This window comes from Phocicoccus pinnipedialis (assembly GCF_903994035.1).
Classification (GTDB): domain Bacteria; phylum Bacillota; class Bacilli; order Staphylococcales; family Salinicoccaceae; genus Phocicoccus; species Phocicoccus pinnipedialis.
On the sequence record NZ_CAJEWB010000010.1, the window covers coordinates 403,699 to 625,519 of the forward strand.

A 221,821-nucleotide genomic window follows, 5' to 3' on the forward strand; every position below is an offset into this window, starting at 1 on the left:
CCGGGATTTCTATTAATTTTCTTTAATAATATTTACTAAATTATCAACAGTAAAACCATATTTCTCCATCACTAAGTCTCCTGGCGCACTGGCACCAAAAGTGTCAATCGTTAGTAATTTACCATCCATACCAACAAAACGATGCCAACCAAGGCTTGCCGCCATCTCAACAGCTGTTCTGTTTTCAATATGTTTATTTAACACGGAATCAATATATTCTTTATCTTGTGAAAGGAATGTTTGCATATCAGGAATCGATGCAACTTTAATGTTTACACCCTCTTCATGTAATTTTTCAGCTGCATTGATAGCAAGTGGCACTTCACTACCTGTTGCAAATACGATCGCATCGTCACCTTTGTCGTATGCGATGTAACCTCCCTTACGAACTCCTGCTTCAAGTGTGTCTTCTTCTACATCAATAACTTCAATGTCTTGTCGCGTTAACACAAGCGCTGTTGGAGTTGTTTTAGACTCAAGTGCAACTTTCCATGCAACGCGTGTTTCGTTACCATCTGCTGGTCGAATCACTTTTAAGTTAGGAATTGCACGAAGCCCTGCAAGTTGTTCGATTGGTTCGTGAGTCGGTCCGTCTTCACCAACTGCGATTGAGTCATGTGTAAATACATATGTGACTGGTAGACCCATTAACGCGCTTAGTCTTACTGCAGGTTTTAAGTAATCGCTGAACACAAAGAATGTTCCAACATAAGGAAATACTCCACCATGTGCAGCCATACCATTTGCTGCTGCTGCCATTCCAAATTCACGTACACCGAACCAGATGTTACGTCCTTTGTAGTTGTCTTTTAAGAAGTCCTCTTCATCTACAACATTTGTTTTGTTAGATGAAGCAAGATCCGCCGCACCACCAAATAGAGTTGGTACAGTTTTTGATAAGTTTTGGAGCATGTCACTTGAGTTACCGCGTGTTGCTTTTTTAGTACCTACTTCGTATTTTGGCAGGTTGTTTGCGTAGTCTTCAGCTAACTTACCTTCGATGCCATTTATTAGCGCTTTGTATAACTCAGGCTGTTTTTCTTTATAGTCTTCCATTAATTTGTTCCACTCTGCTTCTTTTTCACTACTACGTGAAGCAAGTGTTTCATTAAATCTGTCGTACACTGAATCTTCAACGTGGAAGTCCTTATTTGAATCTAAACCGTAGTTTTCAAACGCAAGTACACGCTCATCGCTACCAATTGGCGCACCATGTGCTGCACTCTTTCCAGATTTATTTGGCGAACCATAACCTATGATTGTTTTGATCTCAATCATTGATGGTTGTTTTGTTTCTTTTGCTTTTTCAATCGCACGGTCGATTTCAGTTAAGCTGTTACCGTCTTCTACTAATTCATAATGCCAACCGTAAGATTCGAAACGTTCCTTAATGTTTTCTGAGAAGCTCATAGATAAATCTCCATCAAGTGAGATATCATTTGAATCGTATAGAACAATCAATTTGTCTAACTCTAAGTGACCAGCAAGAGAAGCTGCTTCGTGAGATATACCTTCCATTAAGTCTCCGTCAGATGCTAATACGTATGTGTAGTGATCTATTACGTTATGAGTTTCAGTATTAAACTGAGCTGCAAGATGCTTTTCAGCCATAGCCATACCTACACTCATAGCAAATCCTTGACCAAGTGGTCCTGTAGTGATTTCTACTCCATCAGTGTGACCATACTCTGGGTGCCCTGGAGTTTGTGAACCATACTGTCTAAAGTTCTTCACTTCTTCCATAGGTAATGTACCGGATAAGTGTAATAGACTGTAGAGCAACATAGAACCGTGTCCTGCACTTAAGATGAATCTATCTCTGTTGAACCATTCGACTGACTTAGGGTTGAAGTTCAAATGGTTCTTCCATAATGTATAAGCCATTGGCGCAGCACCCATAGGAAGTCCCGGATGTCCTGAGTTCGCCTTTTCAATCGCATCAATTGATAAAGCTCTTATTGTGTTTACTACTAATTCATCTGTTTTATCAAAGCTCATTTAATACTTACTCCTTTAAAGATATTATTTTCTTTTTTGAATTTCCTTGATTTTCTCTGGGGTAACATCGTTACCTTCTGGGTCAATAACTTTTGTTTGTTCAATCTGCTTTTTAAATGAATTTCTAAAATTAGTGAGATACTCTTGTCTTAAAGTTGTTAACTCTTCGAGCTCATCCTTATTAATTTTTAGCTCTCTCTTCTTTTTAGCGAGTGCATTTAAACGATCTAACTGTTCTTTTTCTAACATAAGCTCCCCACCCTTCTATATAAATTTACCATAAAAATAGGCACCAGGCTAATGTTCCTAGTGCTTTATCATAAATATTTCTATCATATTATAATCTATTTATTTGCCTGTTACTTGGCTCAGTATTTTTACCGTTACTTCCGAGTCAATGTTCTGTATCTGTTCGTTATTCATTCCGAACATCTGCGTCATACCACTGAGACTTTCAACAGAATGTGTGTTCCCTGTAAAGTAGAAATCTATATATAGATAAATGCTTAACAGAAGCATAAATAGCGCAATAGTAGTAACAGTTAATTGTTCTTGCTTTGTCATTGTATTCATCTCCCGAACATTTGTTTGTATTTACAATATACTAGAACGCATGTTCGTTGTCAACAGAAACACGAACAAATGTTTGATTGTTCGTTTTATCTATGGTACGATTAAATTAATAAAAATCTGGGGGCACTAAATATGAAAGAACTCACAACAAGGCAAAAAGAAATTCTTGATTTTATAAAACACACAGTAAGTAATCAAGGGTACCCACCAAGTGTTAGAGAAATTGGAAATGCGGTCGGATTACAGTCTAGTTCTACTGTACATGGCCACTTAAACAATTTGGAAGAAAAAGGATACATCAGACGAGATCGAACAAAGCCACGTGCAATCGAAGTAGTGTCTCCGGAAGACGAACTCACTACTCCAGTGATTCATGCTCCTGTTCTTGGTAAAGTAACTGCAGGTCTTCCTATTACAGCTATTGAAAATGTTGAAGAGTATTTCCCTTTACCAGAGCACTTCACTACTGGACACAACAGCGAGATTTTTATCTTAAACGTTGTTGGTGATAGTATGATTGAGGCTGGTATTCATGACGGCGATAAAGTAATCGTTAGAAAACAAAATATTGCACATAATGGTGAAATTATCGTTGCGATGACTGCAGATGATGAAGCAACAGTTAAACGTTTCTACAAAGAAAAAGGATATTATAGACTTCAACCTGAAAATAGTACAATGGATCCAATCTTAGTAGATTCAGTAACTGTACTCGGCAAAGTAGTTGGTTTATTTAGAGAAATGTAAAAGCGCAAATGCGCTTTTTTTGTTTACAATTAAATTTACTAGGGTAGAAATTAAACTGATTTAAAATTTAGGAGATGGTTTAATTGAGTCAAATGCGAGAAATTGCAAAATTTGCATTCGCATATACTGGCGTAGTGGTTGGAGCAGGGTTCTCTACCGGCCAGGAAATAATTCAATTTTTTACTAACTATGGAATGTACAGTTTCTATGGAGCTATTTTGTCAGGATTACTTGTCATGTTTATTGGTCGACAAACTGCAAAAATCGGATCAATATACCATGTAGATTCTCATGAAGTGCCCCTAAATAAATTATTCGGAAAAACGATAGGAACAATTATAGATTATACATTCTCATTCTTTATGTATGGACTTGCTGTAATTATGATTGCTGGTAGTGGGGCTAACCTGAATGAAGGATTCGGAGTACCTGCAACTGTTGGGTCAATTATTACTATTATGTTAGTTTTTATTACCTTACTCATGGATTTTGATAAGATTATGAGAGTCTTAGGTGCAGTAACTCCAATCTTAATTATCATTGTCCTAATCATGACGGTTACAAACATAGTTACGGCAGATACTTCATTCAGTGAAGCAGCATCACATGCGGATATTTCAAAAACACCGAACGAAATATGGTGGTTTGATGCAGTTGTATACATGGGACTTACAATGGGCGTTTCTTTTAGTTTTTTAACTATTATGGGGTCTGATGCAGATAAATATGAAATTGCCAAAAAAGGTTCTATTGCTGGCGGTCTAATCGTATTAATACTTATTGTTTTAATGAACGCATCTTTACTTACCGTAATTGTAGATGCAAACCAAGTATCAATTCCATCACTAGTAATGGCAAACAATGTACACCCTATTTTTGGATCACTTTACTCAGTTTTAATTATCGCACTCATATATAATACTGTTGTAGGCTTAATGTATGGATTTCTAGCAAGATTTACTAACCCAAAATCGAGAAATTATAAAATTATGCTTGTTATTTCATTAATTGTTGCATACATTTTTACATTTGTTGGATTCGTCGAACTTGTGAACACGTTCTACCCTATCTTTGGTTATTTAGGAGTTATACTTGGTATAGCATTAGCAATACTTTGGGTTCGTAAGAAAACCCAAAGAAAGTTAAATTAAACCTAAAAAAGCATGTTTCCAAAATTTCAGGAAACATGCTTTTTTATCTATCAAGTTCCACAAGTTGTATTAAAGTTGTGGTCAGTCGGTTGTTTTAAATATTCAGGTACTCGGTCGTTATATGGTTTCGTTATAAACTTCTCCAATTCATGCATTTTACTGTAATTACCTTGTAGCGCTAGTTCTATTGCAGCATTTACGGAATGGAATCTTGGAATAAATGAGGGGTTTACAGTTTTCATAAGTTCATAATCCGGTATATACTCTCCATAATCAGGTCTAAAATCTAATGTACCAAGAGCCAGTTTTCTAAATGTATCTGTGTAATCCAGTTTTTGTTCTTCAATTTCATTTAAGAAATCTAACACGATGCCCCTGTCTTCATCACTCATATAATCGTAATTATTTATACCAATCTTCTCACCCATAAGCATGAACCAGTGATTAAGATAATAAGTGCCAAATCTATCTAATACTTTTTGTAAAACTGCAATTGCTTCTTCTTCAGCATCAAAAAGTTTCACTAGTGAATTTCCGAGCATCCCTAAATTCCAATGCATAATGCTTGGTTGGTTATTAAATCGATAGCGTCCATTTATATCAATTTCACTATACCATTTATTTGGATCATACGTTTCTAAGAATGCGCATGGACCAAAATCAATTGTTTCACCTGAAATTAATACGTTGTCAGTATTAATAACACCGTGTATAAAACCAATTGATTGCCACTTAGCAACGAGCTCCGCTTCTTTTCTCACAACCATATCAAAGAACATTTCATATTTCGCTGTATGATGTTTTAAATATGGATAATGTCGATCAATTGCGTAATCAACGACTTTTTTCAATTCATCTTTTCCTTCTAATGCTGCGAGTTGGATTGTACCCACTCGTATATGACTATCTGCTACACGTATAATTACGCCTGCTTTTTTCTTTATACCACGGTCAATCATTTCATCTAATTCTAATATCGCAAGACTTCTTGTCGTAGGGATATTAACATTATAAAGAAACTCAGAATAGATATACTCTTTTAATACAGCTTCAAGTGGTGCTCGGCCATCACCGTTTCTACTATATTTTGTTACGCCACTACCTTTAAGTGCAATGTCAAAACGCTCACCATCCACTACACGTTCACCTAATATATGCGCACGGCCATCTCCTAAGGTAACAGGAGAACCAAACTGGTGCCCCATATAACTTTCAGAAAACGTGTTTTCATTAAACTCTAATAAATCCTCAATTCTTTCAATATCTAACTTTCTCATTAATGAGTGATTCACTAGATCTATATTTTTTACATTTATATCCGGTTGATTCACATGATAAAACATATCTGGTAAATCTAAATATGTGTATTCTAACATCATTACTACACCTTCTTTTAAGTACTAACTCAATTGTAAAATAAAAAAGCTTTGTAATATAGTACAAAGCTTATAAAGTATCTTCTATATATTGATCTTTAGCAGCAAACAGTCCAAAAATACATAACAGAACACCCATTATCAAGAAGATAAAGTTATTGAAATTCCATGATTCTGTAAGATCAAATACAAATCCCATAAATAGCGGGCCAATTGCAGCTAATATATAACCAATAGACTGCGAGAAACCAGATAAAGCGATACTACCATTATATGTTCTTGCTTTAACAGAGAAAAATGTCATACATGCACTGAATGCCGCACCAATTCCTGCACCTGATATTAGTACACCGAATAGAAGAGCAGTTTTGTTTTCAATGAATAACATACTAAATCCTAAGATAAAACATCCGAGTATTATGAACATTGGAATCGTTTGTTCTTTAACTTTTGCAACAAACTGTGGAAAGAAAAATGCGATTGGAATTTGCAAGAACTGGCTAAACATAAAGTAATATCCTGCTTGATCTGGTGTGAGTCCACGTTCTACTAAGAGACTCGGTAACCAGGCAACGATACAGTAAAACACCATAGATTGCATTGCAAAGAGCATAGCAATTGACCATACCATTCTACTCTTCACTAAGGCTTTCATCTTTATATTTGGTTCTGATAAAGTATCGTTATTTTCATTTGTAGTATTCATTTTATTATTAAGTTCAGTCATCCAAAATAATATTGCAACTACTACTAATACTCCCCATATACTTAGCGAGAGTTTATAACCAAGTGGGGACATCGTTGAAAGTGGTACAGATAATCCACCACCTACCCCTGCCATTCCGTTCATGGTAGATCCGTATAAACCAGTAACGAGACCTACTTGTAGTGGGAACTTTAGTTTCACAAGGCCAGGTATAGTAACATTCCCAACAGCAATACCAATACCAAGAAGTGCTGTACCTAATAAGAATAATTCAATTCCACCCATTGTACGAACAAGAATTCCAACTAAAATAATAATAAGTCCGTAAAATACAGTCCACTCAATTCCAATACTGTTAACTATCCTAGGTACAAATGGCGAAACGATACCAAATAACAACAAAGGAATTGTAGTGAGTAATCCTGCAATTGTATTTGAGATTAAAAGATCATTTTTAATTAAATCAACAATTGGCCCTACTGACGTAATTGCTGCACGAAGTATAGAGGCTACAAGTATGATTGCAAGTACTTGTACCCAATTATCTCTAATTCTCACATTTAAATTAGAGTAAATGCTAATCTCCTCCAAAAAATTATTTAATATGAGAGAGTGAGGCTTCAATCGTAGTTTTCTCTGTAGCCACAATTATTGACACAAAGCTAAATAAACCAATTATTAAAAAGATAATTATATTCATGTTTGTAGAATCAAACAAGTCGAATAAAAGACCCATTAATATTGGTCCTACTGCTGCAAAAATATAGCCTACTGATTGCGCAAAACCACTCATACCAATGCTTCCACTATGTGTTTCAGCTTTTAAAGCAAAGAGCGCCATACATGAACTAAAACTTGCACCAATACCAGATCCTATCAGAAGCATTGCAATAAATAGAAGTATTGGGTGTGTCATAAAGAATAATAAGAATCCTACTAGAAAAAAAGAACCTATTAAGTAAGCAATAACCTTCTGGTTCTCTAATCTTGCTATAAGCATTGGGAACACAAATGTTGTTGGTATTATAATGAGCTGTAACGCCATGAAGTAATAACCCGCAGCATGTAGTGAAATACCTTTGTCAACTAACATCGTAGGTGCCCATGCAACTAGACTGTAAAAAATAATTGATTGTCCGCCAAATAAACCGGTTATCGCCCATGCAAGTTTAGATCTTGCAATATTCTTAAATGTAAATTTGTTGCCTTCACGATTTACAACGAAACGTGCTAATGTTTTTGGATTTAAGAATAATTGTCTAATCCAAACAACAAGTGCGATGAATGCAAGTGCTGCCCAGACGCCAAGTCCAAATTTATATCCATACTCAGAACTATGTGCAATTGGCACTGCAAATCCACTACCGAGACCTGAAACTAGATTCATTGTTGTGCTGTATATCCCAGTGATAATACCAATCTGGAATGGGAATTTTAACATTACAAAGCTGGGCATTGCCACGTTTGTAAACGCAATTCCAACTGCAATAAGGATTGTGCCAGCAATAAACATATAGATATCGCCCATCACTCTAATTAATAAACCTAAGAATATAAAAATAATGGCAATAAATACTGTATGTCTAAGTGAGGATACTTGTACTATTCTAATTACATATGGAGAAACGAGCCCAAATATAATTAATGGAATTGTAGTTAGAAGCCCTGCCACTGTATTTGATATCATCAAATCTGACTTAATATCACCCATTAATGAACCAACTACAGTAAGAGGAACACGCATCATTGTAGCTATAAGTACAATGCTAATTAAAAACTTCCACTCTCCGAATATCGGGTGGGGATTTAATTGGTTATCTATACTGTTCATGTATGTCCTCCTTTTAAAATAAACTCAAAAAAAGAACTAAGCAACTCGTGTCGCTTAGCTCCTAAATCCTTAAGATTCCTGAAGGGTTAGTGAATTATAGAGTAATTCTAGTTCCTGCTTTGCCTTCAAGTGCTTCTACTGCATCTTCTAAAGCACAGATGATTGCAACTTTACCAGTTTTTGCGAATTCAACTGCTGCTTGGATTTTTGGTAACATAGATCCAGCAGGGAACTGATCGTCAGCAATGTGTTTTTCAGCTTCTTCAACCGAGATATTTTCAAGTTTTTCTTCATTTTCTTTGCCCCAGTTAATGTAAACGTTAGATACATCAGTTAGCATCATAAATACATCAGCATCAGATTGTTCAGATAGTTTAAGTCCGGAACGGTCTTTGTCGATTACAGCTTCAACACCGTGAATTTCGCCATTTTCGTCTCTCCATACTGGAATACCGCCACCACCAGATGAAATAACAATTGAACCTGCATCGGATAATGATTTAATTTCATTTACACCATGAATCACCTGAGGTTCTGGTGAAGGTACGACTCTGCGGTATCCACGTCCTGCATCTTCAGCCATTTTGAAACCTTGTTGTTCCATTTCTTTAGCTTCTTCTTCTGTAAAGAATACACCTATTGGTTTTGTTGGGTTATCGAAAGCTTTATCCTCTTTATCTACTTCAACCATAGTAAGTAAAGTTACTACGTTTGTGTCGTTTCCAGCTTCTTTTAATTTGTTTTTTAGAGCTGTTTCAAGCATGTAACCAATCATACCTTGTGATTCAGCGTTGTTTATAAAAATTGGCATTGGTGAGATTTTATCCTTAGCAGCTTCGTTTTGTGCGATAATGTTACCTACTTGTGGGCCATTACCATGTGTTACGATGATATCGTGACCTGCTTTTGTGATGTTGACCATTGAGTCAGCAGCACTTACTACGTTACCGTATTGGTTTTCGAAGTCTGGATGTTGACCTGGTCTTAAAATGGCGTTTCCACCTAATGCTAATACTACTTTTTTACCCATTATATAATTCACTCCTGATTTAAAGTTTTGTAAATTCCGTACAGGGTGTCGAGACCTGATGAAGAGCCTAATGTTTTTAGTCTGTTCATCGTCTCTACACTTGGATCATGATGTAAGTCCGTAATTCTTGAACTAAAAATTTCATTTAATGCAAGTTGAATAAAACTCTTTGAAACTAATGTTGTAATGTCTTCGTTGTAAAGTCTCTGTATCAATCCATAGCTTCTGTCATCAATAAACTTATTTAATGCATCCCCGTAAAGTATGCCTGTAAGAATATCATCACCTGTTGGTGTTAGGCCATTACCACGTCCAATAAAATACCTTAACTGTGATTCAAGTTCTGGACTATAGTTTTTAAGTCCATCTAGCAAACACTTCATTTTTTCATGGCTAAAATCTGAATCCGCATAGCTTGAAAAATCAATCTGTTTTAAATTTTCGCGTAGAAGACCGATATCTGCTAAATGAAAATCAAAATCAGGTCTATATTCTTTAACCTGATTCAAAATGATTGAAAAATCTTTGTGTCTGATTTCTTGACGATTAATTGTGATTTTATCTTGTGGCCTTGATTTAGTAATTACCTTTTTAGTGCTAAAAGGATCTAAAGTGATGCCGAACGGAAAGTATCCATTCTTATCTGTTCCGATAAATATAAGACTCCCAGTCTTACTAACAAGGTTCATACCATTGTTAAAAACAGAGTGGACGTTTAGTTCCCGCTCTGTTTTTAAAAGATGCAGTGCAGCCGTACCTGCTACACCCGCAGTATATATCATTACTTCATACCAAGTTTTTTAGCGTATGCTGTAATTGCTTTTTCAAAAGCTTCCATTGGTGGTGTAACTGTTCCTGCACCAATTTGACCACGACCAGCAACTTTATTTGCAATACCAGTGTTGATTACCGGTAGAATTCCAGTTTCAACAACTAGACGTGCATCGATTCCTGTTGGCGCTCCTCTGAAGTTCCAAGTTGGAATAATCCAGTTTGGATTTTCAGCAATTGTGATTTCAGCCATATCATTTGATGTTTCAAGTGCATCGTTAAATCCACCCGTACCTACAAAACGTGTTACAGCAGGAGCAGCGATCATTGCCATACCACCAACACCAATTGTTTCTGTGATTGCTGAGTCACCCATATCTGGGTTAGCGTCTTCTTCTGAGAATCCAGTGAAGTATAGACCTTGTGGTGTATTGACTGGACCAGTGAACCACTCGTCTCCCATACCTGCAATACGGATACCGAATTCATGTCCGTTACGGCACATTGCTGTGACAATAGTACCAGATTGGATTTCATTACGTGCAGTGTCAGTCATGACTTTACCTGCCGCCATTGCTACGTTTAAGAAGAATTGGTCAGTGTCGGCTAAGAACTGGATGACATCTTCTTTATCTTTTTGTTCTACGTCTTCTAGAGCCGTAATGATTGGTGCTAAGTCACGTAGAAATGCATATGAAGCAGCGATGTTACGTTGGTGGAACTCGTCACCCATTGCAATTGCACGAGCGATTGCACCATTGACGTTCATTCCGCCATCGATTTGTCTTAATGCTTTAGATAATACTGGTCCTAATACATCACGTTGCCATTCTAATCTTTCGATTACTTGTGGACCGAATGCTCCGAAACGTAATACTGCACCGATACCTTCGTTTAAAGTACAGTATGCTGTATTTTTTTCTGTTTCGTTGCTTGTATCTTTAACAACTAATACTGGGAAGTTAGCTGAAGTGATTCCACCCATTGGTCCTACACCATTAACATGATGGAATGGTACAAAACGAATTTCATCATTTTCTAACATTTTGCGCGCATCTTCTTCATTGTCAGCCCATTTTTCAAAAAGTACAGCACCAACACATGAACCTTGCATTGGATCTGACATTTGGTCAAAACGGATAGGAGGTCCTGCGTGTAATAATGTTTTTGTGTTTTCATCATTTAGCTCAGGAATTACTGATTTTGCTGGCACAACATCAATAAGTGTTGGTTGTGTTGAAATCATTCTTTGTACTACTGCTTCGTTTGCTTCATCAATTGTTTTGAATCCCATTATTAAATGTCTCCTTCGTAGTGATTTAAGAACTGAAGTACTTTCATTAATTCTTCGTTACCACCTGCTGATGGTCTCCAATTGAATTGAACATAATCTACTTCTTGATCCACTAGAGCTTCTGTAAATCCTTCTAGACCAATGTTAATTACTGAAAGTTCTCCTGAAATTAAGTCTTTTAAGCTGTCTGCAACTGTAAGATCTTCATTTGTTTTATCAAATGCTTTAACTTCTCTTGTTGGTTGTTCAGCTTTTTCACCGATTAAATTAAGTGCTGTACGAACCATTTGGTCGTTTGTGTCACAAATTACTGCGCCAGCACCTTCTAAGATACGACGTTGAGAGTCGTAACCTTGTACGTCTTTGTCTGTACCTACAACAGTAGCAAGTACAACTACTTCTTGGCCAGCATCTTTCTTAGTTGCAATGAATTTCTCTATTGCGGGAGCAAGTTGAGCTGCCATATTCTTGTGTGATCCATAACCAAGTACATTATCTAAAAGAACGACCGCGATTTCATCATCAGAAGCAGCTTCTTCAAGCGCTTTGAGTCTGTTAGCTGGATCAATCATTGGGTGAGGTGTACCTTGCGTGTACATGTCGTCACCTAAGTCAATGATTTGATGGTGTTCACTCTTATAAACAAATGCTTCATCATCAGCAGACTCTTCACCAGTAGCATGTTCGATTAACATAGCAGCTTCAGTAGCTAAAGTACCACCAGAGTAGAATCCACGAATTCCAACTTGTTTCTCATTAAATTTCGCTGTTACATCTTCTTTTAGCGATGGTTCGAATTTAACTTCTTCACCTTTAGATTTTTGTAATGAAACAACCGCTGCCTCTTCTAAAGTATAAGCGTGGAAGATGTTTTCTTCAGTGTATGCTGGTTTGTCACCTAGGTAAAGAACGACTACTGGCTTGTCTAATGAACGTAGTACGCTGTTTACTTTGTTTTGGATTTTTTCAGATGATGGTTTAGATAAAACAGTAATAACATCAACAGATGGGTCACTGTTTAGCGCTTTGATTGCATCGATCATAGTGATTGCTCCGATATCATCATTTAGGTCACGACCACCTGTACCAATAGCGTTTGTAACTCCTCCACCTAAACGGTCAATAATAGTAGTAACTTCTTGGATACCCGTACCAGAAGCACCTACAACACCGATGTTTCCTTCTGTGATTACGTTAGTGAATGCAAGAGGCGTACCGTTGATAACTCCAGTACCCGCGTCAGGGCCCATTACGAGTAATCCTTTTTCGTGTGCAGTTTCTTTAAGTTTACGTTCGTCTTCTACTGACACGTTGTCAGAAAACATGAATACGTTAAGATTGTTATGAAGTGCATTCATACCTTCCATAGCAGCGTATTGACCAGGTAATGAAATAAGTGCAACATTTGGCTCTTTAGCAATTGCTAAAGCTTTTCTCCAGTTGTTTGCTTCTACTTCTTCTTCGTCATCTGCGCCACCAGCAAGTTCTGAATCAACTAAAACTGAGATTTCCTCTACTTTAGACTCATCATCAGTATCTATTACGATAACGATGTCATTAGCACCTGCTGCTCTCATTTCTTCTGTTTCAAATCCCCCTCCAGCAAGGATATCTTTGTTTGCTGGAGTTGCCATCATTGCTTGCGCTTTATTTACACCCTCAACTTCGTTTAGTTTGTTAGAAAGTAACATCAAAACGATAGAGTCTTGATAAGTGTTTGGTTTAGTAATTGTGTATAACATTATGTGCCTCCATATTTATATTATTCAGCAAATTTATTTTTGCCATGAAATCGATCGTAATGTATATCATCACTGATTAGGTACTCATAAATATCATCAACGATTTCAATTCCGCCAGCTTCATCGTACTTTTTAGCTCGGAGTAACCCGCGTTCACCTGGATAGTATATTTCTCCATATCCTGGTGCTGCAGGTTGTTCTTTGAGCTCATCTAGCATAGTGCTAATCTGTTTTTTAAACACTTCTATTTCAGTGAAATATCTTGGATTGATTACTATGTGTAATTGACCAAGATCACGTCCCTTAGTTAAATCATGATACATAGAAGATACATGTTTTCCAAATGGTAAACCAAGTAAGCTACCAGAAAGAACATCCACCATCATCATAAGGCCATAGCCTTTTGGACCGGCTACCGGAACAAGTGCATGCACATCTTTTGAATCTGTAGTAGGTGCACCATTTTTATCTACAGCCCATGTATCAGGAATTTTTTCGCCTTTACTTCTCGCATCTAGTACTTTACCCCACGCTTGGACAGTTGTTGCCATATCAAAAGTTATAATTCGATTATCATTTGATGGCGCACTGAAAGCGATTGGATTCGTTCCAAAGTATGCTTCAGTACCACCGAATGGGACTACCATTGGGTCAGATTGACATACCGATAAAGCGACCATGTTTTGTTTTGCCGCCATTTCAGTGAAGTAGCCAAGTGCACCGCTGTGTGACATGTGCTTAATACCTACCACTGCAACGCCATTTTCTTCAGCAATTTCAATCGCTCTTTCCATTGCATAGCGTGCAGCTTCGTGCCCTGCCCCATTATCGGCATCTAAAACAGCAGATGACGGACCCGTTTTTTCAAATTTGTATTCTGGACTATTAGTGATTCCACCTTTAGCAATACGCTCTGCATAATACTCAACGCGGACAGCACCGTGAGAATGAATCCCACGGTGATCTGCCCACACAAGTACTTCTGCCATTGCATTAGCAGTTTTTTCATTTACACCAGCTTTAACAAATTTATTCTTCATAAGTTCAAATAATTTTGTTTTTTCTACGTGCACTAAACACACCTACTTAATTAATATAATCGGTCAGATTCTAAGAATTCTACAATATCTTCTGGAATAGGAATTCCATCTTTATCATACTCTTCTTTTACAGCATTCATAAGTTCACCAGGGTAGTACACTTGGTCAAATCCAGGTGCTGGTTTTTGGTCATGTAACTCTTGAACCATTTGTTCCATTTTCTCTATTAAAGCTTCTTTTGAAGAGAAAAAGTCAGGATTTATTACGATGTGTAATTGACCTAGGTTTCTGTACTCAGATAAATCAGCATACATTGAAGATACATGTTTACCAAATGGTAAACCAAGTAATGATCCAGCGAGTACATCTACCATCATCATTAGCCCATAACCTTTAGGTCCTGCAACTGGTAGTAATGCATTTACTTCCCATGGATCTGTCGTTGGTTTTCCGTTTTTATCAACCGCCCAAGTATCAGGAATTTCTTTGTTTTTACTTCTTGCGTCAAGAATTTTACCCCACGCTTGAACTGTAGTAGCCATATCAAAAACGATTGGTTTGTTACCTTCAGCTCTTGGCGCTGCAAAAGCAATTGGGTTAGTACCAAAGTATGGTTCAGACCCTCCGAATGGAACTACCATTGGATCAGATTGTACTACTGATAAAGCCACCATACCTTTCTCAGCTGCTTTTTCAACATAGTAACCAATTGCACCTGAGTGTGAAAGTCTAGACATTCCAACTACTGCTACACCATTTTCTTCAGCCATTTCAACAGCTTTTACCATCGCTTCGTGAGCAACGTAAGTTCCCTTAGCGTTGTCACCGTGGAAAATTGCAGTTGATGGACCCGTTTTTTCCCATTTGAATTCTGGGTTGTTGTTAAATCCGCCTTTTGCTTGACGTTCTGAGTAGTATTCCATTCTCACTGAACCGTGTGAATGAATACCACGTTCGTCAGCCCATAATAAAACGTCTGCTGTACGGTCTGCAAATTCTTCTTTCATTCCGTTGGCAATAAATTTATTTTTAAAAAGTTCTCTCAGTTTATCTGAAGAGACTCTCACTAATTTCTCTGACATAAAGATTCACTCATTTCTCTCGCTATTTTTATAGTTCGATATCTCTGTTCGCGTCTTTAGAGTAGATGTAAGAGAATTCTTCATCTAATCCTACTGCATAAGTTGCTTGTGGAGTGTAGGCTGCCATAAAGATATAGTCTCCTTTGTCAACTGGCATCCAATCGTTATCTAAGTTGTAAACACCGCGTCCTGAAAGTACATATGCACCATGCTCTTGGACGTGTGTTTCAATATATCCGTGTGAAGCACCTGGTTTGAATGAAAGAATATGGATGTTCATATCATACGCAAGATCTGCTGGTAAAAAATCAGTTACTTGTACTTCTTCCATTCCCTCGTATGCTTTCCATGTTAGGTCATTCTTGTTACCAGTAATTACTTCAGGTTGACCAACGCCTTTCGCTTCTTGGTAACGTTTCTTATAAAGGAATACTCTTGAATCTTGACCTTTATTGTTGTTAACAAAAGTCATTTCTAAGTGCGGTGGTGCATATACGTATCCACCCTCTGTTAAGTCGTAATCTTTTCCGTCAACTGTTACTGTAATGTTTCCATATACAACATATATGAAAGTTTGGATTCCGTTTCCACCAAAACCTTGAGTGTTACCACCATTGTTTTTAAGTGTAACTAAATAGTCTACAAAACGTGCACCAATTCTCGGTGAACCGAGGATAGTGATATCACAGTCGTCAAATCCTGGAACAACGTTATTCACTAATCCGTCTGGTGTCAAAACAGCATAATTATCTTTCTTTACTACTGATCTAAGTTCTAATAGGCCTTCTCTATAGCCTTGTTGATGGTTTAAGTAACCCATTAATAATTCCTCCTATTTTTTTACATTAATTAGTATGCAAGTTTGTACATTGTTTGAGCAAGTACTTCGATACCTCTAACTAGGTCGTCCATATCTGTTTCTTCTTCTATGTTGTGTGAAATACCACCGATTGACGGAACGAAAATCATTCCAGTTGGTACGAACTCTGCAAATATTTGTGCGTCATGTCCTGCACCTGATGGCATAACTTTATAGCTGTCTCCAGCGAATTCTTTTGCAGATTCTTCAATTGTTTTGATGATTTCGTCATCCATTAACGAAGGTGATTCATCCATCCAAAGGTTGATATCTACTTCCATACCATATTTTTCAGCGACTTCTTTGATTGTTGTTTCTACAGTTTCACCAAATTTATTAAGTTCTTCTTGGTCTATGTGACGAGTATCAATCGAGAATTCAACTTCACCTGGAACTACGTTAACTGTATTTGGTACTGGTGTAACGTGACCGAATGTTAATACAAGAGGATCACCGATTTCTTTCGCTTTACCTACTAAGTTTTGTACAATTTCAGAAAATGCAACTACTGTATCTTTACGGTAGCCCATTGGTGTAGTACCTGCATGGTTTGCTTGCCCTTTCAGGTTAATTGTGTAACGCTTTTGTCCAACAATTCCGGTAACAACACCGATTTGTTTTTTCTCTAATTCTAATACTTGACCTTGCTCAATATGAATTTCTAAGAATGCTTTAATGTCATCTCTGACTTTATCATCTGAGCGGAAATCAAATCCTGATTCTCTCATAGCGTCTACGAATTTAACGCCATCTGCATCAACGATATCTTGAACATCTTTATTATCTTGAAGATTAAAGAAGTTTTTAGAACCCCAAAATGTATATGGGAATCTACTTCCTTCTTCTTCTGCCAATGATAATACCTCAATTGAACGTTTCGGCTGACCATACTTTTCTTTTAGATAAATTGCTGCGGTAAGCGCTGCTAAAATACCGTATTGTCCGTCTAAATGTCCTCCACGTGCTACTGTATCAATATGCGATCCTGCCATAATTGTTTCATTTGGTTTTTCAGAACCCTCGATACGTCCTGTGATGTTACCAATACTATCTTTCTTCACTTCAAAACCATTATCCTCAAATTCTCCGATAAGGGCTTGAACAGCTTCTCTCCACTCTGGAGAGTATAGAAGACGTGTAATACCTTTAGGTTCTAATCCTCCAAAGCCAGTAAATTTTTTATCAAGTCTTTCAAAAGTTGAACGAATTTCCATAATTGCATTCACTCCTTTATATTGTTATATATAATTATACCCATTAATACCTTTCTATACATTGACACTTTCAACAAACACAAGGTGGTCTTTTATATACTTTAGACAAAACAATGACCTTTTTCTTAAAAAAAACGATTATTATTAATTATTAAAGGAGTAATACAATGTTAAAAAAAGAAATCACGATATATGAAAGTGATAATTACAAAATAGATGCGACATATTATACTTGCCAAAATGCATCCAATGGTTTAATGATATATCTACATGGCGGAGGACTAATATTTGGTTCTAAAGATGATCTTCCAAAAGAATACATCTCTATTTTAGTAGAGAAGTTCGATTTATTAAGTGTGAATTATCGTCTTGTTCCTGAGTCTACACTCGCTGATATACTAAAGGATTTAAAGCATATTAATGATTATATAAAAAGCAATTTTAGTGTTGATGTTTACGTTATGGGAAGAAGTGCGGGCGGATACTTGTCATATCTTTACAGTAAGCACTTTGATGTAAAAGGTTTATTTATATTATATGGATACTTCAATTTTGATCATAATGATTTTTCAAGAATTCCTGCAGATCAAAAAAAATTATCCGGTATTCTAAATGAAAGTATAGAAAAACAAAACGTAGAAACTAATGTAGTTACTGAAAAAATGCCGAATCCACGCTATCTACTCTATCTGTATTATAGAAATAAAAACATATGGAGAAAAAAACTAGGTGTTGATCTTGATGATGATACTTATTACTTGAGTGATGAGAATTTATTACAGTTACCACGGACATTTATAGCACACACTATTAATGATCCTGATGTTCCTTATTATTATGCGAAACATGCATCTATGATTATTCCAGAATGTCGATTAATCACTCTAGAAGGGAATCTGCATGATTTCGATAATATCATTAAGGATGAGAATTTAAACATTTATAAAGAGGCTATTGAATATCTTACAAAATAAAAGTAAGGAACATTATGTTCCTTACTTTTTAAATAAATTTACCAATTTTTACATCTGATACGCCGTTTTCTAAAGAATATACCTCTGTACCTCTTACAATTGTCATAGCTACTTGAGCACCATATTCACGATCAAGGTACGGCGAAATTTTGTTTCTATATTCTAAATCCTCTGCTTTTAATACATGTGGAGAATTCGGCTTAATTAATACGAAGTCCGCGTCTTTACCAATAGCGATACTTCCTTTATCCACTAAACCAAATCGTTTAGCAACATTTGTTGCAATAACATCAGCGAACAATTTTAAAGGCATATTTCTCTTTTGAACTGCCTCATCATAAAACATGTCAACGTTACTTTGAAGTCCTGAAATTCCACCCCATGCTTCAAAAGCGTTTTCCTTATCTTTTAAATCTGGAGTACATGGTGAGTGATCACTTACTACCATGTCAATTTTACCATCAAAGAGTCTGTCCCACATACCAGGCATACGATCTTTTTCGCGTATTGGTGGTGAACATTTAACTACAGGGCCAATGCTATCTAATTCTTCTTTATAGAAGTATAAATAATGTGTGCATGTCTCACATGTAATGTCTACTCCCTCTTCCTGTGCTTTGACAACTAAGTCCACACCTTCAGCGCAAGCTACATGGGCAATATGAACTTTGCATCCTGTTTCTTTCGCAAAGAGAATAATTTTTTGAATTGGCTCTACCTCAGTAAATACCGGTCTAGTATCAACGTAGGCAGCGAGTGATGTTTCTCCATTTTCGTAAGCAATTTGACCTAGTTTATCTGTAATTGGAGCATTCTCAGCATGTATTGTCAGAACTTTACCAGTTTTTGCAATCTGACGCATGCCTTCATATAGTGAATAATCATCAACATTCATAAAGTCGCCGTCAATAGAGCGGTCCCCACATGTTGCTACGAATGCTTTATATGCCACGACACCTTCTTGATCAAGTTCTTGAATACCACCGTCTAAATTAAAAGGTACTAAGCCACCATAACTATACACATCTACTGATAGTTTTCCTTGTCCGGCATCAACTTTTTTATTGAATGAATCACTATCAACAGTAGCAGGAACTTGGTTTAAAGGCATTTCCATGAATGATGTGACTCCACCTTTAGCAGATGCACGTGTCCCAGTATCGTATCCTTCCCATAGATCTCGGTATCCTCCGCCAGGCTCTGTGATGTGAACGTGGGCATCAATCATCCCTGGAGAAACTACTAGACCTTTGGCATCAATCACCTTGCCATCAGTACCTAGATCTTCTGCTATTGCTACAATTTTACCATTTGAAATTCCAACATCTACATGTTGCTCTCCTGTTTCTAAAATAACCAAACCATTTTTAATAATTGAATCAAACTTCATTCTAAATCACCTTATCTTTCATTTTATATTTTTTAAATTAAATCCATTTTCTAAAAGAGGAATTTTTCTCCTTTATTCAAAGTTAAAACATAATATATTGCAGCTGCTGAAATAAATCCTACAAACCAAGCAGTATCTCTAATAAATTCGAATCCAGGTAAATTACCTAATAAAGTGATAATTAATCCAGCTATTGTTGCAATATAAGCCGGTCCATTTATTCGAACTGCTGCTGTTTCAGGTTTGTTTTGATCAAAGTATAACTTCTCAATATTAATTTTTTGTTTAGCTACTTTATAGAAGTGAACAATCATTACTCCAGCAACAGGTCCTAGTATTGATCCAATAAGACCTAGAAATACCATGATACCACCTTCACCTTGTACTAGTTTCCAAGGCATAATTAATACTGAAGCAACAGATGCTACTATTACTCCACCACGATAGGTAAGTAACTTAGGCATCAAAGCACTCAACTGGTATCCTGCTGGTATGATATTACCAGTAGCATTAGTAGAAATTGTTGTCATTAGTAATACAAAGATTGCAAAATAGATAGCCCAATCACTATCAAACTTTTCAATTATATCTAAAATATCAAAACTAGTGATTCCTAGAGAAATCGCTCCACCGACTAAAATCGCAACAGATGAAACTGCGAATAGTAAATGTGCAACAAATAATCCAGAAAATTGACCAATAATTTGAGTTTTAGTATTCTTAGAATTCTGTGTAAAATCTGCTACAGAAGCACCCGGAGCTGCCCAAACTGATAGAAATGAACTAAATACAACGAGAAAACCTATGATCGCTGGATACGTTTTACCTGAAGTAGTAGGTACTTGATAAGCTAAGATTTCTCCAAAGCCACCTGCTGCTTTTATACCCCAAATCATCATACCACCAAACACTACATATATTAATGGGTTTAAAATAGCTGTGAATTTATTAAGAACGCTTCCTCCACCAAATCCTATCAAGAAGTTAACTGCCCAGAAAATCATGAAAGCGATAAATATTGGAATAGTTATTCCTAAAAATTCTCTGCCCCCTCCAATTTCTGTAAAACTTGGGAATACTTTTTTCAAAATAATCATCATTGCAATAGCACCAAAATAGGTTTGCACTCCAAACCATGCTATTCCTGCAACTACTCCACGTAATATACCTGGTAACTTGGCTCCTATATCACCATATGTGTGTCTTAAGTGCATGGCAAAAGGTATTCCATACTTTGAACCCGCAACACCATTTACAGTCAGTAATGCTGCAATGATAAACGAGCTAAGCAATACAGCGATCATCACTTGAAGTGGCGTTAGTCCAATCATTAAAAACGTTCCAACCATTACATAGTTTGGAATGTTATGGACAGATCCCATCCATAAAGTGAAAAAGTTAAATACTGATGAATCTCTTTGCGATTCATTCTTAGGCATGATATCTTTGTTATAACCTCGATTTTCATAAAATTTCGGGTCCTTTAAATCATGCTCGATTTGGGTATTATCCATCCCAAATCCTCCTCTCTATATTTTTTATATATTGTATACTAGTAATACACTAGTTAAATAACTAATTTCTGTAAGAGTTGGGGTTCTTATATGACCTCCAACTTCTATCTTAATAGTACTACAAAAAAAAAAAAGATGTTTGGTATATTAGACACAAATCCCTTATGTTTTTGTTCATAATGTACAATAAATCACAAAGGAGTTACAGTAATGGTTACTTTCCAAGAGTTACTTAACGTAGAACATTTCTCTGCACTAAAACCTTTAAACAAAAATGCGGATTTAACAAGAGTAATAGGAAGTGCTGATATCACTGAAACACCTGATATTAAGAGTTACGTTTCACCCAATACATTTCTCTTAACAACAGGTATATTCTTTAAAGATCACCAAGAAGGGTTAATTACGTTAATAGATGAGTTAAATAAAGTACCTATCGCAGGTCTTGGTATCAAAACAAGTAGATTCTTGAATTCAATTGACGAAAAGGTTTTACAGCATGCAGATAAGTTAAAATTTCCTATTATAGAAATTCCTGAGAATTGGAAACTTGGCCAGGCAATTCATGAAATTATTTCATATATTTCAAGTGATGAATCACAAAAGCTTTACTTTGCATTAGAAGTTCAACAACGCATGAATAATATGCTGATTCAAGACCATAGCCTTGAAAGAATGGTCAATTCTCTTGCTAAGTTTTTAAGGTTACCTTTAATTTTAGTTAATCCTTTTTCAAAAGTTGAAGTCAAAAGTTATCAGTTTAATAATAAAAGGATGTTAGAAGAGCATTTAAGATATTTTCAAGATATATATCTGCCTGAAAAAGATAAGAAACGTGTGAGTTTAGATGAAAAATATGCTGTTTTCGAAGTACCTGCATTAAAGTACTTTCCCTACCATTTAATAGTAAGTGATATCCAAAATATTAATTATCCTTTCAGTCTTTTAGCAATTGAACAAGCCATCAACACTTTGTCTTTTGCGATTTATAAAAACACTAAAATAAGAGCAACTGAGCAAGATGATGCTAATCTTTTTTTTAAGTCAATCATAAGAACTACGGATTCATCTCCAATAAATATGCAAAGTAACCCTGAATTCTTTGAACACTATAACTTTATTAGATCAGACTATTATAGAGTATTTGTTTGTGGAATTGATAAACACTCTGATATAGAAAATAGTGAATATATTCAAGAAAGATATTACTTGACGTTCCAATGGCTAGAAAATGTACTTAAATCACTAGATGAAAGTATATCTATATTTGGATTTGGTGAACTTAATAAGTTCGCAATACTTTTTCAAAAGAAACATGAATACTATATACCTTACCTTAAATATTTACAGCAAGAATATAAAAGGTTCTTCAAAGAAAGCCTTTCGTTCGGTATAGGAAATGAAGTTACTGAAATTAGTCAAATAGGTTCTGCTTTTTTAGAAGCACTAGAAACCTATAACACTCATTATTCTGAAGGTAAAATGGAGTTTTTAGAAAAATATCGTACTAGAAATTTAGAAGAGCTCATGCAACTTCTTCCTTTTGATAAACTCAGACCTTTTGTCAATTATACTTTAGGAGATTTAGCATTTCCTACAAACACTAAAGACAAGGAATTAAAAAATACTTTAAAAGTATATATGGAAAATCAGTTTGATATCACTAAGACATCAAACCTTATATATGTTCATCGCAATACAGTTAAATACCGTATAAATAAGTGCGAAGAAATTTTAAATACTGATATCACAGATCCTAAGAAGTCTTTAGATATCCGGTTAGCTTTATTCATATCAGAAACCATTAGCTTTGAATAGACGAATAAATTTTAATGTACATTATACAAACATAAAAAAATCATTGTTCATTATGAACAATGATTTTTATTATTATTTAAACTATTATTAATGGAGAAATTAAATATAGGAGGTCGACATTATGTCACAAGGTGTACAAAACAACAATTATTATAAGAAAATAATTGTAGCACTTGTACTTGGTTGGGTTGCAATCTGGATTTACAGAACAATTCTGACTCCAATTTATCCACAAATACAAGCAGCGCTTGGAGATGTTTCTCAAAGTCAAATCGGGTTGATCGCATCATGTTATTTCTTTGCATATACAGGTATGCAAATTCCATCAGGATTTTTAGTTGATAAGTTCGGTCAAAAAACAGTATTAATCCCGGCATTTATTGGATTCGCATTAGCAACTTTCATTATCGGAACTTCAACTGGAATTACACAAGTTTACATCGGCTCTATCTTAGCAGGTATTTCAACGGGGTGTTACTACGGTTCAGCGTTCTCGCTTTCTGCGAAACATGTCCCACAGCACTTCAAGAGTACAGCAAACGCAATAATCAACTCAGGTTCTGCACTTGGTATGGTTATCGGTTTAATTGGTTCATCTGTTCTTGTAGGTGCTTTAGATATCCAGTGGAACTTCATGCTTTACGGTGCAGGTATCCTTATCTTAGCTGTAACAGCAGTATTCTTCTTCTTAATAAGAAATGACAAACAAGATGAAGTAACTACTGAACAGGTTACAACGACTGAAGTACTAGAAGATGATTCCAATGTAGCAGTTAAATTATTTACACCAGCTCACTTAGTAACTTACTTTACATACTTCGCGGTATGTTACGGTTACTATATGATTGTTACTTGGTTACCAGCATTCTTAGTAGACGAAAAAGGGTTCGCTCAAGGTTCAGTGGGTTATGTAGCAGCAATCGTAGCAGTAACAGCTATTCCAGGAGCTTTATTCTTTTCAAGATTTGTAGATAAGAACCCTGGTAAACGTAATATAACAATCGTAATGTTATTACTCGCAGCAGCAATTACTATTGGTTTAACTGTATTTTCTCCTAACCCATGGGTATTATACGTTGCATTAGTGTTATACGGCTTCCTTGGTAAACTTGCAATTGACCCTGTGTTAATTACTTTTGTATCAGATTCTGTACCGCACTCTAAAGTTGCAAAAGCACTCACTATTTTTAACACATTCGGTATGGCGTCATCAATTGTTGCTCCTTGGTTGACTGGTTATATTGGAGATACAACGGGTTCTAAAGTATTAGGATTTTACATTGGATCTGGACTTCTACTCGTAGCAGTAGTTCTATTCTTCCTTGTAGTAGCTTCAAGAAAAAATCAAGTAGCTAACTAACATCTTAAAAATAGTAAAGATATTAATATCTTTACTATTTTTTTAATATTCATTCATGAAAACGGTTTAAATTTAATAGTATTTTGCTATAATACCTCTATCCTTATAATTACACTTTAATCAATTAGGAGGGTTTATATGACATCACATACTGAAAACATGCAATTATCCGTTCCGAAACTAATTGGCTTAATACTTGGACCATTATTATTTGTTTTAACGCTCTTATTCATGAATGCTTCTGAAGAGTTGTCAAATCAGGCAATCTTTGTACTTGCAACTACACTATGGATAGCAGTATAGTGGATCACTGAACCGATACCGATTCCTGCGACATCGCTTATGCCACTTGTGTTATTTCCACTTGGGGGAGTAATGGACGCAGGTCAAACTGCAGCAAACTATGGTGCTGACATCATCTTCCTATTCTTAGGTGGGTTTATGCTTGCAATCGCAATGGAACGTTGGAACTTACATACACGTGTTGCATTAAACATTATTAATGTAATTGGCACAACAACATCAAGAATTATCTTAGGGTTTATGCTTGCAACAGCTATCATGAGTATGTTCGTATCTAACACTGCAGCTGTTATGATCATGATTCCAATCGGACTCGCTTTGATCTTAGAAGCTGAAAGTTTAGTTGGTAACGACAACAACAAAGTTATTAGAAAGTTTGAAAAAGTACTTGTACTTGCAATCGGTTATGCTGGTACAATCGGAGGATTAGGTACACTTATTGGTACCCCTCCACTCATTATTCTTTCGGGACAAATGCAAGAGATGTTCGCATTCGAAATTAACTTTGCAAAATGGATGATGGTCGGTATTCCAGTTGTAATTATTCTTTTAATTTTATCTTGGTTATATCTTACAATCTTTGTATTCAAATCAGATTTGAAGGAATTACCGGGTGGTAAGGAAACGATTCAAAATGAACTTAAACAACTAGGTAAAATGACTATGGAAGAGATCACTGTTCTTGTTGTCTTTTTCTTAGCTGCATTGCTCTGGATTGTTAGAGGTTTCGTTTCAGATATCCAACTATTCTCACTCGTACAAGACGGGACGATCGCCATATTTATTACGGTTTTATTATTCATCTTGCCTGCAAGATCAAAAGGTGGAAATATTTTAGACTGGTCAGTAGCAAAAGACGTACCTTGGGGCGTATTATTACTCTTTGGTGGAGGTCTTACAATTGCAAAAGCAATCACAGAATCTAGCCTCGATGTTTGGTTATCTGCGCAACTTGTTATGGTTAAAGGCTTACCAATTATATTGATTGTTGCAATTGTCTCACTGTTTGTGTTGATGTTGACTGAGATTACGTCCAACACAGCAACAGCGACAATGATACTGCCTTTGCTTGGAGCTCTGGCAATTACATTAGACGTACATCCAATGATTCTTATGGCACCAGCAGCAATGGCTGCAAACTGTGCATTTATGTTGCCAGTAGGAACACCACCAAATGCAATTGTATTTGGTACTGGAAAAGTGGCAATCAAAGATATGGTGTCTGTTGGATTCTGGCTGAACATCATTGCTTGGATTGTAATTGTAATCGTTGCAATTGTATTGTTACCAATTGTATTCAATTTCGATATCTCACCATTCCCATCAACATTTAAATAAGTTATTTTAAACCTTCTGACATATGTCAGAAGGTTTTTTTTCAAGAATGTATATTACATCCTACTTTTAAAAAAATCACCCTTATGTTAGATTTCTCTAATCATAAGGGTGATATCTAAAAATATATTTAATTTGTTTCTTCTGTGTGTAGCTCTAATTTCTTATGTTTTTTCATTCGTTCAATATTATCTGACTCGTCCAGTAAAGCAGATGCGATAATACCTACTAATGTAAATCCTGCTGCTACATAGAATGCCATATTGAAGCTTCCAGATACATCAGTGATCCAGCCTGTAAGTCCTGGTGCTAAAATAGATGCTGACATACCAATGAAGTTATATACACCAAATGAAGTAGATAATCCAACACGTGGTGCTGCGTCAGCTACTACAGCAATTAAAACAGGATTAGTTGATATCTTACCAAATAATCCGTAAAGGATTAACGCTACGTATAATACTGTCATACTGTCGAAGAATACAATCGAAATCATAGAAATAAATGCGACTGGTAACATAACAAGTAATACAGGTTTACGGCGCCCTAATTTGTCAGAAATCCAAGATAAAATCAATGATCCTGGAATAGCAGCCCAAGGTACGAGTGAAGTTACAAATGCAACGTCTGATCCTTCTACTCCACGTTCGTTTAATAGGTACGTAGGTAACCAAGTTAGGATAACGAAGAATCCGTAAATCGAACAGAAAATTGTAATGAACGCTAAGATTAAGTTTCGCTTCTTAAATAAGTCGAGAATTTTAAGTTTCTCTTCAACAACAACTTCTGTGCCGTTTTCTCTTTCCTGTTGTTTCATTGCTTCTATATGTGGTGCACGTTCTCTAACTAAAAACATCATAGTTAGACCAAGTAAAATAACTGGAATTGAGATGATAATGAATGGCCACTTCCAGTCCATTCCTAAATCAAATACTGTAATAGTTGAAATATACATACCTATTGAAGTACCAAACGCCATACCTGAGTTAATCAAAGCGGATCCTAGTGTAATTCTTTCTGGTGGAATCGCCTCAGATGATAGCGCATATTGTGGACCGTAGTACATTCCCTGGAATAACCCAACTAAAAACCATGCGACAATAAATAGTAAATATGTTGTCATCAATCCAGTAATTGCTGCAAATATACCAAAACCAATTGTACCGATAATTACCATCGTTTTACGACCAACTTTATCTCCTATAATTCCTGATGGAACTTGAGATAAAGTATAACCTATAAAGAATATTGACATAATATTACCCGCTTGGCCATTAGACAGGCCAAACTCAGCCATAATTGTAGGAAGTAATGGCGCAAGCACTTGGCGTGTCGCATAAATTACAAGCCATCCTAGTGTGAACAATATAACTAGCTTAATCCAATACTTATTGGATATTTTAGAACTTAACTGAGACATGAAATTCCCCTTTGTTTAAATTTAAATTTATATAAATAAGTAATATACTCTATTACTTGATCATTGGTGAAATAATGTAGTTCAAAATACAAACTATTGTAATGAGTACCAAACTATACTTTAAAGTAAATGAAAGTATTTCAGATTCTTTACCATTTTTTCCAACTGCCGCTGCAGCAATAGCAATAGAAGTCGGTGCTATTGGCTTTGCCATACTCCCTCCGACAGTGTTTGCTGCTACAAATATTGAGGGATTCATACCTATTTGATTTGCAGTCACTACCTGTAAACCTCCGAATAAAGCATTATTATTTACAACAGATCCTGTTAGAAAGACACCCAACCAACCAAGAAGTGGACTAAATAGAGGGAAAAGTTTACCCGTATTAGCTAATGCTAAGCCAATTGAAGCACTTAGTCCCGAATAGTTGGATAAGCTTGCAAAGGAAAGAACTAATACAATAATTATAATTGGTGTAGATAACTCTTTAATTGTTTCTCCTAATAATTGAAATCGAACTCTATATTTTAATACAGGAAAAAATATTCCTGTAACTACAATCGCTACTAAAATTGCAGTCCCTGTTGAAGAGATGATATCCCAATGGAATATAGCAGGCATTGGTGTGTCTTGCATTGCAATTGGTTGACTTTGTATAATTCGTTCGTGAAGTCCGGGTATTTTTATATTCAGTGAAGTAAAATCTAAGATACCTCCTGGTTCAAAAATCCTCTTAAATGAAGGTATGCTCCATATTCCGATAACTAAAGTTAAGAAATAAAATGGAGACCAACCTGCAATAATATCTTTCATTGTTTGTTTAGTTGGCAGTTTATCTCGATCTGCACCTGGTTCATAAAAAATGTTTTTTGGTGCCCATTTTTTTGCTAAGAATGCAAGTGCAATCATTGATAATAATGCAGGAATAACATTCGTAAGTTCTGGTCCAATATAGAATGATGTGATAAATTGAAACACTGCAAATATAGTACTTACTGTAATTAATGCAGGAAAGATCTCTCTAATCCCTTTAATACCGTCTTGAATAAAAATAAGCATAAATGGTACTATAAAGGAAATTATCGGTAGTGTAAGACCAGCTAGTGAAGATAATTCAGCTACAGGCATGTTCCCTACCTCTGCACCTGTAAATACTCCTATTCCAACTGTTCCGAACGCTCCTGTTGCAGCATTCGCTATTAAACAATACCCAGCTGCTTTTATTGGATTAAATCCAAGTGACACTAATAATGCGGAACAAATTGCAATAGGTACACCAAGTCCGGCTACCCCTTCTAAAAATGATACAAAACAAAAACCAATAAGTAATAATTGAATTCTTTGGTCATTTGAAATACCAATAATACTTTGACCTACTACGTCAAACTTACCTGATTTTACAGCAATTTTATAAAGCCATACTGCCATTATTACAATATATCCAATTGGCCATAAAGCTTTACTCACACCTAACAAAATCGATAATAAAGCTGCATCAAAAGGCATTTTATAAATGAATACAGTCATAAATAAAGTCACAACTAAAGTCATACCAGCCGCATAAATACCCTTCATTTTAAAAACTGTTAATCCCAAAAGGAATAATAGGATTGGTATAAACGCAACTAGTCCACTAATAATTTCGTTTCCCATTGGATTATATTCTTGTAACCACATATTCAACCACACTTTCTTAATATTTTATACTTAAAAAAGTGTCCATTAGCTAAAGCTATGGACACAACACCTTATGCATGCTCATGCGGTATAAACCCAATAGGAGTTGGCCCTGCTATACCAAGCATTACAAAGTCTTTATCAGAGTTATTAGTCATTCCATGTTTTTCACCAGCACGAGCAACAACAACATCTCCGGCCTTAATCTTGACTGTCTCACCAATTTCTGGATAGAAATCCGCTTCTCCCTCTATAACAATCCAAATATCATCGGCTTTCTCATGCGAATGCATTGGAAGTGTTTGTCCGGGATGCATACACCAAATTGCACCAACAGTATTATTAGTTTCATAAAAGATTGATTTTGTTGCTTCTTCTTTATTAAATCTCTGAAGATCTGGCCAATGGAAAATTCTATCAGTAAAATCTGTTCTATTTCTTCTACGTAGCTCCAAATTAGACATAATTATATACTCCTTTCAAAAGGTTATAAAACTTATCTTTTTACAACATTAGAAGGTTTACCTTCTAGGAAGTTCAGTGTGTTTTGAAACGCTATTTCTGCACGTAATTCCATTGCTTCGTTTGTTAAAAATCCTATGTGAGGTGTAAGTACTGTATTTTTAGCATTTAGCAACTTATAATCAGAAGGAATTGGTGGTTCCATATCATAAACATCAATGCCTGCACCCGCAATTTCACCTTTGTTTAAAGCTTCTGCAAGAGCATCATTATCTATAACCGCACCTCTTGCACAGTTAATAATAATCGCATCCTCTTTCATCTCCGCAAATTGATCTTTGCCAATAAGATGTCTCGTAGAATCTGTTAAAGGTACATGAAGAGTTAAAATATCCGCTTTTTTAATTACGTCTTGGAAAGGTAAGTATTTTACTCCAAGATCGAGAGCATCTGGATTCTCAGATGAACTATCTGCTGCGATCAATTCTGCACCAAACGCCTTGAAAAGTGCTGCAGTTTCTACACCGATTTTACCTGTACCAATTAAGCCGACTGTTTTACCTTTTATTTCTCTACCTTGGATAGCTCCTGGAAAATCGTGTGATTTTCGTGTATCCTCATCACCCTGAGAAATTTTTCTAAATACATCCAGTGTCAGCCCTACAGCAAGTTCAGCTACTGCAGTGTTTGCATATCCCGCTGCATTAGAAATTATAATATCTTGGTTAGAAGCCTCTTTGATTTCAACGTGATCTACTCCAGTAAACGCTACATTAATAAGTTTTAAGTTTTTGTTAGACTCAATAGCCTTTAAAGGGTATGGGTTATTTGCAATCATAATCACATCTGCATCTTTACTTCTTTCAACAAGTTCATCTTCATCCGTTGTCTTAGTATTGTAATAAACAAAATCATGTCCCTTTTCTTTTATTGGCTGAGCAAGTTTCTCAATCACCTCTTCTGATACATTTAATGGTTCAAGTAATTTAACTAACATAAATAATTCCTCCTATTTAGTGAATTTTTTCACATATTAGACATAGCATAATATAAAGCTAAATTTTCCTTTAACTTTAAGCTATCACCTTGTTAATTCTATTTTATAATATTTCGATTAGATTACTATGTCTAACAGTTACAAACTCCTATTTTCATTTTGTATAGTTTAGACATATTTGATTGAAAAATTCTGAATTTAATTTTTTAATCCTTCTAAAATGAAGTCTAATGCATACATAACATGCTCAATTGTGAGCCCACCTTGTACAAAGGCAATATATGGTGGCTTGATTGGTCCGTCAGCGGAAAGTTCTAATGATGCACCTTGCACAAATGTACCTGCTGCCATGATTACTTCATTTTCATATCCTGGAATGCTATCGGGAATTGGTAAGAATCTGGAGTTTACAGGTGATGCACTCTGGACCATTTGAATGAATGTAATCATTTCTTCTGGATTTTTAAAATATACACTTTGAATAATATCTGTGCGCTTTGCATCGAAACTTGGGTTTGTAGTAAATCCAAGTTTTTCTAAAGTTCTACTCATTAATACTGCACCATTAAGACTCTCGATTACAGCGTGAGGTGCCATGAAGAATCCCTGATACATTTCATTTAAACCAGAAAGTGTTGCTCCCATCTCTTTACCAATTCCAGGTACAGTGAGTCTATAGCTGATGCGTTTAATTAAATCCTCACGACCAACAATGTAACCACCCATTTTTGCGAGTCCACCACCTGGGTTTTTAATCAAGCTACCCGCAACAACATCTGCCCCTACTTCTACAGGTTCTCTCGTCTCGACAAATTCACCATAACAGTTATCAACAAAGATGATAATTTCTTTATGTCTTTGTTTTATCTCACTGATAATATTTGAGATTTCAGAGATTGTTACAGATTTACGTTCACTGTATCCACGCGAACGCTGTATACCTATTATTTTAGTGTTAGGCTTGATACTTTCCAATATCTTCTTAGTATCAAATGTATCATTTTTTAAATCAACAGTATTAAATTCAATGCCCGATTCCATCATGCTACCGACATCATCTTCATTAGTACCAATCACTTTTTCCAATGTGTCATATGGCGTACCTGTGATATAAAGTAATTCTTCACCTCTATTTAAAAGACTTAATAGTGATAGTGAAATCGCATGTGTCCCTGATATAATCTGTGAACGAACAAGAGCGTCTTCTGCTTTAAACACATCTCTATAGATGTCCTCTAACTTATCTCGACCAGTATCATCATATCCATATCCGGTCGTTCCATAAAAATCGCTCTCCATAACTGAATGACTTCTAAAAGCTGACATTACTTTCTTAAAGTTCATATATGCAATTCTTTTATTCTCTTTAATTATTGGGTCTATCTCTAATAATGTTTCTTGTATTAAATCAAAATTATTCATGGTTACTCCTTCAATGTTCTCTTTACAATACTCATGTGTTTAGTATATCCTTCAATATCATATTCTAACGAATCCTCATTAAATACTTCATTTTTTACATATGTGTCACGTTTCAGCGTATATAATTCATTTGTATCTGCCATTGTTAAGTGTCTCTTAAATGGAATATAATGCGCTTCTATCAGAGATAACAATTCAGATTTAATGGCTTCCTTATTCATATTGTAATTTGTGAACGTATACCTCTCTTCGGGTATGAATCTGATTTCACTGTTTAAATCACTCTTGTTGAAGCATACGAGCTGTGGAATATCTTCCATTCCAAGCTCATGTATAAGTTCTTTTACAGTTCTGTACTGACTCATGATGTCTGGGTTACTATTGTCAATAACATGAATTAAAAAGTCACTATCTGCAGCTTCTTCTAATGTAGATTTGAAGCTCTCAACTAGCATAGTCGGAAGTTTTTGTATAAAACCAACCGTATCTGTTAAAAGCACTTGGAATCCTGTATTAAACTCTAGTCTCTTCGTCTTTGGATCCAATGTTGCGAACAACTTATCTTCTTGTAATTCATCCGCTTCAGTTAAAGTATTAAACAATGCAGACTTACCTGCGTTTGTATATCCAATCAAACTAAACTTCGTGACAAGAGTTTTATTGCGATCTTCTCTATAGCTTTCACGATGCTTTTCAATTGTCTTTAATTGATGCTTCACTTCTTTAATACGCTCTCCGATGTGACGACGATCAGTCTCTAACTTCGTCTCACCCGGACCTCTTGTACCAATACCTGCACCTAGTCTGGAAAGATTAATACCTTGCCCTCTTAACCTCGGCACTAAATAATTGAGCTGTGCGAGCTCAACTTGTAATTTACCTTCACGAGATTTTGCTCTTTGGCTAAAGATATCTAAAATGACTTGTGTACGGTCAACCACTGACGCATCAAATAATGCTTCGATGTTTCTGTTTTGAGATGCGAGTATTTCATCGTTAACAATTACATAGTCGATTTCCTCATACATCTCTCTGACTTCATTTAAAAATCCACTGCCTGCGTAGTACTTACGGTCTTGTCTTGAACGATTTTGAACGTGCATACCAACAATCTCGATATCTATCGATTCTGCAAGTTCCTTTAATTCATTTACTTCTGTTTCGATATTATATGTCTCTGGAGTATTCACAGCGACAATGACGCCTTTGTATTTAAATATCAAATCAAATCACTCCAATCAGTTTTTAAAATAATGTTTAACATCTGCTTTTTTAGTCTATTACTTAAAGACGATAGTTATAGGTGGTATCAAATAATGAAGCAAAGTTTATACAATTTCTCTGTAATGAATAATGACGATGAAGAAGTCCCGCTATCTCGCTACAAAGGACGAGTTCTACTTATATTAAACACAAACTCAGATGACATATATCATACAGAATTTAAAACACTTGAATACTTATATAAAAAATATCAACCGTTTGGTTTAGAAATACTTGCCTTCCCTTCTAACAAATTTTCTGAAGGCATGATCTTAGAGGATTATGATTTAAAATTAGATTATAAACGCAAATACGATATACAATTTGACGTTATGAAAAAAATTCAGTTAGATAAAAACAGAACTCACCCTCTGTTTAAGTTCCTTACAGAAAGTAGAAACCGCATGTTTAAAAATGAAATTAAGCGTGCATTTACAATGTTTCTAATATCAAGAGAAGGACGTATCGTTAAAAGATTCAACTCAGAAAAAACAGTTGAAGAAATAGAGAAGTTTATACAAAAATATATAGAAGGATAAAAATCCTTCTATATATTTTTTTCTAGGAACGCATTTATTACTTCAAACACGTCTTCTTTTGAGTCTTTATCTTTATCAAACCATGTAACAGGTAATTTATTTCTGAAATAAGTCAGCTGTCGTTTTGCATAATTTCTTGAATTCTTTTGTATATTCTTTTTTACTTCATCAATTGTAATTTCGCCATCAAAATATGGTAAAAACTCTTTATAACCAATTGCACCATTTGCTGTATAACTGAACGCATACTTACCATATAGCTCACGAACTTCTTCTTCAAGTCCCGCTTCAAACATATCATCAACACGTGCATTAATTATTTCGTATAGTTTTGCCCGGTCTCTATTTAGTCCGATGACTAAAGCATCATATTTAATTTTTGTGTCTGTTTCATGGTCCTTATCAAACTTAAACTCATATAAAAGTGCTTGAATATAGAATCCAGTACCTCCAACGATGAAAGGTGTTTTACCTCTTTCATATGAATCTTGGATAAGAGATTTTACAGTTTTTTGAAATTCTGCAACAGAATATATTTCTTCTGGTGTGATAACATCAATCAAGTGATGCGTCACACCGTCCATTTCATTTACAGTAATTTTACCTGTTCCAATATCCATTCCTTTATAAATCTGCATAGAATCTCCACTGATTACTTCCATGTTATACTGTTTTGCAATCTCTATAGATAGCTCAGTTTTACCTATTGCAGTAGGACCTACAAGCACAATTATTTTATTATTCACTTTTTTTCATCCACTCTATTATTAAATCGTAAATATCGTATCGTGCACCCTCATTTAACACTTCATGGCGATATCCTTCATAAAGAACAGCTGTAGTGTCCAAATTGGCTGCTGTAAATTTATCTTTTAAAATTTCAATATCTTTTCCGCGGTGCCCAAAAGGATCTTCTTTGCCTGATATAAATAAAAATCTCGTATTTTTTGAATACGTTTCAATATACGATTCCTTATCACATTCTTGAACTGCATTTAAAGTTTCAAGTAGCGCTGTGTTCGACATCATGTTGCCACTCAATGGGTCGTTGTTGTATTCATAAATGTTAGCATAGTTATCTGATAACCATCTATTTCTAGTATTCCCTTTAAATTGATTGTCATAACCTAAAAATCCTAACATATTAATAATAGGACTACGTCGTGTTGGAAATCTATTCACAAGTCTACTTATGAACATACCACTAAGTGCATCAGTTGGATGATCTTTTCGACCTGTACCTACTATGATAGCACCATCTGGATCGATGTATTTCAGTAACATTCTAAGTATTATACTTCCCATAGAGTGACCGAGAACAAATTTTGGTAAATCATCAGGTAACATATCATAAACTGCTCTCGCATCGTCAATGAGTTCATTAAACGAATTAAAATGTCCGATGCCTAAATTTGCTCTTGTGCCATGTCCTCTATGGTCATAAATGACTCCATAGATACCATTGTCTTGGAAATATTTCAACATCGAATTATATCTTCTTTTATGTTCTGCCATACCGTGTAATACGAGAATGCACGCTTTAGGGTTATCTGGAGCATAGACGCTGATCTTAAATTTGGTATCTTTTCTCTTCACTATTTCTGTCGTAAACATTTGTTCGCCTCATTTCATAATTCTGTTGAACATGCGTTCAATTTCATAAGTCGTAAAGTGAATAATAATCGGTCTACCGTGTGGACATGTAAATGGTGATTGACATTGCGCTAACTCATCCAGTAGATTCTGCATCTGCCTCTTATCTAGATAATGATTCGCTTTAATAGAATCTTTACAACTCATCATTATTGACATTTCTTCTTTGTAATCTTCAACGCTAAAACGATCTGTGTTTGATATAAAATCTATCACAGCACGAATATCCCCTTCAGGATCTTTCGCATTAATCCAACTTGGGTATTCCACGACCGTGTAATTCTTCATACCAGTCTTCTCGATGTTGAAGCTTAGGTTGCGAAGATCTGTAAGCTTTTCATCGATTTTAATTACATCGTCATATGCAAACTCGAATGTGTACGGCAGAAGTAACGGTACCTTGTTATCTCGGTTCTTTATGTGACTGTAGTAATACTCATATTTGATTCGCTCTTGTGCTGCATGTTGATCCATTAAAAATAGACCTGTTTCATTCTGCATCAGTATATATGTGCCATGGAATTGACCGATTATTTCAAAGTAAGGTAACCGTTCTTTTTTTACTCTTTGTGTCTCTTCTTGCGTAACATCATTGAAGACTCCCGATGAAGTTTCATTGACGTTTGAAATATTTGGTGGTACTTCTTTCTCATCGTTTTTATTGTCGTAGCTCAAGTTATTATCTCTAAATGATTTATTCTCTTTTTGAAAATTTTGTTTAAGTTGATTTTTTACTGTTTGAGTTCTTTGATTTATAACATCCGTAATTGAACTGAAGTCGATCGACTCTTGTTCGTTACGTGGTTTCTCAAATTTTGCAGTTTGGAATGTCGTATGTTCAATAGAATCTGGAATCAACGTTTCGCCGTGAAGAATACTTTTAACAGTCTCCTCTATGAGTGATTCAAGTTCTTTGATTTTAGATATTCTAACTTCTGTTTTTGCAGGATGCACGTTGACATCCACGATTTTCGGATCCATATCCACGTTTAAAATGACAATCGGATATTTATCTTTTGCTAAGAGCGTATGATAAGCACGAACCACGCTATTTGTTAGTCTATAGTCTCGAATCATACGATTATTAATTGAAATGTTGATATAGTTACGATTGCTACGAGTCATTTCCGGTCTAATAATATATCCCGTCAGATGATAATCGGGTGATTTAGCGTCTACTTCTAAAGCTATACGTGCAGTATTTAAACCATAAATATCCGCAATTATTTCCTTTAAATTACCATTCCCTTTAGTCGCGAATCTCTGTTTGTTATCAAACGTTAGCTTAAAACTAATATTCGGATGATTAAAGCTAAATTTCTGCATGACATCGATGATCTTACCCGCTTCAGTTGTGAGACTACTAACATATTTATAACGTGCAGGTGTATTAAAGAATAAGTCTTTGACTATTACTTCTGTACCCTTGCGTTCAGATGAAGGTTGACGGACTACTTCTTCTCCACCATACATTTCAATCATGAAAGGTTCACTTGATTCGTTGTAACTCTTCACAATTGTTCTAGATACTGCGCTGATTGATGCCAGCGCTTCACCTCTAAAGCCCATCGTTCGAATAGTGAATAAATCATAGTCAGATTCTATTTTTGACGTCGCATGGCGTTCAAAGAGTAGCGGTGCATCGTCTATTAGAATTCCGTCACCATCATCGATAATTTTGATAGACTTCATTCCGCTCTCTTCAATGAAGACTTCAATGTAACTCGCGTTCGCATCGATGCTGTTCTCGACGAGTTCTTTTACGATAGAACTTGGTCTTTCAACGACTTCACCTGCTGCGATTTTATTTTGAATAATAGGATCTAATATATGAATGTTCGTCAATGTACTTCACCTCTCTTTCATTATCTATTTATAAATAGTTCATAACTATGGAAAATAAAAATCCCAATGGCAATAAAGAAGCCATACAGCCCACTCCAATTATGAGATCCGCATTTTTAATTGTAGGAACAAAATACATTGAATCACTTAAAAATTGAAATTAATATAATATTTTTTATGATGAATCTATTTCATTTCTTTTTTAATTTTATCAATAAACATCAAAGCATCTAATGGTGACAATTCGTTGATATTTAAGTTCTTAATTTGATCTATAATCTCATGATATGTCTCGCCTAAAATCGTTGATTCATTGTCTGCTAAGTCGAGTTCCAATTGTCTTAAATCAGAAGTTTCGTTCACTTCTAAAGTACTTAATTTATTTCTTGCTTCAACAATTACTTCGAGTGGTAATCCCGCAAGTTCAGCTACATGAATACCATAACTTTTTTCTACTGCCCCGTAATCTACTTTATGCAGAAAGATGAGTTCTCCGTTGTGCTCAGTTGCTTTAACATGGACATTCACGAGTCTATGAAGACGCTTGTCTAGTTCAGTAAGTTCATGATAGTGCGTTGAGAATAAAGTTTTGGCACCAATTTTGTTATGGATATAAAGAAGCATTGCTTCAGCTAAAGCCATTCCATCATACGTTGACGTCCCTCGACCAATCTCGTCGAAGATTAATAGAGAATCTTTAGTTGCATGTTTCAACGCGTCATTTGCTTCCATCATTTCAATCATGAATGTGGACTTACCGCTCGAAAGATCATCACTTGCTCCAATCCTTGTGAAAATCGCATCAAAAATTGGTACAATCGCTTTACTTGCAGGAACGTACATCCCCATCTGTGCCATGATTACAATTAGTGCAATCTGACGCATATACGTGCTCTTACCACTCATGTTAGGACCTGTTATTAAATAGATTCCAGTGTCTTTATCGAGATGTACATCGTTAGGTACATAATTTGTTTCTCCGCTCATTTTTTCAACTATTGGGTGTCTTGAGTTTTTGAGTTCTAAAATTGAATCGCTAAACTCTGGTTTTACGAGTCTATACATGTTTGACACAGTAGCAAAGCTTATAAAAACATCCAGCATGGCAAGTTGTTCTGCAATAATTTGAAGTCTCATGATATGTTCACTCAACATATCTTTTAATTCTAAGAACATGCGATACTCTAAAAGAATGCTCTCATCCTCTGATTTTAGTATTTTATCTTCCATACTCTTAAGCTCATCAGTAATATAACGTTCTGCGTTTGTCAAAGTCTGACGCCTTGTATATCCAAAACTATCTGAGTCAAATGTTGCTGCTTGGCCTTTAGATATTTCAATGAAGTAACCAAAAACTTTGTTGAAGCCAATCTTCATATTTTTAATACCTGTTCGTTCTTTTTCTTTTTCAAGATAATTTTCTAACCATTCTCTTGAATGATCTCGAATTTCTCTTAACTCATCGAGTTCTTCGCTGACCCCGGACTTAAAGATTTCACCCTCACGAATGGTTTTCGGTGCTTCGTCTTTTAGCACTTTCAACATATCGTAGATGTCACTTAGATTATCAAAGTTTCTAAAAATACGATTATTTGTAAGTTTTGTTTCGTTAAGAAGATCTTCGATTTCAGGTAAATGTTCTAGTGAATCTCTTAATTGAATAAAACCTTTCACGTCGATATTTCCGAAACTCATTCGTCCTACAAGTCTCTCAATATCGTATACATTGTTAAGGAGTGACTTCATATCTTCCCGAGGTAAGAAGTTGTCTAATAGTATCTCTACAATGGCTTGACGATTCATAATGTCGTCTTTATTAACCAAGGGTTGCTCAATGATTCGACGTAATCTTCTTTTCCCCATCGGTGTTTCTGTATGGTTTAGATACCAATATAATGATCCCTTTTGTTTTTTAGTCTGTAGGTTTTCTAAGAGTTCTAAGTTTGACAATGCTGCATAGTTCAACTTCAAATATGCGTGGACATTATATTTTTCAACAGGTTTTAAGTGCTCAAGTGGTTTCATGTTTTGTGTTTCAATGTATGAAAGTAATAAATCCACAGCATTTCTATTTAAAACATCTGGATTCAGTTCAATTTCATGCGTTTCGAATGAGTCTCTCACTGTAATCATCGGTAGCTCATAAAACATGTCGGTAACGCTTTTCTCTGCACTATGATTCACAACGATTTCTCTCGGGCTAATTCGTTTAATTTCACTCGTTAAAATTTCTAAATCTGTCGTATCAAATTGGTAAATTTCACCTGTAGAAATATCACTATATGACACTTCATATGTTTGATTATTAAAGTATACTGACAAAATAAAGTTACTCTGATCAGAGTCTATTCCAAAGTCGTCAATTAAAGTACCGGGTGTAATTACACGAACGACTTCTCTCTTCACCATACCTTTAACTTGTTTAGGATCTTCCATTTGCTCACATATAGCGACTTTAAATCCATTATTAATGAGTTTCTCGATATATCCCTTCGCAGAATGATGAGGCACGCCTGCCATAGGTATATTATTTTTTTTGTCTCTAGTAGTAAGCGTAATTTCTAATACTTTTGCAGCAGTCACTGCGTCGTCATAGAAGAGTTCATAAAAATCCCCAAGTCTAAATAAGACAAGCGCATCTTTATGATTTTCCTTAACATTAAAATATTGTTTCATCATCGGCGTAACATTCGTCATTACTCACACATCCATCATAAAAATTTAAAAAAGAGGCGACCTTAATCGCCTCTCCACTTCTTATTTAACGTCTTTACTCGGTCTGTTTGCCATTGCCGCACCAGTCTCACCTTCGAGATGATCTCCACCAGTACGTTCAATGATTTCATGTGTTACAGTGCTGCTAATTGCATGGGACACCATCTGTAAGATGCTGTTCACATCATCTTGTGCATCCATGAACTGATTTACAATTGGCATATTATCTAATTCTTCTTCAAGAACAGCAATCTTTTTCTCAGCTAATTGATGTGCTTTTTCTTTACCATAGCTTTGGAAGTTTACTGATTGTTGTTGAAGTGAACGTAAACTCGCCATCTTTTCTCTAACATCTTTGTTCTCGTGAATTTTCGCTTCTGCTTTTTCGAAGAATTTTACTTCGTCTGTTTCCGCAATCATTTTTCCAAGTTCTTTTGCGGCTGTAACTATTTCCTCTTTTGTATACATTTAATTCTCACCTTTAATTAGTCATTATCTTCATTATAAAGTGTTTTAGACGATTACTCAACACTAGCCATTCACCATTTTATAATAGATACCTTTATGACTTAATAACTCTTCGTGAGAACCCATTTCTTTGATAATTCCTTTTTCTAGAACAATGAGTCTATCCACTGCCTGCACTGTGTTTAATCTGTGTGCAATAATAATTGATGTACGACCTTTCATTAGTTCTTCTAGTGCATCTTGAATTTCGATTTCAGTAATCGTATCAATTGACGATGTCGCTTCATCTAAGAATAATAGACTTGGATTTCTGACAAATGCTCTTGCGATAGAAATGAGCTGTTTCTGTCCAGTTGATAGACTCGTATGTTCTTCGTCGATGATTGTGTCATAACCATCTGAGAGTTTCATGATAAAGCTATGTGCGTTAGCACGTTTCGCAGCTTCAATGATCTCTTCGTCTGTCGCATCAAGGTTTCCAAACTTAATATTCTCTTTAATAGATGTCTTAAATAAAAAGGGATCTTGTAGTACGAAAGCAGAATTATCTTTTAATACATCTCTCTTGTACTCGGTAATTGGTATTCCATCAATCTCTATGACACCTTGGTCGACGTCATAAAATCTATTTAATAGTTGAACGATAGTTGTCTTTCCAGCACCTGTTGCACCAATTAAAGCAATAGATTCGCCACTTTTAATTGAGAATGATATATCCTTAATCGTTGGTTCGTGTTGATCTTTATTATATGAGAATGTGACATTTTTAAAATCTATTGCGCCTTTAAGATTCGTGTCCTCAATTAAACCATGATCTTTTTCTACATCAGTATCAATGATTTGGAAAACACGCTCCGCACCTGCGATTGCTGATAGTACTTGGTTGAATTGGTTTGCTAAATCTGCAAGTGGTCTAGTAAACTGTCTAGCGTACTCTGCAAATACTACAATTGTACCGACAGTAACGACATTGTCCATCGTCAGAGCAAGAAGCCCACCTATCCCTGCAACAATTGTGAAACTCAAGTTGTTTAACACGTTCATTAACTTAGGTATCATTCCTGAATACAGGTTTGCCCAAAATGTCACGTCTCTGAGATTCTTTGTTTTCACTTCAAAATCTTTAATGACACGTTCTTCTTGCGAGAATACTTTTACGATTTCTTGTCCTGAGATAACCTCTTCAATATATGCGTTCAGTTCTCCTGTTGTTTTCTGACGAATCTTATATAACGGACCCGTACGGTTTGTTATAAATTTTATCCCAACAACAAGTAATGGAATAATCGTTATTGTTAACACAGTCAGTATTGGAGATAAGTATAGCATCACCGAAATCGTACCAATTAATGTAATGATGCTCGTCGTAAACTGTATGAATGATGAGTTCAATGTTTGAGAGAGGGTTTCAATATCGTTTGTCATACGACTCATCAGTTCACCATGTTGTCTTCTATTGTAAAAATCGATTGGCAAATACTGCATATGATTAAATAGTTCATATCTCATATTAAATATCGTACGTTGCGACGCACCAACCATTAGGAATGATTGTGTTAATGTAGTCAAGGAATGTAGTACATATATGAATAATAGTAATAGTAGCACTTTGCCTACACCTTCAAAAAGTCCAGGGACAAAGTATTTATCAATAATTTGTCCAACCAGATACGGTCCTAAAATTCCAAGTAAGCTTGTTATTACTACAATACATATGATAAATATAATGACATTTTTTTCGCCACGCATAAACTTCCATAAACGTTTAAGTGTTCCGGTAATGTCATTCGCACGACGCTTGTTCTTCTTATTTCCAATATCCTCTTTATTTAATATGCGTTTTTGACCAAATGGTTCTCTTAAGAAGTTAATCATCGAATGACCCTCCTCTCGATTGTGACTCCACGATTTTGTTGTAAAGCTCTGACTCTCTAAGAAGTTTTTCGTGAGTTCCAATCGCACTGATTTCGCCTTCATCTAAAAGAAGTATGCGATCCGCTGCTTGTGCTGTACTAATTTTCTGTGAAATTACAATCCTTGTGACCTCAATGTCTTTGATTGCATCCCATAAACTTGTCTCTGTCGAAACATCAAGAGCAGATGTACTGTCATCTAATATTAAAATAGCTGGTCGTTTTACAAGTGCACGTGCAATCGATAATCGCTGTTTCTGTCCACCAGATAATTGCACACCACGTTGGCCAACCTGCGTATCATATTGATCGTCGAACTCTAATATAGATTCATGTATTTGTGCTTTTATTGTACTATCATAGATGCTCTCTTCATGTGCTTCCCTATCACCCCAAAGCATGTTCTCATAAATAGAACCTGTGAAGAGAATTGCGGATTGTGGAACATATCCAACCTTCTCTCTAAGTTCAGCGATATTCCATTCTCTGATGTCTTTATCATCTACAAGAATTTGTCCCTCAGTTGCATCATACATACGTGGTATTAAGTTAACAAGTGTACTTTTACCTGATCCTGTTGCACCCATGATGACTAGATTTTCATTTTTCTCAATCTTAAATGAAATGTTCTTTAAAACTTTGAGTGTATCATTTGGGTATTTAAATGATACATCTTTAAATTCAACCGAACTTCCAGTTTTTGTCTTTTCAAATTCATCATACTCATATTGAGTAATTGGTGCTTGAAGCACTTCTTCAATACGATCTGCTGATGCTTTAGCTCTAGTTGCCGCGATAATCAACCAACTGAACATAGAGAACCCTCCCTGCATTCTTAGTGCGTAGTTGATAATCGCAACGAGCTCTCCGACCTGTATACTTGATGATTCAAGCAAATCTCTCGCTACAAATAACACGATAAGTAAACTTCCATTCATAATCAGGAGTAAGACTGGTAAAATCGACTCCATTAAACGTAGTCCAAAAATCATGTCGTCTCTTAGGTCTCCTGCAATCTTACTAAATCTGTTAGATTCATACTCCATACGGTTGTTTACTTTAATCAATGTCATCGCAGATAAATTTTCTTGTATGAATCTGTTAATTCCGTCTAACCTTCTTTGAATACGTGAAAAAATCTTGGTTCCATATCTCGCAGTAATGAGTAAGAACACGAATAATAGCGGAGTTAGCATCGTTAGATAAAATCCAAGTTTCACGTTAACGACGAATGACATGATGAGTGAGCCGATCACCATTAAAGGTGCTCTTAGTAAAATTCTCATACCCATAAATACGAGGTTCTCTGACATGAGAACGTCTTGTGTTAATCGTGTAATGAGTGTTGAACTGTTGAATTTCGCGAGCGTACCTAAACTAAACCCCTGAATCCTTCTAAAAATTGCATTTCTTAAATCATTACCAAATGCGTTTGTTGCATAACTGGAAAAATATGTATTGAAAATACCTGCAATAAAAGAAACCGCACTCGCTCCAAGCATTAAGAATAGATAGAGATAGGCTTTTTCTAAACTATTTTGTTGTATCCCCTCATCAATCACCCCTCTGATGAAAAGTGGTTGAATTAATTCTACCCCTAATTCTACGAGCATTAGGACTAATCCAATTATTATAATCCATTTATATTTCAATGCATAACGGAAAACTGTTTTCATGGAACACCTCTTTTATTTCGGAAATCGAATGGTTTATTTTAATTATGACACAAGTTGACTAAAGATTAAATCAACCATTTGACCGATGTTAAATAATTCTTAAAATTTTAGATAAAAAAACGACATCCGTAGATGTCGCACTCATTAATTATTTAAATGCTGCCATGATATCATGGAATTGATCATTTTCAAGCTTAAGTTCACGTTCAACAAGCGGCTCATCTAGATAACCATCAAGGTGTTCTGCATATGATTTTCTTTTAGTATCTCTATATAGAATTCCTGTAAGCATACCTTCATTCTCATTGATGTGTCTTACAACCTTATTCGAATCTGTTTCGTCATATCCGTCAATTGTTTCAATAGGTACGATGTGCTCTTTAAACCAGTCATATGTGTTTACTTTGTTGTATGTTACACACGGACTGAATACGTTCACGAAACTAAATCCTTTGTGCTTCATTGCTTCTTCAATGATTTTAGTTAGACCTTTGATGTCACTTGAAACACTCTGTGCTACGAATGTCGCGCCTGATGCCATAGCTGTTTTTATCGGTACAATTGGTGCTTCAATCGAACCATCGGGGGTAGATTTTGTTACAAATCCTGTGCTTGATGATGGTGATGTTTGCCCTTTTGTTAGCCCATAAATTTGATTGTCCATTACGATATAAGTTATGTCAATGTTACGTTTAAGTGCATGAATTGTGTGACCCATGCCAATCGCAAAACCATCTCCGTCTCCACCCGATGCTACAACTGTTAAATCATCGTTTGCCATTTTAACACCTTGTGCTAGAGGTAAACTTCTACCGTGTGTTGCGTGGAAACCGTAGGATTTAATATATCCACTCACGCGTCCACTACAACCGATACCTGAAATTAATGCAAGATCCTCTGGCTCAATACCATTGTTTGCTGCTGCACGTTGAATAGCCGCTTGAATACTGAAATGACCACACCCTGGGCACCAGTTTGGCTTTACGTGGTTTCTAAAATCTTTAAATGTTGCCATTTAATTCATCCTTTTTATAATATATCGTTGATATAATTTTCAATTTCTACAGGCTTGAATGGCGTTCCGTCATATTTAACAAACGTATGCATCTTGTCATGCCCGCCGTAGTTCATTTTGATGATGTTAAATAATTGACCTGTATAGTTCTGTTCAATTACAACGATTTTTTTCGCACCTTCTAAGTAAGGTTTTAAAGTTTCAATAGGTACTGGGAATAACTGTCGCATGTGGATGATGCTAATGTTTTCATCAAATCGCTCTACCGCTTCATCAACCACTCCATTAACACTTAAGAAGCTGATGACTAATAACTCACTATATGTCTCACCTTTAACTTTAAACGGCTTATCTAATGCGAAGTCATTTAGTTTCATCATTCTCTTATCCATTTGTTCTTTACGGTTAACTGAACCTTCGTTTGGTGTACCAATCGTGCTGTGTTCAACACCTGTCACGTGGTGAATGCCACCTTTGACACCTGGAATTGGACGATTAGAAATGCCATCTTCTGTAATCTCATAACGCGCGTAGTAATCGACGTTTTCATCAGCAATCTGTTCCGTTATCATCTTACCTCTATCAATTACTACTTTACTCAAGTCATAAACTGGTGATGTTTGTTTACCAAGTGACATCTGTAAATCTGAAAGAAGGATCACGGGTAACTGGTATTTATCTGCTAAGTTAAATGCTTCAATTGTTAAGTAAAATGCATCTTCCACATCTGTTGGGGAAAGAATAATCTTAGGAATATCGCCGTGAGTACCATATATCATTTGCATTAAGTCTGACTGTTCTTGCTTTGTCGGTAGTCCGGTTGAAGGACCTCCGCGCATTGCATCTATGATTACAAGCGGTGTTTCAGTCATGCCAGATAATCCTATAGATTCCATCATAAGAGATAGACCAGGACCTGATGATGAGGTGAAGCTTCTTGCACCTGCGTAGTTAGAACCGATTGCCATCGTAACAGCTGCAATCTCGTCTTCTGTTTGTATAACCGTACCATTTAAGGTTGGTAAGTGCTGAATCATGTACTCCATGATATCACTTGCTGGAGTGATTGGATATGCAGCCATAAATCTAACACCAGCATTTAGTGCGCCGAAAGCAATGGCATCATTACCAATCAGATAAAGTTGGTCACGCTTCTCGACTTTCTCTAACTCAAAGTCACCTTCAATGAATTCTGATTTATTTTGAATAAATTCATATCCAGCAAGAAGTGCCGCAATGTTACTGTCGACAATTTCTTGTCCTTTTCTAATGAACATGGTGTAAATCATATCTTCAAAATCTTCACTATGTAAGTGCATGAGTCTAGCACTTGCACCTACAGCGACCATATTTTTCATTAATTTGCTTCCGTGTTCCTGAGCGATTTCAGTAAAAGGAACTTCAATTAATGCTGCTTTTACACCTTCTGGTTTCGTTGGTTTTAATTTTGCGTCAGCTAAAATGACACCATCTGAAACAAGTTCGTGTGCGTTGACATCGATCGTTTCTTGATCAAAAGCAACCAATATATTTATGTGATCGGAAATCGATCTTACCTCTTTTGATGAGATACGAATGTTGTTGTTTGTATGTCCACCTTTAATTCTTGATGAGAAATGTCGGTAACTGTATAAGTGGTACCCCATTCGATTTAATGTAGTGGAAAAGATTTCACCAGTCGAGTCGATACCTTCGCCTTGCTGACCGCCGACTTTCCACGATAATTGACTAATCATTATTTCTAGCCTCCTAGTAATGTAACTATAACAAAAATAATGCCTTTCTTTAAGAAACTTAGTGTGCTTTTAACAAAATCAGTCTATCGGACGACTAGCCTTCTAGCCTAATCTTCTCAATGGTTTTCAATTTAGTGTCAATAACAACTGCAGATAAAAGCCCAGGACCAATCTCTGGTACAATATGACGTTGTGGGAGTTGGTCAATAAAACGTTCTATAACTGCCTTACGATCGATACCTAGAATACCTTCGCTATATCCAGTCATTCCAACATCAGTAATATATGCAGTACCTTTCTCTAAGATTTTCTCATCATTTGTTTGAACGTGCGTATGCGTGCCTACTACTGCATTTACACGCCCATCTAGGTAGTAGCCCATTGCAATTTTTTCACTTGTCGTTTCTGCGTGAAAATCTACAAATGCTTCGTCATATGTATTTTCTTCTAAAATCTCATCGATCTTGGCAAACGGATTATCGATTGCTTCCATAAAACTACGACCTTGAATATTAGCAATGAGTAGTTTCACACCGTTAACGTTCACAACTTTAACTCCATCACCCGTAACACTATCCGGGTAGTTTGCTGGTCTAATGATATTTTTTGTCTCTAATAGTTCGTGGACTTCATCTTTATGGAATGCATGATTTCCTAATGTGATGAAATCTACACCGGCAACAGTCAGCTCTTTGTAGATGGCTTTTGTAATTCCTTTACCATGAGCACTGTTTTCACCATTCACGATTGTATAGTTGATATGATATTCCTTTTTAAGATCTGCTAAATGTTCTTTAACCATGCGTCGGCCAACCTTACCAACGATGTCCCCAATAAATAATATTCTCATAATAATCCTCACTATTTTATTAAATAAAAAAGATTGGAAACAGAGTTCCAATCTTTATTTGGCATATTCTACTGCCCTCATCTCTCGGACAACTGTCACTTTGATGTGCCCTGGATATTGCAGTTCATCTTCTATTTGTGCTTTTATGTCGCGTGCAAGACGATGAGCTTTGACGTCATCGATTTCTTCCGGGCTAACCATAATGCGGATTTCTCTACCTGCTTGAATCGCAAATGATTTCTCTACACCTGGGTAACCGAGAGCGATCTGCTCTAAGTTTTCTAATCGTTTAACATAGTTTTCTAGAGTTTCTCTACGTGCACCTGGTCTTGCAGCACTTAATGCATCTGCCGCTGCTACAATGATTGAAATTATATTTGTTGGTTCTACATCACCGTGATGCGACTCAATCGCGTTAATTACAATATCAGATTCTTTATAGCGTTTCGCTAAGTTTACACCGATTTCAACATGAGATCCTTCAATTTCATGGTCAATCGATTTACCGATATCATGTAATAACCCTGCGCGACGTGCTAATGAAACATCAAGTCCGAGTTCTGCGGCAAGCATACCCGCTAAGTATCCTACTTCAACTGAGTGTTTGAGGACATTTTGTCCATAACTAAGCCTGAATTTCATCTTACCTAAGTGCTTGATGAGTTCAGGATGTAAGTTGTGAATGTCCACTTCAAAGGCTGCTTGTTCACCTGCATCTCGTATTTCTGTTTCAATATTACGACGTGCTTTGTCTACCATTTCTTCAATTCTACCTGGATGGATACGTCCATCTTTTACAAGTTCTTCTAAGGCGTTTTTTGCAATAGTACGTCGAATTGGGTCGAAGCCTGAAAGAATTACTGCTTCAGGTGTATCATCGATTATTAAATCGACACCTGTGAGTGTTTCAATCGTTCTAATATTACGACCTTCACGTCCAATGATTCTGCCTTTCATTTCGTCGTTTGGTAGGTTTACAACTGATACTGTAGATTCACTTGTGTACTCAGCTGCATAGCGCTGTGTCACTGTCGCAAGAAGTTCCCTCGCGTCTTTTTCTACAGTTTGTTCCATTTCGGCTTTCTTTTCTTTGACCATTACAGCCATATCATGTGACAGTTCTTTTTCGAGTTCAGCAAAAATTTCTTGTTTTGCTTCATCTCTAGTTAGTCCGGAGATGCGAGTCAATTCTGAATTTTGTTGACTGATAATTTCGTTAATCTTTTCTTCTCTGGCATCTACCATTTGCTGTTTTTCTTCAATTTTTGCTTCTTTTGAATCAAGCATCTCGTCTTTTCTATCTAAGAGTTCACTCTTAGAATCAAGAGTCGTTTCACGATTCAAAAGCCTAGATTCAAATGATTTCAACATTTCACGTGACTCACTTGTTTCACGTTCAAATGCTTCTCTTAGTTTTTGATTCTCTTCTTTTGCTTCAAGCAACTTTTCTTTCTTCAAGTTCGTTGCTTCTTTTTCAGCTTCCGCAATAATATGACTTGCTGACGTTCGCGCTTGTTCCTGTCTCTTAGTTAACATATTATTAACGATAAAATATCCGATAACAACACCTAGGATAATACCAAATAAGATTAAGAAAATGTTTTGGAAGTCCACAAAATACACCTCCCTAAAGCTTATTTTTCAGTGTGTTGATTATAACGTATTTTAAATTTTTGAATTTATCATACATATTTATAGTATAGTTTATTTAAAAATAAATCAAGCACTAGGAATACCTAGTGCTTGATAAAAAATTAGTTATCGAATAATTTTTCTTCGTCCGTTTTCTCTTCTGTTGACTCTTCTTCCTTTTCACCATTGAAACCAAGTGCATCTCTTAAACGACTTTCAATATCTTCAAGAATTTCTTTGTTTTCGGATAGGTACTCTTTAACATTTTCTTTACCTTGACCAAGTCTCTCTCCATTATATGAATACCAAGCACCGCTTTTATCTACAATGTCATATTCTACACCTAAGTCGATTACTTCACCTGTACGTGAGATACCTTGGCCATACATGATGTCTACTTCTGCGATTCTAAATGGTGGTGCAACTTTGTTTTTTACAACTTTAATTTTAGTTCTGTTACCAACGATATCTTGTCCGAGTTTCAGCTGTTCAGCACGACGTACTTCTAAGCGAACTGAACTATAGAATTTTAGCGCACGTCCACCAGGAGTAACTTCTGGGTTACCAAACATAACTCCTACTTTTTCACGAATCTGGTTAATGAAAATCGCAGTTGTATTACTTTTCGAAATTGCACCTGAAAGTTTACGTAACGCTTGTGACATCAGTCGTGCTTGTAAACCAACGTGTGTATCTCCCATCTCCCCTTCGATCTCTGCTTTAGGAGTAAGAGCTGCTACTGAGTCTACTACTACGATATCAACTGCACCACTGCGTACGAATGCTTCTGCAATTTCTAATCCTTGCTCACCTGTATCCGGTTGAGAGAGGTAGAGGTTTTCAATATCTACGCCTAAGTTTTTTGCATAGACTGGGTCTAATGCATGCTCTGCATCAATGAAAGCAGCGATCCCGCCTTGACGTTGTACTTCTGCAATTGCGTGGAGTGCAACAGTTGTTTTACCTGAAGATTCTGGTCCATAGATTTCAATAATACGTCCTTGTGGATACCCACCTACGCCGAGTGCACGGTCAAGTGTAATTGAACCAGAAGATGTCGTGTTTACTTTACGACCTGGGTCATCACCAAGTTTCATAACTGATCCTTTACCGAATGCTTTTTCCATATTTTTAATTACAGTGTCTAATGCTTTTTGTCTTTCGCTCATAATAAACCTCCGAAATTTCCGATATATAAGTTCTATCAAATTATAACACAGCAAAAATAAAAAAGCGAATATACGTTCGCTTTTTTATTCGCAGTTATTTAATTTTACTTATGCAAAATTTAGCATATACACATAAATTATACCGTTGCTTAATAACTACTTTATTTTTGATTCTTAAATACATTTCTGCCTTTATAGAAATACTCAATCATTGAAAGTATTGTAAATAGTACAGCGATATACATAAATACCATACCAAGTGAGAACCCAGAGTATTTTACTAAGATGTCACCGAACAATAAAAATACGAGTGCAAGCATTTGGAAGACTGTTTTTATTTTGCCAAGTTGACCTGCTGCACTTACAAACCCTTGTTCGACTTGAAGCAGTCTTAAACCTGTTACTGCAAACTCGCGAGCGATGATAACAATTGCTATCCAGCTTGAGATTGTATCCCACTCAACTAAGACGATAAGTCCACTTGCTACAAGAAGTTTATCGGCAAGAGGATCTAAAAACTTACCCATATTTGTAATTAAATCTAATTTTCGTGCAAGGAATCCATCTAATGCGTCAGTTAAACTCGCAATTACAAAGATGATAGCAGCAATTAACTGCTCTACACGTATCTCTAATCCACCTAAAAAGCTTGTATTACCAAATCCGAAGTCGTTAATAGCAAAGATGATAAAAACAGGAATCAGTAATACACGTACTATAGTTATCTGATTTGGAAGATTCATAATTATTTCCTTTCTATATTAAACTGATAGAATACTGTTTTTTTGCCACTTCTATCTTCAGGATCTAACTGAATGTTGTTAATAGTAATGTTCATACTTGTTGCATCCTCAACAGCGAATAATAATTCTGTCGCATCATCGTTGATTTCATATTCACCTTCACTGATTGAGTCATAGACATATCCCGTATTTAGATTATCTGTTAAATTAACGAGTGTGTTTTTGGAATGGAATGCAAAGACAATAGGTTCAGATGTCTCAATGTTATAGACCAATGTATTACCATCAAGACCTACAAATTCCACTTTAGAATCTTTTTGAACTTCATCTTTTTGCTCTTTTACGACTGCACCTTCACTTGACACAGCATCATAAATTGGCTTTTTAGTAAATAAATTGCCGTCTGCTCCAATTTGTAAAAGTATAAACCAGATTACAAAAAGAGATAGGATAATCACACCAAGAGTGATGAGTGATTTTTTAAGATATAAAAACGAATCATTTTGGCTCAACTGTCTTGTTTCTATAATTTCTTTTTTTGTTGGTAACTCTTCTTTATAGCGCTCGATCAACTCATGTCCATTTAAGTTGAGTACCTCAGTGTATTCAAGTATTAATAACTTTGCGTGTTTTGGATTTGGGAGCTTTAAGAATTCCCCTGTTTCTATAATTTGTATGATAGATCTTTTTAAACCAGAACGTTCGGACATCTCTTTAAGAGTAATACCCGATTGTTCACGCCTTTTTCTAAGCAATGAACCAAGTTTCAATCGTTTCACCACATTTCTTTAATTACCATTAAGTATACCAACCACCATTAATATTGAATACCTCTCCAGTGATTGATTTTGAAGATTCACTGCAAATAAATTCGATAAGTTTCGCTACTTCATTTGGTTCTATAAATTTATTTTGTGGAAGTTCATCTAATAATATTTCCTGATCTGTCGTGCTCAGTTCATTCGTCATATGACCACTCACAACACCAGGAGCAACAGCATTAACCGTAACATTTGTTAAAGCAAGCTCTTTAGCTAGTGATTTTACAAGAGTATTTTGTGCACCTTTCATTGAGGCATAAATACTTTCGCAACTTGCACCAGCCTGCCCCCATATTGAAGATACAACAATAATTCTCCCATACTTACTCTTTTTCAATAATGGAAGTGTCGCCTGAATAAACAGCACCAAGTTCTTCATAGATAATGTGTACTGCGTATCCATATCAGTTATTGTTACGTCCTGAATCATTCCAAAATGCGAAAAACCCGGTGTGTAAATGAGAGCATCTAAATGAGTCAAGTCTTGCATCATTTCGTGTAAATCACGCAGGTTCACTTCTTTAGTTAGATTCATAAAGTAGTGTTTACTTGTAAATTTTGGTGTCCTCTTATTTGACACACTGATTACTTTGTCATTTTGAAATAGTTTATGAACAGCATTTCCGATATCTCCTGTTGCGCCAACAATTAATATATTACTCATAAGGTACAACCAGTGATTCTGACATATATTTAGGATCTAGTACTTCAACGAATGTTGCCTTGACATCCTCAAGTGTAATTTCTTCAACTATTGAAGGAATTTCATAAAGGTTATTTCCATCAAGTAAATATTTTGTATATTGATTTGCGATGTACTCTGGAGAGTCTAGTGAAGATAAGTAATCTCCGAGAAGCTCTCTCTTTTGAGATAAGAGCATTTCTTCAGTGAAGTAATCTGTAGTCTTCACTTCTTCAATAATATCTAAGATTCTATCAACAACTTCTTTAGAGTTACTACCGCGTGAAGTGAACAAAGTATGTCCATACGTATGTTCTGCAGAGAAACCAAAGTTAAATGACTCATCTATTAAAGATTCATTAATCATCTCATAGTAAAATTTCGACTGTGCTCCAAATACCATGTCTAGCGCAAACATCATGATAATATCGCGTTTGGCCTCATTATATTTGTCTTCTTCACCATGCTCTAAATATTTAAACCCTAGCATAAGTCTAGTATCTGAAACATTCATTGAAGTCTCAGATATTCTTTCTAGAACCGCTTTTGGCTCAACTTCAAAATGATGAGTAATCTCTTTTAAATCTTCAATGTTTCTGTTTTCTTGATGTGTGCGGATAAAATCAAACAACTCTTCAGTATCGAAATCACCAACGATGACCATAACCATATTGTTTGGCGCATAGAAAGTCTCATGACATAAGTATAGAGTTTCTTTTGTGATTTCACTGATCGACTCTAAAGTACCCGCTATATCAATACGAATCGGATGCTTTTGATAGAGTGATTCTAGTAGTTGGTTATACACTCTAAATCCTGGGTTGTCTTGATACATCTTAATTTCTTCATTAATAATACCTATTTCTTTTTTAACTGATTCATCTGTGAAAAATGGTTTCTCAACCATATCCATGAGCAGTTTTAAGTTTTCATAGAAATTTTCTGTACATGAAAATAGATAAGTTGTCCTGTCATATGATGTAAACGCATTCGCATTCGCACCTTTTTGAGAGAATTTATTGAATACGTCACCATCTTCTTTTTCAAACATTTTATGCTCTAAGAAGTGTGCAATACCGTCTGGGATTTTATAGCGCGTGCCGTCCACAGTAAAATCATTGTCAATTGAACCAAACTTCGCTGTATAAGTAACAAATTTCTTATTGAATCCACTCTTTTTTATATAAATAACTTCTAGCCCGTTGTTCATTTTTTCATGATAGACTGTCTCATCAATATCTTTATAATGTTTCACTTTCATTGGTTTCACCTCCAGTCAATGTATATACAGTATCGAGATGAGTATGTTTAGCCACATTTATTACAGATTCTCTCGTTACACGTGACAGTTGTTCATCAACGTATTCAAAATCAACGCCTGCTAAAAAATGTCCATATAGTGTTGCGATAACACCTTTTGGCTTATCCATTGAATCAAGTCTTGCAGATAAAAACTGATTTTTTGATTCTTCTAGAAATTCTTCAGTAAATTCTCCATTTCTGAATTTGTCTAATTCCTTCATAACATGAATTTCAGTTTCCTTCACTCTATTGAAATCAACCCCTGCAATCGCGAATAAAACACCATTTTTTATATCAAGTTCAGAATGAATTTGGTATGCGAGTGATAATTTTTCACGTAGATTCATGAAGAGATATGATGCGGCACTCCCACCAAACATTCTGTTGAAGATACGAGCACTCATCATGTCTGCTTGTTTTTTTTCGATTCTAAATCCTAGAATTGTCTTCGCTTGTTCAATCTTTTCGTAATCTGTTTGATAGTTGATGACATTTGTTATTTGTCCGTCGAATCCATGATATGGAAGCTTCACGTAATTATCCCGAGAATAGATTTTTTTCAAAGATTCCACTTCTTCGTCTGAAGTTTGACCAACAACAAGGATGACCATTTCATCTTCTTTCATCATCTTTTTGTGTTCCCTCATAATATCATCTAAGGTAATCGAATCAATATGTTCTATTTTACCAAATGACATATGACGGTTTGGTTCATCTTTAAACATGATGTTTAACATGTTGATATACGCACGCTGCATAGAACTATCCATGAGAAGTGACAACTTGTTCTTGTGAAGTCTCTTCTCTTGCTCAAGAAAAGCACTCCACTCCTCATTATATTCAAATGGTGTTGTGAGCATATCATTTAAGAATTCACATAAATCATTAAAGATATTTAAATCTTCGTGAATGAAGCGTTCATTTGCAAATTCAATCGTGAAGTTCACGACATGTGAGTCACCACGTTTAGTAGTCCCCTCAGTAAGGTGAGCCCCATAATATTTTGCCAAGAACTGAACAAGCTCTGTTTCAGTTCTTAGCTTCTTCGTACGCTTTACCATCATGCGTGACAGTATATTTCTAACTGTTGTTGTTTTTTCATCTAACGTATTTCTAAATGAGATACGTATCGTAAATGTTTTAAACTTATCTGTTCTAATATCGATAATTGGGATATTGTTTACAGTAGTTTCATTAATTTTCACATATAAAACCCCTTATACATCTTGCTCTTGTACGAGTACATTACGTGGTTTTGAACCACTTGCCGGTCCGATGATACCATTTCTTTCTAGATCATCAACGAGTCGTGCTGCACGGTTATACCCAATTCTAAATTGTCTCTGAAGTAAACTTGCAGAAGCGCGCTGTTCTTCTATAACGAACCATTTCGCTTCACCGTATAGTTCGTCTTCTGATTCAACTTCCTCTACCTCTTTTTTCTCTTGATTTAAAATAACCGATTTTTCGTAGTTTGCTTTCATTTGTGATGTTACAAATTCTACAACGTCGATCACTTCTTCGTCTGATAAAAACGCACCCTGAACACGTAGTGGTTTAGAGCGTCCGGAAGGTAAGAAAAGCATGTCCCCTCTACCGAGTAGTTTTTCTGCTCCACCAGAATCAATGATTGTACGCGAATCAGTAGATGAACTGACGGAGAACGCGATTCGCGATGGAATGTTTGCTTTAATAATACCTGTAATAACGTCAACAGAAGGACGCTGAGTTGCAATAATCAGGTGAATACCTGCAGCACGTGCCATCTGAGCAATTCTCGTAATTGATGCTTCGACATCTTTTGATGCGACCATCATCAGGTCTGCCAACTCGTCAATAATGACAACAATATAAGGCATCTGTGTGACCTTTTCCGGATTCTCAGCGTTTTTCTTTAAATATTTATTGTAAGCTGAGATATTTTTCGTGTGTGTCGCACTGAATAAGTCATAACGACGTTCCATCTCATTCACGATTCTATTTAACGCATCTGCAGCTTTCTGTGGATTCGTCACGACAGGACTAAGCAAATGCGGAATCCCATTATAAACATTTAATTCTACCATTTTAGGGTCAATCATCATCAGTTTCACTTCATGCGGCTTTGCATTAAGTAGTATTGATACGATAATCCCGTTAATACATACTGACTTACCACTCCCTGTAGAACCTGCTACAAGTAAATGAGGCATCTTGTTAAGTTCTGCCATGATCGGTGCTCCGGAAATATCTTTACCAAGCCCTACTTCTAATACGTTACTAGATGATTTACGCTTCATCACTTCACGTAGAGTTACCATCGAAACAACCGAGTTGGGCACTTCAATACCCACTGCTGATTTACCAGGAATCGGTGCTTCAATACGAATATCTTTAGCTGCTAAAGAGAGTGCAATATCATTTTGTAGATTGATAATTCTAGAAACTTTAACCCCGATATCTGGCTGAATTTCAAATTGCGTTACAGCCGGACCAATACGAATCTTAGAAACTTTCGCGCTTACACCAAAATTGTGTAGTGTTTCCTCTAAGACTTTCCCCTGCTGTAAAACTTCTTTGTTTGATACTTTCTCAACATTATCGGCATCTTTAAGCAATGTGATTGGTGGTACTTTATATTCGATAAGTGCTTTGATCTCAGAATCGTCGAGTTCATCTTCTTCTGTATTTGCTTTAGGTGCGTCTATGGTAATCGTTTCGTCAAGTTCTTCTTCCTCGTACTCAAGCTCTACAGAGTCATCTTTCTCAGTTTCAATCTTGAGGTCTGATTCTTCCTCATTAACTTCTAAAGTTGAGCTTTCATTAGTATCTTTGTACTCCTCATCTGAAACAAAAATTTGTGGTTCAAATCTTTCTTGAGCCTCTTTGACTGTCACTTCATCTTTCGTTTCTTTTTTCTTAAGGGCATCTAGAAGTGGCTTCTTACGCGAATGCTTCTTTTTTAATCTGGAAGCATTATCTTCACCAGAAGGTGTATCAGACTTCTCTTTATTCTCTCTAGCTTTAGATTTTACTCTTTGTGATGATACAGTTTCACTGATCTTCATGAATATACTCTTGAACATTTCGCCAACTTTAACGAAATCTCTTCTGAGCACTGCTTCAATACTTTGGTTTCTAATTAAAATAATCGCAAAGTAGATAAATACGAAAGATAACATCACCGTTCCAATGAAGCTAATTCCACTGCTTAAGAATGAGAACATCGACTGACCAATTGTTCCACCACCAGTGAAGTTTTTAAACCTTGTTTCTTCAATAAGTGCTCTGGTTTCCATAAATGTGTAGTAATTTTTAGTGAGTGGACGATTCGTAAAGTAAAGAATACTGTGGAATAAGTAAATGAATCCAAATTGTAAGAATACATAGCCCATCATACGTCTAGTAAACGGGAAATGGTGGTTCATTGCTACATAAATACTAGTCAGCACAATTATTACATACGTAAAGTATCGACTCGTTCCAAAAAGATACGTAAACATGGAATCGATATATGAACCAACTGAGCCAAGTTGAAAGAATGAAATTAATATAATTAAAATTAATACAAAGCTCGTGAGGGCAAAATATCGTTGTCTATCCTTCTTTTTACTACGTCTCGTACTTTTCTTTCTCGCCATAGCAAAAGTCCTTTCAATAAATAAAAAATGAGGAGATACTTGCGAGTATCTCCATAGTGTGATTATATTTCAGAAACGATTGGAATAATCATTGGTCTGCGTTTGGTGTTTTCAAATAGATACTTTCCTAGAGCATCTCTTACATTTTGTTTAAGTGTACTATAATCGACACGTCTATTTGATAACGACTCTTCAACAATTTCTCTTACGAGAGCTTCTGATTGTTTTAGTAGTTCTTCGCTCTCTTTAACATACACAAACCCTCGTGATTGAATCTCAGGTCCTGCTTCAATAGTTCTTGTCTCACGGTCAATTGTAACTACCGCAATGAAGATGCCATCTTCACTTAAGATTCTCCGGTCACGTAATACGATGTTACCAACGTCGCCAACACCTTTACCGTCGATTAATACATTACCCGCTGTTACTTTATCACTTGAAGACATTTCTTTCCCATTAAAGCTTACAACATCTCCTTTTTCTAGTAAGAAAATCTTTTCAGGATCAACACCTGTTTCTGTCGCAAGTTTTGCGTGTGCAATTTGTTCTTTAAACTCCCCTTGAACTGGGATGAAGTATTCTGGTTTAAATATGTTTAACATCATTTTTAATTCTTCACTTAAGCCATGACTTGAAGCATGAATGTCTGAAGTAGGTGTATTAACTTCTGCACCAGCTTTTACTAAATCGTTTATCGTACTGTATAATACTACTTCCATATTTGAAGATGGAGTCGTTAAGATATATACCTCATCGCCCTCTTTGATGTTCGTCACATCATGGGAACCTCTGCTCATACGACCTAAAGCTTCAATCGGCTCACCTTGTGAACCAGTAGCTATAATGACAACTTCGTTGTCAGGGTATTTTTTAAGTTCGTGTGAAGGAATTAATAATCCTTCGGGAATATCAAAATAGCCTAAGTTTCTGGCAACTTTAAAGCTAGACTCTAGAGTCTTCCCTAAGAACGTCACTTTACGGTTCGCTTTGTGCGCATTGGTTAATACTTGTTGAATTCTAACAAAGTTAGAAGCATAAGTAGATACGATGATTCGACCGCGAACTTTTAAGAAGCCACTTAATATATGACTCTCAATGATGTTTTCAGGTGTATTGTAACCACGTTTTTCTGCTTCAGTAGAATCACTGATGAGTGCAAGTACATCTTTGCTCTTAGCAATCTCATACATTTTACCCATGTTATAACCGTAATCACCTTCTAGACTTTGATCGAACTTAAATTCACCAGTGTAAACAATCTTCCCCCATTTCGTCTCAATTGAGCATCCGTATGAGTCTGGGATTGTATGTGATGTTTCAAAGAATTCAAATGAACAGTTTTTAAAGTTCATTCTTGATTCACTATTGATTGTAAAGAATTTTTGTTTCTTTCTAACCCTATGCTCTTTAAATCGCTCTTTAATTAAACCAATTGTTAATTTTGATGCATAAATTGGCGCATTTAACTCTTCTATGATGTAAGGTAAAGCACCAATTGAATCCTCATGTCCGTGAGAAACAAAGATTCCTTTTAGGCGTTCCTTGTTCTCTTTGACATAAGTAATGTCAGGGATTACGACATCGACACCGAGCATTTCATCCTCTGGGAACATCAATCCTGCATCTAGGATAAACATTTCATCCTCTACTTCGACGATGTACATGTTTTTAGCGATTTCGCCAACACCCCCTAGAGGGATGATTTTGATTTTTACTGTATCTTCTTTTTTCTCTGCCAACTTTACCCCTCCTTACTTATCTTTTTTCTCTTCATCATTCTTTAATAATACTTTACGTGATGCATTTACCCGGCCTTGTTTATCGATTTCAGTTACTTTAACTAAGAACTGATCGCCAATTTTAACAAAGTCTTCCACTTTTTCAACACGCTTGTTGTCGAGTTGAGATACGTGCACAAGTGCGTCTTTACCTTTATATAATTCTACGAATGCACCGAACTTTTCAACGCGTTTAACTGTGCCCATGTACACTTCACCAACAACAGCTTCTCGTGTGATGTCTTCAATAATTTTACGTGCTTTTGAGATCATTTCTTGATCTACTGCACCAATGAAGATTGTACCATCTTGTTCGATATCTAGAGTTACACCTGTAGCATCAATAATTTCATTGATTTTCTTACCACCAGGTCCAATAACATCGCGGATCTTGTCTGGTTTGATTGACATTGTTTCAATTTTAGGCGCATATTTTGAGAGTACTTCTCTTGGTGTTTTAATTGTTGCTAACATATTTTCTAAGATGTGTAGTCGTCCAACTCTCGCTTGTTCTAATGATTCGCGAAGAATTTCTTCTGCTAAACCATCAATTTTAATATCCATTTGAATTGCGGTGATACCTTTTTCAGTTCCTGCTACTTTAAAGTCCATGTCACCTAATGCATCTTCCATACCTTGGATATCTGAAAGAATTGTGTAGTTACCGTCTTTCATCATCATACCCATAGCAATGCCAGCTACTGGTGCTTTGATTGGTACACCTGCATCCATTAAAGCGAGTGTTCCACCACAGATCGATGCTTGTGAAGATGAACCATTTGATTCTAATACTTCAGAAACAACGCGGATTGTGTATGGGAATTCCTCAGTTGATGGAATTACTTGTTGTAATGCGCGCTCCCCTAATGCACCGTGTCCAATTTCACGACGACCAGGCGCACGTAATGGCCCTGTTTCCCCTACTGAGAAATGTGGGAAATTATAATGGTGCATAAAACGTTTTTCACTTGCTTCACCAAGGCCGTCTATGATTTGATATTCACTCATAGAGCCTAAAGTTGCTACTGAGAGCACTTGCGTTTGCCCACGTGTAAATAGACCTGAACCGTGTGTTCTTGGTAATAAACCAACCTGGGAATCTAATGATCTAATTTCGTCTGGCTTACGTCTGTCTGGACGGATTTTGTCTTCAGTAATTAAACGACGTACTTCATCGTATATCATTTCTTCAAATACACCACGTGCTACTTTAACGTCCGTTTCATACGTTTCGCTCTCTTCGTCAAAGAGTGCGATTACTTTTTCACGAATTTCACCTATTTGTGATTCACGTTCTTGCTTGTCCACAGTAAGAATCGCATCGGAAAAATTGTTTTTTTCTACAATTTCAATGACTCGAGCTTTTAATGAAGGGTCAACTTCTGCTGGAACGAATTCCATTTTTTCTGGGTTGATTGTTTCAATAATTTTGTTTTCGAAATCGATAACTTTCTTTATTTCTTCATGTGCAAAAAGAATCGCTTCTAGCATTTTATCCTCAGGTACTTCTTTGGCTCCCGCTTCAACCATATTGATTGCTTCGTAAGTACCTGCAACATCTAATTCTAATTCAGATGAGTTTAAAGCATCTTCACTTGGATTCACAATGAATTCCCCATCAACCAAACCAATTTTAACGCCAGCAATTGGTCCGTTAAATGGAATATCAGATACTGATAATGCAAGCGATGATCCTAGCATAGCTGCCATTGCAGTAGACGCCTCTGGATCTACTGATAATACAGATGAGATGATTTGAACATCATGTCTAAAGCCATCTGGAAATAAAGGTCTAAGCGGTCTATCGATCAGTCGGCTCGTCAATGTTGCTTCTTCACTTGGACGACCTTCGCGCTTATTAAATCCTCCCGGGATTTTACCTGCTGCATATAATTTTTCTTCAAAAGCAACTGTTAATGGGAAAAAGTCGATATCTTTAGGTTCTTTGGATGCTGTAGCTGTAGATAAGACCACAGTATCTCCGTAACGTACAAGTACAGCTCCATTCGCTTGTTTAGCTACTTCGCCATACTCAACGATTAATGGACGTCCTGCCCATTCTGTTTCAAACACCTGTTTGTTTGTTTCGCTCATAATTTTTATACTCTCCTCTATATACACTCTCTTTATCATACCATTTTTATTCCTTATATTATACCAAAAAAGTGAGTCTAAACATTGTGTTCATTAAGGAATTTGAATTCGCGATTCTTTTTTTAGCGATATAATAATACGCTTGTATATCTATAATATAAACCTTAAAAATAAAAGGCATGCCTCCTATAAAATAAGGAAACATGCCTTCATTCTACTATGTTAACGACGTAAGCCAAGTTTACCGATTAATTCACGGTAACGTTGAACGTCTTTATCACGTAAGTAAGTTAATAGGTGTTTACGACGACCTACCATTTTAAGAAGTCCACGACGTGAGTGGTGGTCTTTTTTATGAGTACGTAAGTGTTCGTTTAAAGTGTTGATTTCTTCAGTAAGAACTGCGATTTGAACTTCTGGAGATCCAGTATCAGTTTCGTGTACGCGGTACTCTTCGATTAATTGTTGTTTTCTTTCTTTTGACATTGACATAGCAATATCCTCCTTTTTCTTTATACGCTAATATCCGAGTGACAGTTGGAGTTTCTAATCACCAAGATAAAGCACTTAGATAAGTATACAAAACTCGACTCACTTTATCAAGTGATGTGCGCATTTCTATTTATCTTTTAATAACTCAATTGCCTTGTTTTTATCGTCTTGAATTGCTTCGATTAGAGCATCTAACCCATCAAATTTAAGTTCATGTCGAATGAAATGCTCCCAGTATACCATGACTGTCTCACCATAAATCGTTTGGTCGTAATCAATGATATGAACCTCGATTGTCACTTTATGGTTTTCATGGAATGTTGGTTTCACACCAATAGATGCGACACCTTTATAGATTTTAGGATCAGATCCAATCGTCATTGTTACCGCATAAACTCCAAGTGATGGTAAGAAGTATTTGAAAGACGGTTCGATGTTCGCTGTCGGAAACCCAATTGTACGTCCGCGTTTCTCACCCTGAACAACAATACCTTCGATTCCGTATGAACGACCAAGTAATCTATTTGCCTCTTCTAGCTTGTCTTCACTGAGTAATTTTCTGATGCGAGTCGTAGAAATTTTCTTTTCATGGTCTATTTCTTTTACAATACTCGTAGTATTGAATTCTTTGTATTGTTCAAGTGTGGAAATGGAACCCTTACCCAAACTCCCGTATGAAAAATCAAATCCTGCAATAACTTCTTTTACGTTGTTACCAATTAGATATTCTCTTACAAAAGTTTCAGGTGACAACTTTGCAAAAGTACTTGAGAAATTAATTACAAACAGATAATCTACGCCGTACTCTTCAAGTATTCTCTCTTTGATAGGGAGAGGCGTGATATAGGTTGTGCGTTGTTGTTTTGGATTTAACACAACAGAAGGATGTGGGTCAAATGTTAACACCGCTTTTTTTAACCCTTTTTTATCTGCGATTTCAATCATTTTGTTGATAACTTTTTGGTGTCCAATATGTAATCCATCGAAAAAACCAAGCGCAATTGCAATGTTTTCATTCTCATTTATTTTAAATTCATTTGGGTACTGCAGTCTGATAACTTCCATTACTTCATTAAATCCTCTCTTGTTAAAAACATTTTAAAGGGTTTATACCATCCAGGCTTTGTTGGATGTTTACGATAAATACCCACCGGCTTTTCTTCATAAGTAAATAGTACGCGATCTAAATCAGAACCAATTATTTTAATCATATCAATATCTGTGAGTTTTTGCCCAGTTGCAATACGAAAAATATCATTCTCATGTACGAGTTCTACTTTTTTTATATCATCTAAAATATTTATAATTGGGATTAGGTCATCTGGTGTCAAATCAACAAGTGGTGTAGTCTCTTCTATGAAGATACCGCAAGATAACGTACGCCGAAGTTTTGACATATGGGCATGAACACCTAGCTTACGTCCGATATCAACAGCAAGTGTTCTAACATACGTCCCCTTAGAACAGATGACATCTATGTCGAAGGAAATCGTATTTTCATCTTCTACGATATCGCCAACACGCGAAATCTCTTTAATTTCCACAGTGCGAATTGGACGTTCAACTTCGATATTCTTTCGTGCATATTCATATAATTTCTTACCGTTAATACGTACAGAGCTATACGCTGGCACTTGTTGGTCGTAATCACCTAAGAAGCTCTCAATTACTTCGTCAATCTTAGAAATATCAACTTGGTTAATATTTGACGTTTCGACCACTTCTCCTGTCTGATCTTCAGTGTCCGTGCTAAATCCGAGAGTCACAGTCGCACGATATCCCTTATCTCTCTCTTGCATGATTTCGGTGAGTTGAGTTGCACTACCAACAACAATCGGTAACACACCAGTCACTTCTGGATCGAGAGTCCCCGTGTGCCCTACTTTTTTCAAATTTATTAAACGCCGAACTCGTGCAACCACATCGTGGCTCGTCATTCCTACCGGTTTATCAACTGCAAAAATACCATTATACATAAATTTATCTCCTAAACTTTATCATTATAATTATACCGAACTTGATCCCGGTCAGAAAGTATAAAGATTAAAGTTAAAAAAAGCATGCTCCCATTATGGGAGCATGCTTAAACACTTTACTTCTCTTCTTTACTAATTTTGTTTAGTAATTCGTCAATACGGCTTCCGTATTCTACTGATCCATCGTAATTAAAGAAAATTTCTGGTGCTTTTCTCATACGTATTTTTTTAGCAACTGCTGTTCTAAATAATCCTTTGTATTTGTTAAGCATCTCTTTTGTTTTTTCTTTATCGTCATTCAGAGTCGTGAAGAACACATTCGCATTCTCCATCTCTTCTGTTACTTCTACTTCTGTAATCGTAATAAGACCTAAGTTGTCTTCTTTTTCATTTACTTCAGTAATTAAAGTTTCGCTGATTATTTTTTTAATTTCTTCAGCTACTCGGTCAGATCGTTTTACCATAATTAAACCCTCTCAATCTCAACCATAATAAATGCCTCAATAATGTCGCCTTCTTTAAGGTCATTATAATTTTTTACAGTGATACCACATTCGTATCCTGCAGCAACTTCTTTCACATCATCTTTGAAACGTTTAAGTGCATCAAGTTCGCCTTCGAAAATTACAATGCCGTCACGGATAACGCGGACGCCTGAGTCTCTTGTGATTTTACCATCTAACACGTAAGATCCTGCAATTGTACCAACTTTAGATACTTTGAATGTCTGACGTACTTCAGCATTACCAATAACTTTCTCTTCGTACTCTGGGTCGAGCATACCTTTCATTGCTTGTTCAATTTCTTCAAGTGCTTTGTAGATAACTCTGTGCAGTCGAATATCTACTTTTTCTGAATCTGCAGTACGACGAGCATTTGCATCTGGTCGTACGTTAAATCCGATAATAATCGCGTTTGACGCATTAGCTAACGTTACGTCTGATTCGTTTATTGCACCTACACCAGTGTGGATGATGCGGATGTTTACACCTTCAACATCGATTTTCATAAGTGATGCAGCAAGTGCTTCAACTGTACCTTGTACATCTGCTTTTAAGATTAAGTTTAAGTCTTTTAGTTCGCCTTCTTTAAGGGTTTCGAAGAGATTTTCTAAGCTGACTTTGTTTGTAACCTCTCTGTCACGAAGCACTTTATTTTCAGCACGTTGTTCACCAATTTGTCGTGCTTTCTTGTCATCTTTAAAGACAACAAAACGGTCTCCAGCTTCAGGAATATCATTTAAGCCAGTAACTTCAACTGGTAAACTTGGTCCTGCAGTTTTAATACGTTTACCTAGGTCATTTACCATCGCACGTACTTTACCGTAAGTGTTACCCACTACAAGTGTATCACCTACATTTAATGTACCGTGTTGAACAAGTAAAGTCGCAACTGGTCCACGTGATTTATCGAGTTCTGCTTCAATAACTGTTCCGATTGCTTCACGATCTTCAGTAGTTTTAAGTTCTTGCATCTCACTAACAAGAGTGATCATTTCAAGGAGATCATCGATACCTTCACCTGTTAATGCTGATAGTGGTACGAAGATTGTGTCTCCTCCCCAGTCTTCTGGGAATAGTCCATATTCACCTAGCTCGGTCATTACTCTATCTGGGTTGGCTGTTGGTTTATCCACCTTGTTTACAGCTACAATAATCGGTACTTCTGCTGCTTTAGCATGGTTTAATGCTTCGATTGTTTGTGGCATTACACCGTCATCAGCTGCTACAACTAGCACTGTGATATCTGTTACTTGCGCACCACGTGCACGCATTGTTGTGAATGCTTCGTGTCCTGGTGTATCAAGGAAAGTGATATCTTTGTCGTTCCAATTGATTTGGTAAGCACCGATATGCTGTGTAATTCCACCCGCTTCACCATCAGTTACATTTGCATTTCTGATAGAGTCAAGAAGTGTCGTTTTACCATGATCAACGTGTCCCATGATTGTAACGATACTTGGACGTTCTTCATTTAGAACTGATTCATCAAGTTCAAAGTAAACGTCTAGGTCCGTGTCATCTACAATCACTTCTTGTTCAGCTGTATAGCCGTAGTTATCAGCAACGATCTCTACTGCCTCATTATCTAATGATTGGTTGATATTCGTCATGATACCTAACATGAATAAGTCTTTAACAACTTTAGATGCATCTACGCCAATTTTTTCAGCAAGTTCACCAACAGTAATTCCTTCAACAAACGTGAATACTTTAGGTCCTTCTTCTTTAGCTGGTGCATTTTTATCTTTACCATGGTCTTTTTTCGCATTGTTGTCTTTATTTTGTTTGTTCTTGTCTTGCTTATTGGTTTGTTTCTTATTGTTCTTACCATGAGCTTGATTTTGTTTCTTGTTATTTTTATCTTGCTTCTTGTGTTCAGGTTTCTTACTTTCAGGCTTCTTACTTACTTTTTTAGGCTCTGCCTTCTTAAATTTTTCATCGAGGACTTTAATGTCTTCTTCCTCTAATGATGCCATATGGCTTTTGAAATCTCCGCCATTAGCATTTAATGTGTCGATTACATCTTTACTCTGTAAATCATGAGCTTTCGCGTATTCATGAATTCTCATCTTACTCATTGAAACACGTTCCTTTCCTATAAGAGCTCGAGCATGCGTTTTCTAAATCCACTATCCATTACTCCTATAACTACCCTATTTAATGCCCCGGTAGCCATAGAAAGTTCAATTTTTGTAAACTCTGTCACAAGTGGAATATTTTTACTTTTGCATTTATTTTCGATTCTCTTTTTTGTACTATCTCCTGCGTCACTCGCTAAAAATACGAGTTGAACTTGGTTTTTCTTAATTGCTTCTAAAGTTAATTCTTCACCGTTGGTTACTTTTCTAGCCCGTGTTGCTAAACCAAGCATATTGAGTACTTTACTCATCGCTTTGGAATATCCTCTCGGTAAATTAAACGTATGATTTCGTCATAAACTGGTCCGAGTTTTTCTGAGTCTACTTTTAATTTTGACTCCAAGATTTTTTTCTTGCGCGCATCATTAACTTTTTCTAAATCTTTGACCACATATGCACCGCGTCCATTTTTCTTACCTGTCTCATCTGCAAATACTTCTCCGTCTTTTGTTTTCACAATACGAATCAAGTCTTGTTTTTTAAACATTTCACCAGATAAAATATCTTTTCTCATCGGTATTTTACGCACCATATAGAAACACCTCTTATTCAGTAATTTCTTCTGCGCCTGTGTCCGACTCATCGTCTTTGTTTTCAAAATCAGACTCAGATATGATGTCGATTTTCCAACCAGTAAGTTTAGCAGCTAGTCTCGCGTTTTGCCCGCGTTTACCAATTGCTAATGATAGTTGATGATCCGGTACAATTACAGTTGTTGATTTTTGTTCTTCATTAACATTTACATTAATGACTTCTGAAGGTGAGAGTGCATTTTTCACATAAACTTTAGGGTCTTCATCCCAAAGTACGATATCAATTTTCTCTCCAGAAAGTTCGTCTACAATAGCCTCTACACGCGCGCCACGTGCGCCTACACAAGATCCAACAGCATCAACGTCACTGTTAATAGCGTGTACGGAAATCTTTGAGCGCTCTCCCGCTTCACGCGCAACACTCATAATTTCTACTGTGCCATCATAAATTTCAGGCACTTCTTCTTCGAATAATCTCTTAAGAAGGTTAGGATGTGTTCTAGACACATAAATTTGGGGACCGCGTGTCGTTTGTTCTACTTTGTTTAAGTAAACTTTTATACGATCTCCTGGTTTATATTCCTCACCTGGGATACGCTCTGCTTCAGATAAAACAGCATCTGTCTTACCAAGTGATACGTATACGAAACGGTGGTCAATTCTATCAATTACACCGATAATAAGTTCATCTTCTTTTCCAATGTATTCTTCAAATAGAATTTCACGTTCTGCATCACGAATGCGTTGCATCACTGCTTGTTTCGCTGCTTGAGCACCTACTCTGTTGAAGTCTTCTGGTGTTACATCCTCATCAAACGGGTCACCAATTTCATAAGCTGGGTTGTAAGTACGCGCTGTATGAAGATCGATTTCTTCTCTAGGATCAAGTACCTCCTCTACAACGTCTTTACGAGAAACGACGCGGTAATTACCTGTCTCCATGCTTAGTTCAACGCGGACATTTTTATGATCCACATAGTTTCTTTTGTAAGCAGTAAGTAATGCTGCTTCAATAGCTTCAATCAATACTTCAGTCGGAATATTTTTTTCCTTTTGAATGTACTCAATCGCATTCAATAATTCCTGATTCACTAAACTTCCTCCGTTCATAGTAAAACTGCTTTTCTAATCGTAGCAATTAAACTTCTATCGATATCAACTGTTTTTTCTCGACTTTTATCACGGTACATCACTGTTACCGTGTCTGCATCGAAAGACTTTAATATTCCAGTCCACTCTTTATTACCGTCTATGTTTTGGTAAGTCTTTACATAGATACCATTATCCAGTGTCATTTCTAAATCTTCATCATCCTTGATTGGACGCTCAGCGCCAGGAGATGACACATCTAAGAAATACATTCCGGGAATTAAATCCCATTCATCAAGCTTATCCCCGAGGACCTCACTTGCTCTTACACAGTCATCCAGTGTAATTCCTCCTGGCTTATCTAGATATATTCTTAGAAAATAGTCCGGACCTTCTTTTGCATATTCAACTTCAATGAGTTTGTAGCCGAGTTCACGTACAACGGGTTCAGCATGTTTAAAAATACTTGTTTCTCTACTATTCATGTGTCACTTCACCTCAATCAGAACGTAAGAAAAGAGCGTACTTGCGTGCGCTCTTCTCCCCATTACAGTATTTAATATCAATGATATTATACCATGTATCAATTTAAATGTCGAATATTGAAAGCTGTGCTTTATCTGGTAAATGGTCCAAGCTGCCGAGCTCTGTTAAATACTCTACTACTTTCTGAGATACACCGGCTTTTTTGTTCAGATCTTCTTTAGAGATAAACTTCTCAGTTTCACGCACTTTAGCAATTGTACGTGCAACTCCAGCACCAAGACCCGGTACTGCAACAAACGGTGGAATTAGGCTATCTCCATCGATGATGAAGTTAATTGGATCCGATTTTTCAATGTCGACAGGCTTCATCTTAATATCTCTATGAAGCATTTCGTTTACGACTTCTAATACTACAAGTAAGTCTCTTTCCTTCTTAGATAAGTCATTGTATTCATCTTTCATTTCTTTTACGCGTGCACTCACCGTTGAACGGTCTCTTGTCATAAGGAGTAAGTCGAAGTCAGTTGCGCGAACTGAAAGGTATGTTGCATAGTACTCTTTCGGATAGTGGACTTTATAGTACGCGATTCTAAATGCCATTAATACATATGCTGATGCGTGAGCTTTAGGGAACATGTATTTGATCTTCTTACATGATTCGATATACCAATCTTCTACACCATTTTCTTTCATGATGTCAATCCATTCAGGACGAAGGCCTCGACCCTTACGCACACTCTCCATAATTTGGAAAGCTACTGCTGGTGGAAGTCCTTTATACATTAAGGTCACCATGATGTCATCACGACAACCGATTACGCTTGATAGGTCACAAATTCCTTTTCGAATTAAATCTTGTGCGTTCCCAAGCCATACGTCTGTACCGTGGGACAGCCCTGATATTTGGACGAGTTCACCGAACGTGCTTGGCTTCGTATCTACTAACATTTCACGTACGAAGTTTGTACCGAATTCTGGTACACCATACGTACCTGTTTCTGAGTGAATTTCTTCCCTAGTGACACCTAAAGTTTCTGGTCCTTTAAAAAGGCTCATCGTGCGTTCATCGTTTGTAGGTATTGTTTTTGGATCAAGACCTGTTAAATCTTCAAGCATACGAATCATTGTGGGATCAACGTGTCCTAATATATCAAGCTTCAGGACGTTTTCATCGATTGAATGGAAGTCAAAGTGTGTTGTACGCCACTCTGCTTCAGTATCATCTGCTGGATATTGAATTGGTGTGAAGTCAAACACATCCATGTAGTCTGGAATTACAATGATACCACCCGGGTGTTGTCCTGTTGTTCTTTTAATACCTTCCGCTTCACTCGCAAGACGATCAATTTCAGCCTTACGTTTGACGAGACCATGATCGTTCATATACCCGTTAACATAACCGAATGCCGTTTTATCAGCAAGTGTTGAAATTGTTCCTGCACGATATACGTATTCTTCACCAAAGAGCTCTTTCGTATAAGCATGTGCATGTGCCTGATATTCACCACTGAAGTTCAAGTCAATATCCGGTACTTTGTCTCCCTCGAATCCTAGAAACGTTTCGAACGGAATATCTTGTCCTTCTTTTATAAGTCGAACGTCACATACTTCGCAATTTTTATCTGGTAAGTCATAACCCGAGCTATATTTACCGTCATTAAAGAAATGACTTTCTTTACACTTTGGACAGATATAATGCGGTGGCATTGGATTTACTTCTGTAATCTCCATCATTGTGGCCACCAGTGATGATCCTACTGACCCACGAGAACCAACTAGGTAGCCGTCATTTAGCGACTTCTTAACGAGTTTTTGAGAAATCAGATAAACCACACTAAATCCGTTACCAATGATGCTCTTAAGTTCGAATTCTAAGCGCTCTTTTATTATCTTAGGAAGGTTTTCACCATATAACTTTTTTGCATTAGCATAAGTCATATCTTCGATTTCTTGTTCTGCATTTTCGATTTTTGGCGTATACAGATCTTTCTTGATGACTTCTACATCTTCAATCATATCTGCGATTAGGTTCGTATTTTTTACGACAATTTCAAAGGCTAGTTCTTCACCTAAGAAATCAAAGTCTTTCAACATTTCAGTCGTCGTTCTAAAATGTGCGTCTGGAAGAACCGAACGTGAAAGCGGGTTCCCTGGGTTACCTTTAATAATAATCTCTCTTCTAAGTTTATCTTTAGGATCAAGGTAGTGTACGTTACCTGTCGCTACTACCGGAATACCCAACTCTTTTCCTAGTGCAATCATGTTGTGCACAATTTCTTCATACATGTCATCATCTTTTATCATCTCACGTGCGAAAAGGTTATTGTATAACGATTTTGGGAATATCTCTAAATAATCATAGAAGTGTGCAACATCACGTGCGGCTTCATAGGATTTTTGTAACATTGCACTGAAAACTTCGCCGTTGTCACATGCACTACCGATTAACAACCCTTCGCGATGCGCTTCTAATACACTTCTTCGCACACGTGGTACTTGATAAAAACTATTTGTCAGAGAATCTGAGACAATCTTGAATAAGTTTTTCAATCCTTCTTGAGTCTTAACTAGAATTATTGCGTGATCTGGTAGCCCAAGTTTATATGCATCTTCTCTTGCTAAAGTGTTCAGTTCACTATGTTTCTTAATACCCACTTCTTTTAACTGTTGAAGCATTTTAATAAAGATGTAACCCGTCGCTTCTGCGTCATAGATAGCTCTATGGTGACTGACCAATTCAACGTTATAGTATCTAGAAAGCGCAGCTAAGTTATGTCGTTTTAAATCTTTGTTTAAAACTTTTGTTATCTCTAGAGTATCAATCACTCCATTTATAGATGGCCCAAATCCAAGCTTTTCATACGCTGTGTCGATAAAGCCCATATCAAATGTTGCGTTATGCGCAACAAAAATTGCGTCACCAACCCATTCTTTAAATTCAGGGATCACATCTTTAAACTCTGGTGCATCAACGAGCATTCCATCTGTGATACCTGTTAAGTTTTTAATCACTTCTGATAATGGCTCATGTGGATTGATGAAACTCTCAAACTTATCGACAATTTCACCATTTTGAACTTTCACTGCTGCGAGCTCAATAATTTTATCGAATCGACTCGATAAACCTGTAGTCTCAACGTCAAACACGACAAAAGTGCTGTCTTCAAATAAGACATCTTTCTCTTTAAATGCCAGGCGTGCACCATCGTTAACAAGGTTTGCTTCCATACCAAAGATAACGTTGATGTCTTTTCCTTTCGCATAGTTATACGCTTCTGGGAATGCTTGAACGTTATTGTGGTCTGTGATTGCGATACTCGTATGACCATATTCTTCTGCACGGTCAATGAATTCTTGAACTTTCGTTACGCCGTCCATCGCACTCATCATTGTATGAAGATGTAGTTCAACACGCTTGCTTTCACTGCTGTCCGTGTGTTTTGGTTTGTCGATTAGCGTCAATGCACGCAAGTTTAATACGAGGTCACGAGCAAATTCATCATATTCCACGTTACCCTCAATGATGACCCAGTCACCTTTAGATAGTGCTTCGAATACATCTTCCTCACCATTACGTCCGAACTTCTTCACTTGAATCGAGTCAGTATAATCCGTAACTTTCATGTTAAGTATTTTCTTACCCGTTCTCGTTGTGATGACATCTTTAGAGAATATTACGCCTTCCACTTTTACGTTAAATTCTTCTTCAATGACATTTTCAAGTGGCCGTACACCATCAAAGTTTAGGTGCTTGCCAATCTGTTTAACAACTGGGGTATCCTCTACCTCATACTTTTCACTTTGTGCCTTCTGGAACTCTTCTAAAAATTTGATGCGTTCTTCTTCTAAACGCTCATCCATTGAATTTTCTTTTTCTTGTTGAACTGCGATATCAACTATAGATTCAATCGTCTTAATGTTAATGCCAAGATTTGTATATTGTCTGAGCAAATTAGCCTTGATGTTTTTATCAAAATAATCCTTTAAAATATCATTGTTAAAAATAAATCTGAGTACATCATCCTGATATGTTTTTCTTGTATTCAGAACTTGGCGTAAGAAGTTTGGGCTCACGTTAATACCTTCTAAGCAAGATTCCAAATACTGATAAACATCGTTATCATTGTAGTCGTCAGTCGTTACAATGAGTTCTACATTCGCAATCATACTAAAAGTCTCATGAATGTTTACTTTTAATTGTTGATAAATTGGATATGAAATAAGAGTCTCAAAATGAATGTGTAGTTGCCACTCACGATTATTATCATCTACAACGACACGTTTTAATTGACCTGTATTGAGCGCGTTATCAGTACTCTCCATATTTAATTGAGTTAAAAGCACTTTAAATTGCTCTTTTGTATTCACAAGTCCCACTCCTAAATAAACGCGTAAATCATGTGATTTACGCGTTGTAGTTTTCTTCAATGAAGCTGTTTAATTCTTCTAGTTTAATTTCATGTTTTTCTTCACTATTTCTGAACTTCACTTCTACTATACCGTCAGATGCGCCACGTCCAACAACTACTCTAACTGGTATGCCAATTAAGTCAGAGTCAGCAAATTTAACGCCTGCGCGTTCATCTCTGTCATCGTAAAGCACTTTGTATGACTTCTCAAGCTCTGTATAAAGTGATTCAGCAACTTCTACGATTTCATCTTTTTTGCTATTCATCGAGATGATATGAATATCGAATGGTGTGACAGATTTAGGCCAGATAATTCCGTTTTCATCATGGTATTTCTCAATAATTGCTGAAAGCGTGCGTGAAATACCAATACCGTAACAACCCATTAATACTGGGGTCGAACGTCCATTTTTATCTAGTACAGTCAGCCCCATTGTTTCAGAGTATGTTGTACCTAGTTCGAACACTTGTCCTACTTCGATACCTTCTCTAAACTTCACTGGTCCGCTACCATCAGGTGCCACTTCACCTTCAGTAATAAATCTAAAGTCACCAGTTCCTTCTACAGGAAAGTCTGATTCATTAACGTTCTTATAGTGATATCCGTCGATGTTTGCTCCTACTGGATAGTTTCTCATCGCTTCGATTTGGTAGTCGATATACACTTTAACTGGTGAGTTTATAGGTCCTAGAGATCCTGGATGTGCATTAAATATTTCTAGTATTTCTTCTTCCTCAGCAAATTCAACGTCATTTTGAGCGTCGAAATACTTTTTAACTTTAATGTCGTTTAGTTCATGGTCACCACGGATTACAATCATAACGAGTTCTCCGTCGATTTTCACAACCATAGTTTTCGTCGTTTCTTTTAGGTCGATACCGATTAGATCAGCTAACGCTTGACATGATGCAACACCCGGTGTTTCAATTTTCTCAACTTCTTTTTTCTCTACAGTACTAAACTCTGTAGGTTTTAAACACTCAGCTTTTTCAATGTTAGCCGCATAGTCACTATTTTCTGTGTACGCTATAGTGTCTTCACCGATTTCTGATAAAGCCATGAACTCATGTGTGTGTGAACCACCGATAGCTCCACTGTCCGCTTCAACCGCTCTGAAATCCAGTCCTACTCTCGTGAAGATGTTTGTATATGCTTGATACATATCTTGATACGTTTTTCTAAGTGATTCTTCATCAACGTGGAAAGAATATGCATCTTTCATTATGAACTCTCGCCCACGTAATAGTCCAAATCTCGGTCTAAGTTCATCTCTGAACTTTGTTTGAATTTGATATAGAGTTAGAGGTAATTTCTTATAGCTCTTTAACTCGTCACGAACAAGTGAAACTATTACTTCTTCATGGGTTGGTCCTAGAGCAAAATCACGGTCATGACGGTCCTTCATTCTCATTAATTCACTACCGTATTTTTCCCACCTGCCAGACTCTTCCCATAATTCTTTAGGGTGCATTACTGGCATTAGAACTTCTGCTCCTCCAATTGCACTCATTTCTTCTCTAACGATTTGTTCGATATTATTTAAAACTAATTTTGTGATAGGCAGATATGTATATATCCCAGCAGCAAGCTGTTTAATCATTCCTGATCGTAACATCAATCTATGGCTTAAGCTCTCTGCACTAGATGGTACTTCTCTTTGTGTTGGTATAAACATTTGTGTTTGACGCATTTTTATCCCCCTATAATGAATGTTTTAATATCATTCCAAGTTACTAATATCATAATTAAAATAACAAATAATACTCCAATTATTTGGATATTGATTTCAACTTTTCTATTAACTGGTTTTCTGAAAATCATTTCGTATAATGCGAATAGAATTCGTCCACCGTCTAATGCTGGAATTGGTAATAAGTTTACTATACCTAAGTTAACACTAAGCATCGCTGTTAAGAACGTTAGTTCGATGAGACCTTGTGCTGCTACAGTCTCTGTTACTTTATAAATTCCAACTGGTCCATTTAACATATCAAAACTAAATGTTCCGTTAAAAATAGAACCAATCATCTGTACTAATAATTTAAAAATCTTCGTTCCGTTATCATAAGTATCCTCGAGACCCCAGAGAATCGGAGCAAATGTCCCCTTATCTCTGACAGGCATTACACCGATGATGAGACGTTCATGGACATTTCCATCTGGAGTTTCCATTCTATCTACTGCCGGTTTTAAATCGATATTTTCATTTATACCATCGCGTTCAACCTGAAGGTTAAGTGTCTCTCCACCTTCACCGTGCTTTTGGATTAAGACAGTCATATCCGTCCAATCTTTCACAGCCTCATCATTGATTTTAACAATTTTGTCGTTGCTCATAAGTCCCGAAATTTCAGCAGGCGATTCGCTTTGTACTTCACCTATAATTGGCTCAGTACTTGGTCTACCCAGTGCATAAGCGAGCACGATGAAAAGAACTGCTGCTAATAGAAAGTTAAATAACGGCCCCGCAAAAAGTGTCATGAACTTAGCAAACGGCCCTTTAGTTTCAAAGCGTTCATCACGTCTAGGAATTCTTTCTAACTCGGAATTCTCTACATAGTAAGACGTCTCTGCAAGTTTATAAGTTATGACTTCGTTATCACTATAACGATTAGCTACAAGAATCATTTTTTTCATGAAGTCATTTTCAATCACTTCAACTTTTTCGACATTCGTGAAGTTGTGTTTATCATCCAATAGAACGTGAGTGATTTCATTTTGTTGATTTAGACGAATACCGATACTCATTCCGGGTTTTAACGGGTTAACCTCCATGTCGGCACTCGACATTCTGACATATCCACCAACTGGTAATAGTCGTATAGTATAGAGTGTATCCTTATATTTATATGAAAATATTTTTGGTCCCATACCAATCGCAAATTCTGGACAGTAAATACCTGCACGCTTCGCAAATATTAAGTGCCCAAGTTCATGGACTGTAACAAGTACACCAAAAACGACGATAAATGCTAAAATACCTGTCACTCGTTTACCTCCGCTCTTTTGTATAGAGCATCATAATATAGGATTGTGTCTAAGTCTGGATCCTGCACTACTTTGTGCTGGTTCATTCTACTTTCCACAATCTCTTCTATTTCTAAAAACTCTATCTTTCCTTTTAAAAACTCTGCAACAGCAAATTCATTTGCTGCATTCATAATTGCAGGCATTGTCCCACCAATTTCTAATGCGTCGTATGCAAATTTTAACATCTTAAAACGCTCGAAATCCATTGGTTTGAAGTTCAGTGTGCTGATCGTGTCAAAGTCTAATGGATTATTTTTCCAATAACGTTTAGGATAGCTAAACGCATATTGAATTGCCGTTCTCATATCAGAGTTGCCAATTTGAGCCATCATACTGTTATCTACAAATTCTACCATGGAATGTATGATACTTTCACGGTGTAAAAGTGTCTTTATCTGAGGGACTTCTAATGCAAATAGATGCTTTGCTTCGATGACTTCAAGTCCTTTGTTCATCATCGTTGCACTATCTATCGTAATCTTTTGTCCCATAGACCAGTTTGGATGGTTCAATGCATCTTTTAACGTGACTGTTGTTAGCTCATCACGTGTTAAATCTCTGAAACTACCCCCACTTGCTGTAATAATGATGTTCTTGACTTCTGAGAGATGTTCACCATTTAAACACTGATAAATTGCCGAGTGCTCAGAATCTACAGGAATAATTTTAACATTATGCTTTTTTGCTTTTTGCATCACAAGACTACCTGCAGCAACAAGTGTCTCTTTATTCGCAAGGGCGATATCAACACCATTTTCAATCGCTTTTAATGTTGGTACAAGTCCCACACTTCCCATTACTGCTGTCAGAAGTAAATCACTTCTGTATGTAGCAACATCTATAAGTCCTTTGTCACCATAAGTGAATTCAATTTTTGGATATTTTTGTTTTAATCTATTGTAATCCGCTTCATTCATAACCGATACAAGCGGTGGATTAAATTCATATAGCAATTCTTCTAGGAACTCAATATTTCTTCCTACAGAAATTGCGCCTAACTGAAATTTATCTTTATGTGTTCTTAAGACATCAATTGCTTGAGTACCTATAGAACCTGAAACCCCAAGTATAGATATGATTTTCATAATTAGTCTCCTATTGGATAATTGGTAAAATATTCATGAGGGGTAGAACAAAAATAAAACTATCGAAACGGTCTAGTATACCCCCATGACCTGGCAAAAGTGTTCCTGAATCTTTCACATCAAAATGACGTTTCAGAGCAGATTCAACAAGGTCACCCATTTGACCAAATATACTTAGCACTACTGTATAAAGCGCAAGTGGAATAATCCCAATATCAAGGTAGTTCATTGATGAGAAGATAATAGCGAGTGCAACTGCACAAAGTGTCCCTCCTACTGAACCTTCGATCGTTTTATTCGGACTAATTCTCGGCCATAATTTGTTTTTTCCAAGAGCACGTCCAAATAGATATGCTCCAGTGTCAGTAACCCAAACAATGAGAAGTCCATAAATTAGATAGATAAATCCAGCATTTCTCGTTTCGTAAGCATACATAAAGCCAATGCCAATGTATGCAACAGCAAGTACACAGAAGCCCATATCCACAAAGCTAAATCTATTGTTAGAAATTACAGTGAATGACAACATGATCAATGAAATACTAATAAGTAATTCAATCTGGTGCCCATGTAAAAGCGGTAAATAACGATCGTTAGGACTGAGTACAAAGAATAGAGCAATCATGGATAAAATCCCAGGCATGCTGAATATATGTATTCGGTTCATTTTCAATATTTCATATAGAGCGATATAAGCTAATGCATAAACTGCAATTAAAAATGTTAATCCTCCATAAATTACAACAGGCAGGGCAATCAGCAATGCGATTACGGCAGTAATTGTCCTTGTCTTCATGCTATTCCTCCTTTAACCCGCCAAAACGTCTCTCTCGATTTTGATATTGAGATAAAATTTCTTCAAAATTTTGAGGTGTAAATTCTGGCCAACTTTCTTTTACAAAAAACAGTTCACTATACGAAATTTGCCAAAGTAAAAAGTTACTAATACGATATTCTCCACTTGTTCTGATCAAGATTTCTGGATCCGGGACACGCTTAGTGAAAAGATGCTCACTAAACAATTTATTATCGATATCATCGACAACGATTTCACCGTTTTTAACTGAATTAGAGATCGATTTCACAGCATGAATGATTTCGTCACGTGAACCGTAGTTCAGTGCAAAAATTAGTTCCATTCCCGTGTTATTTTCTGTGTCATTGACTGCTTTTGCTACAGATTTTTGTGTATGTTTTGGTAATCCTTCAAAATTACCAATAGTTTTAATTTTAATATTTTTTTCTTTTAATTCTGGTAAAAACTTACCTAAGAAATTACCTGGAAGTTTCATTAAAAAAGACACTTCTTTAGAGGGTCTCGTCCAGTTTTCGGTAGAAAAAGCAAATAGTGTTAAATATTTTACTCCACACTCATTTGCCGTGAGAGCAATGCGTCTCACGTTTTCCATGCCTTCTTGGTGTCCTTTAACGCGTGGTAATCCAAGACGCTTAGCATATCTACCATTCCCATCCATAATGATGGCTACATGTTTCGGTAAATTCTCCATTAAAGTGTCCATTCAGTGTAGCCCCTTTTATAAAATAATATGCATGTATTTTTTAAGCATAGATATTATATAATTTTATCATAAAAACATACAAAAAAATACAGGTACCCTAGTTACCTGTATTCTTTAAACCTTAAATTAAACAGCCATGATGTCTTTTTCTTTGTTATCGCAAACTGTATCTATTTCGGCAGTGTACTTATTTGTTAAATCCTGTACTTGTGTTTCTAAAGTACGCAATTCGTCTTCACTGATTTCTGAATCTTTTTCTTGTTTCTTGAGTGCATCATTTGCGTCACGTCGAATGTTACGAATTGCAACTTTCGCTTGCTCACCTTCAGCACGTGCTTCTTTAGAGAGGTCTCTTCGACGCTCTTCTGTAAGCTGTGGAATTGTGATACGAATCATCGTACCGTCACTTGTTGGATTTACACCTAAGTCAGCGACTTGAATTGCTTTTAAAACATCCTCTACTGAGCTTTTGTCATAAGGTGTTACAGTTAACATACGAGCTTCTGGTACTTGGATGTTCGCAAGTTGGTTTAGTGGCGTGTCTGCACCGTAATAGTTTACAGTTATGCGGTCTAAAAGACTTGCATTGGCAGTACCCGTACGGATGCCAGCAAGTTGTCTCTCTAATGCATTAATAGATTGTTTCATCTTGTCTTCTGCATTTTTTAAAACTTCGTTAGCCATTTTGTTCCCTCTTTACTTTGTAATTGTAGTCCCAATATTTTCGCCTGTTACAGCGCGTTTAATGTTACCATCTTCTGATATAGAAAATACCACAAGTGGAATAGAGTTGTCCATACAAAAGGATGTTGCAGTTGCGTCCATTACTTGTAAGTTCTTCTGTAATACTTCGATATATGAAAGTGTATCGAATTTTTTAGCGTTAGAATCGAGTTTTGGATCCGCAGAATAAACACCATCTACATTGTTTTTACCCATAAGAATTACGTCTGCACCAATCTCAGCTGCTCTTAGTGCTGCTGTTGTATCAGTAGAAAAATATGGGTTGCCGATACCTGCAGCAAAGATAACTACTCTGCCTTTCTCGAGATGACGGATTGCTCTTCTACGAATATATGGCTCTGCAATTTGCTTCATTTCAATTGATGTTAATACTCTAGTATCTAATCCGAGTTGCTCTAAGCTATCTTGTAATGCTAGAGAGTTCATAACAGTTGCGAGCATACCAATATAGTCCGCAGTACCACGTTCCATACCTAAGTCGCTTCCTGTCTTACCTCTCCAGATGTTACCACCACCGACAATAACAGCTATTTCTACGCCAAGATCACGTGCTTCAGAAATTTCCTTTGCTACATTTTTAATGATGTCCGGCTTAATACCAAAACCCTCGCCACCAGCTAAGGCTTCACCACTCAACTTTAAAACAATGCGTTTATATTTAGAAGTTTTCATTTTCTTCATCCTTTAATATGTTTTCAGCTATATAGAGAAAAAAGACACCGAAGTGTCTTTTTATATTATTGGCCCATTTGACCGAATACTTCTTCAGCGAAATCTTCATTACGTTTTTCTAGACCTTCACCAAGTCCATAACGTACGAATGTTTTAAGAGTAGCGCCATGTCCTTTAAGGAATTGTTCGACAGTTTTGTCACTGTCTTTAACGAATGGTTGGCTAGTGATTACGATTTCTTCTAAGTATTTACGCATTCTACCTTCGACCATTTTGTCAACGATATTTTCAGGTTTACCTTCGTTAAGTGCTTGGTTACGTAATACTTCTCTTTCTTGATCTAATTCATCTTGTGATACTTCATCAGCTGAAGCATATTTAGGATTTAAAGCAGCCGCGTGCATAGCAACATCTTTAGCTACTTCTTCGTCTGTTGTACCTTCAACAACAGTTAACACACCGATAGTACCACCCATGTGTTTATATTCACCGAATGCATCGTTGTCTGTTTTAGATTCAACTTGGAAACGACGGATGTTCATATTCTCACCAATTGTTGCAATTGCTGATTTCATTAACTCATCTACAGATTGTCCATCGATTTCTGATTTATTTAATGCATCAAGGTCAGCAGGTTTAGTTGCAACGATATGATTAGCGATTTTTTTAACTAAGCTTTGGAATTGTTCGTTACGTGCAACGAAGTCAGTTTCAGCGTTAACTTCAACGATTGCAGCATCGTTACCATTAATTGCAATTTCTACTAAACCTTCGGTAGCAATTCTATCTGCTTTTTTACCAGCAGAAGCAATACCTTGCTCACGTAGATAGTCGATTGCAGCATCGATATCTCCCTCAGTAGCTTGTAGCGCTTTTTTACAATCCATCATACCTGCGCCTGTTTTGTCACGTAATTCTTTTACTAATTTAGCTGTAATTTGAGCCATTATGAATTCCTCCACAATAATAATTTTTATCTATATTTTCAAAAAAAGGTGATAAGAAACGAGTTACTTATCACCATGTTGTTTATATTACTCTTCAGTTGATGCTACTTCTTCAATAGTTTCTTCTTCAGTTAAATCAATATTTTGCTCTTCAGCAACTTCTTGGTCAGATACACCTTTTTGTGCTTCTAAAACTGCGTCAGCCATTTTTGAAGTCATAAGACGTACCGCACGAATTGCATCGTCATTTGAAGGAATTACATAATCAACTTCATCCGGATCGCAGTTCGTGTCTACCATTGCTACAACAGGAATATTTAATTTTTTAGCTTCGTTAATAGCGTTTCTTTCTTTACGTGGATCAACGATGAAGATTGCTTTTGGCATTTCCTTCATGTTGCGGATACCACCTAAGAATTTGATTAAGCGGTCGTATTCTTTACGAATTTCAACTACTTCTTTTTTAGGAAGTACTTCAAATACACCATCTGCTTCCATTTTTTCGATTTCGTCGATTCTCTTAATACGTCCTTTGATAGTATTGTAGTTAGTTAAAATACCACCTAACCATCTTTCATTAACGTATAATTGACCAGCACGTTCAGCTTCTTCTTTAATCGCTTCTTGTGCTTGTTTTTTTGTACCTACGAATAAGACTTGTCCGCCTTCTTCTGCGATACCTTTAATAAAATCGTAAGCTTCTCCAACTTTTTTAACAGTTTGTTGAAGATCGATGATGTAGATACCGTTACGCTCAGTGAAGATATATTTCTTCATTTTTGGGTTCCAACGGCGTGTTTGGTGTCCGAAATGTACACCCGCTTCTAGTAATTGTTTCATGCTAATTACTGACATTTTGTTTCCTCCTTGGTTTTTACCTCCGATATAGCGATGTCTACCACCTGAATAGGCACCGATAAACAGCTTGCTAAATCGTGTGTAATTTGGCTTTCAAGCCATTAAATATATTATCATACAATAAACGTATTTTCAAGCATTAAAACCTTTCTTTACTTAACTCTTCCAAGAACCCAGGTTTTCTAACTCTGATGAAAGTACCTTTCATACCGAGTGAACGTGATTCAATTACGCCTGCACTTTCTAATTTACGTAGTGCGTTAACGATAACTGAACGCGTAATACCTACTCGATCTGCTACTTTAGAAGCAACAAGAAGTCCTTCTGGTGCATCTAATTCTTCAAAAATATGCTCGATCGCTTCTCTTTCTGAATAAGAAAGTGAACGAATTGCCATAGCAATGCTCGCTTTATCTCTAGCTGCTTTTTCTACTTCATGTTGACGCTCTTGCATCATTTCCATACCTACTACAGTACTTGAGTATTCACATAGAACAAGATCTTCTTCTGTGAATTTCTCCTGGACACGACCGACAATTAAAGTACCAAGACGTTCGCCTGAACCGAAAATTGGAATAATACAAGTTTCAGATGTTTGATATGACTCTTCTTCTGGGAAGATTGTCATCGTGTTTTCAAAGCCTATGTTTTCTAAAGTGTCTTTTAAGACCATGATTTGTTTCATGTAATAACCTGGGAATTGACGCTCTTCAATCATTTCTTTCATTCTTGGGTTAGATAATTCCTCGTGGTGTGTTCCATATCCAAGTAAGGCACCTTTGTCTGAAACAATAAATGTATTACAGTCTAGAATATGGCTCATTTTATCTGCTAATTCTTCAAAGTCCACGTTCTCTTGGATTAAGTTCTTTAATTCTCTAGCTCGTTTTAATAACGTTGCCATTTTAAATTGACACTTCCTATTCTTATAAAATAAATTCACTCAAGTTTTTATCACTTTTAATTTTTTCTAGTTTTGAATCTACATATTGTTCAGTAATCTCAACATGTGTACCTGCCATACCACTTGCTTCAAAGAGTAATTCTTCCAAGAGTGTTTCCATGATCGTATGCAGTCGTCTTGCTCCAATATCATCAGTGTCACTGTTAACGTCATGAGCATAAATCGCTAATTTCTCAATCGCTTCATCAGTATAGGAGATTGTCACTTCTTCAGTCTTCAAAAGTGCCTCGTACTGCATGAGCAGCGAGTTCTTTGGTTCTTTTAAAATTCTAATGAAGTCATTAGCTGATAATTTATCGAGCTCAACTCTTATTGGGAAACGTCCCTGTAACTCTGGAATTAAGTCGCTTGGCTTAGACACGTGGAATGCCCCTGCACCGATAAATAAAATATGCTCAGTATTTATCGGGCCATATTTAGTTTCAACGACACTTCCTTCAACGATTGGCAAGATATCGCGTTGAACTCCTTCACGTGATACGCCAGCTTGATTGTTGTTATTCATAGCAATCTTGTCAATTTCATCGATAAAGATAATCCCAAGCGACTCTGCAAGTTTGATTGCTTCTTCATGTACATTATCTGTATCAATTAAAAGTTCAGCTTGCTCGCGCTTTAAATATTCGCGTGCTTTTTTTACTTGCATAGTACGTTTCTTTTTCTTTTTCGGCATCATGTTTTTTAGCATGTCCCCCATGCCATTATCCATTCCAGGCATTATCATACCAAGACTATGCTCTTCTGTTACTTCGATTTCAACATCTTCTTCTTCAAGTAGTCCTTTTTCTAAATCATTCGCGATATCTCTTCTCTTAATGCGAACAGAATCGTCTATTTCTTCGATATCCTCTTGTTCTTGACCAAAGTTTTGCAACATTTCAAATGGATTCGTTGTTGTTTTCTTTTTAAAAACTCCTGGTGCTAATAACTTTACAAGTTTTTCATTTGCAAGCTTTGTCGCTTCAACTTCAACATCTTTAACAGCATGTTCTTTTACTAATTTGACACTTGCTTCAACTAGATCACGAACCATAGATTCAACATCTCTACCTACATAACCTACCTCAGTATATTTCGTTGCTTCTACCTTTGTAAAAGGTGCTCCAGTGATTTTAGCCATACGTCTCGCAATTTCAGTCTTACCGACACCTGTAGGTCCAATCATCAGTATATTTTTAGGAATCACTTCAATTCGAAGTGATTCATCTAAAAGCATTCGTCTATATCGGTTTCTCATTGCGATTGCCACTTTACGTTTCGCATCTGTTTGACCAATGATGTTTTCATTCAGTTTTTCTACTATTTCTCTAGGTGATAAATTGTTCAGCATAATCGTACTCCTTTACTCACCGTCAATTGTTTCTAAAATAATTCTATCATTAGTGAACACGCATATCTCACTTGCAATCTTCAGTGAATCATATGCAATTGTACTTGCAGTAAGATTTTCACCGTGTAACTTCATTGCGCGCCCAGCACTCAATGCGAAGTTTCCACCACTTCCAATAGCCAGTATACCGTCATCAGGCTCAATAACTTCACCTGTTCCTGATATAAGTAACATTGTGTCTTTATTCATTACTATTAGCATTGCTTCAAGTTGGCGGAGCATCTTGTCGCTTCTCCACTCTTTAGCTAACTCCACTGCTGCACGTTCTAAGTTACCGTTATACTGGAACAGTCGTCCCTCAAACTTTTCAAAGAGTGTGAATGCGTCAGCCACACTTCCCGCAAATCCAGCGACTACCTTGTCTTCATATAGTCGTCTAACTTTACGTGCATTGTGTTTCATAACTACTTGGTTTCCAAGAGTTACCTGTCCATCACCTGCCATTGCAGATTGACCTCTGTGTTTAATAGCAAATATCGTAGTTCCTTTAATTGCCAATTTAATCATCCCTTCTGTTTGATGGGTGTGCGTTTAAATATTCTCGTCTAAGTTGTTCTCTAGATAGGTGCGTGTATTTCTGTGTTGTCGATAACGATTCATGTCCAAGCAATTCTTGGACTGCTCTAATATCCGCACCACTGTTTAACATATGTGTAGCAAATGTATGTCTTAATGCGTGTGGATGAAGACCTGACTGAATCGCACTTTTTTTCATTAAATCATTCACAATATATCTGAGACCTCTATCAGTTAATGGCCTTAAATTATGGTTTAGCCAAAGTGCGTCGTGTTCTATAATTTTATCTTTGAACATGTCAATATACTCCTTTAGTGCTTCTGTTGCATGTTCGTTAAGTGGAACAAGTCGGTCTTTTTTACCTTTACCTGTCACTTTTATGATTCCCATCTTTAAATCTATTCTACCAAGACTTAAAGTGAGAAGCTCATCTGAACGTATACCTGTCGCATAAAAGAGTTCTAAAATTGCTTTGTTTCTCGTATACATTTTTGTATCTTTATCTAAAGATTCAAACAAATCATTCATTTGGTTTTCAAACAAAAAGTCTGGTAAATGCTGCTCTTCCTTTGGAAAAGGCACATTTAAAAATGGATTCGTCTGTACAAAACTATTTTTAACTAAATAATTATAAAAACTTCTCAGACAAGAAATTTTTCTAGAGACACTCGATTTTTTTAGTCCTTGATCATATAAAAACGCTAAAAAATTTCGTGCATCTTGATATCGAAAGGTTTCTAACTTAAGATGCTCTTTCGATAAGAACACGTTAAATATTTCAAGATCTTTTTCATAACTGGCGACTGTGTGCTCCGAGTATCTCTTTTGGTGTGTCAATAAATCAAGATATTGTTTTTCTAATGACATAAGTCTTCACACTTTCTAAACTGTCCTTAGATATTTTAAACCATTTGTTAGAAAATTGCACTCATTTTATAATATTCAGAACACATAAAAAAGTATCTAGCTAGGCTAGATACTTTTATGATGCATCTTCTTCATAGTCACAATTCGAACATTTAACTTTTACATTCTTACCTTTTCTCGTTTCAACAAGGTAATGATCGCATTTCGGACATGTTCTTCCAATAGGCTTGTCCCATGATACAAAGTCACAATCCGGGTATTTATCACAGCCATAGAATATACGCCCTTTTTTAGACTTACGTTCGATGACTTCTCCCTCTTTACATTTCGGGCAGCTCACACCGATTTTCTTGACGATTGGTTTAGTATTTCTACAATCCGGGAAGTTTGAACATGCCATGAATTTACCATAGCGTCCCATCTTGAAAACCATAGGTGATCCACATTTCTCACAATCGATTCCTGCCGGTTCGTCTTTGATTTCAATTTTTTCCATTTCTGACTCTGCTTTTTCTACCTGTGGACTAAATCCTTTGTAAAAACTATCAATTACTTCAACCCAGCCTTTTGTTCCATCAGCTATTTCATCAAGTTGTTGTTCCATTTCTTTAGTAAATGCAACGTCAATAATATCTGGGAAATAATCTGTCACTTGTTCATTAACGATTTCACCAAGTTCAGTTGGAATGAAGCGTCTCTGATCAAGTTTTACATAGTTTCTCTTTTGAATCGTCTCAATAGTTGGAGCGTAAGTAGAAGGTCTACCAATTCCAGATTCTTCAAGTGTTTTGACGAGTCTCGCTTCCGTATATCGTGGTGGTGGTTGTGTGAAGTGCTGTTTAGGATCAATTTTTTCGCCCTTCACTTTTTCATTTTTACTTAATTCTGGAATTCTGTTTTCTTTATCTTCTTCTTTTTCATCTGTACCTTCCTCGTACACTCGCAGGAAACCGTTAAACTTGAGGGTTTGCCCATTACTTCTAAAGATAACATCGTTGTTATTTAAGTCAACACGTACTGTATCGAATACTGCAGGAGCCATCATGCTTGCAGTGTAACGATCCCAAATCAATTTATATAATCTGTATTGGTCACGTGTAAGATAAGGTTTCATTTCTTCAGGAGTCCTAAGAATTGACGTTGGACGTACTGCCTCGTGGGCATCTTGAGCACCTTCAGTCTTCTTATCATTACGCCTTAACACGTATTCTTTACCGTATTCTTTTTCAATGAAGTTATAGCCTTCTTCTTTTGCAATAGGCGAAATACGTGTTGAGTCTGTTCTCATATAAGTGATTAAACCAATTGTACCTTGCTTCTTAATATCGATACCTTCATATAGTTGCTGCGCAAGCATCATTGTCTTACGTGCTCGGAAGTTTAATTTACGAGCCGCCTCCTGTTGAAGCGTTGATGTTGTAAATGGATATGCAGGGTATCTGAGCTTTTCTTTCTTTTCAATCGAATCTACGTTGAAAGATTCTCCGGAAAGTTGAGCTAAGATTTTATCGACGGTTTCTTTATTAGGAAGCTTTGTCTTTTGTTTATCTTCTTTTAGCTTATAAAACTTACCTGTAAACTGTGATCTTTTATATTTGAAAGAGCCTTCAATTGACCAATATTCTTCTGGTTTGAAATTACGGATTTCATTTTCACGATCTATGATTAGTTTTAATGCAACAGACTGTACACGTCCTGCCGACAATCCTTTTTTAACTTTCTTCCATAATACTGGAGAAATGTTGTACCCTACAAGACGATCAAGCATACGACGCGCTTGCTGTGCGTCTACCAACTGGATATCCATTTCACGTGGATGTTTAAAGCTTTCTTTTACAGCTTCTTTAGTGATCTCGTTAAATACCACTCTGTAGTATTCATTATTTTCACCAAGTGCAGTAGCAAGATGCCATGCAATAGCTTCCCCTTCTCTGTCAGGGTCACTTGCTAGAAATATTTTTTTCGCTTTTTTTGCATCTTTCTTTAATTGAGTTAGAAGTGGGCCTTTACCACGAATTGTTATATATTTCGGTTCATAATTATTTTCAACATCAATACCTATTTGACTGCGGGGCAAATCTCTTACGTGTCCCATTGAAGCAACAACTTTATATCTTTTACCAAGATATTTACCAATAGTTTTTGCTTTTGCTGGGGATTCTACAATAACTAAATTATCTGCCAAAATTATTGCCTCCCAATTGATTTCTGTATTCAACAACAAATGATACACAGAACAAAAGAATATTGTCAAACTTTTCGTATCAATTTATTTTTGATTCATTTAAAATTGTTGTAATATCTTCCGGAAATACAACGGGTATGCATCCTTCTTGAATTCTTAAATTTGTTCCAATACTTAAGCTAGATGTCATATTACCTGGAAGGCAAAATGCGTGTCTGTTTTCATCCATTGCTATTTCTAAAGTTATGAGGCTTCCACTTTTAATTTCAGCTTCAGTAACAAGCGTACCTTCTGATATTCCTGCGATGATTCGATTACGACTCACAAATTTCCATCGTTCAATTTCTGAATCTGGTGGAAATTCACTAATTGTTAAATAGTTTTGTTCTATAATACTACGAGTCTGTTCTGTGGTTTTTGGATAATGCGTATTATGTCCAAATCCAAGTACGCCGATAGTTGGGATATTATTTGCGATTGAAATTTTGTGGGCAATTTCATCTGCTCCATAAGCAAGTCCAGATATAATTACATAGTCTTTAAGATGGGGGATAATATAATTTAAGGCGGCTTTTGTATAAGTCGTTGCTTTACGACTTCCGACGATTGCAAAGCTAGTTTTTTTTAGAAGTGAAATATCTCCTTTGTAATAAATGATATAAGGGGGATCATACGTTTCTTTAAGGAGTAATGGATACTCAGGATCATTTATAGTGATGAATGACACGCCTGCATTTTGTAGTGTTTCTAATATTCTGTCTGTATTAAGGTTTTTAGAAAACATTATCTTTTTATAAAGGTGTTCGTTTGGTTGTTTTAAATTTTTATATTCACGTGCTGTGATTTGAGCAAAACTATATTTTAATTCTTTCATATTATACCTCCAACTATATTATATGAAAGATATTCATCAAGTGTGTTTACAGGTTGACTACAAAAATTAAAAGAAAACACTAAAAACACGTTAGATTTATATTATTCTAACGTGTTTTTCATGAAATTAATTCAATTTATTACAATTATTTTACAGTTAAACATTTTTCATATAAACCGTCTTCTTTCTTAATACGGTTAATAAGAGTTTCACCTATTACAGAAGGTGTTTCTGCTGTTTCAATTCCAGCAGCGTTAAGTGCTTTAATTTTTTCTGCAGCAGTACCTTTACCACCTGAAATGATTGCACCAGCGTGACCCATACGTTTTCCTGGAGGTGCTGTTTGACCACCAATGAATCCTACTACAGGTTTAGTCATGTTCGCTTTAATCCATTCAGCAGCTTCTTCTTCCGCTGTACCGCCAATTTCACCAATCATAACTACAGCAAGTGTTTCTGGATCTTCGTTGAATGCTTTTAAAACATCAATGAAATCTGTTCCGTTAACTGGATCTCCACCGATACCTACAGCAGTTGTTTGACCAATACCTTCTTCAGTTAATTGGTGAACCGCTTCGTAAGTAAGTGTTCCAGAACGGCTTACTACACCTACGTGACCTTTTTTGTGAATATACCCAGGCATGATACCTATTTTAGTTTCATCAGCAGTGATGATTCCTGGGCAGTTTGGTCCTACTAGTCGTGTCTTTTTATCTTCTAAATATTTAACAACCTTAACCATGTCAAGTACAGGAATATGCTCTGTGATACAGATGACTAAGTCAAGTTCAGCATCAGCCGCTTCCATTATTGAATCTGCAGCGAATGGTGCTGGAACGTATACTACTGATACTGTTGCTCCAGTTTTTTCTTTCGCTTCCTCTACAGTGTTGAATACAGGAACGCCTTCAACCTCTTGGCCACCCTTACCAGGTGTAACTCCTGCTACAATTTTAGTTCCATACTCAAGCATTTGCTTAGTGTGGAATAATGCTGTAGAACCAGTGATTCCTTGTACAATTACTTTTGTGTCTTTGTCTACAAATACAGCCATCGTTTCTGTAACCCCTTCTTATTTGCTTTCATCTAATAAAGCAATGATTTTTTGTGCACCTTCAGCCATCGTGCTTGCTGGTGTGATCGCGAGACCTGATTCGCGTAAAATTTCTTTACCTTTGTCCACGTTTGTACCTTCAAGACGAACTACTAATGGAATTTCGAGTCCAACATTATGAACTGCTTCAACTACACCTTCAGCGATTACATCACAACGCATGATTCCTCCGAAAATATTTACGAAAATACCTTCAACGTTCTCGTCACTTAAAATTAGTTTAAATGCTTCAGTTACTTTCTCTGCAGTAGCGCCGCCTCCTACATCAAGGAAGTTGGCAGGCTTTCCACCAAAGTGGTTGATTGTGTCCATTGTTGCCATAGCAAGTCCGGCACCATTTACCATACAACCAATGTTTCCATCTAATGCAATGTATGAAAGATCGAATTTAGATGCTTCAATTTCTTTTGGATCTTCTTCGTCGAAATCACGTAATTCAAGAACTTCTTTTTGACGGTATAACGCGTTTTCGTCAAAGTTAAGTTTTGCGTCAAGTGCCATTACGTCTCCGTCGCCAGTTGTAACTAATGGGTTAATTTCAACGATTGAGCAATCTTTTTCAACAAATACATCATATAACGATAGTAATAATTTTGCTGCTTTATTAATGAGTTCTGTTGGAATGTTGATGTTAAATGCAAGACGTCTTGCTTGGAATGGTAGTAAGCCAGTTGCTGGGTCTACTACTTCTTTGAAGATTTTTTCAGGTGTCTTTTCAGCCACTTCTTCAATATCCATTCCACCTTCTTCAGATCCCATAAGTACTACTCTATTTGTAGCTCTGTCTACAACAAAGCTGATATAGTATTCATCTTTTATATCGCAACCTTCTTCGATTAGAAGACGACGTACTTCTGTTCCATCTGGACCATTTTGGTGAGTAATGAGTGTAGAACCTAAAAGTTCTTCTGCAAATGCACGCACTTCATCGTAGTTTTTAGCAATTTTAACTCCGCCTGCTTTACCACGGCCACCTGCGTGTATTTGAGCTTTAACTACATAAACCTCACTATTTAATGTTTTTGCTACTTCTACCGCTTCGTCTGGTGTTAATGCTACTTGACCGTTTGGCACGTTGACACCAGCATCGCGGAAAATTTGTTTCCCTTGATACTCATGAATATTCATGGTTTGCCTCCTAAAGGTTGTATGATAATGCTTTCATTCCTAATTATAAAAAAGACTGACTATAAAGTAAACCAAACGCCCCCTAATTTTCTTAGATTAATGATAGAAAAAGGGTTTCGTTCATCATAAGTAAAAATTTATACTTATGTTTTGAGTAACATATCCTTGATGGGTTGAAATGTTTTTCTGTGAATTTCAGTTACTCCGTATTGTTCAATACCTTTTAGGTGCTCTTTTGTACCATAGCCTTTATTATTGACAAAATCATATCCTGGATACATCTCACTGTAGTCTTTCATGAGTTTATCTCTATGTACTTTTGCAACAATGGAAGCTGCGGCGATTGAGTTTGAGACGCTGTCTCCTTTGATGACTTTAGTTTCTGGGATACCGATATCTAATTTCATTGCGTCAACAAGCAGGTGGTCTGGTTTTAATTTGAGTGCTAGAACTGCGCGTTTCATAGCAAGCTTAGTCGCTTCGTAGATATTTACGGAGTCTATTTCATCGACTGTTGCTATACCTATTCCGTAATTGCATGTGTCGATGATGATTTGGTACAACGCGTTGCGCTTTTTCTCACTGAGTTTTTTTGAATCGTTGAGTCCTATGATTTTATCGTTTAAAATTACTGCTGCTGCGACAACTTCACCTGCAAGAGGTCCACGACCGACTTCGTCAATCCCCGCAATATAGTTAGCATCAATGCAATCTTCGTATTTGTTCATTTCGTTGTACTTGTTGATTAAATCGGCTTCTTTTTGTAATGAGTTTAATTTTTGTTTAAGAAGCTTTTGAACACCAATACGCTCGTCAAAGTGTAGTGATAGCATATTATATTCATCTATTGAATTTATTGTTTCTAAAAAGTCTTTCACTTCACTAATTTTCATCTAAAATCTCTACCTTATCAAAAGTATATCTACCGATTGTCCCATTACGAATGTCATGGATAATGCGGTTTGTTACAGCTTCATAATCGATTTCGTTTCCAGGTAACTTCATACCACGACTCATTCCAATTGCGTCATAAATAGATAACACATCAGACTCGTCGTAGTTACTGATTTTATAAAAAGCATCGAACGTGTTTTTATCTTCTTTAATTAAGTAGTTCATGCCATAAATTGCTACTTCGTCTAGAGGAACAACCGTGTCTTTGATGGCACCTGTTAGTGAAAGTTTAAGGCCGACAGTCTGATCTTCAAACTTTGGCCAAAGAACACCAGGTGTATCAAGAAGTTCGATAATATTACCCGCTTTAATCCATTGCTGAGTCTTAGTCACACCAGGCGTATTGCCCGTTTTTGCAGACTTTCTGCGTACCATACTGTTGATAAATGTCGATTTACCGACGTTAGGAATACCAACGATCATCGCTCGAATCGGACGCGGTTTTATACCACGTGCAATCATTCTGTCAAATATTTCTTGAGTCGCTTCACGAACGATTGGCTCAATTTTCTTTAAAATATTTGTTTCGCGAGAGTTCAAGGGAATCGGGTAAACACCACGCGTTTTCAATTTTGCGACCCATCTATTCGTCTCTTTTGGATCTGCTAAATCCATTTTGTTTAAGACAACAATTCTCGGTTTGCTTTTTACAATCTTGTCCATCATCGGATTCTTACTCGAATATGGAATTCTAGCATCCGTAATCTCGATGACCACATCTACTTTTTTTAAATTGTTCTCAATTTCACGACGTGCCTTGGCCATATGCCCTGGAAACCAATTAATCGTCATAATCTCACCTCTAATATCAATATCTTATTTTACCATACCTTAAAGGTATTAGAAAAAGCGCATACGAATTTGCCTAGTTATCTAGAAATTAGAATTATTTTGTACACTTATAACATTATCGTATTTCTAATTTACGTTTCTCAAGATAAAAATCACTAATCAGCACATCCTACACTCGCCATAAAACACAAAAAACTCAAGACTTGAGTCTTGAGTTTTTTTCAAATTAGCGAACTTCTCTAATACGCGCTGCTTTACCACGTAATTTACGTAGGTAGTAAAGTTTAGCACGACGTACGCGTCCGCGACGTGTTACTTCAATTTTTTCGATTTTTGGAGTGTGTACAGGGAATGTACGTTCAACACCAACACCGTAAGAAATCTTTCTTACTGTAAATGTTTCAGAAATGCCTCCGCCACGGCGTTTAATTACAACACCTTCGAACATCTGAATTCTTTCACGTGATCCTTCAACGATACGTACGTGAACTTTAACTGAGTCACCAGCTTTGAATTCTGGAATATCAGAACGTAACTGGTCTTTTGTAATGTCATTTAATAATTGTTGTGACATAATAATTCTCCTCTTCTTCCAATTATCTTGCATAATTCATGCAGCGGATTATTGTGATATATATGCATGTGCACTCGTATAATAATAGCACAACGTACTTTCTAATTCAACTTATTTTTCATTCTTTTCGTTAAAATTTTCGAGTAAATCTGGACGGCGCTCGCGCGTCTTCTTATATGATTCTTCTTGTCTCCACTCTTCGATTAACTTATGGTTACCACTCAAGAGTACGTCCGGCACTTTCATACCGCGATATTCTCTCGGGCGCGTGTAATGTGGATATTCTAATAATCCTGTGGAAAAACTATCATCCAAATGACTTTCTTCCTCTATCACACCTGGTATCAATCGCACAATAGCATCTGTCATCGTCATTGATGCAAGCTCTCCACCTGTCAGTACGTAGTCTCCAATTGACACTTCATCTGTTGCAATATTTCGAATACGCTCGTCATATCCTTCATAGTGCCCATTGATAAACACTATCGTCTCCTCTTTCGACAACTCTTCTGCAAATTTCTGATCAAATGGACGACCTGACGGGCACATGAGTAACACGCGTGCATTTTTAGTATTGATTTCATCCATCGCGTTGTATACAGGCTCTGGTTTTAAAACCATACCTGCACCACCACCGTAAGGATAATCGTCAACTTGATTATGCTTATTCTCTGCATAGTCTCTAAAGTTTACCGTATGATAGTTCACGATACCTTTTTCTCTCGCTCGCTTCAAGATAGACTGATTTAATACACCATCGTACATCTCTGGAAATAGTGTTAAGTAATGGATATTCATTCTATCATCCCTTCAATTGGAGTGATTTGAATGAATCCTTTTTCTAAATCAACTATTGGTATGAATTCTTCTACAAACGGAATCATAATCTCTTGTTTACCTTTGATCACGAAAACATCTTTTGCTCCAGTCTCAACGATGCTTGTTACCTTACCAAGAACCTCTCCAGTTTCAAGTAACCGTGCCTCAAGTCCGATGATATCTTTGTAATGATATTCATCTTCATCAAGTTCATTCTCTTCAGTAACCTCACCATATATCGGCTTTCCTTTTAAGTGTTCTACCTCATTGATATTTATAATACCTTCAAAAGTCAGTAAGTGGAAACCTTTATGTTTTCTGTACCCGCTAATCGTATATTCAATGTTATCTATTTCTACTACACTACCGGGTTTAAAGCGAATTTCTGCAAAGTCTGAATCACTCAAGACTTTTACTTCGCCTCTAATTCCATGGAAATTAACTAAATCTCCAATAACAATTTTCATCCTCGTTCACCTCAATAAAAAAACACATCACAAAGTGATGTGTTTTTAGTCTACATCGACAAACACTCTTTTTTTGTGATCATTATTTGAGCTAGACATAATTGTACGCACTGCTTTGATCATACGTCCTCGTCTGCCAATAATTCTACCGATATCACTTTCATGTGCATCGATATGATAGACCACTTTACTTGGCGTCTCTTCCACCGAAAGAGTCAAACTCTCCGGATGCTCTAGCATCGGTTCAAGAATTGTTTGTAGTAGTTTTTTCATAATTATTTACCGAATTTTTCGTTATGGAATTTCTCCATAAGACCTTGTTTACTGAAGATGTTACGTACAGTGTCAGATGGTTTAGCACCATTTTTTAACCACTCGAGCGCTTTTTCTTCGTTTAAAACAACGTTCTCTTCGTTTTTAGTAACTGGATCATATGAACCAATTTGCTCGATAATTCTACCATCTCTTGGGCTGCGTGAATCTGCAACTACGATACGGTAGAAAGGATTTCTTTTAGAACCCATACGAGTTAATCTAATTTTTGTTGCCATTTATATGAACTCCTCTCTAATATTCAATTTTACTTTAATAACTATACCAGATGAAAAAGAACTTGTAAAGGCCTTTCCCTTTACAAGTTCAATTTATTTTTAAAATGGTAGTCCCATACCGCTGAATGGATTTTTCTTCTTTCCTTTACCGTTTGTAAATTGCTTCATCATTTTCTTCATCTCATTGAATTGCTTCAGTAGACGGTTCACTTCTTGAAGTGAACGTCCGCTACCTGCGGCGATTCTACGCTTTCTTGAAATGTTAAGTTTCTCTGGTTTTTCACGTTCTTCCATAGTCATAGAACGAATGATAGCTTGAACGTGATCAATCTCTTTACCGCTCATCTTAACTTTATCAAGACCTTTGATTTTATTTGCTCCTGGCATCATCTTGATGAGCTCGTCAAGTGGACCTAAAGTCTTCACCTGATCCATTTGTGCAAGGAAATCATCTAGAGTAAATGTGTTTTCTTTAAGTTTTTGTTCAAGCTCAGCTTGATCCTCTAAGTCAACATTCATCTGCGCCTTTTCAATAATAGATAAAATATCACCCATACCTAATATACGGCTTGCCATACGTTCTGGGTGGAATGGTTCTAGGCCATCCATTTTTTCAGAAACCCCGATAAATTTAATTGGTTTTTCTGTTACAGAACGAATTGAAAGTGCTGCACCGCCACGTGTGTCACCGTCTAATTTCGTCAGTGTCACACCTGTGATATCTAACAGGTCATTAAAACTTTCAGCAACGTTCACTGCATCTTGCCCCGTCATAGAATCTACAACGAGCATGATTTCGTTTGGTTTCGCGATTTCTTTAACGTTCTTTAATTCGTTCATAAGGTCTTCATCGATGTGCAGTCGACCTGCTGTATCAATGATCACTGTGTCTAAATGATTTTCACGGGCATATTTCAAACCGTTTTCAACAATTGTTTCTACCTTTTCTTTATCTCCCATAGAATATACGGGGATATCGAGTTGTTTACCGATTGTTTCCAGCTGATCGATTGCTGCTGGACGATAGATATCGCCTGCGATTAACATTGGTTTTTTATTGTGAGATTTACGTAAAAGTAACGCGAGTTTACCTGCGGTCGTTGTTTTACCTGCACCTTGTAAACCAACCATCATAATCACTGTTGGTGGTTTTTGACTCATGTTAATCTTCGAGTTTTCTCCACCCATTAAGTTCGTAAGTTCTTCTTGAACAATTTTAATGACTTGCTGTCCCGGTGTTAGACTCTTCATTACGTCTACACCATTCGCACGCTCAGATACATCTTTAATGAACTGGCGTACTACTTTAAAGTTTACATCAGCTTCAAGCAAAGCAAGGCGCACTTCACGCATCATCTCTTTGATGTCTTGTTCTGTAACCTTACCTTTACCCTTGATGCGGTCCATGATGCCTTGTAATCGTCCACCTAATCCTTCAAAAGCCATAGTGTTGCCTCCTAATCTAAATCTTCAAGTTCTAAAAGTATTTCTTTTATGTCTGTTGGTACGTTCCCAAGTTTTTGTTTTAGCGTCTCTAACAATTGTACACGATGTTGATAGTTTTTATACATCGAAAGGTTTTTCTCATAGTGTTCTAAGAGTTCCGAAGTACGCTTTAAATTGTCGTACACTGCTTGTCTAGTTACATCTAGGTTTTCAGCGATTTCTGAGAGTTGTAAATCCTCTAAATAATACATCTCTACATATATCTGTTGTTTTTCTGTCAGAAGACTATGGTAAAAATCATAGAGATAGTTCATTCTCATTGTGCGTTCTAAATCATTCGTCATTCTCTTCACTCGTTTCATCGATCATGTCTGAGAAGAGTCCGTATACATAGTTTTCTGCACTAAATACTTCTAGGTCATCGATTTTTTCACCAAGTCCAACAAATTTAACTGGAATTCCAAGTTCATTCTTGATGGCAAGTACAATTCCACCCTTAGCAGTGCCGTCAAGTTTCGTTAGAACAATTCCTGTAATCTCAGTAACTTCGTTGAATGCTTTGGCTTGGCTAAGCGCATTTTGACCAGTAGTTGCGTCTAACACAAGTAATACTTCGTGTGGCGCATTCTCGTCTACCTTCTTGATGACGTTTTTAATTTTTTCTAACTCTTTCATGAGGTTGCCTTTATTTTGTAGGCGTCCCGCAGTATCACAGATTAAGACATCTGTTCCACGACGCTTCGCAGCATTCACTGCATCAAATACAACTGCTGCTGGATCTGACCCTTCAGATTGTTTAATTACATCTGCGCCAACACGGTCTCCCCATACTTGTAGTTGGTTGATTGCTCCTGCACGGAACGTGTCTCCTGCTGCTAACATTACGCTCTTGCCTTCTTTAACGTAGCGGTGCGCAATTTTACCTATTGAAGTTGTTTTACCTACTCCGTTCACACCAACTACAAGAATTACAGTAAGGTCATCTTGCATGTTCATCTCTTCACTGATGTGATTATTTCTTTCATAAATTTCAATCATCTTTTCAACGATTACTTCTTTTAAATCTACTGTTTCGGTGATGTTTTTTAATTTTGCGTAATCACGTAATTCGTCTGTTAATTCCATAACAGTATTGAAACCAACATCCGCACTAATTAATACTTCTTCAAGTGCTTCAAAGAAATCTTCATCGACTGTACGATGCGTCGCCATTAATTGATTAATTTGAGCTTGGAATCTTTCTCGTGATTTTTCAAGTCCCATGCGGAATTTATAACCAATTTGTTCTTGTTCCCACTCTTCAAACTCTTCTAGGGAAATCAGACCATCATCCAACTCATCTATGAGCTCATCGCTCTCTTTATTCTCTATTTCTTCATCAGTATGTTTTCCGGAAAATTTTTTCTTTAAACGATTAAACAGACTCATTGTTAATTTCTCCTTCATTAGGTTCTAAATAATTCTTAAGGTCTACGCTGATTAACTCAGAAATACCCCGTTCTTGCATAGTAACTCCGAAGAGTCGATCACTCTTTTCCATTGTACCTTTCCTGTGTGTGATAACAATGAATTGTGTGTCTCTCGATAGTCCACGTAGATAGTCTGCATAGCGAATCACATTGGATTCATCAAGCGCTGCTTCTACTTCATCTAAGATAATAAATGGACTGCCTTTCACTTTCAGTACACTAAAGAGCAAGCTGATTGCTGTTAACGCACGTTCTCCCCCGCTCATCAGTGACATCTGAGTAAGCTTCTTACCAGGCGGTTGCGCGATTATTTCGAGGCCGGAATTAAGATAATCGTCATCATCGAGGAGTCTTAGCTCTGCATGACCACCACCAAACATTTCTTTAAATACTTCTGTAAATTGTTTGCTGACTGAATTAAATGTTTCTTTAAAGCGTTCAGTTACTTCTTTGTCCATTTCATCAATGACGGATAGCAATGTGCGTCTCGCTTCAAGCAAATCGTCCTCTTGCTCTTTAAGATATATATAACGTTCATGAACGCGTTTATATTCATCGATTGCACCTAGGTTTACGTTACCTAGTTCTTCGATGCTTCGCTTGTTTAATGAAATCCGCTGTCTCTTTTCTTCGATATCTTCAAAATTGTTATACAGCGCTTTTGCGCGTTCGAATGTGAGTGCGTACATCTCACTGAGATAATCAATTTTTTGACTGAGATGTGTAGAAATTTTTTCTCTTTTGCCATGAATTTCTCTGAGTTCAATTTGAAGATTTTCGATATCTGCCAGATGACTCTGTCTTAATACGATGCTTTCTTTATATGACTCACTAAGTTCTGTAAGTTCCGTTGCTAAAGACTCTGTTACTTGTGAGAGTTCATTTAGCCCTTTAGACAGTCTTTCTTTATCTTCAATTAGCGCACTGATATCGAGCTCTATATTTTCATTTTCTGTCATTTTAATGCGTTCGTTTAAAGAATTAATTTCTGACTCGAACTCATCGATTGTTGATTCAATAGAAATGAGTCGTTCTTTCTCATAGTTAATTGTCGTTTCTAGTTTTGATAAGTCGCGACGCTTCAAATGCAGTTCCTCTTTCTCTCTTAAGAGACGCTCTTCTTGATTTAAGGTCTTATCAGATAACAATGCAATCTCGTTACTTAACTCAGTAATTTCTAGTTCTTTTTCTTTGATTAGAATTGCGTAGTCTTCGAAATCACTAGAACTATCTAAAGAATCAAGTTCAGAAACGAGTGATTCATATGTCTCATTTTTAAGTGAGTATGAATATCTTAAACGTTCAAGTTCACGGTTAATTTCTTCATTCTCTTCACTTGTTTCTACCCCGCGTGCTTCTTGTCTTTTTAGTTCAACTATTAGATCTGCAATTGTTTCTTTGATTTCTTCTAATTTAGATGAGAGATCTTTTGTGCTTTTTTTATAAGATACGAGTCGTTCTTTACCATCTACAACGTCTTGCTTCATCTTAAGGACTGAGTTTTGTCGAGTTTTCGATCCACCACTCATTGCACCGCCTGGAGTTATCGTATCTCCTTCCAATGTCACGATTCTTGCTCTGTAAGATATTTCATTCGCAAGTTTAACCCCTTCGTCTAATGTATCTACAACAATTGTCGTGTTGATTAGATGGTTCACAAGTCTCATCAGTTTTTTATCAACATTAACGATTTTCGAAAGTATTTTGTGATTAACTGTAGTTTTACGTAAAGTATCTAATACATCGTGTGGCAAGTGTCTTTCCACAATTGTAGAAAGCGGTAAAAATGTTGCGAATCCGTGTCGTTCACGTTTGAGAAATTGAATCGCATGTTTCGCATCTTGATCGGTCTTTACAACAATATTTTGGCTACCTGCACCAAGAGCCGTGTCCAGTGCCGTGACATATTTTTCTTCAACATCAATTAATTCACCTACAGCTCCAACAATTCCGTTAAGCTTATTTTTATTCTTAAGCACTGTACGCACTCCAGGATAATATCCTTGAAAGTTCTCTTGCATGTTGATTAAGACATCGAGTCTTGATGATTCTTGTTTAATTAAGCTCTCCGCTTTTTGATAGCTTTCACTTAGTCTGTCATACTCACTATTTTTCTCATTATATTCAGATTTAAGTTCGCGGTATTTATCACGCGCTTCGTTTAACGCACGACTTGAAGTCACTTCTTTTTCTAAAAGGATTTCAATATTTTTATTCAGTTCCTTAAGTTCTAAATATAACGCTTCTTTTCTTTCTCTCTTATCGTTTTCTGAAGCATCCATGCGATTTTTTGATTCGTTTTGTTGCGCCTCTTTATTTTCTAGATTTGTCTTTTCAACCATCAATGCATAGTACCGATCTTTTAAGTCTTCAATAGAAACGTCATCTTGACTTGTTAATCGTTCGATATTTTTACGAATCGATTGGATTTCTGTTTTTAAAGATTTCTCTTCAAATAAAAGCGTTTCAACAAAATTAGTTTTTTCAGATAAAAGTCCTTTTTCTTCACATACACGAGATTCTACCTTTTCTTTCTCCATTTGAAGATCCATCGAAAGCTGGCCGCGTGATGTTTTACGTTCTTCAAAGAGTGCCATCTTACCATTTACTATTTCAAGATCACGCGTTAGTTCAACGATTTTTTCATTATGGTTACGTTCTTTTTGAGCGACTGCTTCACGTGAGTCACGCAAGTTCTCAATTTCAACGTCTAGAAGTGAAACATGATTCTTGCGCTCTTCTAATAATCTCTCACTGCTTTTATATTTCGTATTAAGCGTGTTTTCTTCTTCTAAGAAAGTCTCAATATCATATACTGAGACTTCTATATCGCTCGATTTCATCTCTTCCATAAGAGCAAGATATTCTTCTGCTACTTTACTTTCCATTTCAAGTTGTGTATTACGACTTTCAAGCTCTGAAATGATATCGTGCACTCGGTCTAAGTTTTGTTTAGTATCTTCTAACTTACGCTCCGACTCCCTTTTTCTGTGCTTGTATTTGACAACACCTGCTGCTTCTTCAATGACTGCACGACGGTCTTCAGGCTTTGCGCTTAAAATATCATCTACTTCACCTTGAGAGATGATATTATATGCGCTTTTACCTATGCCCTGATCCATGAATAATTCAGTAATTTCTTTAAGTCGCACACGTCCACCGTTTAGGTAGTACTCACTCTCACCACTTCTATAGAGAATACGTGTCACTTTTACAGTGTCTTCATTGACTGGTAATACACCATCTGAGTTATCTAAAGATAATGTCACTGTTGCACTGTTTTCCGCGCTTCGTTTAACTGTACCGTTGAAGATTACATCTTCCATCTTAGAGCCACGTATTGAACGTGCAGATGTTTCTCCTAAGACAAAACGAATGGCATCGATAATATTACTTTTACCACTACCATTTGGACCAACAACTGCTGTGAGTCCTTTATTGAATTCAATTCGTGTTTTTTCAGCAAAAGATTTAAATCCTTTTGCTTCAATATTCTTTAAAAATACCATTTCCTACTCCTTAGATTTCAGGTATAAAAGTCCCTCTTTAGCAGCAATCTGCTCTGCTTCTTTTTTAGAACTACCTGTGCCTTCTCCGATAATCTTTCCATTGTGTTCTACTGCTTGTGTAAAACGTTTATTATGGCTCGGTCCTTCTTCTTTAACTAATATATATTTGACATTGTCTTTGAAGTGTTTATGCACGAATTCTTGAAGTGCCGTCTTATAGTCGACCACTGCTGAATAATTCTTTGAAGTAATTTTAGGAAAAACATACTTACTTAAGAATTTGTGTACTTTATCTCTACCTTGGTCTAGATACAATGCACCTAAAAATGCTTCGTACATGTCTGAGATAATTGATGGTCTTAATGCCCCCCCTGTTTTCTCTTCACCAGGCCCTAAAAGAAGCATCTCTTCCATCTTTAAATCGGTCGCGAATATTACAAGTGATGGTTCACATACGATGTTTGCGCGAAGTTTTGTTAAATCACCCTCAGGCAATGTTTTAAACTTATTGAATAAAAAATCTGAAACCATCAATTCTAATACCGCGTCCCCTAAAAATTCTAAACGCTCGTTGGATTCAATTCGATCTGCCCCTAAATTATACACAAATGAACTATGCATAAATGCCTGAATATATAGATCAATATTATCAACCTCTAAATCAATCTTTTCGCGGAACTCAGAAAATAATTCTAAAAACTCTTTTACTCGAACCTTTGAATGTGAGTCATTTTTAATTTTGCTTATTGCATTATTCATTTCTTTCACCACCTCTATTTATTCTACATAAAAGCTTCTAGACATCATAGTTAAAACATGAAAAAATCCACTTCGAAAAGTGGATTTTAAAAATTATTTTTCTTTTTCTAACTTCTCGATATAATCAAGAGCGTCACCAACTGTGTTGATTTTTTCAGCTTCTTCATCAGGAATTTCCATGTCGAACTCGTCTTCTAGTTCCATTACTAATTCCGCAATGTCTAAAGAGTCAGCACCAAGATCATCTTTGAATGATGCTTCTTTAGTTACTTGATCTTCATCGATACCAAGTTTTTCAACAATAATGTCTTTTACTTTGTCAAAATTTGCCATTACACTTCACCTCCTTATAATAATATCACAGGATTTAACCCATGTACATTCCGCCGTTAACGTGAATTGTCTGACCAGTAATGTAGCGTGCCTCATCGCTTACTAGGAATGAAACAGTGCCAGCAATATCATCTAATTTACCAAAAGATTTTAATGGTATTTGCTCGAGCATTTTATCTTTAACTTCGTCAGATAACACATCCGTCATATCACTTTCGATAAACCCTGGCGCAATTGCGTTAACTGTAATATTTTTACCTGCAAGTTCACGTGCAACAGAACGAGTCAGTCCGTCAATGCCTGCTTTAGAAGCAACATAGTTTGCTTGTCCAGCGTTACCTAAGCTTGCTACAACACTTGAGATGTTGATAATACGACCTGATGATTTTCTGATCATTGGTCTAGATACGTTTTGAATTACGTTAAACGCACCCTTTAAGTTTATGTCAATAACATTATCAAAATCATCTGGCTTCATGCGCATAAGTAAACCGTCTTTAGTAATACCCGCGTTATTAACCACAACATCTATTTGTCCATACTGATCAATAATATATTTAATCATTTCTTTTACACTGTCATATTCTTGTATGTGGCACTGGTATGCTTCCGCGTTTCCACCGTTTTCTTTAATCTTATTTACAACTTCTTCAGCACGGTCTTTACTTCCTGAGTAGTTCACAATTACTGTATATCCATCAATACCAAGACGTTCTGCAATACTGCTTCCAATACCTCTTGAAGCACCTGTTACTAATGCAATTTTACTCATTAATAAATCCCTCCACTTGTTCAAACGTATCAATATTTCTTGTCGAAATCTCTTTACTAATCTTTCTTACAAGTCCAGATTGAACTTTTTTAGGACCAACTTCAATTGATTCTGTAACACCAAGTTCATGTGCTGTCTCTATACATTCAACGAAACGTACAGGTGACGTAATCTGCTCAATTAAATTTTTCTTGATGAGATTTGCATCTGTCTCTGCTTTTGCTGTAACGTTTTGAATAACAGGGATTTCTGCATCTTTAAACTCAATATCATTTAAAAATTCACCGAATGCAACTTTTGCATCTTCCATTAAATACGAGTGGAATGCACCGGATACTTTGAGCGGGATTGTACGTCTTGCACCGCGTTCTTTCGCCACCCTCATGAATGCTTCAACCTTCTCTTTATCACCAGAAACTACTATTTGGTCTGGTGCGTTAATGTTTGCGGGGCTTACTTTTGCAGTGTCCGTAGAGATTTCTTCGCATAACGCTTCTAAATTGTCCTGCTCCATTCCAATGATTGCTGCCATGGCACCTGAATCTGCTTGACTCATGAGCTCACCACGTTTAATTACTGCTCTAATACCGTCCTCTAAAGATAAAACACCTGCATGCACAAGAGCTGGTAATTCACCTAATGAATGTCCAATGAGATAATCTCCCTTGATATCTGTCGCTTCTAGCACAGCAAGCGAATGCGCAAATAATGCTGGTTGCGTATATTGTGTTTCATTTAGACGTATATCGTCTTCACTAAACATAATTGTTTTTAAATCAAAATCTACTTCGCTAAAAATCTTATCGAGTAATTCGCATGCTTTCTCGTTTTCTTCATATAAGTCTTTAGCCATTGTGCCGTATTGCGCACCTTGTCCTGGAAACAGTACTAATTTAGACATTATCTTTTATACTCTCCTTAATTTTGTCAATCGCATTAGATTCTGCTAATTTTCTTGCGACACGAATTGCATTTTTAATTGCAAGACTGTCACTTGAACCGTGTGCTTTAAGCACAATGCCATCTAGACCGAGTAATGGTGCTCCACCAAATTGGCGATAATCCATCATATCTTTTAAAGCTTCAACATCTTTTTTAAGTACAAGCGCTGCTACTTTATTAACTGCACGTTTTAAAAATATTTTCTTAACTTCACCAAGTAAGCTCATCGAAGTACCCTCGATTGTCTTAAGGATGATATTACCTGTAAAACCATCTGTTACAGCAATATCATATTTACCTGATAAAACGTCGCGTGTTTCAAAGAATCCTTGGAAATTTAAATTACTCTCTTTTAATAATTGATATGTTTCTTTTGTTAATGGCGTACCTTTAATTTCCTCACTACCGTTATTCACAAGTCCAACTGTTGGGTTTTTACGTCCCTCAACTGCTTCAATGTAAATAGTTGCCATTTGAGCAAATTGTAGCAAATGACTCGGTTTGTTTTCTGAGTTTGCACCCATATCTAACAACATCAGTCCTTTATCACCAGTTGTTGGAATCATTGAGGCAATCGCTGGTCTTTCGATTCCTTTAATTCTCCCTACAACAAATAATCCAGCCGTAAGTAATGCACCAGTATTACCTGCAGAAACAATCGCGAGCGCTTCTTTATCTTTAACTGCTTGAGCTGCTCTTACAAGCGATGAGTCTTTCTTTCTACGTATAGATCTTACAGGATCATCTTCTGAGTTGATCGCTTCTGTAACTTCTATAAATTTTACACGTTTATGCTCGTGTGGGAATGAACCTTTTAACCCGTATGCTAAGACTTTGATGTCATCATATTTGTTAACTGCTTCTATCACACCATTTGCGATAGACTCAGGCGCATTATCCCCACCCATTAGATCTACTGCAATTGTCTTCATTCAACTTCACCTTCATTTTTAAAATACATCTCAAAGTCCCCTACAAATACGAGGGAATCTTCTACAAAAGATTCTACTTTTATTGTAGCAATTTTTCCGATCGTTTGAACTACTTTAGCATGAGCAACTACTCTATCACCTAGATGAACTGGTTTTTTAAATTCTATATTGGCACTTTTCGTGAGTGCAAGCGGCACGTTAATCATTGCGACACATAGTGAATTTGCCTGCGCAAATAAAAAATGACCGCGTGTAATCGTCTTATTATTAAACACATGTGTTTCTTCAACTGTAAATACAGATGTTCCGCTCTCATTTAATTTAACATTCAAAATATCTCCGACGATGTCCTCAAGCATGATACTTTTGATTTCATCTACCTCTTTCGCCACAGCTTTAATTCGTGCACGTAGTTCAGGTATTTTTAGAACTTGTCTATCTAATCGTATCGTTTGAATAGATACATTTAATGATTTTGCAAGTGCTTCATCAGTTAAAAAAGGATCTCTTTCGATATATAACTGTAAAAGTCTTTGCCTTTCTGCCTTTTTATATTTAACCAAGTAATCGCCTCGTTTAGTAGTTGGTACTAATTCAGTATATAAAACTTAACTCATAAATTCAATTAAAAAAAGGCTAGTTAATCAACTAACCTTTATCGATTATTTCTGCTTGTACAATCAATCTTTTTTCAAACAGTAGTGTATCAGGATTATAGTCTTCGCACGTAATCAATGTGAGAATTTGTGGGTCACCTTCGTGTTGATCTAGCACGTCAACATCCGTCGGACTTACCTCGTACATGTCGTATATCTTATATTTCCTTACACCGTCACGAGTGATGAATTCAATCGTATCTCCAACTCTCGCTTTGTCTATATAATTAAAACGAATACCTGCACCTTCAACGCGGTGACCCGCAATAGGAATATTCTGCATATCAAGGTTATCGGTCTCCTCTAATAGACCAACTCCGTTACGTAACTTTTCTTCTGTAAGTGGACCATAATATACAGGTTCAAAAATGTTCGCCGATTCAATTTTAAGGATTCCAACCATATCATCTTTAATATTTATTCCAGCTTTATCTGAAGGTTTCACTCCTGTAATGAACTTTTCAAGCGCATTGACCTTAATGTCGTCATCGTCATTTACAAAGCCTTCAATTATTTTATTGTTTAGACGATCCGTAAATACTTCCCTAATGTCTTGCCAAAAAAATAGTGTAACGGCAGTTAGTATTAACACAACACCAAGTACTCTAGTAAAGTTTTTCATAATATTTTACCTCTTAAATAGCTGAATTGCTTCGTCTCGAGCAATCTCAAGCATTTTATAGTCCTCTGCTAAATCTGCTGCTTTGAATTCAGGAAGGCCACTTTGTCTGACCCCAAAAAAATCTCCTGGACCTCTCATTTCTAAGTCCCGTTCAGATAAAATAAAGCCGTCTGTTGTTTCTGTCATAATATTCATTCTTTCTGCTGCCTGTTCAGTCTTAGGATCACTTATAAGTATACAATAACTCTGCTTGTCACTTCTTCCGACACGGCCTCTCAGCTGATGAAGTGTAGATAGACCGAATCTTTCTGCGTTGAAAATCACCATAACGGTCGCGTTAGGAACGTTTATTCCAACCTCGATTACTGTAGTCGAAACTAAGATACGTTTCTTCAATGTTTCGAACGTATCCATCGCTTTTACTTTCTCATCGTTCTTCATTTTTCCGTGAACTAAGACAACTTCTTCACTTCCAAACTCCCTCAAGAATAACTCATAGATTTCATTGACTGTGATGAGATCGAGCGTTTCTGATTCTTCAATTAAAGGAGCGACAACATAAATACTATGACCTCTGTTATGTTCACTTCTGATGAAGCTCATTACTTCACTAAGTTCATTCGAACGTCTCCATGTTGTTTCAATTGACTTACGACCTGCGGGCATTGTTTTGATAATAGATACATCCATATCACCGAACGTCGTAATTGAGAGCGTTCTAGGTATTGGTGTTGCTGTCATGTACAACACGTTTTTATGACGCGCTTTTTCATTCAGTTTTTCACGTTGATTCACACCAAATCGGTGTTGTTCATCCGTAATAATGAATCCGAGGTTTTTGAACACAACATCATCTTCAATTAGCGCATGTGTACCAATGATTAGATCCATATTACCATTTTTTAGCTGGTTAAGTATTTCACATTTTTCTTTCTTTGTTGTAGAACCAGTAAGTAGCGCAAGATTCAATTCACCACTAAATGTCTCAGATAGTGATTCAAAATGCTGGTTCGCAAGAACTTCCGTTGGTACCATAAGAGCACTTTGAACACGTGCGGTCTTTGCAGCGTATACACAAATTCCAGCAACAATCGTCTTACCGCTGCCCACATCGCCTTGCAATAGGCGATGCATCGAATACTCAGATAGAAGGTCTCTACAAATGGAGTTCACACTCGTCTTTTGATCATTAGTGAGTTCAAACGGTAATGTTTGAATAAATGCTTTTAGCTTATCAATATCATAAGGTACGATTGAATTAGCATCACGAACGCGCTCTGCTCTTCTTTTTTCCATAATCTTTACTTGATACATGAATAATTCATAAAACTTAAGCGTTCTGCGTGCGCGACTCACGTCTTTGAATGACTGTGGGAAATGTAAGAGATAAAGTGCATCACTAATTGGCATCAGATGATATTTCTCCCTGAGTTCAGTTGGAATATCATACTTAAATTGAGCATGCTTAAAGGTTTCACTGACGAGATTCTTAAACGTTCTGTTATGCATCGCTTTATTTAACGCATATCTTATCTCCATATCTTCTTTAGAGCCTAAAATAAGTTTTTTGCCACTCATCTCTTGCTTTAGCTTATTAAATTTACCATGTACTTTCACGGTTTGATTGACCTTAATTTTATCTCTCAAATACGGTTGATTAAAAAATGTAACCTTAAGGTAAATATCATTGGCTTCCATAAAGAAGACAAGTCGATTCATACCACGACGCATATAAGTGACCGAAGGCTCTGTCTTCACGGTACCTTGTGCGGTAATAGTCTCTTCAATTTCTACTAAATTTAAATTAACAGGAATGTGACTCATATAACTATTCGGAATTTTAAAAACAACATCGTTCGCATTAAAAATTTGAATGCTATTTAGACGCTCTTTTGTTTTTGGTCCGACGCCTGGTAAGTCATCTATTAAAAATGCAGGTTCAATTACATTATACATAATTAACTACCAAATAATTCTTGTTTTAATCTTTCGCCTGTTGGTGTTGCTGCGAGTCCACCACGTCCTGTTTCTCTTAGAGAAGAAGGCATCGTTAAGCCGATTTTATACATCGCTTCAACCACTTCGTCTGCTGGAATTCTAGATTCGATGCCAGCTAAAGCCATATCTGCTGCTGTTAAAGCATTAGATGCACCTGCAGCGTTTCTTTTCACACAAGGTACCTCAACAAGTCCTGCTACTGGATCACAAACTAATCCAAGCATGTTTTTTAATGCAATTGCAAATGCATGAGCACACATTTCAGGTGTGCCACCGTTCATCTCAACGAGCGCAGCTGCTGCCATTGCTGAAGCACTACCGACTTCTGCCTGACACCCACCTGCTGCACCTGAAATACTTGCGTTGTTTGCAACTACAAGACCAAATGCACCTGCTGTGAACAAAAACTTTACCATTTCCTCACGTGTAAGATCTGGATTCCTCTGTTTCATAGCAAATAATACTCCAGGTACTACTCCTGCAGAACCCGCTGTTGGAGTCGCACAAATTTGCCCCATCGCCGCGTTTACTTCATTCGTACTTACAGCATATGCAATTGCATAAAGATTTAAGTCTCCAGATAAACCTTTACCACTCTCAATGTACTTTTGCATTTTTAGTGCGTCCATACCTGTGAGTCCTGTTGTAGATACAACCCCTCCGATGCCTTCAGAAGCTGCATTTTCCATTATATTTAAATTTGCCAACATATCGTTCATCACATCTAAAGCTGTGTAACCGGAAACTTCTACTTCTTGTTCAATCATGATGTCCGCAATCGACTTTTGTTCGTTTTGTGCTTTAGTTACAAGTTGGTTTATGCTGTTAAAAATTGCCAATATGATTTACCTCTCAATCTCCGTGAAGCTCGATAATACGCTTTACACCTTTAGTATTATTAATTCTATCTACTGTAGACTTTTCAATAGAACCATCAAGTTCAATTGTCATCAAAGCAATTTGGCCGACCTCTTTTCGAGATACGTTCATGTTACCGATATTCACTTTTTGGTCTTTTAGGATTGCAGTAACGTCTGCAATCGTACCGAATTCGTCTACATGGAATACGAGTAACGCATGATAGTTTCCAGAGATGTTAATTGGATAATCGTTGATAGATACGAGTTGAATCTTTCCACCCCCGATAGAAATCCCCTCTACCATGAGCTCGTCATCACCTTTAAATAAGTGTAATAATGCAGTATTTGGGTGGCTTCTTTCTTCCATCATCTCAATGATATTGATCGTCACACCTTGTTCTTTTGCATGGTCTAATGCATTAATAATTCTGCTGTCGTCTGTGTTATATCCTAAAATACCACCAACGAGGGCAACATCTGTCGCATGCCCTTTATATGTATCCTTAAACGATCCATATAAATAAATATCTACCTTATCTGGCAGTTCACCAAATAAATGCCTTGCAGTAAGGCCAATACGGACCGATCCTGCTGTATGTGAACTTGATGGACCAACCATTACTGGCCCAATAATATCAAAGACACTTTTATATTTCATATTAACCATCCATTCTATAAAAGCCACACCGATTGGTGTGGCTCTTATACTATTCTGCTGAAATTAAGTAACTATATACTGGTTGTTTACCATCATGAATTTCAAATTCAACATCGTCGAACTCTTCTTCAATTTTCTCTAATACACTATCGAGTGTATCATTGTTTCCATCTTCACCTACAAAAATTGCCATAATTTCTGTGTCTTCGTCAATCATCTTACGAATTAAGATATCTAATGTTTCTTTATCCGCGTCATTAGACGTCACGATTTTACCATCTAGGATACCCATGTGTTGATCCTTCTTAATATCGATCTCATCTATCTTAGTGTCACGTACTGAGTATGTGATTTGACCAGTCTTAACATGCTGAATCGCTTCAATCATATCATCTTCATTCGCTTCTAACGATGCATCTTTAGTGTATGCAAACATTGCGCTGATACATTCAGGAATTGAACGTGTTGGAATAACGATGCTTGGAATTTCAAGTAATTCTTGAGCTTGTTCCGCAGCCATGATGATGTTTTTATTGTTTGGCATAATGATTACTTCTTTAACATCCTCACCTTTTATGATGTTAATAATATCTTCAGTAGATGGGTTCATAGTTTGACCGCCGTTAATGATATGTGTAACTCCGATACTCCTAAGCATCTCATTAATACCTTCACCACTTGATACTGCAATGACTGCTGTTTCAATTTGTTCATTAGTCTCTTCTTTAACTTCTCGATTATCCTCGATTGCTCTAAACTGTTCGCGCATATTCTCTACTTTAATCTTGATGATTTCGCCATATTCAGCACCGTAAGTAAGTGCTTTACCAGGTTTTTCAGTATGCACGTGGACCTTAACGATTTCCTCATCATTGATCACAAGTAATGAATCTCCGAACTTATCCATATCGTTTCTGAATTCTTCTTCGACAAATTCTTTTTTTCCATCTTCAAAACGAACCATGAACTCTGTACAGAAACCGAATGTAATATCTTCAGCTGTCATGAAGCTATCAAATTCATGTGTATCATTAATAAACTCTTCTGTGTCGACAGAATTCTCTTCTTCTACGATCTCTTCACCAGTTAGTGCTGATAAAAAGCCTTCATATACGTAAACGAGTCCTTGTCCACCAGAGTCTACCACACCAACTTCCTTTAACACGGGTAATAAGTCAGGTGTTCTCTTAAGAGAAGCTTTCGATTCTTCAACGACAACTTTCATAAGTTCTACGATGTCAGAAACAGACTCTACTGATTCGACAGCCTTGTTTGCTGAATCTTTAGCAACAGTTAGGATCGTTCCTTCTACTGGTTTCATTACAGCTTTATAAGCTGTTTTAACTCCAGCATTTAATGCTTCAACAAATGAATATTTATCTAAAGTTTCTACTTCCTCAACATGCTTAGAAAAACCTCTGAACAATTGTGATAAAATTACGCCTGAATTTCCACGAGCACCCATTAAGAGTCCTTTAGAAAAATGTTTACCAACATCACCAACATGTGTAAACTTTATATCTTTCACTTCATCTGCGCCAGATGACATTGATAAATTCATATTTGTACCAGTATCTCCATCGGGAACTGGGAATACGTTAAGTGAATCAACGTATTCTGCGTGCTTTTTTAAGTTTTTCGCCCCAAGTAAAATCATCTGGCGAAACTGTTGACCATCTATTCTCTCCATTTTAATAAATCCTCTCTTATTACTCGTCAGAGTTAATAACTCTAACTCCTTGTACATGAATATTCACAGAATCAATTTCTAGTCCTAAAGTCTTCTCGAGTGTATATTTTACAGTTGATTGCACATTACTTGCAACCTCAGAAATCTTAACACCATATAGAACGATAATATATAAGTCTATCTTTAATAAGTCAGATTCATTATCTACTACTACACCACGTGAATAGTTCTCTTTACCTAATAGTTCAGCAAAACCATCTCTAAATGTCTTTGATGCCATACCGACTACACCGTAGCTCTCACTCATGATACCACCGGCTATGTTTGCGATGACATCTGTTGAGATATCAATTGTTCCTAATTCATTCTTAATTTCTAGTGACATTTTACTCACTCCTAATCATCATATTATTATAGTCAATTTACATACCTATTGACAAGTGTTAGAAAACAGGGCATTATTAATAACAGTTGTAATTTACGATTTTTATCTTGAATATAATATTTTCTTCATGTATTATATTATAGTATTCGTAAACTAGAATTAGCAATTAAATTGTAAAGGAGTGGGACGAATGGCAAAAGTATGTTACGTAACTGGTCGTAGAGCAAGATCTGGTAACAACCGTTCTCACGCACTAAACGCAAGCAAAAGAACTTTTGGTGCAAACTTACAAAAAGTTAGAATCATGGTTGATGGCAAACCCAAACGTGTTTGGGTATCTGCACGTGCTTTAAAATCAGGTAAAGTTGAACGCGTTTAAGCGCGATATAAAAAAGAACATTGCAATTCGCAATGTTCTTTTTTATTTTGTCTATTTTTTTCATGTTTTTATTTTTAATTAAAAAAACTTGTAATCCAAACCATGATCATTCCTACAAAAATCGCTGGAATCATGTTTCCAACTCTCATCTTTGTGACGTTAAGCATGTTAAGTCCAATCGCTAGTAAGATTACTCCACCTGTTGCGCTCACTTGAGCTGTCATATCATTAAGTACTGCTTCTGGTATAAAACTCGCGAATCCTCTCGCACCCAAAGAAATCCCCGCTTCATATAGAAATGTTGGAATACCTGAAATAACTACCCCTAGTCCATATGTTGCCGTCATTACAAGGGCAATGAAAAAGTCCATGATTGACTTTGTGAACAGTACATCGTGTGAGCCACGTAGACCTGCGTCTAAACCACCGACAATACCCATTGCTCCAATAATGAATACGAGTGCACCTGATACAAGACCTTGAGAAATATTACCACTGTTCTTATTCCCCATTTTATACTCAATCATGTGACCCATTTTGTTGAGCTGATTTTCGAGTGCTAATACTTCACCGATTACAACGCCGACTATTAAACTAAGTAATGTTGTTAAAACGTCTGTTGAACCAGCAACCATCTGTATACCTAAACTCATGATTACGAGTGCTTGTACTTTTAGTATTGAATCTTTGATATGTTCTGGAATAAATGTAAATATGAGTCCAAGTAGTCCACCTATGACTATGGCAAGACCGTTTACAAAAGATCCAAGTAAAATCATCTACTCACCTCTCATCTTTCGAATGTATTAATAAAACATCTTTCGAATGTATTAATAAAACATCTTTCGAATTGGTAACATTACAAATTTCTTTTTTTAATTCATTGCTTACTGTTAAAGATTTTCCTGGTGACACAACTTCATTTGTTAGATCATATTTAAATCCTTCTAGAGATAAAAAAGTATCCTCATGAAGCGGTATAAATGAAACGTATGTGAATCCCTCGTTCATTATTCCATGTTTACCACTCTTTAACAGACTTAAATCATTTTGTTTGTCCTTTAAATGTATATTAACATCTCGTAAAGCTTCGTTTTGAAGTAGTTGTATATTTATCAATTCATGGTCAATTCTGCCTCCAAACGCCCCGTATACGTCAATTTCAGTATACCCCGCTTCTACTAGTGATAAAAGACAGAGTTCCGTGTCCGTATAATCTTTCTCACTCTGTACAACTTCGACTTCAATTTGTTCTTTTAAAACTTTAAATTCTGTCTCTGTTACTGAGTCGAAATCGCCAAAGGCATACTTTGGAATAATACCCGATTTTAATAGGATAAGTGCACCCTTGTCAACACCTGCCCAGTCGCCATTTAAACTTAAAAGAGAGACATTCGTCTCTCTTAGTAATACGTTAATTTTCATTTTTCTTTTATATCCATGATTGTTTGTTTAGGATCTTCTGATTTAAATAAGAATGAACCACTTACAAGCAGGTCAGCACCCGCTTCTCTACATAACTTGCCAGTTTCCTCATTCACTCCACCATCTACTTCAATTAAAAAGTCTAGATTTTTTGAGCGTCTTAATTCATCGAGTTCATTAATTTTATCGACACCACTCATGATAAAACTCTGCCCACCGAATCCTGGGTTCACTGTCATAACAAGTACAAAATCAACAATATCTAGTACATAATTTATTGCTTCTACTGGCGTACTTGGATTTAATACAATACCCGCTTTCATTCCCTGAGACTGGATGTGAGTGATTAATCTATGAGCATGTGATGTTGCTTCGATATGGAAACTTAAATATTCCACACCCATTGCAGCAAATTCCTCTACAAATTGTTCAGGATCTTCAGTCATTAAGTGGACGTCTAATGGAATGTTAGACTTCTTAGCGATTGCTTCACAAACTGGTATTCCGTATGAAATGTTTGGTACGAATTGACCATCCATAATATCTAGATGAAAAATGTCTGCACCTGCTTCTTCCATGCGTTTCATATCAGATCCTAATTTTAAAAAGTCACTTGCTAATAATGATGGTAGTACTTTAACCATTAATATCGCTCCTTATAGTTTTCTATTTCCTCATAAATTTGTAAATAACTGTCGTATCTCCATTGTTTGATGTCACCAGACTCAACTGCATTCTTCACACCACACTTCGGTTCATTGATATGGTTGCATCCACGGAATCTACATGACTCACTCGGTGTATCAAAATCTACAAAACAATATTTTAGAGTTTCTTTATCAATATGTGTGAATTCAATAATAGAGAACCCTGGAGTATCTGCTACTAGACCACCGTTTTTTTCAATCAGTTCAACGTGCCTTGTTGTATGTCGACCACGTCCGAGTGCCTTACTCACTTCACCAGTTTCTAAGTCAAGCTCTGGTAATAAAGTATTTAACAACGTACTCTTTCCAACACCAGTCTGTCCGGCAAGTACAGATAACTTATTTGTAAAAATATCTCCTAAGTCCTTATCAAAGTGCTCTTTTGACGTAAAAAATATTTTATACATTTTATATGTTTCTTTTATTTTATCGATTAAATTATCGTCAATATTTAGATCTTTTTTCGTTACTATTAACACGGGTTCTATATCAAATGATTCACTATATGCAATGAAGCGATCTGTCAGATAAAAACTGAAATCCGGACTTTTTAAACTCATCGTGATAAGAATCTGATCCACGTTCGCAACTTGCGGCCTATTCAGTGCATTCTTTCGTTCGTGGATATTTATCAGTGTCCCCTCTTTTAGATTATCTGATTCAAAATCAACTATATCACCAACTAACGGGCTGTACATTCCTGATTTACGGAAGATACCTCGAGCTCGTGTTTGATAGATTTCCTCGTCAACTTTGATGTAATAAAATCCTGAAAGTGCTTTTACTAATCGTCCTGTTCTCATGACACGCTCCTCAATATATTTATCTATCATATTATACCAAAAAACTTAATATCTATGGTAGTTGGTCAAAATATACTATACTAATAATCATACTGTTTATCTACAACACAATAGGAGGAATCATTTTGGAAGTAAATATTAATGAGGTAAAAAATCTTCTTAAAGAAGAGAACGTAGAAATTTTAGATGTAAGAGAACCACAAGAATTAGTAGACGATGGTTATATCGAAGGAACACACCATATACCAATGTCTGAATTTGACGTAGAAACCGTTCCTTTAGATAAAAGCAAGAAATATTACGTTATGTGTCTTGCAGGAGGACGCAGTGCTAGAGTAGTTGAGTACATGGAAAAATGTGGCTTTGATGCGACTAATTTAGAAGGCGGCATCAAGGCGTACACTGGTGAAAAATTATATAAATAATAAAAGCAGTTGAACTCCAAATAGAGTTCAACTGCTTATTTCAATTATACAGGTAACATTTTTTCTTTTTTACTCTTTATGATATTGAGCACAAATACAATTATCACAACAGCCAACCCAATAATATCTGTGATTGTTTCAGGGATAATCAGTGATAATGCTGCCGCTCCTATTAAAATTCTAAACAACCAGTTTAAGTTTGTAGCAAAGTAACCTTCAAACGCTGCAGATATGGCAACTATACCAATGACTGTAGTAGTTACAACTATGACGACATCCATCATATTTGCCATTGGATACTCACGTGCGTTCGTTGCGAGTCCTTCAACATCAACCATTAATAATGCTGGATTAAACACAAATACAAATGGTACCAGGAATCCAGCTAGTGATAGCTTAAACGCTGCAAACCCTGTCTTCATTGGATCACCGCCAGAAATACCCGCTCCAGCAAATGCTGCGAGTGCTACTGGTGGAGTCACGTTTGCGAATATACCGAAGTAGAAAACAAACATATGCGCAACAAGTACCGGTACACCGTATTCTGCAAGCGCTGGGGCAGCCATTGTTGCAGTGATGATATATGCTGGAATTGATGGTAATCCCATTCCAAGTACTAGTGATGCAATCATCGTAAAGATACATGTTAAGAGTAATGAACCAGCACCGAGAGCTGCAATCGCTGAAGCTAGAACTGAACCGAAGCTTGTAAGCGATACAACGCCGATAATTACACCAACGATCGCACATGCAATCATAACAGATAATGATTGTTTTGCACCAAGTTCTAAAGCTTCAAAAACATCTTTAAATGACATACGGGTTGTTTTCCTAATTTGAGCGACTAAAATCGTGATAACAATAGTATAAATAGCTGCTCTACCAATTGGTAAGTTTAAGTAAAGCATATAAATTAAAGCTATAATCGGTAACAGTAAATGTCCACGCTCTTTTAAAACAGTAGAAATTTGTGGCAATGCCGCTTTACTGATACCACTTAAGTTATTTCTACCAGCTCTTAAATGTACCTGCATAATTACTGCTCCAAAGTACAAAAATGCGGGAATAACTGCTGCAAGTGCAATTGTAGAGTATTTAATCCCCGTTGTTTCTGCCATGATAAATGCACTCGCTCCCATGATCGGTGGCAAGATTTGTCCACCAATTGAAGAGCTCGCTTCAACAGCACCAGCAAATGTTCTGCCGTACCCCACTTTTCTCATTAGTGGAATTGTAAACGCACCTGTACTCACTACGTTCGCTACAGCAGCTCCGTTGATACTACCCATGAATCCACTTGAAACTACTGCAACTTTTGCAGGCCCTCCTTTATAACCACCAGCAAGCGCTAATGCTAAATCGTTAAAAAACAGTCCCATTCCAGACTTTTGTAAAAACGCACCAAATAGAATGAATAGAAAAATAAAATTCACTGAGGCCCCAATTGCTGTAGAGTATAATCCTTCAGTCTTCGTATACAAATGTGCAAATACATCAGCAAAATCAAATGGACGCGTGTATAGTAAATTTGGCATAAAATCTAATGAACTTATGAATGGGTAAATTAAGAATATAAGTGCAAGTATTGGAAGTATAAAACCAGTTACCCTTCTCGTTGCTTCAAAGATTAGAACAACAGTCAATACTGCAAAAACAAGATCCATAGTATTTGGAATACCACCACGTTCACTCACAATCGCTGTGTAGTTTAACACGATATATCCCGCAGTCGCTAATCCTAGAATCGCGAGTATCCAGTCATAGATAGGGGCTTTCGTTCGATCTGAGTTTTTATATATTGGGTAAAGTAAAAAAATCAGTGCTAGACCTACCGCAACGTGAATTGCACGTGCTTGTAAAGTAGGGATTGGATTGAAAACAATATATACGTGAAATAACGCATAGAATACCGCAATGAGTGAGACGATTATCGCAACATACTTTGATTTAAATTCACGAGTCGTAGAATCTCGATCATATTTTTCTAATACTTCCTGTACATTTGCTTCTAATCCATCGCCTTTTTCTGCAATAATATTTTCAGCGGTTATGACATCTTTCTCTTTGTATCTCGTCATATTGAACCTCCTAAATACGGAATAAGTATAATATCAGTGGTATTGATTCAACACTTACCTCCACTGAGCTATAATTTTCGTAAATTTCATAAAGCTTAAGGTCTATCGTTTCATAATGAATGGTTGTTTCAACATTTGATGACACTGTTAGTAATAATGACTCTCTAAATTGATTTATCGTTAATTCAACAAATCCATCATCATTAATTTTCGATTTATATTTCACATCTGTAGGCACACCAGCACCATAAGTTTTAAATGAAGACTTTGTTATAAAAAGCTTATTTTCTCTTATCTCATACGTTTCATACCATTCTTCTTTTTCAACAGAATGAATCCAGTGAATCTCGAAAGTGTCTGTATAAATATTTTCTACATGACCATCTTCACCAGAAATTTTTATATATTCCACACGCTTTAAGATTAGAAAAAGGAGCATTAAGATAATGCTCCCTAGTATGAATAAGCTCTTACTGTTCATCATAGTAGCGTTTCGCACCTGGATGCAGTTCGCCTACTGAGATTTTTTGTGCCTCTTCTAATGTTATATCCTTAGCTGCTTGATGTGAGTTTTCTAGTTTATCTAAATTTTCAAATAGATATTTAGTTAATTTGTAAACATCGTCTTCACTCAAGTCAGAACGCACAACAAGTGCGTTTCTGATCGCAGCAGTTGGAATATCTTCATCGTTACCGTATGTTCCAGCTGGAATTGGTAATGATTCAAAAATTGCTACACTCTCTTGAAGTCTCTTAACTGCTTCCTCTTCAATAGGTACAATCTTTAAATCTACAGAGTTTTGAAGTTCCATTACTGAGGCGTTTGGTAAACCACTTGTAGTAAATGCAACGTCAATTGTTCCACTCTTAAGAGCGTCGGCAGCTTCAGCATACCCGAGATAGTCAACTTCGATATCATCGTATGTAATGCCGTGTGCCTCGAGCACTGCTTTAGTTGCGATTTCTACACCTGAACCTTGGTCACCAACTGCGACACGTTTACCTTTTAAATCTTCAATATTTTCGATACCTGTTTTTCCAGTAGTGATGACTTGAACATAGTTCGGATATAAGTTCGCTAAAATCTGAACATTTTCAATTTTTTCTTTAAATGCATCTGTGCCTTCTAGTGCTTGCATTAAAGCATCACTCATAACAAATGACATCTCTACTTTTTCTTGAGCCATTAAGTTTAAGTTCTCAACAGACGCACCCGTCGTTTGTGTTCTTGAGTTAACACCGAACTCTTTAGAGTAACCATCAGCTAAAGTCGTTGCGATGATATTGTATGGACCGGAAGATCCACCTGTCGCAATTGTAACAATTTTAGTATCTAATCCCTTATTATCACTACTCGTATCTTCGTTCTCTTTTTTATCATTACTACAAGCTGTTAAAAAAAGAGCAACTGCAGCAAATAAAACCATGACTATGCGTTTATACATATTTATACCTCCATTTTTATTATTACTTAAAGTATACATTAAAATAAAGGATATGAAAACGCTTTATGTCAGAATATTAAAAAAGACACCCGACTTCTCGAGTGTCTTTTTTTATTATGAGCGGTCTACGTTCTCGCGTACGTTAGAAATAACCATACCACTGTTTACGTATCCTGGAATACTGTTTAAATCTACATCCATGTCTTGCTCTGGTACATCGTAAACAATTTTGTTTGCAAAGTATTTGAATGTTTCTTCCATGATAATTACTGTGATCCACTCACCCGCACAACGGTGGTTAGTCCAGTAGTCTCCTCCACCTTGTGGAATCAAGTCGAATGGTGATCCATCCCAAGTTAAGAATCTCTCTGGGTTGAATTCGTTTGGATTATCCCAAAGTTTTGGATCGTGTGTTGTTCCGTAAACATCAAGAACAAGTAACTGATCCGCAGGTAATGTTACACCATCTACTTCAACTTCTACCTTCGTTTTACCAGGTAAGAATGGTACGAATGGGAAAAAGCGTCGTACTTCTTGACTGAACATATATGGGTAATCTTTAACTGTTTTCATTTTTTCTACTGCTTCAGGGTGTTTATGCAATGCTAATACACCATAAGCTATAAAACGGTTGATGGCAATTAACGGACGGAATGTATTCATCAAATCAATTGCACAAAGTCTAGAGTCCATTTGGTTTCCTTCGTAGTCTGTCCATCTTGAGAACTCATAAAGCGCAGTTCCTTTTGGAGGGTGAATTTCACCTTTACGTGTTTTTATAACTTGATCCTCTAGCCAATCTTCAACACGTTTACGTGCAGCTTTTGATGCTCTGTATCCTTTAAATGCCCCACCTAGACCCTTAAATGAATCAATCATAATATCCATATCTGTAGCGATTTGCTCGATTTCAGATTCTGGAGCTTGTACACCTGCCCAGCGCGTTCCAACGCGTGTTAAAAGAATGATAGATTCACGGTATACGTTTACTTCATCCATTCTTTCCATGCGTTCAGTGTTCGCCATCCAGAAGTTACGTGTAATTTCACGAACATACTCAAGGTTACCTTCAGTCATTAATGACATGAATAAAGCTTTTCTGTCGATGTGCTGTTTTCCAGTTGTAGTATGAATTGCACCTTTACCAAATAGTGTATTTACAACACGTTTAGGTAACGTTCCTTGACGCTCGATTTTATCGTTATCATAGAACAGTTCAGCTGCTTCTTTACCATTAAGTACAACGTAAGATTTACCGCCAAGAGCTCGTGTTTCAAACACATTTGTATTTAGACGCTCTCTTTGGTTACTTGTATATAAATAACCTTCTCGCATCACTTTTAATGTGTTGTCTAATCCTTTGTCTCTTTTTAAAGTTGCCATTTTTTCATCCTCCACTTGAAGTTTCCATATTCAATTATACAAATAACTTTGCCTTAGTGCCAATATTTAATCGTTTTCTACTTCTTTTTCAATAATTTTTTTTCCATCGACTTCAACTTTATATTTCCCCGTCTCATTTTTTTCAAGAGCGAGTGTTATTGTATGCTTTCTGTCTTCAGTAATTTCAAACTCTTCTAGTACATCGTCGTAGTCGTGATCCTTATCTTCAATATAGATTTTTACCTTGCTCGGTTTTTTATCTTTTTTACTTGATGAGTACGGAATTTCGACGTTTAGCTGATATTGGGTAATTTCTTTCGGTTCACTACCCTTGGATACTATTAGATTGATTGGGGAACCTGGTAAGAATGAGCCGTAGCTAGGATCTTGACTGACAATTGCTCCATTAGCCACGTCATCTGAATATATTTCATTGATGATGTTCACTTCAAAACCGAATGATTCGAGTTCACTTCTAGCATCTGATAACTGCCATCCGACATAGCTTGAAATCTCCACTGGTTCCACACCGTCACTCACAGTTAATGTGAGTACTTCATTCTCTGGGAATATGGAGACACCACTGCGAATCGATTGATCCATAATTACACCTTTAGGAACTTCATTACTATACTTTGTTTCAATATTTAATTTATCAAAGTTAAGTGCATCTATATCCGCTTGAATTTCGTCGATATTACTGCCGACAAAATCAGCCATAGAATAAGGTTCTGGACCTTTTGATACAACGAGATCCACTGAGGCTCCCTCCTCAAGGACTGCACCTTTTTTAGGCGCTGAGGCGATAACATTTCCTTCATCAAAATCATCGTTGTACTCTTCTGAGACATCTCCAAGTACAAGATTTAGCTCGGTTAGCTTCTGTTCTGCATCTTTCTGTGACATCTCACTTAAATCAACAAGCTCTACTGTTTTTGGATCTTTAGGCCATAGTAAATAAATCACAGTTGCAATTGAAACAACAACTAATAGCATGAAGAGAATCCATGGCCAGATATGTCTCTTTTTCTTTTTCGCCTCATCTTTAACCGGGGCCACAAGTGGCCCTTTCTTCTTTACTTCTTCTTTAGACGTGTCTTCTTTTAACGGCAATGGAGTTGGTGTTATTATTCTTTCAGGTTTTTTACGTCCTTTTTGTAAATAATGAATTGTTTCATTTCTGTAATTTAGGAGTGCATTAATTACTTCTCTAACATTAGAATAACGGTTCTCAGGTTCTTTTTCTGTACATTTAAGTACAATATTCTCGAGTCCTAACGGTGTTTCTCTATAATCATTGATGTTCGGCATATCATCTTGGATATGTTGAAGTGCAACAGATACTTGTGTCTCTGATTGGAATGGCAATTTGCCTGTAATAAGTTCAAATAACATAATACCAAATGAATAGATGTCCGCACGTTCATCTGCACTCTTACCCTTTGCCTGCTCAGGTGAAATATATTGAACTGATCCCATGACTTGGTTTGTCTCAGTCAAACGTGTTTCACTCATTGCTTTTGCAATACCGAAGTCTGTAATCTTAATATTCCCTTTTTTATCGATTAATATATTTTGAGGCTTGATGTCTCTGTGCACGATACCTCTGTTGTGCGCATGTTCAATTCCGCTTAAAACACTGATCGACAATTCTATAATCTTTTCAAAATCAATCGGATTGTTCTCATTAATATATTGCTTTAAGTTTGAGCCATCTACATATTCAGTAACTAATATATTGTACTCATCGGAATCATCGACGTCTAAAACTGTGACAATGTTCGGATGAGATAACTTTGTAACGTTTTGTACCTCACGTTGGAATCGTTCCATTGTCTTCTCTTTATTATATGGATCCGCCTTGATGAGCTTGACTACCACTTCTCTATATAGGATAATATCCTGCGCAAGATAAACAGAACTCATTCCACCGCCAAGATACTTTTTTAACAAATATCTTTCGGCTATAATTTTTTCACTCATAATGTTCTACCATCTTTCAACTGTGCAAGAATTACACTTATATTATCTTTCGATTTCAAAGACTCCGCTTCTTCTACTAACATATCTGTGATGCGGTCCACATCATTATTAGAATATACAATTTTGTGAAGTGTCTCTTCATTCATTTTATCTGTCAAACCGTCCGATGCTAGAAGTAGGTAGTCATACTGTCTATTTCTTAATTTGAAGACATCTGGTTGAACAAGTCTCGTTGTTCCAAGTGCTTTAGTCACAATATTTCTTTGCGGATGAACAAATGCTTCTTCTTGGGTGATTTCACCTGATTCCACAAGCATATTCACAAACGTGTGGTCTTTAGTAACCTGTAATATTTCGCGTTTATGCAATGCATAAACACGCGAATCTCCTATGTTTAAAACGAAAATAGAATCGTCTGTTATTACTGCCATAGCAAGCGTTGTTCCCATATTGTGTTCATTTGTTTCTTCATTAGAATATAAATAAAGTGCCCGATTTGTTTTTATGACTAAATCTCTAAGGAAGGGTTCAAGTTCTTGTTCATTAAAAAAGTTAGATTCAACCCAAGTTTTCTCTATTTTATCGATGACATATTGAGCAGCAACCTCGCCTTTTTCATGTCCACCCATACCATCTGCTACTAAGAGGAGCGTTTGTCCAGTCTTATTTTTAACTACACCGATGCGGTCCTCGTTAATTTTTCTAAAATTACCTGTAATGCTCTTCTGACTAATGTTCACAATTGACCTCCATTGGAAGATTATGTTCGCTTAATAAACCGTGCAATATAAAATCCGTCTGTACCAAATTCATGTGGCAGAATTTGTCGATTCGTACCTTCAAATCCAAATGGTTCGATGTGGAATGTATCAAACTCAATATCATCATTAGTTTTTTTAAAAGTAAAAGCAACATTCTCATTTTCCATTTGATGTAATGTACATGTAGAATATACTAAAATTCCACCTGGTTTCAAATACTTCACTGCATTATTCAAAATACTAAGCTGTAATCCTACGAATGACTCGATATCTTCTTCACGAATATTATATTTGATTTCTGGTTTTCTTCTAATAACACCAAGTCCAGAACATGGTGCGTCTACGATTATTTTATCGTAAAGAGTACCATAATCGCCCGTTGCAGCATCTTTACATGAGATTGAAAGGTTCTTATGTCCAAGACGTTTGGCTTCCTGCTTAATGAGTATTAATTTATGTTCATGTACATCACAAAAGTCGACATGTCCACCTTGCATTGATTCTAAAGCATGGAATCCTTTCCCACCTGGAGCTGAACATGCATCGAGTATAGAGTCATTCGTATCTGGCTGTAAGGCATAGTTGACACACATAGAGCTCGCGTCTTGTATACCAAATAGACCGTCTTTATAAGCATTTGTTTTTGTGAGCCCTCCACCTTGAACATGAATTGCGTCTTTATGAACAGGTGACTCTACAGCTCGAACATCTTCGTTTATTAAAGTCTCGATTAGAGCTTCTCTGTCAATCTTTTTCTTATTTGTGCGAAGGTACATCTTCGGCCTCTCGAGTAAGCTCTTAGCAATCTCTTCTGTCGTTTCTTCACCATGATGTGAAATCAACTGCTTCACAATCCACTTTGGAAGAGAATATTGCAGGGATATACGGCGTGTCGTGTTTTGAATAGTCTTAGGATCTCTCTTCTCACTTCTTAAATAGTTTCTTAAGATACCATTAATTTGGTTGGCACTCTGTCTTCCACCAATCTCTTTCGCGATTTTAACAGCTTCATTAATAACTGCGTAGCTCGGAATTTTATCTAAATAATCAAGTTGATAGATTGATAAAATCAGCAAATTACGTTGCCATTTCTTCACACGTGTTTGTATGAACGGGGCGAGTCTATATTCTATTGTCATCTTGTTGCTAATTGCTCCATAGACGATTTCTGTGAGTAATCCTCTGTCTTCTTTAATGATATCATTCTCTTCAATCATTTGATTTAAGACAAGGTTAGAATAACCACCCGCATCCATTATGATTGTGTATGCGTCAAGCGCAAGTTCTCTTACATTCATATTAAGCTCCTAAGATTAACCCAACTAAGTTTGGATTATTGTTAATAAAATCTACTGCCTGAATTCTCTTCTTACCCGCTGGTTGCACCTCGGTAATAAGTAGCAACTCATCTTTTGTTGCAACCATGAATCCATCTTCAGTGATTTCTAAGATTTTACCTGCTGGTTCTGTCGTCTTTTCATCTGTAAATTTTGCATTGTATAGCTTTAATCGTTTGCCGTCTAGTTTTGTATAGCCTCCAGGGAACGGATTAAGTCCTCTAATATGGTTGAACACATCTCTTGCACTTCGGTCAAAATCGATATATTCATCATTCTTAGAAATATTTGGACTGAATGTCGCTTCGTCGTGGTTTTGAGGCGTACGATCATTTGTACTGTTAAGTATACTAGGTAGAACTTCTAAGAGTAAGTCTCGGCCTAAAGTGCTCAGTTTATCATGTAGGGTACCAACGTTGTCCACGTTTAAAATAGCCACTTCCTTTTGAGCAATAACGTCACCACTGTCCAGAGTTTTTTCCATATACATGATAGACACGCCAGTTTTCTCATCACCTTCGATGATACTTCTGTGAATCGGTGCTCCACCTCTATGTTTTGGTAAGAGACTTGCGTGTACGTTGATTGCACCAAGTCTTGGTGCTTGCAAAATCGCTTCACTCAGTAGTTGTCCATATGCTGCTGTGATTATTAAATCTGGTTTCATTTGTTCGATTGTTTCAAGCCCATCTTTTGAAACGTTCTCTGGTTGATAGACGGAAATGCCGAGTTCTTTCGCAGCAGCTACTACTGGTGGCGCTGTCATGACCCGCTTTCTACCTACTGGTCGATCTGGTTGTGAAATCACTAGATCTATCTCGTATTCTTTGTGTACCGCTTCTAAAATGGGTACCGAAAAGTCTGGCGTACCCATAAAAATAATTTTAGTCATTCTTTCACCTACATTATGAATTGTGGGTCTACATCGATTCGTAGTGAGACACCACTTTTTTTATATGCAACGTAATATCTTTGATCTAATTGTTCCAAGATGTCTTTTAGTGTTGGTTCATGTCTATATTTAAGTAAGATTTGGAATCTAAATCTGTTATTAATTCTTTCAATCGGACTTGGACTCGGGCCAATTACAATGGATTGGTTTGAAATATTTTCGAGTAATATTTTGCTGATGTCATGTGACGCTTTGACGCAATGTTCTAAGTTTTCACTCGTGATAATGAAGAGCACATGGAAAAAATATGGAGAATATCTAGCAATACGTCTATATTCCATTTCTTTCATGTAGAATTCCTTGTAGCGATTCATTTGCGCATCTAATATTGAATAGTGGTCAGGGTTATATGTCTGGAAAATAACCTCTCCCGTTTTATCACCACGACCGGCACGGCCAGCGACTTGTGTGAGCAATTGGAATGTGCGTTCATTGGCTCTAAAATCAGGAATATTTAATGTTGTATCTGCGTTTAATACCCCAACAAGTGTAACATTAGGGAAATCTAGCCCTTTCGCAATCATTTGTGTACCAAGAAGTATGGGTATGTTTTCATCTTCGAAGTGCATGAGTAGTGTCTCATGCTTACCTTTATTACGTGTTGTGTCGATATCCATGCGCACGACTTCAGTGTTGAACATGTCACGAAGAATCTCTTCAACTTTTTCCGTTCCAGAACCTCTAAATGTAATAGAGCTACTCTGACATTCTGGGCACTTATTCGGAACCGAAGTCTCATAAGCACAGTAATGACACATTAAAGTACCATTGGATTTGTGATACGTCAGTGAAATATCACAGTTTGGACACATCGGAACATGTCCACAGTCTTGGCACAGTAAAAAATGTGCATACCCTCTTCTATTCAAAAGGAGAATGATTTGCTCTTCTTTTTGTATGCGATCAATGATTTTTTCTCTTAAGATATCTGAGACGATCGAAATATTACCTTCCTGTCTAGATAGAGCCATGTCCACGATTGTCGTTTCAGGTAAAGGTTGTGCTTTCGCACGGTGCTTTAACTCAAGTCTCGTGAACACACCTTTTTCACTTCTCGCATAAGATTCTAAGCTTGGTGTCGCACTTCCTAAAATAAGTGGACAGTTGAAGTATTCAGCACGCCATTTTGCAACTTGTCTCGCATCATATAACGGGCGTTCCCCTTGCTTATAAGTAGACTCATGCTCTTCATCTATTATAATTACGCCTACATTTTTAAATGGCGCAAAGATACTGCTTCGTGCACCTATTGAAATACGTGCACGCCCTTCTTTAATTTTTCTCCATTCATCATACTTTTCTCCGTGAGAGAGTGCTGAGTGAAGTACTGCAACGTAATCGCCAAATCTAGCTTTGAAGCGGTTAACCATCTGCGGCGTGAGAGCAATTTCTGGAACGAGCATGATTGCATCTTTGCCAGCCTCTAGAGCACTCTCAATTGCTTCAAGATACACTTCAGTCTTCCCACTTCCAGTAACTCCGTGAAGAAGAAAAGTCTCATGCTTATACTGTTTCATCGAATATTCAATTTTATTGAAAGCGACTTGTTGTTCTTTGTTCAAAGTGTGTCTTTCGGCTTCGAAAAACACACGTGACTCGTATGGATCACGGTCTACCACGATATCTACACGTTCAACGAGTCCTCGTTTTTCTAATGCATCGATAACTTGAACAGAATATCCAGCATCTTTAATTGAGAGGAGTGTGACCGGTTCGGCTTCGCTCTCAATCCACTCTAATAGTTCTCTTTGTTTAACTGCACGTTCACTCGGCATCCGGTTAGTATTTAAACTTCTCACCGCGCGATTTGTTTTCTTTTTCGTGTGTTGTGCGACGATTGTCTCTTCTACAAATTCACCCGATTTCATAAACGGAATGATACTCTTTAAGTGGTTTTTATCTAAGTTGCTCACGACAATCTCGTTATTTTTTTGGAGTTCATCAAAGAGCTCTGTTGCATTACTTCCTGCAGTCTCGCTTAGCTTTAGAATCGTTTTCGTCTTCGCTTTTAGTGCAACCGGCAGTATTGCTTCGATCACAGAAATTTGTCTATCGATGTAATATGTAGCGATTTTCTTGGACAGTTGAATGAGTTCTTTAGTTAGGACTGGGGTACCATCCATGATTCTATTAATTTCTTTAACTTTAGAAATGTCGAATTCCGTTGTCTCTGTAATATCGATAACAAAACCTTGGATGTCCCTATTTCCAAAAGGGATAAAAACACGATGCCCAACACGTATTGTATCGACTAATGAGTCAGGAATCTTGTATGTGAAAAGTCTATCGACAGAGTTGCTCGATACCGATACGATTACTGAAGCAAACATGTTTACTCTACCCTTTCAATAACTGTTTCTAAAATTCTTTCTGCAATTTTATCTTTATGAGATTTAGGAATTCTTAAATCTCCGCCATCTTTAAATATCATCATGACTTCGTTTTCGTCGCTATTCATGCCAATATCTTTACGAGACACGTCATTCATGACGATGCAGTCAGCATTTTTCCTCTTTAATTTCTCTCTTGCATAGCGCTCTACATCATGCGTTTCTGCTGCAAAGCCAACAACATACATGTCCTTATTATTACTCCCTACATATTGTAAGATATCTGTTGTTTCTTTAAGTTCTAAGGTCAAGTGTTCCTGTTTTTTATCTTTTTTCATTTTGTTTTCACTGACAACTTTTGGCGTATAGTCACTCACTGCAGCAGAAAAAATTCCGATATCCGCATTCATGTGTAACTTTACAGCTTGAAACATGTCGTCGGTTGATACGACATCAATAACTGTGACACCGTCCGGTTTTTCGATATTAACTGGACCACTAACTAGTGTTACGTCAGCACCCAAATGATTCGCGACTTTTGCTAAACTATACCCCATTTTGCCACTAGATATGTTTGTAATATAGCGAATTGGATCTATTTTTTCACGTGTTGGACCTGCTGTGATGAGGACTTTTTTACCTGTAAGTGGTTTATTGACTCTATCTTCTAGTATATGATTCATATACTCAATGATTGACGCAGTGTCTGCGAGACGACCTTTTGCGATATATCCACATGCGAGAAAACCAACCTCACTGTCTAAAAATCTATAACCAATGGATTTTAAGTACTCAATATTTTTCTGTACAGGTGGTTGTTCTAACATAAATACGTTCATTGCTGGAGCAATGATCACCGGCTTGTTTGTAGCCGCTAAAACGTTCAACAACATATTGTCATAAATACCATTAGCAAGTTTTCCAATCGTATTCGCAGTTGCTGGAACAACTAAAATAACATCTGCCCATTCACCGATATGAATATGGGAAATGACACTCGGATCTTCTTCTTTAAAAGTATCTATATAAACATGGTTTCTACTAATCGCTTGAAATGCGAGTGGTGTTACAAATTCTAAAGTATTGTCTGTTAATACAACGCGAACACTGTGTCCATTCTGAATGAGCTTACTTGTTAGATCAATCGCTTTATAACTCGCGATACCTCCTGTAACACCAATGACGATATTTGCCATCAATTTCACCCCTATATCAAGAAAAGCTGACAAAAATATTTTTGTCAGCTTAGTTAATTTTGATTACTTTATGTTTTGCGATTTCTTCTAATGCTTTTCCTACGTTTTTATAGGATTTATAAGGACCAAATACTGCGTAGTCCGGATGGTCTTGTAACTCACGTGCACGTTTTGCTGCCATTGTTACGATCATATATTTTGAATCCACGTTTGATTTTAATTCGTGAAGTGCTGGGTATAACATTAATTATCTGCCTCCAATAATAATTTTCTTAAAGTACGTTCAACTCTAGAGCGTCTTAAATGACTTGCTTCAACAATACTATGTATTTTTCTACACGCTTCATCGACAGAATCGTTGATTACGACATAGTCATATAAATTCATGAGTTCAAGTTCACGCTTCGCTTCCTGTACTCTATGGTTAATAACCTCTTGTGAATCTGTACCACGCCCAATTAGACGGCTTTCTAAATGCGCAATGGACGGTGGTGCTAAGAAGATAAACAGAGCTTCTGGAAATCTATCCCTAACCTGTTTGGCACCTTCAACTTCGATTTCTAGGAATACATCGTGACCATTCTCGAGTGTCTCACGAACAAAATCCACAGGAGTCCCGTAGTAGTTACCTACGTATTCAGCATATTCTATAAATTTGTCTTGTTCTATTAACTTTTCAAACTCTTCGTGAGACTTAAAGAAATAGTCGACACCGTCGACTTCACCTTCTCGTTTCTCTCTTGTAGTCATCGAAATTGAGTATTTAAAGTCTGTATCTGGGTTGTCAAAAACCGCTTTTCTAACAGTGCCTTTCCCTACACCAGATGGGCCAGAAAGTACAATGAGTAAACCTTTATCAACAGTCATTTCAAGAAACCTTTCAAATTGTGATTATCTAATAATGTACCATAAATCTGACTTAAATTCATCTCAAATTTTTATAATGGTTTCTTTCCATGTTAAAATAGGTATATTAATTGATTCGGAGGAAATAAACATGGCACTAGATGGAAATTTTGTACATGAGTTAGTAGATGAACTTTCATCTCTCGTTGGTGGAAGAGTGAACCGTGTACACCAAATTGATGATATGACAGTCACGATTAGAATTAGAAGTAACAGAGAAAATCATCAGTTACTGATCAGTGCACATCCAACATATTCGCGCTTTCATATCACGAACGAAAAATATGAAACTCCTTTTGACCCACCAATGTTTTTACGAATGCTTCGTCGCGATATCGAAGGAGGATTTCTGAATAAAATAGAACAGGTTGGAAATGACCGTCGCGTACATTTACACTTTAACAATATTGATGAGATTGGCGACCCGATTGAGCGTGTTTTAATATTGGAAATTATGGGACGTCACTCAAATATTATTTTGACAGATGAAAATAACAAAATCATTTATGCGATTAAACACTTGACCCCAAATAACAACGAGCGTACAGTGATGCCTGGATTTGCCTATACGGCACCACCTACTCCTAAAAAACTAAATCCAAGAACTGAAGCACTTGACGAGTTACCAAAACACATTGACTACAATAGTGGAAAAATTGGTAGGCAAATCTTGAACCATGTTGAAGGTTTCAGCCCGCTCTTTATAAGTGAACTGGAACATCGTGCGAAATATTTTAAACCCGATACGATTGTTTCTACGATTCGAGACACATTGTCGAGTATGAAGCGCGAACCCGTACTTTATCACAACACGAGAGAGGATTTTTATTTTTCACCACTCACTATCTTTGAAGATAAAGAGATTGATAAGACAACTTACAAGACGCTCTCTGATTTACTCGATGATTTTTATCATAATAGATATGTACATGCTCGTGTAAAACAACAAGCACAAGATTACTATCATGTAGTTGCACAAAACATCACGAAGACAAAACGTAAGCTCGAAAACTTGGCTGCAGACCTAGAAGAATCCAAGTCTATGGACTTGTACCAAAAATACGGTGAATTACTAACTGCGTATATGCACTCTCTTAATCCATATAGTGAATCCGCGAAAGTGTTCGATTATTACACGAACAAGGAAATCGAGATTCCACTTAAAAAGCATTTATCACCATCAGAGAACACTCAACGTTATTACTCTCTGTATAACAAGATGAAAAACAGAAAATTCGAAGCAGAGAAGCAGATTAAAATTACTGAAGATGATCTTGAGTACTTTGAAAATCTCTTGCACCAAATGGAATCTATTACGACGAGCGATGAAGTAGAAGAAATTCGCGAAGAGCTAGTAGAACAAGGTTTAATTAAATTTAAAAAAGGACGCAGTAAGAAGAAGAAATCAAACGTCACTTTAAATGAGTTTAAGACATCAAACGGACTACGAATTTTAGTCGGTAAAAACAATAAACAAAACGACTATCTAACAAATCGTCACGCACAGAATAATCACCTATGGTTTCATGTTAAGGATATGCCAGGATCACATGTGGTAATTACACATGCGATGGACGAGATAAAAGACAGTGACATTTCAGAGGCAGCAATGATTGCAGCTTATTTTTCAAAAGGAAAACAATCAGAATCCGTTCCAGTGGACTACACGCTTATCAAACATGTAAAAAATATACCCGGAACAAAACCTGGATTCGTGACATACAAAAACCAAAGTACAGTATTTGTGACACCGGATGAAGCGGCAGTCAAAAAATTAGAAACGAAGACTCCTTAAAAATTTTGAGGAGTCTTTTTCTTTACGTGGTATAATACAATTTTTAGAGTGGTAAATAGATTTAAATTCCAAACCACTAATTATAATGAAAATAAATCGCTAAAAAAATTATGAGTACATCAATCATCAGTAATCCAGCAAGTTGTTTAAAGGTTCTAAAAAAACTTTTAGGTTGATTATCAACTGTTCTAATACTCATAAAACCTAATATTGACACTAAGATAACACTTACGATAAAAATAATAAGTTTGTTCATAAGAGCCTCCTTACTCAGTAATATATACATATTATAAAGCGTTTACAAAGTATATCTAAAAATGTTTTAAATTTATTTAAATAATTACACTATTTTTTAATTAAACTCAAAGTTATATAACTTATCATGATGTGATATAGCTATATAACTTTCTAGTTCTGCACTCAATTTATCATGATGATCGTTCAGAACTTCTTTCAAAATATCAGTGCCACATAAAAACATTCCCCGAACTCTTTTATAGTCATACACTCTTTAGTAGTTCGAGGATTATATTGATTGTCTTATAATGAATCGCGGAATGCCTTAACAACTTCAACTTGTTCTTTAGAAATTGCGTTACTTTTCTTGCTCTCTTCTAATAATTCATCTAAGTTTGTGAGAGTGTAGTACTCGAGTGATTTTGCACCAAAGCTGTCTTTAAGCTTCTGAAGTTCATAACTAAAGATCGCACTAACACCTAGCACTTCTGCACCACTCTCTTTCAGTGCGTTTACTGCTTTTAGTGAACTGCCACCAGTCGATAAAAGGTCCTCGATGACAACTGTCTTTTTACCATCCACTTCGCAACCTTCAATCTGTTTCCCAGCACCATGCGCTTTTTTCTCTCCACGCACATAAACCATAGGCAACATCATTTCTTGCGCGATAAAAGCTGCATGTGGAATACCAGCAGTCGCTGTTCCTGCAATCACTTCAACTTCTGGAAAGTGTTCCTTAATGCTCGCAACAAATGCCTCTACCATTTGAGCGCGCTTTTCTGGAAAGCCGATAATTTTACGGTTATCACAATAAATTGGTGAAAGAATTCCACTCGCCCATGTAAATTTTTCGTCTGTGTTTATCTTTACAGCACCTATGCTTAAAAGAATTTCTGAAATCGAATTACTCATTATGACCCTCCCAAAGTGATTTGATGTGATGGTATGCCTCAACTGGATTGTGACTCTGTGTGATCGGACGACCGACAACAATATAATTCGACCCAAGTTCTCGCGCATGTTCTGGAGTTACAATACGCACTTGGTCATCATTTCTATTCTCGCTCATTCTAATTCCTGGTGTCACTGTTACAAAGTTTTCACCAATTTTTTTGTGAATTAAAGGACTTTCTAATGGGGATGAAACCACCCCATCTAGCCCCGCTTGTTTTGTTAGAGCTGCTAGATTCAAAACCGATTCTTCTAAAGAAATTTCAGATCTCAACTCATTTTTCACCATGTTTTCATTTGTACTTGTCAGTTCTGTCACTGCAATACAAATACCATCAGGATTGTGTTCTTTAAATGCCAGGTTCGCACGGCGCATCATTTCGCTGCCCCCTCTTGCATGAACATTCACCATTTGAACATCGAGCTTTCCAAGACCTGCCATTGTTCTTGCAACAGTGTTCGGAATATCATGAAGTTTTAAATCTAAGAATAAGTCATGCCCCATCGCACGAATTTCTTTGATAACGTTTCTACCTTCTAACATATATAACTCCATCCCTACTTTTACATATAGAGATTCGTCAAATTGCCCTAAAAATTTCTGCACTTCATCGAAAGTATTAAAGTCGAGTGCGATAATTGGTTTCGTCATAATGTCCTCCAAAGCTAATTTTTAAACACGCGACCTTTCAAGTCGCTTAAGTGTGCAATATTATTTTTAATGAGGTATTCGTCTAACTCTTTTATGAGCTTTGGACAAATCATCGGATCAGTGAAGTTCATCGTTCCAATAGCGACTGCATCGGCACCAACAGAGATAAAATCAATAATATCTTCGACGGTGGCGATACCGCCCATCGCGATAATTGGAATTTTAGGTAATGCTTTTCTGACCTGATATACCATATTAATAGCGACTGGTTTAATAGCAGGACCACTGAGCCCACCAGTTAAGTTAGCTAAAATTGGCTTACCAAAATTATCGAGTCTCATACCTACAAGTGTGTTAATCATCGTGATTCCATCGGCATATTCTGCAACCGCTTCAGCCATTTCAACAATTGAAGTCACGTTTGGTGATAACTTAACGTATACAGGCACTTCAGAAACTTCTTTAACACGTCTCGTCAGTTCTTTAGCAACCTCAGCATCTGTACCAAACTGAATGCCACCTTCTTTAACATTAGGACAACTTATATTTAACTCTAACGCCTTCACAACAGGAGACTTTGAAAGCTGTCTAGCAACTTCCACATAATCCTCAATCGTATTTCCTGCCACGTTCGCAATAATCGGAGTCTCAAACTGCCCTAAAAATTTAAGTTCATGATTTAAAATATGTTCTAGTCCAGGGTTTTGTAGACCAATTGCATTTAACATTCCACTCGCTGTTTCTGCAACGCGTGGTGTACTGTTCCCCATTCTTTCTTCAAGTGTTGTTGCTTTGATCATAATCGCTCCTAGTGCGTTTAAGTCATAAAACTCCGAGAATTCTTGACCAAAACTGAAACAACCAGAGGCAGGCATGACTGGATTTTTTAATTCTAGCCCAGGTAGAGATATATTCATGTTACTTTTTCTCACAGCAAAATTTCTCCTTTTTCAAATACTGGACCATCTGTGCACAGCTTCACTTGTGAACCATCAGACTTCTGACACACACATGCGTAGCATGCTCCAAATCCACATCCCATTCGTTCTTCTAAAGAGATATATCCTGGCATCGGCAACGTGCTATCGAGCACGCTTAACATAACTTTGGGACCACATGCATAAAATTTATCATATTCATTCATGTCTAATGCTTCCAATACATGCGTAACAAATCCTTTATGGCCGTACGATCCATCTTCAGTTACGACATATGTTTTGCCGTATGTATTAAATTCTTTCTCATAAAAAACATCCTTTTTGGACCTAAACCCAATCACATGAGTCGTCTTTACACCTGCAGCGTTAAACTGCTTAACTAACTCTAATAATGGTGGCACTCCAATTCCTCCACCGACAATCAAAACGTGTTCGAGAGCTTCAACAGTATATCCGTTCCCTAGTGGTACGAGACAATCGATATAATCTCCTGCTTTAAGCTTCGCCATTACCTTGGTTCCGGCGCCTTCAGCACGGTAGACAATTGTGAAGAAACGATGGTCTTTGTCAATCTCAGAAATAGAAATTGGACGACGTAGCACGTGCTCTGTCGTATCACCGACTCTTACATGTACAAATTGTCCTGGTGATTTTAACTCCTTTTTTATGAAGTTATCATCCGAATCTTTGATACTCATTTTATAAATATTATCCGCAATCATTTCTTGCGACAACACTTCTAATATATAATTCACTGAATGCACCTACTTATTTTTGATACACACACGTACCGTCTACAATAGTCATAAAGATATCTGAGTCTAAAGTTTCTCCAATGAATGGTGAGTTTGATGCTTTAGATACAAAACCGTTTTTAGTAATTGTCACTTTATCATCTAAATCAATTACTGTAATATCTGCTTTTTTGCCTACTTCTAATGTACCTGCATCGATATTAAACACTTCACATGGTTTGTTTGTCATCCATTCAATCACTTGCTCAAGCGTGAACACACCTGTCTTAACAAGTTTCGTGTAAACGAGTTGGAATGCATGTTCTATTCCTACAATTCCAAATGGGGCTTTTGCAACACCTTGTGCTTTTTCATCTTCATGGTGTGGTGCATGGTCTGTGGCGATAAAATCAATCGTACCATCAAGTAGTCCTTCAATGAGGGCTTCTCTATCGTCTCTACCACGAAGTGGTGGATTCATTTTAAAGTTTGGATTGAGCTCAGTAAAGTCTGTTTCATCTAATACCAGATGGTGTGGTGTTACTTCAGCAGTTACTTTGATTCCAGCGCGTTTTGCGTCCCTGATTATACGTACAGATTCTTTTGTAGACACGTGACAAACGTGGTAATGACAATTCGCCGCTTCAGCGAGTAACACGTCACGTGCGATCTGAGTAAATTCAGCTAGACTTGGAATTCCTTGTATACCTAGACGTTCACTGACATTTCCTTCATGGACGGCACCACCATGAGCAAGCGAGTTATCTTCTGTATGTGCAACGATTGCCATATCCAGTGCTGCAGCTCGCTTCATTGCATCGAACATTGTTTTTGCTGTTTGTACACCGACACCGTCATCTGTGAATGCAAATGCCCCGTGTTCTTTCAACCCTTCAAAGTCTACAAGTTTATCTCCTTTTAACCCTTCTGTAATAGAAACATAAGGCAGAACTTTAATTACTGCTGTATCGTCTATTATTTTATTGACTCGATCTAATTTCTCAACATTATCTGTGATTGGATTCGTGTTTGGCATTGGGCACACGAGAGTGAAGCCTCCGCGTGCAGCTGCTTTTGAACCAGACTCAATCGTTTCTTTGTGTTCAAATCCAGGTTCTCTAAAATGTACGTGTACATCTACAAGTCCGGGTGTCACAAGCTTACCGTTTAAGTCAATAACTTCACCATCATAATCAATGTCACTTTCAATCTTCTCGATTATGTTGTCATTAATTAAAATATCTGTTTCAATAAAAGTATTATCTCGCCATAACTTTGCTTTTTTCAAGAGCACGGTCTTCATCTCCTTGGATTAGTTGTTCAAGAATACTCATTCTTACAAATACCCCATTTGCCATCTGTTCGAAAATTACGCTCTTATCTCCTTCAACACAAGCGTCTGTAATTTCTACGCCTCGGTTCATTGGTGCTGGGTGCATAAGGATTGCATCGTCTTTCATTCGTGCTACTCTTGCTTCATTAATACCATACTTTTCGTTATACTCTTCGTTCGTCATTGACATTCTTCTGTCATGACGTTCATTTTGTACACGTAGCATCATAACTACGTCACATACTTCGATAGCATCATCAAGTTCCATGTATGGTACGTCTAGCGTTTTATCTTGGTATTCAGGTGGACCTGAGAAGTATACTTTAGCACCCATCTTTTCTAGTGCTGTTGCATTTGATTTTGCTACACGTGAATGAATAATGTCTCCTACAATCACAACTTTAAGGTCGTGAATTCTTCCATGGTGTTCATACATTGTCATCATGTCTAGTAGTGACTGAGAAGGGTGTGATCCACTTCCATCACCACCGTTGATGATTGGGATTTTTATGTTTTTTAATTGCTCATAATATTTTACGTCAGGGTGTCTGATAACTAACGCATCAGCACCAATCGCTTCTAATGTTTTACAAGTATCGTAGAGAGATTCTCCCTTTTGTACTGCAGATTGAGAAACTTCAAATGGAATTGCGTGAATACCTAATTTGTACTCCGCCATTTCGAAACTTGATTTCGTTCTAGTAGACGTTTCAAAGAATAAATTTACAATCGTTTTATCTGATGAAAACTTGTTGTAATTACCTTTTTTAATTTCTTGTGCTCTTGAAATAATCTCGTAAATTTCTCTTGGGCTAACGTCTTCCATTGATAATAAGTTTTTCATTATTCATTCTCCCCTTCAGGTAAGATTAGATTTAGTATAATTCCGATGAATGCTGCGAGTGCCATTCCTTCTAAGTTAAATGGAATTTGTCCGATGACGAAGTCTAAATGTGCCTTACCTATTCCGATAACTAGGATAACTGATGCGATTACTAAGTTACGTTTGTTATCAAAATCTACTTTTGCGTCAATCAGCGTTCTAAGCCCACTAGATGCGATGATACCGAACAGTAGAATCGATACTCCACCCATTACTGGACTCGGGATACTTGTGATTACAGCTGTAAACTTACCAATAAAGCCAAGTATTACCGCGATTACAGCTGCTCCGCCGATTACCCAGACGCTAAATATTCTCGTAATTGCAAGTACTCCGATGTTTTCACCATATGTTGTTGTTGGTGGTCCTCCAATAATGCTTGAGAACATTGTAGCTACACCATCACCTATTAAAGATCTGTGTAACCCTGGGTCTTTAAAGAAGTTTCTACCTACAATTTTATTTATAACCACTTGGTGGCCGATATGCTCACTTATTGTTACAAAGACAATCGGTAGCATAACTAGGAAGAGGCCTAGATTTATTTTTGGTGTGTAATCGCTGAAAGGTATATGTACTTGTGGTAATTGTAACCATGATGTTTCTTTGATTACTGTGAAGTCTACAATCCCAAAGAGTACCGCTGTGACATAACCCCCTACAATACCTATTAATATTGGGATAAGTCCCCAGACACCTCTAAAGAATATTGAACCAAGTACTGTAATTCCGAGTGTGATGAGTGCAACCATGATGTACGTAATGTTATATCCCGTCAAATCGTTTGGATTTTCGTACATTGCCATGTTGACTGCAACTGGAGCCAGTCCTAACCCGATGACCATGATCACTGGACCAACCACGATTGGTGGCAAGAGTTTCATGAGCCACTCAACACCTACGAAGCGAATAACCACTCCGATTATTACGTATACAACTCCACTAAAGAAGAGGGCTGTTAATACTTCTCCAAGACTATTACTTTTCAGTGCTATCGTAATCGGAAATATAAACGCAAAGCTCGATCCCAGGTATGCTGGTATCTTTCCTTTTGTAATCATGATGTAGAGTAGCGTTCCTATACCACTTGCAATCAGTGTTGCTGAAACAGGTAAACCTGTTAAATATGGAACCAGGACCGTTGCTCCGAACATCGCAAATAAATGCTGGATGCTGAGTAGTAACGCATCCTTTGGGCGCGGTTTCTCATGCACATCTAGTTTAGGTTCAACCGTTCTTACATAAATCTCTTCCTGATCAAATGCCATTTAAGCCGCCTCTTCTTTCCTAAGAAATAAATACTCTTGTTTCTCCATCGACTTCTTCAATGTTGACACTAACGTTTTCGTCTCGTCTTGTTGGAATGTTCTTACCGACATAATCTGGACGAATCGGAAGTTCTCTATGTCCTCTATCAACAAGAACTGCGAGTGAGATTGTATTTGGTCTTGCATATTGCAGTACTGCATCGATTGATGCTCTGATCGTACGACCTGTTTGGAGTACGTCATCTACCAAGACGACATGTTTTTCGTTTAGGTCTGTATCGATTTCTACACCTCTAGCATTTATATCTCTCTTTGCATCATCTCTGAAATGTGTGATATCAATTGTCCCTTGCGGAACTTTCACACCTTCTATGCCAAAGATTTTCTCTTGCATGCGCTCCGCTAAGAACTCACCGCGTCTTTTGATTCCGAGTATCACTACATCGTCGCTTCCTTTGTATCTCTCTAAAATTTCATGAGACATACGTGTTAACGCACGATTAACTCCTACCTCGTCTAAAATTGTTCGTTTTTCCAACTTAATTCCTCCCTGATCATAAAAAAATACTCATGCCTAAAAGACATGAGTATAGTCGTTTGGAGCTATAGATGTATGAGCGCACTCATCTCCTATAACTCTATATATTCATGTCTTATTGGCCTCTCTGGACACAATTTAAAGACACATTCGTATTCAGTTATGTTCCTAGATTATATTACGCATGTGTAAGTTAAATGTCAACTAATAATTGACATTTAACGTAACTCATTTAGGACTTCTGTAAATTCAACCGGTAAATCTGACTTAAAAACTAAGTGTTCTTTAGTAGTTGGGTGTATAAAACCAACAGTTCCTGCATGTAGTAACTGACCATTTGTTTTGAAAGTCGTCTTTTGACCATACTTTGGATCTCCTACAATTGGATAACCAATATAGTTCATATGAACACGAATTTGATGAGTACGACCGGTCTCTAAAATACATTCAACGAGTGTATAATCATCGAAACGCTCAATTACGTTAAAATGCGTGATCGCATCTTTTCCATTATCCACTACAGCCATTTCTTGACGCTCTTTCGGATTACGTCCAATTGGTGCATCAATTGTACCCTTATTGTGTGGAATAATTCCATGAACAAGTGCAACATATTTTCTATCTACAGTTTTATTTTGCAGTTGCTCACTTAAGTCTCTGTGTGCCACGTCGTTTTTCGCAACCATTAAAAGACCACTCGTATCTTTATCGATTCTATGAACGATACCCGGACGAAGTTCCCCATTGATGCCCGAGAGTGTTTCGAGCTGATACATTAAACCATTCACGAAAGTTCCGCTGTTATGTCCAGCAGCTGGATGGACAACCATACCTTTTGGTTTGTAAACAACCGCAACATCATCGTCTTCATAAATAATATCTAAGTTTAAGTTCTCTGGTTTAATTTCAGAATCTATTAATTCTCGTTCTTCAGATTCAATGATGTCGTCTGCTCTTATCTTGTAGTTTGGCTTAACGATATTACCATTAACGGTAATTAAACCCTCTTTAATACGATTTTGAACATCTGTTCTTGATGTATCTTCAATGATTTGGACTAAATACTGATCCAGTCGTTTTCCAATTGCATCTTCAGTTAAATTAACTTTCATTTTTGTCCCCCTTATCAAAGAAGAAAATTTGAACCATCATTAATATTACACCTATCGTAAGCGATCCATCGGCGATATTAAATATTGGGAAATCATATCCAAAAATAATTGTATCAGCAAAATCTACAACTTCTTGGAAGAGTAGTCTGTCAATAAAATTCCCAATTGCACCAGCTAGTAATAATACGAGCGATATTTGTAATAAGAGACTTGATTTTGCTTCTCGTCTATAAAACATGATGAGCACTACTATAACGAATACTGTGATGATATAAAACAGCCACATTTTTCCTTGTAGCATGCCCCATGCAGCGCCTTCGTTTCTATGTGAAGTAAGATATAAAAATCCGTCTATTAAAGGAATAGACTCCCCGTATTCCATGAATTTGACTACGAGGAGCTTAGTTATTTGGTCTAGAAATATTATTGCTATTCCTAATATAGACATCGGAATGAGTCTATAATTTTTCATTTTTTCACCTTACAGACTATCTACTACGTCACGGCAACGATCACATACGTCATCTTTACCTGCTACTAAATTTTCGTCTGTGACATAGTTCCAGCAACGGTTACATTTTTCGCCGGCGGCATGTTCAACTTTAATCGTAGTATTACCATACTTAACACCGTCAGTTAATTCGTTAACAATATCAGCTTGTGAAACGATGAATAATTGATTTAGTTTTGTACCTACGCCAAGTTCAGTAATACCTTCAGGTAAAACAAGTGATACTTTCGCATCTAGTGATTTACCGATGATTTTCTCGCTTCTTGCTACTTCAAGCGCCTTATAAACATCATCACGAACGTCCATTGCATTTTCCCATTTATCAAGAAGGTCTAAATCGACTTCACCTTTTTCAGGCATGTATGTTAAATGAACACTTTCTTTTTCTGTATGTGGTGTGTGGTCATAGATGTCTTCAGCTGTGTGCACTAAAACAGGAGCAAGTAATTTTGTTAATTCTGTTAACACTTTGTAAAGTACAGTTTGTAAACTACGACGGATGTGTGAGTCTTGTTTTTCAATATACAGAATATCTTTTCCGTAGTCTAAGTAGAAGTTAGAAAGATCTACGTTAATGAAGTTCTGTAATGCCTGATAGATTGAAAGATAATCATATGCTTCATAACGATCTAAAGTTTCGTTTGCGAACTTAGTGAATTTGTTGAACATGTATTTATCAACATCCTCTAAGTTATCGTAAGAAACTGAGTCTTTATTTGGATCAAAGTCATTCACGTTTCCAAGTAAGAACCTAAATGTATTTCTAATTTTACGATAAACTTCAGATACTTGTTTAAGAATGTCATCTGAAACACGAACGTCTTCTTGGAAGTCCGAAGACATTACCCAAAGTCTTAGGATATCCGCACCCATTTGTTGCATTACTTTATTCGGGTCAATTACGTTACCGATAGATTTAGACATCTTTCTACCTTCTCCGTCCATAACGAAACCGTGTGAAAGTAATTCTTTATATGGTGAGATACCGCGCGATGCGACACTAGTAATCAATGAAGAGTTAAACCAACCACGATACTGGTCAGAACCTTCAAAATAAAGATCTGCAGGATATGTGAGGTAATCTCTATAATCTAATACACCACGGTGTGTTGAACCTGAATCAAACCATACATCCATAATATCCATTTCTTTAGTAAATTCTCCGTTTGGAGAACCTGGATGAGTATATCCTTCTGGAAGTAATTCTTTTGCTGTTTTGCTGAACCAGATGTTAGAACCATATTTTTCAAATAGATTAGCAACATGATCAATTACTTCTACATCTACGATTTCTTCTCCGTTTTCAGCGTAAAAGAATGGAAGAGGTACACCCCAAACACGTTGACGTGAGATTACCCAGTCTCCACGGTTTTTTATCATATTAGTCATACGATCACGGTTCCATTCAACTTGGAATTTCGTTCCGCCTAACTCATCGATAATATCTTGACGTACTTTATCGATTGATGCGAACCATTGTGGTGTAGCACGGAAAATAACTGGTGTCTTTGTTCTCCAGTCGTGTGGATATGAGTGATCATAGAAGTTAAGCTTGATTAATGCGCCTGCCTCTTTTAGATCTTCAGTGATGATTTTGTTTGCATCATCATAGAATAATCCTTCGTATTTGCCAGCTTCACTTGTGAATACACCTTTATCATCCACTGGCGAAAGAATTTCTAATCCATATTTACGGCCAACAATATAGTCGTCGTCCCCATGACCAGGTGCTGTGTGAACAAGTCCAGTACCTGCATCTGTTGTTACGTAATCACCCAAGATAACGAGTGATGTTTTATCGAATAATGGATTTTGTGCTTTAATATACTCAAGCGCAGAACCTTTAACTTCTTTAGTTCTAGTCACTTTGTCTTTGTCCCACTCAACAGCTTCCAAATAATTATCTAGCAAATCTTCAACGATTACATATTCGCTACCTTCATATTCAAATTGAACATAGTTTAAGTCAGGATGTACAGCTATGCCTTCATTGGCTGGAAGTGTCCAAGGAGTAGTAGTCCAGATAACAAGCTTTACTCCTTCGTCTAGCACATCTTTACCTTCAACCACTTTAAACGATACGAAGATTGATGGTGAACGTTTGTCTTTATATTCAAGTTCCGCTTCAGCAAGTGATGATTCAGATACTGGCGACCAATATACTGGTTTCTTTCCTCTATAGATAAGATCTTTTTTCACCATGTCGCGCAGAACTCTTAATTGTTGAGCTTCAAATTCAGGTTTGTAAGTGAGGTATGGGTCATCCCAAATCCCGTCTATACCCATTCGTTTAAAGCCATCGCGTTGGATATCAATTTGTGAGTCTGCGAATTCGATACATTTATCTCTGAACTCTGCAGTTGTCATACTGTTTCTGTCTACACCTTTGTTTGTCAGTGCTTGCTCGATAGGTAAACCGTGCGTATCCCAACCAGGTACGTAAGGAGTGTAGAAACCTCTCATTTGCTTATTTCTGTTTATGAAGTCTTTAATTATTTTGTTTAATGCGTGACCTACGTGTAATGCACCATTTGCGTATGGCGGACCATCGTGTAGAACGTATGGAGTATTCCCTTTGTTTAGTTCTAATTTTTTGTTGTAAAGATCCATCTCTTCCCAACGTTTTTGCATTTCAGGTTCTTTAGTTGTTAAGCCACCACGCATTTTAAATGCTGTTTTTGGCATTAACAAAGTATCTTTATAATCCATGAATGTGCTCCTCTCAAATATATAAATTAGTAAAAAAAGTGAGCGCTCGTCAAAACAGGGACGGAAAACCGCGGTACCACCCTATTTGACGTAAAAACGCCCACTTTCAATATATGTCTTCAATTTAATTTATGGATTAGTGATATCAATATGACGATTTTCTAGAGCTTTCACCATCCTCTAGTCGCTAAAAAAAGAGCGTCTACTGCGTGTCTAATACACATATTATGCGAAAATTTTGATGATTAGTCAACTACTATCATCATTCTACATAAACTTTTATTGCAATTCGATACTTTCCTTTTCTCGTTTCATGAACAAGTTCGTTTACAATAAATCGACCAAATCTACGAACGGAAATAATATCACCTATTTCTACATTGAGTGCAGGATTCGTTACTATAGAGTGATTTATCTTAACTTTCTCTTTTTCTACTCGTGTTTTAGATTTTGATCGACTTTCTTTTAGTACTTCACTAACGATTGTGTCAATTCTATATGATGAAGCTATTATTGTAATATTGCGTGTTTCAATATCTCCCGTGATCATCTCATCATTTGGAATTTCAATTAATTTAATAGGGGTATTTTTAATCCGAGTTAGCTCCATGTTGATATAATCTTTTAAATTCGAATCGACTGCAAACTGAATAGATTTTCCAAACACTATATCTCCGAGCTTTGCTCGGTCAAACCCAAGCGCCATTATGGCACCTAAAATATTTCTGTGTGTTAAATCCAAAAACTTCTCAGGATAATCGAGTCTATATACAGTGATTTGAAAATCATCTCGGGAGATAGGAATTAAACTTGGATGGACTACAGCTCTCATACGTTCTCTATCTTCATCTTGCCCGCCACCAAAGTATTCAACTTCAATATCACTAAAATGTCCGCTAATATTATCTACAATTACTCGTTCTCTTGGATCTAAAAAGTCGAGCAATACAGGATAATAATCTCGTTCTGCAATCTCGAATTTCGAATAAATTTCAATAATCTTCTCTTTTTCCTCAGATCTAAAATGTTGAAATATAGCTTCCATATATTCTCCTAAAAAAACATAGAGAACGATTAGTCTCTATGTTAATAATCCGTTTATGATTGTTACAAAAATTGAGCGCATTCCGTAGTTGAATAGCTGTAAGACTATAATGAATGCTATTGGTGAAAGGTCGAGCATACCACCAAGTGGAGGGATGATACGTCTAAACGGCTCCAATAAAGGCTCGTAAACGCGCCCCAAGATATCCCCAAATTTTGATTCCCTTAGTCCAGGAACCCAACTTGATAAGATGTATATAATGAAACCCCAAGAAAAGATTGGGTACACAATCACATATACATCAAAAATCATTTTAACAATTTTTGCAATTTGTATATTATCCATTTAAATCTCCTTACGCGTTTTCAGAATCAGAAATTTCCCCTTCAACACCTACTGAATTTGGTGTGCATAGAAAAATGTCTGTACCTACACGCTTAATGTCTCCATCTAATGCATATACTGTACCACTTAAAAAATCGATGATGCGTTTTTTCGCATCTCTGTCTAAGCGTGTTAAATTAACAAGCACTGTCTGTTCGTTTTTCAACTCGTCCGCAATGTCTTGAGTTTCAGAAAAGACATACGGTTCAAATAAACATACTTTGGAATTGATTCCACTCATTTTGTTTTTCCCACCAAGCAATTGGTTTTTCTCTTCACTCACTCTACGTTTTGACTGCTGCCTTACATCTTTTTGTGGACGTTCACGTCTCTTAGTTGTCTCTGTAAAATTTACAGAAGTCACTTTACCAGAATCATGAACTTTGTTAGTTTGAACTTCATTGATTTCTTCGGATTCAACGACGAACAAGTCTTTAATCATTTTTCTAATTGCCATATTCAGTCACCTATCTTCCCATCAATTTACTTCCTATGCGAATAAAAGTTGCACCTTCTTCTACGGCAATTTTATAGTCATTACTCATGCCCATACTTAGTTCAGTAATAGAAGGATACGTTTTTGATAGTTCATCACGTAACTCACGCAGTTCTACAAAACAATTACGAATTTCGTTTTCGTCATCAGTCTCAGGTGCCATTGTCATAAGACCAACAACTTTAACTTTAGAGTATTTCTGTAAAGACTCTACGAACCCTTTAACTTCAAATGGTTTTAGACCATGTTTTGTCTCTTCTCCTGAAACATTTACTTGTATAAAACATTTTACCTCATGTTGGGCATGTTGTTCAATACGTTTGGCTATTGATTCTCTTTCTAGGCTGTGAAGATAGTGTAAATCATCGATTACATCCTTTACCTTTCTAGATTGCAGCGTACCAATAAAATGCATTTTACCATCAGCTGGAATGACCTCACGCTTTTCGTTAAAACCCTCAACTCTATTTTCACCAAAGTTACGTACACCAGCATCATACGCACTCATCGCTTCATCATTTGTATGATATTTTGTAACAGCAATGACTGTTACCTCTTCCCCAATTTCATTTAAAATTTGATCATAATTTCTCTTAATCATGTAGATCTCCTTCCAATAAATCCGAGTGCACGGCCAGTGTTTCCTTTTTCTAATCGAAATGAGAAAAATTCTTCCATCTCTGTACCGTAATGTGTTACATGTATTTGTGATTCTTTTAATCCATATTCAAGTGCTTGCTTACGATTGATTTCTTTTAAATCAAGGAAGAATTTATCGCCATTAACTTCAATTGCACTTTCAGGAATATCCCATGTGCCATCGACAACATTGCTATCGACTTCGTAGCTTTTCTTATTGATTGTTACACCAATGATTATACGCAAGTCTTCAATGTCACCTTTATATTCTTTTAATAGTATCTTAATAATTTCTAATTTAGTGCCTTTCCAACCAGCATGTGCGATACCAATAAAATTATCAGTAATACTGTAAATAAAAACAGGCGCACAGTCCGCATAGTTCATGCCCAATAGAATGCCCTTCTCATGTGTGTACATTGCGTCTATGTCCATAAGTTCTTCACTTAGCGTTTTGACATTGGTCCCTTTATAGGCTGAGGTAATTTCTAAGACATTATTGCCATGACGTTGATTGGGTATAACCCAGTTTTTAGTTTCAAAATCTATTTCTCGTGCTAATATCTCTTGATTCTTATCCACGTTAGTTATGTCATCATCAACATAGAGTGCCATATTTAACGAGTTTTTGGGGTAGTTACTAAACCCATCTACACGTTTTGTATATCCGAGAACTAATTCCTCATTGTTTATACCAACATAGTGATTAAAATCTTGTAGCATAAAGTCCTCCCATATAAATAAACGGAGATATTGAAATCAATATCTCCGTGAGTTCTATTTAATAAGATTATCTTCTACGGTTACGTCTTCCGCGGATGAACGAAGGAACATCTGTGTCGTTCTTTTCTTCACGACGTCCGCTTGGCTCTTCATCGTATGTTGGTCTAGAAGTTTCAAAGTTTTTTTCTTCAACTACATCACGCTCATCGAATGATTGACGTGATTGCGCTGGACGTTCAACTTGTCCTGGACGTACTGTTTCTCTAGCAACTGATTTTTCGTTAAAACCAGTTGCGATCACAGTGATGATAATTTCGTCTTCAAGTTCTGGGTTAATTACCGTACCAAAGATCATATTAACATCTTCATCAGCAGCATCTTGAACGATGTCTGCTGCTTCTTGTGCCTCGAATAGAGATAAGTTTTCGCCACCAGTAATGTTCATAAGAACACCTTGAGCTCCAACAATAGACACTTCAAGGAGTGGACTTGAGATTGCTTTTTTTGCAGCTTCTACAGCACGGTTTTCACCAGATGAAACACCGATCCCCATTAGTGCAGAACCTTTGTCAGTCATGATAGTCTTCACATCGGCAAAGTCAAGGTTTACTTCACCACTTACAGCGATTAAGTCGGAGATACCTTGTACTCCTTGACGTAATACGTTATCTGCTTCTTTAAAAGCTTCCATCATAGGTGTAGATTTATCAACGATATCGAGTAAGCGATCGTTAGGGATAACAATTAATGTATCTACTGCTGCTTTCATTTGTTCAACACCAGCTGCTGCTTGTGTTTGACGTTTTCTACCTTCAAATGAGAATGGGCGTGTAACAACACCTACTGTTAATGCACCCATCTCTTTAGCAATTTTAGCAACTACAGGTGCAGCACCAGTACCAGTGCCACCGCCCATACCAGCAGTCACGAACACCATGTCCGCACCTTGGATTGCATCTTCGATTTGTTCACGTGATTCTTCTGCTGCTTTTTTCCCAATTTCAGGATTAGCACCTGCTCCAAGTCCACGTGTTAATTTTTCACCAATCTGAATTTTAGATTCAGCTTTAGATAAGTTAAGCGCTTGTCCATCTGTATTAATAGCAATAAATTCAACGTTTTGCATACCCTCGTCAATCATTCGGTTTACAGCGTTGTTACCACCACCACCGACACCAATCACCTTAAGAGTTGCTTGATGGTTAAACCCAGTTTCAAATTCCAACATCTAATCATTTCCTCCCAATATACTTACTCGAATAAATTCTTAAATACTTTTTTAAAGAAGCCCGAATTATCTGTTTGCTTCTTCTCTTTAGGCTCTTCGTCAACATAATTGATTTCGTCATCAGAGTCTTCTGACTCGAACACAACATCATCCTCTTCGTAACGTGCCTCTTCGTTGTTGTATGGTTCTTCATAAGAGATATCTTTTTCTTTACTATCCTTATTTAAATTCGCATTCTTTTCCTTACGTTCTTTAAATAGTGATGAGAAGAATGAACCATCTGTAGTTTCGACGATTTCATCGTCTTCATCTATATCTTCATAGACGTTATCATAATTATCAATTGTAACATAATCTAATAGTTCATCAAATAAAATACCACTCTCGATTGTTGCAATCGCACTTGTAAACTCAGGTTTTCTTGCGCCCATTTGACTCGGGATGTGAATTCTCACTTTTTCTGAAACGATATCTTGTACAAGATCCTTAATTCCTCTTAAATTCGCTGTACCACCTGTAATGACAAATCCACCATTCACACGTGTAACACCATTTTCTGCTAAATCTTCAAAGATTTCCATAAAGATATCTTCAGTTACGATTTCAATCACATCAGCAAGTTTCTTAGCACTTAATTCTATGTCACCATCTTTGTTGTTCTGAGGTAACGTTAATTTTTCAGTATCGCTCGCTTTTTCATAAAATGCGTGACCATATTGTTCTTTTGCACGGTTAGCAAAATGATAGTCTGTATTGAACGCTTCAGCAACAGCGTATGAGATGTCATTACCACCAACATCGATTACGTTTAGATAGCGAAGTGTCCCTCTTTCGTAGTATGCATATTGCGTTAAGTCAGCGCCGATATCAATGACAACTGCACCGAGTTCTTTTTCTGTATCTGATAATATATGAGTATAGTTAAATCCATCTGATGTGACATCAATGATATCAAGACCCGCTTCTTCAGCACAGTTACCCATGTTGATGAATAACGTACGGTCTACCGAAATAACCCCAGCGCGTACTGTTAAACTTTCTCTTGCGAGTATTCCTTTTGGGTCCTCTACTTCATGTAGGTCATCTACTAAAAAGGATACTGGAAATACAGTAACAATTTCTTTCTCTGATGAAATTTCTTTTAATCTAATATTCTCTAATAATTCTTCAATCAGTTCACCGTCGATTTCAGTTTCTCTGCCTGTAAATCTTAGTGTTTCTGTTTCAAAAACAATATCCGAATTCGTAATCGGTACTTTTAAAAATACCTCATCGATTTCAATGTTAGATAAGAGTTCAGCTTTTTTAACTGTATCTATGATTCCACTTTTAGCGAGATCGAAGTCTCGGATCATACCTTTTGATACACCATCAGTGAAGGTTTGGCCGGTTCCAATGATGTTTACGCCATCGTGAAATTTCTCCCCAACCACGACTTTTACACTCGATGACCCTATGTCAAGGGCAACATAATACTGTTCCTTCACCTGAATGCCTCCTAATATTGATTCTTTTCACAATAGTCTAATCTATAGTTTACAGTATATAACATTAATTGTGAACTGAATACAATAAGTTTTCACAATATTTTATGCTTATTCCTTATTATCTATTTCGAGCGCTTTTAAACTACGTTTAATCTTCTCTAGAGAGGATTCTATTTCTTCTAGATATGGTACTTGACTTGGGATGTTACGCATATTTTGTTTGATTCGTACTACCTCTTCAGAAATGTAGGGTAAGAATGTGTTGCTCACTTCTAAATCAAGTATCCCTTTTTTATTACCAATCTCTTTTTTTATACCTGCATAATAGTCAATTTTATCGCCGATTGTATTATAATCTGCAATAATTTCTTGTCCATCATTCATATATAGCTGAATACGAGAATTTGTTTCATTGTTCGGTCGATAGAAGATTTCTGAGATCATCGCTAATATTTGTGGGTTCATTTGATTTAAACTCTTCACCATACCTTCAAATTCTACTCCATCAAAAAAGTGGATAATCGGCGCATCTATTGGTGTCATGTCAAATCCACGCAATACTTGTTCATTTTCTAATACTGGATAGTAACGTCCTTTACTTTCTACATATGCAACAACGTCATACTCTTTAACTATAATATTTACTGTGTTTGGGAAATCACGTTCAACTTCGATGCTTTCTACAATAGGTAGTAAAGAGATGTTTTGTTCTGCTTTTCCAGTATTCGTTAGATACATCTTATCTTCTTCTTTTATTTCCGAACGTCCTAATATTTCTTCATCTGTTAGATGTTCGTTACCTTCAATTACTATATCTTTTACGTTACTCTTACTACTAATTAAGTATGAAACTACTAGGAAGACTGTTGTTGCTGTAAAAAGAATAATTGCCAATTTAAAATAATTAATACTTCTCTTAGCATTTCGTTGCTTCACTTCTTTTTCTCGTTTAGGTTCTGAATCTTCTTCTCTAGCTGCAGTTAATTCAGTGACTTCAATTGTCTCTATTTCATCATTTAATTCAATACTGTCACTGTCTTTATCTACAGAATCATCGTTATTATCTTTATAATGCTCAACTACTGATTCATCGAGGTAGTTATTATCTTCAGGTTTCTGTTGGATAGCCTCCGAATCTCCTGATGAGAGGGTCGAATCTGATTCTTCTATTGTTTCTTTATGTCCTATATTGGTTGGTTCAGTACTTCTTTTTTTTCTGAGCTTTTTCTTCAACTCATCAATGTTCGGTTTGTCTTTCATGGCTATCCTCCTTTCTTATAGCGCGTCAAATCCTTCTTTAAAATGATTACCACGCGTTTCGAAATCTGTATATTGATCCCATGAAGCACAAGCAGGTGAAAATAATACCACATCACCCTCATTACTTAACTCATCCGCAATTTTAACTGCTGTATTTGGGTTTTCAGTTTCGACAGTTTGAATTTTATGTGCTGATAAAAACTGTGCTAACTTATGTTTCGTTTCTCCGAACACAATTGCGTATTTAACATGCTCTAAGTAAGGAGTGAGTTCTATGAAGTCTTGGCCACGGTCGAGACCTCCAGCAATCCAGATTGTATCTCTCTCAAAACTTCTTAAGGCAAATGTCGTTGCAAGAGCATTCGTTGCTTTTGAGTCGTTATAATATTTAACACCGTTCTTATCTCCAACAAATTCTAGACGATGCTCAATTCCTTTAAAAGTTGTCAGTACATTCGTAATATGCTCCATCGGAACACCCTTTTCATCAGCAACGAGCAAGCTCGCAAGAATGTTCTCTAAGTTATGTGGACCCTTTAATACGATGTCGTCGACATCGATTACGTATTTTCCATTAACATATACTTTGCCCGCTTCAACATAAGCATCTGTTCTTTCTTCTATACTAAAGTATTTAATTTCTGAAGGACAGTTCACAGCGTTTAAAATATCCCTTTGTGCATAGTTAAAAATAACTACGTCTCTTTCTTTCATGTTTTTTAATAAGTTTAACTTTGCATTTCTATATTCTGTCGCATCCGTATGATAATCAAGATGTGCATCATAAATGTTTGTGATTACTGCAATGCTTGGTTTAAAATCAATAATTCCCATGAGTTGGAATGAAGATAACTCCATAACAAGGTCTTCATCATCATTATTTAATACTGCCTCTGCAGCGGGATATCCAATGTTTCCACATAGAATCGGATGATGTATATCATCCGTTAGCATTTCACCAATTAGTGTTGTTACAGTCGTTTTTCCATTTGTTCCAGTGATGCCAATAATATCTTTTTTTCTTAGTTCATATGCGAGTTCAACTTCTGTTATGATTGGTACTTTGCGTTCCAATGCTTCTTGTAAAAATGGGATTCTATATGGAATACCAGGATTCTTGACAATTAAATCTGCATCATTAAGCAAATGAGACGGATGATGTCCATCAACGATCTGCACCGTTTGTTTTCTAAGTTCTTCTAAAACAACATCATCTACTAAGTTTTCATTTGTTGTCAGTGTGACACGTGCACCGAGTTTGTTTAAAGCATTCACTGCACTTCTACCGCTTCTACCATAGCCGAGCACAATAATGTTTTTATCTTTATAACGATTCATATACTACACTCCTAAGAATACTCCGATTATACCCGCAATTAGTCCGACTGCACTAAATACAATTACAATCTTCCACTCACTCCAATTCGATAACTCGAAATGGTGATGTATAGGTGTCATTTTAAATACGCGTTTTCCAGTCATTTTAAAACTCGTCACTTGAATAATAACTGAAGCCGTTTCTACTACGAATACAATACCGATAAGTAGTAGTAATAAACTGTTATTTAGCATAATTGAAACAGTCGCGATTATACCACCAAGTGCGAGAGAACCGGTATCTCCCATAAACACTTTCGCTGGGAACTTGTTATAGATGAAAAAACCAATTTGCGCACCGATTAAAATGAATAAGAACAGACTGATTTCTGTTTCTCCTTTAATAAGTGCAATTGTTAAAAATGATGCAAAAGCAATGATTGTAGTAGATGTTGATAAACCATCGAGTCCATCTGTTAAATTCACCGCATTAGAGAAACCTACTAACCAGAATACAATCCAGACAACAAAGAAGTATCCAAGTGGAATCAGAAAATCAGTTCCTGGGATCTGAATACCTTTTTCAATACCGGGAATGAACATAAACATGATGACAAAAATGATGACTGAGACAACTACTTGTAACAGTGCTTTTTGTTTCGATGATAATCCCTCGTTCTCTTTTTTAACGACTATGATATAGTCATCTAAAAATCCAATCAGACCAAAACCAAGTGTTACTATAATCAGAATGATGAGTTTTGATATATCATCAACGAAGAATAACGCAACTATTGATAGAATTGTCGTTACTACTATAAAACTGATACCACCCATAGTAGGTGTCCCAGTTTTAGCCAAATGTGCTTCTGGTCCCTCTTTTCTAATCGACTGTCCGAACTTTAATCGTTTTAACATGGGTATGAGATATTTCATTAATACCGCAGATGATATAAATGACATTATTAAAAATGCATAATACATGATTTCCTCCTAGTTGTTTGGATCGTTAGAATCCAGTTGTATTGTTAATGATGATTTTTTACCAAGTTCAGTTCCTGGCGCAATAGACTGACTCTTCACATAGCCTTCTCCTTTGATGCTTGCTTTAATTCCAAGGAAATCAAGCAATGTAATAACCTCACGCTTAGATAATTCACGCATATCAGGCATTGTAAGTGCACCCTCTGTTTTTACATATATTGTATCGTTTTTAATAAGTGTTGTGTTCTTTGGATAGTGATCCTTGATTACTTCACTCTTACCACTCGTAATTACGTTGAGTGAGTCATTTGTCAGTACAGCAATGTCTTCAATTTTCCTATCTGTATAGTCCTCAACTTTCACTTCGTTAACGTTGATGCCTTCAGAGCTATCTGTTACTTCTAAGTATTTTAACGTACGTTCCATAAGCGGATTAAACCCAAGGCTTACTCCATAGTCCCAAGTATCACTTTTGTTTTCAGATGCCTGCTTAACACCGTAATAAACGATTACTTGAGGGTCATCTTTTGGTGCATAACCTATGAATGACGTGATGAACTGGTATGGTTCATCAATGTAACCACCAATTTCCTCGTCATAGATTTGAGCTGTACCTGATTTACCAGTTACTCCGTAGTCATCTAATTGATACATTGGATTTCTGTCCAAAGTGCCGCCTACAAGTGTATTCATCTCTTCAACCGTTTTCTGGGCTGCCTCTTTTGAAATTACTTGTCTAACATTTGTTTCTTTACCCTCATATATAGTATTTCCATTTTTCGGGTCTGTCACTGACTTTACAATGTATGGTTTTTTCATCATGCCGTCATTTAATAGTGCAGTCATCCCTTGAATCATTTGTATAGGGGTAACTGATAAGGTCTGTCCAAATGATGAGGTTTTTTGTTGGAGTTCATTGTCCCAAGCGATTTGCCCACTAGCTTCTGTGCTAAACTCAGAGCCGGTTACTTCTCCGAAACCGAACTTTTTATAATAATCGAGCATTTTATCTGCACCGACTTTGTCTTGTAGGTCCATCATAAGGGTGTTTGATGAATACTGCATACCTTCGTTGTATGTGATTGTTCCCCAACCTTCAGTTTCCCAGTCATAAATCGTAGAATCCATGACGTCTCTAGACCCTGTCTCATAGTACTCATTAGAATTGTACTTTCCTTCTTCAATAGCAGCAGCTAGTCCAAATACTTTGAATGTACTCCCAGGTTCAAACTGATATTCATACAGCATGTTTAACCAGCTGTTACCAAACCCTTCTCGTGTATCGGGATTAAATGATGGTCTTTGACCTGCACCTAATATTTCGCCAGTTTTAGCATCTGCAACAAATGCGAATAACTCTTTTGGCTCGAAATATTTTTGCATCTCATCAAGTGATTCTTCTAAATAGAGTTGAATGCTAGAATCTAACGTTAGTTCTACATCCATACCGTCAATTGCAGACTCTGTTTCAAGTGTGCCTGGTACAACATAACTCCAAATATCTTGAGTGTAGTTCGAAAATCCAGATTTACCATCAAGCTCCTCATTGTATTCACGTTCAATACCAAGTGATCCGACAAGTTTTCCGTCCTCATTTGGTTCTGCAAATCCGATGATGTGGGATGCAAAAACTCCGTTAGGGTAGAACCGTTTTGTTTCAGGTAAAAATGTAAGACCGTCGAGTTCTTTACTTTCAAGTAGCTTTCTATTCTTATAGCTTACATTTCGTCCCTTAGTTCCAAATTCAACTTGGAATCTATCACTTTTTATTCCTTCATCTATCATCTTAATAATCTCTTTTTCAGACATTGACATTACTGTTGATAGTTCTTTAGCTACTTTCTTTTTGTCAGTCAGATGGTTAGGATAATTATCATCAACAATTACAGCAATACGATAAGCTTCCATATCACTTGCAAGAATTTCTCCATGACGATCTAATATCTGTCCTCTATTTGATTCGAGTATTATAGACCTCGTGAACTTCTCCTCTCCGAGTTTCTCTAGGTCTGAATCATCTATACTTTTAAAGATCATTAATATAATAAAGTTAATTACGATTAAAGCAAAAAACACTCCTAATATGATATAAATCAGGAGTGTAAATTTTGGGATGTTATGTGTGTTGATTGCTTTAAAATCTTTACTCATTCTGTTTTTCATACTTCTTTACAACCTTTACATTTCCATTTTCCATTTTGAGCCCAAGTTGATTGGCTTTTTCATAAATACGATCGTATGAAGAAAGGTGTGTGACTTCAGTTGTAAGTTCATCTATCTCTTTTTCCTTAAACGAAATTTCATTCGTGAGTTGCGCTTGCGTTGCTTGATGTGCGTGTGCTTCTTGTTTCGTATGCAAGAAGAAATATGCACTAAGTGCAACCATAAGAATTAATACAGCGTAAATAAGCAGCTCATTAAAGCGCAAGTTGACCCACTTAGATTTCTTGACATACTCGTACTTCGGCTTATCTACATGTTCACTTCGCTGCTCAATTTTACGTATTCTTTCCGCTTGCATATTCTACACACTTCCGATCATTATTTCAATTTTTTTGCGATTCTTAATTTCGCGCTTCGTGCACGTGGATTTTCGTTCAATTCTTCTTCTGATGCAAGAATTGGTTTCTTATTTACTCTCTTTAAAACCGGTTCGTACCCTTCTGGTATAATCGGCATATTTTTAGGTAGCTCTGGCCCTCTTTCGTACTCCTGGTAAATCTGTTTACAGATTCTATCTTCTAGAGAGTGGAATGTAATCACAGATACTCGACCATCTTTATTCAATAGCTCTATTGCTTCTTCTAAACTCTTTTCAAATACTCCTAGTTCGTCGTTTACCGCGATTCTAAGCGCTTGGAAAACCCGTCTAGCTGGGTGCCCTGACATTTTCAAAAATTTAGCGGGAATTTTACTTTTAATGATACTTGCAAGTTCTGTCGTTGTTTCTATAGGTTGTATTTCACGAACTCGCTCTATTTCACGTGCAATTTGTTTTGAGAATTTTTCTTCACCATATCTGAAAAAAATTCTTACTAAATCTTCATAAGGATATGTATTCACAATTTCGTAAGCGTCGAGTGATTGTGATTGATCCATTCTCATATCAAGTCTTGCTTCTTTTGAGTGTGAAAAACCACGCTCAGTGATATCGAGTTGTGGACTTGAAACACCTAGGTCGTAAAGAATGCCATCGATTCCTTCAATTCCTAGACGACCAAGCTCTGTTTTTAAGTGACTAAAATTACTGTGTATGAAGGTGATGTTTTCTACATTTTTGAACTTTTCTTTCGCTATGTTAATCGCGTATATATCTTGATCAAAAGCAATCACATGTCCATTAGGGACTTGACTAAGGAGATACTCAGTATGTCCGCCCCCACCAAGTGTTGCATCGACATAAATACCATTTGGTTTTATATTCAATCCATCGACTGTCTCTTTTAAGAGCACTGTATTATGTTTAAACATGTTTTCACCTCTAAAAATTGAAGTCGATTAGCTCTTCGGCAATATCTTCAAAATTATCTTCAGATTCATCATAGAAATCGTTCCATTTATCAGTATTCCAAATCTCTACTCGACTAGAAACACCAATAACAGTGCACGCTTTCGTTAAGCCTGCATATTCTCGTAATTTTTGTGGGATGTTAATACGACCTTGTTTATCAACTTCTACTCGTGTTGCTCCTGAGAAGAACATTCTCATGAATTTACGTACATCTTTTCTAGTTAGTGGGAGTTCTTTCATTTTCTCTTCAATACGAGACCATTCATCGTTTGTATAGATAAACAAACATTTATCGAGTCCACGTGTAATCACAAATTCGTTAGAGAGTGAATCTCTAAATTTACTTGGCACAATAATTCTGCCCTTTGTATCTAAATTATGATTATATTCACCCATGAACACAGTCTCACCCCACCTCTATATTTCTAATTTACCACAATCAACCACTTTACTCCACATATCATAGAATATTTTATAATAATTTTTATAAAAATAAAAAAACGATTTTCCATATTAGGAAAATCGCTTGATATCAATATTTCTATTCTTTTATTAAAACGAGATTCTCGTGGTAAGTGAGTGGGGAATAATCCCACATTTGCGTATAAAATGTGAGTGGATGATAAATTCTTTCCTGTAGAACTCCAAAAGGGAGTAAAATTTGTTCGATTTCTTTTAAATCACTCAACTCATTTCTGATTTTTCTCATTGACTCAACTTTGTATCTTCTCTTTAAGTAGCCAACTTGTTTCATCTGCGCTTTATAGTTACTTTCAATGAGTTGTCTTTCCCAGTCTGACTCACAACAATGCTTTAAATCATCATATTGATTCATGACTTTTGCCTCTTGTTTTTCAAGTGCTTTTAAAAGCCGGCTATTTTCATTGTCTTTCATTAGCTCTTTTCTCTTCTTCTGTAAATCAGAAATTAAATCTTTGGTGAATGTCAGCTTATACTTGTCGAGTTTTTTACTAATCTCTTTTGGGAGATACATAAATTCCATACGTTTTAAAACTAGTGGCATTGGGACTTCTAGTGTTTCAAACACTTCATGTAATTCACCCCAATATTTCACTTCTGCACCACCACCAACAAAAATGAGTGTGTTAAACAAACACTCCTGCATGACCGGTCTGGTCACAACGTTATTGCTCATCTGCACAATGTCGGAATCAATCAATTTCAAAATCTCATCTTTTGTGTAAATCTCATCTTCTGTACGATAAATACCATCTTCAAATTTTAGAAGTGCCCGTTTATCATTTGAGTTAATGAAGAGATGTACGTTAGTCTCAGTGTCAATCGTCTTGTCGACATTAAAGTGTGAAGTGAATTTTTCTTGACCACTTCTGAATGCCTTATCGATTTTTTCGTGCTTCAGGAACATCTTTTTGAATATTTCTTTTTCTAACTCACGAATCCCTTCACTGTGTGCGTTGACAATTAATAATCCTTTATCTTTAAACAGCTCATGAACGAGTGACGTAAAAAAATCTGTCCATGAATGATAGTCCTCTAGCTTTTCAATAATAGAATCTTTTATTCGGACGAGTCGAGGTTCGTCTTTTAAATAGTTAAACATCTCGTCAACTACTGATTTCATTGCTTTCTTATCAAAATCATAGAAACCGATACTCATCGGAACTGTTAAGTTTGATTTGTATGAAATCTTCTTCACTCTGTTGTGATACTTGTCATATACATGCGTGTGATTCACTTCTTCATAATCGTGATCTTCCCCTGCAATCCAGAACACTGGTATAGCATCGTAATCGTAATTTTTCTTTACATCATTTTGAAGTATGAAAAGCGAAATGATTTTATGAAGAATATACATTGGACTCATTAAGAGTCCAGCTTGTTGTCCACCAATAATTACGCGGTGCCCATTTTTAAGCTTTTCAATATTTTTTATTTGAGCATCATCTAGTTCAAAAACACGCATTCCTTTTTCAATTTCATCAGCAAGTGCCTTCGTATGTTCGTGTACTGGTCTTTCAGTTATTTTACTAATCGTCTCTTTAGATAGTGTGTTCATTTCAAAGAACTTTAAGTCATCTAGTTTGTTCTCTCTAATGAGCGGTTCATTATAATCAATATATTCGAAGATCATTTAAAATTCTCCTAATGTTAAGTGTTACTGAAATTATAAATAAATGGCGCGCGTTTCTCAAATCACACGCTTAAAAGTAGACATAAAAAAAACACGGGGATAACCCCATGTTAATTAGTTAGCTACTGTAACTTCTTCGCCTTTATATGATCCACATTCTGGGCATACGCGGTGTGATAACTTCATTTCACCACAGTTTGGGCACTCTGTCATACCAGGTGCACTTAGTTTAATGTGTGTACGGCGTTTATTTTTACGAGTTTTAGATGTTCTTCTTTTAGGTACTGCCATTGTTTAATCCTCCGTTTCGTCACTATTAAATAGTGATTGTAATTTTTGAAGTCTTGGGTCAACAGGTCGTTCTTTTTCAAGTTCCTCTTCACTCCCAAAGACTTTCCAATTATCAGTGTTTGATGAACTTGGCAATGATTCACTTTCCGTATATACATTCGGGATATTTACTATGATTAGTTCTCTCACAATTGGCTCAAGGTCAATTTCGTGAAGAACAGGATGGAGATTGTCATCTTGTTCGTCAATCTCACTATCTGATTCAATCGATTCGTCGAATATTTCAACTGTATCAATTGACAGTGGATAAATCACGGGTTCTCCAGAGCGACTATCTATCATAGATACATCCGCTTCGATATGTAAGTTCACATCAAATCGTCTATTGCTATGAAGAATATCACCAGAAATTTCAATATCATGAATATGGAAGATATCACGTCGGTCTGTAACATCCTCTAATTGAATGTTTTGGTTAAAAGTAAATGCATTATCTTTAAACTTCCTAAGCTGTGAAAGTGACCACTTCATCTCTCTTCACCTCTTATAAGCACAACAAATATTGTACAGAAATATCGGTTTAGTGTCAAGTTTTTTTCTTAACACAATTGCTTTTAATTTAGTAATCTTTGATATACTAATTATAACTATATCATGGTGGTGTTTAACTTGAAAATACTTTCTCTTATAACTGAATATAACCCGCTTCATAATGGGCATATTTATCATATTAAAAAATCAAAAGAACTAGTGGATCCAGATGTCACAATCGCAATAATGAGCGGTAACTTTACCCAACGTGGTGAGCTAGCAATCATCAACAAATTTGACCGTGCAAAAGAAGTCATCAAACACGTTGACCTTGTGATAGAATTACCACTTATCAATGCAATCAGCTACGCAGACGATTTTGCAATTGGTGCTATAAAAATGGCAATGGAACTTGGCACGACAGATATATGTTTTGGAAGTGAATCTGGAGATATAGACGCTTTTAAAGAAGCATTAAAAAGCGAACGTGAAGTTAATCAAGGTGAACTTAAATCACTTATTAAGTCAGGTATATCATATCCTCGTGCAATCGAATCACTCACGTATAATACTTTGCTCTCTGAACCGAATAACACACTCGGCATCAGTTATTTGAGAGCAATCGAAACTCTTGGAGCAGGTATCACGCCACATACTATTAAACGTAAAGGTAGCGGTTTTCATGATGCACATGACGCAGCGAATGATTTCCAAAGTGCCACAGGTCTACGTAAATTACTAAAAAATAAGGAAGAGCAAACCGCTGAGAAATACATGCCCTATCGTCTTGCAAGAAAAATTATTACCCGTGGTGTTGTAGACAATGAGATCATATTCGATACATTGAAGACAATAATTCTAAGAAGTACACCGGACGAATTAAAAACAATTTATACGATGACTGAAGGTCTTGAGAACAGATTAATTGAATACATTAAACAAGCAAACACTTATGAGGAATTTTTAACATTAATTAAAACAAAAAGATATACTTGGACAAGACTCTCGAGACTCTTAATCTATGTATTGTTAAATGTTACTGCTTACGATGTGGAAGAAAGAGATCTACCCACTGCTGTGCGTGTACTTGCCATGAACGTTACTGGACAATATTACCTTTCAACATTAAAAGGAAAACAGGTTTTCACAAATATCAATAAAAAAACGAGCACTTATTTCAAAGATGAAATCAAGGCAACCGCAATCTATAACACACTGACTGGAACAACAATGAACGACTTTAATACACCCGTCATAATCCATAGAAGAGTATAAATAAGACCTTATACCAGAAAGGGTATAAGGTCTTCATCTTTAAAAACTACTTTTTAAATTTTTCTTTTAATGCGTTTTCTACATTTGGAGGTACCACGTCACTTACCTTGCCACCGTGACGTGCCACGTCTTTAGCAATCGAGCTCGAAATAAATGAGTATTTGTTATTTGTCATTATGAACATCGTTTCAACGTTGTCATTAAGTTTTCTGTTCATTGACGCCATCTGCATTTCATACTCAAAGTCAGAAACAGCACGCAATCCTCTGACTATAGCAGTTGCCCCTACTTTATTACAAAAGTCAATTAAAAGACCATCAAACATCTTAACTTCTACATTATCGATTGTTTTCATCGTCTCTTCAATTAGTTCTATGCGCTCCTCAGGCGTAAATAAGCCTGTCTTGTTCGCGTTTGTTGAAACACATACATAAACTATGTCAAATACGCGTGATGCACGTTCTATGATGTCCATATGACCATATGTGATTGGGTCAAATGAACCTGAACATACAGCGATTCTTTTAGTCATCTAAACCTCTCCTTAAAAATTGACACTTTGTCGTTCCCTGCTCGATTACTTTTTCTATTGTAAATGGCGCAACTTCGATGTTTTCATTTTTCGCACTCTCAACAATGATTACCCCATCAGATTTTAATAAATCTAATTCATCGATCATGTGTATCGCGATATTTGCAAGTTCTTTATGATATGGTGGATCTATAAAGATAAAGTCAAACTGTCTCCCTCTTTTATGTAATGCTTTTAATGCTCTTCTATAATCATTTCTGTATACTTCGATGTCTTCTTGTAAATCTCGTATGTTACTTTTGATGACTTTTAATGCATCCACTGCACCGTCTATTATAACCGCCCGTTCGCCACCTCTTGAAAGTGCCTCAATAGTAAGGGCACCACTCCCACCAAAAAGATCTAGTATATCTCCATACATACTACCTAAAGAACTAAACATGGACTCTCTTAACTTCTCTCCTGTTGGACGTGTATCATTTTTCTTTAATGTTTCAATTCGTTTGTTTTTATACTTTCCTGCGATAATACGCACGATATCACCTTTCTTTCTCACCAAATTAATTTTATACTAATAGATAGAACATGAATAAAAGGAGAATTCCCTTGCAAAAATTTATTTTACTTGGCCATGGTTACAGCGAAATTTTTGAGTTGCAAGCATTGATAGAATATAACCACGCCCGCATAGATAAAGCCGTTTTTATTCATCACGAAGATGCACCTTCAACATTCGTACTCATCATGAAGCCTGCAGTACAGAACTTCCAAGCACTCTATACAATCTTAAGAGGTTTGCGTAAAGGCTATGAAGGTGAAATGTATACGCTCATTTCTAAATGGTTAGATAATAAAAACATACAAAAAATTGATATGTCTTCTAGAGATCCTGAGGATTTCCATGAAGAAGATCTTTATTACCAATACATTATTGGCGTGTTACGGTTAAACCACATCATCCCACCACTTAACTAGTCTGGTATGGTGGTGAAAGTGTACCTTCATCATGCTTTTTATACTCAGTTTTAATGTTTCTATACTCTGACTCTATAACCTTTGTCACATATTTTAATTTAGATAAATGATCGAGTGTTTTATCGAGTTCAGATTCATTAATATAAACGAGAAGGTATTTCTGCTTAGTATTCACATATACGACATTCCCATAACGGCGTAATTGTCGTATAAATTTATTTTGTTTAAAATATATATATAAACCGATACGTCTTGTTAACATATTACTCACCTTTATATCCCTTTAGACGTATCATAACATATTTATGAATTTTACTAATATACAAAAATGGAGGATTCATATGACCAATATAAAAAATATACTTCTAAGCAGCGTACTAATTGGTGGTGCAATTTACACTGCTACTAAGCTGATTAGACTTCAACCTGTGATGGAAATAAAACCCTATTTTAAAAGAAAGTCTCCTTACCTATTCGCACACCGTGGCGGCTTAGGATTAAGACCAGAACACACGAAACTTGCGTTCGATAATGCATTAAACTTCGCTGTTGACGGATTTGAAATAGATATTAGACTGACTAAAGATGAAGAAATCGTAGTCTTTCATGACGAATACATCGACCGAGTGTCAGATGGCTTTGGTAAAGTCTCAGATTACACGTTAGAAGAACTGAGTGCATTCGATTTCGCCTATCACTTTAAACTCTCAGATGATAGTTATCCATATCGAGGGCATGAAGATGCTAAGGTTATGACGCTTGAAGAGCTTTTGGACAAGTATCCTGACATGCTCATTAACATCGATATCAAAGATCCAATTGAAACAAGAGCAGGCTGTATCGTAGTAAAAAAACTATATGATTTGCTAGAAAGAAAAAATGTAAGAGATCGCGTACTCGTTACGAGTTTCCAAGACGCCCAGATCAAGCAGTTCGATTTATACGCTAAAGGAAAATATGCGATCGGTGCCGGGGTTGATGAAGTGCTTAAAGCATACACGAGTTTCGTAACAAGTCTCGGACATATGTACACACCGACCAGAGACACATTCCAATTACCAATTGCGGCCGGAACAATAAGACTAGACACGAAATCGTTTATTAACTTCATGAAAAAATTAAACATCGCACCTGGTTACTGGGTAATTAATGATGTTGAACAGATGAGTCAATTGCTAGATCGCGGTGCACAAACAATCGTAACGGACTATCCAGACATTGCTTATCATGTATTAAGGGATCAATTTCATATATAATAAAAAGACGTGTTCTCATAAGAGAACACGTCTTTTTATTAACTTGCACAGCTACATGAACTACCAGTACTGCATCCGCCGCCTGTCTTTCCACTAAAGAATGGGTTGTGACTTACGACGTTTGCATGTTCAGACACGGACTGTCCAATAATGTACATAACTTCGTCTAAGATATTCTGTAGCAGATACTCTGCCCTGCGGTATTCTATTACCACTGGATTGAGATCAATTTCTTTCTTCATTTTATTCACTTTTCTTCGCATCTCATTAAAGTCTGGATGATATCTTCCAAATCTTTCTACTTCACTGAACTCTTCCTTCAATTTAGTAAATGCATTTATAAGCTTACGACACTCATCGTCTTTATGTAGTAAATCTTGATATTTTTTATAAGAATGATATTCCTCTGACTCACGAATCATCAGACCAACTTTTTCTAACTGATCTAATATTTCAATATCTGAAAATGTTAAAAACATAACGCTCACTCCCTATCGCTATTTTATCATAAGCAATTGATTAAATCTTAAACAAAATGTATTTGTATTTAAGGTTTGAATAGATTAAAATGATAGTAATGGAACTAACGGGAGGGCAATTCGATGGTATTTGAAAACTCTGGTATTGAAAACATAATTATACCACAAGACGTTTTACAATTAGTGATGAATAAAAACGGTTGTGTACTTGGCGGAAGCTGGGACTACGAACGTATGACTTTTGATTACAAATATGAAATTCCTGAAGGAATTTACTACTTACGCTTCCCTGGATACGCAGTTGAAGGTGATGTGGGTGCGCGTAATGCAAATCTACAACTCATGGACCCATACATGGGTAAACACTACTATCCAACGGGAATCGAATACGGTAAAGACGAGTATTTTCCTGAGCGTATCGTAGATCATGCAATCCAAAAAATTAAAAAGATTCATACTGACCTAGTTGAATTAGCATAAAGAAAAGCCCGAAGTGATTATCACTTCGGGCTTTTCTTTATCTTTAATACTTACTTATGGTTAAAAATCGCTTCAAAGAGGCCTGCCTGTTCTCCACCTGGATACATTATGTAAAGTAATACATAAACCATGACTCCAGTTATTGCAGTGATGAACCAAATCACTGAAGTTAACATACCAAGCTTTCTATGAATACCCAGTTTATTCTTTTTACCAGTAAAGACTTGGTATCCACCAAGCACTGCACCGACCGTTGACAAACTAATGTGTGTAATCAAAAAAATTACATAGTACGTTTTCAAAGTATCTGGTCCTGCAAATGTTGTACTACCAATAAATACAGTTTTAGAAACGTAGATCACAAAGAAAATCGCTGCAAAAATTGCCGATAAACTCATAAATCTATCATGTGCTTCTAAGTCTTTATTCTTTCCGAGAATCTTTTTTAAACCAATCGCCATCATGACCGCACTTAATACAATAAATGTTGTACTAATCGTAGGTAAAATAAAGTGTAAGTTCATAATAATTATCCTCTTATCTAAATTGTCTATCTAGTTCTTGTTGCTTAAGTACTTGTTCTAAGTTTTTTCGAGTAATCTCTTCTTGGTCTCCACTCTCTGATTTCCACCAGTTGTAAAAGATGTAACCTAAAATTACTGAGAAGAATACCTCTTGTAGAATCTTCATGATGATTCCACCTGTACGCTGATCACTTAAAGGAGTCATCGTACTAAAGTATTCTGGACCTGAAATCATGTTTTGTCCTTTCAATGCATCTAAAACACCTGCAGGTACACATAATTCCATTGCTTTTAGCCATGCAGCGTTTTCTGTGTATGTTTTAAACATAGGTGTTTCAGCAAAGATAATTAGTCCACATGCTGGAAGAAGTAATCCACCGATACCAAATATATATAACATTTTGAATAATCCACCCATGTGTTTTTCAGGTGGGTCAATTTTGTTTAAAACTGGCCAGAAGCACATAGTAGCTGTAATAAATAAAACTGCTAGTGCTAGTACGTGTAATGATTGACTCATTTTAAGTGCATCCATTACAACTGGAATATGGTAAATACTAAATGCCGCACAGAATACTATAAGAACAACTAAAGGTTTTTGGCATACTTTATGGAGTTGTCTTAATACGGGTTGCTTAGCAAGATAACGCCATAAGTAATCTGGAATTGCAAAGTAAAGCATTGGCGGAATCATAAGTAAACCTAGTGCCATTTGAATCATATGAAATGTAAATAAAATATGACTCAGTATATCTATTGGTGAACCAAAAGTTATATAGAACATTATGAATACGCTCAGAGACATGAAAATCTCAAGTGGTGTTAGTTTTCTCCCACCTTCGAACTCATCGTACCATTTCATCGTAAGTAAGAAATACGCAATTGCTACTGCGATTACAAATACGAGTAGAAACGGGCTCCAGTTAGCTATAAATCCGAAGATTCTAATAGATAGGAGTCTATCCATTATTCATCACCCTTTTTTATTCGATAGCTTAATTATAAAGCATTATACAGAAATCTCAATAGACCCTTGTTGACGATATTATTACAAATTAAAAAAGAGACTAGATTATCTAGCCTCTTTTAGGTATTAGATTGGGTTACCAATCCAAACGATCATAATGAAACATACAACAAACGCGATTGCGAAATATAATCCAGTTAGGATAAGTAACTTCGCGAAATCATGACCTTTATCTTTCATATGCATGAAGTAGTAGAACTGTAGTGCGACTTGTATAAATGCAAGTCCAATAACAATCGGTACAATAAAGTTCTTGTCTAACTCTAACGCTACTAAAGCGAATGCAATAAATGTTAAGAAGATCATGAGACCAAATGAAATCATTTGGATTCTCATTTCCTTTGTACGTTCCGTTCTTAGATACTTAAGTTGCGTTTCAGTTAATTGTTCTGGTTCGTGATGTGCCATTTATAACACCCCTAACAGATAAACAATCGTGAAGATGAATACCCATACTACGTCAATGAAGTGCCAGTAAAGTGAAGCAGTGTTCACTTTAGCTGCAGTGTACACTGAGAGACCGCGGTTAGCGTTACGGATGATTAAGAGCGTAATCCAAATCAGACCAACGATAACGTGGAATCCGTGCGTACCAATTAAGAAGTAAAAGGCACTACCAAAAGCACTTGATCTAAATGTATGTCCGATACTTACATATTCTACGAACTCGTAAATCTCGAGTGCTAAGAATCCTGCACCTAGTAGCACAGTAATTCCAAGCCATAATTGCATCTTCCCAAAGTTATTGTTTCTCATGTGATATACAGCGAATACTGATGTAAGTGATGATGTTAATAAGAACATCGTCATTACGAATGCAAGTTCTAAATGATATAGTTCAGCTGCTACTAAGTGATCTTGACTAGGTACTTGGTCTTTTAGTGCTAAGTACGTTGCAAATAAACTAGCGAAAAGTACAGTCTCTCCAGCTAGGAATGTCCAGAACCCAACAAATTTGTTACGTCCTTCTAAAGTCGCCTTTTCTGGGTGCACTGGCCATTGGTCGTTTGGTACATTGTATCTCATTTCAGCCATTAATTCGCACCTCTTTCTCTAGCTTCTAATTCTCTTAAATCAGCTTCTAGTTCTTCTTTAGTTATATAATAACCTAAATCATCTTTCCATGATCTTACACCCATTGAGATGAATGTGATTGCAAGACCTGCAATTAACACATATAGTGCCCATGGTCTAACTGGTAAATCTGCTACCGCATCGATAGCCCAAGGCTTTCCAGATGCAAAGTATAATGCACCGAAACCTGCTATAAATAAACCAAGTGAAATCATAAATGGAATAAATGAGTTATTTGGCATATGGATTGGTTCAACAGGACCCGCTGAAGGAATTGTTCCATCGCCCTCTTCTTTTTCTAATGCTAATACATCAATGCCACGAATAAGTGGTGTTTGAGCAAAGTTGTAATAAGGTGCTGGTATTGGTAATGACCATTCTAATGTACGACCGTCACCCCATGGATCTCTCCCAACTTTTTCATTTTTAACAAGTGTTTTAATGATATTAATTAACAGTATAATTACTGCAACCGCCATCAAGGCTGCACCAATTGATGAAATCATATTGGCAGCGTTGTAACCTTGTCCATCGAGGTATGTGAACACACGTCGTGGCATACCCCATAAACCTAACCAGTGTTGAATTAGGAAAGTACAGTGGAAACCAATAAAGAATATTACCATTTCTAACTTACCTAATTTTTCACTTAGCATTGTTCCAGTCATGATTGGCCAATAGAAGTGAAGTCCCGCGAGCAATGCGAACACTACTCCCCCAACGATGACGTAGTGGAAATGGGCTACGATGAAGTAAGAGTCATGGTACTGATAGTCTGCTGGCGCTGCAGCCTGCATGATACCTGTTACACCACCCATTACGAATGATGGAATAAATGCTAATGCATAGAGCATTGGTGTTGTAAATTCGATACTACCGCCCCAAATTGTTGCAATCCAGTTAAAGATTTTGATACCAGTCGGAACTGCAATAGCCATCGTTGCTAAAGCAAAAATTGCGTTCGCAGTTGGTCCAAGCCCAACAGTAAACATGTGATGCGCCCATACCATGAATCCGAAGAATCCAATAAGTACTGTAGCGAATACCATTGCTGAATAACCGAATAGTCTTTTACGTGAAAATACCGAGAATATTTCTGAGAACATACCAAATGCCGGCAGGATTAGTATATACACCTCTGGATGTCCGAAGATCCAGAATAAGTGTTCCCATATAATTGTGTTACCCCCAGCTTCTACAATAAAGAAGTTAGAACCGAACATACGGTCAAATATCATTAAGAAAACACCGATTGTAAGTGGTGGGAATGCAAATACGATAAGAATAGCAGCTACAAGAGTTGTCCATGTAAATAATGGCATTCTCATGTAAGTCATACCAGGAGCTCTCATCGTAATAATCGTTGTTGCAAAGTTAATACCTGAAATTAAAGTACCTGCTCCTGCTATCTGCAAACCTACTGCATAGAAGTCGATACCGTGTCCAGGTGATGCAATAGATAGTGATGCATAGCTTGTCCAACCAGCATCTGGTGCTCCACCTAAGAACCATGAAAGGTTAAGGAAGATACCTCCAAATATAAATAACCATACACCTAAACTGTTTAAGAACGGGAATGCTACGTCACGTGCACCAATTTGTAATGGAACAACTGCGTTCATAAACGCGAATAACAGTGGCATTGCCGCTAAGAAAATCATTGTAGTACCGTGCATTGTGATTACTTCGTTAAACAGTCCTGCTGATAGGAAGTCGTTGTTAGGTATTGCAAGCTGCGCTCTAATGAGCATCGCTTCTATACCACCTAAAGCGAAGAAGAATCCGCCGGCAATCAAGTAAAGAATTGCAATTTTCTTATGGTCAACTGTTGTTAAGTAATCCCATAGTACTGCACCAAAGCCAGCTTTTTTACCTTTTACCTGTGCCATTACTTATCTCCTCCTTCGTCTTTTGTCTCTCTTAATTTAGATTTGTCGCCTGTACCTTCATCAACTTTTAGAGTCATAAGATATTCTGCAACTTTTTCAATTTCTTCGTCATTTAACTGATATTTACCAGTCATTTTGTTACCTGGTTTAAGTGTCTCAGGATCTTTGATCCAGTCAACTAAGTTTTCTTTATTATGCTCTAAGTAACCAGCAACTAGTTCGCGGTCACCAAAGTTTGTTAAGTTTGGTCCCACTGCACCAGCGCCTGTAGGTGTCACTGCGTGACAACCAATACAAGAGTTGTTAAAAATCTCTTGACCTTCTTTAGCATCTCCTGCGTCAGCTTGTAATGGCTCTTCAATTTGTTTCATATCAGCTAACCATTGTTCATAGTCATCTTTTTCTAATGCTTTGACTTTAAAATCCATTAGTGCGTGAGATGGACCACAAAGCTCGGCACATTTACCATAGAATAAACGGTCAGCATCTTGTGCTTTATCGTCATCGAATACTAAGAAGAAACTGTTCACTCCGTCTACGTTAGTGTCGAGTTTTCCTCCTGCTGCTGGAATCCAGAACGAGTGTTTAACGTCTGCCCCTTTAAGGTTGAAGAATACTTTCTCTCCAGTTGGTACAACTAAATCTTGAGAAGTTACTACACCCTCGTGCTCATACTCAAACTCCCACCAATATTGATGTGCTGTAACGTTGATAATTGTTACATCTTGGTTTGGTTCACCTTTAGCATTCACCATTTCAGTTGTATCCCCTTGTTGGAAAGTGAAATACACTGTAGGAATTGCAAGGATGATTAGTAGAACAATCGGAATAGAAGTCCAGATGACTTCTAACGTGTGGTTACCAGCAATTTGCTTAGGTTTAAAGCTCTCACCTAACTGGCTCCTTCTACTCTTGAATACAGCGATACTAAACGCAACTGTAACAACGACAATTACGAGTACCATGATTGCGATGGAAATTACCATCAGATTGAATTGTTGTCTCCCAACTTCACCTGCAGGTTTTAATGCGCTGAGATGATTCTCTCCACACCCTGCAAGGAACATAGTAAGAACAGACATTAACATAATGAATTTTGTTTTTGTCCAACTGTTCTTCATCTAATTTAACCCCACTTTCAAAAGTTTATGGTCAGATCAATAGTCCGGCAACAATGATCATCACATAGAATATAAGAATGTAATTCAACGAGAAGACAAATACTCTCCCGGCATAACGATTATAGTCTTCAATTGGTTTGAAATTGTTAAGTGATATCACAAGCCAACTTATGTTAAGCAAGCTCGAAACAACGACAAACCATGTTCCAAGTTCTGTCATTAAAACTGGTGTTAGAACGAGGAGCATAATCCATATAACAATGGAATAAGTCGTACGTTTATTACCTTTGACAGAAGGTAACATCGGTACTTGCGCATTGCTGTACTCGTCTTTTCTTCTAATCGCAAGTGCATAAAAGTGTGGCGGTTGCCAAATGAACATTACGATAAACATCGCCCATGCGAGTATATGTAAGTTTGGTTCAATAACTGCCCAACCGATTAACGGAGGTGCTGCACCAGGTAATGCACCTATTACAGTGTTTGAAACAAGATGTCTTTTAGAATATATTGAGTAAAGCACAACATATCCAAATCCTGCAATCAATCCAATGACACCCGCCGTACTGTTAATCATGAAGAGCATTATCTCTCCAAGCACTACCATAGAAAAACCAATTTTTAAAATGTCCGGACCAGAAAAGGTGCCGTCCAAACTCGGTCTATCTTGTTTTGAAGTCATAACACGATCGATATCACGATCATAGTAGTTATTCAACGCACAGACACCGCCAATTAAAAGAGTCGTAGCGAGTAACATGAGTAGTAACAATGGAATGGATTTAAAGAATGACTGATCATAATACATCACTGCTAAGAATCCTGCAGCAAACGCTGGAATCAAGTTCGCTTTTATGATACCTTCCTTTATTAGAACTCTGAATGCACTAATTCTCTTACTGACTGTCAGATGTTGTCTATTGCTAGACACTTCAGCATGCATCTATACGCCTCCCTTCAAAGACATTACTCCCTTATAATGATAAAGGATATTACTGACTGAATCTATAGTATTGGATAAAAAACCGTGATAAAGTTCAAAATTTGTTCATTAATAATTAAATCTGAACCTTTTGTTTTATTCTATACTATAGTAAGTTGCCATTCACATATTGATTTTACCACATATTTACGATTTGTTAAGTGTATTTCTTAACTTTAATGATTGCAAGAAGCAGTTATTTAGTCTATATTTATTATTTGTAAAAGATAAGCAACTCAGGAAACTTGGGGTGTTACATTTTGTATAGAAATTTGAAAATTGTCGCAGTGATAACAACCCTGATTATGATTTTCGTACAAATTGGTGGTTCACTTGTTACGAAAACAGGTTCTGCTGAAGGATGTGGAGATTCTTGGCCACTCTGTCACGGACAGCTACTCCCAAAGGATTGGCCACTCGACACAATAATTGAGATTGCACACAGAGGTGTGTCTGGTCTTGCTATCATATTCCTAATTTTATTTGGAGTAATGGCATGGAGACAATTGGCGCATGTACGTGAAACTAAGTTTTTAGTATATGTATCTCTGTCATTTATATTAATTCAGTCTTTAGTAGGGGCCGCAGCAGTTGTCGGACTCTGGCATGGTGATTTCGTCTTAGCAGCACATTTCGGTATTTCACTCATTTGTTTTGCTGCAGTATTTGTATTAACTTTACTTGTTTTTCATGTCGATCTTAAGTACGATACAAAAGATTTAATCATCAAACGACCTCTTAGAAATCATACAATTGGAATTACAATCTTTATTTATTTCGTAATTTATAGTGGAGCGCTTGTCCGACACGCGGATGCGTCTCTAGCATGTACATCATGGCCACATTGTATGCCAAACCAGATAATACCGACGAACTTCTATCAGTGGATTCAGATGGGACATAGATTTTTAGTATTAATTTTATTTGTATGGATGGTCATTGCACTTATCCACGTTTATAAGCATTACAGTAATTACAGAGTGATCAAAAATGGTTGGACAATTATGTTCGTGTTGTTACTTCTCCAAGTGTTGACAGGCGCACTTACGATATTTACATACGTGAATATCTTTATCGCCCTGTTCCACGCACTCTTTATTACATTACTTTTCGGAATGTTATGTTATTATATCTTATTGCTATCAAGAAACGAATACAGAGAAAAATAAGACTCGGGGAATTCCCGAGTCTTATTTTCATTCTTCTAAACTTTTTCTATATCTAATTTCTTTAGCTGCTACTGATAAAAGCGCCAATGCAATCGATATACTTAAGAAGCTTGATCCTCCGAAACTCATGAGTGGTAACGGCACGCCTGTCAGAGGGAGTGCTCGTGACATTCCTCCAACATTAAGGAAGCACTGAATTGTAATATAAATCCCAATTCCAAATGTGATTAATTTTAAGAATAAGTCGGTAGAAATGGTTGAGTAGTAGAAGCATTTATATACTAAAAATGCATAAAGCATTAATACAACAATTACCCCAACAAGTCCAAATTCTTCAGCAAATACCGCAAAAATGAAGTCAGTCTGAGGCTCTGGAATATATCCAAGTTTCATGATTCCATTTCCAAGTCCTGTACCAAATAATCCTCCATGAGATATCGCGATAAGGCTGTTGGATAGTTGATATCCACTACCTAAAGTATCTTGGAATGGATGCAAGAACGTTTGTATCCTATTCAATTGATATGCCGGTATAAAACTACCATCAAATACGATTACCGCTAAAATAAATATTGCCAGTACTGTCGCCATCGTGCCAACGATGATAAATGTATATTTTCTTGGAAAGTTTAAATAAAAAAACATCCCGAAGATGATTGATAATATAATTAATCCTGTACCAAAGTCGTTATTTAAAATCCAAGTAGCAAACGCTAGCATTAATGCAAACGGTGCTAAGTGTTTCCAGTCTGTCGCTTCTAAACCATTGTGTACTTTGTTTCTAAGGTCATAGATGTAAGCTAGGTAAAGTATTGCTACAATCTTTAAGAATTCCGAGCCTTGAATGTTGATAAAACCAATTCTCACCCAGTTTTTCTCACCGTTTACTTCATCACCCATCACCGCAATCATGACTAGGAGTACAAATATTCCAGCTACCATTAAAACTTGGAGCCACGTTTGTTTATAAAAACTACTCTTCGTAAAGAAAAGCATAAAAACAAATACTGTAGATCCAATAACTGCGTACCTGAGCTGTGAGTTAAAGAAGAATGCCGGATTGTAATCTAAGTTTGGGTTTTGTCCAGCACTTACCATCGTAGCGCTCAATATTGTGATGAGACCGATGACCGTTAAGACGATATAAATTAATGGTATTGTGTAATCAATATACTTATTGAGCTGCATAGTATTTTTTCTTTTTACTTTTTTCGTTCTCATAAAAAAACTCCAATTTAAAAAAGTCTAAAGAATAATCTCTAGACTCGATTTTTTTCTTTATGTTTATAGTAAGCATCGTGAACCTTTGATACCTCTTTTTCAAGGTGTTCTAAAATTTCCTTACCTCTATCTTTATCTACAAGGCCAAGTCTCACTGCGAAGTTAATTTCTTTAGATAAACCAAACATTTGAGTATCTAGAACTTCTTCATAAACTGGACATTGTGGCATTGTTAAGTTATCCATTTGAACTTCGATGAGTTGCACAATTCGATTCGCATCTATTTCTAGTTGTTCATAAGCCATACGGCTGAGAGTTTCGATGTCAGACACATGAGACAACCCCTTTCATATCTCATTTAAATATTACTCTAGATAATAGAGATTTACAAGGCAGAGCAGAAATATGAACAATAAAATATGTACAAATTAAAAAAACTGTTATACTTTAATTTGAATATGAAAGGAGCACCACAATGTTACTAACTATTTCGGGAAAAGTAGAGTTCACTATTACACTAGATTCAAGTGCTTGGATATTTGATGATCGTAAATTACACCTTGATACTCTAGTGTCTACTGAAGATGAAATCTCATTTGAAGATAGTAAAGAATGGAATCGTCAAATCATTGAGGGAGAAACACTACCACCAACTTTAAAAACTGAAAAGCAATTTAAATCAACAAAACAAGAATTACTTGAAGGTACATTTGTAATGAATCTTTCACCATTCCTTGAATATGCTGAGCCAAAGACATTTACCTACAGAATCACACATAAAAATGGCGTGACAGAGTTACCGTATAAAGACCGTTATAGTCATTATGCACAGTTCTCTAACGAAGGAAAGCGTCTATATGATGACGGTATGATTGATTTACTCATTATTGAAAACAATCTCCTATTAGAACGTTACGAATACGTAACTAAAATAGAATTTATATAAAAAATGCATGTCCGAATTAAGGACATGCATTTTTTGTTTTAGTGTATTATTCATTTTTCACTTTGATTTTACCACTCTTTTTATCCTGGTGGAGTCTGAATCTATACATACCCATTACTGCTGCAATGACTACCATACATTCAGCTACAGGATAAAATGCCCCAAACAATGTTAGAGGCAGACATCCGATAAACATCAGTATATAGATGACGATATTTTGCCAAAGTTTAATTTTTCTAGCGAATCCGAGCACGTATGAAAGTACGGCTAACAGATAGATAGTTATGAACAATAACCACATGCCGACTTCTGGATTTGTTTCTACTCCAAAAAACCTCGCAAAAAACGATAGTCTATTATCGAGTAAATTTGCATCCGTGTTCAGCAAAACTTGAGGGAAAAACAATTAATTTCACTCCTCAGATTTCTTTTTTTCTCTCTTTGCAGCGCGGTCTCTTTCACCTTTATCGAGTATTTTCTTACGCATACGAATCGATTCAGGCGTTACTTCAACAAGCTCATCCTCGTTGATATATTCAAGCGCTTCTTCCAGCGTTAAAATTCTTGGACGCTTCATTGTTTGTGTTTGTTCTTTAGTAGCAGAACGTATGTTGTTCGCTGCTTTAACTTTTGTGATGTTAACAGTTAAGTCATTATCACGTGAGTTTTCGCCAACGATCATCCCTTCATATACTTCAGTTCCAGGTTCCATAAAGTTTGTACCACGATCCTCTAAGTTAAGGATAGAATACGTGCTAGCAGAACCTTTGTCCATAGATACAAGTACACCGTTTCTACGTCCACCAATACGACCATTTAACAGTGGTCTATAGTCTTCAAACGTATGGTTAAGTATACCATAACCACGAGTTAACGACATGAATTCTGTTGAATAGCCTATTAATCCACGTGCCGGAATATGGAAGATTAAACGCGTCTGTCCATTTGCACTCTGTGTCATGTCAGCCATTTCACCTTTACGTGTACCTAGAGACTCAATAACTGAACCAGAATATTCACTTGGTACATCGATTTGTACACGCTCATAAGGTTCCATTTTTTTACCATCGATTTCACGAATGATAACTTCTGGTTTTGAAACTTGGAGTTCGAAACCTTCACGTCTCATATTTTCAATAAGAATTGATAGGTGTAATTCACCTCGTCCGGATACTTTCCATGCATCTGGACGATCTGTTGGATCTACTCTTAATGATACATCTGTTTCTAGTTGTACGTTTAAACGCTCTTCAATTTTTCGTGCAGTTACAAATTTACCTTCACGACCAGCAAAGGGTGAGTTATTTACGGAGAACGTCATTTGTAAGGTTGGTTCGTCAATCAGTGGCGCTTCCATAGCTTCTTGTGCATTTGGCGGCGTTACTGTTTCACCAACGTTTATGTCTTCAAGACCTGATAAAGCAATGATATCACCAGATTTTGCACTCTCGATTTCATGTCTTTCGAGTCCAAAGTAACCAAACATCTTACTGATTCTAAAATTTTTAACTGAACCATCTAATTTAATTAGAGACACTTGCTCTCCAACATGAAGTTGCCCTCTAAAGATACGACCAATACCGATACGTCCAACATAGTCGTTATAATCGAGTAATGAAATTTGGAACTGTAGTGGTTCATCGCTGTTATCCATCGGTGCTGGTACGTGTTCAATGATAGTGTCATATAAACACTTCATATTCTCATCTTGAGTTTCTGGGTCTAAGCTCGCAGTACCATTCATAGCAGACGCATATACTACTGGGAATTCTAACTGATCATCATCTGCGTCAAGTTCAATGAATAACTCAAGCACTTCGTCAATGACTTCTGTTGGACGTGCTTGTGGCTTATCAATTTTGTTTACGACTACTAATGGTTTTAAGCCAACTTCCAATGCTTTCTTTAATACAAAACGTGTCTGTGGCATAGTACCTTCAAATGCATCTACAACTAAAATTACGCCGTCTACCATTTTTAGGATACGTTCTACTTCTCCACCAAAGTCTGCGTGTCCAGGGGTATCTAAAATGTTAATGCGTACACCTTCATAGTCAATTGCTGTGTTTTTTGAAAGAATTGTGATCCCACGTTCTCTTTCAATATCATTTGAGTCCATCGCACGATCAGCGACATGCTCGTTTGCACGGAAAATCCCTGATTGTTTCAGTAACTGGTCTACTAATGTTGTTTTTCCGTGGTCTACGTGGGCAATAATTGCAATATTTCTGATATCTTTTCTTAAGTTCATTAAATAATTCCCTTCAATCTGTGTATCTAACTAGAATATTATATCACAATGACTGTTCTTATATGTGCTACAATAATTATAAATATTTATTTTTTTCTGGAGGCGTCACTTTTGAAACCAAAATCTAAAGCACCATTTTTAATTTTAGCAATCTTTGCAGTACTCTTAATGGTACTATTCGCAGTACTCTTAGCTGAAGAAATGTGGTTACTCGCAATCTTCACAATCGGTTTATTCATCGCTACATTTGGCGTAGGTTTTACCTTAAAAAAGAGATATAGAGAAAATGATTGGTTATAAAATTGAATAAATATCATTATTAGACACAGTTCTTAAGCTACTAACATACTGTTAATAGAGAACTGTGTTTTTTTGTCTCTAAAACTTATCATCAACATTTTGAATTACATAAGAACACCTATTATACTGATAAAAACTATCGAGGTGATCACATGAAAATAAAAAATGAAAAGCTTAAAGTCTATGAATTCCTTTACAATCGCGTGTCCTTTAGCGAAGAAGAGCTGGAAGAGTATGCACATTTAAAGCGTATGAATGTGTTGGAATCGATGTTTAATTCCTATCTTAAAAAAATTGACCCTTCAAACATTGAAATATTTTGGCACTTAACGCTCCCAATCGAAAAACGTAAAGAAACTATAGAAGTGATGATTGTCACATCAACTACGGTTCACCTGTTTAAAATCCTTGATCTTTCCGGCTTACATACCATCAATCCATTCAATATCCTGTTAAAGAAAGATTTACCTATTCTTGATCTAAATCTAGGAACTCTTTATTACAATGTGATTAAAGATACGAAGATAGAACAAGACGGTTTTAGTAAACCAATTTTCTTAAACTACGTCGTTCTCGACGAAACGTTTTCGCTTATTGGTCAATCAAATTATCCCTTCCTAACTCCACGAACTCTAACTGCCTATTTAAAAAAAATTGAGGAAACGAGTAAGTCAAAAAAGCACAACGCCCTGTTTTAAACTTCGAGTTAAGGTCACATGAATTTAAAGAATCCTTTAAGACAGGGCTTAAGTGTAATAAGTGTCACTCTCTAGAGGTAAAAATCAATACTCATACACTATCATGTAGAATCTGCAAGACTTCTCATGATGTTGAGCCACTTGTCATTTCCTATATTAAATACGCTTTTAACCAGCCATTTAAAAAGAGTGACGTTTACAGTCACATTGGAGGGGAACTATCACTTTATCGCATACAGTATATCCTGAAAAAACACTTTAAAAAGGTGTCATCTAATGGTCACTACTATGAATGTTATGGAACTTATCGTGAGCCAAGATAAAACCCTCATCATTCTTCATGATTTCTAAAAGTTCTTTTTGTAACACACTATTTGTCGCTAAAACACTTGTGCGCTCTAACCATTCATTTTCTCTACCAAGAAAATCTGTAGTGATAATCCCGACTTCCTTACCGATAATTTTTCCTGCTGAGAAGTCCCACGGTGAAAGTCTAAAGAACATAGATGCTTCAATTCTACCTTCAATGAGTTGAACATACTCAAGTGCTGCACTACCAAGTGATCTTGGACTACGACACTTTTTTACAATTTCTATTAAGGGTCCTTTAATATCTTCTCTCACTAACCATTTATGACTAATGCCAACAATAGAGTTCGACAGATGTGATGTCTTAACTTTGCTTAATTTTTCATCGTTCACAAATGCACCATTACCCGCTTCAGCATGGATGAGTTTGTCTTTCATAACATCTAAAATTAAACCGGCATATGGCTCACCATCTTTATAAATACCAATGGAAATTGCAAAGTTCTCTCTCTGGTGTACAAAGTTTAACGTACCATCAATTGGGTCAATTACCCAAAGATAACCCACCTTGCTATCTTCCATATCCGCTTCATATTCTTCGCCGATAATATTGTGATTTGGATAAGCCTCTTTTATTTTCGTTCTAATATATTGTTCGTTCTCTAGGTCTACTGTTGTCACTAAATCATTTGGATTTGATTTTCTTTCAACTTGAAAGGACTCCTCCATACGACCTCTTATAAATGCCCCACTGTCTCGTATTAATTCTTTTGCGAATAAATAAACACTCATGCAATCCCCCCATTTGAAAGTTTCTTATCTTTATTTTATCATACAAGAGTAGATACATAAGTACACTACTGGAGGATAATATGACTAAATTTAAATTTACGAAAAGAGATTTCGATGTGTTTAAAATCGATGGTCTTGAAAATAGAATGGAAGAATTAATAGAAGTAACGCGTCCTAAACTAGAAAACCTAGGTAAAGAACTTGCTCCTTACTTATCAGAATTAACAGGAGAAGAACATTTTGTTCATGTTGCAAAGCATGCTAGACGTACAGTCCATCCACCAGACGATACTTGGGTTGCATTCTCTACAAACAAACGTGGATATAAGATGTTGCCAAACTTTCAAATAGGACTATTTAAAGATCATGCGTTTGTCCAATACGGTATCATCTATGAAGCACCTGGTAAAAAAGATGCAAGCAAAGTTTGGAAGAAACAAGTAAATGACATTGAAGCACTTGGTAAAGATTACTTTATTACACTCGACCATATGAAACCTGACAAAATGATGATTGATGAAATTAGTAATACGGAAATCAATAAAGGGCTAGATAGACTGGCGAACGTTAAAAAAGGCGAATTTCTAATCGGTAAAGTGTATTATCCTGGTAGTGAAGCTTTACTTACAGATATGAATTTTTTGGAAGATATTAAAGACACATTTAAGACACTTTCAAAATTTTATATCAACGAATAAAAAACACTGTACAGATTTGTACAGTGTTTTGAGTATGTTGCCTATTCATAAGCAATTTTGTCAAACTCAGCAAATCTGCTGATATCGACATTGCTACCACTCACACGGTGCCAGCCTAATTTCGCGTCTATTGAAGCTTTAGTTAAACTCTTGATTGAATGCTCAAATCTTGTCTCTGTTAAAGAAATCTGTCACTGCTCCTTTAGAAGAGTTAGATACAATGTGCGCATACTTTCCAAGTACTCCTTTGCTATATAATGGTGGCAAAACTAATGCTTCCTTACGTGCTTTGTATTCATCTTCATTAATTTTGAATGACAATTCTTTCGTATCTTGATCGATTACTACGATGTCACCTGTTTTAATAAGTGCGATTGGTCCTCCGTCTTGTGCTTCAGGTGCAACGTGACCAATCACGAGACCGTGTGTCCCACCAGAGAAGCGACCATCTGTAACGAGTGCAATATCTTCACCTAGTCCTTTACCAACAATGATCGACGATAAAGATAGCATTTCCGGCATACCAGGTCCACCTTTCGGTCCTACATATCTAACGATAACCACATCGCCTTTTTCTACCTCATTATTCATGACTGCATCTGTTGCCGCTTCCTCTGTATTAAAAACTTTCGCGGGACCAACGTGTCTGCGTACCTTCACACCCGACACTTTTGCAACTGCACCAAGTGGTGCTAAATTTCCAGTTAGGACAATGAGCGGACCATCTTTACGTTTTGGATTTTCTAGAGGTAAGATGACATCTTGCCCTTCTTTAAGAGGTTCAATTCCCTCTAAGTTTTCGGCAATTGTCTTACCTGTACACGTGATACAATCTCCATGGATAAGTCCATTTTCATATAGATATTTAATAACAGCTTGTACGCCACCAACCTCAAAAAGATCTTGGAATACATATTTACCCGATGGTTTTAAATCGGCTAAATGGGGGACTTTTTCTTGCATTCTGTTGAAGTCTGAAATATCTAAGTCAACTTCAGCAGCATGAGCAATAGCAAGTAGATGCAGAATCGCATTGGTAGAACCTCCAAGTGCATAGACTACTGTAATCGCATTTTCAAATGCTTTTTTCGTCATGATATCTCTTGGAAAAATACCTTTTTCAAGCATTTTTAAAATCGCTTTACCTGCTTCATAGACATCTTTTTCTTTATTTTTCGTTGAAGCTGGATTTGAAGCAGATCCTGGCAATGACATTCCCATTGCTTCTAATGCAGATGCCATCGTGTTTGCCGTATACATACCACCACATCCACCAGGGCCAGGACATCCGTTACACTCAATCGCATTTAATTCCTCGTCTGTAATATCACCGTTATTCCATTTACCAACACCTTCAAATACACTGACTAAATCAATATCTTGACCATTAAGTTTTCCTGGGGCGATTGTTCCCCCATACACAAAGATAGAGGGTACATTCATATTGGCCATAGCTATTGCAGCGCCGGGCATATTTTTATCACATCCACCAATTGCAATTAGTGCATCCAAATTTTGACCGCCAACCATTGTCTCAAGTGAGTCCGCAATTATATCTCTAGATGGTAGGCTAAATCGCATCCCAGGCGTACCCATCGCAATACCATCAGCAACCGTAATTGTGTTGAACTGTATTGGTACACCACCCGCTTCCACGACTCCTTCTTTTGCAAATTGTGCGAGATCATTCAGGTGAATATTACAAGGTGTTGTCTCTGCCCAGTTTGCTGCTACTCCAATTTGTGGCTTTAAAAAACTTTCATCAGTAAAACCAACTGCACGAAGCATGGCTCTGTTTGGTGCTTTAATATTACTATCTGTATAGACTTGACTATTTATTCTAAGATCTTTTTTGTGTACCAAGGTTAAACACTCCTAAATCAAATTTCTGTTTTTACTGTATATAATTCAGTCTTTTCTTTATTTTTATTATCAGTCATTTTGCTATAGAAGTTCGCTACGATACTTCCTGAGAAGTTATGCCATACACTGAATATTGCTCCTGGTACAGCTGCTATTGGATCAAAGTGTGTTGTTGCTAAAGCAGCGGCAAGACCAGAGTTTTGCATCCCCACCTCGATGGAGATTGTTTTTTGATCTGCTAAATCGAATTTAAATAATTTACCTATAAAGAATCCAATTACATATCCGATTACGTTATGTAATACAACAACAAGTAAAATGAGTAGCCCAGACTTAATAATATTAGTTGTGTTATTCGAAACGACTGCTGTTAATACACCGATGATTCCAACTACTGAAATCAGTGGTAATAACCCAATTGCTTTTTGTGTCGTCTTCTCAAAGAAGAATTGAACAGCGAATCCTAGGATAATTGGTATTAAAACAATTTTAACAATCGTTAAAAACAGACTATTAAATGAAACAGGTAGGTATGCCCCTGCAAGCCATAACGTTAGTGCTGGTGTTACGATCGGAGCAAGTAGCGTAGTAACTGAAGTTGCTGTTACAGATAAGGCCACATTTCCTCTCGCAAGATATGTAATTACGTTAGATGAAGTTCCTCCTGGACAACATCCAACTAAGATTACACCGATCGCAATTTCTTTCGGTAAATTAAATGCTAAAACGAGTAACACAGCAATGAGAGGCATTGCAACAAATTGTGCAACCGCTAAAACTAAAATTTTAAAAGGTGCTTTCAGAACGTTCTTAAAATCTTGTGTTGTAAGAGTAAGGCCCATCCCAAACATAATAATCATGAGTAACGGATTAATAAATGGTGCAATCCACGTAAAAAGACTTGGAATCAAAAACGCTAAGACGGCAAATATAAGTACCCATATGGCAAATGTATTTCCGACAAACGTACTAAATCGAGTTAAAGTTTTCATTGTGTGTTCCCCCAAAAAAGTTAATACATGTTATATTATCAGAAAGTTAAGAGTATTGTAATAGAAAATGTTAAAATTTTTAGATAATTCCGAATAAATACGCTTTCATCTGATTTACTAACGTTAAAAGAGGTTATTGTGAGAAGCTAGACATTGAACAATAGAATAAATATTGTGATATAAATCCAAATTCTGTCAAAATTCAAGTATCTCACACGGTATGATTTTTAAGGTTAAAGATATAAAAAAAATAGGATGACCGTGATCAGGTCATCCTATCTCTATCTTATAAATCGTCATTATTTCGTCGATCAACATTCTCTCTTCTAGTTCTTGCAGCATCTTCAATATCAAAGTTATATTCTTCTTCTGTTACTGGATAATCTATTTCTTGTGTAGTAAGATTTTCATCCACAGCACTAAATTGACGCGTTTTTTCTAAATCAGTATAATCATCTCGCTCTTGACGCACTCTATCTAGCTCTTTTTGGTTATGTGATTCGATGTCACGTTCATATTGCGTTTGATTTTTACTTCTTAAACGGTCAAGCTCTTTTTGGTTATGTGATTCGATGTCACGCTCGTATTGCGTTTGATTTTTATTTCTTAAACGGTCAAGCTCTTTTTGATTATGACTTTCAACATCACGTTCAATTTCATCATGATGACGCTTTACTGAACGTTCATTACTGTCATAATTTTCTCTCGCATACTCTGGTCTTCTGTTGATATACTCTCCCGTTGCACCTTGAGTAATTATCTTGTCTTTACGTGCAAATAATAGGATTGCAGCAATTACAAACATGAGTGACGAGAATAAAGTAAGCACAAATGGTGCAATTATAATTGCAGCTACAAGTAAAAGAATACCTGATAAGATACGTTTACTCATTTTAATTAGTGCAAAAAACGCGATGATAATTGGAATTAACAAGACTACAGCTAATAACCAAGAATTTTGAGTAAATTGTTCAACGAACTGTACCAATTGGTCAGCTGATACATCTGCACCTTGTGCCATTTCTTCAGCGTTACTACGAATTGACTCTAGGAACATTGGATCACGTGCAGTGAATAATGAGAAGAAAGCAATATATGCTGTTAATGCAACTAATGCAATAAATCCTAACCATCCAAATATTTTTTCAGGAACACGGCTGACTGGTTGAACAACCTGTGTATATTCTTTAACCATATTAATTACCTCCGAAGTATGTTTCTTGTCTATAGGTGCTATATACCCGTAAAGCGAGTTTGAAAAACACTAATCGAGTGACATTTTAAATTCCAATAATAATTCATTATAATATTCCGTCCACTCTGGACCTAAATCTCGGTAAACTTCTAGCTTTTCCATCGTCTCTTTATCTGGATAAAATTCTTTGGCGTTTTTAACTTCTTCATCTAACTCTTTGAATGCTGCCTGATTCGGTGTGGCATAACCAACCCAATCTGTGTTCTGGAGAGCAACATTTTTGTCTAACAAGAAGTTGATAAATTGATGTGCTCCGTCAATATTTTTTGCAGAAGACGGGATCGCCATTGTATCGAACCAGAGATTTGTTCCCTCTTGCGGGATTGTATAAATAAGATCTTCATTCTCATACATGATGTCCATAGCCATACCACTCCATACAACAGCGACTTTAGCTTCGTTTTCTTTCATCATTGAAGCAATTTCATCGCCAACAATTCCACGAACGTTAGGAGAAAGTTTTTCTAACTTTTGTTTTGCTTGATCTAACTCCTCTTTATTCGTTGAGTTTAATGAATGACCTTCACTGTTCAGTACGAATCCAATCGTTTCACGCGCACCGTCAAGTAAGAGTACGTCATTGAGAAGTGATTCATCCCACACACTGTCCCATGTGCTAAAGTCCATTCCTGTTGTTGTTTCTGGGTTGTAGAGAATTCCTACAGTTCCCCAGAAATATGGAAGCGAATATTCGTTGCCGGGGTCAAATGAAAGACCTAAGAATCTCTCATCGATATTCTTGATGTTAGGGATTTTGTCAGGATCAATCGGTAAGAGTAAGTTGTCTTTTTTCATCTTTTCTACTGTATATTCACTCGGGAACACTACGTCATAGCGTTGTTTTTGTTTGATCTTAACGAGCATCGCTTCGTTTGAATCAAATGTTTCATAAACTACACGGATTCCCGTTTCTTCTGTAAACTGTTTAATTAATTCAGGATCAATATACTCTCCCCAGTTATATACAAACAGAACATCCGTTTCAGAACTTGACGTATTATTTAATAGTTTCGTACCAAATAAAAAGAGTCCACCTACAAGTAAACTTGATGCGATTAACGTAATTAAGAATCTCATGTCGTCTTGCCTCTCTTTATCTTTTTATCAGACACGAAGTAATAAATGAACGAAATTGTTAACACAACAACAAATATCACAGTAGAAATTGCATTGATTTCAAGAGTGATACCACGTCTTGCCATAGCATAAATTTCTACAGATAATGTGCTGAACCCATTACCAGTCACGAAGAATGTTACAGCAAAGTCATCTAATGAATAGGTGAGAGCCATTAAAAAGCCAGCAAAAATCCCTGGCTTAATATTGGGAATTAACACTTTTGTTACCACGTGGAATGCACTCGCACCTAAATCGTGTGCAGCAAGTACGAGATTACTATTTTGTTGGTAAAGACTCGGTAAAATCATGAGTACAACAATCGGTACACTGAATGCGATGTGTGCCAAGATGACACTCGTGCTACCTAATTTAATTCCAAAAATTGAAAACAGAATTAAGAGAGAGGCACCAATAATTACATCAGGCGACACAATTAAAACATTGTTCAATGTTAACAATGTGCTTTTTACATACTTTTGTCTAATTAAATAGAGAAAAATTGCTCCAAATAATCCGATTATAGTAGCGAAACCACTAGAAATCAGAGCAACTGCGATTGTGTTCATAATAACAGTCATCAGTGCCTTGTTTTCAATGACACTCTTATAGTAATCAAGTGTAAAACCTTCAAAGCTTGTCATTGAACCACCCGTATTAAATGAATAATAAGCGAGATATAGAATCGGAAAGTATAAGAAGATAATTATAACTGTAAGAAAACTCCTGCTTAAAGTGTTCACTTTATATACTCTCCTTTTTTGTTCTTGTTACTAACATGACAAATACCATGAATAAGATGAGGAATACGCCAACCGTCGATCCCATACCCCAGTTTTCGTTCGTCAAAAACTGCTGCTCAATAGCAGTACCGAGCGTTACAACCTTGTTACCTGCTACAAGTCTAGAAAGCATGAACAAACTAAGAGCAGGTATGAAAGTAATCTGAATACCCGATTTAACACCTTCTAAAGATAAAGGAATGATCACCTTTGTGAGAGCTTCCCACTTAGAAGCACCTAAATCATATGATGCCCATATCAAATTCTTGTTGATTCCATTTATCGAATTAAAAATAGGAAGTACCATGAACGGTATAAATATATATACTGCAACTGTAATAAATGCAAAATCACTGAAGAGAAGCTGGATTTTCATAAGCCCAAACTTTTCAAGGACAGAATTCAATATTCCATTAATTCCTAAAATACCAATAAATGCATAGGTTTTAAGTAAGATGTTAATCCACGTAGGAATTATGATGATTAATAACCAGAATGTTTTGTGTTTTAATCTTGATATAACAAGCGCAAGTGGATAGCTGACTATGAGAGTAATAACCGTAATTAAGAAGGCATACCAAAATGAATTAAGCGTCATTTTAATATAGTTACTACTTAGAAACTCTGCGTAGTTTTGTAACGTTAGATTACCGCTCATGTCATTGAAAGAATAATAAATCATTAAGAAAACAGGTAATATTACAAATACGACCATCCATAATAAATATGGTAGTGCTAAAACTCTTTTCATTAGAGAATACCTTCGTAAAGTTCAAGTCGTTCATTAAATTCGTCTTCTTTTTCACCTGGTACCATGATATGCATATCTTCTTTGTCGAAATAAATGCTAACCTTCTTACCCTCTTCAGTTTTTTGAGTCGTATGGATCACCCATTCGTAGCCATCTTCATCGAGGACACAAATTTCATAATGTACACCTCTGAAAAGTATTGAGTCTACAGTAACGTTTAAGTGCCCTTCTTCAAGTGGTTTTAAAACGATATCCTCAGGACGTACCATTATTTCAACGGGTGTGCCGCTCTTTACACCACCATCTACACATTCATATGCACGACCATAAATTGATACTTTACCGTCCTCTAGCATCTCACCTTCAACAATATTAGATTCACCGATAAAATCAGCAACATATTTATTTAAAGGTTCGTCATAAATATCTTTAGGACTACCCGCTTGTACGATATGCCCTTTATCCATGACAAGAATTTCATCACTTAAAGCTAATGCTTCTTCTTGGTCGTGAGTAACAAAGATAAACGTTATACCTAGTTTTTGTTGAAGTTCTTTTAATTCATACTGCATATCCACACGCAAGTTATGATCTAATGCAGACAGCGATTCATCTAGGAGAAGAATGTCCGGTTCGTTTACAATCGCACGTGCAATCGCAACTCTCTGTTTCTGTCCACCAGATAATTGTTCAATATCTCTGTATTTAAAATCTGTTAAGTTTGTAAAACGGAGTGCCTCCTTAATACGTGCTTCTCTTTCCACTTTAGACACCTTCTTTATTTTCAATCCAAATGCAACATTTTCATATACATTTAAATGTGGAAAAAGTGCATAATCTTGGAAGACGGTGTTAACTTGTCTCTTATTTGCAGGTATTTCATTCATTTTTTTATCACCAAAATAAAGGTCTCCTGAGGTCTGGTTTACAAACCCGCCAATAATTTTTAAAAGTGTTGTCTTACCGCATCCAGACGGACCTAAGATTGTGTAAAATTTACCCTCCAAAAAAGTGAAATCTATATTCTTTAGTATATGTGTCTCGCCAAAATATTGGTTAATATTCTGTAAACGTATCTCTGTCATTTTCTCCTCCTAATCTTTAATTCAATTAATTATATTTTTTTTACTCTAATTTAACAACACAATTTTTTAAACTTTTAAAATGTCATTCGGATCACTCGTATTTAATTGTTTTACAAGTAAAAATGATTCAAGATTTGAAACAGACTTAAATGCTCTAAACAAAGTCTTTTCTTCTGCTTTACTCGGAACAATTTCTTTGAAATATTTATATGCATCACTTAAATCGGATGCTTTTACACCATTTTCGTATCCTTCTTCTACAAGTTGAAAAAATTTGACAACTTTAATCATTTCTTCAGTGTTCCAATCTAAATCTAGCGGATAGCTATAAGATTTTTCCATTTTTATCTCCTTTCGGTTATAAAAAAAGCGTCCCGAGGGACGCTAATTAAAAATTTACATTGAGTGAATTGGACGACCAAGTGCTGCTTCTGCTGCTTCCATAGGAATTTCTCCTAGAGTTGGGTGAGCATGAATTGTAAGAGCGATGTCTTCTAATGTCATGCCAGTTTCCACTGCCAGGCTGAGCTCTGAAATAATATCAGATGCACCATTACCAGCGATTTGTGCGCCGATAACAAGTCCGTCTTCTTTACGTGCAACGATTTTAACAAATCCATCTGTTTTGTTTAGACCTAAAGCACGTCCGTTAGCTGCGAATGGGAAACGACCAGTTACATAGTCGAGACCTTCTTCTTTCGCTTGTGTTTCGTTATATCCAACTGAAGCAAGTTCTGGTTCAGTAAAGCAGACTGCTGGCATTCCGATGTAATCTACCTCAGATTTTTCTCCAGCAATTGCTTCTGCTGCAACTTTACCTTCATAGCTTGCTTTATGTGCAAGTTGTAATCCAGGAACAATGTCTCCGATAGCATAGATATTCTCTACGCTAGTACGGCTTTGTTTGTCTACTTCAATAATACCGCGATCTGTCATCTTCACACCGATTTGCTCTAAACCAATCTCATCAGTGTTTGGACGACGACCTACAGTTACAAGAACGTAGTCTGCTTCAATCGTGTGAGCATCACCTTTTTTATCTTCATAAGTAATTACCACACCATTTTCAGTTTCTTCAGCTGATTTCGCCATCGCTTGAGTTACAACGTCAACATCTTTTTTCTTAAGGTTACGTTTAACAAGTTGCGTCATGTTTTTCTCAAAACCACCAAGGATGTCTTTAGTACCTTCTAAAATAGTCACTTGAGTACCGAAGTTCGCATATGCAGTACCAAGTTCAGTACCGATATATCCACCACCGATTACTACTAATTTTTCAGGCTTTTCTTCTAAGTTTAAGGCACCTGTCGAATCGATGATACGTTTTCCAAACTTAAAACCAGGGATTTCAATTGGTCTTGACCCAGTTGCAATAATTGCATTTTTAAACTCATAAGTCTGTGAGCTGTTTTCCTGAGCAACTTTGATACTGTTGTTAGATGAGAAATACGCTTCACCGTGAACAACTTCAACCTTGTTACCTTTAAGTAGTGATTCTACGCCACCTACAAGTTTTTGTACAACACTATCTTTAAATGATTGTACTTTTGAGAAGTCGAGTTTAACGTTTTCTACAGTAACTCCCATTTCTTCAGAATCTTGTGCTTCTTGGAATCTATGAGATGAAGAAATTAATGCTTTAGAAGGAATACAACCCACGTTTAAGCAAACCCCTCCAACTTTTTCACGTTCGACTAATACAACTTTTTGACCGAGCTGAGCAGCACGGATTGCAGCTACGTATCCACCAGGACCGCCACCTACAACTACCGTATCTACATCAATTGCGAAATCTCCAACTACCATTCTTTACCCCTCCATTAATAGTAAATCCGGATTATTTAATAAGCGTTTAACATGATTGAGTGCTTTCTGAGCTAACGCACCGTCAATTACTCTGTGGTCATAGCTAATAGAAAGTGCTAAGACACGTGCTGCAACAACTTCACCGTCGCGAACTACTGGTGCCTCCTCAATTCTACCAATTCCAAAAATCGCCACTTCAGGTTGGTTGATAACTGGTGTGAACCATTTACCACCTTCAGAACCTAAGTTAGAGATCGAAATTGATCCGCCTTTCATTTCATCCATAGTAAGTTTACCGTCGCGTGCTTTTGTTGCAAGATCAGTAATCGTATCTGCAATTTCAAACATTGATAATGCATTCGCATCGCGTACTACTGGTACAACTAATCCACGTTCAGTATCTGCTGCGATACCTACGTTATAATAATGTTTCTGAATAATTTCCATTGTATCGTTATCAATAGAAGTGTTTAATTCAGGATATTTCTTAAGTGCTGAAACGACTGCTTTAACAACATATGGTAAGAATGTCAGTTTCGTACCTTGCTCAGCTGCAACACCTTTGAAGTTATTACGGTGTTCCCAAAGTTTGTCTACAACTACTTCGTCAATGTTTGTAACGTGTGGTGACGTCTTTTTAGAATTAACCATTGCATCTGCAATCGTTCTTCTAATTCTAGACATTTTCTCACGTGTTTCACGTTCGCCAGTAGAAATCGCTGCAACTTTAGACTCTTCTTTAGTTTCAGTAACCTCTTCTACAGTTTCAGTTGATTTTGTAGATTCAGACACTGACTGATCGCCACTTAAGAATGCATCGATATCTTCAATTAGTATACGCCCATTTTTACCGCTACCAGTAACTTCTTTAATATTAACGTCATGCTCACGTGCATACTTACGTACGCGAGGCATTGCTATAATAAATTTCTTATCTGACTCAGAGTTTTTTACCTCTATATCTTTTGATGCAGATTCTTTATTAGGTGCTTCTTTAGGTTCAGCTTTCTCTACCTCTTTAGCAACTTCATCTTTAGTTTCTTTTTCTTCTACTTCTTCGTCTTCTTTAGATTCAGAAGGACCTGAACCATCATCTATGGTAACGATGATACTCCCAACAGTAGTCACCTCTCCTTCAGATACATGAATTTTTTCAATTGTACCTGAAACTGGAGATGGTAATTCTACAACTGCTTTATCGTTCGCAATTTCTACTAGGGTATCATCTTCTTCAATTTTATCGCCTTCGGCAATAAACCACTTTGCAATTTCACCTTCATGGATACCTTCACCGATATCATGAAGTTTTACTTCATATGCCATTTACTTTACCCTCCAACTGGTTAGAAATTGATTGCGTCTTTTGCTTTTTCGATAATATCTTCTTTGTTAGGTAACCACACTTTTTCAGCAGCTGTGAACGGGTAGACTGTATCCGGAGCAGCTACGATCTTGATTGGTGCTTCAAGAGATAAAATCACACGTTCTTGTAATTCAGCAGCAACTTGTCCTGCAACACCTGCTTGACGTTGGGCTTCTTGAATCACGACTGCACGGTTAGTCTTCTCGATAGAAGCTACAAGTGTTTCATAGTCTACTGGAGAAACTGTACGTAGGTCAATGACTTCAGCACTGATTCCATCTTTTTCAAGTGCTTCAGCAGCTGAAAGTGATTCTTGAACCATTGCACCATATGCGATTAATGTAATATCTGTACCTTCTTTTCGTACCGCCGCTTTTCCTAATTCCACTTCATACTCTTCTTCAGGTACATCTTCACGGAATGAGCGATATAGCTTCATATGCTCTAGGTAAATTACTGGATCATTAGAACGGATCGCTGCGATGAGTAATCCTTTAGCATCATATGGAGTTGATGGAATTACAACACGTAATCCAGGCGTTTGAGCCATCAGACCTTCTAAAGAGTCTGCATGTAACTCTGGAGTGTTTACTCCACCACCGAATGGTGCACGGACTACGATTGGTGTTGGTTTCGTACCACCTGAGCGTTGACGATGACGTGCAATCTGTCCTGCAATTCCGTCCATCGCTTCAAATAAGAAACCAAAAAATTGAATTTCAACAACTGGTCGGAATCCTTCTAATGTTAACCCCAAACCAAGTGATGCAATTGCACTCTCAGCAAGCGGAGTGTCAAAGACGCGCTCTTCTCCAAACTCCTCATGTAGTCCTTCTGTAGCACGGAATACCCCACCGTTGACACCAACGTCTTCGCCGAATACTAGAACATTTTCGTCATTCTTTAATTCAGTACGCATCGCATCTGTTATCGCTTGAATCATTGTCATTTGTGCCATGTTACTTTGACTCCTTTTCTTTGTAGTAGTCATATTGCTCTTTAACATTGCTTGGCTTTTCGTCAAACATTAAGTCCATTAGCTCTGTTACTTTTTGCGGAGCAGCTTGGTCTGCTTCTTTGATTGCTTCTTTCACGTCTTCGCGCGCTTGTTCAATCACTTCATCTTCTTTTTCTTTAGACCATAAGCCTTTTTCTTCTAGGAAAGTACGCATACGAGTTAGTGGGTCTTTCTTCTCCCACTCTGTCTCTTCTTCCCCTTCACGGTATCTTGTTGGATCATCACCAGCGAGTGTGTGCGCACCATAGCGGTATGTCACTGTCTCTATGAGTGTCGGTCCTTCCCCTTTAATAGCACGTTCTCTCGCGTCTTTAGTTACTTTGTAAACAGCTAATGCATCCATACCGTCTACGTAAACTCCCGGAATACCTGCTGCAACTGCTTTTTGAGCTAAAGTTTTAGCTGCAGTTTGGATATGTCTTGGTGTTGAAATAGCATACTGGTTGTTTTGTACTACAAAGATTGCCGGTGCTTGATATGCACCTGCGAAGTTAATGCCTTCATAGAAGTCACCTTGTGATGTACCACCATCACCTGTATATGTGATTACTACATTATCTTTTTTACGTTTTTTGATACCAAGAGCAACACCAGCAGTCTGAACATACTGAGCACCAATAATGATTTGTGGGCTTAGTGCATTCACACCTTCAGGGAATTGATTCCCTTCGTAATGTCCTCTTGAGAATAGAAATGCTTTGGATAAAGGCAGTCCATGCCAAATTAGTTGTGGTACATCTCTGTACCCTGGTAAAACATAATCCCCTTCTTGCATTGCATAATGACTTGCAATTTGTGATGCTTCTTGTCCTGCAGTAGGCGCATAGAAACCAAGTCTACCCTGACGGTTCAATGATGTCGAACGCTCATCTAGTACGCGCGTCCAAACCATTCTTGTCATAAGCTCAACAAGCTCCTCATCAGATAAGTCAGGCATTTCTGATTCATTTACAATCTTACCGTTCTCATCTAAAATCTGGAAAAGTTCAAAAGACTCTTCAATTTGTTTTAATTGAGCTACCGGGTCAAAACTTTTGTTTTTCGGTGCCATACTTGTTCACCATACCTTTCAATAAAATGCTTACATTCATAATATCATAATCCCTCGATAACCGTAAGTTTTTCACTGTTTTTCATCTATAAGTAAGGCTGATGATAAGCGATTACAAAATTCTTATGTGAAGCGTGAAAATTATACTGAGTTATAGTATAATTAAGAAATGTATTTTAATAGGAGGCTAAACATGCTTACAATGAAAGATGTTGTTCGTGATGGTCATCCGATTCTACGAGCTAAAGTAGACGAAGTGACAACAATTGACGAACAAACTCAAAAAGAGCTCCGTGAAATGAGACAATTTTTAATTAACTCACAAGATGAGGAAATTGCTGAAAAATATGATTTGCGTGCAGGAGTTGGACTTGCAGCGCCACAAATAAACTTAAATAAACGCATGCTAGCAGTCTATTTAACCGATGAGGACGATGAACCAGTTTATGATTTGATGTTAATCAACCCAAAAATCATCAGCCACTCAGTTCAAGAATCTTTTCTGCCATCTGGTGAAGGCTGTCTAAGTGTAGATGATGACATTGAAGGCATAGTGCATCGTAAAAAGAGAATTAAAGTGCGTGCTTTGGATATTGATGGAAATGAAGTTGTAATTAAAGCGAGTGGTATGCTCTCAATCGTTTTACAACATGAACTCGATCATTTGGACGGTATTTTATTTTATGATCATATTAATAAGGACACTCCATTACTTCCTAAAGAAGGAGCAGTACCACTCGAATAATTAAATAAATTCGTCAACCCGTTCAACAAACCGTATACCTCTTTCAATGAGTAACGGTTTCAATTGCTCGTAAGTCTCTGCATTTAAAATATCAGGATCTACATCGTGTCTATACGTGTGGTGATCATCACTGCTAATATAAGCATTCGTTTGGTAAATGATATTCATGATAATAAAATTGTCACGTTTGTTAAATTCAACATAATCGAAAGGCTTATCTTCTCGCTTTTCTTCCATGCGTATTTTATGATATAACGCTTGAGCATCCATACAACTCACCCCTTACTATTAGTATAAAGTCTTTGCAACAGGAAAGTCTATAATGTAAAATAAGGTTAAGAGATAAAGGTGTGATTTTCATGTTGAGAAGATTAAAAGAAAAACTCAAGAAGAAGTTGAAGAGCATCTTAGGTCGTAGCGGGTTACTGCAACAGGAGTATATGAGGGATAAATAATCCCTATTAATAGATGTGCTTGCTAAATAAGGAGCACATCTTTTTTATGAATAAACCACTATATATTTTTAAGGAGAATTGATTTATGAAAACATTTAAAGTATTTTATCAAGACCACAAAACTCAACGCTTAATTAGAGAAGAGACACTAATTATGTATCTTGAGGCTGAAAAGATTGAAGACGTAAGAAAACATTTACAAAACGAAGAAATCACGATCGAGTTCATTGAAACACTCAGTCCCGACCATTTAGAATATGAGCGTGAGCATAATGAAGACTTTAAGGTTACAAAAGTACAATGAGTAATATTAAAGATGTAGGTGTTTTCGCCCTCGGGGGACTAGGTGAAATTGGAAAGAACACTTATTGTATTGAAATCGGTAAAGATATACTAATGATCGACGCGGGTATAAAATTCCCAAATGATGACGAGCTCGGTATTGATTACGTTATTCCTGATTACACATATTTAAAAGAGAATGAACACCGCATTAAGGCGCTGGTTGTGACACATGGCCACGAAGATCACATCGGTGGAATTCCTTTCTTATTGAAAGAAATTTCAGTACCAATTTATTCAGGTCCACTCGCTTTAGGCTTAATTAAAAATAAGTTAGAAGAACATAAGCTCATGCACCGTACGAAACTCATTCCAATTGATGAAGATACGGTTCTTAACTTCGATAGTTTCAAGGTAGAATTTTATCTAACTACACACTCAATTCCTGAAGCATACGGAATTGTAGTTAAGACACCCGTTGGAAACATTGTTCACACTGGTGACTTCAAGTTCGATTTTACACCCGTTGGTGCTCCAGCGAACATCGCTAAAATGGCGCAGATTGGCGAAGAAGGCGTGCTTTGTCTCTTATCTGACTCAACTAACGCAACAGTTCCAAACTTCACGATTAGTGAGAAGCAAGTCGGACAAAATGTAGAAGACATCTTTAGACAATGTGCTGGACGTATCATTTTTGCAACGTTCGCATCAAACATCTATCGAGTTCAACAAGCGATCGATGCTGCTGTTAAGTTCGACCGCAAGATTTGTGTGTTTGGACGAAGCATGGAAAACAACATTAGAATTGGTACGGAGCTCGGTTACATCAAAGCGCCACCAGAAACTTTTATTGAAGCAAAGCATATCAACCGTTTTGAAAAACATAAAATTATGATTCTTTGTACGGGATCTCAAGGTGAGCCAATGGCTGCATTATCTCGTATCGCAAACGGTACACATAGACAAATCAGCATCATTCCTGATGATACAGTTGTCTTCAGTTCATCACCAATTCCGGGGAACACACTGAGTGTAAACCGTACAATTAATGCACTTTATAAGCGTGGCGCTGAAGTTATTCACGGTCGTCTTTCAAACATCCATACGTCGGGACACGGTTCTCAGGAAGAACAAAAACTGATGTTGCGTTTAATGAGACCAAAATATTTCATGCCTATCCACGGTGAATACCGCATGCTTAAGATCCATAAGGACCTTGCGGTAGACACTGGTGTTGAAGCGGATAATGTATTCTTAATGGACAACGGGGAAGTCTTAACTTTATCAGAAGACCATGCCGAAGTAACCCATTCTGTACCAAGTGGTACAGTGTTTGTTGATGGTATTGGTATCGGCGATATTGGTAACATTGTACTTCGTGATCGTAAGGAATTATCTGAGGAAGGACTTGCGGTTATGGTCGTGTCTATCGACTTCGAAGACCAGACACTCCTCTCTGGACCAGACATCATTTCACGTGGTTTTGTCTACATGAGAGAATCATTCGGATTAATCCGAGGTGCAGAGAAAAAGTTACGTGAGTCAATTGAAAGCTTATTAGCTTCCGAAGAAAATGTTGAATGGTATAACGTAAAACAACTTATCATTGAAGAGCTTTCTGCCTACCTTTACCAAAAAACACAACGTAGCCCGATGATCCTCCCAATGATCATGCGAGTAAACGACAAAACATTAAAATCAAAATAAAATATATACAAAAAATCCTCCAAATAAGAATATTTGGAGGATTTTTCTTGAAAATTATTCATCAGTCCCAAACCTTGTCTCGAATCGTGATAGATCTGTATCTTTCCCGATTAGGATTAAAACATCATCTGCCAAGAGCTTCACGACTGGGTCTGGATTGACGATAATTTGATTACCTCGCTTGATAGCAAGGATTGAGACATCGTACTTTTCTCGGAAATCAAGCGTTAATATCGATTTGTTATATAAGTTTTTAGTTGTTTTGAACTCTACTATAGAGTGTTCTTCTGAGATTTCTAATATATCGAGAGTATGACTCGACACAATCCTATGTGCGAGAAGTCTACCAATGTCGCGTTCCGGGTGAATAACATGGTCTGCTCCAATCTTTTCGAGAACTCGACCATGATATTCATTCTGAGCTTTTACTGTAACCTTCTCTACACCTAGGTCTTTTAAAATTAATGTTGTCAAGATGCTGCTCTGAATATTTTCACCAATCGCAACGATGACGTGGTCAAAGTTTGTAATACCGACACTGCGAAGCACCGCTTCATCTGTCGTATTTCCAATAACCGCTTCTGTAACGATATCTTTATATTCATTCACGACTTCTTCGTTCTTATCAATCGCAAGCACGTTTGCATCTAGCTCTCTTAACTCTTGTACGATACTCGATCCAAATCGGCCAAGTCCGATTACGGCAAATTCTTTTTTCATACTCTAATCTCCTTAGTCCTCTTTACCTTGGACATAGTCCTTATCAAATAGGAACATTCTCATTAATATTATAAGACTTGGAATTAACAGTAACAATCCTAAAATGAATACGACCGTCAGCCAGAAGGCCATCGATTCATTTACGACACTTTCGATTCTTACATAAGGATATAGGATATACGGTAATTTACTGATTCCATATCCAAAGAATGCACTTAAAAATTGTAGCATTACCATAATGAATGCCATACCGTATCTTCTTTTTTTGTAGATTAAATACACGGCTATCCACATAAATACTAGAGATAAGCCAAATAGGTACCAATAGTTCTGTGCGTTCATAAAGTGCGCTTCGTTGTTCGATCTTAATCCTAAGAATACGAACTGAGAGCTTACTAACATAGGAATTGTCCAAATCAAGAACCATTTACGAATAATTTCAACTGCTTCAAAAGCTCTCGCTCTGTTTGCGTAGAATGTTAGGAATGAACTTGAAATGTAGAGAACTGAAATCACTGCTAAGAATACAACAGACCATGCATACTGACTAAAGAGTAATTCCATTAAGTTTAAATCAATGCCGCCAGCTTTCTCTTTAATAAACCCGCCTTCAGAGATTACAAGCGTAACGGATAGTGAAGCAGGAATTAGTAAACCCGTACCTCCGTAGAGAAATGCCCATACAATATTCGAATCTTTTGAGTACTGATTAAACGCGTAATAACTTCCGCGTATCGCCATTAAGATTAACGCAATCGATGCTGGAATTAGTAAAGTCGTACCAAAGTAATACGCTGTATCAGGGTAAAACCCAACGATCCCAACGAAGAAGAACACAAAGAATACGTTTGTTACTTCCCAAACTGGGTTTAAATATCTAGTAATAATAGGAGTGATGATGTTCGACTTCCCTGTCGCTTTCGCGTAGAAGTTATAGAACCCAGCACCAAAATCTACAGATGCAACAATTACATAACCGTAAAGGAATGTCCAAAGTGCCGTAATCCCAATAATCTCATAATTCATTAGAATCGACCTCCTTGTTCCATCAAGCTCTCTTTGCCGTAATATGCAATTTGTGAGTCACGTGCTGATTCGTTCTTAAACATGTTAACCATAACTTGAATAGTAGTGTACCCAAGAATGAGATATAAAACACCAAACATAATCATCGTGATTCCAAGCCCATCTGCTTGTGTAATTGCCTCGGAAACTCTCATGTAGCCTCTTATAATCCAAGGTTGACGACCGAGTTCTGCTGTAAACCAACCCGCTTCAATAGCCGCGAAGCATAATGGTCCCGATAGTGCGTATAAATATAACATAAATCTTGAATGCGCCCACTCTTCTCTCTTGAAGAGCTTTAATATGAAGTAAAGTGCAGATACACCTAGTCCAAACATTCCAAAAATAACCATGATGTCGAAGAAATAATGGACAACGAGTGGTGGCCATTCATCTTTTGGAATATCATTTAACCCTGTTACTTCTGTAGAAGGTTTGTTTCCTGACAGAATTGAAAGTGCTGCCGGGATACGTAGCGCTCCCTTAACTTCTTGATTTTCTTCATCTAAAATACCAAAGAGAATTAAATCTGCGTTCTCTTCAGTTTCAAAATGCCACTCGAATGCTGCAAGTTTTTCTGGCTGTTCATTGTGTAAAAACTTTGCTGATAAATCCCCAGCTAACAGAGTGAGTGCCGCAGCTGCAAGACCAATAATCATATTAACTTTTAGACCTTTTCTATGATACGCTCTGTCTTCAGTGTGTTTAGATCTTAGTAATTTAACTGCTGCTACAGTTACCATGAAAAATGCTGCTGTCATATAAGCTGTTACAACTACGTGAAATACACGTACGCCTGTTGAGGCGTTAAACATTGCCATGATTGGGTCTACGTTTTTAAACACACCTTCAACAAGATCAAATCCTGCCGGTGTGTTCATAAAGCTATTAACTGTTGTAATAAATACTGCGGATAATGAAGAGCCAATAACTACTGGAATAGTAAGTAACCAGTGATGCCATCTATTTTTAAATCTATCCCATGTGTATAGATAAATACCAAGGAAAATTGCTTCAAAGAAGAAAGCAAAAGTTTCCATGAATAATGGGAGTGCTATAATTTGACCTGCAAGCTTCATAAAATCTGGCCAAATCAGGCTGAGTTGCAGACCGATGATTGTTCCAGTGACTACTCCTACTGCCACAGTAACGGTATATCCTTTAGCAATACGTCGTGCCATCGTTAAATAGTGATAATCATTTTTCTTAATACCTAAGAATTCGAATACCATTATGACGATTGGAATTCCGACACCAACTGTTGCGTAGATAATATGGAATGCGAGTGTCATTGCAGTTAGAATCCGTCCAAGAAGCACATCTTCCATTAAAAAATTCCCCCTATATAATACGTTAATTAATATATATACTTATATAAACTGTACATTATATCATGTTAACATATTCACAAAGTTTTGATAAGTGATTTATTTGTGACGAATAATCTTTGCTACCCTATCCATCATTTCACTTTCACTTTCTACTTCGTAAATGTGACGTTCAAAAACATGCAACTTTCGACTGTCGAGTTCATGGATGAATTTTCTTAACTTTAATACATGTGACGGGTGCACACTGAGTGAGTCTATTCCAAGTCCCAGCAAAATTGGAATTGCTTCCCTATCATGTGCGAGTTCTCCACATAATCCAACTTTTATATTCTCTTTGTGTGCACTTTTAATAATATAATGGATTAACTTCAGTAATCCTGGGTTCAACGTTTCTACGAATGATGAGACGTTTGGGTTCATACGGTCTGCCGCCATGACAAATTGCGTTAAATCATTTGATCCGATGCTGAAAAAGTCCGCATGTTTTGCAAGATATTCAGCATGTATCGCAGCTGCAGGTGTCTCAATCATGATGCCCAGTGGAATTCTCCTATTCAATGATAATCCAAGCTTCTTTTCTTCATCTTCAAAAATTCCTGCAAGCTTTTTAAACTCAGCTACTGTATTAACCATAGGAAACATTACACGCACGTCACCATATTGACTTGCACGAATAAAAGCACGTATCTGAGTTCTAAAGACATGCTCATTCAAAAGTGAGAAACGCACCCCACGCGTCCCTAGGAAGGGGTTTGTCTCATATTCATGATCGTAGTATGGCAAGTATTTATCTCCACCAACGTCTAACGTTCTAAACGTCACTGGCTTACCATCCATCCTTTCTACTACATCTTTATAGATCTCAAGTTGCTCTTCTTCACTCGGATAGTTCGAACGGCTCATGTACACGAACTCTGTTCTAAATAATCCAACCTGGTCTACATTAATGTCGAGCGCCTCATCGACAGTGCCTCTCGTCGAAACGTTCGCACCCAAATTAATGCGTTTCTTATCCGCTGTTTCCGTAATCTTCGTCCGATACGGAGCTAGACGTTCACTTGCCTTTGACTTATCACTCTGTTTTTTAAGATAAAACCACGTGTCTGAAATGGATGCGTTGAAGACGACTTCTGCGTTATCCCCGTCTACGATCATCATGTCGAAAGGACGCGCCATCTCCAGTGCATTCTTCACGTTAGAAACCAGTGGAATACCATGACTCATTGCAATGATTGCTGTATGTGAGTTCTCAGAACCATTCTCTAGTACAATTCCTTTAATAACATTTTTGTCGAGCTGTGCAACAATTGAAGGTGGTAAATCTTTGGCCACGATAATTGTTGGTTCATACAACTCTGTTAGGTTTAGCGTCTCGTGACCTTCTAATCTATACAGCACACGTTTCAGTACATCATCAATATCTTGTTTTCGCGCACGTAGATATGCGTCATCAATCTTCTCAAACGATTCGATGATATGGTTCTTTTCCGTATATAATGCATGAGTGACATTGTGAAGTTCGTGTACCTTGTTTTTAATATTTTGATGAAGCTCTGGATCATCGAGCATCATAATTTGTGCTTCCATGATTGCAGCATCCGTATATTCACCATTCTGAATCGTTCTGTCTTTAATTTTAATAAGCTCATTTCGTGCAATATTTACTGCAGAAACGAGCTTATCAAGTTCAGTCTGAATTTCTTCTTCTGGTATTTTGTTTTCATCAATATTAAAGACAACTTCTTGGTATTTAACGACTGTACCAAAACCGATACCGCCTCCACCACGATTACCTTTAATAATTTCTGTCATTACTCAGTCAGTCCCTCTTGTTTTAATGCCTCAGTAATTTTTTCTAATGCTTCTGCTTCGTCAGAACCATCCGCATAGATTGTAACTTGTGCGCCTTTACCAACACCAAGTGACATAACACCCATGATTGATTTCAAGTTGACTTTTTTATTGTTATATTCGAGCTCAATGTCTGATTCGAATCGTGTCGCTGTTTGAACTAAAATCGTAGCAGGTCTAGCGTGAATTCCTGTTTCATCTACAATATCAAATGTTCTTTGTTGCATATTGGTAACTCCCTCATCAAATTAAATTAATAGTTTCACAAACTATTGTACACGATTACATAAACAAATGCACATTAAATAACTGTCTGGTTGTCTAAATATTTTACTACCTTTTCGATGTGGTCCATTCCGAGCTTTCTCATAAGTGTATAACTCACAACTGCACTTGTTCCATGAGTGACAACCGTACCTACAGATATTGGGCCTACTTTTGTACGTTTGTTGCGGTTTTGAAGTTGCTTTAATACGACTTTCGTTGTTTGCTTAGCAATAAATTCACCTGCACCACTTGTAACCATAATAGCGAGACGCGTCTTCATCGAATCATTATTATCTTTTAACTCCTCACTTGTTACACCAAATATTTCGTTTATATCGTCTTCAATTTCTGTCATTAATTTATAGTCTGTACCCATATCAAAAAGTGGTACTGGAACGATTGCTGCGAGACCGGATTGCCTTGCTTTTTGTTTTACAAGTTCAACGGCCTCTTGTTTTCTTCTTTCAATTTGCTCTTTAGTTAATGCCATAAAACCACTCCTTATTTAAAATTATATACCCTTAATTACACATTTTCATTCTTACTGTTTAAAAATGTCACAGATAAAAATGCGGCAAGAGCACTTGTCATATCATCTCTATCGTGTTCAGGTGAGACTTCTGAAATATCGAACGACACTAAATTGTTTAATTTTGCAAAGTGTTCGATGATTGTTTTTATCTCTAAACTCGTAAATCCATTCGAGCTTGGTGCAGAAACACCAGGTGCATCGCTCGCCTTTACTGAATCCATACACAGCGTCATGAATACTTTGTCATAGTTCTGTAGTGTAGTTGATAAGGTAAAAAGTAAATCTTTGTTTTCTCTAATCTTATCGATTGTATAGTATTCAACACCAAATTGATTTGCTGTCTCAAAAAGTGTTTTTGTATTTCCAAGTGGCTGAATCCCGAGCACTTTGTAGTGGATATTTTTATCTGAAGATAAAATTTGGTGGAACATTGTTCCGCTAGATGATGTTTCGTTTCTTAAATCAAAATGCGCATCAATATTTAACACACAAATTTTCTCGTCTTTAAACGTCTCACGTACTCCTAAATAATGTCCATAAAGTGTTTCGTGTCCACCACCTAATATTAAAACAAAGTTATCTTTCTTTAATAAATTACTAATTTGATTCCCAAGTTCAGCTTGTGACACTTCGAGTTCTGTCGTTCCAACAACAGAACCTACGTCAAAAATTTCTCTAATATATGGTAAAGATGCCATTTTTTCGCGAATTTTTACTGGACCTAATGAAGCACCAACTCTACCCTTGTTGCGCTTCACACCCTCGTCTGACATAAAACCAATAATCACATCACTATTTGTTTCATTACTATACTCTTTTACCACTTGGTGAAATCTTTCTTTGATAGAAGGATTATCTGTCCGTCCTGTATAACTGTGTTTTTTTAAGGTCATCGTTTTCACTCCTCGTAAAAGGTTTAAAGATACTGATTAACATTAATGGTAACGTCAGTATTACTAAAAATATGTTGAGTGGTAATATAAAAATCGATAACTCAACGGCCCTAAAGATTGTAATAAATAGGCTGGTACTAAATTTAACAAACAATGCGACAATGATGATCATTTGTCTGTGATAATACTTATCATTCCAAGTGTTCATGATCGTGAAATACATATATAACGAAGCTAAGATGAACGTAATAGCTAAATTCACCCATTCGTAAATGTATTGCACATTTGAAATTTTAAACAACCCTTCGAACACAACACCATTACGATTGTTAAATTCTAAGAATATCATCAAGAACATGACGAGCCCGAGTGTGAGTTCGATATAGTTAATCCTGAACCACGACACTGGCTTGATCTCAAAAAACTCAAAAAACTTTTCTGTTATTTGTGTTTTTAACCTATAGAAGTACTTCATAAAATCAAAGTACTTGTTAAAATCGAGATTTAGTTTGCGTCCGCGTCTAAGTTCCTTTACTCTTGAATATTCTTGATCATTCATCTCAGCTACTGGTTTTTTCAAGATGTTTTCTGCTTTAGATAAGAACACGCCAACCGATAGTGAGAGTAATGCAAGTATCCATGTGATTGAGAAGTACATATTGATAGAGAGTACATCTGTCGGCGTGATGCCACGACCGATATCACTATACACTGCGTTTTGTGTAAAGAAATACGCAATCATGTAGAAGAACATGATGAGAAGATACTGCTCTTTTCTAAATCTGTGATCTAAATGTTCGTTAAAGATGTTATAAAGAAGATGTATAATAAATGCTATTAAGAATAAGATACTTGTATATCCATACACTTGGAACATCAGAACTGTTGTCCAAATAAACATGACACCAGTTAAACTGAAAAAGAAGATAATAAACCTACGGTCATATCGCGTGGTCTTTTTCATAATGCTAGCTGCTTTAAACATCCATGCACCAATCGCTATAAATAATAGGCCGACAACGATAGGAATCAAGAAATGCAATCCTAATATTGGTCCTAATATATTTGTCAGTTCAATAAAAAATACATTGATTAAATCGATTATGTTTTTAATTTTTTCAACTTCTATACTTTCATTTTGACTGCTGATTCGTCCCGAATTAATGACCAGAAACAAACCTTGTATAATAAAGAATATTCCGAGTAAATAACTCGCAATAATCTCTGTATTTAACTTTATCCTATTTAACATGATGTCACCCCAACTATAAGTATTATATCGGAGCGCCTACTATAATTCATCTGATAAGAAAAAAACAGACGCAATTTTTGCGTCTGTTTAAACTAGAGTTCCAAGCGCTCGATGAGCGATGTCTTTTCTATAGTAAAAGTTCTCTGGATTATATGCAAGCTGATCCATATTGTCATAAGCTTTCTTCACAGCTTCTTCTAAAGTACTCGCATATCCTGTAACCATTAATACACGTCCATCAGCCGATACATAATCTCCATCTTCCGTTTGTGATACACCGCTGATAAAGATATCATCCATCAGCTCTTCTGGAATATAGAGTGGTAAGCCTTTATTCACTTCAAAAGGATAATCTTTTGTCGCAAGTACTACTCCTGCTATGAATCCATCTTTCCATTTCATCTCAAACGGTTCTTTATTTTTCAACTTATTTAGCATTTCTAGGAAATCATTCTCAAGTAAACCCATTAACACTTGTGCTTCAGGATCTCCAAATCTTGAGTTGTACTCAATCACTTTAACGCCATCACTTGTGTTCATTGCACCTAGGTACAGTACACCGAAATAGTCGAGACCTTCGTCGACCATTGCGTTTATTGTAGGTTCAATTAGCTTAGTGATTGCTTCTTGTCTAATATCTTCGGTAATATGTGTTACTGGTGCATATGCACCCATACCATTAGTATTTGGACCAACGCCCTTAGCATACGCACTCTTATGGTCTTGTGCGATTGTTTCAAATGCATGATAGGCATCTCCGTTTACTAAGACCATTAGTGAGAACTCTTCACCATCCAAGTGCTCTTCAATAATTAACGGTTCAATGCTGTCATCTTGAGTTACAATTGCGATGTCATTTAATGCTTCCATCGCTTCAGCTGCTGATTTCACAACTCGGACACCGACCCCTGTGACGCTACCGAGTCCGTCTTGCTTAATTACTTTAGGGAAGCACGCATCCTTCAGGTATTCTTTTGCTTCACTAAAAGATCTAAATACTTCGAAATCTGCCGTTGGTATATTATATTTATTTAAAAGTTCTTTCGTAAACACTTTTGAAGTTTCCATCTGAGCCTCTTTCTTACGCGGACCGAACACAGTTAACCCATACTCATCGATTAGATAATCTGCGAGTCCTTTTTCTAATGGCTCAGGAGGCCCAATAATCACCCAGTCTACTTGGCGTTCAATACAAATACCTGCAATAGCGTGAAAGTCATCTTCTTTTACCCTATACATTACTTCACAAAGGTCATTCATTCCTGCGTTACCTGGGATCGCGTAGATCTCGTCTACATTCTTAGATTCAGAAAGCATTTTAACAATTGCGTGCTCTCTTCCTCCGCTTCCTATTACTGCAACATTCATTTAAAAACACCCTTTACGGAATATTTCTGTAACTCTATTGTACTAAAACCGCTTACATTTTGGAATTGAAAAGTAACATTTATGTAATATTCGTACTAGCATTTACATGTATAATTTGGAATAATAAAGATAACACATAGTCTAGGAGGATTTAAATGACAGCAGAAATTCTTAATGGTAGAGAAATCGCAAAAGATTACCGTGCGGATCTCGAACGACAAGTCAATGAATTAAAAGAAAAAGGTGTGACTCCGAACTTAACGGTAGTTATCGTGGGTAACGATGGGGCTTCACTCAGCTACGTTAGATCAAAAAACAAAGCTGCTGAAAACATAGGCATGGAGTCAAGCATTGTGCGCTTAGATGAAAATGCTACAGAAGAAGAAGTACTTAATACTGTAGAATCATTAAACCAAGATAAGAAGGTCCATGGAATCCTTGTACAAGTTCCACTTCCAAAACAAGTAGATGAAAATAAGGTGCTCGACGCAATTACACCTGAAAAAGATGTTGATGGTTTCAACCCAATCAACATCGGTAAACTTTACACAGGACAAGAAACATTCGTTCCATGTACCCCGCTTGGAATCATGGAATTATTAAAACACACTGGTTCTTTAGAAGGTAAAGAAGTTGCAGTAATCGGTCGTTCACACATCGTAGGTCAACCAGTAGCTAAATTACTTACTGACCAAAACGCGACTGTAACTCTAATGCACTCAAGAACTAAAGATATGGTTTCTAAAATCAAGGATTTCGACGTTGTCGTTTCAGCAGTTGGTAAACCAGGATTATTAAAAGGGGCAGATCTTAAAGATGGCGCAATCGTCATCGATGTAGGTAATACGGTAGTAGACGGCAAGCTTGTTGGTGACGTAGATTACGAAAGTGCTTTAGAAAAAGCAAGCTACATTACGCCTGTACCAGGCGGTGTTGGTCCACTTACAATCACAATGGTATTAAATAACACGCTACTTGCAGCGAAACGACAAAACAATCTTTAATAATATATTTAGCTGAACATTTCTATGTTCAGCTTTTTTATTTTGTCTATATCTTGTAAAATAGGAGTAACAATGAATTTTGAGGTGTTCTTTATGAATTCTATTATTATAAAAATGATGATCGCCCTACTCCCAACAGCACCTGTGGTTGGCGAGTATATGGCAGACTATGAACCTGCAAAAACAGAGAATGCAAAACAAGAACAGAATAAAAATGAACTAACAGAAACGATTGAAGATATCCAGGCAAAGGTGACTACGGATTATCCAAAGTTGTTCAACGTAGATGAATTCAACGTACAAGTTGGCGATTCCTTTGACCCAATTGAAGGCGTGTATGCTGTCGATAAGAGAGATGGTGATGTGACAGATAACATTACAACGAGTGGTGATGTGGATACTTCGACTATCGGTGATTATTACTTGAAGTACAAAGTAACGAACAATACAGGCGGTTGGTACGAAATTACACGTATCGTTCATGTATCTGAAAATCCAACAGATAAAATCAAACCTACCCCAAAAACATTCGGTAGAGATTCTGATAAGAATAAAACACGTGTGACATTCACAAGTATCGATGACGTGGAAATTTCAGTAGGTTCAGACTTTGATCCAAAAAAAGGGGTAAAGATCTATGACACAGATGGTCATGACATCACGAATGATGCAATCGTTCAAGGGGATAAAGTAGATACAGAAAAAGTTGGCGAATACTTTATTGCCTATACTGTGATTGACCGCTTTGGTAAAGCAAACGCTGCTGCGAGAAAGGTTACAGTGAAATAATGGGATACACAATTGGATTGATTGCCCTTATTGCACTTGCTGTAATCTCTACATGGTCTGTACGAAATAAAAATAAATCGTAAGAATTAAAAAAGTCTCCTAACTTTGGTTTCCAAATTTAGGAGACTTTTTTATTTAATTTTCTCGTTCCTTTATCTTTGCTTTTATTTTATTTTTAATTGCGTTGATGTGCGCTTTAAATATTGATACATCTGTGAATGAATGTGATCCATAACGCACCTTACTATAAATCTCTATCTCTTCAGTACTAAACACGTCTGACAACTCTTCACGTGCAATCCATTCTTCAATCGTTTCATCAGTGTAGCGTCCAATCCCAATTCTATTCACCCATCGTTCAAAATCAAAATAAACTTGGCGAATTGGATCTTTAGGCTTCTTAAGTTTAATTCGCTCTCTAATTTTATTTATTGGTATTGGAACTATTTTAATATCTAGCTTTTCATTCTCAATGACCGCATCATTCTTACTTCTCATTACAAGAACAATGACCATTATTATAAATGCCACAACAATAATTCCTATTATTATCATATCGAGTGGTAATCTCTCTAAAAGACTTTCTTGCTTAGTATTATGTATTAAATCAAGCACAGTCTCATCCAGACTCTCTCCTGTATTTTCTTCTTCAACAAATTCAGGGGTCTCAAATTCTAGCTTATCCATCCACACGAATAGTGGCTTCATCAAGAAAAATATCGCGTTTAAAATCCCAACAAGTGCAAGTTTGACTAAACTGCTGATACCTTTAAACAAAATTCCAACAACTGCCCCACCTGCTGTTAGAATGAGGCCCACAAATATAATCGTATTTAAATAGTCCGAAACCTTTATGTTATCATCTGTCATTTGAGCTACAATTTTTAAAATGAAATAAGAAATCAGTTGTACAATAAACATGCTTGAATAAAACATGTAGTTATCCGGACTTATAATCCCAGTTCGAATGAATTGCGATAAAATTACGACAATGAGCGACACTACAATTGCATACTTTTGAAAATCTGTCATTCTATCCATATACAGTCGGTCAAAACGAAAGACTGAAATAACACTATATAACATTGCGACTAGCACATTATTCCCTACTAAGAGAAAAAGTATAAAGAAAAACGGTACAAAATAATAGAGCACATATGAGCGTGCCTTGTTTGTAATAATTGTACCGATTAAAAATACCAGAATGAGAACGATACTATTAAAAAGTAACTTCGGTGTCTCATTGAAAGTAGCATTGAGTTCTGCAAGTATAACAATGACTGTCATCATCTCAATCACATATTTAGGAAAAACCTCTTTGAATAGACGTATCATCTTGCACCTCCAGAACGACCAAACTCAACTAATTCATATTTGTCGAGTTGGTATACTGAAATTTGTCTCTTCTGCAACTCGAATAATGCTGTATTTATTTTGTGGTCGGTAGGTCCTGTAAATATTAAGTGGCTCGGTACATGATTGAGATTAGGGACGCTTCTTACGAGATGATCAAAAGGGACTGTAAAATCAATCGATTTTAATCGCGCTAAAAATTCCAACGTACGCTTATAGTGATTCGCTCCACTTCCAATCGGTACATGGAGATAATCATTTAAATGGATATGTTTCACATTAGATATGAGTTGGTAAGGAATTTTGTCACGCGTCAATTGATAAGAAATATATGCAATCTTTTCATAAATTTCTTCAATATACTCAACTGCGACGTATGATTTATCTGAACGTAGATTTACTATTATCAAGACCTCTAGGTCTGTCACTTGTTCATAAACATTCGTTCGAAGTGCGCCTAGTCTCGCTGATTCTTTCCAGTGAATATCTCTTAATTGATCTGTTCGTACATAATCTTTAGAGGCGACTTTCAATATCTTATCTTGGAACAAAGCATTTTGTTTACGATAATTTCCCTCAACATTTCGAAGTCTAAACGGTTTGAATTTTGAAACTTTGACTTCGGGATATACGATCACTTCTGTCGAGTCGATTGATTTTTGCTGTAAGACAATTTGGTTGAATCCAAAAAGATTCGAGTACGATAAGGTGCTCCCAAACACTTTTGAGACACCCCGTTCAATCGCTATGTACTTCGCAGAGACATGAATGCTTCTCTTCGGCATCACACTGAAGAGTAACCGTTTATGTGTTCTTGAAGCTGATCGCTTCTTTTTATCACCAGCAAAAATAATGTAATCACTCGCATAGATATCTAGCGCCGCACCAACAATAGGAAGAAGTCCATGTTGAGTGATCTTAAAGGTCATGACGCCTTCCTCACCCTTATACTTACGCGCAGACTTCTCTACAAACTCAACCTCTAGTTTTCTATGAGAAAGTGCTGCATACAAATCTGACAGGAGCAAAATTGCACCAATGATACCTAGGATATATAAAAGAGTGTATGAGTAATCAGCAGGATAAAAAGATGCCCATACGAAATAAAAGAGAAACACACCATATAAGAATGTATTCAATTTAGATGGCAAGAAGTGTGCTTTGAACTTCATCGTACTACTCCGGTTTCGACTGGTACTTCTACACCTCTCACAATCTCTTCAGCGACTCTTTTAGGTGAATCCACTGTCATACCTTCGATAGACAGCATGATTCTATGACTAATGACTGGTAGTACAATATCTTTAACATCTTGCGGTGTGACATAATTTCGACCGTTAATGAATGCAACTGCACGTGCAGTATTCATAATATGTAAGGTACCACGGGGGCTTACTCCCAGATCTACATAGGGATGCTTACGTGTTTTTCCTACGATATCTAAAATATAATTTTTCACCGTTTCATTTACCTCTACCTTGTATACATCATTTTGAAACGATTTGATTTCTTCAAGTGTAAAGACCGGCGTAATTTCTTCTAATTTAGACTTAACCATATGCTGATCCATCATGAGCATCTCACTATCACGATTCGGATAATCTAGGTCGATCTTCATTAAAAACCGATCAAGTTGAGCTTCTGGTAAATCAAAAGTGCCTTGAGACGACTCTATGGGGTTTTGCGTTGCGAGTACGATAAATGGACGCTTGAGTTCGATTCGCTCTCCATCAATCGTAACTTGACTTTCTTCCATGACCTCAAGAAGTGCAGATTGCGTTCTTGGTGTCGCTCTGTTAATTTCATCGGCAAGTAATACGTTCGTATCGATGGGACCTAGCTTTAACTCAAAAACCTCTTCTTTAATGTTATACATATTCATTCCAGTGATATCTGTTGGTAATACGTCTGGAGTGAACTGTATACGCTTGAACTCTCCACCTATTGCACGTGCGATTGCTTTCGAAAGAACGGTTTTTCCTGTACCAGGTACACTTTCAAAAAGAATGTGTCCTTCTCTTAAGAGTGAGATAAAAATAAGGTCAATCGTTTTTCTGTTAGAGATAAAAACTTTACTAATCTCTTCATTAAATTGATCTAATTTATGTCTAATATCCATTATGTATCCCCTTTCATTTCTTATTAAAAGTATATCAATATTAAAAATATGCCACAATAAAAAACTTCCAACCAAGATTGGTTGGAAGATTAAAAATAATATCTCTTTTATTATTTTAATTGATTTTTGATTTCTCGATTAAAATCTTCGAGGTCATCAGGAGTTCTTGACGATACAAGATTTTTATCGACAACTACAGGCTCATCTTTGAATTCAGCCCCAGCGTTAATAACGTCTTTTTTAACGTTTTTAACAGCTGTCATCGTACGACCTTTTAATTTATCTGTGTCCACAAGTAATTGTGGTCCATGACAAATAGAGAAAACGGGTTTGTCTGTCTCTAAGAAGTGAGACGCAAATTTTGCTGGTAAATCATCTTTGTCTCCACGTAAACCATCTGGAGAGAAACCACCAGGTATTAATAGTCCATCATAATCTTCTGGATTCGCATCACTTACTTTAATGTCAGATTCAAATTCTCCACCTTTTTTACCTTTTACAGTACCGCCATTAGGTGAAACAATTACTGTTTCGTATCCTGTAGCTTCGATTGCTTCTTTAGGGCTCGTATATTCGATATCTTCAACTAAGTCTGTCATTAATACTGCTACTTTTTTAGTCAATGTGAATGCCTCCTAAAAGTTTTATAGTAATCTATTACCATGTGCTCTGTTTTTTAAACATTAAAACCACACTGTATAGATAATGCTAACACTCACAATCATTATCAAGAATGAAAGTGGTGCACCGACTTTGATGTAATCACTAAACTTATATCCACCTGGTCCATAGACAATTAAGTTCGTCTGATATCCGATCGGTGTCATGAAGCTCGATGATGCAGCAATCGTTACTGTTATGACGAATCCAAGATAATCTGTGTTCATAAGATGTGCCATCTCTAAAGCAATTGGGAACATAAGTACAGCTGCTGCCGAATTTGTAATTAGTTCAGTAAAGATGTTTGTTATGATATATATCACTACTAAGAGTCCTAAAATACCTAGCGGTTTGACGATGTCTACTAGATGTGTCGCTAAAAAGTCTGCGAGTCCAGAATTTGTGATGGCTTTTCCGACACCAAACGCACTGGCAATCAAGAGTATCACATCAAATTGGATTGCACCCGTAACATCTTGAATCGATATCAGCTTGAGCATAAACAATATAATTACTAATAATAGCATTGCTTTAAACATAGAAAGGACACCAAGCGTCACGAATCCAATCATCAATCCCATGAGGCCAATGACAAACCATCCTTGTTTTTGGTTTTGTAAAAATTCCTCTGGTGTTTTGACCGCTGTAACGACATAGAAATCGTCGGTGAACTTATTTTTATCGATAAAATCGTTATGGGCAAGAAGCAATAATGTGTCACCCGCTTTAAGTACAATTTCTCCTACTTTGGAGTTAATTCGTTTATTATTTCTATGTATAGCGATGACACCTGCGTTGAATCTTGACTTAAAGTTGGATGTTTTTAAGGTCTTATTTAAGAGTGATGAGTTGTGTGAAATAACCGCTTCAACAAGCACTGTGTTTTCATTTTGTAGAGCGTCTAATGTCAATTCACTACCTGTCCGAATCGAGAGTCCTTTAACTTGCTTCACGACCCCTATAGTATCAAGCGTTGCTGAGAACACAATTCTATCTCCTGCACGCAGTCGCGTGTTTGCAGTGACTTCTGGAAGTCTTTTTTTATCTCTAAAAATATCGACAATATAGATCCCTTTTAAAGCATCTTTTGTCACTTCTAATACCGTCTTATTTACTAGCTCGAAGTCTGTTAATATGTAAGCTTCAGCTAAAAATTCTTTTGTCTCTGAGTCGATTTTCTCCATAGCACCTAATGTATCCGGCAATAAGTTATAACCAATAGTCGCAAGATATATCATTCCGACTGATAAAATTACGATCCCCACTATGGAAAACTCAAAGAATCTAAATCCTTCTAAACCTTCTCCGAGCAGTAGCCCGTGTACAATTAAGTTAGTACTTGTTCCTATCAAAGTGAGCGTGCCACCCATGATTGTGACATAAGAGAGTGGTATTAAAAATTTCGATGGACTGAACCCATTCTTAATTGCCCAGTTTTTGATGATTGGCGTCAATGTTACAACAATTGGTGTATTATTTAGAAATCCTGATGCGATTCCAACTGGTGCAGTAAATTTAATTATCGCACTGCGCTCATTTTTATTTTTTCCAAGCATTTTATAGATTAAGTTCTCTATCACACCATGTTTTTGAATTGCACTTGCGACAATGAAGAGCACGACGATCGTCATTACACCTTCGTTCGAGAATCCAGCAAGCGCATCGTTCGTAGATATTACACCTGTAATTAGAAATATAACAAGGAATAAAAATACAACAAAGTCTGCCCTGATGACTTCAAATAAAAGTAATGTCAGCATAGCAAGTATTAATATAGAAACGAAAATCATTTCACCCGTCATTTTTATCACCTCAAGGGTCTTATTAAATATATCATGCATGTTTTAGACAAAAAAAGAAACCACTAAATCACATTTTGTGACTTAGTGGTTTCAATTTATTCTTCTGATTTTACAAATTTGTGTTTTAAGTTCATTAACATCTCATAAACGACTGGCACAACAATCAGCGTAAGTAATGTCGAAGACAATAATCCACCAATAACTGTTACACCTAGTGCTTTAGAGATTAATACAGAGCTATCTCCACCGAATACTAGAGGTATGAGTGCACCAATCGTTGCGAGTGCCGTCATAAGTATTGGACGTACACGCGTTGTTGCCGCCTCAAGCAGTGCCTCTCTTGTCGGTAAACCAGAATCCTCCATACGAATCACACGGTCAATTAATACAATTGCGTTCGTCACTACGATTCCAATAAGCATCAAGAGCCCTATCAATGAAGGTACAGAGAGTGTTTCTCCTGAAATTAAGAGTGCTACAATCACACCTGTAATCGTAAATGGTAATGAGAATAGGATAGAAAATGGTGCAATACCACCATGGAATGTAAGTACTAAAATTAAGTACACGATCGCAACCGCTGCGAGCATCGCCATTCCAAGTTGCTTAAAGCTATCTTCTATATCTTCTGTTGTACCACCAACTTTGATTGAAACGTTGTCTGGAGTTTTAATTTCATCGATTGCTGTTTGTACATCTTTTGTTGTTGTACCAATATCTTTTGAATTAATTTTCGCATCTACAGTCGTCGAAATATCTCCATTTTTAAGTGTGATTGTGTCTGATGACGTACCTTTTTCAAATGTAACGAAATCAGCAAGCTTCACTTCTTTACCAAGTGGTGTCGTGAATTTTGTGTTTTTCAGTTCTTTCTCTGTCCATGAATCTTTCTTATCGTGGACTAGGATGACATCTGTGTCTACACCGTCAAGTGCAACTGTTGCAACAGTTTCTTTTGGTTCATATTGATTTAATTTCTGTGCGACTTGTCCAGCTGAAAGTCCGAGTTTTGCAGCTTTCTTGTGATCGACAACAAGTTGATATTCTTCATAAGATTCACTCAATGACGATGATACGTTTGATAATGTATCTTGATTATTTAATACATCCTCAACCTCATTTACAGTGTCTCTCATTGCATCAATAGAAGGTCCTGTTACAGACACTGAAACAGTATTTGAAGATCCTCCAGTCGCAACGTCTAAGTTTTTCCATGTACCACCATGTTTTAACTCTGCGATCTGATTTAGCACTCTTTCGGCTTCAGTATCCCAGTTAGGTGTGTCTTTATCATACTCTACAAACATTGCTGTATCAGTAGTTGAACCTGGACTAATCGGGTTTTCTCCACCTACTGAGTACTGGACATTTAAAACATCTTTATTACCATTTAAAATATCTTCCACTGCTTCAGCTTTCTTAACAACTTCACTTTCCGTTTCACCAGGACTTGGTTTATAAGTAAGTGCTAAGAATTTATCATCACCAGTTGAGATGAATGACGTACCCACGAGTGGTGTAAGCATAAGTGAGCCAACAAATATGACGATGGCAATAGTACTTACAATCCATTTATGACTTAATGACCACTCTAGGACGCTATGGTACACACGTTGAATAATTCCTTGTTTTCCCTCTTTGCTCTTAGAATTACCTACGCCTTTTCTAAAAAATACATGTGCAAGCATAGGTACAATCGTGACTGCAATAATAAGAGACGCTATGAGAGCGAATACGACCGTATAGGCAAATGGTCTAAAAATTTCCCCAACTTCACCAGTAACCATCGCAAGTGGGAAGAATACCGCTATAGTTACGACAGTTGAAGACATGATTGGAATAAACATCTCTTTAGTTGCATCTGTAATCAGAGCGCGCCCTTTTAATGGCTCATCTTCAAGTCTCATCCTTCTATAGACGTTCTCTATTACAACAATTGAGTCGTCGATTACACGACCAATTGCTACAGTCATAGCCCCTAGTGTCATGATGTTGATTGTGACGCCAAATTGTTTCAATACTAAAAATGCCATGAGTATAGACATTGGGATAGAAACAACTGCAATTAATGTCGAACGGATATTACGTAAGAAAAATAGTATTGTGATAATTGCAAATAACGCACCAATTAACGCTTTCTCTACCATCGTCTTAATAGAGTCAACAATCGGTTTCGCTTGGTCCATCATAAGTACTGCTTCAGTATTTTCATTTTCTTTTATATACTCATCTACGACATCTTTAACGCCATCTACAACAGATACAGTATTAGATGTCGTTGTTTTAACAATTTGAATTGTAAGAGAATCTTTACCGTTTGTCTTAGAAATAGATTCACGCTCTTGTGTGTTCTCAATCGTTGCAATATCCCCTAATTTAACTGTAGGAATATCTGCTTCTTTCATTTTCTTTTCTATCTCTTTTTGCATCTTTTCAAGTTGCTCAGGAGACATTTGTGCCTTTTCAGCGTCAGAGAGTTCAGGCGTTTCAGCACCCTCTTTTTGACCAGATGGAATTTCTAAATCTTTTAACGCTTCAATCGAAGTAAACTGCCCATCAACCACAATTGATTTTAAGTCATCTCCAAACGTGTATAACCCAAGAGGGAAATCACTCGTAGCAGCTTTGATATATTGAAGCACATCCTGTTCAGAAAGACCATTTTTTTCTAGTGCTTTTTCATCAAAATTAAGATCAATCTCAGTCATTATTTGACCAGAGAAACTTGCTTTAGAAACACCATCAACACCTTCAATTTTAGGAAGTAAGTCTCCCTCGATATCTTTTGTTAGCTTCTCTAGATCATTGTCTTTATCAGTAAAGCTATAGCTGATAATCGGGAACTCATACATTGAAATTTGGTCAATCGTTGTTTCATTCGCTTCTTTTGGAAGTTCAAGAGAATCGATAGCACTCTTTACTTCCTCTTCAGCTTTGTCCATATCTGTGCCGAAATCATATGTAATCGTTATAGCTGACGCATTTTGCATAGACTGCGATTGGACGTCCTCTACACCTTCCATACTAGACACGCGGTTTTCAATAGGTTCCGTTACACTTTCAAGCACGTTCTCTGGAGTCGCACCTGGATAAGGTGTTGTCACCGTGAGAACAGGCGAAGAAATATTTGGTAACATTTCCATGTTCATTTTCAATGCTGAATAAGCACCAGCAATCGCAACAATAAGTGTCATTAAAACAATTGCAAGCTTATTCTTAATCGAGAAATTAATTATATTTTTTATCATACTTCTACACTCCAATCTTAAAGAATTATAACATATTACTAAAAAAATGTACGTTATGAAGCTAGCTCATCTTGAGTGTATCCGCACCTTTATAGAAGGACAGTTCAGAAACTGTAACGAGCTGATACCCCTCAGTTCTTAAGTAATCAATGACTGCTTCAACGACCTCTACACTTTCCATATGGATGTCATGCATTAAAATGACTGAGCCGTCCCTAACGTTCTCTTTTATTTCATTCAGAATAGATTGACCATCATGAGTCAGCCAGTCTTTAGTATCGACGGACCAAAACGCAGTCTCTATGTTGATATTTGAGTTCAGTGATTCATCGAATGAACCATAGGGCGGCCTAAAAAATTTCGGCGTTTGATTCGTGAATGTTTCAATCAGAGACGTTGTATCATTAATTTCTGCTAAAATATTATCTAAGTTTAGTTCCATCATATCCCTATGTGAGTATGAATGATTTCCAATCTCATGCCCCTCACGATCCACTCGCGTCGCCGTATCAGGATACGACTCTATACTAGAACCTAGCATAAAGAAACTCGCTTTCACATTTTTAGCGTGTAATTTATCGAGTAATTTATTCGTTGTATCCGCCTTCGGACCATCATCAAAAGTAAGAGCCACCATTTTTCGGTTTGGATCAAGCTCGCGAATGGAGAGATGTTCTTTGGTCTTGTTACTCTCACTATTACCTGTACCGTTAGTATCCTCAGGCTCTGACTTTTCATCTTTAGGCTTCTTACCAGTGATACAATGCTGGATGGTTTCATCCATTAAAGGAATTAGGTCTTCTTTTAATACTTTTACTTTAGGCGTTCCCATTGCAGGCAGTCCAATTTCCTCAGAATCAAATTGAAAAATTGCGTAATCATCATCAAATTCGATATTCAGAAAGACGTTTGCCTGATTATTTACATACTCTTCAAGTTTATGGTGCTGATAATAAGGATAAATAGAACCATCAGCACTGATGGCTTCATCTAGAATTTTAAACAAAGACTCACGTGTTTTAGAATCTGTCTTTAAAAATGACTCCGTACTACCCACCTGACCACTTTTTAGATTTACAGCAAAAATGTTGTGCTGTGAAAAGAAATCAGAATCAGAGATGCGCGCTTTCTTTGTCTTGTTAAAGAAATAGACATCATCATTGAACTGTTTAGGATCAATATCGATGATTAATAAGTTGTTCTCATTATCATCTTTAACCATTTTGATGAATTCAGTGATATCGTGATCACGGTATCTAATGATTTTATTATTGATATCATCATTTTTAAAAACAGGATATTTAATTTCAATGAGAGGATTCTCTTTAGATTGATACGTGGCAATTTTGAATTCAGTGGATTCCGTATCCTCATGTTTGATGGAATCATGAAACTCCTCGTTGTTGAGATTTTTGGCGAGCTCTTCGTTATTACATGCGGCTAACGTTAGAACGACAAGAATAATACTGAAGAGAAATATGTATTTTTTCATAGGCTGCCTCCAACTTGTAACTATTGTAATGGAATTGTAACATAATAGAGATGGTATCTAAAGTACAAATGCAAATTTTAGAGAGAGCAAATTACTATATAAATTATATTATTTAGAGTTAAAAATTCTATTGTAAAGTCAGTTTAGATATTTGTTTAAAGATTTTTTGAAATAACCCGTGGCAAAGTGTAAAATTGATGTATATTAAATAGATTTAAATATAAAACTCTTGGAAGGATGTTATGAATGATTTATGCAGGTATTTTAGCTGGAGGAATTGGCTCAAGAATGGGTAATGTCCCGCTTCCTAAGCAATTTTTAGATTTAGACAATAAGCCAATTATTGTTCATACAGTAGAAAAATTTTTGCTAGAGAACAATTTTAATAAAATTATTATTGCAACGCCAGAGAAATGGATTGAACACACAAAAAACATTTTTTCTAAACACAATATCGATTTAAATAAGACAGTTGTCATTGAAGGTGGCACTGATCGAAATGAAACAATAATGAATATCATTAAATATATTGAAAATAATTATGGCACAAATGATGATGATATAATCGTAACTCATGATGCTGTGCGTCCATTCTTAACACATAGAATTATCAGTGAAAATATTAAAATGGCACAAGAATACGGAGCTGTTGATACAGTTATAAATGCTATTGATACTATAGTAATATCTAGTGATGGTAAAACTATTTCTAATATTCCTGTACGTGATGAAATGTATCAAGGTCAAACACCCCAATCTTTTAACATAAAATTATTAAAAGATGCTTACTATTCACTCACAGATGAACAGAAAAAAGTACTTACTGATGCATGCAAAATAATTGTTGAACAAGGTGAAAATGTATATCTCGTTAAAGGAGAATTATTTAATATAAAAGTAACTACACCATACGATTTGAAAGTTGCTAATTCGATTATTAAAGGTGGAATTTCAAATGATTAATCAAGTTTATCAACTTGTATCTCCAAGACAATTTGAAGTTACTTATACAAATAAAGATATTAATTCAAACAAAGTGGTTGTAAGGCCAACTTATTTATCAATTTGTGCAGCCGATCAAAGATATTACACTGGGACTCGTGGAAAAAAAGCTATGAAAGAAAAATTACCTATGTCATTAATTCACGAAGGTGTAGGTGAAGTAGTTTACGATAATAAAGGACAATTTGAAGTTGGTACAAAAGTGCTTATGGTGCCTAATACACCAACAGAGACAGATGAAGTCATAGCTGAAAACTATTTAAAATCAAGTAAATTTAGATCAAGTGGCTACGATGGATTCATGCAAGATTATGTATTTCTAGATCATGATAGAGTTGTTGTTCTGCCTGATGAAATGGATTTTAGCACTGTATCATATTCAGAATTAGTTTCAGTAAGCATTCATGCGATTAATCGCTTTAAAAAGAAATCTATTCCGAATGTTAACAGTTTTGGAATCTGGGGGGATGGGAATTTAGGATATATTACCGCTATCCTTTTAAGTAAAATTTATCCTAAGGCTAAAATTTATGTATTTGGAAAAACAGAGTATAAACTTAACCATTTTTCTTTTATAGATGAAACTTTTTATATTGATGATATTCCAGAAGATTTAACTTTTGACCATGCGTTTGAGTGTGTCGGAGGTCGTGGTAGCCAAGATGCTATTGACCAAATAATAGATCATATCAATCCGGAAGGTTCTGTGTCATTATTAGGAGTTAGTGAACATCCTGTTGAAATTAATACGAGAATGGTGTTAGAAAGAGGTCTGACTTTGATTGGAAGTAGTCGTAGCGGTGCTGCTGACTTTCAAGCTGTAGCAGATATTTACACACAGTACCCTGATGTAGTAGATAAATTGTCGTTATTAAAAGGAAAAGAATTAATTGTACGCTCAATTGAAGATGTTATTGTCGCATTTGAAGAAGATCTTTCAACTTCTTGGGGTAAAACAGTTATGAAGTGGGAAATTTAGACAATAGCTAAAATAAAATTTGTTGTCTAAATTAATCAATTATATTAAAAAATATTGAATAAAACTAAGTATGAGTTATGTTGGTTAAAAGATTGAAAACAAATCTAAATATTCAGTTAATAAATGAGTTATGGCTTAATATTATTGACTTTTTTTAATCTATTAAAATCTATTATATTATGCTATTTCATTCAAAATGATCAATGAAATAAATTAAAAAGTTACTGAGTTAAGATAAAACTAAAAGACATATCTCCTGTATAAACTGACCCCCTAATTCCGGACACGGATTTAGGGGGTTATTTGTATGTCAAAATATAGCCATGAATTAAAGTTAGAAATAATAAATAGATATGAAGAAGGATTTGGAGCAATCATTCTTTCAAAAGAGTTTAATATAAGCCATGATACGATAAACAATAGGATAATGGCTTATAATCTCTAGGGCGAAGTTGGTCTAAAGAAAAGTATAACTAAAACACGATATTCTGGTGAGTTTAAGTTATCCGTATTAAAATATAGGATAAATAACGAAACTTCCTATTCAGAAACAGCTCAAGTCTTTGGGGCCAAGAATCCATCTACAATAGCTAGTTGGCAGCGAAAGTATGATTTGGAGGGCTATAGCGGCGTATGTGGTACTTTAGGAAGACCAAGAAAGCGTGAAGGAATAACTATGCCTAATAATAACCATGAACCAAAAGAACTATCAAAGTCTGAAAGAGAAGCTCTCATTGAACTTATAGAAAGAAATGAGTACGTTGAAGCAAAGCGCTGCTTTATCAAAAAAGTTGGATGCTTTGCTTCGGGAAAAGCGTGCTCAAACAAAGAAAAGACGCAAGCAGTACTTGAAGTAAGTCAAATTAAAGCAGAGATTAAAATGAGCAGGTGGTTAGAGATTTTTGAGCTGGCAAGATCTTCATTTTATGAATGGAAAGAAAGTTAAATGGCCTGTCTCCTATTCAATTTAGGAAACAAGCCATATAAGAAAATCACGGATAAGGAATGTCCGGATTTATGAGTTCGGTACAGCATTATTCAGAAACACGTCTTATAGTTTAATTAATTTATAACTTTATCTTAATGGTGAACATCAAATTAAGATAAAGTTATTTTGTTTTTTTCCTCTGATAAACTCAGTATCAAATCTATTAGTGGATATCTAACTAGATTAATGTCTCCGTAATGAATATCTTTAGTAGAGTATACTGTTTGTTTTTTTATCTAGCATGAACTTATTTGGTGCTATTAGATAAGTGTCTTGTGACATAGTTCTGGTAGCAGCTGCTATCCAAGTAGGTTTGGATACATGATCTCTGACTACAATTTTTAAAAAATACCATGAGTTGTTTGGAAATATTTATGTTTTGCTTTTATTATAAAAGATTAGATAACTTAGAATTATATACTATATAATTAGCTTTACAAAGATATTAAACATATGCATCGCTATTTTTTAAATTATGCATACGTATCTACAATCAATCTTATTCCACCTAAGTTTTTATAAATTATGTGTGAATTAACATCATAATCATTCGCAAAATAACTATATCTAACTTCAAAATTTTTAGTTTATCCTTCAAAACTTTTTTGTTTAGTAATTAAGAGGTTTTGATAATAAATTTACTTCTTGCAAAAGATTATATGCTAAATAATTTTACCCAGAATTGTTTTAATTTCACTCAATAATTTATAATTTTCTAGTCTATGTGCTTGTTGACGCTCAATAGC

The 221,821-nt window shown here is 36.5% G+C and carries 208 protein-coding genes and 2 pseudogenes; 29 read left to right on the top strand and 181 right to left on the bottom strand.

Annotation, left to right across the window (positions count from 1 at the left end; all coding sequences use genetic code 11):
• Window positions 1-12 precede the first annotated feature (12 nt).
• From tkt to H9D55_RS06325, 3 genes are all read right to left on the bottom strand, one after another.
• A complete protein-coding gene (tkt, locus tag H9D55_RS06315; protein ID WP_186077843.1) occupies window positions 13-1,998 on the bottom strand; it encodes a transketolase in 1,986 nt (661 codons plus the stop codon).
• A gap of 24 nt (window positions 1,999-2,022) precedes the next feature.
• Window positions 2,023-2,247, bottom strand: a complete 225-nt coding sequence (locus H9D55_RS06320) for a DUF896 domain-containing protein (RefSeq protein WP_186077844.1) — start codon at window positions 2,245-2,247, stop codon at window positions 2,023-2,025.
• Between the two features lie 99 nt (window positions 2,248-2,346).
• Window positions 2,347-2,562, bottom strand: coding sequence for a hypothetical protein (locus H9D55_RS06325; RefSeq protein ID WP_186077845.1), 216 nt, complete (start codon window positions 2,560-2,562; stop codon window positions 2,347-2,349).
• Between the two features lie 141 nt (window positions 2,563-2,703).
• Between H9D55_RS06325 and lexA the strand changes: the two genes are divergently transcribed.
• The gene (lexA, locus tag H9D55_RS06330; RefSeq protein ID WP_186077846.1) at window positions 2,704-3,318 is read left to right on the top strand and encodes a transcriptional repressor LexA; all 615 of its coding nucleotides are present in this window, start codon (window positions 2,704-2,706) and stop codon (window positions 3,316-3,318) included.
• 83 nt (window positions 3,319-3,401) lie between these two features.
• Window positions 3,402-4,469, top strand: coding sequence for a YkvI family membrane protein (locus H9D55_RS06335; protein ID WP_186077847.1), 1,068 nt, complete (start codon window positions 3,402-3,404; stop codon window positions 4,467-4,469).
• Between the two features lie 50 nt (window positions 4,470-4,519).
• Here the strand turns inward: H9D55_RS06335 and H9D55_RS06340 are convergent, their stop codons facing one another.
• From H9D55_RS06340 to allC, 11 genes are all read right to left on the bottom strand, one after another.
• On the bottom strand, window positions 4,520-5,848 hold the full coding sequence (locus tag H9D55_RS06340) for a protein adenylyltransferase SelO family protein (protein ID WP_186077848.1): 1,329 nt from the start codon (window positions 5,846-5,848) through the stop codon (window positions 4,520-4,522).
• 67 nt (window positions 5,849-5,915) lie between these two features.
• On the bottom strand, window positions 5,916-7,109 hold the full coding sequence (locus H9D55_RS06345) for a CynX/NimT family MFS transporter (protein ID WP_186077849.1): 1,194 nt from the start codon (window positions 7,107-7,109) through the stop codon (window positions 5,916-5,918).
• A gap of 37 nt (window positions 7,110-7,146) precedes the next feature.
• Window positions 7,147-8,382 (bottom strand): MFS transporter, encoded by a 1,236-nt coding sequence (locus H9D55_RS06350; protein ID WP_186077851.1) that lies wholly within the window; start codon window positions 8,380-8,382, stop codon window positions 7,147-7,149.
• Window positions 8,383-8,476: 94 nt separating this feature from the next.
• Window positions 8,477-9,412, bottom strand: a complete 936-nt coding sequence (arcC, locus tag H9D55_RS06355) for a carbamate kinase (protein WP_186077853.1) — start codon at window positions 9,410-9,412, stop codon at window positions 8,477-8,479.
• Window positions 9,413-9,420: 8 nt separating this feature from the next.
• Window positions 9,421-10,194 (bottom strand): oxamate carbamoyltransferase subunit AllH family protein, encoded by a 774-nt coding sequence (locus H9D55_RS06360; RefSeq protein WP_186077855.1) that lies wholly within the window; start codon window positions 10,192-10,194, stop codon window positions 9,421-9,423.
• On the bottom strand, window positions 10,194-11,477 hold the full coding sequence (locus H9D55_RS06365) for a YlbE family protein (RefSeq protein ID WP_186077857.1): 1,284 nt from the start codon (window positions 11,475-11,477) through the stop codon (window positions 10,194-10,196). Before H9D55_RS06365 ends, H9D55_RS06360 begins: the two co-directional genes overlap by 1 nt.
• 2 nt (window positions 11,478-11,479) lie before the next feature.
• Entirely contained in the window at window positions 11,480-13,219 is a 1,740-nt protein-coding gene (gene fdrA / locus H9D55_RS06370; protein ID WP_186077859.1) for an acyl-CoA synthetase FdrA, read from the bottom strand.
• Window positions 13,220-13,239: 20 nt separating this feature from the next.
• Window positions 13,240-14,292 carry an ureidoglycolate dehydrogenase gene (gene allD / locus H9D55_RS06375; protein WP_186077860.1) on the bottom strand — a complete coding sequence of 351 codons (1,053 nt, stop codon included), beginning with the start codon at window positions 14,290-14,292 and terminating at the stop codon, window positions 13,240-13,242.
• Window positions 14,293-14,309: 17 nt separating this feature from the next.
• The gene (gene allD, locus H9D55_RS06380; protein ID WP_186077861.1) at window positions 14,310-15,341 is read right to left on the bottom strand and encodes an ureidoglycolate dehydrogenase; all 1,032 of its coding nucleotides are present in this window, start codon (window positions 15,339-15,341) and stop codon (window positions 14,310-14,312) included.
• 28 nt (window positions 15,342-15,369) lie between these two features.
• Window positions 15,370-16,161: a (S)-ureidoglycine aminohydrolase gene (gene allE / locus H9D55_RS06385; RefSeq protein WP_186077863.1), complete on the bottom strand. Its 792-nt coding sequence runs from the start codon at window positions 16,159-16,161 to the stop codon at window positions 15,370-15,372.
• A 29-nt stretch (window positions 16,162-16,190) separates the two neighbouring features.
• Window positions 16,191-17,414: an allantoate deiminase gene (allC, locus tag H9D55_RS06390; protein WP_186077865.1), complete on the bottom strand. Its 1,224-nt coding sequence runs from the start codon at window positions 17,412-17,414 to the stop codon at window positions 16,191-16,193.
• Window positions 17,415-17,581: 167 nt separating this feature from the next.
• Between allC and H9D55_RS06395 the strand changes: the two genes are divergently transcribed.
• Entirely contained in the window at window positions 17,582-18,388 is an 807-nt protein-coding gene (locus H9D55_RS06395; RefSeq protein WP_186077867.1) for an alpha/beta hydrolase, read from the top strand.
• A gap of 28 nt (window positions 18,389-18,416) precedes the next feature.
• Here the strand turns inward: H9D55_RS06395 and allB are convergent, their stop codons facing one another.
• Window positions 18,417-19,778, bottom strand: a complete 1,362-nt coding sequence (gene allB / locus H9D55_RS06400) for an allantoinase AllB (protein ID WP_186077869.1) — start codon at window positions 19,776-19,778, stop codon at window positions 18,417-18,419.
• Between the two features lie 50 nt (window positions 19,779-19,828).
• Complete coding sequence (gene allW, locus H9D55_RS06405) at window positions 19,829-21,292, bottom strand: allantoin permease (protein ID WP_186077871.1); 1,464 nt, start codon at window positions 21,290-21,292, stop codon at window positions 19,829-19,831.
• A gap of 210 nt (window positions 21,293-21,502) precedes the next feature.
• Here allW and H9D55_RS06410 point away from each other — a divergent pair, with 210 nt between their 5' ends.
• The 3 genes and pseudogenes from H9D55_RS06410 (at window position 21,503) to H9D55_RS06420 (ending at window position 26,111) form a co-directional block, all read left to right on the top strand.
• Window positions 21,503-23,110, top strand: coding sequence for a PucR family transcriptional regulator (locus H9D55_RS06410; protein ID WP_186077873.1), 1,608 nt, complete (start codon window positions 21,503-21,505; stop codon window positions 23,108-23,110).
• A 121-nt stretch (window positions 23,111-23,231) separates the two neighbouring features.
• Window positions 23,232-24,470, top strand: coding sequence for an MFS transporter (locus H9D55_RS06415; protein WP_186077875.1), 1,239 nt, complete (start codon window positions 23,232-23,234; stop codon window positions 24,468-24,470).
• A 138-nt stretch (window positions 24,471-24,608) separates the two neighbouring features.
• Window positions 24,609-26,111 (top strand): annotated as a pseudogene (locus H9D55_RS06420) (SLC13 family permease).
• 127 nt (window positions 26,112-26,238) lie between these two features.
• On the opposite strand, the gene H9D55_RS06425 reads toward H9D55_RS06420, so the two are convergent.
• From H9D55_RS06425 to hflX, 6 genes are all read right to left on the bottom strand, one after another.
• On the bottom strand, window positions 26,239-27,528 hold the full coding sequence (locus tag H9D55_RS06425; protein ID WP_186077877.1) for an MFS transporter: 1,290 nt from the start codon (window positions 27,526-27,528) through the stop codon (window positions 26,239-26,241).
• 52 nt (window positions 27,529-27,580) lie between these two features.
• Window positions 27,581-29,206 carry an L-lactate permease gene (locus H9D55_RS06430; RefSeq protein ID WP_186077879.1) on the bottom strand — a complete coding sequence of 542 codons (1,626 nt, stop codon included), beginning with the start codon at window positions 29,204-29,206 and terminating at the stop codon, window positions 27,581-27,583.
• Between the two features lie 71 nt (window positions 29,207-29,277).
• Window positions 29,278-29,670 carry a cupin domain-containing protein gene (locus tag H9D55_RS06435; RefSeq protein ID WP_235963130.1) on the bottom strand — a complete coding sequence of 131 codons (393 nt, stop codon included), beginning with the start codon at window positions 29,668-29,670 and terminating at the stop codon, window positions 29,278-29,280.
• A gap of 32 nt (window positions 29,671-29,702) precedes the next feature.
• A complete protein-coding gene (locus tag H9D55_RS06440) occupies window positions 29,703-30,665 on the bottom strand; it encodes an NAD(P)-dependent oxidoreductase (RefSeq protein WP_186077881.1) in 963 nt (320 codons plus the stop codon).
• A 198-nt stretch (window positions 30,666-30,863) separates the two neighbouring features.
• Entirely contained in the window at window positions 30,864-32,087 is a 1,224-nt protein-coding gene (locus H9D55_RS06445) for a methionine gamma-lyase family protein (RefSeq protein ID WP_186077883.1), read from the bottom strand.
• A gap of 2 nt (window positions 32,088-32,089) precedes the next feature.
• Window positions 32,090-33,310, bottom strand: a complete 1,221-nt coding sequence (gene hflX, locus H9D55_RS06450; RefSeq protein ID WP_186077885.1) for a GTPase HflX — start codon at window positions 33,308-33,310, stop codon at window positions 32,090-32,092.
• Between the two features lie 93 nt (window positions 33,311-33,403).
• Here hflX and H9D55_RS06455 point away from each other — a divergent pair, with 93 nt between their 5' ends.
• The gene (locus H9D55_RS06455; protein ID WP_186077887.1) at window positions 33,404-33,889 is read left to right on the top strand and encodes a thioredoxin domain-containing protein; all 486 of its coding nucleotides are present in this window, start codon (window positions 33,404-33,406) and stop codon (window positions 33,887-33,889) included.
• Between the two features lie 8 nt (window positions 33,890-33,897).
• Here H9D55_RS06455 and H9D55_RS06460 read toward each other — a convergent pair whose 3' ends face one another.
• The 70 genes from H9D55_RS06460 to H9D55_RS06805 all read right to left on the bottom strand — a co-directional run bounded on the left by H9D55_RS06460 (window position 33,898) and on the right by H9D55_RS06805 (window position 112,311).
• Window positions 33,898-34,635, bottom strand: a complete 738-nt coding sequence (locus H9D55_RS06460) for a tRNA (adenosine(37)-N6)-dimethylallyltransferase (protein ID WP_186077889.1) — start codon at window positions 34,633-34,635, stop codon at window positions 33,898-33,900.
• On the bottom strand, window positions 34,628-35,503 hold the full coding sequence (locus H9D55_RS06465; protein ID WP_186077891.1) for an alpha/beta fold hydrolase: 876 nt from the start codon (window positions 35,501-35,503) through the stop codon (window positions 34,628-34,630). Before H9D55_RS06465 ends, H9D55_RS06460 begins: the two co-directional genes overlap by 8 nt.
• Window positions 35,504-35,512: 9 nt before the next feature.
• Window positions 35,513-37,387, bottom strand: a complete 1,875-nt coding sequence (gene mutL, locus H9D55_RS06470) for a DNA mismatch repair endonuclease MutL (RefSeq protein ID WP_186077893.1) — start codon at window positions 37,385-37,387, stop codon at window positions 35,513-35,515.
• Between the two features lie 186 nt (window positions 37,388-37,573).
• Window positions 37,574-40,084: a DNA mismatch repair protein MutS gene (mutS, locus tag H9D55_RS06475; RefSeq protein WP_186077894.1), complete on the bottom strand. Its 2,511-nt coding sequence runs from the start codon at window positions 40,082-40,084 to the stop codon at window positions 37,574-37,576.
• 60 nt (window positions 40,085-40,144) lie between these two features.
• Window positions 40,145-40,570, bottom strand: coding sequence for a RicAFT regulatory complex protein RicA family protein (locus H9D55_RS06480; protein WP_186077896.1), 426 nt, complete (start codon window positions 40,568-40,570; stop codon window positions 40,145-40,147).
• A 63-nt stretch (window positions 40,571-40,633) separates the two neighbouring features.
• A complete protein-coding gene (locus H9D55_RS06485) occupies window positions 40,634-42,445 on the bottom strand; it encodes an ABC transporter ATP-binding protein (protein WP_186077898.1) in 1,812 nt (603 codons plus the stop codon).
• Window positions 42,438-44,159 (bottom strand): ABC transporter ATP-binding protein, encoded by a 1,722-nt coding sequence (locus H9D55_RS06490; protein ID WP_186077899.1) that lies wholly within the window; start codon window positions 44,157-44,159, stop codon window positions 42,438-42,440. Before H9D55_RS06490 ends, H9D55_RS06485 begins: the two co-directional genes overlap by 8 nt.
• Before the next feature lie 148 nt (window positions 44,160-44,307).
• Window positions 44,308-45,174 (bottom strand): 2-oxoacid:ferredoxin oxidoreductase subunit beta, encoded by an 867-nt coding sequence (locus tag H9D55_RS06495; RefSeq protein ID WP_186077901.1) that lies wholly within the window; start codon window positions 45,172-45,174, stop codon window positions 44,308-44,310.
• 14 nt (window positions 45,175-45,188) lie between these two features.
• The gene (locus H9D55_RS06500; RefSeq protein WP_186077903.1) at window positions 45,189-46,910 is read right to left on the bottom strand and encodes a 2-oxoacid:acceptor oxidoreductase subunit alpha; all 1,722 of its coding nucleotides are present in this window, start codon (window positions 46,908-46,910) and stop codon (window positions 45,189-45,191) included.
• Window positions 46,911-47,004: 94 nt separating this feature from the next.
• Window positions 47,005-47,760, bottom strand: a complete 756-nt coding sequence (locus H9D55_RS06505; RefSeq protein ID WP_186077905.1) for a TIGR00282 family metallophosphoesterase — start codon at window positions 47,758-47,760, stop codon at window positions 47,005-47,007.
• Window positions 47,761-47,814: 54 nt separating this feature from the next.
• Entirely contained in the window at window positions 47,815-49,374 is a 1,560-nt protein-coding gene (rny, locus tag H9D55_RS06510; RefSeq protein WP_186077907.1) for a ribonuclease Y, read from the bottom strand.
• A 140-nt stretch (window positions 49,375-49,514) separates the two neighbouring features.
• Window positions 49,515-50,564 (bottom strand): recombinase RecA, encoded by a 1,050-nt coding sequence (recA, locus tag H9D55_RS06515; protein ID WP_186078219.1) that lies wholly within the window; start codon window positions 50,562-50,564, stop codon window positions 49,515-49,517.
• Window positions 50,565-50,722: 158 nt separating this feature from the next.
• Entirely contained in the window at window positions 50,723-51,304 is a 582-nt protein-coding gene (gene pgsA, locus H9D55_RS06520; protein WP_186077909.1) for a CDP-diacylglycerol--glycerol-3-phosphate 3-phosphatidyltransferase, read from the bottom strand.
• Window positions 51,305-51,306: 2 nt separating this feature from the next.
• Window positions 51,307-52,083 (bottom strand): helix-turn-helix domain-containing protein, encoded by a 777-nt coding sequence (locus tag H9D55_RS06525; protein ID WP_208454739.1) that lies wholly within the window; start codon window positions 52,081-52,083, stop codon window positions 51,307-51,309.
• Between the two features lie 19 nt (window positions 52,084-52,102).
• Complete coding sequence (locus H9D55_RS06530) at window positions 52,103-52,789, bottom strand: SDR family oxidoreductase (protein WP_186077913.1); 687 nt, start codon at window positions 52,787-52,789, stop codon at window positions 52,103-52,105.
• Window positions 52,782-54,068: an EF-P 5-aminopentanol modification-associated protein YfmH gene (gene yfmH, locus H9D55_RS06535; protein WP_186077915.1), complete on the bottom strand. Its 1,287-nt coding sequence runs from the start codon at window positions 54,066-54,068 to the stop codon at window positions 52,782-52,784. Before yfmH ends, H9D55_RS06530 begins: the two co-directional genes overlap by 8 nt.
• Complete coding sequence (yfmF, locus tag H9D55_RS06540; protein WP_186077917.1) at window positions 54,049-55,314, bottom strand: EF-P 5-aminopentanol modification-associated protein YfmF; 1,266 nt, start codon at window positions 55,312-55,314, stop codon at window positions 54,049-54,051. Before yfmF ends, yfmH begins: the two co-directional genes overlap by 20 nt.
• 12 nt (window positions 55,315-55,326) lie before the next feature.
• Window positions 55,327-57,729, bottom strand: a complete 2,403-nt coding sequence (locus H9D55_RS06545) for an FtsK/SpoIIIE family DNA translocase (RefSeq protein WP_186077919.1) — start codon at window positions 57,727-57,729, stop codon at window positions 55,327-55,329.
• A 62-nt stretch (window positions 57,730-57,791) separates the two neighbouring features.
• A complete protein-coding gene (locus tag H9D55_RS06550; RefSeq protein WP_235963132.1) occupies window positions 57,792-59,468 on the bottom strand; it encodes a ribonuclease J in 1,677 nt (558 codons plus the stop codon).
• A gap of 12 nt (window positions 59,469-59,480) precedes the next feature.
• The gene (pnp, locus tag H9D55_RS06555) at window positions 59,481-61,601 is read right to left on the bottom strand and encodes a polyribonucleotide nucleotidyltransferase (protein WP_186077921.1); all 2,121 of its coding nucleotides are present in this window, start codon (window positions 61,599-61,601) and stop codon (window positions 59,481-59,483) included.
• Between the two features lie 222 nt (window positions 61,602-61,823).
• Complete coding sequence (rpsO, locus tag H9D55_RS06560) at window positions 61,824-62,093, bottom strand: 30S ribosomal protein S15 (RefSeq protein WP_186077923.1); 270 nt, start codon at window positions 62,091-62,093, stop codon at window positions 61,824-61,826.
• 126 nt (window positions 62,094-62,219) lie between these two features.
• A complete protein-coding gene (locus H9D55_RS06565; RefSeq protein WP_186077925.1) occupies window positions 62,220-63,158 on the bottom strand; it encodes a bifunctional riboflavin kinase/FAD synthetase in 939 nt (312 codons plus the stop codon).
• Complete coding sequence (gene truB / locus H9D55_RS06570) at window positions 63,158-64,069, bottom strand: tRNA pseudouridine(55) synthase TruB (protein WP_186077927.1); 912 nt, start codon at window positions 64,067-64,069, stop codon at window positions 63,158-63,160. Before truB ends, H9D55_RS06565 begins: the two co-directional genes overlap by 1 nt.
• A 116-nt stretch (window positions 64,070-64,185) precedes the next feature.
• Window positions 64,186-64,533, bottom strand: coding sequence for a 30S ribosome-binding factor RbfA (gene rbfA / locus H9D55_RS06575; protein WP_186077929.1), 348 nt, complete (start codon window positions 64,531-64,533; stop codon window positions 64,186-64,188).
• A 2-nt stretch (window positions 64,534-64,535) separates the two neighbouring features.
• Window positions 64,536-66,650 (bottom strand): translation initiation factor IF-2, encoded by a 2,115-nt coding sequence (gene infB / locus H9D55_RS06580; RefSeq protein ID WP_186077931.1) that lies wholly within the window; start codon window positions 66,648-66,650, stop codon window positions 64,536-64,538.
• 17 nt (window positions 66,651-66,667) lie between these two features.
• Window positions 66,668-66,961, bottom strand: a complete 294-nt coding sequence (locus H9D55_RS06585; RefSeq protein ID WP_186077933.1) for a L7Ae/L30e/S12e/Gadd45 family ribosomal protein — start codon at window positions 66,959-66,961, stop codon at window positions 66,668-66,670.
• On the bottom strand, window positions 66,958-67,242 hold the full coding sequence (rnpM, locus tag H9D55_RS06590; RefSeq protein WP_186077935.1) for an RNase P modulator RnpM: 285 nt from the start codon (window positions 67,240-67,242) through the stop codon (window positions 66,958-66,960). The genes H9D55_RS06585 and rnpM overlap by 4 nt, the downstream gene beginning before the upstream one ends.
• A gap of 13 nt (window positions 67,243-67,255) precedes the next feature.
• The gene (gene nusA, locus H9D55_RS06595) at window positions 67,256-68,335 is read right to left on the bottom strand and encodes a transcription termination factor NusA (protein ID WP_377275162.1); all 1,080 of its coding nucleotides are present in this window, start codon (window positions 68,333-68,335) and stop codon (window positions 67,256-67,258) included.
• Between the two features lie 14 nt (window positions 68,336-68,349).
• The gene (gene rimP / locus H9D55_RS06600; RefSeq protein ID WP_186077937.1) at window positions 68,350-68,817 is read right to left on the bottom strand and encodes a ribosome maturation factor RimP; all 468 of its coding nucleotides are present in this window, start codon (window positions 68,815-68,817) and stop codon (window positions 68,350-68,352) included.
• A gap of 103 nt (window positions 68,818-68,920) precedes the next feature.
• On the bottom strand, window positions 68,921-73,186 hold the full coding sequence (locus H9D55_RS06605; protein WP_186077938.1) for a PolC-type DNA polymerase III: 4,266 nt from the start codon (window positions 73,184-73,186) through the stop codon (window positions 68,921-68,923).
• A gap of 37 nt (window positions 73,187-73,223) precedes the next feature.
• A complete protein-coding gene (locus H9D55_RS06610) occupies window positions 73,224-74,918 on the bottom strand; it encodes a proline--tRNA ligase (protein WP_186077939.1) in 1,695 nt (564 codons plus the stop codon).
• A gap of 2 nt (window positions 74,919-74,920) precedes the next feature.
• Complete coding sequence (gene rseP, locus H9D55_RS06615; protein WP_186077940.1) at window positions 74,921-76,216, bottom strand: RIP metalloprotease RseP; 1,296 nt, start codon at window positions 76,214-76,216, stop codon at window positions 74,921-74,923.
• Window positions 76,213-77,343 (bottom strand): 1-deoxy-D-xylulose-5-phosphate reductoisomerase, encoded by a 1,131-nt coding sequence (dxr, locus tag H9D55_RS06620; protein WP_186077941.1) that lies wholly within the window; start codon window positions 77,341-77,343, stop codon window positions 76,213-76,215. Before dxr ends, rseP begins: the two co-directional genes overlap by 4 nt.
• A 10-nt stretch (window positions 77,344-77,353) precedes the next feature.
• Window positions 77,354-78,139 carry a phosphatidate cytidylyltransferase gene (locus H9D55_RS06625; protein ID WP_186077942.1) on the bottom strand — a complete coding sequence of 262 codons (786 nt, stop codon included), beginning with the start codon at window positions 78,137-78,139 and terminating at the stop codon, window positions 77,354-77,356.
• A gap of 1 nt (window position 78,140) precedes the next feature.
• Entirely contained in the window at window positions 78,141-78,863 is a 723-nt protein-coding gene (locus H9D55_RS06630) for an isoprenyl transferase (protein ID WP_186077943.1), read from the bottom strand.
• 126 nt (window positions 78,864-78,989) lie between these two features.
• Window positions 78,990-79,547, bottom strand: a complete 558-nt coding sequence (gene frr / locus H9D55_RS06635; protein ID WP_186077945.1) for a ribosome recycling factor — start codon at window positions 79,545-79,547, stop codon at window positions 78,990-78,992.
• A gap of 12 nt (window positions 79,548-79,559) precedes the next feature.
• Complete coding sequence (gene pyrH / locus H9D55_RS06640) at window positions 79,560-80,279, bottom strand: UMP kinase (protein ID WP_186077947.1); 720 nt, start codon at window positions 80,277-80,279, stop codon at window positions 79,560-79,562.
• 65 nt (window positions 80,280-80,344) lie between these two features.
• Window positions 80,345-81,226 (bottom strand): translation elongation factor Ts, encoded by an 882-nt coding sequence (gene tsf / locus H9D55_RS06645; RefSeq protein WP_186077949.1) that lies wholly within the window; start codon window positions 81,224-81,226, stop codon window positions 80,345-80,347.
• Between the two features lie 87 nt (window positions 81,227-81,313).
• Window positions 81,314-82,081, bottom strand: a complete 768-nt coding sequence (gene rpsB / locus H9D55_RS06650) for a 30S ribosomal protein S2 (RefSeq protein ID WP_186077951.1) — start codon at window positions 82,079-82,081, stop codon at window positions 81,314-81,316.
• A 142-nt stretch (window positions 82,082-82,223) separates the two neighbouring features.
• On the bottom strand, window positions 82,224-82,988 hold the full coding sequence (gene codY, locus H9D55_RS06655; protein WP_186077953.1) for a GTP-sensing pleiotropic transcriptional regulator CodY: 765 nt from the start codon (window positions 82,986-82,988) through the stop codon (window positions 82,224-82,226).
• A 22-nt stretch (window positions 82,989-83,010) separates the two neighbouring features.
• Window positions 83,011-84,378 (bottom strand): ATP-dependent protease ATPase subunit HslU, encoded by a 1,368-nt coding sequence (gene hslU, locus H9D55_RS06660; RefSeq protein WP_186077955.1) that lies wholly within the window; start codon window positions 84,376-84,378, stop codon window positions 83,011-83,013.
• Between the two features lie 12 nt (window positions 84,379-84,390).
• Window positions 84,391-84,945, bottom strand: a complete 555-nt coding sequence (gene hslV, locus H9D55_RS06665) for an ATP-dependent protease subunit HslV (RefSeq protein ID WP_186077957.1) — start codon at window positions 84,943-84,945, stop codon at window positions 84,391-84,393.
• On the bottom strand, window positions 84,938-85,822 hold the full coding sequence (gene xerA, locus H9D55_RS06670; protein WP_186077959.1) for a site-specific tyrosine recombinase/integron integrase: 885 nt from the start codon (window positions 85,820-85,822) through the stop codon (window positions 84,938-84,940). Before xerA ends, hslV begins: the two co-directional genes overlap by 8 nt.
• Window positions 85,823-85,937: 115 nt before the next feature.
• Window positions 85,938-88,007, bottom strand: a complete 2,070-nt coding sequence (topA, locus tag H9D55_RS06675) for a type I DNA topoisomerase (protein ID WP_186077960.1) — start codon at window positions 88,005-88,007, stop codon at window positions 85,938-85,940.
• A gap of 79 nt (window positions 88,008-88,086) precedes the next feature.
• On the bottom strand, window positions 88,087-88,881 hold the full coding sequence (gene dprA, locus H9D55_RS06680; RefSeq protein ID WP_186077961.1) for a DNA-processing protein DprA: 795 nt from the start codon (window positions 88,879-88,881) through the stop codon (window positions 88,087-88,089).
• Between the two features lie 145 nt (window positions 88,882-89,026).
• Entirely contained in the window at window positions 89,027-89,935 is a 909-nt protein-coding gene (gene sucD, locus H9D55_RS06685) for a succinate--CoA ligase subunit alpha (protein ID WP_186077962.1), read from the bottom strand.
• Between the two features lie 18 nt (window positions 89,936-89,953).
• Window positions 89,954-91,123: an ADP-forming succinate--CoA ligase subunit beta gene (sucC, locus tag H9D55_RS06690; protein WP_186077963.1), complete on the bottom strand. Its 1,170-nt coding sequence runs from the start codon at window positions 91,121-91,123 to the stop codon at window positions 89,954-89,956.
• Window positions 91,124-91,266: 143 nt separating this feature from the next.
• Complete coding sequence (locus H9D55_RS06695) at window positions 91,267-92,016, bottom strand: ribonuclease HII (RefSeq protein ID WP_186077964.1); 750 nt, start codon at window positions 92,014-92,016, stop codon at window positions 91,267-91,269.
• Window positions 92,006-92,869, bottom strand: coding sequence for a ribosome biogenesis GTPase YlqF (gene ylqF / locus H9D55_RS06700; RefSeq protein WP_186077965.1), 864 nt, complete (start codon window positions 92,867-92,869; stop codon window positions 92,006-92,008). The genes H9D55_RS06695 and ylqF overlap by 11 nt, the downstream gene beginning before the upstream one ends.
• A gap of 226 nt (window positions 92,870-93,095) precedes the next feature.
• Window positions 93,096-93,443 (bottom strand): 50S ribosomal protein L19, encoded by a 348-nt coding sequence (gene rplS / locus H9D55_RS06705; protein WP_186077966.1) that lies wholly within the window; start codon window positions 93,441-93,443, stop codon window positions 93,096-93,098.
• 111 nt (window positions 93,444-93,554) lie between these two features.
• The gene (gene trmD / locus H9D55_RS06710; protein WP_186077967.1) at window positions 93,555-94,241 is read right to left on the bottom strand and encodes a tRNA (guanosine(37)-N1)-methyltransferase TrmD; all 687 of its coding nucleotides are present in this window, start codon (window positions 94,239-94,241) and stop codon (window positions 93,555-93,557) included.
• Entirely contained in the window at window positions 94,238-94,729 is a 492-nt protein-coding gene (gene rimM / locus H9D55_RS06715; RefSeq protein WP_186077968.1) for a ribosome maturation factor RimM, read from the bottom strand. The genes trmD and rimM overlap by 4 nt, the downstream gene beginning before the upstream one ends.
• A gap of 45 nt (window positions 94,730-94,774) precedes the next feature.
• Window positions 94,775-95,002 carry a KH domain-containing protein gene (locus H9D55_RS06720; RefSeq protein WP_186077969.1) on the bottom strand — a complete coding sequence of 76 codons (228 nt, stop codon included), beginning with the start codon at window positions 95,000-95,002 and terminating at the stop codon, window positions 94,775-94,777.
• Between the two features lie 2 nt (window positions 95,003-95,004).
• Window positions 95,005-95,280, bottom strand: coding sequence for a 30S ribosomal protein S16 (rpsP, locus tag H9D55_RS06725; RefSeq protein WP_186077970.1), 276 nt, complete (start codon window positions 95,278-95,280; stop codon window positions 95,005-95,007).
• 99 nt (window positions 95,281-95,379) lie between these two features.
• Window positions 95,380-96,726 carry a signal recognition particle protein gene (gene ffh / locus H9D55_RS06730; RefSeq protein WP_186077972.1) on the bottom strand — a complete coding sequence of 449 codons (1,347 nt, stop codon included), beginning with the start codon at window positions 96,724-96,726 and terminating at the stop codon, window positions 95,380-95,382.
• Between the two features lie 11 nt (window positions 96,727-96,737).
• A complete protein-coding gene (locus tag H9D55_RS06735) occupies window positions 96,738-97,070 on the bottom strand; it encodes a putative DNA-binding protein (protein WP_186077973.1) in 333 nt (110 codons plus the stop codon).
• Window positions 97,060-98,154, bottom strand: coding sequence for a signal recognition particle-docking protein FtsY (gene ftsY / locus H9D55_RS06740; RefSeq protein WP_186077975.1), 1,095 nt, complete (start codon window positions 98,152-98,154; stop codon window positions 97,060-97,062). The genes H9D55_RS06735 and ftsY overlap by 11 nt, the downstream gene beginning before the upstream one ends.
• Entirely contained in the window at window positions 98,141-101,704 is a 3,564-nt protein-coding gene (gene smc, locus H9D55_RS06745) for a chromosome segregation protein SMC (protein WP_186077977.1), read from the bottom strand. The genes ftsY and smc overlap by 14 nt, the downstream gene beginning before the upstream one ends.
• Window positions 101,705-101,707: 3 nt before the next feature.
• Window positions 101,708-102,463: a ribonuclease III gene (gene rnc / locus H9D55_RS06750; protein ID WP_186077979.1), complete on the bottom strand. Its 756-nt coding sequence runs from the start codon at window positions 102,461-102,463 to the stop codon at window positions 101,708-101,710.
• Between the two features lie 93 nt (window positions 102,464-102,556).
• Window positions 102,557-102,796: an acyl carrier protein gene (locus tag H9D55_RS06755; RefSeq protein ID WP_186077981.1), complete on the bottom strand. Its 240-nt coding sequence runs from the start codon at window positions 102,794-102,796 to the stop codon at window positions 102,557-102,559.
• Between the two features lie 34 nt (window positions 102,797-102,830).
• Entirely contained in the window at window positions 102,831-103,568 is a 738-nt protein-coding gene (gene fabG / locus H9D55_RS06760; RefSeq protein WP_186077983.1) for a 3-oxoacyl-[acyl-carrier-protein] reductase, read from the bottom strand.
• On the bottom strand, window positions 103,561-104,469 hold the full coding sequence (fabD, locus tag H9D55_RS06765; RefSeq protein ID WP_186077985.1) for an ACP S-malonyltransferase: 909 nt from the start codon (window positions 104,467-104,469) through the stop codon (window positions 103,561-103,563). Before fabD ends, fabG begins: the two co-directional genes overlap by 8 nt.
• A complete protein-coding gene (gene plsX, locus H9D55_RS06770; protein WP_186077986.1) occupies window positions 104,462-105,442 on the bottom strand; it encodes a phosphate acyltransferase PlsX in 981 nt (326 codons plus the stop codon). Before plsX ends, fabD begins: the two co-directional genes overlap by 8 nt.
• Entirely contained in the window at window positions 105,439-106,005 is a 567-nt protein-coding gene (gene fapR / locus H9D55_RS06775) for a transcription factor FapR (RefSeq protein ID WP_186077987.1), read from the bottom strand. The genes plsX and fapR overlap by 4 nt, the downstream gene beginning before the upstream one ends.
• Window positions 106,006-106,090: 85 nt before the next feature.
• On the bottom strand, window positions 106,091-106,720 hold the full coding sequence (locus tag H9D55_RS06780; RefSeq protein ID WP_186077988.1) for a class D sortase: 630 nt from the start codon (window positions 106,718-106,720) through the stop codon (window positions 106,091-106,093).
• A gap of 6 nt (window positions 106,721-106,726) precedes the next feature.
• On the bottom strand, window positions 106,727-108,676 hold the full coding sequence (gene recG, locus H9D55_RS06785; RefSeq protein ID WP_186077989.1) for an ATP-dependent DNA helicase RecG: 1,950 nt from the start codon (window positions 108,674-108,676) through the stop codon (window positions 106,727-106,729).
• 2 nt (window positions 108,677-108,678) lie between these two features.
• Window positions 108,679-109,551, bottom strand: a complete 873-nt coding sequence (sdaAA, locus tag H9D55_RS06790) for an L-serine ammonia-lyase, iron-sulfur-dependent, subunit alpha (RefSeq protein ID WP_186078223.1) — start codon at window positions 109,549-109,551, stop codon at window positions 108,679-108,681.
• Window positions 109,552-109,570: 19 nt separating this feature from the next.
• A complete protein-coding gene (gene sdaAB, locus H9D55_RS06795; protein WP_186077990.1) occupies window positions 109,571-110,236 on the bottom strand; it encodes an L-serine ammonia-lyase, iron-sulfur-dependent subunit beta in 666 nt (221 codons plus the stop codon).
• Between the two features lie 49 nt (window positions 110,237-110,285).
• Complete coding sequence (locus H9D55_RS06800) at window positions 110,286-111,926, bottom strand: DAK2 domain-containing protein (protein ID WP_186077991.1); 1,641 nt, start codon at window positions 111,924-111,926, stop codon at window positions 110,286-110,288.
• Between the two features lie 19 nt (window positions 111,927-111,945).
• Complete coding sequence (locus H9D55_RS06805) at window positions 111,946-112,311, bottom strand: Asp23/Gls24 family envelope stress response protein (RefSeq protein WP_186077992.1); 366 nt, start codon at window positions 112,309-112,311, stop codon at window positions 111,946-111,948.
• Between the two features lie 190 nt (window positions 112,312-112,501).
• Between H9D55_RS06805 and rpmB the strand changes: the two genes are divergently transcribed.
• Complete coding sequence (gene rpmB, locus H9D55_RS06810) at window positions 112,502-112,690, top strand: 50S ribosomal protein L28 (protein ID WP_186077994.1); 189 nt, start codon at window positions 112,502-112,504, stop codon at window positions 112,688-112,690.
• Window positions 112,691-112,764: 74 nt separating this feature from the next.
• On the opposite strand, the gene H9D55_RS06815 is transcribed toward rpmB, so the two are convergent.
• The 4 genes from H9D55_RS06815 to rsgA are packed head-to-tail and all read right to left on the bottom strand — an operon-like array spanning window position 112,765 to window position 115,625.
• Window positions 112,765-113,469, bottom strand: a complete 705-nt coding sequence (locus tag H9D55_RS06815; RefSeq protein WP_186077995.1) for a DUF554 domain-containing protein — start codon at window positions 113,467-113,469, stop codon at window positions 112,765-112,767.
• Between the two features lie 4 nt (window positions 113,470-113,473).
• Window positions 113,474-114,115, bottom strand: a complete 642-nt coding sequence (locus tag H9D55_RS06820; protein WP_186077996.1) for a thiamine diphosphokinase — start codon at window positions 114,113-114,115, stop codon at window positions 113,474-113,476.
• Entirely contained in the window at window positions 114,112-114,759 is a 648-nt protein-coding gene (gene rpe / locus H9D55_RS06825; RefSeq protein ID WP_186077997.1) for a ribulose-phosphate 3-epimerase, read from the bottom strand. The genes H9D55_RS06820 and rpe overlap by 4 nt, the downstream gene beginning before the upstream one ends.
• Window positions 114,759-115,625 carry a ribosome small subunit-dependent GTPase A gene (gene rsgA, locus H9D55_RS06830; protein WP_186077998.1) on the bottom strand — a complete coding sequence of 289 codons (867 nt, stop codon included), beginning with the start codon at window positions 115,623-115,625 and terminating at the stop codon, window positions 114,759-114,761. Before rsgA ends, rpe begins: the two co-directional genes overlap by 1 nt.
• 125 nt (window positions 115,626-115,750) lie before the next feature.
• Here rsgA and H9D55_RS06835 point away from each other — a divergent pair, with 125 nt between their 5' ends.
• Window positions 115,751-116,050 (top strand): rhodanese-like domain-containing protein, encoded by a 300-nt coding sequence (locus H9D55_RS06835; protein WP_186077999.1) that lies wholly within the window; start codon window positions 115,751-115,753, stop codon window positions 116,048-116,050.
• A 44-nt stretch (window positions 116,051-116,094) separates the two neighbouring features.
• Here the strand turns inward: H9D55_RS06835 and H9D55_RS06840 are convergent, their stop codons facing one another.
• The 12 genes from H9D55_RS06840 to gmk form a co-directional block, all read right to left on the bottom strand.
• Window positions 116,095-118,128 carry a TRAP transporter permease gene (locus H9D55_RS06840; protein WP_186078000.1) on the bottom strand — a complete coding sequence of 678 codons (2,034 nt, stop codon included), beginning with the start codon at window positions 118,126-118,128 and terminating at the stop codon, window positions 116,095-116,097.
• 10 nt (window positions 118,129-118,138) lie between these two features.
• Window positions 118,139-118,567 carry a DUF1850 domain-containing protein gene (locus tag H9D55_RS06845; protein WP_186078001.1) on the bottom strand — a complete coding sequence of 143 codons (429 nt, stop codon included), beginning with the start codon at window positions 118,565-118,567 and terminating at the stop codon, window positions 118,139-118,141.
• A 31-nt stretch (window positions 118,568-118,598) separates the two neighbouring features.
• Window positions 118,599-119,573: a TAXI family TRAP transporter solute-binding subunit gene (locus H9D55_RS06850; protein ID WP_186078003.1), complete on the bottom strand. Its 975-nt coding sequence runs from the start codon at window positions 119,571-119,573 to the stop codon at window positions 118,599-118,601.
• A 114-nt stretch (window positions 119,574-119,687) separates the two neighbouring features.
• Window positions 119,688-120,956, bottom strand: coding sequence for a cytochrome P450 (locus H9D55_RS06855; protein ID WP_186078005.1), 1,269 nt, complete (start codon window positions 120,954-120,956; stop codon window positions 119,688-119,690).
• 66 nt (window positions 120,957-121,022) lie between these two features.
• The gene (gene pknB, locus H9D55_RS06860) at window positions 121,023-122,939 is read right to left on the bottom strand and encodes a Stk1 family PASTA domain-containing Ser/Thr kinase (RefSeq protein WP_235963133.1); all 1,917 of its coding nucleotides are present in this window, start codon (window positions 122,937-122,939) and stop codon (window positions 121,023-121,025) included.
• Window positions 122,936-123,679, bottom strand: coding sequence for a Stp1/IreP family PP2C-type Ser/Thr phosphatase (locus H9D55_RS06865; RefSeq protein WP_186078007.1), 744 nt, complete (start codon window positions 123,677-123,679; stop codon window positions 122,936-122,938). Before H9D55_RS06865 ends, pknB begins: the two co-directional genes overlap by 4 nt.
• A gap of 20 nt (window positions 123,680-123,699) precedes the next feature.
• A complete protein-coding gene (gene rsmB / locus H9D55_RS06870) occupies window positions 123,700-124,998 on the bottom strand; it encodes a 16S rRNA (cytosine(967)-C(5))-methyltransferase RsmB (RefSeq protein WP_186078009.1) in 1,299 nt (432 codons plus the stop codon).
• Window position 124,999: 1 nt separating this feature from the next.
• Window positions 125,000-125,929, bottom strand: coding sequence for a methionyl-tRNA formyltransferase (gene fmt / locus H9D55_RS06875; RefSeq protein WP_186078011.1), 930 nt, complete (start codon window positions 125,927-125,929; stop codon window positions 125,000-125,002).
• 8 nt (window positions 125,930-125,937) lie between these two features.
• Complete coding sequence (priA, locus tag H9D55_RS06880; RefSeq protein ID WP_186078013.1) at window positions 125,938-128,319, bottom strand: primosomal protein N'; 2,382 nt, start codon at window positions 128,317-128,319, stop codon at window positions 125,938-125,940.
• A gap of 2 nt (window positions 128,320-128,321) precedes the next feature.
• Window positions 128,322-129,515, bottom strand: a complete 1,194-nt coding sequence (gene coaBC, locus H9D55_RS06885) for a bifunctional phosphopantothenoylcysteine decarboxylase/phosphopantothenate--cysteine ligase CoaBC (protein ID WP_186078015.1) — start codon at window positions 129,513-129,515, stop codon at window positions 128,322-128,324.
• Between the two features lie 49 nt (window positions 129,516-129,564).
• A complete protein-coding gene (rpoZ, locus tag H9D55_RS06890; protein ID WP_186078017.1) occupies window positions 129,565-129,759 on the bottom strand; it encodes a DNA-directed RNA polymerase subunit omega in 195 nt (64 codons plus the stop codon).
• A complete protein-coding gene (gene gmk, locus H9D55_RS06895) occupies window positions 129,759-130,382 on the bottom strand; it encodes a guanylate kinase (protein WP_186078019.1) in 624 nt (207 codons plus the stop codon). The genes rpoZ and gmk overlap by 1 nt, the downstream gene beginning before the upstream one ends.
• A 130-nt stretch (window positions 130,383-130,512) precedes the next feature.
• Here gmk and H9D55_RS06900 point away from each other — a divergent pair, with 130 nt between their 5' ends.
• Window positions 130,513-132,216 carry an Rqc2 family fibronectin-binding protein gene (locus tag H9D55_RS06900; protein ID WP_186078021.1) on the top strand — a complete coding sequence of 568 codons (1,704 nt, stop codon included), beginning with the start codon at window positions 130,513-130,515 and terminating at the stop codon, window positions 132,214-132,216.
• Window positions 132,217-132,756: 540 nt separating this feature from the next.
• On the opposite strand, the gene pyrE is transcribed toward H9D55_RS06900, so the two are convergent.
• From pyrE to H9D55_RS07040, 28 genes are all read right to left on the bottom strand, one after another.
• Window positions 132,757-133,365, bottom strand: coding sequence for an orotate phosphoribosyltransferase (gene pyrE / locus H9D55_RS06905; RefSeq protein ID WP_186078023.1), 609 nt, complete (start codon window positions 133,363-133,365; stop codon window positions 132,757-132,759).
• The gene (gene pyrF / locus H9D55_RS06910; protein ID WP_377275349.1) at window positions 133,358-134,059 is read right to left on the bottom strand and encodes an orotidine-5'-phosphate decarboxylase; all 702 of its coding nucleotides are present in this window, start codon (window positions 134,057-134,059) and stop codon (window positions 133,358-133,360) included. The genes pyrE and pyrF overlap by 8 nt, the downstream gene beginning before the upstream one ends.
• An 11-nt stretch (window positions 134,060-134,070) precedes the next feature.
• Entirely contained in the window at window positions 134,071-134,973 is a 903-nt protein-coding gene (locus H9D55_RS06915; protein WP_186078227.1) for a dihydroorotate dehydrogenase, read from the bottom strand.
• A gap of 11 nt (window positions 134,974-134,984) precedes the next feature.
• The gene (locus tag H9D55_RS06920; protein ID WP_186078027.1) at window positions 134,985-135,749 is read right to left on the bottom strand and encodes a dihydroorotate dehydrogenase electron transfer subunit; all 765 of its coding nucleotides are present in this window, start codon (window positions 135,747-135,749) and stop codon (window positions 134,985-134,987) included.
• Window positions 135,750-135,762: 13 nt separating this feature from the next.
• The gene (locus tag H9D55_RS06925) at window positions 135,763-137,031 is read right to left on the bottom strand and encodes a dihydroorotase (protein ID WP_186078029.1); all 1,269 of its coding nucleotides are present in this window, start codon (window positions 137,029-137,031) and stop codon (window positions 135,763-135,765) included.
• Window positions 136,988-137,905: an aspartate carbamoyltransferase catalytic subunit gene (locus H9D55_RS06930; protein ID WP_186078030.1), complete on the bottom strand. Its 918-nt coding sequence runs from the start codon at window positions 137,903-137,905 to the stop codon at window positions 136,988-136,990. The genes H9D55_RS06925 and H9D55_RS06930 overlap by 44 nt, the downstream gene beginning before the upstream one ends.
• Entirely contained in the window at window positions 137,905-139,212 is a 1,308-nt protein-coding gene (locus tag H9D55_RS06935) for a solute carrier family 23 protein (RefSeq protein WP_186078032.1), read from the bottom strand. Before H9D55_RS06935 ends, H9D55_RS06930 begins: the two co-directional genes overlap by 1 nt.
• 19 nt (window positions 139,213-139,231) lie before the next feature.
• A complete protein-coding gene (gene pyrR, locus H9D55_RS06940) occupies window positions 139,232-139,750 on the bottom strand; it encodes a bifunctional pyr operon transcriptional regulator/uracil phosphoribosyltransferase PyrR (protein ID WP_186078034.1) in 519 nt (172 codons plus the stop codon).
• Between the two features lie 218 nt (window positions 139,751-139,968).
• Window positions 139,969-140,862, bottom strand: coding sequence for an RluA family pseudouridine synthase (locus H9D55_RS06945; RefSeq protein WP_186078036.1), 894 nt, complete (start codon window positions 140,860-140,862; stop codon window positions 139,969-139,971).
• Entirely contained in the window at window positions 140,852-141,334 is a 483-nt protein-coding gene (lspA, locus tag H9D55_RS06950) for a signal peptidase II (protein WP_245202338.1), read from the bottom strand. The genes H9D55_RS06945 and lspA overlap by 11 nt, the downstream gene beginning before the upstream one ends.
• Before the next feature lie 9 nt (window positions 141,335-141,343).
• Window positions 141,344-144,082 (bottom strand): isoleucine--tRNA ligase, encoded by a 2,739-nt coding sequence (ileS, locus tag H9D55_RS06955; RefSeq protein WP_186078038.1) that lies wholly within the window; start codon window positions 144,080-144,082, stop codon window positions 141,344-141,346.
• A 262-nt stretch (window positions 144,083-144,344) separates the two neighbouring features.
• On the bottom strand, window positions 144,345-145,127 hold the full coding sequence (locus H9D55_RS06960; RefSeq protein WP_186078040.1) for a YlmH family RNA-binding protein: 783 nt from the start codon (window positions 145,125-145,127) through the stop codon (window positions 144,345-144,347).
• 36 nt (window positions 145,128-145,163) lie between these two features.
• Complete coding sequence (locus H9D55_RS06965) at window positions 145,164-145,472, bottom strand: YggT family protein (RefSeq protein ID WP_186078042.1); 309 nt, start codon at window positions 145,470-145,472, stop codon at window positions 145,164-145,166.
• Between the two features lie 10 nt (window positions 145,473-145,482).
• Entirely contained in the window at window positions 145,483-145,968 is a 486-nt protein-coding gene (locus tag H9D55_RS06970; protein ID WP_186078044.1) for a cell division protein SepF, read from the bottom strand.
• 10 nt (window positions 145,969-145,978) lie between these two features.
• On the bottom strand, window positions 145,979-146,608 hold the full coding sequence (locus tag H9D55_RS06975) for a YggS family pyridoxal phosphate-dependent enzyme (protein ID WP_186078046.1): 630 nt from the start codon (window positions 146,606-146,608) through the stop codon (window positions 145,979-145,981).
• The gene (locus tag H9D55_RS06980; RefSeq protein ID WP_186078048.1) at window positions 146,605-147,369 is read right to left on the bottom strand and encodes a polyphenol oxidase family protein; all 765 of its coding nucleotides are present in this window, start codon (window positions 147,367-147,369) and stop codon (window positions 146,605-146,607) included. The genes H9D55_RS06975 and H9D55_RS06980 overlap by 4 nt, the downstream gene beginning before the upstream one ends.
• A 67-nt stretch (window positions 147,370-147,436) precedes the next feature.
• Entirely contained in the window at window positions 147,437-148,597 is a 1,161-nt protein-coding gene (ftsZ, locus tag H9D55_RS06985) for a cell division protein FtsZ (RefSeq protein ID WP_186078049.1), read from the bottom strand.
• Window positions 148,598-148,620: 23 nt separating this feature from the next.
• Window positions 148,621-150,084 (bottom strand): cell division protein FtsA, encoded by a 1,464-nt coding sequence (gene ftsA, locus H9D55_RS06990; RefSeq protein ID WP_186078050.1) that lies wholly within the window; start codon window positions 150,082-150,084, stop codon window positions 148,621-148,623.
• Window positions 150,085-150,192: 108 nt separating this feature from the next.
• On the bottom strand, window positions 150,193-151,344 hold the full coding sequence (locus H9D55_RS06995) for a cell division protein FtsQ/DivIB (RefSeq protein WP_186078051.1): 1,152 nt from the start codon (window positions 151,342-151,344) through the stop codon (window positions 150,193-150,195).
• 15 nt (window positions 151,345-151,359) lie between these two features.
• Window positions 151,360-152,682: a UDP-N-acetylmuramoyl-L-alanine--D-glutamate ligase gene (gene murD / locus H9D55_RS07000; RefSeq protein ID WP_186078052.1), complete on the bottom strand. Its 1,323-nt coding sequence runs from the start codon at window positions 152,680-152,682 to the stop codon at window positions 151,360-151,362.
• Between the two features lie 3 nt (window positions 152,683-152,685).
• A complete protein-coding gene (mraY, locus tag H9D55_RS07005; RefSeq protein WP_186078053.1) occupies window positions 152,686-153,645 on the bottom strand; it encodes a phospho-N-acetylmuramoyl-pentapeptide-transferase in 960 nt (319 codons plus the stop codon).
• Between the two features lie 9 nt (window positions 153,646-153,654).
• On the bottom strand, window positions 153,655-155,808 hold the full coding sequence (locus tag H9D55_RS07010) for a penicillin-binding protein (protein ID WP_235963135.1): 2,154 nt from the start codon (window positions 155,806-155,808) through the stop codon (window positions 153,655-153,657).
• On the bottom strand, window positions 155,789-156,166 hold the full coding sequence (gene ftsL / locus H9D55_RS07015) for a cell division protein FtsL (RefSeq protein WP_186078054.1): 378 nt from the start codon (window positions 156,164-156,166) through the stop codon (window positions 155,789-155,791). Before ftsL ends, H9D55_RS07010 begins: the two co-directional genes overlap by 20 nt.
• A gap of 20 nt (window positions 156,167-156,186) precedes the next feature.
• A complete protein-coding gene (gene rsmH, locus H9D55_RS07020; RefSeq protein WP_186078055.1) occupies window positions 156,187-157,116 on the bottom strand; it encodes a 16S rRNA (cytosine(1402)-N(4))-methyltransferase RsmH in 930 nt (309 codons plus the stop codon).
• Window positions 157,117-157,126: 10 nt separating this feature from the next.
• On the bottom strand, window positions 157,127-157,558 hold the full coding sequence (mraZ, locus tag H9D55_RS07025; RefSeq protein WP_186078056.1) for a division/cell wall cluster transcriptional repressor MraZ: 432 nt from the start codon (window positions 157,556-157,558) through the stop codon (window positions 157,127-157,129).
• A gap of 139 nt (window positions 157,559-157,697) precedes the next feature.
• Window positions 157,698-159,269: a bacillithiol biosynthesis cysteine-adding enzyme BshC gene (bshC, locus tag H9D55_RS07030; protein WP_186078057.1), complete on the bottom strand. Its 1,572-nt coding sequence runs from the start codon at window positions 159,267-159,269 to the stop codon at window positions 157,698-157,700.
• 114 nt (window positions 159,270-159,383) lie between these two features.
• Window positions 159,384-159,560, bottom strand: coding sequence for a 50S ribosomal protein L32 (gene rpmF / locus H9D55_RS07035; RefSeq protein ID WP_186078058.1), 177 nt, complete (start codon window positions 159,558-159,560; stop codon window positions 159,384-159,386).
• Window positions 159,561-159,563: 3 nt separating this feature from the next.
• A complete protein-coding gene (locus tag H9D55_RS07040; RefSeq protein ID WP_186078060.1) occupies window positions 159,564-160,091 on the bottom strand; it encodes a YceD family protein in 528 nt (175 codons plus the stop codon).
• Between the two features lie 138 nt (window positions 160,092-160,229).
• Here H9D55_RS07040 and H9D55_RS07045 point away from each other — a divergent pair, with 138 nt between their 5' ends.
• Window positions 160,230-161,366 (top strand): nucleotidyltransferase, encoded by a 1,137-nt coding sequence (locus H9D55_RS07045; RefSeq protein WP_186078061.1) that lies wholly within the window; start codon window positions 160,230-160,232, stop codon window positions 161,364-161,366.
• Between the two features lie 46 nt (window positions 161,367-161,412).
• On the opposite strand, the gene coaD is transcribed toward H9D55_RS07045, so the two are convergent.
• The gene (coaD, locus tag H9D55_RS07050; RefSeq protein WP_186078063.1) at window positions 161,413-161,898 is read right to left on the bottom strand and encodes a pantetheine-phosphate adenylyltransferase; all 486 of its coding nucleotides are present in this window, start codon (window positions 161,896-161,898) and stop codon (window positions 161,413-161,415) included.
• A complete protein-coding gene (rsmD, locus tag H9D55_RS07055) occupies window positions 161,891-162,454 on the bottom strand; it encodes a 16S rRNA (guanine(966)-N(2))-methyltransferase RsmD (protein WP_328795570.1) in 564 nt (187 codons plus the stop codon). The genes coaD and rsmD overlap by 8 nt, the downstream gene beginning before the upstream one ends.
• A 50-nt stretch (window positions 162,455-162,504) precedes the next feature.
• Here rsmD and H9D55_RS07060 point away from each other — a divergent pair, with 50 nt between their 5' ends.
• Window positions 162,505-162,873, top strand: a complete 369-nt coding sequence (locus tag H9D55_RS07060; RefSeq protein ID WP_186078065.1) for a DUF7147 family protein — start codon at window positions 162,505-162,507, stop codon at window positions 162,871-162,873.
• On the opposite strand, the gene H9D55_RS07065 is transcribed toward H9D55_RS07060, so the two are convergent.
• A complete protein-coding gene (locus H9D55_RS07065; protein WP_186078067.1) occupies window positions 162,866-163,135 on the bottom strand; it encodes a YlbG family protein in 270 nt (89 codons plus the stop codon). The two genes, H9D55_RS07060 and H9D55_RS07065, sit on opposite strands and share 8 nt — an antisense overlap.
• 79 nt (window positions 163,136-163,214) lie before the next feature.
• On the opposite strand from H9D55_RS07065, the gene H9D55_RS07070 reads away from it, so the two are divergent.
• Window positions 163,215-164,129 carry a glycerophosphodiester phosphodiesterase gene (locus H9D55_RS07070; RefSeq protein ID WP_186078068.1) on the top strand — a complete coding sequence of 305 codons (915 nt, stop codon included), beginning with the start codon at window positions 163,215-163,217 and terminating at the stop codon, window positions 164,127-164,129.
• A gap of 38 nt (window positions 164,130-164,167) precedes the next feature.
• On the opposite strand, the gene H9D55_RS07075 is transcribed toward H9D55_RS07070, so the two are convergent.
• Window positions 164,168-164,608, bottom strand: a complete 441-nt coding sequence (locus H9D55_RS07075) for a YlbF family regulator (protein ID WP_186078070.1) — start codon at window positions 164,606-164,608, stop codon at window positions 164,168-164,170.
• A gap of 123 nt (window positions 164,609-164,731) precedes the next feature.
• Between H9D55_RS07075 and H9D55_RS07080 the strand changes: the two genes are divergently transcribed.
• Entirely contained in the window at window positions 164,732-165,088 is a 357-nt protein-coding gene (locus H9D55_RS07080; RefSeq protein WP_186078072.1) for a YugN family protein, read from the top strand.
• A 50-nt stretch (window positions 165,089-165,138) separates the two neighbouring features.
• Here H9D55_RS07080 and H9D55_RS07085 read toward each other — a convergent pair whose 3' ends face one another.
• From H9D55_RS07085 to cyoE, 7 genes are all read right to left on the bottom strand, one after another.
• The gene (locus tag H9D55_RS07085; protein ID WP_186078073.1) at window positions 165,139-165,612 is read right to left on the bottom strand and encodes a DUF420 domain-containing protein; all 474 of its coding nucleotides are present in this window, start codon (window positions 165,610-165,612) and stop codon (window positions 165,139-165,141) included.
• 13 nt (window positions 165,613-165,625) lie between these two features.
• Window positions 165,626-166,579 carry a cytochrome c oxidase assembly factor CtaG gene (gene ctaG / locus H9D55_RS07090; RefSeq protein ID WP_186078075.1) on the bottom strand — a complete coding sequence of 318 codons (954 nt, stop codon included), beginning with the start codon at window positions 166,577-166,579 and terminating at the stop codon, window positions 165,626-165,628.
• Between the two features lie 126 nt (window positions 166,580-166,705).
• Window positions 166,706-167,047, bottom strand: a complete 342-nt coding sequence (locus H9D55_RS07095) for a cytochrome C oxidase subunit IV family protein (RefSeq protein ID WP_186078077.1) — start codon at window positions 167,045-167,047, stop codon at window positions 166,706-166,708.
• Entirely contained in the window at window positions 167,048-167,674 is a 627-nt protein-coding gene (locus H9D55_RS07100) for a cytochrome (ubi)quinol oxidase subunit III (RefSeq protein WP_186078079.1), read from the bottom strand. It abuts the gene before it with no gap.
• Window positions 167,674-169,602, bottom strand: coding sequence for a cytochrome c oxidase subunit I (locus H9D55_RS07105; protein WP_186078081.1), 1,929 nt, complete (start codon window positions 169,600-169,602; stop codon window positions 167,674-167,676). Before H9D55_RS07105 ends, H9D55_RS07100 begins: the two co-directional genes overlap by 1 nt.
• Window positions 169,602-170,723, bottom strand: coding sequence for a cytochrome c oxidase subunit II (coxB, locus tag H9D55_RS07110; protein ID WP_186078083.1), 1,122 nt, complete (start codon window positions 170,721-170,723; stop codon window positions 169,602-169,604). The genes H9D55_RS07105 and coxB overlap by 1 nt, the downstream gene beginning before the upstream one ends.
• Before the next feature lie 31 nt (window positions 170,724-170,754).
• Complete coding sequence (cyoE, locus tag H9D55_RS07115; RefSeq protein ID WP_186078085.1) at window positions 170,755-171,666, bottom strand: heme o synthase; 912 nt, start codon at window positions 171,664-171,666, stop codon at window positions 170,755-170,757.
• Between the two features lie 344 nt (window positions 171,667-172,010).
• Here cyoE and H9D55_RS07120 point away from each other — a divergent pair, with 344 nt between their 5' ends.
• Window positions 172,011-172,874 (top strand): COX15/CtaA family protein, encoded by an 864-nt coding sequence (locus H9D55_RS07120; RefSeq protein WP_186078086.1) that lies wholly within the window; start codon window positions 172,011-172,013, stop codon window positions 172,872-172,874.
• Between the two features lie 27 nt (window positions 172,875-172,901).
• Here the strand turns inward: H9D55_RS07120 and H9D55_RS07125 are convergent, their stop codons facing one another.
• Together H9D55_RS07125 and H9D55_RS07130 are read right to left on the bottom strand one after the other, a co-directional pair.
• The gene (locus tag H9D55_RS07125) at window positions 172,902-174,095 is read right to left on the bottom strand and encodes an FtsW/RodA/SpoVE family cell cycle protein (RefSeq protein WP_186078088.1); all 1,194 of its coding nucleotides are present in this window, start codon (window positions 174,093-174,095) and stop codon (window positions 172,902-172,904) included.
• 38 nt (window positions 174,096-174,133) lie between these two features.
• The gene (locus H9D55_RS07130; protein ID WP_268884003.1) at window positions 174,134-174,427 is read right to left on the bottom strand and encodes a YlaN family protein; all 294 of its coding nucleotides are present in this window, start codon (window positions 174,425-174,427) and stop codon (window positions 174,134-174,136) included.
• Window positions 174,428-174,570: 143 nt separating this feature from the next.
• Here H9D55_RS07130 and H9D55_RS07135 point away from each other — a divergent pair, with 143 nt between their 5' ends.
• On the top strand, window positions 174,571-175,041 hold the full coding sequence (locus H9D55_RS07135; RefSeq protein WP_186078090.1) for a hypothetical protein: 471 nt from the start codon (window positions 174,571-174,573) through the stop codon (window positions 175,039-175,041).
• A gap of 46 nt (window positions 175,042-175,087) precedes the next feature.
• Here H9D55_RS07135 and H9D55_RS07140 read toward each other — a convergent pair whose 3' ends face one another.
• Window positions 175,088-175,447: a YlaH-like family protein gene (locus H9D55_RS07140; RefSeq protein ID WP_235963136.1), complete on the bottom strand. Its 360-nt coding sequence runs from the start codon at window positions 175,445-175,447 to the stop codon at window positions 175,088-175,090.
• A 6-nt stretch (window positions 175,448-175,453) separates the two neighbouring features.
• Entirely contained in the window at window positions 175,454-177,292 is a 1,839-nt protein-coding gene (typA, locus tag H9D55_RS07145) for a translational GTPase TypA (RefSeq protein ID WP_186078092.1), read from the bottom strand.
• Window positions 177,293-177,403: 111 nt separating this feature from the next.
• Between typA and H9D55_RS07150 the strand changes: the two genes are divergently transcribed.
• On the top strand, window positions 177,404-177,592 hold the full coding sequence (locus H9D55_RS07150) for a DUF5325 family protein (protein ID WP_235963137.1): 189 nt from the start codon (window positions 177,404-177,406) through the stop codon (window positions 177,590-177,592).
• Between the two features lie 203 nt (window positions 177,593-177,795).
• Window positions 177,796-178,290 (top strand): hypothetical protein, encoded by a 495-nt coding sequence (locus H9D55_RS07155; protein WP_186078096.1) that lies wholly within the window; start codon window positions 177,796-177,798, stop codon window positions 178,288-178,290.
• A 273-nt stretch (window positions 178,291-178,563) separates the two neighbouring features.
• Here the strand turns inward: H9D55_RS07155 and H9D55_RS07160 are convergent, their stop codons facing one another.
• Window positions 178,564-179,391, bottom strand: a complete 828-nt coding sequence (locus H9D55_RS07160) for an inositol monophosphatase family protein (RefSeq protein ID WP_186078098.1) — start codon at window positions 179,389-179,391, stop codon at window positions 178,564-178,566.
• A gap of 80 nt (window positions 179,392-179,471) precedes the next feature.
• Here H9D55_RS07160 and H9D55_RS07165 point away from each other — a divergent pair, with 80 nt between their 5' ends.
• Entirely contained in the window at window positions 179,472-180,089 is a 618-nt protein-coding gene (locus H9D55_RS07165; RefSeq protein ID WP_186078100.1) for a YktB family protein, read from the top strand.
• 162 nt (window positions 180,090-180,251) lie between these two features.
• Here the strand turns inward: H9D55_RS07165 and ilvD are convergent, their stop codons facing one another.
• From ilvD to pdhA, 12 genes are all read right to left on the bottom strand, one after another.
• The gene (gene ilvD, locus H9D55_RS07170) at window positions 180,252-181,952 is read right to left on the bottom strand and encodes a dihydroxy-acid dehydratase (RefSeq protein ID WP_186078102.1); all 1,701 of its coding nucleotides are present in this window, start codon (window positions 181,950-181,952) and stop codon (window positions 180,252-180,254) included.
• Window positions 181,953-181,969: 17 nt separating this feature from the next.
• A complete protein-coding gene (locus H9D55_RS07175; protein WP_186078104.1) occupies window positions 181,970-182,944 on the bottom strand; it encodes a bile acid:sodium symporter family protein in 975 nt (324 codons plus the stop codon).
• A gap of 286 nt (window positions 182,945-183,230) precedes the next feature.
• On the bottom strand, window positions 183,231-184,139 hold the full coding sequence (locus tag H9D55_RS07180; protein ID WP_186078106.1) for a DUF4064 domain-containing protein: 909 nt from the start codon (window positions 184,137-184,139) through the stop codon (window positions 183,231-183,233).
• 69 nt (window positions 184,140-184,208) lie between these two features.
• The gene (locus H9D55_RS07185) at window positions 184,209-185,276 is read right to left on the bottom strand and encodes an ABC transporter substrate-binding protein (protein ID WP_186078108.1); all 1,068 of its coding nucleotides are present in this window, start codon (window positions 185,274-185,276) and stop codon (window positions 184,209-184,211) included.
• Window positions 185,273-185,959, bottom strand: a complete 687-nt coding sequence (locus H9D55_RS07190; RefSeq protein WP_186078109.1) for an ABC transporter permease — start codon at window positions 185,957-185,959, stop codon at window positions 185,273-185,275. The genes H9D55_RS07185 and H9D55_RS07190 overlap by 4 nt, the downstream gene beginning before the upstream one ends.
• 100 nt (window positions 185,960-186,059) lie before the next feature.
• Window positions 186,060-186,848: an ABC transporter permease gene (locus H9D55_RS07195; protein WP_186078111.1), complete on the bottom strand. Its 789-nt coding sequence runs from the start codon at window positions 186,846-186,848 to the stop codon at window positions 186,060-186,062.
• Window positions 186,848-187,933, bottom strand: a complete 1,086-nt coding sequence (locus tag H9D55_RS07200; protein ID WP_186078113.1) for an ABC transporter ATP-binding protein — start codon at window positions 187,931-187,933, stop codon at window positions 186,848-186,850. The genes H9D55_RS07195 and H9D55_RS07200 overlap by 1 nt, the downstream gene beginning before the upstream one ends.
• A gap of 66 nt (window positions 187,934-187,999) precedes the next feature.
• Window positions 188,000-188,275, bottom strand: coding sequence for a UPF0223 family protein (locus H9D55_RS07205; protein ID WP_186078115.1), 276 nt, complete (start codon window positions 188,273-188,275; stop codon window positions 188,000-188,002).
• Window positions 188,276-188,329: 54 nt separating this feature from the next.
• Window positions 188,330-189,739 carry a dihydrolipoyl dehydrogenase gene (gene lpdA, locus H9D55_RS07210; RefSeq protein ID WP_186078116.1) on the bottom strand — a complete coding sequence of 470 codons (1,410 nt, stop codon included), beginning with the start codon at window positions 189,737-189,739 and terminating at the stop codon, window positions 188,330-188,332.
• Between the two features lie 3 nt (window positions 189,740-189,742).
• The gene (locus H9D55_RS07215; RefSeq protein ID WP_186078118.1) at window positions 189,743-191,062 is read right to left on the bottom strand and encodes a dihydrolipoamide acetyltransferase family protein; all 1,320 of its coding nucleotides are present in this window, start codon (window positions 191,060-191,062) and stop codon (window positions 189,743-189,745) included.
• 20 nt (window positions 191,063-191,082) lie between these two features.
• The gene (locus tag H9D55_RS07220) at window positions 191,083-192,060 is read right to left on the bottom strand and encodes an alpha-ketoacid dehydrogenase subunit beta (RefSeq protein ID WP_186078120.1); all 978 of its coding nucleotides are present in this window, start codon (window positions 192,058-192,060) and stop codon (window positions 191,083-191,085) included.
• Between the two features lies 1 nt (window position 192,061).
• Window positions 192,062-193,171: a pyruvate dehydrogenase (acetyl-transferring) E1 component subunit alpha gene (gene pdhA, locus H9D55_RS07225; RefSeq protein ID WP_186078122.1), complete on the bottom strand. Its 1,110-nt coding sequence runs from the start codon at window positions 193,169-193,171 to the stop codon at window positions 192,062-192,064.
• A 193-nt stretch (window positions 193,172-193,364) separates the two neighbouring features.
• Between pdhA and def the strand changes: the two genes are divergently transcribed.
• Window positions 193,365-193,916 (top strand): peptide deformylase, encoded by a 552-nt coding sequence (def, locus tag H9D55_RS07230; RefSeq protein WP_186078124.1) that lies wholly within the window; start codon window positions 193,365-193,367, stop codon window positions 193,914-193,916.
• On the opposite strand, the gene H9D55_RS07235 is transcribed toward def, so the two are convergent.
• Window positions 193,917-194,153: a hypothetical protein gene (locus H9D55_RS07235; RefSeq protein ID WP_208454740.1), complete on the bottom strand. Its 237-nt coding sequence runs from the start codon at window positions 194,151-194,153 to the stop codon at window positions 193,917-193,919.
• A gap of 303 nt (window positions 194,154-194,456) precedes the next feature.
• Between H9D55_RS07235 and H9D55_RS07240 the strand changes: the two genes are divergently transcribed.
• Together H9D55_RS07240 and rnjA are read left to right on the top strand one after the other, a co-directional pair.
• Entirely contained in the window at window positions 194,457-194,675 is a 219-nt protein-coding gene (locus H9D55_RS07240; RefSeq protein ID WP_186078129.1) for an RNA polymerase epsilon subunit, read from the top strand.
• Window positions 194,672-196,360: a ribonuclease J1 gene (gene rnjA / locus H9D55_RS07245; RefSeq protein ID WP_186078131.1), complete on the top strand. Its 1,689-nt coding sequence runs from the start codon at window positions 194,672-194,674 to the stop codon at window positions 196,358-196,360. The genes H9D55_RS07240 and rnjA overlap by 4 nt, the downstream gene beginning before the upstream one ends.
• 54 nt (window positions 196,361-196,414) lie before the next feature.
• On the opposite strand, the gene H9D55_RS07250 is transcribed toward rnjA, so the two are convergent.
• The 9 genes from H9D55_RS07250 to purD all read right to left on the bottom strand — a co-directional run bounded on the left by H9D55_RS07250 (window position 196,415) and on the right by purD (window position 205,639).
• On the bottom strand, window positions 196,415-197,080 hold the full coding sequence (locus H9D55_RS07250; protein WP_186078133.1) for a potassium channel family protein: 666 nt from the start codon (window positions 197,078-197,080) through the stop codon (window positions 196,415-196,417).
• 12 nt (window positions 197,081-197,092) lie between these two features.
• On the bottom strand, window positions 197,093-198,106 hold the full coding sequence (locus H9D55_RS07255) for a cytochrome d ubiquinol oxidase subunit II (protein WP_186078135.1): 1,014 nt from the start codon (window positions 198,104-198,106) through the stop codon (window positions 197,093-197,095).
• Window positions 198,106-199,473, bottom strand: coding sequence for a cytochrome ubiquinol oxidase subunit I (locus H9D55_RS07260; protein WP_186078137.1), 1,368 nt, complete (start codon window positions 199,471-199,473; stop codon window positions 198,106-198,108). Before H9D55_RS07260 ends, H9D55_RS07255 begins: the two co-directional genes overlap by 1 nt.
• 99 nt (window positions 199,474-199,572) lie before the next feature.
• On the bottom strand, window positions 199,573-201,288 hold the full coding sequence (gene ptsP, locus H9D55_RS07265) for a phosphoenolpyruvate--protein phosphotransferase (protein WP_186078139.1): 1,716 nt from the start codon (window positions 201,286-201,288) through the stop codon (window positions 199,573-199,575).
• Window positions 201,288-201,554 (bottom strand): phosphocarrier protein HPr, encoded by a 267-nt coding sequence (locus H9D55_RS07270; protein ID WP_186078141.1) that lies wholly within the window; start codon window positions 201,552-201,554, stop codon window positions 201,288-201,290. Before H9D55_RS07270 ends, ptsP begins: the two co-directional genes overlap by 1 nt.
• Window positions 201,555-201,628: 74 nt before the next feature.
• On the bottom strand, window positions 201,629-202,084 hold the full coding sequence (locus tag H9D55_RS07275; RefSeq protein WP_186078142.1) for a hypothetical protein: 456 nt from the start codon (window positions 202,082-202,084) through the stop codon (window positions 201,629-201,631).
• A 35-nt stretch (window positions 202,085-202,119) separates the two neighbouring features.
• On the bottom strand, window positions 202,120-203,019 hold the full coding sequence (locus H9D55_RS07280; protein WP_186078144.1) for a formimidoylglutamase: 900 nt from the start codon (window positions 203,017-203,019) through the stop codon (window positions 202,120-202,122).
• On the bottom strand, window positions 202,979-204,271 hold the full coding sequence (gene auxA / locus H9D55_RS07285) for a lipoteichoic acid stability factor AuxA (RefSeq protein WP_186078146.1): 1,293 nt from the start codon (window positions 204,269-204,271) through the stop codon (window positions 202,979-202,981). Before auxA ends, H9D55_RS07280 begins: the two co-directional genes overlap by 41 nt.
• An 87-nt stretch (window positions 204,272-204,358) precedes the next feature.
• The gene (gene purD / locus H9D55_RS07290) at window positions 204,359-205,639 is read right to left on the bottom strand and encodes a phosphoribosylamine--glycine ligase (RefSeq protein ID WP_186078148.1); all 1,281 of its coding nucleotides are present in this window, start codon (window positions 205,637-205,639) and stop codon (window positions 204,359-204,361) included.
• Window positions 205,640-205,794: 155 nt separating this feature from the next.
• Between purD and H9D55_RS07295 the strand changes: the two genes are divergently transcribed.
• Together H9D55_RS07295 and H9D55_RS07300 are read left to right on the top strand one after the other, a co-directional pair.
• Window positions 205,795-206,643 carry a bifunctional 5,10-methylenetetrahydrofolate dehydrogenase/5,10-methenyltetrahydrofolate cyclohydrolase gene (locus tag H9D55_RS07295; RefSeq protein WP_186078150.1) on the top strand — a complete coding sequence of 283 codons (849 nt, stop codon included), beginning with the start codon at window positions 205,795-205,797 and terminating at the stop codon, window positions 206,641-206,643.
• 93 nt (window positions 206,644-206,736) lie between these two features.
• The gene (locus H9D55_RS07300) at window positions 206,737-207,432 is read left to right on the top strand and encodes an immunoglobulin-like domain-containing protein (protein ID WP_186078152.1); all 696 of its coding nucleotides are present in this window, start codon (window positions 206,737-206,739) and stop codon (window positions 207,430-207,432) included.
• Window positions 207,433-207,567: 135 nt separating this feature from the next.
• Here H9D55_RS07300 and H9D55_RS07305 read toward each other — a convergent pair whose 3' ends face one another.
• The 7 genes from H9D55_RS07305 to H9D55_RS07335 all read right to left on the bottom strand — a co-directional run bounded on the left by H9D55_RS07305 (window position 207,568) and on the right by H9D55_RS07335 (window position 218,106).
• Window positions 207,568-208,767: a hypothetical protein gene (locus H9D55_RS07305; protein WP_186078154.1), complete on the bottom strand. Its 1,200-nt coding sequence runs from the start codon at window positions 208,765-208,767 to the stop codon at window positions 207,568-207,570.
• The gene (locus tag H9D55_RS07310) at window positions 208,764-209,957 is read right to left on the bottom strand and encodes a DUF58 domain-containing protein (protein ID WP_186078156.1); all 1,194 of its coding nucleotides are present in this window, start codon (window positions 209,955-209,957) and stop codon (window positions 208,764-208,766) included. The genes H9D55_RS07305 and H9D55_RS07310 overlap by 4 nt, the downstream gene beginning before the upstream one ends.
• A complete protein-coding gene (locus H9D55_RS07315) occupies window positions 209,954-210,904 on the bottom strand; it encodes an AAA family ATPase (protein WP_186078158.1) in 951 nt (316 codons plus the stop codon). Before H9D55_RS07315 ends, H9D55_RS07310 begins: the two co-directional genes overlap by 4 nt.
• Window positions 210,905-211,014: 110 nt before the next feature.
• Entirely contained in the window at window positions 211,015-211,527 is a 513-nt protein-coding gene (locus H9D55_RS07320) for a type 1 glutamine amidotransferase domain-containing protein (protein ID WP_186078160.1), read from the bottom strand.
• A 60-nt stretch (window positions 211,528-211,587) separates the two neighbouring features.
• Window positions 211,588-213,366: an SLC13 family permease gene (locus H9D55_RS07325; protein WP_186078162.1), complete on the bottom strand. Its 1,779-nt coding sequence runs from the start codon at window positions 213,364-213,366 to the stop codon at window positions 211,588-211,590.
• A 95-nt stretch (window positions 213,367-213,461) separates the two neighbouring features.
• The gene (locus H9D55_RS07330; protein ID WP_186078164.1) at window positions 213,462-216,614 is read right to left on the bottom strand and encodes an efflux RND transporter permease subunit; all 3,153 of its coding nucleotides are present in this window, start codon (window positions 216,612-216,614) and stop codon (window positions 213,462-213,464) included.
• Window positions 216,615-216,675: 61 nt separating this feature from the next.
• Complete coding sequence (locus H9D55_RS07335) at window positions 216,676-218,106, bottom strand: polysaccharide deacetylase family protein (RefSeq protein ID WP_186078166.1); 1,431 nt, start codon at window positions 218,104-218,106, stop codon at window positions 216,676-216,678.
• Between the two features lie 246 nt (window positions 218,107-218,352).
• Between H9D55_RS07335 and H9D55_RS07340 the strand changes: the two genes are divergently transcribed.
• From H9D55_RS07340 to H9D55_RS08180, 5 genes and pseudogenes are all read left to right on the top strand, one after another.
• Complete coding sequence (locus tag H9D55_RS07340; RefSeq protein WP_186078168.1) at window positions 218,353-219,069, top strand: D-ribitol-5-phosphate cytidylyltransferase; 717 nt, start codon at window positions 218,353-218,355, stop codon at window positions 219,067-219,069.
• Window positions 219,062-220,087, top strand: a complete 1,026-nt coding sequence (locus H9D55_RS07345) for a ribitol-5-phosphate dehydrogenase (protein WP_186078170.1) — start codon at window positions 219,062-219,064, stop codon at window positions 220,085-220,087. Before H9D55_RS07340 ends, H9D55_RS07345 begins: the two co-directional genes overlap by 8 nt.
• Window positions 220,088-220,394: 307 nt before the next feature.
• Window positions 220,395-220,532 (top strand): hypothetical protein, encoded by a 138-nt coding sequence (locus H9D55_RS07350; protein WP_186078172.1) that lies wholly within the window; start codon window positions 220,395-220,397, stop codon window positions 220,530-220,532.
• Between the two features lie 24 nt (window positions 220,533-220,556).
• Window positions 220,557-220,697 (top strand): annotated as a pseudogene (locus H9D55_RS08250) (helix-turn-helix domain-containing protein); the annotation flags it as partial.
• 66 nt (window positions 220,698-220,763) lie between these two features.
• Window positions 220,764-221,033, top strand: a complete 270-nt coding sequence (locus H9D55_RS08180) for a hypothetical protein (protein ID WP_235963138.1) — start codon at window positions 220,764-220,766, stop codon at window positions 221,031-221,033.
• Window positions 221,034-221,821: the final 788 nt, after the last annotated feature.

What these genes read in the sequence shown, in the direction of transcription:
- tkt (WP_186077843.1), bottom strand. Translation starts at nt 1,998, where the DNA reads ATGAGCTTTGATAAAACAGATGAATTAGTAGTAAACACAATAAGAGCT.
- H9D55_RS06320 (WP_186077844.1), bottom strand. Translation starts at nt 2,247, where the DNA reads ATGTTAGAAAAAGAACAGTTAGATCGTTTAAATGCACTCGCTAAAAAG.
- H9D55_RS06325 (WP_186077845.1), bottom strand. Translation starts at nt 2,562, where the DNA reads ATGACAAAGCAAGAACAATTAACTGTTACTACTATTGCGCTATTTATG.
- lexA (WP_186077846.1), top strand. Translation starts at nt 2,704, where the DNA reads ATGAAAGAACTCACAACAAGGCAAAAAGAAATTCTTGATTTTATAAAA.
- H9D55_RS06340 (WP_186077848.1), bottom strand. Translation starts at nt 5,848, where the DNA reads ATGATGTTAGAATACACATATTTAGATTTACCAGATATGTTTTATCAT.
- H9D55_RS06350 (WP_186077851.1), bottom strand. Translation starts at nt 8,382, where the DNA reads ATGAACAGTATAGATAACCAATTAAATCCCCACCCGATATTCGGAGAG.
- arcC (WP_186077853.1), bottom strand. Translation starts at nt 9,412, where the DNA reads ATGGGTAAAAAAGTAGTATTAGCATTAGGTGGAAACGCCATTTTAAGA.
- H9D55_RS06360 (WP_186077855.1), bottom strand. Translation starts at nt 10,194, where the DNA reads ATGATATATACTGCGGGTGTAGCAGGTACGGCTGCACTGCATCTTTTA.
- H9D55_RS06365 (WP_186077857.1), bottom strand. Translation starts at nt 11,477, where the DNA reads ATGGGATTCAAAACAATTGATGAAGCAAACGAAGCAGTAGTACAAAGA.
- fdrA (WP_186077859.1), bottom strand. Translation starts at nt 13,219, where the DNA reads ATGTTATACACAATTACTAAACCAAACACTTATCAAGACTCTATCGTT.
- allD (WP_186077861.1), bottom strand. Translation starts at nt 15,341, where the DNA reads ATGTCAGAGAAATTAGTGAGAGTCTCTTCAGATAAACTGAGAGAACTT.
- allE (WP_186077863.1), bottom strand. Translation starts at nt 16,161, where the DNA reads ATGGGTTACTTAAACCATCAACAAGGCTATAGAGAAGGCCTATTAGAA.
- allC (WP_186077865.1), bottom strand. Translation starts at nt 17,414, where the DNA reads ATGGAAATTCGTTCAACTTTTGAAAGACTTGATAAAAAATTTACTGGC.
- H9D55_RS06395 (WP_186077867.1), top strand. Translation starts at nt 17,582, where the DNA reads ATGTTAAAAAAAGAAATCACGATATATGAAAGTGATAATTACAAAATA.
- allB (WP_186077869.1), bottom strand. Translation starts at nt 19,778, where the DNA reads ATGAAGTTTGATTCAATTATTAAAAATGGTTTGGTTATTTTAGAAACA.
- allW (WP_186077871.1), bottom strand. Translation starts at nt 21,292, where the DNA reads ATGGATAATACCCAAATCGAGCATGATTTAAAGGACCCGAAATTTTAT.
- H9D55_RS06410 (WP_186077873.1), top strand. Translation starts at nt 21,503, where the DNA reads ATGGTTACTTTCCAAGAGTTACTTAACGTAGAACATTTCTCTGCACTA.
- H9D55_RS06415 (WP_186077875.1), top strand. Translation starts at nt 23,232, where the DNA reads ATGTCACAAGGTGTACAAAACAACAATTATTATAAGAAAATAATTGTA.
- H9D55_RS06425 (WP_186077877.1), bottom strand. Translation starts at nt 27,528, where the DNA reads ATGTCTCAGTTAAGTTCTAAAATATCCAATAAGTATTGGATTAAGCTA.
- H9D55_RS06430 (WP_186077879.1), bottom strand. Translation starts at nt 29,206, where the DNA reads ATGTGGTTACAAGAATATAATCCAATGGGAAACGAAATTATTAGTGGA.
- H9D55_RS06435 (WP_235963130.1), bottom strand. Translation starts at nt 29,670, where the DNA reads ATGTCTAATTTGGAGCTACGTAGAAGAAATAGAACAGATTTTACTGAT.
- H9D55_RS06440 (WP_186077881.1), bottom strand. Translation starts at nt 30,665, where the DNA reads ATGTTAGTTAAATTACTTGAACCATTAAATGTATCAGAAGAGGTGATT.
- H9D55_RS06445 (WP_186077883.1), bottom strand. Translation starts at nt 32,087, where the DNA reads ATGAATAATTTTGATTTAATACAAGAAACATTATTAGAGATAGACCCA.
- H9D55_RS06455 (WP_186077887.1), top strand. Translation starts at nt 33,404, where the DNA reads ATGAAGCAAAGTTTATACAATTTCTCTGTAATGAATAATGACGATGAA.
- H9D55_RS06465 (WP_186077891.1), bottom strand. Translation starts at nt 35,503, where the DNA reads ATGTTTACGACAGAAATAGTGAAGAGAAAAGATACCAAATTTAAGATC.
- mutS (WP_186077894.1), bottom strand. Translation starts at nt 40,084, where the DNA reads ATGACGAATGTTACGCCGATGATGAAACAATATTTTAATGTTAAGGAA.
- H9D55_RS06480 (WP_186077896.1), bottom strand. Translation starts at nt 40,570, where the DNA reads ATGTATACAAAAGAGGAAATAGTTACAGCCGCAAAAGAACTTGGAAAA.
- H9D55_RS06485 (WP_186077898.1), bottom strand. Translation starts at nt 42,445, where the DNA reads ATGATTAACTTCTTAAGAGAACCATTTGGTCAAAAACGCATATTAAAT.
- H9D55_RS06490 (WP_186077899.1), bottom strand. Translation starts at nt 44,159, where the DNA reads ATGAAAACAGTTTTCCGTTATGCATTGAAATATAAATGGATTATAATA.
- H9D55_RS06495 (WP_186077901.1), bottom strand. Translation starts at nt 45,174, where the DNA reads ATGGCAACATTTAAAGATTTTAGAAACCACGTAAAGCCAAACTGGTGC.
- H9D55_RS06500 (WP_186077903.1), bottom strand. Translation starts at nt 46,910, where the DNA reads ATGATTAGTCAATTATCGTGGAAAGTCGGCGGTCAGCAAGGCGAAGGT.
- H9D55_RS06505 (WP_186077905.1), bottom strand. Translation starts at nt 47,760, where the DNA reads ATGAGAATATTATTTATTGGGGACATCGTTGGTAAGGTTGGCCGACGC.
- pgsA (WP_186077909.1), bottom strand. Translation starts at nt 51,304, where the DNA reads ATGAATCTTCCAAATCAGATAACTATAGTACGTGTATTACTGATTCCT.
- H9D55_RS06530 (WP_186077913.1), bottom strand. Translation starts at nt 52,789, where the DNA reads ATGAGTAATATATTAATTGTTGGCGCAACAGGAGATATCGGAAATGCT.
- yfmH (WP_186077915.1), bottom strand. Translation starts at nt 54,068, where the DNA reads ATGAAAGTGAAACATTATAAAGATATTGATGAGACAGTCTATCATGAA.
- H9D55_RS06545 (WP_186077919.1), bottom strand. Translation starts at nt 57,729, where the DNA reads ATGGCGAGAAAGAAAAGTACGAGACGTAGTAAAAAGAAGGATAGACAA.
- pnp (WP_186077921.1), bottom strand. Translation starts at nt 61,601, where the DNA reads ATGAGCGAAACAAACAAACAGGTGTTTGAAACAGAATGGGCAGGACGT.
- rpsO (WP_186077923.1), bottom strand. Translation starts at nt 62,093, where the DNA reads ATGTCAATGTCAAAAGAAAGAAAACAACAATTAATCGAAGAGTACCGC.
- H9D55_RS06565 (WP_186077925.1), bottom strand. Translation starts at nt 63,158, where the DNA reads ATGGAAGTTATCAGACTGCAGTACCCAAATGAATTTAAAATAAATGAG.
- truB (WP_186077927.1), bottom strand. Translation starts at nt 64,069, where the DNA reads ATGTATAATGGTATTTTTGCAGTTGATAAACCGGTAGGAATGACGAGC.
- rbfA (WP_186077929.1), bottom strand. Translation starts at nt 64,533, where the DNA reads ATGGTAAAACGATCTGACCGAGTAGCTGAAGAAATTAAAAAAATAATC.
- infB (WP_186077931.1), bottom strand. Translation starts at nt 66,650, where the DNA reads ATGAGTAAGATGAGAATTCATGAATACGCGAAAGCTCATGATTTACAG.
- H9D55_RS06585 (WP_186077933.1), bottom strand. Translation starts at nt 66,961, where the DNA reads ATGAGTAAAGTACTCAATATGCTTGGTTTAGCAACACGGGCTAGAAAA.
- rnpM (WP_186077935.1), bottom strand. Translation starts at nt 67,242, where the DNA reads ATGGTGCGTAAAATACCGATGAGAAAAGATATTTTATCTGGTGAAATG.
- rimP (WP_186077937.1), bottom strand. Translation starts at nt 68,817, where the DNA reads ATGAATAGTAGAGAAACAAGTATTTTTAAACATGCTGAACCCGTTGTA.
- H9D55_RS06610 (WP_186077939.1), bottom strand. Translation starts at nt 74,918, where the DNA reads ATGCGTCAAACACAAATGTTTATACCAACACAAAGAGAAGTACCATCT.
- dxr (WP_186077941.1), bottom strand. Translation starts at nt 77,343, where the DNA reads ATGAAAATCATATCTATACTTGGGGTTTCAGGTTCTATAGGTACTCAA.
- H9D55_RS06625 (WP_186077942.1), bottom strand. Translation starts at nt 78,139, where the DNA reads ATGAAGACAAGGACAATTACTGCCGTAATCGCATTGCTGATTGCCCTG.
- H9D55_RS06630 (WP_186077943.1), bottom strand. Translation starts at nt 78,863, where the DNA reads ATGGACACTTTAATGGAGAATTTACCGAAACATGTAGCCATCATTATG.
- frr (WP_186077945.1), bottom strand. Translation starts at nt 79,547, where the DNA reads ATGGCTAACGAAGTTTTAAAAAATGCAGAAGACAAGATGAAACAATCT.
- pyrH (WP_186077947.1), bottom strand. Translation starts at nt 80,279, where the DNA reads ATGAAAACTTCTAAATATAAACGCATTGTTTTAAAGTTGAGTGGTGAA.
- tsf (WP_186077949.1), bottom strand. Translation starts at nt 81,226, where the DNA reads ATGGCTCAAATTACAGCTAAATTAGTAAAAGAATTACGTGACAAAACA.
- rpsB (WP_186077951.1), bottom strand. Translation starts at nt 82,081, where the DNA reads ATGTCAGTAATTAGCATGAAACAATTACTAGAAGCGGGTGTACATTTC.
- codY (WP_186077953.1), bottom strand. Translation starts at nt 82,988, where the DNA reads ATGGCAACGTTATTAAAACGAGCTAGAGAATTAAAGAACTTAATCCAA.
- hslU (WP_186077955.1), bottom strand. Translation starts at nt 84,378, where the DNA reads ATGCTGAACAATTTATCACCTAGAGAAATAGTAGAAAAACTGAATGAA.
- hslV (WP_186077957.1), bottom strand. Translation starts at nt 84,945, where the DNA reads ATGATTAAATTGGCAATTAAAGGAACTACGATATTTGCTATTAAACAC.
- xerA (WP_186077959.1), bottom strand. Translation starts at nt 85,822, where the DNA reads ATGTCATTAGAAAAACAATATCTTGATTTATTGACACACCAAAAGAGA.
- dprA (WP_186077961.1), bottom strand. Translation starts at nt 88,881, where the DNA reads ATGAAAGAATTAAAATATAGTTTTGCTCAAATCACAGCACGTGAATAT.
- sucD (WP_186077962.1), bottom strand. Translation starts at nt 89,935, where the DNA reads ATGGCTGTATTTGTAGACAAAGACACAAAAGTAATTGTACAAGGAATC.
- sucC (WP_186077963.1), bottom strand. Translation starts at nt 91,123, where the DNA reads ATGAATATTCATGAGTATCAAGGGAAACAAATTTTCCGCGATGCTGGT.
- H9D55_RS06695 (WP_186077964.1), bottom strand. Translation starts at nt 92,016, where the DNA reads ATGAAAATTAGTGAAGTGAAAGACTTTTTAGAAACAATAAATTCAATA.
- ylqF (WP_186077965.1), bottom strand. Translation starts at nt 92,869, where the DNA reads ATGACGATTAATTGGTTTCCAGGGCATATGGCCAAGGCACGTCGTGAA.
- rplS (WP_186077966.1), bottom strand. Translation starts at nt 93,443, where the DNA reads ATGTCACAACAATTATTAAATGACATTACAAAAGACCAGTTACGTTCT.
- trmD (WP_186077967.1), bottom strand. Translation starts at nt 94,241, where the DNA reads ATGAATATCCATTACTTAACACTATTTCCAGAGATGTACGATGGTGTA.
- rimM (WP_186077968.1), bottom strand. Translation starts at nt 94,729, where the DNA reads ATGAAAATTGTTATTGGAGATTTAGTTAATTTCCATGGAATTAGAGGC.
- H9D55_RS06720 (WP_186077969.1), bottom strand. Translation starts at nt 95,002, where the DNA reads ATGAAAAAACTACTACAAACAATTCTTGAACCGATGCTAGAGCATCCG.
- rpsP (WP_186077970.1), bottom strand. Translation starts at nt 95,280, where the DNA reads ATGGCAACAAAAATTAGATTAACTCGTATGGGTTCTAAAAGAAATCCT.
- ffh (WP_186077972.1), bottom strand. Translation starts at nt 96,726, where the DNA reads ATGGCTTTTGAAGGATTAGGTGGACGATTACAAGGCATCATGGACCGC.
- H9D55_RS06735 (WP_186077973.1), bottom strand. Translation starts at nt 97,070, where the DNA reads ATGACGAATGATTTAGAACGCACAATGAGAATGAACTATCTCTATGAT.
- ftsY (WP_186077975.1), bottom strand. Translation starts at nt 98,154, where the DNA reads ATGAGTCTGTTTAATCGTTTAAAGAAAAAATTTTCCGGAAAACATACT.
- smc (WP_186077977.1), bottom strand. Translation starts at nt 101,704, where the DNA reads ATGGTATTTTTAAAGAATATTGAAGCAAAAGGATTTAAATCTTTTGCT.
- rnc (WP_186077979.1), bottom strand. Translation starts at nt 102,463, where the DNA reads ATGAATAATGCAATAAGCAAAATTAAAAATGACTCACATTCAAAGGTT.
- H9D55_RS06755 (WP_186077981.1), bottom strand. Translation starts at nt 102,796, where the DNA reads ATGGCAAATTTTGACAAAGTAAAAGACATTATTGTTGAAAAACTTGGT.
- fabG (WP_186077983.1), bottom strand. Translation starts at nt 103,568, where the DNA reads ATGAGTAAAATTGCATTAGTAACAGGTGCTTCAAGAGGTATTGGAAGC.
- fabD (WP_186077985.1), bottom strand. Translation starts at nt 104,469, where the DNA reads ATGTCTAAATTAGTACTGTTTCCAGGACAAGGTGCGCAATACGGCACA.
- plsX (WP_186077986.1), bottom strand. Translation starts at nt 105,442, where the DNA reads ATGAAGACAATTGCAGTAGATCTAATGGGTGGGGATAATGCGCCTGAG.
- H9D55_RS06780 (WP_186077988.1), bottom strand. Translation starts at nt 106,720, where the DNA reads ATGAAAAACTTTACTAGAGTACTTGGTGTTGTGTTAATACTAACTGCC.
- recG (WP_186077989.1), bottom strand. Translation starts at nt 108,676, where the DNA reads ATGTATAATGTAATTGAACCTGCATTTTTAATAGATGACTTACCAGGC.
- sdaAB (WP_186077990.1), bottom strand. Translation starts at nt 110,236, where the DNA reads ATGAAATATAAAAGTGTCTTTGATATTATTGGGCCAGTAATGGTTGGT.
- H9D55_RS06800 (WP_186077991.1), bottom strand. Translation starts at nt 111,926, where the DNA reads ATGGAGAGAATAGATGGTCAACAGTTTCGCCAGATGATTTTACTTGGG.
- H9D55_RS06805 (WP_186077992.1), bottom strand. Translation starts at nt 112,311, where the DNA reads ATGTCACTAGAAATTAAGAATGAATTAGGAACAATTGATATCTCAACA.
- rpmB (WP_186077994.1), top strand. Translation starts at nt 112,502, where the DNA reads ATGGCAAAAGTATGTTACGTAACTGGTCGTAGAGCAAGATCTGGTAAC.
- H9D55_RS06815 (WP_186077995.1), bottom strand. Translation starts at nt 113,469, where the DNA reads ATGATTTTACTTGGATCTTTTGTAAACGGTCTTGCCATAGTCATAGGT.
- H9D55_RS06820 (WP_186077996.1), bottom strand. Translation starts at nt 114,115, where the DNA reads ATGAAAATTAACGTATTACTAAGAGAGACGAATGTCTCTCTTTTAAGT.
- rpe (WP_186077997.1), bottom strand. Translation starts at nt 114,759, where the DNA reads ATGGTTAAAGTACTACCATCATTATTAGCAAGTGACTTTTTAAAATTA.
- rsgA (WP_186077998.1), bottom strand. Translation starts at nt 115,625, where the DNA reads ATGAGAACAGGACGATTAGTAAAAGCACTTTCAGGATTTTATTACATC.
- H9D55_RS06840 (WP_186078000.1), bottom strand. Translation starts at nt 118,128, where the DNA reads ATGACGAGATACAAAGAGAAAGATGTCATAACCGCTGAAAATATTATT.
- H9D55_RS06845 (WP_186078001.1), bottom strand. Translation starts at nt 118,567, where the DNA reads ATGCTCCTTTTTCTAATCTTAAAGCGTGTGGAATATATAAAAATTTCT.
- H9D55_RS06850 (WP_186078003.1), bottom strand. Translation starts at nt 119,573, where the DNA reads ATGTATAAACGCATAGTCATGGTTTTATTTGCTGCAGTTGCTCTTTTT.
- H9D55_RS06855 (WP_186078005.1), bottom strand. Translation starts at nt 120,956, where the DNA reads ATGGCAACTTTAAAAAGAGACAAAGGATTAGACAACACATTAAAAGTG.
- pknB (WP_235963133.1), bottom strand. Translation starts at nt 122,939, where the DNA reads ATGAGTGAAAAAATTATAGCCGAAAGATATTTGTTAAAAAAGTATCTT.
- rsmB (WP_186078009.1), bottom strand. Translation starts at nt 124,998, where the DNA reads ATGAATGTAAGAGAACTTGCGCTTGACGCATACACAATCATAATGGAT.
- fmt (WP_186078011.1), bottom strand. Translation starts at nt 125,929, where the DNA reads ATGACTAAAATTATTTTTATGGGTACGCCAGACTTTTCGGTACCCATT.
- priA (WP_186078013.1), bottom strand. Translation starts at nt 128,319, where the DNA reads ATGTTTGCTTCAGTAATCGTATCGGTATCGAGCAACTCTGTCGATAGA.
- coaBC (WP_186078015.1), bottom strand. Translation starts at nt 129,515, where the DNA reads ATGGCAAATATCGTCATTGGTGTTACAGGAGGTATCGCGAGTTATAAA.
- rpoZ (WP_186078017.1), bottom strand. Translation starts at nt 129,759, where the DNA reads ATGTTATACCCAGCACTTCACGAATTAAAATCAAACGTGGATTCAAAA.
- gmk (WP_186078019.1), bottom strand. Translation starts at nt 130,382, where the DNA reads ATGACTGTTGATAAAGGTTTACTCATTGTACTTTCTGGCCCATCTGGT.
- H9D55_RS06900 (WP_186078021.1), top strand. Translation starts at nt 130,513, where the DNA reads ATGGCACTAGATGGAAATTTTGTACATGAGTTAGTAGATGAACTTTCA.
- pyrE (WP_186078023.1), bottom strand. Translation starts at nt 133,365, where the DNA reads ATGAGTAATTCGATTTCAGAAATTCTTTTAAGCATAGGTGCTGTAAAG.
- H9D55_RS06915 (WP_186078227.1), bottom strand. Translation starts at nt 134,973, where the DNA reads ATGAATATATCTCTACCTGGGCTAGAATTAAAAAATCCAGTCATGCCT.
- H9D55_RS06925 (WP_186078029.1), bottom strand. Translation starts at nt 137,031, where the DNA reads ATGAAGACCGTGCTCTTGAAAAAAGCAAAGTTATGGCGAGATAATACT.
- H9D55_RS06930 (WP_186078030.1), bottom strand. Translation starts at nt 137,905, where the DNA reads ATGAAAAACTTATTATCAATGGAAGACGTTAGCCCAAGAGAAATTTAC.
- H9D55_RS06935 (WP_186078032.1), bottom strand. Translation starts at nt 139,212, where the DNA reads ATGGCATTTGATCAGGAAGAGATTTATGTAAGAACGGTTGAACCTAAA.
- H9D55_RS06945 (WP_186078036.1), bottom strand. Translation starts at nt 140,862, where the DNA reads ATGAAAGTTAATTTAACTGAAGATGCAATTGGAAAACGACTGGATCAG.
- lspA (WP_245202338.1), bottom strand. Translation starts at nt 141,334, where the DNA reads ATGAAAAATTATAGACTCATTCCGATGTCTATATTAGGAATAGCAATA.
- ileS (WP_186078038.1), bottom strand. Translation starts at nt 144,082, where the DNA reads ATGGATTATAAAGATACTTTGTTAATGCCAAAAACAGCATTTAAAATG.
- H9D55_RS06960 (WP_186078040.1), bottom strand. Translation starts at nt 145,127, where the DNA reads ATGGAAGCTATATTTCAACATTTTAGATCTGAGGAAAAAGAGAAGATT.
- H9D55_RS06965 (WP_186078042.1), bottom strand. Translation starts at nt 145,472, where the DNA reads ATGGATAATATACAAATTGCAAAAATTGTTAAAATGATTTTTGATGTA.
- H9D55_RS06970 (WP_186078044.1), bottom strand. Translation starts at nt 145,968, where the DNA reads ATGGCAATTAGAAAAATGATTAAAGACTTGTTCGTCGTTGAATCCGAA.
- H9D55_RS06975 (WP_186078046.1), bottom strand. Translation starts at nt 146,608, where the DNA reads ATGATTAAGAGAAATTATGATCAAATTTTAAATGAAATTGGGGAAGAG.
- H9D55_RS06980 (WP_186078048.1), bottom strand. Translation starts at nt 147,369, where the DNA reads ATGCTACAAGATTTTAATCACTATGTTGGTATAAACAATGAGGAATTA.
- ftsZ (WP_186078049.1), bottom strand. Translation starts at nt 148,597, where the DNA reads ATGTTGGAATTTGAAACTGGGTTTAACCATCAAGCAACTCTTAAGGTG.
- H9D55_RS06995 (WP_186078051.1), bottom strand. Translation starts at nt 151,344, where the DNA reads ATGAAAGACAAACCGAACATTGATGAGTTGAAGAAAAAGCTCAGAAAA.
- murD (WP_186078052.1), bottom strand. Translation starts at nt 152,682, where the DNA reads ATGAATCGTTATAAAGATAAAAACATTATTGTGCTCGGCTATGGTAGA.
- mraY (WP_186078053.1), bottom strand. Translation starts at nt 153,645, where the DNA reads ATGTATTATGCATTTTTAATAATGTCATTTATATCATCTGCGGTATTA.
- H9D55_RS07010 (WP_235963135.1), bottom strand. Translation starts at nt 155,808, where the DNA reads ATGAAAAACAGAATGAGTAAAGATTTTAAAGCAATCAACACACATAAC.
- ftsL (WP_186078054.1), bottom strand. Translation starts at nt 156,166, where the DNA reads ATGCAAGCGGAAAGAATACGTAAAATTGAGCAGCGAAGTGAACATGTA.
- rsmH (WP_186078055.1), bottom strand. Translation starts at nt 157,116, where the DNA reads ATGTTTAAACATAATACAGTGCTCTTAAAAGAGACAGTCGATGGATTG.
- bshC (WP_186078057.1), bottom strand. Translation starts at nt 159,269, where the DNA reads ATGATCTTCGAATATATTGATTATAATGAACCGCTCATTAGAGAGAAC.
- rpmF (WP_186078058.1), bottom strand. Translation starts at nt 159,560, where the DNA reads ATGGCAGTACCTAAAAGAAGAACATCTAAAACTCGTAAAAATAAACGC.
- H9D55_RS07040 (WP_186078060.1), bottom strand. Translation starts at nt 160,091, where the DNA reads ATGAAGTGGTCACTTTCACAGCTTAGGAAGTTTAAAGATAATGCATTT.
- coaD (WP_186078063.1), bottom strand. Translation starts at nt 161,898, where the DNA reads ATGACTAAAAGAATCGCTGTATGTTCAGGTTCATTTGACCCAATCACA.
- H9D55_RS07065 (WP_186078067.1), bottom strand. Translation starts at nt 163,135, where the DNA reads ATGTTAACAAGACGTATCGGTTTATATATATATTTTAAACAAAATAAA.
- H9D55_RS07070 (WP_186078068.1), top strand. Translation starts at nt 163,215, where the DNA reads ATGACCAATATAAAAAATATACTTCTAAGCAGCGTACTAATTGGTGGT.
- H9D55_RS07075 (WP_186078070.1), bottom strand. Translation starts at nt 164,608, where the DNA reads ATGTTTTTAACATTTTCAGATATTGAAATATTAGATCAGTTAGAAAAA.
- H9D55_RS07080 (WP_186078072.1), top strand. Translation starts at nt 164,732, where the DNA reads ATGGTATTTGAAAACTCTGGTATTGAAAACATAATTATACCACAAGAC.
- H9D55_RS07085 (WP_186078073.1), bottom strand. Translation starts at nt 165,612, where the DNA reads ATGAACTTACACTTTATTTTACCTACGATTAGTACAACATTTATTGTA.
- ctaG (WP_186078075.1), bottom strand. Translation starts at nt 166,579, where the DNA reads ATGGATAGACTCCTATCTATTAGAATCTTCGGATTTATAGCTAACTGG.
- H9D55_RS07095 (WP_186078077.1), bottom strand. Translation starts at nt 167,047, where the DNA reads ATGGCACATCACGAACCAGAACAATTAACTGAAACGCAACTTAAGTAT.
- H9D55_RS07100 (WP_186078079.1), bottom strand. Translation starts at nt 167,674, where the DNA reads ATGGCTGAAATGAGATACAATGTACCAAACGACCAATGGCCAGTGCAC.
- H9D55_RS07105 (WP_186078081.1), bottom strand. Translation starts at nt 169,602, where the DNA reads ATGGCACAGGTAAAAGGTAAAAAAGCTGGCTTTGGTGCAGTACTATGG.
- coxB (WP_186078083.1), bottom strand. Translation starts at nt 170,723, where the DNA reads ATGAAGAACAGTTGGACAAAAACAAAATTCATTATGTTAATGTCTGTT.
- cyoE (WP_186078085.1), bottom strand. Translation starts at nt 171,666, where the DNA reads ATGCATGCTGAAGTGTCTAGCAATAGACAACATCTGACAGTCAGTAAG.
- H9D55_RS07120 (WP_186078086.1), top strand. Translation starts at nt 172,011, where the DNA reads ATGATTTTCGTACAAATTGGTGGTTCACTTGTTACGAAAACAGGTTCT.
- H9D55_RS07125 (WP_186078088.1), bottom strand. Translation starts at nt 174,095, where the DNA reads ATGAGAACGAAAAAAGTAAAAAGAAAAAATACTATGCAGCTCAATAAG.
- H9D55_RS07135 (WP_186078090.1), top strand. Translation starts at nt 174,571, where the DNA reads ATGTTACTAACTATTTCGGGAAAAGTAGAGTTCACTATTACACTAGAT.
- typA (WP_186078092.1), bottom strand. Translation starts at nt 177,292, where the DNA reads ATGAACTTAAGAAAAGATATCAGAAATATTGCAATTATTGCCCACGTA.
- H9D55_RS07160 (WP_186078098.1), bottom strand. Translation starts at nt 179,391, where the DNA reads ATGAGTGTTTATTTATTCGCAAAAGAATTAATACGAGACAGTGGGGCA.
- H9D55_RS07165 (WP_186078100.1), top strand. Translation starts at nt 179,472, where the DNA reads ATGACTAAATTTAAATTTACGAAAAGAGATTTCGATGTGTTTAAAATC.
- H9D55_RS07175 (WP_186078104.1), bottom strand. Translation starts at nt 182,944, where the DNA reads ATGAAAACTTTAACTCGATTTAGTACGTTTGTCGGAAATACATTTGCC.
- H9D55_RS07180 (WP_186078106.1), bottom strand. Translation starts at nt 184,139, where the DNA reads ATGGTTAAAGAATATACACAGGTTGTTCAACCAGTCAGCCGTGTTCCT.
- H9D55_RS07185 (WP_186078108.1), bottom strand. Translation starts at nt 185,276, where the DNA reads ATGAGATTCTTAATTACGTTAATCGCATCAAGTTTACTTGTAGGTGGA.
- H9D55_RS07190 (WP_186078109.1), bottom strand. Translation starts at nt 185,959, where the DNA reads ATGACAAGCTTTGAAGGTTTTACACTTGATTACTATAAGAGTGTCATT.
- H9D55_RS07195 (WP_186078111.1), bottom strand. Translation starts at nt 186,848, where the DNA reads ATGAAAAGAGTTTTAGCACTACCATATTTATTATGGATGGTCGTATTT.
- H9D55_RS07200 (WP_186078113.1), bottom strand. Translation starts at nt 187,933, where the DNA reads ATGACAGAGATACGTTTACAGAATATTAACCAATATTTTGGCGAGACA.
- H9D55_RS07205 (WP_186078115.1), bottom strand. Translation starts at nt 188,275, where the DNA reads ATGGAAAAATCTTATAGCTATCCGCTAGATTTAGATTGGAACACTGAA.
- lpdA (WP_186078116.1), bottom strand. Translation starts at nt 189,739, where the DNA reads ATGGTAGTTGGAGATTTCGCAATTGATGTAGATACGGTAGTTGTAGGT.
- H9D55_RS07215 (WP_186078118.1), bottom strand. Translation starts at nt 191,062, where the DNA reads ATGGCATATGAAGTAAAACTTCATGATATCGGTGAAGGTATCCATGAA.
- H9D55_RS07220 (WP_186078120.1), bottom strand. Translation starts at nt 192,060, where the DNA reads ATGGCACAAATGACAATGATTCAAGCGATAACAGATGCGATGCGTACT.
- pdhA (WP_186078122.1), bottom strand. Translation starts at nt 193,171, where the DNA reads ATGGCACCGAAAAACAAAAGTTTTGACCCGGTAGCTCAATTAAAACAA.
- def (WP_186078124.1), top strand. Translation starts at nt 193,365, where the DNA reads ATGCTTACAATGAAAGATGTTGTTCGTGATGGTCATCCGATTCTACGA.
- H9D55_RS07235 (WP_208454740.1), bottom strand. Translation starts at nt 194,153, where the DNA reads ATGGAAGAAAAGCGAGAAGATAAGCCTTTCGATTATGTTGAATTTAAC.
- H9D55_RS07240 (WP_186078129.1), top strand. Translation starts at nt 194,457, where the DNA reads ATGAAAACATTTAAAGTATTTTATCAAGACCACAAAACTCAACGCTTA.
- rnjA (WP_186078131.1), top strand. Translation starts at nt 194,672, where the DNA reads ATGAGTAATATTAAAGATGTAGGTGTTTTCGCCCTCGGGGGACTAGGT.
- H9D55_RS07250 (WP_186078133.1), bottom strand. Translation starts at nt 197,080, where the DNA reads ATGAAAAAAGAATTTGCCGTAATCGGACTTGGCCGATTTGGATCGAGT.
- H9D55_RS07255 (WP_186078135.1), bottom strand. Translation starts at nt 198,106, where the DNA reads ATGAATTATGAGATTATTGGGATTACGGCACTTTGGACATTCCTTTAC.
- H9D55_RS07260 (WP_186078137.1), bottom strand. Translation starts at nt 199,473, where the DNA reads ATGGAAGATGTGCTTCTTGGACGGATTCTAACTGCAATGACACTCGCA.
- ptsP (WP_186078139.1), bottom strand. Translation starts at nt 201,288, where the DNA reads ATGACAGAAATTATTAAAGGTAATCGTGGTGGAGGCGGTATCGGTTTT.
- H9D55_RS07270 (WP_186078141.1), bottom strand. Translation starts at nt 201,554, where the DNA reads ATGCAACAAAGAACATTTGATATTGTAGATGAAACAGGAATTCACGCT.
- H9D55_RS07275 (WP_186078142.1), bottom strand. Translation starts at nt 202,084, where the DNA reads ATGGCATTAACTAAAGAGCAAATTGAAAGAAGAAAACAAGAGGCCGTT.
- H9D55_RS07280 (WP_186078144.1), bottom strand. Translation starts at nt 203,019, where the DNA reads ATGACCTTAAAAAAACACAGTTATACAGGACGGACAGATAATCCTTCT.
- auxA (WP_186078146.1), bottom strand. Translation starts at nt 204,271, where the DNA reads ATGTTAAATAGGATAAAGTTAAATACAGAGATTATTGCGAGTTATTTA.
- purD (WP_186078148.1), bottom strand. Translation starts at nt 205,639, where the DNA reads ATGAATGTTGCAGTAATAGGAAGCGGAGGAAGAGAGCACGCAATTGTT.
- H9D55_RS07295 (WP_186078150.1), top strand. Translation starts at nt 205,795, where the DNA reads ATGACAGCAGAAATTCTTAATGGTAGAGAAATCGCAAAAGATTACCGT.
- H9D55_RS07300 (WP_186078152.1), top strand. Translation starts at nt 206,737, where the DNA reads ATGAATTCTATTATTATAAAAATGATGATCGCCCTACTCCCAACAGCA.
- H9D55_RS07305 (WP_186078154.1), bottom strand. Translation starts at nt 208,767, where the DNA reads ATGATACGTCTATTCAAAGAGGTTTTTCCTAAATATGTGATTGAGATG.
- H9D55_RS07310 (WP_186078156.1), bottom strand. Translation starts at nt 209,957, where the DNA reads ATGAAGTTCAAAGCACACTTCTTGCCATCTAAATTGAATACATTCTTA.
- H9D55_RS07315 (WP_186078158.1), bottom strand. Translation starts at nt 210,904, where the DNA reads ATGGATATTAGACATAAATTAGATCAATTTAATGAAGAGATTAGTAAA.
- H9D55_RS07325 (WP_186078162.1), bottom strand. Translation starts at nt 213,366, where the DNA reads ATGACGGGTGAAATGATTTTCGTTTCTATATTAATACTTGCTATGCTG.
- H9D55_RS07330 (WP_186078164.1), bottom strand. Translation starts at nt 216,614, where the DNA reads ATGATAAAAAATATAATTAATTTCTCGATTAAGAATAAGCTTGCAATT.
- H9D55_RS07335 (WP_186078166.1), bottom strand. Translation starts at nt 218,106, where the DNA reads ATGAAAAAATACATATTTCTCTTCAGTATTATTCTTGTCGTTCTAACG.
- H9D55_RS07340 (WP_186078168.1), top strand. Translation starts at nt 218,353, where the DNA reads ATGATTTATGCAGGTATTTTAGCTGGAGGAATTGGCTCAAGAATGGGT.
- H9D55_RS07345 (WP_186078170.1), top strand. Translation starts at nt 219,062, where the DNA reads ATGATTAATCAAGTTTATCAACTTGTATCTCCAAGACAATTTGAAGTT.
- H9D55_RS07350 (WP_186078172.1), top strand. Translation starts at nt 220,395, where the DNA reads ATGTCAAAATATAGCCATGAATTAAAGTTAGAAATAATAAATAGATAT.
- H9D55_RS08180 (WP_235963138.1), top strand. Translation starts at nt 220,764, where the DNA reads ATGCCTAATAATAACCATGAACCAAAAGAACTATCAAAGTCTGAAAGA.